Annotated in this window: 201 protein-coding genes and 1 pseudogene (2 of these 202 cut by a window edge); 80 read left to right on the forward strand and 122 right to left on the reverse strand. The window is 63.8% G+C overall.

What is annotated here, in order from left to right; genetic code table 11:
- Positions 1–827: the 3' portion of a BCCT family transporter gene (locus AC3ITW_RS10050; RefSeq protein WP_065723202.1), read on the forward strand. 724 nt of this gene lie to the left of the window's left edge; 827 of the gene's 1,551 nt are visible here — the last part of the coding sequence; its start codon lies off the left edge, out of view; it ends in the stop codon at positions 825–827.
- Between the two features lie 110 nt (positions 828–937).
- On the opposite strand, the gene acnA is transcribed toward AC3ITW_RS10050, so the two are convergent.
- Complete coding sequence (acnA, locus tag AC3ITW_RS10055) at positions 938–3,691, reverse strand: aconitate hydratase AcnA (protein ID WP_006364926.1); 2,754 nt, start codon at positions 3,689–3,691, stop codon at positions 938–940.
- Positions 3,692–3,992: 301 nt separating this feature from the next.
- Here acnA and AC3ITW_RS10060 point away from each other — a divergent pair, with 301 nt between their 5' ends.
- Genes AC3ITW_RS10060 through acnB form a run of 3 tightly spaced genes read left to right on the forward strand, consistent with a single transcriptional unit; the run spans position 3,993 to position 7,253 of the window.
- Complete coding sequence (locus tag AC3ITW_RS10060; RefSeq protein WP_006364928.1) at positions 3,993–4,217, forward strand: AbrB/MazE/SpoVT family DNA-binding domain-containing protein; 225 nt, start codon at positions 3,993–3,995, stop codon at positions 4,215–4,217.
- Between the two features lie 6 nt (positions 4,218–4,223).
- Complete coding sequence (locus AC3ITW_RS10065; protein ID WP_008267153.1) at positions 4,224–4,622, forward strand: type II toxin-antitoxin system VapC family toxin; 399 nt, start codon at positions 4,224–4,226, stop codon at positions 4,620–4,622.
- 39 nt (positions 4,623–4,661) lie between these two features.
- Positions 4,662–7,253: a bifunctional aconitate hydratase 2/2-methylisocitrate dehydratase gene (gene acnB, locus AC3ITW_RS10070; RefSeq protein ID WP_100434573.1), complete on the forward strand. Its 2,592-nt coding sequence runs from the start codon at positions 4,662–4,664 to the stop codon at positions 7,251–7,253.
- Positions 7,254–7,345: 92 nt separating this feature from the next.
- Here the strand turns inward: acnB and AC3ITW_RS10075 are convergent, their stop codons facing one another.
- From AC3ITW_RS10075 to AC3ITW_RS10110, 8 genes are all read right to left on the reverse strand, one after another.
- A complete protein-coding gene (locus tag AC3ITW_RS10075; protein ID WP_489390302.1) occupies positions 7,346–8,833 on the reverse strand; it encodes an XVIPCD domain-containing protein in 1,488 nt (495 codons plus the stop codon).
- Positions 8,830–9,468, reverse strand: coding sequence for a hypothetical protein (locus AC3ITW_RS10080; RefSeq protein ID WP_006365084.1), 639 nt, complete (start codon positions 9,466–9,468; stop codon positions 8,830–8,832). Before AC3ITW_RS10080 ends, AC3ITW_RS10075 begins: the two co-directional genes overlap by 4 nt.
- Complete coding sequence (locus AC3ITW_RS10085; protein ID WP_157806617.1) at positions 9,462–9,626, reverse strand: hypothetical protein; 165 nt, start codon at positions 9,624–9,626, stop codon at positions 9,462–9,464. Before AC3ITW_RS10085 ends, AC3ITW_RS10080 begins: the two co-directional genes overlap by 7 nt.
- A 144-nt stretch (positions 9,627–9,770) precedes the next feature.
- Positions 9,771–10,574: an alpha/beta fold hydrolase gene (locus AC3ITW_RS10090; protein ID WP_489390303.1), complete on the reverse strand. Its 804-nt coding sequence runs from the start codon at positions 10,572–10,574 to the stop codon at positions 9,771–9,773.
- A gap of 319 nt (positions 10,575–10,893) precedes the next feature.
- Positions 10,894–11,967 carry a protein-glutamate methylesterase/protein-glutamine glutaminase gene (locus AC3ITW_RS10095; RefSeq protein WP_012510951.1) on the reverse strand — a complete coding sequence of 358 codons (1,074 nt, stop codon included), beginning with the start codon at positions 11,965–11,967 and terminating at the stop codon, positions 10,894–10,896.
- A complete protein-coding gene (gene cheD, locus AC3ITW_RS10100; protein ID WP_008264676.1) occupies positions 11,964–12,560 on the reverse strand; it encodes a chemoreceptor glutamine deamidase CheD in 597 nt (198 codons plus the stop codon). Before cheD ends, AC3ITW_RS10095 begins: the two co-directional genes overlap by 4 nt.
- Positions 12,557–13,426: a CheR family methyltransferase gene (locus AC3ITW_RS10105; protein WP_100434577.1), complete on the reverse strand. Its 870-nt coding sequence runs from the start codon at positions 13,424–13,426 to the stop codon at positions 12,557–12,559. Before AC3ITW_RS10105 ends, cheD begins: the two co-directional genes overlap by 4 nt.
- A gap of 37 nt (positions 13,427–13,463) precedes the next feature.
- Positions 13,464–15,731: a methyl-accepting chemotaxis protein gene (locus AC3ITW_RS10110; protein WP_489390304.1), complete on the reverse strand. Its 2,268-nt coding sequence runs from the start codon at positions 15,729–15,731 to the stop codon at positions 13,464–13,466.
- 786 nt (positions 15,732–16,517) lie between these two features.
- On the opposite strand from AC3ITW_RS10110, the gene AC3ITW_RS10115 reads away from it, so the two are divergent.
- Positions 16,518–17,432, forward strand: coding sequence for an IS110 family RNA-guided transposase (locus AC3ITW_RS10115; protein WP_489389826.1), 915 nt, complete (start codon positions 16,518–16,520; stop codon positions 17,430–17,432).
- 279 nt (positions 17,433–17,711) lie between these two features.
- Here AC3ITW_RS10115 and AC3ITW_RS10120 read toward each other — a convergent pair whose 3' ends face one another.
- The 5 genes from AC3ITW_RS10120 to AC3ITW_RS10140 all read right to left on the reverse strand — a co-directional run bounded on the left by AC3ITW_RS10120 (position 17,712) and on the right by AC3ITW_RS10140 (position 24,556).
- Positions 17,712–20,093, reverse strand: a complete 2,382-nt coding sequence (locus AC3ITW_RS10120) for a methyl-accepting chemotaxis protein (RefSeq protein WP_485618624.1) — start codon at positions 20,091–20,093, stop codon at positions 17,712–17,714.
- A gap of 101 nt (positions 20,094–20,194) precedes the next feature.
- A complete protein-coding gene (locus AC3ITW_RS10125) occupies positions 20,195–20,578 on the reverse strand; it encodes a hypothetical protein (RefSeq protein WP_005409515.1) in 384 nt (127 codons plus the stop codon).
- Between the two features lie 136 nt (positions 20,579–20,714).
- Positions 20,715–21,206 (reverse strand): chemotaxis protein CheW, encoded by a 492-nt coding sequence (locus tag AC3ITW_RS10130; protein ID WP_006365152.1) that lies wholly within the window; start codon positions 21,204–21,206, stop codon positions 20,715–20,717.
- Between the two features lie 186 nt (positions 21,207–21,392).
- Positions 21,393–22,166, reverse strand: coding sequence for a flagellar brake protein (locus AC3ITW_RS10135; RefSeq protein ID WP_012510954.1), 774 nt, complete (start codon positions 22,164–22,166; stop codon positions 21,393–21,395).
- Between the two features lie 152 nt (positions 22,167–22,318).
- Positions 22,319–24,556: a methyl-accepting chemotaxis protein gene (locus AC3ITW_RS10140; protein ID WP_489390305.1), complete on the reverse strand. Its 2,238-nt coding sequence runs from the start codon at positions 24,554–24,556 to the stop codon at positions 22,319–22,321.
- 88 nt (positions 24,557–24,644) lie between these two features.
- Between AC3ITW_RS10140 and AC3ITW_RS10145 the strand changes: the two genes are divergently transcribed.
- A complete protein-coding gene (locus tag AC3ITW_RS10145; protein WP_489390306.1) occupies positions 24,645–24,878 on the forward strand; it encodes a hypothetical protein in 234 nt (77 codons plus the stop codon).
- A 68-nt stretch (positions 24,879–24,946) separates the two neighbouring features.
- Here AC3ITW_RS10145 and AC3ITW_RS10150 read toward each other — a convergent pair whose 3' ends face one another.
- From AC3ITW_RS10150 to AC3ITW_RS10415, 54 genes are all read right to left on the reverse strand, one after another.
- A complete protein-coding gene (locus AC3ITW_RS10150) occupies positions 24,947–26,941 on the reverse strand; it encodes a chemotaxis protein CheA (protein ID WP_489390307.1) in 1,995 nt (664 codons plus the stop codon).
- A 45-nt stretch (positions 26,942–26,986) separates the two neighbouring features.
- Positions 26,987–27,352, reverse strand: coding sequence for a response regulator (locus AC3ITW_RS10155; RefSeq protein WP_005409521.1), 366 nt, complete (start codon positions 27,350–27,352; stop codon positions 26,987–26,989).
- A complete protein-coding gene (locus AC3ITW_RS10160; RefSeq protein ID WP_006365253.1) occupies positions 27,349–27,657 on the reverse strand; it encodes an STAS domain-containing protein in 309 nt (102 codons plus the stop codon). The genes AC3ITW_RS10155 and AC3ITW_RS10160 overlap by 4 nt, the downstream gene beginning before the upstream one ends.
- Positions 27,658–27,942: 285 nt before the next feature.
- Positions 27,943–29,232: a chemotaxis protein CheW gene (locus AC3ITW_RS10165; RefSeq protein ID WP_489390308.1), complete on the reverse strand. Its 1,290-nt coding sequence runs from the start codon at positions 29,230–29,232 to the stop codon at positions 27,943–27,945.
- Positions 29,229–30,011 (reverse strand): ParA family protein, encoded by a 783-nt coding sequence (locus AC3ITW_RS10170; RefSeq protein ID WP_006365313.1) that lies wholly within the window; start codon positions 30,009–30,011, stop codon positions 29,229–29,231. Before AC3ITW_RS10170 ends, AC3ITW_RS10165 begins: the two co-directional genes overlap by 4 nt.
- 4 nt (positions 30,012–30,015) lie before the next feature.
- Entirely contained in the window at positions 30,016–31,032 is a 1,017-nt protein-coding gene (motD, locus tag AC3ITW_RS10175; protein ID WP_006365315.1) for a flagellar motor protein MotD, read from the reverse strand.
- A gap of 1 nt (position 31,033) precedes the next feature.
- Complete coding sequence (locus AC3ITW_RS10180) at positions 31,034–31,774, reverse strand: flagellar motor protein (protein ID WP_046984316.1); 741 nt, start codon at positions 31,772–31,774, stop codon at positions 31,034–31,036.
- Positions 31,775–31,921: 147 nt separating this feature from the next.
- Positions 31,922–33,754: a chemotaxis protein CheA gene (locus AC3ITW_RS10185; RefSeq protein ID WP_197585218.1), complete on the reverse strand. Its 1,833-nt coding sequence runs from the start codon at positions 33,752–33,754 to the stop codon at positions 31,922–31,924.
- 2 nt (positions 33,755–33,756) lie between these two features.
- The gene (locus AC3ITW_RS10190) at positions 33,757–34,362 is read right to left on the reverse strand and encodes a protein phosphatase CheZ (protein WP_046984318.1); all 606 of its coding nucleotides are present in this window, start codon (positions 34,360–34,362) and stop codon (positions 33,757–33,759) included.
- Positions 34,362–34,754, reverse strand: a complete 393-nt coding sequence (gene cheY, locus AC3ITW_RS10195) for a chemotaxis response regulator CheY (protein ID WP_006365466.1) — start codon at positions 34,752–34,754, stop codon at positions 34,362–34,364. Before cheY ends, AC3ITW_RS10190 begins: the two co-directional genes overlap by 1 nt.
- A gap of 57 nt (positions 34,755–34,811) precedes the next feature.
- Positions 34,812–35,555 (reverse strand): RNA polymerase sigma factor FliA, encoded by a 744-nt coding sequence (locus AC3ITW_RS10200; RefSeq protein WP_006365468.1) that lies wholly within the window; start codon positions 35,553–35,555, stop codon positions 34,812–34,814.
- Positions 35,552–36,439, reverse strand: a complete 888-nt coding sequence (locus tag AC3ITW_RS10205) for a MinD/ParA family ATP-binding protein (RefSeq protein WP_489390309.1) — start codon at positions 36,437–36,439, stop codon at positions 35,552–35,554. Before AC3ITW_RS10205 ends, AC3ITW_RS10200 begins: the two co-directional genes overlap by 4 nt.
- On the reverse strand, positions 36,426–38,054 hold the full coding sequence (flhF, locus tag AC3ITW_RS10210; RefSeq protein WP_489390310.1) for a flagellar biosynthesis GTPase FlhF: 1,629 nt from the start codon (positions 38,052–38,054) through the stop codon (positions 36,426–36,428). The genes AC3ITW_RS10205 and flhF overlap by 14 nt, the downstream gene beginning before the upstream one ends.
- Positions 38,055–38,199: 145 nt before the next feature.
- Positions 38,200–40,260: a flagellar biosynthesis protein FlhA gene (gene flhA, locus AC3ITW_RS10215; protein WP_174238327.1), complete on the reverse strand. Its 2,061-nt coding sequence runs from the start codon at positions 40,258–40,260 to the stop codon at positions 38,200–38,202.
- A 44-nt stretch (positions 40,261–40,304) separates the two neighbouring features.
- A complete protein-coding gene (flhB, locus tag AC3ITW_RS10220; protein WP_006365554.1) occupies positions 40,305–41,435 on the reverse strand; it encodes a flagellar biosynthesis protein FlhB in 1,131 nt (376 codons plus the stop codon).
- 118 nt (positions 41,436–41,553) lie between these two features.
- Entirely contained in the window at positions 41,554–43,686 is a 2,133-nt protein-coding gene (locus tag AC3ITW_RS10225; RefSeq protein WP_100434584.1) for a putative bifunctional diguanylate cyclase/phosphodiesterase, read from the reverse strand.
- 164 nt (positions 43,687–43,850) lie between these two features.
- The gene (fliR, locus tag AC3ITW_RS10230; RefSeq protein ID WP_006365558.1) at positions 43,851–44,642 is read right to left on the reverse strand and encodes a flagellar biosynthetic protein FliR; all 792 of its coding nucleotides are present in this window, start codon (positions 44,640–44,642) and stop codon (positions 43,851–43,853) included.
- Positions 44,643–44,655: 13 nt separating this feature from the next.
- Positions 44,656–44,925 (reverse strand): flagellar biosynthetic protein FliQ, encoded by a 270-nt coding sequence (locus AC3ITW_RS10235; protein ID WP_005413254.1) that lies wholly within the window; start codon positions 44,923–44,925, stop codon positions 44,656–44,658.
- 59 nt (positions 44,926–44,984) lie between these two features.
- Complete coding sequence (fliP, locus tag AC3ITW_RS10240) at positions 44,985–45,764, reverse strand: flagellar type III secretion system pore protein FliP (protein ID WP_043395553.1); 780 nt, start codon at positions 45,762–45,764, stop codon at positions 44,985–44,987.
- A gap of 1 nt (position 45,765) precedes the next feature.
- A complete protein-coding gene (gene fliO, locus AC3ITW_RS10245) occupies positions 45,766–46,185 on the reverse strand; it encodes a flagellar biosynthetic protein FliO (protein ID WP_006365633.1) in 420 nt (139 codons plus the stop codon).
- On the reverse strand, positions 46,182–46,517 hold the full coding sequence (gene fliN, locus AC3ITW_RS10250; RefSeq protein ID WP_005409543.1) for a flagellar motor switch protein FliN: 336 nt from the start codon (positions 46,515–46,517) through the stop codon (positions 46,182–46,184). The genes fliO and fliN overlap by 4 nt, the downstream gene beginning before the upstream one ends.
- Positions 46,514–47,518, reverse strand: a complete 1,005-nt coding sequence (fliM, locus tag AC3ITW_RS10255) for a flagellar motor switch protein FliM (protein WP_006365636.1) — start codon at positions 47,516–47,518, stop codon at positions 46,514–46,516. Before fliM ends, fliN begins: the two co-directional genes overlap by 4 nt.
- A gap of 10 nt (positions 47,519–47,528) precedes the next feature.
- Positions 47,529–48,044, reverse strand: a complete 516-nt coding sequence (locus AC3ITW_RS10260) for a flagellar basal body-associated FliL family protein (protein ID WP_100434585.1) — start codon at positions 48,042–48,044, stop codon at positions 47,529–47,531.
- Positions 48,045–48,216: 172 nt separating this feature from the next.
- On the reverse strand, positions 48,217–49,386 hold the full coding sequence (locus tag AC3ITW_RS10265; RefSeq protein WP_154354720.1) for a flagellar hook-length control protein FliK: 1,170 nt from the start codon (positions 49,384–49,386) through the stop codon (positions 48,217–48,219).
- Positions 49,386–49,853, reverse strand: coding sequence for a flagellar export protein FliJ (gene fliJ / locus AC3ITW_RS10270; protein ID WP_006365719.1), 468 nt, complete (start codon positions 49,851–49,853; stop codon positions 49,386–49,388). Before fliJ ends, AC3ITW_RS10265 begins: the two co-directional genes overlap by 1 nt.
- A 3-nt stretch (positions 49,854–49,856) precedes the next feature.
- A complete protein-coding gene (locus AC3ITW_RS10275) occupies positions 49,857–51,242 on the reverse strand; it encodes a FliI/YscN family ATPase (protein WP_006365721.1) in 1,386 nt (461 codons plus the stop codon).
- A complete protein-coding gene (locus AC3ITW_RS10280; RefSeq protein ID WP_489390311.1) occupies positions 51,239–51,880 on the reverse strand; it encodes a FliH/SctL family protein in 642 nt (213 codons plus the stop codon). The genes AC3ITW_RS10275 and AC3ITW_RS10280 overlap by 4 nt, the downstream gene beginning before the upstream one ends.
- Positions 51,877–52,863, reverse strand: a complete 987-nt coding sequence (gene fliG / locus AC3ITW_RS10285; protein ID WP_024958226.1) for a flagellar motor switch protein FliG — start codon at positions 52,861–52,863, stop codon at positions 51,877–51,879. Before fliG ends, AC3ITW_RS10280 begins: the two co-directional genes overlap by 4 nt.
- Before the next feature lie 7 nt (positions 52,864–52,870).
- On the reverse strand, positions 52,871–54,517 hold the full coding sequence (gene fliF / locus AC3ITW_RS10290; RefSeq protein ID WP_006365727.1) for a flagellar basal-body MS-ring/collar protein FliF: 1,647 nt from the start codon (positions 54,515–54,517) through the stop codon (positions 52,871–52,873).
- A gap of 12 nt (positions 54,518–54,529) precedes the next feature.
- A complete protein-coding gene (gene fliE / locus AC3ITW_RS10295) occupies positions 54,530–54,895 on the reverse strand; it encodes a flagellar hook-basal body complex protein FliE (protein WP_005409552.1) in 366 nt (121 codons plus the stop codon).
- Between the two features lie 438 nt (positions 54,896–55,333).
- Entirely contained in the window at positions 55,334–55,750 is a 417-nt protein-coding gene (locus tag AC3ITW_RS10300; RefSeq protein WP_489390312.1) for a hypothetical protein, read from the reverse strand.
- A gap of 186 nt (positions 55,751–55,936) precedes the next feature.
- Positions 55,937–57,442, reverse strand: coding sequence for a sigma-54 dependent transcriptional regulator (locus tag AC3ITW_RS10305; RefSeq protein ID WP_489390313.1), 1,506 nt, complete (start codon positions 57,440–57,442; stop codon positions 55,937–55,939).
- On the reverse strand, positions 57,439–57,816 hold the full coding sequence (locus tag AC3ITW_RS10310; protein ID WP_012510975.1) for a response regulator: 378 nt from the start codon (positions 57,814–57,816) through the stop codon (positions 57,439–57,441). Before AC3ITW_RS10310 ends, AC3ITW_RS10305 begins: the two co-directional genes overlap by 4 nt.
- Before the next feature lie 14 nt (positions 57,817–57,830).
- The gene (gene rpoN, locus AC3ITW_RS10315; protein WP_489390314.1) at positions 57,831–59,240 is read right to left on the reverse strand and encodes an RNA polymerase factor sigma-54; all 1,410 of its coding nucleotides are present in this window, start codon (positions 59,238–59,240) and stop codon (positions 57,831–57,833) included.
- Positions 59,241–59,690: 450 nt separating this feature from the next.
- Positions 59,691–60,323, reverse strand: coding sequence for a response regulator (locus AC3ITW_RS10320; RefSeq protein ID WP_032970105.1), 633 nt, complete (start codon positions 60,321–60,323; stop codon positions 59,691–59,693).
- A gap of 91 nt (positions 60,324–60,414) precedes the next feature.
- Positions 60,415–60,993, reverse strand: a complete 579-nt coding sequence (locus AC3ITW_RS10325) for a PilZ domain-containing protein (RefSeq protein WP_006365893.1) — start codon at positions 60,991–60,993, stop codon at positions 60,415–60,417.
- Complete coding sequence (locus AC3ITW_RS10330) at positions 60,990–61,283, reverse strand: flagellar protein FliT (RefSeq protein WP_006365895.1); 294 nt, start codon at positions 61,281–61,283, stop codon at positions 60,990–60,992. The genes AC3ITW_RS10325 and AC3ITW_RS10330 overlap by 4 nt, the downstream gene beginning before the upstream one ends.
- Positions 61,280–61,696 carry a flagellar export chaperone FliS gene (fliS, locus tag AC3ITW_RS10335; protein ID WP_005416447.1) on the reverse strand — a complete coding sequence of 139 codons (417 nt, stop codon included), beginning with the start codon at positions 61,694–61,696 and terminating at the stop codon, positions 61,280–61,282. Before fliS ends, AC3ITW_RS10330 begins: the two co-directional genes overlap by 4 nt.
- Positions 61,697–61,824: 128 nt before the next feature.
- Positions 61,825–63,243 carry a flagellar filament capping protein FliD gene (gene fliD / locus AC3ITW_RS10340; RefSeq protein ID WP_065723225.1) on the reverse strand — a complete coding sequence of 473 codons (1,419 nt, stop codon included), beginning with the start codon at positions 63,241–63,243 and terminating at the stop codon, positions 61,825–61,827.
- A 441-nt stretch (positions 63,244–63,684) separates the two neighbouring features.
- Positions 63,685–64,863: a flagellin gene (locus tag AC3ITW_RS10345; protein ID WP_100434592.1), complete on the reverse strand. Its 1,179-nt coding sequence runs from the start codon at positions 64,861–64,863 to the stop codon at positions 63,685–63,687.
- 86 nt (positions 64,864–64,949) lie between these two features.
- Positions 64,950–66,125: a flagellin gene (locus tag AC3ITW_RS10350; protein WP_100434593.1), complete on the reverse strand. Its 1,176-nt coding sequence runs from the start codon at positions 66,123–66,125 to the stop codon at positions 64,950–64,952.
- Positions 66,126–66,197: 72 nt separating this feature from the next.
- Entirely contained in the window at positions 66,198–67,415 is a 1,218-nt protein-coding gene (locus AC3ITW_RS10355) for a flagellin (protein ID WP_053449679.1), read from the reverse strand.
- Between the two features lie 417 nt (positions 67,416–67,832).
- Positions 67,833–69,035 (reverse strand): flagellar hook-associated protein FlgL, encoded by a 1,203-nt coding sequence (gene flgL / locus AC3ITW_RS10360; protein ID WP_489390315.1) that lies wholly within the window; start codon positions 69,033–69,035, stop codon positions 67,833–67,835.
- A complete protein-coding gene (flgK, locus tag AC3ITW_RS10365; RefSeq protein ID WP_489390316.1) occupies positions 69,032–70,912 on the reverse strand; it encodes a flagellar hook-associated protein FlgK in 1,881 nt (626 codons plus the stop codon). The genes flgL and flgK overlap by 4 nt, the downstream gene beginning before the upstream one ends.
- Positions 70,913–70,920: 8 nt before the next feature.
- On the reverse strand, positions 70,921–72,120 hold the full coding sequence (gene flgJ / locus AC3ITW_RS10370; protein WP_489390317.1) for a flagellar assembly peptidoglycan hydrolase FlgJ: 1,200 nt from the start codon (positions 72,118–72,120) through the stop codon (positions 70,921–70,923).
- Position 72,121: 1 nt separating this feature from the next.
- A complete protein-coding gene (locus AC3ITW_RS10375; RefSeq protein ID WP_489390318.1) occupies positions 72,122–73,264 on the reverse strand; it encodes a flagellar basal body P-ring protein FlgI in 1,143 nt (380 codons plus the stop codon).
- A gap of 2 nt (positions 73,265–73,266) precedes the next feature.
- A complete protein-coding gene (gene flgH / locus AC3ITW_RS10380; protein ID WP_065723231.1) occupies positions 73,267–73,959 on the reverse strand; it encodes a flagellar basal body L-ring protein FlgH in 693 nt (230 codons plus the stop codon).
- A 22-nt stretch (positions 73,960–73,981) separates the two neighbouring features.
- Positions 73,982–74,767, reverse strand: a complete 786-nt coding sequence (gene flgG / locus AC3ITW_RS10385) for a flagellar basal-body rod protein FlgG (protein ID WP_005409571.1) — start codon at positions 74,765–74,767, stop codon at positions 73,982–73,984.
- Positions 74,768–74,869: 102 nt separating this feature from the next.
- Positions 74,870–75,619, reverse strand: a complete 750-nt coding sequence (locus tag AC3ITW_RS10390; protein WP_012510988.1) for a flagellar basal body rod protein FlgF — start codon at positions 75,617–75,619, stop codon at positions 74,870–74,872.
- A gap of 32 nt (positions 75,620–75,651) precedes the next feature.
- Positions 75,652–76,875 carry a flagellar hook protein FlgE gene (flgE, locus tag AC3ITW_RS10395; protein ID WP_006366152.1) on the reverse strand — a complete coding sequence of 408 codons (1,224 nt, stop codon included), beginning with the start codon at positions 76,873–76,875 and terminating at the stop codon, positions 75,652–75,654.
- Positions 76,876–76,907: 32 nt separating this feature from the next.
- Positions 76,908–77,591: a flagellar hook assembly protein FlgD gene (locus AC3ITW_RS10400; protein WP_006366154.1), complete on the reverse strand. Its 684-nt coding sequence runs from the start codon at positions 77,589–77,591 to the stop codon at positions 76,908–76,910.
- A 23-nt stretch (positions 77,592–77,614) separates the two neighbouring features.
- Positions 77,615–78,022 carry a flagellar basal body rod protein FlgC gene (gene flgC / locus AC3ITW_RS10405; RefSeq protein WP_005416461.1) on the reverse strand — a complete coding sequence of 136 codons (408 nt, stop codon included), beginning with the start codon at positions 78,020–78,022 and terminating at the stop codon, positions 77,615–77,617.
- Between the two features lie 3 nt (positions 78,023–78,025).
- Positions 78,026–78,421, reverse strand: coding sequence for a flagellar basal body rod protein FlgB (gene flgB / locus AC3ITW_RS10410; RefSeq protein WP_006366156.1), 396 nt, complete (start codon positions 78,419–78,421; stop codon positions 78,026–78,028).
- 115 nt (positions 78,422–78,536) lie between these two features.
- Positions 78,537–79,481, reverse strand: coding sequence for a chemotaxis protein (locus tag AC3ITW_RS10415; RefSeq protein ID WP_006366257.1), 945 nt, complete (start codon positions 79,479–79,481; stop codon positions 78,537–78,539).
- A 211-nt stretch (positions 79,482–79,692) separates the two neighbouring features.
- On the opposite strand from AC3ITW_RS10415, the gene flgA reads away from it, so the two are divergent.
- The 4 genes from flgA to AC3ITW_RS10435 all read left to right on the forward strand — a co-directional run bounded on the left by flgA (position 79,693) and on the right by AC3ITW_RS10435 (position 82,377).
- Entirely contained in the window at positions 79,693–80,349 is a 657-nt protein-coding gene (flgA, locus tag AC3ITW_RS10420) for a flagellar basal body P-ring formation chaperone FlgA (protein WP_100434598.1), read from the forward strand.
- A gap of 75 nt (positions 80,350–80,424) precedes the next feature.
- Entirely contained in the window at positions 80,425–80,730 is a 306-nt protein-coding gene (gene flgM, locus AC3ITW_RS10425; RefSeq protein WP_006366323.1) for a flagellar biosynthesis anti-sigma factor FlgM, read from the forward strand.
- Positions 80,727–81,065, forward strand: coding sequence for a flagellar protein FlgN (locus AC3ITW_RS10430; protein WP_006366325.1), 339 nt, complete (start codon positions 80,727–80,729; stop codon positions 81,063–81,065). Before flgM ends, AC3ITW_RS10430 begins: the two co-directional genes overlap by 4 nt.
- A gap of 91 nt (positions 81,066–81,156) precedes the next feature.
- Positions 81,157–82,377, forward strand: coding sequence for an ATP-binding protein (locus tag AC3ITW_RS10435; RefSeq protein ID WP_489390319.1), 1,221 nt, complete (start codon positions 81,157–81,159; stop codon positions 82,375–82,377).
- A 93-nt stretch (positions 82,378–82,470) separates the two neighbouring features.
- Here AC3ITW_RS10435 and AC3ITW_RS10440 read toward each other — a convergent pair whose 3' ends face one another.
- Together AC3ITW_RS10440 and AC3ITW_RS10445 are read right to left on the reverse strand one after the other, a co-directional pair.
- On the reverse strand, positions 82,471–84,243 hold the full coding sequence (locus tag AC3ITW_RS10440; protein ID WP_197581025.1) for an EAL domain-containing protein: 1,773 nt from the start codon (positions 84,241–84,243) through the stop codon (positions 82,471–82,473).
- A 4-nt stretch (positions 84,244–84,247) separates the two neighbouring features.
- Positions 84,248–86,350 carry a sensor histidine kinase gene (locus AC3ITW_RS10445; RefSeq protein WP_489390320.1) on the reverse strand — a complete coding sequence of 701 codons (2,103 nt, stop codon included), beginning with the start codon at positions 86,348–86,350 and terminating at the stop codon, positions 84,248–84,250.
- Between the two features lie 132 nt (positions 86,351–86,482).
- On the opposite strand from AC3ITW_RS10445, the gene AC3ITW_RS10450 reads away from it, so the two are divergent.
- Entirely contained in the window at positions 86,483–89,242 is a 2,760-nt protein-coding gene (locus AC3ITW_RS10450; protein ID WP_489390321.1) for a bifunctional diguanylate cyclase/phosphodiesterase, read from the forward strand.
- 202 nt (positions 89,243–89,444) lie between these two features.
- On the opposite strand, the gene AC3ITW_RS10455 is transcribed toward AC3ITW_RS10450, so the two are convergent.
- From AC3ITW_RS10455 to AC3ITW_RS10490, 8 genes are all read right to left on the reverse strand, one after another.
- Entirely contained in the window at positions 89,445–89,972 is a 528-nt protein-coding gene (locus AC3ITW_RS10455; protein WP_489390322.1) for a hypothetical protein, read from the reverse strand.
- 112 nt (positions 89,973–90,084) lie between these two features.
- Positions 90,085–90,639 carry a hypothetical protein gene (locus AC3ITW_RS10460; protein ID WP_489390323.1) on the reverse strand — a complete coding sequence of 185 codons (555 nt, stop codon included), beginning with the start codon at positions 90,637–90,639 and terminating at the stop codon, positions 90,085–90,087.
- A 65-nt stretch (positions 90,640–90,704) separates the two neighbouring features.
- Positions 90,705–90,920, reverse strand: a complete 216-nt coding sequence (locus tag AC3ITW_RS10465; protein WP_489390324.1) for a hypothetical protein — start codon at positions 90,918–90,920, stop codon at positions 90,705–90,707.
- A 98-nt stretch (positions 90,921–91,018) separates the two neighbouring features.
- Entirely contained in the window at positions 91,019–92,209 is a 1,191-nt protein-coding gene (locus tag AC3ITW_RS10470; RefSeq protein WP_012510994.1) for a methyl-accepting chemotaxis protein, read from the reverse strand.
- A gap of 222 nt (positions 92,210–92,431) precedes the next feature.
- Positions 92,432–93,046: a high frequency lysogenization protein HflD gene (gene hflD / locus AC3ITW_RS10475; protein WP_046982906.1), complete on the reverse strand. Its 615-nt coding sequence runs from the start codon at positions 93,044–93,046 to the stop codon at positions 92,432–92,434.
- Positions 93,043–94,185 (reverse strand): tRNA 2-thiouridine(34) synthase MnmA, encoded by a 1,143-nt coding sequence (gene mnmA, locus AC3ITW_RS10480; RefSeq protein WP_489390325.1) that lies wholly within the window; start codon positions 94,183–94,185, stop codon positions 93,043–93,045. The genes hflD and mnmA overlap by 4 nt, the downstream gene beginning before the upstream one ends.
- On the reverse strand, positions 94,182–94,643 hold the full coding sequence (locus tag AC3ITW_RS10485) for an NUDIX hydrolase (RefSeq protein WP_046982908.1): 462 nt from the start codon (positions 94,641–94,643) through the stop codon (positions 94,182–94,184). Before AC3ITW_RS10485 ends, mnmA begins: the two co-directional genes overlap by 4 nt.
- Position 94,644: 1 nt before the next feature.
- A complete protein-coding gene (locus AC3ITW_RS10490; protein WP_489390326.1) occupies positions 94,645–95,118 on the reverse strand; it encodes a hypothetical protein in 474 nt (157 codons plus the stop codon).
- Positions 95,119–95,230: 112 nt separating this feature from the next.
- Between AC3ITW_RS10490 and clpS the strand changes: the two genes are divergently transcribed.
- Complete coding sequence (gene clpS, locus AC3ITW_RS10495) at positions 95,231–95,557, forward strand: ATP-dependent Clp protease adapter ClpS (protein ID WP_006366596.1); 327 nt, start codon at positions 95,231–95,233, stop codon at positions 95,555–95,557.
- Between the two features lie 137 nt (positions 95,558–95,694).
- Here the strand turns inward: clpS and AC3ITW_RS10500 are convergent, their stop codons facing one another.
- Positions 95,695–96,507, reverse strand: a complete 813-nt coding sequence (locus tag AC3ITW_RS10500) for an APH(6) family putative aminoglycoside O-phosphotransferase (RefSeq protein WP_489390327.1) — start codon at positions 96,505–96,507, stop codon at positions 95,695–95,697.
- A 138-nt stretch (positions 96,508–96,645) separates the two neighbouring features.
- Here AC3ITW_RS10500 and clpA point away from each other — a divergent pair, with 138 nt between their 5' ends.
- Positions 96,646–98,931: an ATP-dependent Clp protease ATP-binding subunit ClpA gene (clpA, locus tag AC3ITW_RS10505; protein WP_006366657.1), complete on the forward strand. Its 2,286-nt coding sequence runs from the start codon at positions 96,646–96,648 to the stop codon at positions 98,929–98,931.
- A 75-nt stretch (positions 98,932–99,006) separates the two neighbouring features.
- Here clpA and AC3ITW_RS10510 read toward each other — a convergent pair whose 3' ends face one another.
- The 4 genes from AC3ITW_RS10510 to aat form a co-directional block, all read right to left on the reverse strand.
- Complete coding sequence (locus tag AC3ITW_RS10510; RefSeq protein ID WP_065723245.1) at positions 99,007–99,390, reverse strand: hypothetical protein; 384 nt, start codon at positions 99,388–99,390, stop codon at positions 99,007–99,009.
- 128 nt (positions 99,391–99,518) lie between these two features.
- Positions 99,519–99,791, reverse strand: coding sequence for a hypothetical protein (locus tag AC3ITW_RS10515; protein ID WP_006366661.1), 273 nt, complete (start codon positions 99,789–99,791; stop codon positions 99,519–99,521).
- 171 nt (positions 99,792–99,962) lie between these two features.
- The gene (gene infA, locus AC3ITW_RS10520) at positions 99,963–100,181 is read right to left on the reverse strand and encodes a translation initiation factor IF-1 (RefSeq protein ID WP_005409596.1); all 219 of its coding nucleotides are present in this window, start codon (positions 100,179–100,181) and stop codon (positions 99,963–99,965) included.
- 86 nt (positions 100,182–100,267) lie between these two features.
- Positions 100,268–101,008, reverse strand: a complete 741-nt coding sequence (gene aat / locus AC3ITW_RS10525; protein WP_012510999.1) for a leucyl/phenylalanyl-tRNA--protein transferase — start codon at positions 101,006–101,008, stop codon at positions 100,268–100,270.
- A gap of 72 nt (positions 101,009–101,080) precedes the next feature.
- Here aat and AC3ITW_RS10530 point away from each other — a divergent pair, with 72 nt between their 5' ends.
- Positions 101,081–102,349 (forward strand): hypothetical protein, encoded by a 1,269-nt coding sequence (locus AC3ITW_RS10530; RefSeq protein ID WP_489390328.1) that lies wholly within the window; start codon positions 101,081–101,083, stop codon positions 102,347–102,349.
- A gap of 177 nt (positions 102,350–102,526) precedes the next feature.
- On the opposite strand, the gene AC3ITW_RS10535 is transcribed toward AC3ITW_RS10530, so the two are convergent.
- Together AC3ITW_RS10535 and trxB are read right to left on the reverse strand one after the other, a co-directional pair.
- Positions 102,527–103,651, reverse strand: coding sequence for a GNAT family N-acetyltransferase (locus AC3ITW_RS10535; protein ID WP_489390329.1), 1,125 nt, complete (start codon positions 103,649–103,651; stop codon positions 102,527–102,529).
- A gap of 102 nt (positions 103,652–103,753) precedes the next feature.
- The gene (trxB, locus tag AC3ITW_RS10540; RefSeq protein ID WP_065723249.1) at positions 103,754–104,725 is read right to left on the reverse strand and encodes a thioredoxin-disulfide reductase; all 972 of its coding nucleotides are present in this window, start codon (positions 104,723–104,725) and stop codon (positions 103,754–103,756) included.
- Between the two features lie 232 nt (positions 104,726–104,957).
- Between trxB and AC3ITW_RS10545 the strand changes: the two genes are divergently transcribed.
- The 5 genes from AC3ITW_RS10545 (at position 104,958) to AC3ITW_RS10565 (ending at position 112,207) form a co-directional block, all read left to right on the forward strand.
- Entirely contained in the window at positions 104,958–107,318 is a 2,361-nt protein-coding gene (locus tag AC3ITW_RS10545; RefSeq protein WP_046982916.1) for a DNA translocase FtsK, read from the forward strand.
- Between the two features lie 38 nt (positions 107,319–107,356).
- Entirely contained in the window at positions 107,357–109,300 is a 1,944-nt protein-coding gene (locus AC3ITW_RS10550) for a DUF3857 domain-containing protein (protein WP_489390330.1), read from the forward strand.
- A gap of 111 nt (positions 109,301–109,411) precedes the next feature.
- Positions 109,412–110,050, forward strand: a complete 639-nt coding sequence (gene lolA / locus AC3ITW_RS10555) for an outer membrane lipoprotein periplasmic chaperone LolA (RefSeq protein WP_153675579.1) — start codon at positions 109,412–109,414, stop codon at positions 110,048–110,050.
- 297 nt (positions 110,051–110,347) lie between these two features.
- Complete coding sequence (locus AC3ITW_RS10560) at positions 110,348–111,646, forward strand: replication-associated recombination protein A (protein ID WP_223276803.1); 1,299 nt, start codon at positions 110,348–110,350, stop codon at positions 111,644–111,646.
- Positions 111,647–111,835: 189 nt separating this feature from the next.
- The gene (locus AC3ITW_RS10565; RefSeq protein ID WP_041864515.1) at positions 111,836–112,207 is read left to right on the forward strand and encodes a DUF805 domain-containing protein; all 372 of its coding nucleotides are present in this window, start codon (positions 111,836–111,838) and stop codon (positions 112,205–112,207) included.
- 73 nt (positions 112,208–112,280) lie between these two features.
- Here the strand turns inward: AC3ITW_RS10565 and AC3ITW_RS10570 are convergent, their stop codons facing one another.
- Positions 112,281–112,655, reverse strand: a complete 375-nt coding sequence (locus AC3ITW_RS10570; RefSeq protein WP_012511008.1) for a hypothetical protein — start codon at positions 112,653–112,655, stop codon at positions 112,281–112,283.
- A 282-nt stretch (positions 112,656–112,937) separates the two neighbouring features.
- On the opposite strand from AC3ITW_RS10570, the gene AC3ITW_RS10575 reads away from it, so the two are divergent.
- From AC3ITW_RS10575 to AC3ITW_RS10615, 9 genes are all read left to right on the forward strand, one after another.
- Positions 112,938–113,966 (forward strand): alpha/beta hydrolase, encoded by a 1,029-nt coding sequence (locus AC3ITW_RS10575; RefSeq protein WP_012511009.1) that lies wholly within the window; start codon positions 112,938–112,940, stop codon positions 113,964–113,966.
- Between the two features lie 122 nt (positions 113,967–114,088).
- On the forward strand, positions 114,089–115,465 hold the full coding sequence (locus AC3ITW_RS10580; protein WP_012511010.1) for a YncE family protein: 1,377 nt from the start codon (positions 114,089–114,091) through the stop codon (positions 115,463–115,465).
- Between the two features lie 51 nt (positions 115,466–115,516).
- Positions 115,517–116,566: a heme/hemin ABC transporter substrate-binding protein gene (locus AC3ITW_RS10585; protein ID WP_012511011.1), complete on the forward strand. Its 1,050-nt coding sequence runs from the start codon at positions 115,517–115,519 to the stop codon at positions 116,564–116,566.
- The gene (locus AC3ITW_RS10590) at positions 116,563–117,606 is read left to right on the forward strand and encodes a FecCD family ABC transporter permease (RefSeq protein ID WP_012511012.1); all 1,044 of its coding nucleotides are present in this window, start codon (positions 116,563–116,565) and stop codon (positions 117,604–117,606) included. The genes AC3ITW_RS10585 and AC3ITW_RS10590 overlap by 4 nt, the downstream gene beginning before the upstream one ends.
- Positions 117,603–118,364, forward strand: a complete 762-nt coding sequence (locus AC3ITW_RS10595; protein WP_006366865.1) for a heme ABC transporter ATP-binding protein — start codon at positions 117,603–117,605, stop codon at positions 118,362–118,364. Before AC3ITW_RS10590 ends, AC3ITW_RS10595 begins: the two co-directional genes overlap by 4 nt.
- A 64-nt stretch (positions 118,365–118,428) precedes the next feature.
- Positions 118,429–119,178 (forward strand): hypothetical protein, encoded by a 750-nt coding sequence (locus AC3ITW_RS10600; RefSeq protein ID WP_012511013.1) that lies wholly within the window; start codon positions 118,429–118,431, stop codon positions 119,176–119,178.
- Positions 119,179–119,618: 440 nt separating this feature from the next.
- The gene (gene fusA, locus AC3ITW_RS10605; RefSeq protein WP_489390331.1) at positions 119,619–121,655 is read left to right on the forward strand and encodes an elongation factor G; all 2,037 of its coding nucleotides are present in this window, start codon (positions 119,619–119,621) and stop codon (positions 121,653–121,655) included.
- Positions 121,656–121,886: 231 nt separating this feature from the next.
- On the forward strand, positions 121,887–122,159 hold the full coding sequence (locus AC3ITW_RS10610; RefSeq protein WP_006366874.1) for a hypothetical protein: 273 nt from the start codon (positions 121,887–121,889) through the stop codon (positions 122,157–122,159).
- 110 nt (positions 122,160–122,269) lie between these two features.
- On the forward strand, positions 122,270–123,025 hold the full coding sequence (locus AC3ITW_RS10615) for a SapC family protein (protein WP_012511015.1): 756 nt from the start codon (positions 122,270–122,272) through the stop codon (positions 123,023–123,025).
- Here the strand turns inward: AC3ITW_RS10615 and AC3ITW_RS10620 are convergent, their stop codons facing one another.
- The 11 genes from AC3ITW_RS10620 to AC3ITW_RS10670 form a co-directional block, all read right to left on the reverse strand.
- Positions 123,026–125,209: an ATP-binding protein gene (locus AC3ITW_RS10620; protein ID WP_100434614.1), complete on the reverse strand. Its 2,184-nt coding sequence runs from the start codon at positions 125,207–125,209 to the stop codon at positions 123,026–123,028.
- 140 nt (positions 125,210–125,349) lie between these two features.
- Positions 125,350–125,976 carry a LuxR C-terminal-related transcriptional regulator gene (locus tag AC3ITW_RS10625; RefSeq protein ID WP_100434615.1) on the reverse strand — a complete coding sequence of 209 codons (627 nt, stop codon included), beginning with the start codon at positions 125,974–125,976 and terminating at the stop codon, positions 125,350–125,352.
- Positions 125,977–126,145: 169 nt separating this feature from the next.
- On the reverse strand, positions 126,146–126,679 hold the full coding sequence (locus tag AC3ITW_RS10630) for a lipocalin family protein (RefSeq protein ID WP_006366902.1): 534 nt from the start codon (positions 126,677–126,679) through the stop codon (positions 126,146–126,148).
- A gap of 8 nt (positions 126,680–126,687) precedes the next feature.
- Positions 126,688–127,761, reverse strand: coding sequence for an SAM-dependent methyltransferase (locus AC3ITW_RS10635; RefSeq protein WP_489390332.1), 1,074 nt, complete (start codon positions 127,759–127,761; stop codon positions 126,688–126,690).
- Positions 127,758–128,543 (reverse strand): DUF1295 domain-containing protein, encoded by a 786-nt coding sequence (locus tag AC3ITW_RS10640; protein ID WP_154354729.1) that lies wholly within the window; start codon positions 128,541–128,543, stop codon positions 127,758–127,760. Before AC3ITW_RS10640 ends, AC3ITW_RS10635 begins: the two co-directional genes overlap by 4 nt.
- Positions 128,540–129,088, reverse strand: coding sequence for a DUF2878 domain-containing protein (locus tag AC3ITW_RS10645; protein WP_032970222.1), 549 nt, complete (start codon positions 129,086–129,088; stop codon positions 128,540–128,542). The genes AC3ITW_RS10640 and AC3ITW_RS10645 overlap by 4 nt, the downstream gene beginning before the upstream one ends.
- A 1-nt stretch (position 129,089) precedes the next feature.
- Entirely contained in the window at positions 129,090–130,349 is a 1,260-nt protein-coding gene (locus AC3ITW_RS10650) for a class I SAM-dependent methyltransferase (protein WP_489390333.1), read from the reverse strand.
- The gene (locus AC3ITW_RS10655) at positions 130,346–131,113 is read right to left on the reverse strand and encodes a DUF1365 domain-containing protein (RefSeq protein ID WP_012511023.1); all 768 of its coding nucleotides are present in this window, start codon (positions 131,111–131,113) and stop codon (positions 130,346–130,348) included. The genes AC3ITW_RS10650 and AC3ITW_RS10655 overlap by 4 nt, the downstream gene beginning before the upstream one ends.
- Complete coding sequence (locus tag AC3ITW_RS10660) at positions 131,110–132,387, reverse strand: NAD(P)/FAD-dependent oxidoreductase (protein ID WP_489390334.1); 1,278 nt, start codon at positions 132,385–132,387, stop codon at positions 131,110–131,112. Before AC3ITW_RS10660 ends, AC3ITW_RS10655 begins: the two co-directional genes overlap by 4 nt.
- A 1-nt stretch (position 132,388) precedes the next feature.
- A complete protein-coding gene (locus tag AC3ITW_RS10665; RefSeq protein WP_489390335.1) occupies positions 132,389–133,339 on the reverse strand; it encodes an acyl-CoA desaturase in 951 nt (316 codons plus the stop codon).
- 81 nt (positions 133,340–133,420) lie between these two features.
- Positions 133,421–134,188: a hypothetical protein gene (locus AC3ITW_RS10670; RefSeq protein ID WP_489390336.1), complete on the reverse strand. Its 768-nt coding sequence runs from the start codon at positions 134,186–134,188 to the stop codon at positions 133,421–133,423.
- Between the two features lie 130 nt (positions 134,189–134,318).
- Between AC3ITW_RS10670 and AC3ITW_RS10675 the strand changes: the two genes are divergently transcribed.
- Genes AC3ITW_RS10675 through AC3ITW_RS10685 form a run of 3 tightly spaced genes read left to right on the forward strand, consistent with a single transcriptional unit; the run spans position 134,319 to position 136,324 of the window.
- Positions 134,319–134,942: a sigma-70 family RNA polymerase sigma factor gene (locus AC3ITW_RS10675; RefSeq protein ID WP_489390337.1), complete on the forward strand. Its 624-nt coding sequence runs from the start codon at positions 134,319–134,321 to the stop codon at positions 134,940–134,942.
- Positions 134,939–135,619, forward strand: a complete 681-nt coding sequence (locus tag AC3ITW_RS10680) for a ChrR family anti-sigma-E factor (RefSeq protein WP_041864517.1) — start codon at positions 134,939–134,941, stop codon at positions 135,617–135,619. The genes AC3ITW_RS10675 and AC3ITW_RS10680 overlap by 4 nt, the downstream gene beginning before the upstream one ends.
- 21 nt (positions 135,620–135,640) lie before the next feature.
- Positions 135,641–136,324, forward strand: coding sequence for a Rossmann-fold NAD(P)-binding domain-containing protein (locus AC3ITW_RS10685; protein WP_012511028.1), 684 nt, complete (start codon positions 135,641–135,643; stop codon positions 136,322–136,324).
- Positions 136,325–136,353: 29 nt separating this feature from the next.
- Here the strand turns inward: AC3ITW_RS10685 and AC3ITW_RS10690 are convergent, their stop codons facing one another.
- Positions 136,354–136,839 carry a TspO/MBR family protein gene (locus AC3ITW_RS10690; protein ID WP_006367003.1) on the reverse strand — a complete coding sequence of 162 codons (486 nt, stop codon included), beginning with the start codon at positions 136,837–136,839 and terminating at the stop codon, positions 136,354–136,356.
- A gap of 72 nt (positions 136,840–136,911) precedes the next feature.
- Positions 136,912–139,107, reverse strand: a complete 2,196-nt coding sequence (locus tag AC3ITW_RS10695) for an AsmA family protein (protein ID WP_489390338.1) — start codon at positions 139,105–139,107, stop codon at positions 136,912–136,914.
- Positions 139,108–139,239: 132 nt separating this feature from the next.
- Between AC3ITW_RS10695 and AC3ITW_RS10700 the strand changes: the two genes are divergently transcribed.
- Positions 139,240–139,719 carry a GNAT family N-acetyltransferase gene (locus tag AC3ITW_RS10700; protein ID WP_489390339.1) on the forward strand — a complete coding sequence of 160 codons (480 nt, stop codon included), beginning with the start codon at positions 139,240–139,242 and terminating at the stop codon, positions 139,717–139,719.
- A gap of 74 nt (positions 139,720–139,793) precedes the next feature.
- Here the strand turns inward: AC3ITW_RS10700 and AC3ITW_RS10705 are convergent, their stop codons facing one another.
- Positions 139,794–140,402: an FMN-dependent NADH-azoreductase gene (locus AC3ITW_RS10705; RefSeq protein ID WP_006367009.1), complete on the reverse strand. Its 609-nt coding sequence runs from the start codon at positions 140,400–140,402 to the stop codon at positions 139,794–139,796.
- Between the two features lie 306 nt (positions 140,403–140,708).
- On the opposite strand from AC3ITW_RS10705, the gene AC3ITW_RS10710 reads away from it, so the two are divergent.
- The 3 genes from AC3ITW_RS10710 (at position 140,709) to AC3ITW_RS10720 (ending at position 143,153) form a co-directional block, all read left to right on the forward strand.
- Positions 140,709–141,131, forward strand: a complete 423-nt coding sequence (locus AC3ITW_RS10710; RefSeq protein ID WP_006367019.1) for a DoxX family protein — start codon at positions 140,709–140,711, stop codon at positions 141,129–141,131.
- A gap of 89 nt (positions 141,132–141,220) precedes the next feature.
- Complete coding sequence (locus tag AC3ITW_RS10715; RefSeq protein WP_012511031.1) at positions 141,221–142,114, forward strand: LysR family transcriptional regulator; 894 nt, start codon at positions 141,221–141,223, stop codon at positions 142,112–142,114.
- Between the two features lie 166 nt (positions 142,115–142,280).
- The gene (locus AC3ITW_RS10720) at positions 142,281–143,153 is read left to right on the forward strand and encodes a pirin family protein (protein WP_006367022.1); all 873 of its coding nucleotides are present in this window, start codon (positions 142,281–142,283) and stop codon (positions 143,151–143,153) included.
- A gap of 40 nt (positions 143,154–143,193) precedes the next feature.
- On the opposite strand, the gene AC3ITW_RS10725 is transcribed toward AC3ITW_RS10720, so the two are convergent.
- Positions 143,194–144,042: a helix-turn-helix domain-containing protein gene (locus AC3ITW_RS10725; protein WP_100434627.1), complete on the reverse strand. Its 849-nt coding sequence runs from the start codon at positions 144,040–144,042 to the stop codon at positions 143,194–143,196.
- A gap of 90 nt (positions 144,043–144,132) precedes the next feature.
- Between AC3ITW_RS10725 and AC3ITW_RS10730 the strand changes: the two genes are divergently transcribed.
- On the forward strand, positions 144,133–144,576 hold the full coding sequence (locus tag AC3ITW_RS10730) for a DUF6265 family protein (protein WP_489390340.1): 444 nt from the start codon (positions 144,133–144,135) through the stop codon (positions 144,574–144,576).
- A 963-nt stretch (positions 144,577–145,539) separates the two neighbouring features.
- On the opposite strand, the gene AC3ITW_RS10735 is transcribed toward AC3ITW_RS10730, so the two are convergent.
- From AC3ITW_RS10735 to AC3ITW_RS10755, 5 genes are all read right to left on the reverse strand, one after another.
- Positions 145,540–146,496 carry an FRG domain-containing protein gene (locus AC3ITW_RS10735; protein WP_164171444.1) on the reverse strand — a complete coding sequence of 319 codons (957 nt, stop codon included), beginning with the start codon at positions 146,494–146,496 and terminating at the stop codon, positions 145,540–145,542.
- A gap of 2,189 nt (positions 146,497–148,685) precedes the next feature.
- Positions 148,686–149,690: an ATP-binding protein gene (locus AC3ITW_RS10740; protein WP_332840906.1), complete on the reverse strand. Its 1,005-nt coding sequence runs from the start codon at positions 149,688–149,690 to the stop codon at positions 148,686–148,688.
- Complete coding sequence (locus AC3ITW_RS10745) at positions 149,690–151,540, reverse strand: hypothetical protein (protein ID WP_164171443.1); 1,851 nt, start codon at positions 151,538–151,540, stop codon at positions 149,690–149,692. Before AC3ITW_RS10745 ends, AC3ITW_RS10740 begins: the two co-directional genes overlap by 1 nt.
- Entirely contained in the window at positions 151,537–152,280 is a 744-nt protein-coding gene (locus AC3ITW_RS10750; RefSeq protein WP_164171442.1) for a hypothetical protein, read from the reverse strand. Before AC3ITW_RS10750 ends, AC3ITW_RS10745 begins: the two co-directional genes overlap by 4 nt.
- A gap of 534 nt (positions 152,281–152,814) precedes the next feature.
- Positions 152,815–153,054 (reverse strand): hypothetical protein, encoded by a 240-nt coding sequence (locus AC3ITW_RS10755; protein ID WP_049399270.1) that lies wholly within the window; start codon positions 153,052–153,054, stop codon positions 152,815–152,817.
- Positions 153,055–153,173: 119 nt separating this feature from the next.
- Here AC3ITW_RS10755 and AC3ITW_RS10760 point away from each other — a divergent pair, with 119 nt between their 5' ends.
- Positions 153,174–154,361 (forward strand): hypothetical protein, encoded by a 1,188-nt coding sequence (locus tag AC3ITW_RS10760; protein ID WP_197598269.1) that lies wholly within the window; start codon positions 153,174–153,176, stop codon positions 154,359–154,361.
- 432 nt (positions 154,362–154,793) lie between these two features.
- Here the strand turns inward: AC3ITW_RS10760 and AC3ITW_RS10765 are convergent, their stop codons facing one another.
- Positions 154,794–155,039: a helix-turn-helix domain-containing protein gene (locus tag AC3ITW_RS10765; protein ID WP_017354505.1), complete on the reverse strand. Its 246-nt coding sequence runs from the start codon at positions 155,037–155,039 to the stop codon at positions 154,794–154,796.
- A gap of 95 nt (positions 155,040–155,134) precedes the next feature.
- Here AC3ITW_RS10765 and AC3ITW_RS10770 point away from each other — a divergent pair, with 95 nt between their 5' ends.
- The 3 genes from AC3ITW_RS10770 (at position 155,135) to AC3ITW_RS10780 (ending at position 157,121) form a co-directional block, all read left to right on the forward strand.
- Complete coding sequence (locus AC3ITW_RS10770; protein ID WP_197598268.1) at positions 155,135–155,935, forward strand: hypothetical protein; 801 nt, start codon at positions 155,135–155,137, stop codon at positions 155,933–155,935.
- 95 nt (positions 155,936–156,030) lie between these two features.
- Entirely contained in the window at positions 156,031–156,465 is a 435-nt protein-coding gene (locus AC3ITW_RS10775) for an NIF family HAD-type phosphatase (protein ID WP_164171439.1), read from the forward strand.
- Between the two features lie 206 nt (positions 156,466–156,671).
- Complete coding sequence (locus AC3ITW_RS10780) at positions 156,672–157,121, forward strand: phosphatase domain-containing protein (protein WP_164171458.1); 450 nt, start codon at positions 156,672–156,674, stop codon at positions 157,119–157,121.
- 2,143 nt (positions 157,122–159,264) lie between these two features.
- Here the strand turns inward: AC3ITW_RS10780 and cydB are convergent.
- The 3 genes from cydB to fdhD form a co-directional block, all read right to left on the reverse strand.
- On the reverse strand, positions 159,265–160,278 hold the full coding sequence (gene cydB, locus AC3ITW_RS10785) for a cytochrome d ubiquinol oxidase subunit II (RefSeq protein WP_164171438.1): 1,014 nt from the start codon (positions 160,276–160,278) through the stop codon (positions 159,265–159,267).
- Positions 160,279–160,289: 11 nt separating this feature from the next.
- A complete protein-coding gene (locus AC3ITW_RS10790) occupies positions 160,290–161,678 on the reverse strand; it encodes a cytochrome ubiquinol oxidase subunit I (protein ID WP_164171437.1) in 1,389 nt (462 codons plus the stop codon).
- Between the two features lie 109 nt (positions 161,679–161,787).
- Complete coding sequence (fdhD, locus tag AC3ITW_RS10795; RefSeq protein ID WP_404830372.1) at positions 161,788–162,648, reverse strand: formate dehydrogenase accessory sulfurtransferase FdhD; 861 nt, start codon at positions 162,646–162,648, stop codon at positions 161,788–161,790.
- A 477-nt stretch (positions 162,649–163,125) separates the two neighbouring features.
- On the opposite strand from fdhD, the gene AC3ITW_RS10800 reads away from it, so the two are divergent.
- The 21 genes and pseudogenes from AC3ITW_RS10800 to AC3ITW_RS10900 all read left to right on the forward strand — a co-directional run bounded on the left by AC3ITW_RS10800 (position 163,126) and on the right by AC3ITW_RS10900 (position 188,565).
- The gene (locus tag AC3ITW_RS10800; protein WP_164171436.1) at positions 163,126–165,399 is read left to right on the forward strand and encodes an FdhF/YdeP family oxidoreductase; all 2,274 of its coding nucleotides are present in this window, start codon (positions 163,126–163,128) and stop codon (positions 165,397–165,399) included.
- 31 nt (positions 165,400–165,430) lie between these two features.
- Complete coding sequence (moaA, locus tag AC3ITW_RS10805; protein WP_239518981.1) at positions 165,431–166,471, forward strand: GTP 3',8-cyclase MoaA; 1,041 nt, start codon at positions 165,431–165,433, stop codon at positions 166,469–166,471.
- Between the two features lie 8 nt (positions 166,472–166,479).
- On the forward strand, positions 166,480–167,475 hold the full coding sequence (moaCB, locus tag AC3ITW_RS10810) for a bifunctional molybdenum cofactor biosynthesis protein MoaC/MoaB (RefSeq protein WP_164171456.1): 996 nt from the start codon (positions 166,480–166,482) through the stop codon (positions 167,473–167,475).
- On the forward strand, positions 167,475–168,728 hold the full coding sequence (locus AC3ITW_RS10815) for a molybdopterin molybdotransferase MoeA (RefSeq protein ID WP_164171435.1): 1,254 nt from the start codon (positions 167,475–167,477) through the stop codon (positions 168,726–168,728). Before moaCB ends, AC3ITW_RS10815 begins: the two co-directional genes overlap by 1 nt.
- On the forward strand, positions 168,728–168,988 hold the full coding sequence (locus tag AC3ITW_RS10820; RefSeq protein WP_017354494.1) for a MoaD/ThiS family protein: 261 nt from the start codon (positions 168,728–168,730) through the stop codon (positions 168,986–168,988). Before AC3ITW_RS10815 ends, AC3ITW_RS10820 begins: the two co-directional genes overlap by 1 nt.
- 3 nt (positions 168,989–168,991) lie before the next feature.
- Positions 168,992–169,510, forward strand: coding sequence for a molybdenum cofactor biosynthesis protein MoaE (locus AC3ITW_RS10825; RefSeq protein ID WP_164171434.1), 519 nt, complete (start codon positions 168,992–168,994; stop codon positions 169,508–169,510).
- Positions 169,476–170,042 (forward strand): molybdenum cofactor guanylyltransferase, encoded by a 567-nt coding sequence (gene mobA / locus AC3ITW_RS10830; RefSeq protein ID WP_164171433.1) that lies wholly within the window; start codon positions 169,476–169,478, stop codon positions 170,040–170,042. Before AC3ITW_RS10825 ends, mobA begins: the two co-directional genes overlap by 35 nt.
- The gene (locus AC3ITW_RS10835; RefSeq protein ID WP_032966746.1) at positions 170,039–170,398 is read left to right on the forward strand and encodes a hypothetical protein; all 360 of its coding nucleotides are present in this window, start codon (positions 170,039–170,041) and stop codon (positions 170,396–170,398) included. The genes mobA and AC3ITW_RS10835 overlap by 4 nt, the downstream gene beginning before the upstream one ends.
- Before the next feature lie 87 nt (positions 170,399–170,485).
- Positions 170,486–171,229, forward strand: a complete 744-nt coding sequence (gene modA / locus AC3ITW_RS10840; protein ID WP_164171432.1) for a molybdate ABC transporter substrate-binding protein — start codon at positions 170,486–170,488, stop codon at positions 171,227–171,229.
- 3 nt (positions 171,230–171,232) lie between these two features.
- A complete protein-coding gene (modB, locus tag AC3ITW_RS10845) occupies positions 171,233–171,916 on the forward strand; it encodes a molybdate ABC transporter permease subunit (protein ID WP_164171431.1) in 684 nt (227 codons plus the stop codon).
- Positions 171,906–172,562: pseudogene (locus AC3ITW_RS10850) on the forward strand (ATP-binding cassette domain-containing protein); the annotation flags it as partial. The gene modB and the pseudogene AC3ITW_RS10850, both read left to right, overlap by 11 nt.
- A gap of 688 nt (positions 172,563–173,250) precedes the next feature.
- Positions 173,251–174,648 carry a sigma-54-dependent transcriptional regulator gene (locus AC3ITW_RS10855; protein WP_164171429.1) on the forward strand — a complete coding sequence of 466 codons (1,398 nt, stop codon included), beginning with the start codon at positions 173,251–173,253 and terminating at the stop codon, positions 174,646–174,648.
- 9 nt (positions 174,649–174,657) lie between these two features.
- On the forward strand, positions 174,658–176,679 hold the full coding sequence (locus tag AC3ITW_RS10860) for a cache domain-containing protein (protein WP_164171428.1): 2,022 nt from the start codon (positions 174,658–174,660) through the stop codon (positions 176,677–176,679).
- 120 nt (positions 176,680–176,799) lie between these two features.
- A complete protein-coding gene (locus AC3ITW_RS10865; protein WP_239518979.1) occupies positions 176,800–177,735 on the forward strand; it encodes a bestrophin family protein in 936 nt (311 codons plus the stop codon).
- Between the two features lie 234 nt (positions 177,736–177,969).
- Positions 177,970–179,949 (forward strand): excinuclease ABC subunit UvrB, encoded by a 1,980-nt coding sequence (gene uvrB, locus AC3ITW_RS10870; protein WP_197598266.1) that lies wholly within the window; start codon positions 177,970–177,972, stop codon positions 179,947–179,949.
- Positions 179,950–180,161: 212 nt separating this feature from the next.
- Positions 180,162–180,437, forward strand: coding sequence for a formaldehyde-responsive transcriptional repressor FrmR (frmR, locus tag AC3ITW_RS10875; RefSeq protein ID WP_017354484.1), 276 nt, complete (start codon positions 180,162–180,164; stop codon positions 180,435–180,437).
- Between the two features lie 504 nt (positions 180,438–180,941).
- Positions 180,942–182,270 carry a DUF3422 family protein gene (locus tag AC3ITW_RS10880; protein WP_164171426.1) on the forward strand — a complete coding sequence of 443 codons (1,329 nt, stop codon included), beginning with the start codon at positions 180,942–180,944 and terminating at the stop codon, positions 182,268–182,270.
- 68 nt (positions 182,271–182,338) lie between these two features.
- A complete protein-coding gene (gene fghA, locus AC3ITW_RS10885) occupies positions 182,339–183,169 on the forward strand; it encodes an S-formylglutathione hydrolase (protein WP_005413342.1) in 831 nt (276 codons plus the stop codon).
- A gap of 15 nt (positions 183,170–183,184) precedes the next feature.
- Complete coding sequence (locus AC3ITW_RS10890) at positions 183,185–184,489, forward strand: NAD(P)/FAD-dependent oxidoreductase (RefSeq protein WP_164171424.1); 1,305 nt, start codon at positions 183,185–183,187, stop codon at positions 184,487–184,489.
- A 54-nt stretch (positions 184,490–184,543) separates the two neighbouring features.
- Entirely contained in the window at positions 184,544–185,872 is a 1,329-nt protein-coding gene (locus AC3ITW_RS10895) for a replication-associated recombination protein A (protein ID WP_005413341.1), read from the forward strand.
- A gap of 41 nt (positions 185,873–185,913) precedes the next feature.
- Positions 185,914–188,565: an excinuclease ABC subunit UvrA gene (locus tag AC3ITW_RS10900; RefSeq protein ID WP_032967168.1), complete on the forward strand. Its 2,652-nt coding sequence runs from the start codon at positions 185,914–185,916 to the stop codon at positions 188,563–188,565.
- 85 nt (positions 188,566–188,650) lie between these two features.
- Here the strand turns inward: AC3ITW_RS10900 and AC3ITW_RS10905 are convergent, their stop codons facing one another.
- Entirely contained in the window at positions 188,651–189,610 is a 960-nt protein-coding gene (locus AC3ITW_RS10905) for a LysR family transcriptional regulator (protein WP_032966742.1), read from the reverse strand.
- A 131-nt stretch (positions 189,611–189,741) separates the two neighbouring features.
- Between AC3ITW_RS10905 and AC3ITW_RS10910 the strand changes: the two genes are divergently transcribed.
- The 9 genes from AC3ITW_RS10910 (at position 189,742) to AC3ITW_RS10950 (ending at position 198,142) form a co-directional block, all read left to right on the forward strand.
- Entirely contained in the window at positions 189,742–190,149 is a 408-nt protein-coding gene (locus AC3ITW_RS10910) for a ketosteroid isomerase-related protein (protein ID WP_005413338.1), read from the forward strand.
- 1 nt (position 190,150) lies between these two features.
- Complete coding sequence (locus AC3ITW_RS10915) at positions 190,151–190,756, forward strand: GNAT family N-acetyltransferase (protein WP_017354477.1); 606 nt, start codon at positions 190,151–190,153, stop codon at positions 190,754–190,756.
- A complete protein-coding gene (locus AC3ITW_RS10920; RefSeq protein ID WP_017354476.1) occupies positions 190,753–191,625 on the forward strand; it encodes a carbon-nitrogen hydrolase family protein in 873 nt (290 codons plus the stop codon). The genes AC3ITW_RS10915 and AC3ITW_RS10920 overlap by 4 nt, the downstream gene beginning before the upstream one ends.
- A 72-nt stretch (positions 191,626–191,697) precedes the next feature.
- Entirely contained in the window at positions 191,698–192,987 is a 1,290-nt protein-coding gene (locus tag AC3ITW_RS10925; RefSeq protein WP_164171422.1) for an NAD(P)/FAD-dependent oxidoreductase, read from the forward strand.
- A 265-nt stretch (positions 192,988–193,252) separates the two neighbouring features.
- On the forward strand, positions 193,253–194,362 hold the full coding sequence (locus AC3ITW_RS10930; protein WP_005413335.1) for an S-(hydroxymethyl)glutathione dehydrogenase/class III alcohol dehydrogenase: 1,110 nt from the start codon (positions 193,253–193,255) through the stop codon (positions 194,360–194,362).
- A 56-nt stretch (positions 194,363–194,418) separates the two neighbouring features.
- Positions 194,419–194,994: an S-(hydroxymethyl)glutathione synthase gene (gfa, locus tag AC3ITW_RS10935; protein ID WP_005413334.1), complete on the forward strand. Its 576-nt coding sequence runs from the start codon at positions 194,419–194,421 to the stop codon at positions 194,992–194,994.
- 97 nt (positions 194,995–195,091) lie between these two features.
- Positions 195,092–195,835, forward strand: a complete 744-nt coding sequence (locus tag AC3ITW_RS10940) for a cation diffusion facilitator family transporter (protein ID WP_099596065.1) — start codon at positions 195,092–195,094, stop codon at positions 195,833–195,835.
- Between the two features lie 543 nt (positions 195,836–196,378).
- Positions 196,379–197,419 carry a lipid A deacylase LpxR family protein gene (locus AC3ITW_RS10945; RefSeq protein WP_164171421.1) on the forward strand — a complete coding sequence of 347 codons (1,041 nt, stop codon included), beginning with the start codon at positions 196,379–196,381 and terminating at the stop codon, positions 197,417–197,419.
- 108 nt (positions 197,420–197,527) lie between these two features.
- Positions 197,528–198,142: a flavodoxin family protein gene (locus tag AC3ITW_RS10950; protein ID WP_442245956.1), complete on the forward strand. Its 615-nt coding sequence runs from the start codon at positions 197,528–197,530 to the stop codon at positions 198,140–198,142.
- 144 nt (positions 198,143–198,286) lie between these two features.
- Here the strand turns inward: AC3ITW_RS10950 and AC3ITW_RS10955 are convergent, their stop codons facing one another.
- The 4 genes from AC3ITW_RS10955 to AC3ITW_RS10970 form a co-directional block, all read right to left on the reverse strand.
- Positions 198,287–198,772, reverse strand: a complete 486-nt coding sequence (locus AC3ITW_RS10955; protein WP_017354472.1) for a hypothetical protein — start codon at positions 198,770–198,772, stop codon at positions 198,287–198,289.
- A gap of 273 nt (positions 198,773–199,045) precedes the next feature.
- A complete protein-coding gene (locus AC3ITW_RS10960; protein ID WP_164171420.1) occupies positions 199,046–201,802 on the reverse strand; it encodes a caspase family protein in 2,757 nt (918 codons plus the stop codon).
- Between the two features lie 57 nt (positions 201,803–201,859).
- Positions 201,860–203,425 carry a hypothetical protein gene (locus AC3ITW_RS10965; RefSeq protein ID WP_164171419.1) on the reverse strand — a complete coding sequence of 522 codons (1,566 nt, stop codon included), beginning with the start codon at positions 203,423–203,425 and terminating at the stop codon, positions 201,860–201,862.
- Positions 203,426–203,778: 353 nt separating this feature from the next.
- The gene (locus AC3ITW_RS10970; protein WP_146027645.1) at positions 203,779–204,636 is read right to left on the reverse strand and encodes a BrxR family helix-turn-helix transcriptional regulator; all 858 of its coding nucleotides are present in this window, start codon (positions 204,634–204,636) and stop codon (positions 203,779–203,781) included.
- A gap of 118 nt (positions 204,637–204,754) precedes the next feature.
- Between AC3ITW_RS10970 and AC3ITW_RS10975 the strand changes: the two genes are divergently transcribed.
- From AC3ITW_RS10975 to AC3ITW_RS10995, 5 genes are all read left to right on the forward strand, one after another.
- Positions 204,755–206,176 carry a Wadjet anti-phage system protein JetA family protein gene (locus AC3ITW_RS10975; RefSeq protein ID WP_164171575.1) on the forward strand — a complete coding sequence of 474 codons (1,422 nt, stop codon included), beginning with the start codon at positions 204,755–204,757 and terminating at the stop codon, positions 206,174–206,176.
- 1 nt (position 206,177) lies between these two features.
- Positions 206,178–206,834: a DUF4194 domain-containing protein gene (locus AC3ITW_RS10980; protein WP_102947213.1), complete on the forward strand. Its 657-nt coding sequence runs from the start codon at positions 206,178–206,180 to the stop codon at positions 206,832–206,834.
- Positions 206,821–210,240, forward strand: a complete 3,420-nt coding sequence (locus AC3ITW_RS10985) for an SbcC/MukB-like Walker B domain-containing protein (protein WP_164171574.1) — start codon at positions 206,821–206,823, stop codon at positions 210,238–210,240. The genes AC3ITW_RS10980 and AC3ITW_RS10985 overlap by 14 nt, the downstream gene beginning before the upstream one ends.
- Positions 210,237–211,448, forward strand: coding sequence for a Wadjet anti-phage system protein JetD domain-containing protein (locus AC3ITW_RS10990; protein WP_102947211.1), 1,212 nt, complete (start codon positions 210,237–210,239; stop codon positions 211,446–211,448). The genes AC3ITW_RS10985 and AC3ITW_RS10990 overlap by 4 nt, the downstream gene beginning before the upstream one ends.
- A gap of 91 nt (positions 211,449–211,539) precedes the next feature.
- Positions 211,540–215,364, forward strand: a complete 3,825-nt coding sequence (locus tag AC3ITW_RS10995; RefSeq protein WP_239518989.1) for a hypothetical protein — start codon at positions 211,540–211,542, stop codon at positions 215,362–215,364.
- Between the two features lie 344 nt (positions 215,365–215,708).
- Here AC3ITW_RS10995 and AC3ITW_RS11000 read toward each other — a convergent pair whose 3' ends face one another.
- The 3 genes from AC3ITW_RS11000 to AC3ITW_RS11010 all read right to left on the reverse strand — a co-directional run bounded on the left by AC3ITW_RS11000 (position 215,709) and on the right by AC3ITW_RS11010 (position 223,647).
- Positions 215,709–221,768: a DEAD/DEAH box helicase family protein gene (locus AC3ITW_RS11000; RefSeq protein WP_164171573.1), complete on the reverse strand. Its 6,060-nt coding sequence runs from the start codon at positions 221,766–221,768 to the stop codon at positions 215,709–215,711.
- A 313-nt stretch (positions 221,769–222,081) separates the two neighbouring features.
- Entirely contained in the window at positions 222,082–222,321 is a 240-nt protein-coding gene (locus AC3ITW_RS11005; RefSeq protein ID WP_164171572.1) for a hypothetical protein, read from the reverse strand.
- A gap of 189 nt (positions 222,322–222,510) precedes the next feature.
- Positions 222,511–223,647, reverse strand: a complete 1,137-nt coding sequence (locus AC3ITW_RS11010; protein ID WP_164171571.1) for a site-specific integrase — start codon at positions 223,645–223,647, stop codon at positions 222,511–222,513.
- 190 nt (positions 223,648–223,837) lie between these two features.
- On the opposite strand from AC3ITW_RS11010, the gene AC3ITW_RS11015 reads away from it, so the two are divergent.
- Positions 223,838–224,122, forward strand: a complete 285-nt coding sequence (locus tag AC3ITW_RS11015) for a hypothetical protein (RefSeq protein WP_164171570.1) — start codon at positions 223,838–223,840, stop codon at positions 224,120–224,122.
- 570 nt (positions 224,123–224,692) lie between these two features.
- Here AC3ITW_RS11015 and AC3ITW_RS11020 read toward each other — a convergent pair.
- On the reverse strand, positions 224,693–225,091 hold the full coding sequence (locus AC3ITW_RS11020; protein ID WP_087922537.1) for a hypothetical protein: 399 nt from the start codon (positions 225,089–225,091) through the stop codon (positions 224,693–224,695).
- A 343-nt stretch (positions 225,092–225,434) separates the two neighbouring features.
- On the opposite strand from AC3ITW_RS11020, the gene AC3ITW_RS11025 reads away from it, so the two are divergent.
- Complete coding sequence (locus AC3ITW_RS11025; RefSeq protein ID WP_087922538.1) at positions 225,435–225,899, forward strand: hypothetical protein; 465 nt, start codon at positions 225,435–225,437, stop codon at positions 225,897–225,899.
- Positions 225,900–225,902: 3 nt separating this feature from the next.
- On the opposite strand, the gene AC3ITW_RS11030 is transcribed toward AC3ITW_RS11025, so the two are convergent.
- The 3 genes from AC3ITW_RS11030 to arsH form a co-directional block, all read right to left on the reverse strand.
- Positions 225,903–226,043: a hypothetical protein gene (locus AC3ITW_RS11030; protein WP_157721525.1), complete on the reverse strand. Its 141-nt coding sequence runs from the start codon at positions 226,041–226,043 to the stop codon at positions 225,903–225,905.
- A gap of 115 nt (positions 226,044–226,158) precedes the next feature.
- A complete protein-coding gene (arsC, locus tag AC3ITW_RS11035) occupies positions 226,159–226,599 on the reverse strand; it encodes an arsenate reductase (glutaredoxin) (RefSeq protein WP_087922539.1) in 441 nt (146 codons plus the stop codon).
- Complete coding sequence (gene arsH / locus AC3ITW_RS11040) at positions 226,596–227,336, reverse strand: arsenical resistance protein ArsH (RefSeq protein ID WP_087922540.1); 741 nt, start codon at positions 227,334–227,336, stop codon at positions 226,596–226,598. The genes arsC and arsH overlap by 4 nt, the downstream gene beginning before the upstream one ends.
- Before the next feature lie 40 nt (positions 227,337–227,376).
- On the opposite strand from arsH, the gene AC3ITW_RS11045 reads away from it, so the two are divergent.
- The 3 genes in view from AC3ITW_RS11045 to arsB are tightly spaced (at most 26 nt apart) and all read left to right on the forward strand, a layout consistent with a single transcriptional unit that may run on beyond the window.
- Entirely contained in the window at positions 227,377–227,691 is a 315-nt protein-coding gene (locus AC3ITW_RS11045) for an ArsR/SmtB family transcription factor (RefSeq protein ID WP_087922541.1), read from the forward strand.
- A gap of 26 nt (positions 227,692–227,717) precedes the next feature.
- On the forward strand, positions 227,718–228,209 hold the full coding sequence (locus AC3ITW_RS11050; protein WP_087922542.1) for an arsenate reductase ArsC: 492 nt from the start codon (positions 227,718–227,720) through the stop codon (positions 228,207–228,209).
- Positions 228,210–228,229: 20 nt separating this feature from the next.
- A protein-coding gene (gene arsB / locus AC3ITW_RS11055) for an ACR3 family arsenite efflux transporter (protein WP_087922543.1) crosses the window boundary here: on the forward strand, positions 228,230–228,255 show its 5' end (the start). Its footprint extends 1,033 nt past the window's final position; 26 of the gene's 1,059 nt are visible here — the first part of the coding sequence; it begins with the start codon at positions 228,230–228,232; its stop codon lies beyond the right edge, outside the window.

Below are 228,255 nucleotides of genomic sequence, written 5' to 3' on the forward strand. Positions count from 1 at the left end.
TGATGGTGGTGGCCACCATCGGCGTGGTGGCGGGCGTGGAGAAGGGCATTGCCTGGTTGTCCAACCTCAACGTGCGCCTGCTGTGTGGCCTGCTGCTGTTCGTGCTGGTCACTGGCCCGACCCTGCACCTGTTCGACGGCCTGATCCAGAACACCGGCGATTACCTCGGCGCGTTCGTGCGCAAGAGCTTCGACATGTACCTCAACGACCCGAAGGGCCGTGAGTGGATGGGCTCGTGGACGCTGTTCTACTGGGCGTGGTGGATCGCCTGGGCGCCGTTCGTGGGTCTTTTCGTGGCGCGCATCTCGCGTGGCCGCACCATCCGTGAAGTGATCATGGGCGTGCTGCTGATCCCGCTCGGCTTCACCCTGGCGTGGCTGTCGATCTTCGGCAATACCGCCATCGACCTGGTGCTCAATCACGGCCAGGCGATCCTGGGTGATGTGGCCCAGCACGATGCGGCGATGACGCTGTTCAAGCTGCTGGAATACCTGCCCGGCGCGCCGTACGTGGCCGGTGCCGCGGTGGTGATCGGCTTCGTGCTGTTCCTGACCCCGGTCGATTCGGGCACGCTGATGATCGCCAACCTGTGCACCCGTCGCGTTGACGATGGCGTGGAAGACGGCCATGACGCGCCGATCTGGCTGCGCGTGTTCTGGGCGGCCGGCATCACCGTGGCCAGCGTCGGTCTGCTGCTGGCCGGCAACTTCAGTGCGATGCAGACGGCGGTGGTGCTGTGCGGCCTGCCGTTCTCGTTCACCCTGGCGTTCTACATGTGGGGCCTGCTGAAGGCGCTGCGCACCGACCCGGACGCACCGCGTCGGTAGATAGCGCCGGGCCCTGCCCGGCAAACGCGAAAGCAAAGGGCCGGATCTGTGAGGATCCGGCCCTTTGCGTTTGCTTCCGGGATCCGCCGGGCATGGCCCGGCGCTACCAGTTACTTGGCTGCCAGCTGGCGCAGCACGTACTGCAGCAGGCCACCATGACGGAAGTACTCCACTTCCTTCGGGGTCAGCAGCATCACCGAAACCTCGAAGGTCTTCCTGGTGCCATCGGCCTTGGTCGCGGTGACGGTGGCACGCTTGCTGGCACCGTCCTGCAGGCCGGTGATGTCGATCACTTCCGAACCGTCCAGTCCCAGGCTCTGTGCGTTCTCGCCGTTGCGGAACTGCAGCGGCAGCACGCCCATGCCGACCAGGTTGGAGCGGTGGATGCGCTCGAAGCTTTCGGCGATGACCGCCTTCACCCCCAGCAGCAGGGTGCCCTTGGCCGCCCAGTCACGCGACGAGCCGGTGCCGTATTCCTTGCCGGCCAGCACCACCAGCGGCACCTTGTCGGCCTTGTACTTCATGGCCGCATCGTAGATCGCCAGCTTCTCCGGCTGGCCGCCGCCGGCCGGGTAGTACAGGGTGTTGCCGCCTTCCTCGCCACCGAACATCAGGTTCTTGATGCGGATGTTGGCGAACGTGCCGCGGACCATCACGTCATCGTTGCCGCGGCGGCTGCCGTAGCTGTTGAAGTCGGCCGGCTGCACGCCGCGTTCCTGCAGGAAACGGCCGGCAGGTGAATCCTTCTTGATGTTGCCGGCCGGGGAGATGTGGTCGGTGGTGATCGAATCGCCGAACAGGCCCATCACGCGCGCGCCGTGCACGTCGTCGATGCTGCCGGTCTGCATGGTCATGCCATCGAAGTACGGCGGGTTCTTGATGTAGGTGGAGGCATCGCTCCACTCGTACAGGTTGCCGTCCGGAGAAGCGATGGTGTTCCAGCGGGTGTCACCCTTGAACACATCGGCGTAGTTCTGCTTGAACATCTCCGGGCCGATGGTGGCAGCGATGACGTCGCCGATTTCCTTGTTGCTCGGCCAGATGTCACGCAGGAACACCGGCTGGCCATCGCTGCCGGTACCGAGCGGCTGGGTGGTCAGGTCGATGTCGGTGGTGCCGGCGATGGCGTAGGCCACCACCAGCGGCGGGCTGGCCAGGTAGTTCATCTTCACTTCGGGGTGCACGCGGCCCTCGAAATTGCGGTTGCCGGACAGCACCGAGGTGACCACCAGGTCGCCGGTGGCGATGCCGGCGCTGACTTCGGTCGGCAGCGGGCCGGAGTTGCCGATGCAGGTGGTGCAGCCGTAGCCGACCACGTAGAAGCCGATCTTCTCCAGCTCCTTCAGCACGCCGGCCTTTTCCAGGTAATCGGTGACTACGCGCGAGCCTGGGCCGAGCGAGGTCTTCACCCACGGCTGGCGGTTCAGGCCCTTGGCGGCCGCGTTGCGGGCCAGCAGGCCAGCACCGATCATCACCGCCGGGTTGGAGGTGTTGGTGCACGAGGTGATGGCAGCGATGACCACTGCACCATCCTTCAGGCGGACCTTGCGGCCTTCGGTTTCGATGTCGGCGTACCCCTTGGCCAGCTGTTCGTTGCCGACCGCGGCGCCACCACCTTCGTTGACGAACGAGGAGACATCGTCGCTGCGCTTGTCGCGGTTGGTGGTCAGGCCGACCAGCGCCTCGCGGTAGTTCTTCTGCACGTCTTCCAGCAGCACGCGGTCCTGCGGACGCTTCGGGCCGGCCAGCGACGGCTTCACCGTGCCCATGTCCAGTTCCAGTGTGGTGCTGTACTGCGCATGCGGACTGTTGGCGTCGTGCCACAGGCCCTGGGCCTTGGCGTAGGCTTCGACCAGGTCGATCTGCTCTTCGCTGCGGCCGGACAGGCGCAGGTAGTTCAGTGATTCGTGATCGATCGGGAAGATGCCGCAGGTGGCGCCGTATTCGGGGGCCATGTTGCCGATGGTGGCGCGGTCGGCCAGCGGCAGGTGCTGCAGGCCCTCGCCGAAGAATTCCACGAACTTGCCGACCACGCCGAGCTTGCGCAGCATCTGGGTGACGGTCAGCACCAGGTCGGTGGCGGTGGCGCCCTCGGGCAGCTTGCCGGTCAGCTTGAAGCCGACCACCTGCGGGATCAGCATCGAGGACGGCTGGCCGAGCATGGCCGCCTCCGCTTCGATGCCGCCCACGCCCCAGCCGAGCACACCGATGCCGTTGATCATGGTGGTGTGGCTGTCGGTGCCGAACACGGTATCCGGGTAGGCAACCGCCTTGCCATCCTTGTCCGCGGTCATGACCACGCGGGCCAGGTTTTCCAGGTTCACCTGGTGGACGATGCCGGTGTTCGGCGGCACCACCTTGAAGTTGTCGAAGGCCTTCTGGCCCCAGCGCAGGAAGCCGTAGCGTTCCTGGTTGCGCTGGAATTCGATCTTGCCGTTGAGGTCCAGCGCATCGGGCTTGCCGAACACATCGACCTGCACCGAGTGGTCGATGACCAGTTCGGAGGGAATCTGCGGGTTGATCTGCTCCGGCGAGCCGCCGAGCTTGACCACCGCGTCACGCATCGCGGCCAGGTCGACCACGCAGGGCACGCCGGTGAAGTCCTGCAGGACCACGCGCGCCGGCATGAAGGCGATCTCGGTGTCCGGCTCGGCCGCCGGGTTCCAGCGGGCCACGGCTTCGATGTGGTCCTTGCCGACGGTGACGCCGCCATCCTCGTGCCGGAGCAGGTTCTCCAGCAGGATCTTCATCGAGTAGGGCAGGTGGGAGATATCGAAGCGCTGGCCCAGCGTGGGCAGGCTGAAGTAGTCGTAGGTCTTGCCGCCGACGTTCAGCTGGCTGCGGGTGGAGAACGAATCGCTCATGCGGGGTAACTCCTTCTTGCGGATGGCTTGCTCTGGCCCGTGCGTGGACGGGCCTGCTTGCGGTCGCCGCGGGCCTGGTGGCCCCGGTCCTCCCAGTATGAACCCCAAACTGAATGGATTCACCCGGGCCGGGTCCGGCCTGCGGCATCGGTTCCAGACTACAGGGGAAGGTGTATGGCGTATGTCACGTTTGTGGCCGATCCTTTGCGAGGCAAGGGCTGGCGGGGTGCCGGTCCTGTTCAGGGTGGAAGTATGCCCGGGGAAGTATGTATAATTTGTGCATACTCTGGAGGGCCTACTGATGGAAGCCACTGTTGCAGAACGCGGACAGATCACCCTGCCCAAGGCGGTGCGTGATGCCCTCGGCCTGACCAAGGGCACGCTGCTGAAGGTCGAACTGGATGGCAGCCGCATCATCCTGCGCAAGAGTGTTGACGATGCCATTTCACGGGCGCGCGGCAAGTTCGCGCTGGACGGCTTCGAATCGTCCGACGCCGCCGTGCGTTCGGTGCGCGACGAGGAATAAGCCGTGATGATCGCCGTTGATTCACCGGTGCTGGTCGAGCTGCTCAGCAATGGTCCGCAGGCCGATGCCGTGGAAGCCATCCTCAGGCAGAGCCTGGTCGGTGGCCGCGTGGTGGTCTGTGGCGCGACCCTGGCCGAGGTCTGCGCATCGCTGCGCGGCGGCGCCGAGGTGCTCGAAGCGCTGGAAGAAATGGGCGTTCACTTCAACCCGATGGAAGCCAAGTCGGCGCTGCGCGCCGGCGAGATGCACCGCCGTCACCGCCAGCGCAGCGGCAGCCGCCGGAGCCTGGATGAATTCATGGTCGGCGCCCACGCACTGCTGCAGTGCGATGGCCTGATCACCTGGAACGATACGTTTTACCGCGACTACTTCAAGGGCCTGAAGCTGATCGTGCCGCAAGCCTGAGCCCACTTTTTTCAACCTACGCATTACCCGGGAGTTGTCATGTTGGAAGCCTACCGCCACCACGTCGCCGAGCGCGCTGCGCTTGGCATCCCGCCGCTGCCGCTGAGCGCGCAGCAGACGGCCGATGTCATCGAACTGCTGAAGAATCCGCCGCAGGGCGAGGCCGAGTTCCTGCTCGACCTGCTGACCCACCGCGTGCCGGCCGGCGTCGATGACGCGGCCAAGGTCAAGGCCTCGTACCTGGCGGCAATCGCCCTGGGCAGCGAGCAGAACCCGCTGATCAGCCGTGAGCGCGCCACCGAACTGCTGGGCACCATGCTCGGCGGTTACAACGTTGCCCCGCTGGTACAGCTGCTGGACGACGCCAGCGTCGGCACCATCGCCGCCAACGGTCTGAAGAAGACCCTGCTGGTGTTCGATGCCTTCCATGACGTGCAGGAAAAGGCCAAGGCCGGCAATGCCAACGCCCAGTCCGTGCTGCAGAGCTGGGCCGACGCCGAGTGGTTCACCAGCAACCCGGAAGTGCCGCAGAGCCTGACTATCACCGTGTTCAAGGTGCCGGGTGAAACCAACACCGACGACCTGTCGCCGGCGCCGGACGCGACCACCCGCCCGGACATCCCGATGCACGCCCTGGCGATGCTGAAGAACAAGCGCGACGACGCGCCGTTCACCCCGGAAGAAGACGGCAAGCGCGGCCCGATCCAGCAGATCCTCGACCTGAAGGACAAGGGCCACCTGGTCGCCTACGTTGGCGACGTGGTCGGCACCGGTTCCTCGCGCAAGTCGGCCACCAACAGCGTGCTGTGGTGGACCGGCGATGACATTCCGTTCATTCCGAACAAGCGCGCCGGTGGCGTCTGCCTGGGTTCGAAGATCGCCCCGATCTTCTACAACACCATGGAAGATGCCGGTGCACTGCCGATCGAGCTGGACGTGTCGAAGATGGAGCACGGCGATGTCGTCGAGCTGCGTCCGTACGAAGGCAAGGCGCTGAAGAACGGTGAAGTGATCGCCGAGTTCCAGGTCAAGTCCGAAGTGCTGTTCGACGAAGTGCGCGCCGGTGGCCGCATTCCGCTGATCATCGGCCGTGGCCTGACCGGCAAGGCGCGTGAAGCGCTGGGCCTGGCCCCGACCGATCTGTTCCGCCTGCCGGTGCAGCCGGTCGATACCGGCAAGGGCTTCTCGCTGGCGCAGAAGATGGTCGGCCGCGCCTGTGGCCTGCCGGAAGGCCAGGGCATGCGCCCGGGCACCTACTGCGAACCGAAGATGACCTCGGTCGGCTCGCAGGACACCACCGGCCCGATGACCCGTGACGAGCTGAAGGACCTGGCCTGCCTGGGCTTCTCGGCCGACCTGGTGATGCAGTCGTTCTGCCATACCGCCGCTTACCCGAAGCCGGTGGACGTGAAGACCCACCACACCCTGCCGGAGTTCATCTCCACCCGTGGCGGCGTCTCGCTGCGTCCGGGCGACGGCGTGATCCACAGCTGGCTCAACCGCATGCTGCTGCCGGACACCGTTGGTACCGGTGGTGACTCGCACACCCGTTTCCCGGTGGGCATTTCGTTCCCGGCCGGTTCGGGCCTGGTCGCCTTCGCCGCTGCCACCGGCGTGATGCCGCTGGACATGCCGGAATCGGTGCTGGTGCGCTTCAAGGGCAAGATGCAGCCGGGCGTGACCCTGCGTGACCTGGTCAACGCGATCCCGCTGTACGCGATCAAGTCGGGCCTGCTGACCGTGGCCAAGGCTGGCAAGAAGAACATCTTCTCCGGCCGCATCCTGGAAATCGAAGGCCTGCCGGAACTGAAGGTCGAGCAGGCGTTCGAACTGTCCGACGCCTCGGCCGAGCGTTCGGCGGCCGGTTGCTCGGTGCGCCTGAACAAGGAACCGATCATCGAGTACCTGACCAGCAACATCACCCTGCTGAAGTGGATGATTGCCGAGGGTTACCAGGATCCGCGTTCGTTGCAGCGCCGTATCGAGAAGATGGAAGCGTGGCTGGCCAACCCGGAGCTGCTGGAGCCGGATGCCGACGCCGAGTACGCCGCGGTCATCGAGATCGACCTGGCCGACATCCACGAGCCGATCGTGGCCTGCCCGAACGACCCGGACGACGTGAAGACCCTGTCCGAAGTGGCCGGCGCCAAGATCGACGAAGTGTTCATCGGTTCGTGCATGACCAACATCGGTCATTTCCGTGCAGCTGCGAAACTGCTGGAAGGCAAGCGCGACCTGCCGACCCGCCTGTGGGTGGCCCCGCCGACCAAGATGGATGCTTCGGAGCTGACCAAGGAAGGCGTGTACGGCACCTTCGGCGCCACCGGTGCACGCATGGAAATGCCGGGCTGCTCGCTGTGCATGGGCAACCAGGCGCAGATCCGCGAAGGCTCCACCGCGATGTCGACCTCGACCCGCAACTTCCCGAACCGCCTGGGCCGCAACACCAACGTGTACCTGGGTTCGGCGGAACTGGCCGCGATCTGCTCGCGTCTGGGCCGCATCCCGACCAAGGAAGAGTACATGGCCGATGTGGGCGTGATCGCCGCCAGCGGCGCGGAGATCTACCGCTACATGAACTTCGACCAGATCGAGGAATACCAGGACGTGGCCAAGACGGTCGCTGCCTGATGCGGTAGTGCCGGCCGCTGGCCGGTAGCCCGTTGAAACGAAGAACCCCCGGTGAAAACCGGGGGTTCTTTGTGTGTGCCGGGCCAGGTGGCCTAGCCCATGCGCATCGCTGTCCGGGTCTGCTCCTGGGTCTGCTCCTGGGCGTGGTCCTGCTGGGCAACCTGCTGTACCTGCGACATCTGTTCGATCTTGGCGAGCGACTGCTCCACGGGCGTGCTGATTGCCTCGCTGATCGCGACCGACGCCCGCAGGTGTGCCGGATTGTCGAGCGCTCCCTGCACAACGAACATGCGAGGGCCCGAGCCGTCGCTGGGTGGATTGCCCAGGACCACATGATCGATGCGTTCCAGGCCGCTGCTCTTGGCCGCCGCCAGCAGGCTGGCCGTCATCCGCTCGCTGGTTTCATCGAAGCTGCGCCCGTGCCTGGCATCCACAGCGGATACACCGGCGCGAATCTGCCGGTAGAGAGGTTGGTCTGGGTGGCCTTCCTTCCTGGGATCCAGGCCCGCCTTGTCCAAGGTGGATTCGATGCTCTCCTGCAATGGGTTCCTGGGGGAGAAGCCGGGATTGCCGAGGGAGGGCGAGCCCTGGTCGATTGCATCCTGGATCAGTTGCTCCCCAGGCTTGAGCGCATTGCGGGCCTGCTGCGCGACTTCAGCTTCGTGGCGGGCATGCGCACCAGCTTCCTCGGTGCCGCGCAGGTAATTGACCCCGTCGCGCAGCAGACCCGGTCCACCGCCGACAAGCACGGTCGCCGCCGCGCGCAGCTGATGAACATCACTGCGGTAGTCGGCAATCCGGCGCAGGTCTTCAGGATCCGTGACCAGGGCCTGGGGGTTGTCCAGTACAGACTGCACCGGACCCTTGTCGGTCATGCGATCAAGGAAATGAACCAATCGATGGGAGTCACCCAATTGGACCGCCACGGCGGCGGACATGACATGGCCGCTCTTCATCCCAAGCGTTCCGAGCGAGGCGATGCGCTGGCCGTGCTCGGCGTTGCGCAGAACCTCCAGTTCCCTGGGCAGCGCATACATCTCGACCTTGCCGTAATGAGGGCCGCCCGCACTGACCAGGTCGCCTGCCATCACATGGTTGGTGAAGGGCGCCGCATTGGCCGGCTGGCCTTCAGGGAGGCGATACGCCAGCCCCGCGGCACCGTAAGGATTGAAGGCGTCGCCGGGGAGGTTGTAGTGATGGGCGGTGATCTGCGCGAGGGCACCTCCCAGGGAGTGGCCGGTGACGTGTACCGGACCATACCCATTTTCATCAGCCAGCTTGATGGCCTGCTTGGTCAGGGCGAGGGCATCACCAAGTTGTGCGTTGACCCTGGCGGTGACCATCGCCGCATCGATGCCGCCGTCAATCAGAGGCTGGCGATCAAACTCGGTACCGCGATGGGTGACGATTACTTCTTTGGATTCGAGATTATGGTAAACGACGCCTTGGTAGCCGGTGGCGGAGTTTAGGCTGGCCAATACACGATATTCCGTCCCGGCAATGGTAACAATGGCTTTGGGCTCAGGGAGCGGATCCTTGTAGACATGATCTGAGAGGGCTGCATTTGCTCCAGGATTCATTGGGCTGTTCCTTCAGTCCGCGTGGAGATTTCGATTGGGAAGTAATTCTTTCGCTTATCTGGAGACATCTTCTCGTACCAAGTCGAAGGCTCGGTAGCCGTCCACTCTGGCGATCCCCCTGAAGTCATGGGGCGTAAGGCGCGATGTACGTAGGTAGTAGAGAGTTTCTCGGTTTCAAGCTTTGTGAATGAAGTCCATGCGGTTGCTTGGATAGGGCGATCATCGATGATGAAGGCGAATGAAGCTTCCACGAGCACGGGTGTCCAAGTGCACGGGCCGCGACCGTAATAGTCGGCAACTTCCATGCCGTCGTTGAATACAAGACTGCTGAATTCAGTAGCATTGAGGCGTTGTGCCTGAAGCTCAACCTTGTGCTGATTTGGCTCGTACTGCACCCCCTCCCAATTGTTGACCGGAGGGAGACAGAGTGGGTCTATCTCGTACGTGACGAAGATCTTGGGAACTGGAATTTCCACGGGTGCATCGTGGACCCGAATCACAATCGGCAGCGCATCCTTGGGTGCAGGATTCTCGCGGTAGACCGGATATGAGCGTTCCTTGTTGCAGCCTGGAATGGCCAATGTGATCAATGCGATCAACGCAACATGAGCAAAGCTGGGGGCGGATTTCAGCATGAGCGGTCCAGGTCGCTGATCAAGGTTTTGCGGGGTGCGGCGACACCATGAAGGGCACCTCGGGGTAAATGCGAGAGATTGCGCATTTCATGCTGGCTGCGTCCCGATGCTCCTTCCTTGCGATCAGGTGGCACGAGGCTTTGCGACGTATCGTTCATCGGCGTTCCGTTGCGCTGAGATATCTGACTATACGACCCGCTGCAGCTGTGCTCCAAGGCCTCAGTCCGAGGAGCTTGTGCCGTTACCCGGTGGGACGTCCGGTGGGACGCCCGGTGGGACGCCGCCAAGCGTTCAGCCGCTTGCTAGCAGGCGACGTGCAGCGACTGCCGCAACCATGCATCCAGCTGCACGCTGGTGAAGGCGGGATTCTCCAGTGTCGAGATATGCCCCGCGCCCGGTATCGACTGCATGCGACAACCGATTACCCTGGCCATCTGCTGCGCTTCGCTCAGGGGGCGTGGCAGATCCTGTTCGCCGCTCAGGATCAGCGTTGTTTCCGGGTCCAGATCTTTCAATGCCGACAAACGATCCGGGCGGCCGAAGATCAGGCGGCCCAGCGGCACCACCGCATTCAGCAGGCGCTTGCGGGGCCAGGACAGCAGTCGTTGCCGGAACATCACCCGGATCGGATCGTCGGTGGCGATGCCCGGGCGGAAGAACAGCGGCACGATCTGTTCCGCCATGGCTTCGGGGATGCAGCCCAGCTGTTCGATCATGTCGAGCATGCCGAAGTAGCGTTGCCGCGACGCTTCCGGTTCCGCACCGAGATAGGTGTCCATCAGGATCAGCGAACCGACCTGATCGGGACGTTGCAGCGCCAGTTCCGCCGCCCACATGCCGCCCACCGAGAGCCCGGCCACCGCGTACTGCCCGATACCCAGCGCATCCAGCAGGCGGCCTACTTCATGGGCGAGGCACGCCGGGGTAGTGAAGGCGGCTGACAGTGGCAGATCGTTGTCGTGTCCGGGCAGCTCTGGAACGATCAGGCGGTAGCGCCGCGACAGCAGCTGGATCTGCGGCGCCCACATATCGCGGCCCCAGAGATAGCTGCCGCCGAGGACAAGCGGAAAGCCAGTGCCGATATCGTGATGGGTGAGAAGAGGCAATGAGAGGCTCCGTGGAAGGGAGCCTTACGCTGCAGGGGCAGGGGAAGCACGTCCAATGTGGCGGATCGACCAGGATCCGCCCGCGGGCGCAAACGAGGTGATTACGTCACACATGTGCGTAAGCAGCACTAGTGAAATGCCAGTGTCCGACGGTATCGCCAGATCGAACGGGTTGAATGCGACGTCTGGTCGGTGTGTGTGGCCTGATGCTGAGCCGAGCATGGGTTATGCCGGGCGTCCTTGCCCGGCCCCCTGCGGGCCGTCGCAAGCGACGTTGGCAACGGCTCCTGCCGTTGCCTTCGGCTCTACAGCCATTCCATCAGCCACGGGCAAGCGAGAGCAACCGCTCGGCAATCCGCTCCAGCGGCACCTGCTCTTCGGCAGCGCCGAGCTTGAAGGCCGCACCGGGCATGCCCCACACCACGCTGGTGGCCTCGTCCTGCACCAGCGTCGGGGCGCCGGCCTGGCGCATCTCCAGCAGGCCACGGGCGCCGTCATCGCCCATGCCGGTGAGGATGGCGCCGATGGCGTTGCCGCCGGCGTTCTGCGCGACCGAGCGGAACAGCACATCCACCGCAGGCTTGTGCCGGTTCACTGCCGGGCCGTCGTCGACCCGGCAACGCCAGCGCGCACCATCGCGGATGATGCGCAGGTGCTTGCCACCCGGCGGCAGGTAGGCGTGGCCTGGCAGCACGGCCTCGCCGTCGCTGGCCTCGCGCACGGCCATCGCCGAGTGCCGGTCCAGGCGTTCGGCGAAGGCGCTGCTGAAGCTGGCCGGCAGGTGCTGGGTCATCACCACGGCGGGCGCGTCGGCCGGCATGCCTTCCAGCACCACACGCAGCGCTTCGGTGCCACCGGCCGACGAGCCGATCGCGATCAGGCGGTCGGTGGTGCGGAACTGCGGCGTGGCGGCACGCATCGCCGGGGCGGCGTCCAGTGTCAGTTTGGGCAGGGCCGTGCGCACCAGCGGGCGCACACGCGAACGCGCGGCCATCTTCACTTTGGCGATGATCTCGTCGGCGTAGCCCTGCAGGCCACGCGCCACGTCCAGTTTCGGCTTGGAGACGAAGTCCACCGCGCCCAGCGCCAGCGCCTGCAGGGTGGTGTCGGCGCCACGTTCGGTCAACGAGGAGATCATCACCACCGGCAGCGGGTGCAGGCGCATCAGGTTTTCCAGGAACGCCAGGCCGTCCATGCGCGGCATTTCCACGTCCAGGGTGATCACGTCGGGGGCCAGGCGCTTGATCTTCTCGCGTGCCAGCAGCGGGTCGGCGGCGGTGCCGACCACGTCGATGGACGGATCGCTGGACAGGATCTCGGTGAGCATCTGGCGCACGACGGCGGAGTCGTCGACGATCAGGACCCGGCAGGGGGCGTTGCCGGTCAGGGTCATTCGAACAGCTCCACGCCGCCGGTGACCGGGGCCTTGGACAGGCGTGCACGCACGGCCGATTCGGTCGCGGCCACTTCGGCTTCGTGTGCGTGCGGCAGGCGCTGCACCACCACGCGGCCGGTATCGGCGAAGAACCAGATCTTGCGCGGATGGATGCCGCACAGGTCCTCGGCGATGATCGGAATGTGCTCGGCCTGCAGGTACTGGCGCACGAACTCGGCGTTGCGGGTGCCGACCGGATTGCTGGTGAACCCCTTGAGCACGTTGGCGCCGCCGAACACCTTGGCCTCGATGCGCTTGCGGTGCGCGCCGCGCTTGAGCATGTCGTTGATCAGCAGTTCCATCGCGTAGCTGCCGTAGCGCGCGGGTGCGCCATCGCCGGCGTTGCCTTCGGGCAGCAGGAAGTGGTTCATGCCGCCGATCTTCAGCACCGGGTCGCGCAGGCAGGCGGCCACGCAGGAGCCGAGTGTAGTGGTCAGCGCGGTGGTGTCGTCGACCACCAGGTACTGGGTCGGCAGCAGCTTGGCCGCAATGGTCTTGAAGCGCGCGTCCTGGTAACGCATCACATCATCGGTACGCAGCGATGCGTTCATGCGCCTGCCTTTGCCGCACGGCGGTACAGGGTGCGTCCGCAGGGCTGGATCAGGTCGGCGGCGTGCAGGTAGTTCTCCGAGTGGCCGGTGTAGAGCAGGCCATCGTCGGACAGGTGCTGCACCAGCCGGCCCAGGATCGCGCGCTGGGTCGGCTTGTCGAAGTAGATCATCACGTTGCGGCAGAACAGCGCATCGAACGGGCCACCGACGTCGTAGCGCGGCGCGAGCAGGTTCAGTGGACGGAACTCGATCAGATCGTGCAGCGCCGGCAGCACGCGGCACTGGCCCTCGTTGGGGCCGCTGCCGCGCTGGAAGTAGCGGCGGCGCAGGTCCGGGTCGAGGCTCGCAACGCGATCGATGTTGTAGACGCCACGGCCGGCGGTGGCCAGCACCTGGGTGTCGACGTCGGTGGCGATGATGCGTACGGGCGGCTTCATTGTGCCGAAGGCCTCGCAGGCGGTGATCGCCATCGAATAGGGTTCTTCGCCGGTGGAGGCGGCGCAGGACCACAGCAGCAGCGGCGCACGGCTGGCGCGCTGCTGCAGTTCTTCGCGCAGCTTGTCGAAGTGGTGCGGTTCGCGGAAGAACGAGGTCAGGTTGGTGGTCAGGGCGTTGGTGAACGCCTGCCACTCGTCACCGTCTTCCTGCTCCAGATGGTCCAGATACTGCTGGAAGCTGCGCATGCCCAGCGTGCGCAGGCGGCGCGACAGGCGGCCATAGACCATGTCGCGCTTGGCCGGGGCAAGGGCAATGCCCACGCGCTGGTAGATCAGGTCGCAGACGCGGCGGAAATCACGGTCGGCGAACTCGAATTCGCGCGGGCCGGTGACGATGGGAGTAGGACTTTGCACGGGGGACGTGTCCATCGGCAGAGGCGGCGGCCGAAGCCGCCGCGGGTGGGTCTCAGAATTCCTGCCAGTCGCTGTCGCTGGCGACGAAGGTGCTGGCGTTGCTGCTGCGACGCAGGGGTGCCGGCGTGGCCTGCGGACGCGGCGCAACCGCTGCGGTGGTGGCTGGCTCGACACGCGCGGCCACTGCCTTCATCGCGGCGGAGACCTGGTTGTCCAGGCGGAAGATCGCCACGGCGTCGGCCAGCTGGCCAGCTTGTTCTTCCATCGCACGTGCGGCGGCGGTGGCTTCTTCCACCAGCGCAGCATTCTGCTGGGTGGTTTCGTCCATCTGCACCACGGTCTGGTTGACCTGCTCGATGCCGGCCGACTGCTCCTGCGAGGCCGCGGAGATCTCGGCCATGATGTCGGTCACGCGCTGCACCGAGGCGACGATCTCGGCCATGGTGCTGCCGGCCTGGTGGACCAGGCTGGAGCCCTCGGCGACCTTGCCGACCGAGTCATCGATCAGGCCCTTGATCTCCTTGGCGGCGGCGGCCGAGCGCTGGGCGAGGGTGCGCACTTCGCTGGCGACCACGGCAAAGCCACGGCCCTGTTCGCCGGCACGTGCGGCTTCCACTGCGGCGTTCAGCGCCAGGATGTTGGTCTGGAAGGCGATGCCATCGATGACGCTGATGATCTCGGCGATCTTCTTCGACGAGGCTTCGATGGCCGACATGGTGTTGACCACCTGGCCGACCACGCTGCCACCCTGCGAGGCCACACCCTGCGCGCCGATGGCGAGCTGGTTGGCCTGGCGGGCATGCTCGGCGTTCTGGCGCACGGTGGAGGTCAGCTCCTCCATCGAGGCCGCGGTTTCTTCCAGATTGGCAGCCTGCTGCTCGGTACGGCGCGACAGGTCGCTGTTGCCCGACGCGATCTCACCAGCGGCGAGGGTGATGCTGGACGTGCTGGCCTGGATCTGGCCGACGATCTGGGTCAGCTGGGTGACGGTGGTGTTGGCATCGTCACGCATGCGCGCGAACACGCCCTGGTAATCGCCATGCATGCGTGCGGTCAGGTCGCCTTCGGCGATGGCCGACAGCAGCTGTGAGAGCTTGCCGAGGTTGTCATCGCTGACCGCCATCATCGCGTTGAGGTTTTCCAGCATCAGGCGGAAATCGTGGTCGAAGCGCTGCGCGTCGCCACGACGGCTGAAGTCGCCGGCGGCGGCGGAACTGGCCAACTGCTTGATCTCGGCGTTGATGCGGCCAAGGTTGGCCTTGACCGTATCGACGGTGGTGGTCATCACCGCCTTCTCGCCCGGGTAGCGTGCGATGTCACGGCTGAGGTCGCCGACCGCGTACTGCTGCACCACCTCCAGTACATCGTGCAGGGTCTGCACATGGCCGCCGACCAGGGCGTTGGTTTCCTGCACCATCAGCCCGTACTCGCCGGGGAAGGCGCTGGCATCGATGCGGTAGCTCAGCTCGCCACCGTCGTGGCGGCGGGCCATTTCGCGCTGGCCGCCGATCACCGCGTGCAGCTGCTGCTGCATGCCGGCCATCGCCTCCAGCAGGCGGCCGGTTTCATCATGCGGCTGCGGGCCGATATGGCTGTCGAGCTTGCCGGCGGCGATGCCTTCGGCGACGGCAGTGGCCTGTTTCAGCGGCACGGCGATGCGATTGCCGATGACCCAGCTCAGGGCCAGTACGATCAGCACAAGCACGCCGCCGGAGAGGGCCATGATGGCGGTGAACACCAGCGCCTGCTTCTGAACGTCATCCATGTAGACGCCGCTGCTGATCACCCAGTTCCAGGGTGCGAACAGGCTGGCGTAGGCCACCTTCTCGACGTCGCCCTTGCTGCCCGGCTTGGCCCAGCGGTAGTTGACGAAGCCGCCGCCTGCCTTGGCCGCCTCGACCTGGTCGTAGTAGATCCGTACGCCGTCGTCGGTGCGGAAGTCCTTCATGTCCTTGCCGACCAGGTCCTTGCGGAACGGGTGCATCAACAGGCGATAGCCGGTGTCGTAGACGTTGTAGTAATAGGTGTCGTTCTCGGCGCGCATCACTTCCAGCGCCTGCAGGGCAGCGGTCTTGGCAGCCTCCTCGCTGAGCTCGCCGGTGCCGGCCAGGCGATGGTAGTGCTGGAGGATGCCATCGCTCAGTTCGACCTGGGTCTTCAGCGCGGTCTTGCGGGTCTCGGTCAGGTCCAGGTACTGCATGCGGGCGGCGATCACCGACAGCGCGATCACGCCGAGCGCGATGAGCAGCGTCAGCAGGTTGAGCTTGCGCCGGACGGAGAGGTTGCTGAAGTAGTGTTGCCAGCGATGCAGAAGATTCATCGAGCAGGACCAGGTTGAAGCAGGCGGGCGGCGCCGAGCCGGTCGCGGCGTGATACGCCGTGACAACCCCGTTATCGGCCGCGGGGGCGGGGGGTTGAGGCGCAGTGTCCGAACGTATTCAGGTTTCCTTGCAGCGGCGGCTGCGGCGCTGCCTGCGGCAGGCTTTTGAAGCGACGGCAACAGCAACAGCAACGGCGGTTGGTCGGCTCTGAATTTTCAGTGGGTGGCTGGGTCGGGGTGGGCAGGCAGGACACGCCGTGAACCCATCCATGGGGGCTCGATGGCGCCATCCATGGCGCCAACGGTCCTGCCTGCCCACCCCGACCCGGCCCGCCAGGGCTTCACTTCGGCGGACGGCAAGAGCGTTGGGTTTCCAATTGGAAAGAGAGGTCAGATCCGTTTTCCTGCGGAAAACGGATCTGACCCCGGAAGCGACCAGGCTCTTTGCTCTTTGCTCTTCTTTCTTCAATCCGGGGTGGACGCGCACGGAAAGTGTCCGTGGCCGGGAGGGTGGGTTGCGCAGGGGCGTAAGCGCCATGGATGGCGCGCCCGAGCCTTATCTGATCGGAATCTGGCAGCGTAGGCGTCGAGAGCCGGCGTGGGCCGCCGTGCGAGCCTAGATCTCGACGATCCGTAACCAGGATCGCGACGATCGCCATGTAGCTTGGCGCCCACGCCGGAATCTCCCTTGATCCGCCCGAACAGTTGCTGGAGCGACCACTCGAAGCGATAAGACTGGGCAAGCGGGGGAGCTCTCGACCCTTCCAGACTATACGGAGTCAGGTGATGAACGGGATCGGGATTGATGTCAGCAAGCGTCAGCTGGATATCGGTACGACGGACGGAGAAACCCTGCAGGTCGGCAACAACCGCTCCGGGTTTTCTGAACTGGATGTTTGGCTGAAGAAGCGTCCGACCAGCCAGATCGTGCTTGAAGCCACAGGTGGCTATGAGCAGCCTGTGCTGGATTTCCTGCACAAGGCCGGTCATCCGGTGGTCCGTGCCAATGCCTTGCGCGCCCGGAAACTGGCTCAGGGTCTGGGTCAGATTGCCAAAACCGACCGTTTGGATGCCTACGCGTTGGCGCAGATGGCCGCCCTGGTGAAGCTGCCTCCCTATCAGCCGCTGCAGTCTTGGCAGCAGAAGATGCGGGAGTTCGTTCGGGCACGTCGGCAGGCGATGGACGCCCTGACCATCGCGCGGCAGCAGCAGGAAATGGTGCTTGATCGTGAACTGCGCCGACTACTGCAAGGCAACATCACCCGCCTACAAACGTTGGTTGAGCGTCTGGGCAAGCAGATCGTCGAGCAGGTTGGTCAGCAGCCTCAACTGAAGATGCTGAAGTCGATGAAGGGCGTAGGGCCTGTGCTGCAGGCAGTTCTAGCCAGCTATCTGCCAGAGCTTGGCAGGATCACTGGCAAGCGCATCGCCAGCCTGGTCGGGGTAGCCCCGATGTCCCACGACAGCGGCACGATGAGAGGAAAACGAAGCATCCACGGTGGAAGAGCCGAAATCCGGCAAGTGCTCTACATGGCGGCAATGTCGGCCATGCGGCATGAACCTCGGCTGCGCGATTTTTACCAGTCGCTACGAGCCCGCGGCAAGGAAGGCAAGGTGGCCATCGTGGCAGTGATGCGGAAGATGCTGGTCATCCTCAACGCCCGTGTGCGCGACGCTGAAAGCGGGCTAGTCCCCGCCTGAGGCGAGCCAGGGCGAAAGACCAAAGGCTGCCGGCCAGCGGCCGGCACTACCGTGCCCGTTTACCTGACGGGCCTGAGACTCTCCAGCAACACAGTTGCTACAAGGACGTATTCACGGCGTCCCCTGCGCAATCCACCCTCCCGGCCAAATCTCAGCAGCCCAGCTTTTCGACCGACCACCCCGAGGGGCTCCGCCGTTGGCTGATATCCAGATACCCCCGTAAACGAAAACGCCCCAGCGCAGGGCCAGGGCGTTCCCGTACATCACGTCAGGCAGGAATCAGAACTCCTGCCAGTCTCCGTCAGCCAGTTCGGTGGCCATCGGACGGCCGCCTGCAGTGCGTCGGGCCGGTGGGGCGACCGGAGCCGGTGCGACCGGTGCGGCGGCACGTGGTGCCGGCGCTGCGACTGCCTTGCGCGGAGCGGCCACGACCTCGGCTTCGTCGACCACGAAGATCGACACGGCCTCGCTGAGGTGCCCAGCCTGCTCTTCCATTGCACGTGCGGCGGCGGTGGCTTCTTCCACAAGCGCGGCGTTCTGCTGGGTGGTTTCGTCCATCTGCACCACGGTCTGGTTGACCTGTTCGATGCCGGCACTCTGTTCCTGCGAAGCCGCGGAGATCTCGGCCATGATGTCGGTCACGCGTTGCACCGAGGCGACGATCTCGCCCATGGTGGCGCCGGCCTTGTGCACCAGCGCCGAGCCGTCGTTGACCTTGCCGACCGAGTCGTCGATCAGGCCCTTGATTTCCTTGGCGGCGGCGGCCGAGCGCTGGGCGAGGGTACGCACCTCGCTGGCGACCACGGCAAAGCCACGACCCTGTTCGCCGGCACGTGCGGCTTCCACAGCGGCATTCAGCGCCAGGATGTTGGTCTGGAACGCGATGCCGTCGATGACCGAGATGATCTCGGCGATTTTCTTCGACGAGGCCTGGATGGCCGACATCGTGGTGACCACCTGGCCGACCACGTCGCCGCCCTGCGAGGCCACGCCATGTGCGCCGATGGCCAGCTGGTTGGCCTGGCGGGCATGCTCGGCGTTCTGGCGAACGGTCGAGGTCAGCTCCTCCATCGAGGCGGCGGTTTCTTCCAGGTTGGCGGCCTGCTGCTCGGTGCGGCGCGACAGGTCGCTGTTGCCCGAGGCGATTTCGCCGGCGGCCGAGCTGATCGCACGGCTGGACTGCTTGATACGGGTGACGATCTCGCTCAGCTGCGCGGCGGTGGCGTTGGCATCATCGCGCATGCGGGCGAACACGCCCTGGTAATCGCCGTGCATGCGCACGGTCAGATCACCCTGCGACAGCGCAGCGAGCAGGCCGGAGATCTGTTCGATGCTGCCGGCGTTGGCGTCGAGCAGGCCGTTGATCTGCTGGGCCAGCTGCAGGAAGAAGCCTTCCTTGTCGCTGGCGTCGATGCGGCCGGACAGGTCGCCGGCGGCAGCCTGGGCGATCACGCGCGCCACTTCGGCCTCGACCTGCGCTTCCTGGGTGCGGTCGCGCCATTCCACCACGTAGCCAACAGTGTCGCCGCCTTCGTTGCGGATGGTCGACACCACCTGGGCGAACTGGGCATCGCCGTACTGCATCGGACGACGGGCCACGCCGTGCGCCTTCAGGTTGCCGAGCAGGGTCTGGTCCATCTCGCCACGGTGCTCGAGCACGGTGACCGGCTTGCCGACCAGCGAGGCCTGCGCATCGAAGTCCGGCAGGTCGCGGCGAACCTCGTCCTGGTACTGGGTCAGGGTCTGCTGCAGGGCGCGATTGCTGTAGACGATGGTGTTGCTGGTGTCGGTCAGGTACACGCCGGTCGAGCTGTAGTCCAGCGCGGTGCGGATGCGCAGGTTCTCGCGGGCGATGGCCTGGTCGGTTTCGGTGCGCTCGCGCAGGTCGCGCTGCATGCGCTGCATGGCCTGCATCAGCTCACCGACTTCGTCCTTGCGGCTGACATCGATATGGCCATCAAGCTTGCCACCGGCCACATCGTTGGCAACCGAGACGGCGCCACGCACGCTGCCGACCAGGGCGCGTGCGAACAGCCAGACCAGCACCAGGCCGAGCGCGGCACCGCCCAGCAGGGCGATCACGGTCAGCACGGCCGAGGCGGCGTAGGTGGATTCGGCCTCTTCGCGCGAAGCGCGGGCGAGGCGATTGTCTTCGGCAATCAGGGCTTCCAGTGCGGCCCCGGCCTTGCGGTGCTTGGCGCGGGTCTCACCGACGAAGGTGTCGATCGCATCGTCGGGCAGGTCCAGCTCCAGCATCTCGGTGACGCTGTCGTAGGAGGCCAGTGCCTCCTTCCATTCCTTGGCGAAGGTATCGAACAGCTTCTTCTGCTGCGGATTGTCGACCAGCGCCGGATAGCCCTTGATCGACTTGTCCATGCTTTCGCGCAGTTCAGTGGACTGCTTGCGGGCGTCTGCCTTGACGTCGTCGCTTGCGCGGATCAACTGCTGGTAGGCGGCGTTGCGGTACTCACCGAGCATGCCGCGCATCTCGCCGGCCATGCGGATGCTCTCCATGCGTGAACCGGCCAACTCGGTGGTGACGTTGTTCAGCGAGTGCAGGCCACGGTAGGCGACGATGCCCTGCAGCAGCATCACCAGCAGGAGAACGCCGAAGGTCAGCATCAGCTTCGGCATCAGTTTCAGGTTGTTGATCCACGGCATGGGCGTTGCGATCTCCTAAGGCAGACGCGTCCGGGCGTCGGGCCCGGTTGCAGCAGCGACCACGCCGGTCCAAGGGCCGGCGTGGTCGGATGGACAGCGGATTACTTGATGTTGGCCAGCTTCAGGCCAGCCGGCGAGCTGACTTCGATTTCGGCGCGCGAGGCGTCGCGCTGGATCTTGCCGATGACGCACACGGTCTTGCCTTCCAGCGTTTCCAGCGGGAAGGAGAACTTGCCGCGGTTCTCGCCGGCGATGCGGGCCGAGAAGGTGTGGCGCGGGAAGGCGCCGCCCATGTACAGGAAGGTCGGCTGGCCTTCGGAACCTTCCGCGTAGCGAGCCTTCTCGACCTTGCCACAGACCATGCCGTCCTTGCCGACCGAGCGCGGTGCCAGTTCCGGCGGGATCATGTCGGCCGCCTGGGCGAAAGCGGAGGACGCAGTGGTGGCCAGGACAGCGGCCGAAACGAACGCAAGCAGGGACTTCATCGAGGTGTATCTCCGGGGATGGTGATGGTCGTTCCGGTCCTGCGCGCTCCTGCGCGGCCGGCTTCTGTCCCCCTATCGGCACTGCCGGGGGGAACTGAAGGGTTTTGTGACCAGAACGTGAAGCAGGTCCGCTGGCTCAGGCGGCGGCGTCTTCGACGAGGCTGGCCTGGCCCATGTCCGCACTGTCGAGCAGGGTCTCGATGTCCAGCAGGATCAGCATGCGGTCGTCCTGGGTGCCGATGCCGGAAATGAAGCGGGTATCGACGGCAGCGCCGAATTCCGGAGTCGGGCGGATCTGCTCGGCCGACAGCGGGATCACGTCGGAGACGCTGTCCACGACGATGCCGACCACGCGGTCGTCGACATTCAGCACGATCATCACGGTGAAGGCGTCGTAGCGGGCATTGTCCAGGCGCAGCTTCAGGCGCAGATCGATGACGGGCACGATGGTGCCGCGCAGGTTGATCACACCCTTGATGTAGTCCGGTGCATCCGGCACGCGGGTGACCGCGTCGTAGCCGCGGATTTCCTGCACCTTGAGGATGTCCACGCCGTAGTGCTCGGCGCCGAGGGTGAAGCTGAGGAATTCGCCACCGGCGCTGGCGGTGGTGCTGGTCTTGTCGTTCATCGAGGGGTCCTGGTTCTGCCGGAAGTCCCGGTGTCAGGCTCGATATCGGCCCCTCGTCGGGGGACTTTAGGTGTGGCGCCGGGGCATCCACGCATGGTGTGGATGGTTCGGTAGCGCCGGGCCATGCCCGGCGGTGCGTGGGCGACCCGCCGGGCATGGCCCGGCGCTACCGTACCTGGCTTCCCCCTACAGCTCGCCGTTGCGACGCGCCTTGCGCTGGCGGTCGATGCGGAAGATGTAGCGCTGGATGGCACTGTCGCCGCCACGCGGCAGGATGTCGAAGCGCATGCCCACGCGCTTGATCTCGATGCCATTGGGTTGGCGCTGTGGCAGCAGGTTGCAGACAACCAGCTCGATCTCCAGGTCCGGGCCGTCGGGCAGCGACAGCACGGCCGGGTAGCGCTTCTGCAGGCTGAACACCGCGCAGTCGGTGGGCACCACCACGGCCAGGCCGCCGCCACTGATATCAACCACCCGCATCGACAGTGCCTCGCTACGGTCTTCGGCGGCCGGCAGCTGCAGCTGCGGCGAGTCGGTGACCGGGGTCTCCAGCCGGTACAGTTCACGCCGCTGCAGGTGCACCAGCTCGTCTGGCAGCGGGGCGCGGAAGGCGACGTGACCATCGTTGTCCACGCGCTGCAGTTCCTGCAGCCGGAAGCGCACCAGCACGCGTTCAAGCTGGGCGAAGCACAGCAGATGGTCGGCCTGCTCGGCGGCGCGGTTGGACGCTTCCTGGGGGCTGCCATCGAGGAGGAGGTAGTCTTCGTCCTCGTCGAGCTCAAGCAGCGCAGTCGGGAACGAACGGTCGCGGCCGTCGATATGTGCGTTGATCAGCGAACGCTGGTCGATCAGCGAACGCAGCAGCTGCCGCAGCTGGCGCGGGTTGCGGACCAGGAAGCGTTCGTCAGCGGCGTCGGCCGCGTGGACATCGTGCACTGCAGTGTCGTTGCCGTCGGACATGGAATCTACGGTCAGGGGCGGGCGCCAGCACGCGTTGGCGCATGGCTCGATGGGGATATCGGCCACTGTGCTGGATTATGAAGTGAGAATTGCATCACTTTCCATAAGGGGTCGGATCCCTTCCCCTCGGGAAGGGATCCGACCCCGCTACCTCAGAACTCCTGCCAGTCGCCCTCTGCGGCCAGCGCCGGCTGTGCCACCGACGCACGCAATGCGCGCTTGGCAGCCGGCGCAGCGGTCGCCACCTGGCGCGGAACCGGTGCCGCGGCCAGGCGCGTCGGCGCGGCCGTCGTACCCTGTGAGGCCAGGCGGAAGCGAGCTACTGCTTCGCCCAGCTGCACGGCCTGGTCTTCCATCGCGCGTGCGGCGGCGGTGGCTTCCTCTACCAGTGCGGCGTTCTGCTGGGTGGTCTCGTCCATCTGCACCACAGTCTGGTTGACCTGCTCGATGCCAGCGCTCTGTTCCTGCGAGGCAGCGGAGATCTCGGCCATGATGTCGGTCACGCGCTGCACCGAGGCGACGATCTCGCCCATGGTGCTGCCGGCCTGGTGCACGAGGCTGGAGCCTTCGGCGACCTTGCCGACCGAGTCATCGATCAGGCCCTTGATCTCCTTGGCGGCGGCGGCCGAGCGCTGGGCGAGGGTGCGCACCTCGCTGGCGACCACGGCGAAGCCGCGGCCCTGTTCGCCGGCACGTGCGGCTTCCACCGCGGCGTTCAGCGCCAGGATGTTGGTCTGGAACGAAATGCCGTCGATGACCGAGATGATCTCGGCGATCTTCTTCGAGGAGGCTTCGATGGCCGACATGGTGGTCACCACCTGGCCGACCACGTCGCCGCCCTGCGAGGCCACGCCGTGCGCACCGATCGCCAGCTGGTTGGCCTGGCGGGCATGCTCGGCGTTCTGGCGCACGGTCGAGGTCAGCTCCTCCATCGAGGCGGCGGTTTCTTCCAGGTTGGCTGCCTGCTGTTCGGTGCGGCGCGACAGGTCGCTGTTGCCCGACGCGATCTCGCCGGCGGCCAGGGTGATGCTGGAGGCACTGGCCTGGATCTGGCCGACGATCTGGGTCAGCTGCGCGACAGTGGTGTTGGCGTCGTCACGCATGCGTGCGAACACGCCATTGAACTGTCCATCCATGCGGGCGGTCAGGTCGCCGGCAGCGATCGACTGCAGCAGCTGCGACAACTGGCCCAGATTGCCGTCGGCCACCTGCATCATGGTGTTCAGCTGCTCGATCATGACCTTGAAATCATGCTGGAAACGCTGTGCATCGCCGCGCTGGCTGAAGTCGCCGGCCGCCGCTGCGGCGGCCAGCTGCTGGATCTGGGTGTTGATCGCCAGCAGGCTGGCCTTGGCGGCATCCATCGACTCGTGCAGGATCGCGCGGCTGCCCGGCAGGCGGCGTGCGTCCGGCGCAAGGTTGCCGATGGCGTACTGGTTGAGCACGTCGATGGCATCGCGGATCGCATCAAGGTGTTCGAAGATCACCGTGTTGATGCCGCCGGCCAGCTGGCCATACACGCCCGGGAAGTCCTCCGGGATGCGGTGGCTGATATCCGGGCCAGCATGCATCTGCGCCATCAGCTGGGTCTGTTCGGAGAAGCGGCGCAGCATCGCGGTCATCTCGGCCGTGGCGGCCAGCATGCGGCCAGCCTCGTCCTTGCCGGTGCTCTGGGTGGTGACGCTGAGGTCGCCACGTGCGACGGCCTGGATGGCGTTCACCGCCTTGCCGAGCGGACCGACCACGGCGCGCGAGATGACCACCGCCAGGGTTGCGGCGACCACAACCAGCAATACGACGGCGGCAATGATCGCCAGCATGCTGTTGCGGTGGGTGGCATTGGCGTTGTCGATCTTGCCCTGCATCAGCGAGCTGCTGTACGCGCCCAGTGCCTTGAGGTCTTCAAAGGCCTTGCGGCGCAGCGGACGCGACTGGTCGTCGGAGATCTGCCGTGCGACGACGCCATCGCCGGCGGTAGCCGCTTCGCGCAGCTTGGCGTTGGCTGCGAAGTAGCCATCGATGTCGGTCTGCACGGCGCGGTAGAGCTCGCGCTCCTTGGCGCCGGCTGGCAGTTTCGCGTACGCGGCCAGCTGTTCGCGAACGACGGCGGCGGTGTCGTCCATGCGCTTGTTGTAGTCGGCCACTTTCTCGGGCTGGTCCAGCATGCTCAGCTGGGCGAGCTCATAGGTGCGGAACTCACCCAGCTGCGAGCGCACTTCGCCGAGGTACTGCACGGACGGAATATCGTTGGAGGCCATGGCGCTCAGCTGCGCGTTGGCCTCGGACAGGCGGACCAGGGCGAAGGCGCCCAGTACGACGGTCATCAAGGTGGTGAGGGTGAACCCCACGGCCAGCTTGCGGGCGATGGGCAGATCTTGGAACCACTTCATGCAGGGTGCTCCAGGTGGGCAGGATGCCGGCGTCGTTGCGTCGGCTGGGGGTGGTTGCAGAGCGAACGGTGGTGCCCGGTGGGGTTCGGTGACGGCCGTCAAGCGAGATAGCGGCGTGCTGCGGGCGGACTTTATGGACCCAGATCACATTCGGTTGCGTAGGGATGACGGCGCGAAAGCGCTGCAATGGCGGGGCTTGCGCTTCGGCGGCGTGGTTGCGAACGAAACCAGTGCGGCGACGGAGTTCACGGAATGGATTCGGGAGCGGATTGGGGTCAGATCCCTTTTCAAAGAGAAGGGATCTGACCCCAGCTACGCATGACCGGAGCGCACGCAAACAAAAACCGCCGCCCCGGAGGGCGGCGGTTCAGTGCACGCTTGCTGTGTGGATCAGGCGGCCTGCGGCATCCGCAGCGAGCGCACCAGGCCGCCGATGTCGACGATCAGGGCCACGCGGCCATCGCCGAGGATGGTGGCACCGGACACCCCGCCGATGCGGCGATAGTTGTTCTCGATGTTCTTCACCACCACCTGCTGCTGGCCGACCAGCTCGTCGACTTCCAGTGCGATCTTCTGGCCATCGCCTTCGACCACCACCACCAACGATTCGCTGCCGGGAGCGCGGTTGCCGTAGCCGTAGTACTCGCTCAGCGACAGGATCGGCAGGTATTCGCCACGCACGCGCAGCACACGGCCTTCGCCGGCCATGCTGCGGATGTCCTCGGGCTGCGGCTGCAGTGCCTCCAGCACGTACGCCAGCGGCAGGATCAGGGTTTCGCCGGCCACCGCCACGGTCATGCCATCAAGGATGGCCAGTGTCAGCGGCAGGCGGATCAGTGTGCGAGTACCGGTACCGAGGCCGCTTTCGATCTGCACTTCGCCACCCAGCGCCTGGATGTTGCGACGGACCACATCCATGCCGACGCCGCGGCCGGACAGGTCGGTGACCGCGTCTGCAGTTGAGAAGCCGGGCTGGAAGATCAGGTCCCAGACCTGCGAATCGGTCGGGTTGTCCGGTACGGCCAGGGCGCGCTCGCTGGCCTTGGCGAGGATCTTGGCACGGTCCAGGCCGCGGCCGTCGTCGCTGACTTCGATGACGATGTGGCCGCCTTGGTGCGATGCCGCCAAGGTGATCGTGCCGGTCTCGTCCTTGCCCGCATCACGTCGCACGTCCGGCATTTCCAGGCCGTGGTCGATCGAGTTGCGCACCAGGTGGACCAGCGGATCGGCGATCTTCTCGATCAGGCCCTTGTCCAGCTCGGTGCCTTCGCCGACGGTGCGCAGGCGGACCTGCTTGCCGAGGCGGCCGGAGAGGTCGCGGACCAGGCGCGGGAAGCGGCGGAACACTGCATCGACCGGCAGCATGCGCACGCCGATCACCGCTTCCTGCAGGTCGCGGGTGTTGCGTTCAAGCTGGTCCAGGCCGGCGAACAGGCTCTCGGCGTGGACCGGGTCCAGTGCGTGCGAGACCTGCTTGAGCATGGCCTGGGTGATGACCAGTTCGCCGACCAGGTTGATCAGCGCATCGACCTTGTCGACGCTGACGCGGATCGAGGTTTCCGCTTCCTGGCTGCCACCACCGCTGGCGGCAGGAGTGGTGGCTGCGGCCGGTGCAGCAACAGCTGTGGAAGGGGCAGCAGCGGATGCAGCCGGGGCCTGCGTGGCGAGGCTCGGCGGCGCGGCCGGACGGATGTCCAGCTCGCAGTCGTCCAGTACCCAGGCGAAGGTGTCTTCAATCTTGCTGCGCGGCACCTTGCCAACAAGTCCCAGGTCCCACGCCAGATGGGCCTCGAGCGGGTCGAGCTGGGCGAAGCCGGGCAGGCGTTCCATGCGCGCAGCCACCTGCAGCGAACCGAGGTGTTCCAGTTCGCGGATGATGCGCAGTGGATCGTTGCCGCTCATGAACAGCGACGGCGCCGGGGTGAAGCCGATCTGCCAGGCTTCCGGCGTGTCGTCCACCTTGGTAACCGGGGCGGCCGGTGCGCTTGATGCCGCCTGGCCGGATAGTACCGCTTCCAGGCGCGCCTTCACCGCGACGACGGCGGCTGGGTCGGCGGCCTGGCCGTGCTCGGCTTCGCGCAGCAGGGCGCGCAGCACATCCACCGAAGACAGCATGGCGTCGACAGCGTGGCCTTCCAGTGCCCGCTTGCCTGCACGCAGCTCATCGAGCAGCGTTTCCAGCACGTGGGTCAGGCCGGCGATCGCATCGAAGCCGAAGGTGCCGGCGCCGCCCTTGATCGAGTGGGCAGCGCGGAACACCGAATTGATGATCTCCGCGTCCTGCTGCCCCGATTCCAGGGCCAGCAGGCCAGCCTCCATCGCGTCGAGGCCTTCGCGGCTCTCCTCGAAGAAGGTGGCGTGGAAGCGTTGCAGGTCCATGCTCATGGAAGTTGCGATCCGGAAGCGAAGAGGGGGAGCAGTGTGGGGCGATCAGCCCAGCACTTTCTGCACGGTGGCGACGAGCTGTTCGGGGTTGAACGGCTTGACCAGCCAGCCGGTGGCACCGGCGGCCTTGCCTTCGGACTTCTTGTCGGCAGCCGATTCGGTGGTCAGCATCAGCAGCGGGGTGAACTTGTAGTCCGGCAGCTGGCGCAGTTCGCGGATCAGCGCGATGCCGTCCATGTTCGGCATGTTGACGTCGGTGACCACCGCATTGAAGCGCTGGCCCTTTGCGCGACCGAGCGCGACCGCGCCGTCTTCGGCTTCTTCGACGGCAAAACCGGCCGAGGTGAGGGCGAAGGAAACCATCTGGCGCATCGACGCCGAATCGTCCACCACCAAGATACGTGCGCTCATGCAGCGTTCTCCACAGATTTCAGGTTGTCATGGGTTACGTCCAGGCCCAGGGCCTGGGTGACGCCCAGCAGGCGTGCGGCGTCACGGAAGGTTGCGGTGCAACCGTGGAAGCCGGTGCCAAGGCCTGCCTCGCGGCGGGCCTGCACGAACGCACACAGCACCTGCACGGCGGCCGTGTGGATGCGGGTGACCTGGCTCGCATCCAGGGTCAGCTCGCCTGCCTCTGCCACCAGTGGCGAAAGGCGGTTCTTGAGCTCGGTGCTGCTCTCGATGCCGAGATCCTCACCCAGTTCGACAATGCTCATGCTTGCTCCGGACAAACGGTTCCGTGATCCATAACGGCACCCCAGCGGGGTTCTTTAGAGGAATCGGCGCGGGGCGTCGATGCGGTCGCTGTTGAAAAGGGGACGGAGGGGATTAAGTCGCAACTGGCTCGGCGCTTTGCGCCGATGCGGTGCCTGTCGGGGACGCAAGGAGTTGATCCGTTGGATCAACACCTTACGTCCCCACTGCGTGGTCGCCGTTGCCGAGGGTGGCTGCGGGAGAGCCTGGTCGATTGCGACTTAATCCCCTCCGTCCCCTTTTTCCGCTCAGCTCAACAGCTGTGTGGCATCGAGCAGGATCATCGGCCGCTGGCTGACCCGGGCCACGCCGCGGAACAGATCATTGGAAATCTGGCAGATGCGCGCCGTATCAGGCGGCTCGATCTGCGAATCGGTGAGGTTGGCGACGTCTTCCACGGCCGACACGCGCAGGCCGAGGGTCTCGCCGTTTTCCTCCAGCACCACGATGCGGGTCTGGGCGTCGTCCTCGGCAGCGGTGGCGCCCAGGTGCAGGCCCAGGTCCATCACCGGCACCACCTGGCCACGCAGGTTCATGATGCCGAGCATGGCCGGAGCGGTGCCGCGCAACGGCAGCAATGGTACCGGCAGGACCACCTCCTGCACCTTCAGCAGTTCCAGTGCATAGGCCTGGGCACCACAACGCAGGCGCAGCCAGCGCGAGGTGCGCTCGCCGGCGCGGCGGTTCTGCGGATGCGGGCTGCTGGCCGGGCGGTTCGCCTGCGCCTGCAGTTCCTGCCAGGTGCCAGGTCGGTTGCCGCTGGGTGCGTCCACGGCCACGCGCGGCGGCGGTGCTGCCGCAGCCGGTGCAGCGGTGGGGCGTGGTGCGGGCGCCAGTGCTGCAACCGCGGCGGGCGGCGGCGTGGGGACGTCTTCGCCACCGGCGGCGGCCTCGAATGCGGCCTGCAGGCCGGGGCTGTCGGTGTGGGCGAGACGATGGCTGTCGGCCGGATCGGTCTCGTAGATCACCTCATCCGGCAGATCGTCCCAGGTTGGCTCCGGGGCGGACGTTGCAGTGGCTGGGGTCGGCGCAGGAGCGGTCTCGTGGATCACCTCGTCCGGCAGGTCATCCCAGGTCGGTTCGCGTTCCGGTGCCGTTGTGCTCGCCGGGCGTGGCCCGGCGCTACCCGGTGCAGAGGCGGCCTCGAAGGTGGCTTCCAGCGCTGCATCGTCCACGGCGGGGGTAGCGGCGACGGTTTCGGTCTCGTAGATCACCTCGGCCGGCAGGTCGTCCCAGGTGGGCTCGCGTTCCGGTTCCGCTGCGCTCGCCGGGCGTGGCCCGGCGCTGCCCGGTGCAGATGCGGCCTCGAAGGCGGCTTCCAGCGCGGCGTCGTCCACGGCAGGCGCAGCGGCGACGGTTTCGGTTTCGTAGATCACTTCGGCCGGCAGGTCATCCCAGGTCGGCTCGCGTTCCGGTGCCGCTGTGCTCGCCGGGTGTGGCCCGGCGCTACCCAGCGGCGGCACGGCGGGTGATGCCACCGCGATCGCCTCGCCCAGCAGCTCGTCCAGATAGTCGTCCAGTACGCCGGTGCTGTTCATGCGGCCTGCTCCAGGGCGCGGGCATCCTCGCCGAGGATCCAGTTCAGGGCGCGACGGTACGCAGCCAGGCCGCGGCCCGGGTAGTCCTCGCCGACGCTCGGCAGGGTCAGGCCGGCGGCATTGCTGATGCGCGTATCGATCGGAATCGCGTCTTCCCATACACGCGCGCCATGACGGTCCTGCATGGTGCGCAGCGACTCGTTGCCGGCGCGGGTGCGGCGATCGAACAGGGTCGGCAGGATCGAGATCGGCAACGGGCGGCGGCGCGAACGTTCGACCATCTCGCCGGTGCGGACCATGCCGTCCAGTCCATGCAGCGCCAGCGGTTCGGCCTGGGTCGGAATGATCAGGCGGTCGGCCGCGGCCAGTGCGTTGATCATCAGCAGCCCGAGGGTCGGCGCGCAGTCCAGCAGGATGTAGTCGTGCTGTCCCTGATGGCGGGCAAGCGCGTTCTGCAGGGCCAGGCCGAGGCCGGGCTGGTTGGCGCTCCGGCGCTCCAGCGTGGCCAGCGCCGACTGCGCACAGACGTAGTCCAGGCCATGGATGCTGCTGGCGTGGCACAAGCTGGACAGGTCGGCCGGAGGCGCACCGAACAGTTCCAGCACGCCGGCCGGCGGTGGATCCACCGGTACGCCGAAGGCGCGGCTGAGCGAGGCATGCGGATCGAGGTCGATCAGCAGCACGCGGTGGCCCATTGCAGCCAGGCCACGGCCGAGGGCGAGGGTGGTAGTGGTCTTGCCGACTCCGCCCTTCTGGTTGGCGACTGCCCAGATGCGCATCGGTTTACTCCTTCATTGCCGGGGGAACGGCGGCGCCGACACGGCTGCCAGCCGGCACCGGCGGCAACTTCACCGGTGCGATGGGGGAGGTGGGGGCGGTAGCCGGAGTTGCGGCGGCTTGTTCGGTGCCGGTGCTGTTGGCAGCGCCGGTTGCGGCGTTCAGGCGCTGGCCCAGCGGATCGACCGCGTGGGTGGTATCGGCCAGGATGATGACCATCACCCGCCGGTTGCGGTTGCGGCCCTGCGCGCTGTCGTTCTCTTCGCGCGGGCGGAACTGGCCGTAGCCGACCATCGCCAGCCGTGACGGCTGCACGCCCTGGTCGGCGAACAGGTGCACCACGCTGGCTGCGCGTCCGGCCGACAGTTCCCAGTTGGACGGGAAGGTGGCGGTGGCGATTGGCACGTTGTCGGTGTGGCCTTCCACGCGCACGCTGTTGGGCACGTCGCGCAGCACCTCGGCCAGGCTGGCCAGGGTCTGCCGCGCGTGCACGTCCAGCGCGGCCGAGCCGGTCGGGAAGAGGATGTCGCTGTTGATCTCCACTTCGATCCACAGCTCGGTGCGGCGCACGCTGATCATGCCGCGGTCGATCAGCGGTGCCAGCGCGGCGGTCAGGCGGTCGGCGATGCTGCTGAGCTGGCGCTCGGCGCGCGCGATCTGTTCCTGGTTGTGCACCGATACCGGCATGCGCATCTGCGAAGCCATCGATGGCAGCAGCGTCGGATCGTGCGACGGCGCTGGTGCCGATGGGCCGACCTTGGTGCCGGACTTGATCACCGACGGGCTGTCCCAGCCGCCGCCCTGCACCTGCTTGTTGCCGACCTGCACCGGATTGATGGTGCGCGGTGCGCCACCGAAGGCATCGGTGAGCGCGTCGGCCATGATCCGGTACTTGCCCTCGTTGACCGAGGAGATCGCGTACATGACCACGAAGAAGGCGAGCAGCAGCGTCATCAGGTCGGCATAGGGGATCGCCCATGCTTCATGGTTGGCGTGCTCTTCGTGGTGCTTGCGGCGGGCCATGTCAGTGCAGGAAGCCGGAGAGGTTGGTTTCGATGTTGCGCGGGTTCTCGCCCTGGGCGATGGAGATCAGGCCTTCGATGACCATTTCGCGGTCACGGGTATTGTGCGAGATCACACTCTTGAGCTTGGCAGCGATCGGCAGGAACAGCAGGTTGGCCGAGGCGATGCCGTAGATGGTGGCGGTGAACGCGGCGGCGATGCCATGGCCGAGCTTGCTTGGGTCGGCGAGGTTCTTCATCACCGCGATCAGGCCGAGCACGGCACCGATGATGCCCAGCGTGGGCGCGTAGATGCCCATCGCCTCGAAGACCTTGGCGCCGGCCTGGTCCTGATGCTCCTGGCTGCCCAGTTCGATTTCCAGCATGTGCCGGATTGATTCGGGCTCGACGCCGTCCACCAGCAGCTGCAGGCCCTTGCGCAGGAATGGGTCCTGCTGTGCTTCCACCTGTGCTTCCAGGCCCAGCAGGCCCTGGCGGCGTGCGATGTTGCTCCATTCGACGATCTGCTGGATCAGTTCGCGGCGGTCGCTGTGCGGCGGGCGCACGACCCAGCGCACGATCTTGAAGGCGTGCTTGAACACCGCCGGCGAGGTGTGCAGCAGGATCGCGGCGACGGTACCGACGATGACGATCACGAACGCGGCAGGCGACCACAGCGACGCCAGGCCGGCGCCCTTGAGGATGCTGCCGCCGACCAGCGAGGCCAGGGCGAGAAAGAGTCCAATGAGGCTGAGTCTATCCATGGGTCCGGTATCGGCTTGTGTGAATGGGACTTGAGACACCGGGAAGTCGTGTACAGACGGTAGTCACAGTTTTTCGGGTCACCGGGCATGGCCCGGCGCTACCCTGGGCGGCCGCTTCCGGTAGCGCCGGGCCATGCCCGGCGGGGTTCAGCGCAGTCCGTCCACGTCCAGGATCAGGGCCATGCGACCATCGCCGATCAAGGTTGCACCGGCATAACCGGCCAGGCCACGCAGTGCCTTGGGCAATGGCTTGATGACCACTTCCTCGCGCCCTCGCACCTGGTCCACGACCAGGCCGAACCGGGCTTCACCGGCCTGCAGCACAACGATGGTCAGCAGCGGCGAGGCGGCCGGGGTCACATCCAGCCATTGGCGAAGATCGACCAGCGCCAGGGTGTGCGAGCGACGGTCGAGCACGGCACGTCCGTCGAACCAGCCCAGCGAGGTGCGCGGCGCGTGCAGCACTTCCATCACACGTGCCAGCGGCAAGGCGTAGACGTCTTCGCCGGCCTGCACCAGCAGGGTCGGCAGGATCGCCAAGGTCAGCGGTACGCGGATCAGGAAGCGGCTGCCGCGGCCGAGTTCCGACTGGATCTGGATCTGGCCGCTCAGTTCGCGGATGCGCGACTGCACCACGTCCATGCCGACACCACGGCCGGAGATATCCGTGACCTGCTGCTTGGTCGAGAAGCCGGGCAGGAACACCAGGTGCAGGCATTCCTCGCTGCTCAGGCGGGCCGCCGCTTCCGGGTCGATCAGGCCCTTCTCGCGTGCCTTCGCGCGCAGCTTTTCCGGATCGATGCCGGCGCCATCGTCCTGCACCTCGATGCTGACGTAGTCGCCTTCCTGCTGTGCCGACAGCCGCACGTGGCCCATCCGCGGCTTGCCCTGGGCTTCACGCAGCTCGGGCGTTTCCACGCCATGGTCAATGGCGTTGCGGACCAGATGCACCAGCGGGTCGGCCAGGGCTTCGACCAGGTTGCGGTCGAGCTCGGTCTCGGCGCCGATCAGCTCAAGGTCCACTTCCTTCTTCAGCGAGCGGGCAACGTCGCGGGCGACCTTGGGGAAGCGCGAGAACACCTTGCCCACCGGCTGCATGCGGGTACGCATCACCGCCGACTGCAGGCGTGCGGTGGCGATGTCCAGCGTGGACACGGCGCGGTCCAGCTCTTCGTCGCGCAGGCGCGCACGCAGGGTCTTCAACCGATTGCGTGACAGCACCAGTTCGCCGATCAGGTTGACGATCGCATCCAGGCGCTTGGTATCCACGCGCACGGTGTGCTCGGCTTCGGCCAGTGGCTTGGCGGGCGGCTTGGCCGCCGGCGCGGGTGCGGCCGGACGCGGCGCGGGCGTCGCTGCTGCCGCCGGCACTGCGGCGACCGGTTTGGTGCCGGGTGCGGCGCCACCGTGCAGCTGGTCGAGCAGGGCTTCGAATTCGTCCTCGCTGATCAGGCCGTCGTCGGCCTTCTTTGCGGCCGCGACTGCGGTCGGGGCGTTGCCGCCGTGCAGCTGGTCGAGCAGGGCCTCGAACTCATCGTCGGTGATCAGGTCACTGCCACCGGTGATGGGCGCAGCGGCGGCCGCCGGCGTGGCGGTGGCGCCACCGTGTACATCGAACTGCGCGATCAGCTCGGGGGGCGCGTAGCCCGGTTCGGTACCCGAGGACACCGCATCCAGCATCGACTGCAGGTAATCCAGCGATTGCTGGGCGGCATCGAAATGGTGGGCCTGCAGCACCGCCTGGCCGGCGCGCGCGGCGCCGAGGGCTTCTTCGGCGGCATGGCACAGTTCAACCATGGCCGTCACGCCGAGGAAGCCGGCGCCACCCTTCAGCGTGTGGTAGCCGCGGAACACCGCATTGAGCTGTTCGCCGTCCTGGGGTGCCTGCTCCAGCGACACCAGCTGTTCGCCCAGGCGATCCAGGATTTCCTGCGCCTCGATGATGAAATCGGCAGTGATGTCGTCGGATACCGCGCTCATGCTTACAGCCCCAGGTCCGACAACAGGTCGTCGGCGTCGTTCTGCGAGACCGCGTGGCGGTCCAGTCCCTTCAGTGCCGGCCCGGCCAGTTCCGGGTCGGAGCGATGCTGTTCCGGCGGCAGGCCGAGTGCGCCGAAGCCTTCGTGCACGCGGCGCACGATGCCGACCACGCGACGGATGATCTGCCCGGTCAGGTCCTGGTAGCTCTGGGTCAGGGCGATCTCGGTCAGGTTGTGGCGGATGCGCTCGAGCTGCGCGTCCTGGCCCGGCTGCAGGCCTTCGGCGCGCAGCTGCTCGGTCAGGCTGCGGCATTCCTCGGCCAGGTCCAGGGTGCGGTGGGTGGCCTGTTCGGTCATCGCCACCACGTGGTCCAGGCGCGCACAGGCGTCGTCCAGTTCGCCGGCTTCATCGGGCACGGTCGGCAGTTCACCCAGCGCCTGTCCCAGCTCGCGGGCCAGCCGCGAAAGACCGCTCATCATCGGCTGCGTGCGCAGCGCGACCAGCCCGTCGATGCGCTGCCGCCACGCGGCTTCGTCACCGGACTCGAGTGCGTCCAGGGCTTCCTGCAGGCGCAGGGCGAGGGCGTTCCTGTCGACCGTGGTATCCATCAGGCGCTGGCCGCCAGGCGTTCGAAGATCTTGCCGAGCTTCTCTTCCAGGGTCTGCGCGGTGAACGGCTTGATGATGTAGCCGTTCACGCCGCTCTGGGCGGCTTCGATGATCTGCTCGCGCTTGGCTTCGGCCGTCACCATCAGCACCGGCAGTGTCTTCAGCTTGGCATCGGCGCGGATCGCCTTGAGCAGTTCGATGCCGGTCATCACCGGCATGTTCCAGTCGGTGACCACGAAATCGAACGGCTGGCTCTGCAGCAGCGACAGCGCGGCATGCCCGTCCTCGGCTTCGGCGGTATTGGTGAAGCCCAGATCGCCCAGCAGGTTCTTGACGATCCGACGCATGGTCGAGAAGTCGTCGACGATCAGGATGCGCATGTTCTTGTTCAAAGCAGAGTTCCTTTGTTGTTCAGTCCGGGCGGCCGGGGGCAGCCGCCTCGGGCATGTTCATTCTTCCAGGCCGGCGTCCGCCGCCTCGAAAATCTTCAGTCGACCACGCAGGCGCAGCACTGCCTGGCCGTGGATCTGGCAGACCCGCGATTCACTCACGCCAAGCACCGCGCCGATCTCCTTCAGGTTCAGCTCCTGCTCGTAGTAGAGCGACAGCACCAGCTGCTCGCGCTCGGGCAGGTGGCCGATCGCCTTGCCCAGCTCGCGGCCGAACTCGCCGCGCTCCAGCACCTGCTGCGGGGTCGGGCCACCCTGGGTGACCGTGTCCAGCTCGCCCTGGTCTTCGATGCGCGACTCCAGGCTCAGCACCTGGCCACGTGCGGCGTCTTCCATCAGCCTCAGGTATTCGGGCAGCGGCATTTCCATCGCCGCGGCCACTTCGGTGGCACTGGCGGCGCGGCCGCTGCTCTGCTCCAGGCGGCGGATGGTGGCGGCGGCATCACGAGCGCGGCGGTGGACGGAGCGGGGCACCCAGTCGCCACGGCGGATCTCGTCGATCATCGAGCCGCGGATGCGGATCGACGCATAGGTCTCGAACGAGGCGCCCTGGTCGGCGTCGTAGCTGCGCGAGGCTTCGATCAGGCCCATCATGCCGGCCTGGATCAGGTCATCGACCTCGACGCTGGCCGGCAGGCGCGCGGCCAGGTGGTGGGCGATGCGCCGCACCAGGTCCGAATGCTGGGCGATGACTTCGTTCGCCGCCGAGCGCTGCACTTCCCTGTACTGGGCTGCGCCTTTCATGCCGTCACCCCACGCTGCTTGAGGATGCGTTCGAGGAAGAACTCGACGCCGCCACGCGGTTCGGTCGGCGCCTGCCAGCGCGCGGTACGGCGCGCGATCTCGGTGATGGCCAGCGCGGCCGGGCTGGACGGATAGGCCTTCACCACCGGCTGCTGGCGCTGCACCGACAGGCGCAGCCAATCGTCCTGCGGCACGCAGCCGAGGTAGTTCAGCGAGACATCGGCGAGGAACTTCTCGCAGACACGGGTCAGCTTTTCGTACAGCACGCGGCCCTCGTTGGGATCGCGCACCATGTTGGCCACCACCTGGATGCGGTCCACGCCACGCTCGCGCGACAGCACCTTGATCAGTGCGTAGGCGTCGGTGATCGAGGCCGGCTCGTCACAGACCACCACCACGGTGTCCTGTGCGGCCTGGCAGAAGGTCAATACGCCATCGTTGATGCCGGCGGCGGTGTCCACCACCATGATGTCCAACTCGCGTTCCAGCTCGGAGAACACGTTGACCAGGCCGACGTGCTCGGCCGGGGCCAGCTCGGCCATGTGGCGGCGGCCGGACGCGGCCGGGACCACCAGCACGCCGTTCGGGCCTTCGACGATGACGTCATCCAGCGAGCAGCGGCCGGCGACCAGGTCGGCCAGCGTGAAGGTGGGGTCCAGGCCCAGGATCACGTCGATGTTGGCCAGGCCGAGGTCGGCGTCCAGCAGCAGCGTGCGCTTGCCCATGCCGGCCAGTGCCACCGCCAGGTTGGCGGACACATTCGTCTTGCCCACGCCGCCCTTGCCGCCAGTGACCGCAATGGTGCGCACAGGGCCGAGCGGCTCGCTGCGGGTGGCCGACAGCGGGAAGGTCTTGGTCAGCTTGGCGTACTCACGCGACGGCATGGTTCAACTCCGGGTTGCAGGGCATATCGGCCGCGCGGCGCAAATCTTCAAGGCGAAGTACGAGATTGGCTGCACTGGCCCGGTGCAGGTCCTCCGGAACGTCCTGGCCGTCGGTCACCCAGGTGATCGGCAGGGCGTGGTCCACGGCCACCGACAGGGCGTTGCCGAAGCGGCCGGTCTCGTCCAGCTTGCTCAGCACCAGGCCCTGCAGGTTGGCCGCGCCGAAGCGGCGGACCACCTCGTCCATGTCGCCGAAGCTGGTGTTGGCCGGCAGCACCAACAGGGTGCGGACCTGGCGGGCGGCACGCAGCCACTGCAGCTGGGCGGCCAGTGCGCGGTCGCGCGGGCCCAGGCCGGCGGTGTCGATCAGCACCAGCTTGTAGTCCTTCAAGCGTTCCAGCAGCTGGTCCAGGTCGGTGCCGCTGTTGGCCTCGTGCACCGCGATGCCGAGCTGGCGGCCGTAACCGTACAGCTGCTCACGCGCACCGATGCGGGTGGTGTCGGTGGTGACCAGGGCGACATCGCGCGGTGCGTGCTTCTCGGCGAAGCGCGAGGCCAGCTTGGCGATGGTGGTGGTCTTGCCGGCGCCGGTCGGGCCGACCAGGGCGATCACGCCGCCTTCCTCCAGCGGGTCGACCGGGGCGATCGGCAGCTTGCGCGAGATCAGGCCCAGCATCAGGCCGCGGCCGCGGTGGGCATCGGTCTCCAGCGGGATCTGCATTGCCACGTCGCGGGCCAGGCCAGCGTCGAAGCCGTACTCGTCCATCAGGTCCAGTGCAGTGGCGCGCACCGGGCAGCCACGCAGGCGCTCGTCGGTGAAGCGGTTCATTTCGCGCTCGATCACCTGGCGCATGCCGGCCACTTCCTGGCGCAGCTGTCGGATCTCGGCATCGTCCTGGGCGACCACGGTCAGCACCGGGGGCGGTGCAAGGGTCGGTTCCGGGGCGGCGTCGACGGTTGCGTCCGCCAGCGACGGTTCGTCGGCGAAGGTCTGCGACTGCGCATCGGCCACAACGCTGGCCGGCAGCGGCGGCGGCTGCACGGCCGGGGCCGGGCCTTGCTGGTGCTCGGCATGCGGCGGATCGATCTGGAAGCGGGCACGGTTGGCCGTCGCGATCGCGGCGGGTGTGGCGGCAGCGTCGGCGACGGCATCCGCGAACGGGCCGAAGGCCTGTTCCGCACGCGCCGGTTCGTTGACGGCAGCGCGGGCCAGGGTTGCGGCGAAGCCGGTGCTGCCGCGGGTCGGCACGATCTCGTCGGCGCTGTCCAGGGTGCGGCCGGTGGCACCGACGGCAGCGCGGGCCAGCGCGGCAACGGCCGAGGTGGTCGCAGCCACCGGCTCTGGTGCCGGGGTGGCACTGCGGCGACGGGTCACAGCAGCGATCACCGCATCGGCGGCGGTGCGCGGCTTCGGTGCCGGCAGCGGGGCGATGTCACGACGCGAGGCTTCCAGTGCGCGCTGCACGGCACTCTCATCGTAGTTGGCGGCGGCGACGATCTCGATGCCTTCCTCGATCCGGCGGTTGGACAGGATCACGGCGTCAGGACCATGTTCCTTGCGCACCAGGTTCATGGCCGAGCGCATGTCGGCGGCGACGAATCGTTTGATTTTCATGCTGTGGTCACGGGACGAAGACGGCGGGGTGGCGGTCGGAGAACTCGGGTGGTCGGTGGTCTGCACGGTGCGGGTTCCCCTTGGTATCTGTCTGTTGCGTTGGTTCGAAAGTGGTGTCTGTTTTCTGGCGCATCGGAGGGCGGCGTCAGCTGATCGTTCCGACCAGCTTCAGGCGCTTGTCCTCCGGCACCTCGCTGTAGGCCAGGACCGACAGCGACGGAACGCTGTGGCGGACCAGGCGGGCCAGCGCGGCGCGCACCGGGCCAGGTACCAGCACGACCGCGGGCTCGTTGCGCGCTTCCTGCTTGCTGACACATTCGGCCAGGCTCTGGTGCAGTCGCTCAGCGAGTCCGGGTTCCAGCGCGGCGCCGTTGCCCTGCGTGGACTCCTGCAAGACACGTTCCAATTGTGGGTTGAGCGTGAACACCGGCAGCTCCGCCGACATTCCGGCGATCTCCTGCACGATGAAACGACCCAGTGCGGTGCGCACGGCCGCAGTCAGCACGGCCGGGTCCTGGCTGCTGGGCGCGTGTTCAACCAGCGCTTCGGCGATCTTGCGCAGCTGGCGGATTGGAATGCGCTCGACCAGCAGGTTCTGCAGCACGCGCACCACCGCCGACAGGGGCAGTGCCTTCGGCGTCAGATCTTCGACGAGCTTGGGCGCGCTCTTGGCCAGGTTGGCCAGCAGGTGCTGCACTTCTTCGTGGCCGAGCAGTTCCGGCGCGTGTTCGCGGATGAGGTGCGAGAGGTGGGTGGCGACCACGGTGGCCGGATCGACCACGGTGTAGCCCAGCGTCTCGGCCTGCGCACGCTGGTGCGGCTGGATCCAGGTCGCGTCCAGGCCGAAGGCGGGGTCCTTGCCGGCGATGCCTTCCAGCGCACCGAGCGCGCTGCCCGGGTCCAGCGCCAGCTCACGGTCCGGATGGATCTCGGCGGTGGCCACCGGCACGCCGTGCACCAGCACGCGGTAGCCATTGGCCGGCAGTTCCAGGTTGTCACGGATGTGCACCGACGGGATCAGGAAGCCGACGTCCTGGGTCAGCTTGCGGCGCACGCCCTTGATCCGCGCCATCAGTTCGCCGCCCTGGTTGCTGTCCACCAGCGGGATCAAGCGATAGCCAACCTCCAGGCCCAGCGGATCGACCGGGCGCAGCTCGTCCCAGCTCAGTTCGGCGGTGGCCGCGGGTGCGGCCGGACGGCCCAGTGCAGTGAGTGCGGCGGCGTCACTGCTGCCGGCGGTGGCATCGGCAGCCGGCAGCTTGCTCTTCCGGTACAGCTTCCAGGCGATGAAGCCCAGGATCGCGGCCAGCGTCAGGAAAGCGACGTTGGGCATGCCCGGCACCAGGCCGACCACGCCGAGGATGCCGGCGGTGATCGCCAGCGCACGGTACTGGCCGAACACCTGGCCGCTCATCGCCTGGGCCATGTCCTGCGAGCGCGAGGCGCGGGTGACCAGCATCGCCACCGCACTGGAGACCAGCAGCGCCGGCAGCTGCGCCACCAGGCCGTCACCGATGGACAGCAGCGTGTAGGTCGCAGCGGCATCGCCGAACGGCATGCCATGCTGCAGCACACCCACGGCCAGGCCGCCCAGCATGTTGATGAACAGGATCAGGATGCCGGCGATGGCATCACCACGGATGAACTTGCTGGCACCGTCCATCGCGCCGTAGAAGTCGGCTTCCTCGCGCACTTCCTCGCGGCGCAGCTTGGCTTCTTCACGCGTCAGCAAACCGGCGTTGAGGTCGGCGTCGATCGCCATCTGCTTGCCGGGCATGGCGTCCAGAATGAAGCGCGCGGTCACTTCCGAGACGCGGCCGGCACCCTTGGTGATGACCACGAAGTTGATGATGGTCAGGATCGCGAACACCACGATGCCGACCGCGTAGTTGCCACCGATCACGAACTCGCCGAAGGCGGCGATGACCTTGCCGGCCGCGTCATGGCCGTTCTGGCCGTTGAGCAGGATCACGCGGGTGGAGGCCACGTTCAGCGCCAGCCGCAGCATGGTGGTGACCAGCAGCACGATCGGGAAGATTGTGAAGTCCAGCGGGCGCTTCACGTAGACCACCGCCAGCAGCACCATCAGCGAGATGGCGATGTTGAAGGTGAACAGCGCATCGAGCACCGGCGCGGCCAGCGGCACCACGACCATGGCCAGCAGTGCCAGCACGATCAGCGGCGCGCCAAGGCCCTGGCGGATCATTTCCAGGGCGCGGCGGGTGTTGAAGCCGGGGGAGGGCTGGGCGCTCACGGGCGGCCTCCCTTGCCGAATTCATCCACCTGGATGTGCGGGCTGTCCGGCATCGGGCCAGTGCGCCAGGCGCGCAGCTGGTAGACGTAGGACAGGACCTGGGCCACGGCCGAATACAGTCTCACGGGGATTTCCTTTCCGAGTTGGCCTTCCCGATACAAGGCGCGTGCCAAAGGCGGCGCCGAGACGATGGCGACCTTGTTGCCATCGGCCACTTCACGGATGCGCAGGGCGGTCTCGTCCACGCCCAGGGCGACCACTTTGGGAGCGTTCATGGCACCGCCCTCGTACTTCAGGGCCACCGCATAGTGGGTCGGATTGACCACCACCACATCGGCAGTGGGGACCGCCTCCATCATCCGGCGGTTGGCCATCTGCTGCTGCAGCTGGCGGATGCGGCCCTTTACCTCCGGGCTGCCCTCGCTTTCCTTCATTTCCCGGCGCAGCTCTTCACGCGTCATCTTCAGCTTGCGCATCCAGTTCCAGCGCTGGTACGGGGCGTCGATGGCCGCCAGCACCAGCATCGCGCCGGCGGTGGCCAGCAGCAGGCGCAGGGTGAAGCTGAGGCCGTCGGTGATGGCGGTCTCCAGCGGGTGGTGGATCAGGCCGCGCAGGGTGTCGAAGCCGGTCCATACCACCAGCCCGGCGGCAACGCCGACAAAAGCCACGCGCAACAGCGACTTGGTGAACTCGGCGATGGCCTCCGGGCCGTACAGGCGCTTGAGCCCGCTCATCGGGTTCATGCGGTTGATGTCCGGCAGCATCGCCTTCTGCGACCAGCGCAGGCCACCCATCAGCAGTGGCGCGACGAAGCTGGCCAGCAGGCAGACCAGCACCAGCGGCGCGATCACCAGCATGAACTGCAGCAGCAGGTCGCCGAAGTGGCCGAACAGTTCCTTCGGGTTCTGCCGCAGGCTCTGTTCGGGGCTGAGCGCGTGCTTCATCCAGGCGCTGGCGCCGCGGCCGATCGAACCGCTCATGGCCATCACCGCCAGTACGCCAGCGCCGAACACGGCGGCCGTGCCGAGCTCGCGCGAGCGCGGCAGGTTGCCCTGTTCACGGGCATCGCGCAGGCGTTTTTCGGTAGGTTGTTCGGTCTTTTCGCCGGCGGATTCGTCTTCGGACATCACGGGCACTGCGGCAGGAGGTGCCGGGGCGCGTGCAAGAAGTGTTCCGTGATGGGTTCATGTGCCAACCAAGGTTGGCATCTACCAGAGCAAGTGCAGGTGGGAGCGCAGCCTGGATTTACCCCGGCGGGTGCTGCGTCGGCGGGCTCTGCGCCAGCTCCACCCGAGGCCGGGGCAGGTCGTGCAGCTGCATGAAGCGGGCGGCATCGACCGGGCGACCGAGCAGATAGCCCTGCAGGTAGTCGCAGCCCAGCCGCTCCAGGTAGGCGCGCTGGGCGGCGGTTTCCACGCCTTCGGCGACGATGTCCATGTCCAGCGCGTGGCCCAGCGCCACGATTGCCGAGACGATCACCACGTCCTCGGCGCTGTGCTCCAGGTCGCGCACGAAGGCGTGGTCGATCTTGATTTCGGTGGCCGGCAGCCGCTTCAGGTACAGCAGGCTGGAGTAGCCGGTGCCGAAGTCATCGATGGAGATGCCCACGCCCAGTGCCGAAAGCGCCTGCAGCAGGCGCAGGCTGGTATCGGTATCGCGCATCACCGTGCTTTCGGTGATCTCCAGCACAAGGTGGCGCGGGGCAATGTTGTAGCGTTCGATCACTTCACGCACATCCTGCAGCAGGTGCGGTGAGCTGAACTGCACCGGCGACAGGTTCACCGACATCGACCAGCCTTCATGCCCGGCATCGTGCCAGCGACGCAACTGCTGGCAGGCCTGGTCCAGCGCCCAGCGGCCGATGTCGTTGATCGCGCCGCTGCGCTCGGCCAGGCGGATGAACCGATCCGGCGGGATCAGGCCATGTTCTGGGTGCCGCCAACGGATCAGTGCCTCGGCGCCGGCCACCTTCTGCGTGGCCACGCGGATCTTGGGTTGGTAGTTGAGGAACAGCTGCTCGCTGCCGATGGCCCGGCGCAGGTCGGCCAGCAGCCGGAACTGTTGTTCGGCGCTATCATTCATCCAATCGGCGAACAGCACGAAGGCGTTGCGTCCGGATTCCTTGGCCTGGTACATCGCGGCATCGGCAAAGGCCATCAGCTGCCGCTCGCTGGCAGCGTGGTCCGGACAGATCGCCACGCCGATGCTGGCGGTCACCTGCAGTTCGTTGTCCGGCAGCAGGGGGCCGCTGCCGACCGCCTGCAGGATGCGCCGGGCCAGCGTCGGCAGGTCTTCATCGTGCTCGATGCGCACCACCAGCACGAACTCGTCGCCGCCCAGTCGCGCCAGCATGTCGTTGGGCCGCAACAGCAGTCGGGTGCGCTCGGCCACGGCCACCAGCAGCGCATCGCCGGCCTGATGGCCGTAAGCATCGTTGACCTGCTTGAAGCCATCCAGGTCCATGAACATCACCGCGAATCGGCTGCCGCCCTGTTCGGCCTCGGCCAGCGCCTGCACGATCCGACGCTGCAGCAGCAGACGGTTGGGCAGGCGGGTCAGCGGGTCGTGCAGTGCGGCCTGGGTCAACTCCTGCTGGGCGTCGGTCAACGAGGTGCTCAGCAGCGAATTGCGCAGGCGCAGCAGCTGCGCCTCCACGCGCTGGTCCAGCCATGACACCACCAGCACCACGGCCAGGATCGCCACGGTCAGCATCACCACCAGCATCGCCAGCCATTCGCTCTGCAGGCCATCGCCAACCGCCGCGCCGCAGATGCTGCCTTCCGGGAAACGCGCGGCCGCCATGCCGGTGTAGTGCATGCCGACGATGGCCAGGCCAAGCAGGCCGGCGGCGGCCAGGCGGTCGCCGACACGGGTACGCTGCGCACGCAGGCGGAACGCCACGTACAGCGCAGTCCAGGAGGCGGCCACGGCGACCATCAGCGAGAACAGCAGCCAGCCCGGGTCGTAGTCGATGCCCGGCTGCATGCGCATCGCGGCCATGCCGACGTAGTGCATGCCGGCGATGCCGGTGCCCATCAGCAGGGCGCCACCGGCCAGCCGTGGGTGCGGCAGCGTACGCAACGAGACCAGCCACAGCGCGAACACCGACGAGGCGATGGCCAGTGCAAGGGAAAGCAGGGTGATCGGCAGGTCGTAGCCGAGCGGAATCGGCAGGTCGAAGGCAAGCATGCCGATGAAGTGCATCGACCAGATGCCCAGGCCCATGGCGAAGCCGCCGCCGATGCGCCACCACCAGGCCGCGCCCTTGCCGGGTGCGGTGACCGTGCGCCCTGCCATCGCCAACGCGGTGTATGAGGCCATCACGGCGACCAGCAGCGAGATCGCCACCAGCCACGGGTTGTACGTGCCTACCAGCATTCGTCAGTCTCCCGGACCTGCCTGTCGACGGAAACTACGGTGGGGCATGCATGAGGCAGGCCGGCGCAGGGCGCCGGCCACGTGCGGCATCCCCCCGGTTGCCGCGCATTCACTCTAACGCGCAGACCCGGGGGAAGGGCAAGCAGTAAAACGTGATGATCCGGTCAGTGTGTGACCGCGTCCGCAGCCTGGAAGGCGGCGTCGAACAGGCGCTGTACCGGCGGGCCCATTTCACCGGCCAGCAGGGCCAGCAGGAACAGGCCCAGCAGCAGCGAGACCGGCAGGCCGAGCTGGATCGGGTTCAGCGCCGGCGCGGCGCGCGCCAGCACGCCGAACGCCAGGTTCACCGCCAGCATTGCCACGATCAGTGGAATGGCCAGGGTCAATGCGCCGCGCAGTACGGTCAGCAGGAAGGTTGGAGCAATACTGAAGAATGCGTGCGGGTCCGGCAGCGGAGCGCCAATCGGCAGCGCCCGATAGCTGTCCACCACCAGCGAGATCAGCGCCAGGTGCCCGTTGGCGGTGAAGAACAGCAGGCCGAACAGCAGGTAGAACCACTGGCCGATGACGCCGGAGGTACCGCCACGCAGCGGGTCGCTCATCTGTGCGAAGGCCAGGCCGGTGCCCTGGGCGATCAGTTCGCCGGCCATCGCGCCGGCCTCGAACACCAGCCGCAGCAGGAAGCCGATGGATACGCCGATGGCCAGCTCGCGGGCGATGGTCAGCACCGTGGCGGCATCGAAACCGGTCCAGTCCGGTACCGGCGGCAGCAGGGGTGCCAACGCGATGGCCAGGGTGCCGGCCAGCACCACGCGCACCCGTGCCGGGACGGCGCGGGTGCCGACCATCGGCATGGCCATGGCCACCGCGCCGATGCGCAGCATGGTCCACAGCACGGTGCCGATCATGCCGAAGGCGTTCAGCCCATCGGCAGCCATCTGGGTGGCGGCGTCCATCGAAGCGCGTGTCCTAGCCGATCAGGTGTGGGATGCGCTGGAACAGCAGCGTGGTGAATTCAACCAGGTGGCCGATCAGCAGGCTGCCCAGTGCGAACAGCACCGCAGTCAGTGCTGCCGCCTTGGCAACGAAGGCGATGGTCGGTTCGTTGAGCTGGGTCGCAGCCTGCACCACGCCCACCACCACGCCTACCACCAGCACGGTGAGCAGCAGTGGGCCGGCTACCCACAACACGGTGATCAGGCCGCCACGCAGTTCGGTCAAGGCAAGTTCGGGAGACATTCGGGTTCCATCTGCTTATGTAGAGTCGAGCCATGCCCGACTGCGCTTTACGGGGGATATCAGGCCGGATTGAAGCTCGCCGCCAACGTACCCACGGTCAGCACCCAGCCATCCACCAGCACGAACAGCAGGATCTTGAACGGTGCAGAGACCAGCATCGGCGACAGCATCATCATGCCCATCGACATCAGCACGCTGGCCACGACCAGATCGATGATCACGAACGGAATGAAGATCAGGAAGCCGATCTCGAAGGCGGTCTTCAGTTCGCTGGTCACGAACGATGCGACCAGCACCGGGAATGGGATCGCGTCGGGGCTGGCGTAGGTGCCGTGCCCGGCGATGCCGGCGAAGGTCATCAGGTCGGTCTCGCGGATCTGCGCCAGCATGAAGGCGCGCAGCGGCGACGTGGTCAGCGTCCAGGCGGTCTGGAAGTCGATCTCGCCATTGAGGTAGGGCGCCATGCCGGTGCTCCAGGCCTTGTCCCAGGTCGGCAGCATGATCATGGCGGTGAGGAACAGGGCCAGGCCCAGCAGCACCTGGTTGGACGGCGTCTGCCCGGTGCCCAGTGCCTGGCGCAGCAGGCCCAGCACGATGATGATGCGGGTGAACGAGGTCAGCACCAGCAGCATCGACGGGATCAGGGTGATCGCGGTCATCAGCAGCAGGGTCTGCAGCGGCAGGCTGACCGGTGCACCGCCGATCTTGCCGACGTTGATGTCCGGCAGCGGCGTGGTCGGCGCACCGGGCGCGGCGAAGGCCAGCGCCGGCAACAGGCACAGGGCGAGCATCAGCAGCCACGGCATCAGGGTGGCAAGACGGGTACGGGTGACACGCATGTCAGGGATCCTTGCGCAGCCGCTGCTGCAGCAGCTGGGCGAAATTCGGCAGGTTCTTGAAGTCCGGCACGCGCACCGGGGCCGGCGGCGGCAGCGGTTCGGGCAGGGTGTGCAGGGTATTGATGCCGCCAGCCGTCACGCCCAGCAGCAGTTGCTGGCCGTTGACCTCCACCACCACCACGCGCTCCTTGGCGCCGACACTCAGGCTGGCCACCAGCTTCATGCCTTCGGCCGGGCGGAAGCCGCTGCCGGGCAGGCGCTTGAGCACCCAGCCCAGGCCGATGACCAGCGCCAGCACGGCCAGCAACGCCAGCACCGCGCCGAACAGGCTCGGTGCGGCGGCCGCGTGCTGGCCGACCTGCGGGCCGATCGGGGCGGCGGTCTTGCCGACCGCCAGCAGGGTGGAGGACAGCAGGCTCAACGCAGTCTCCGGATCCGCTCGCTCGGGCTGACTACGTCGGTCAGGCGCACGCCGAAGCGGTCGTTGATCACCACCACCTCGCCATGGGCGATCAGGGTGCCATTGACGAACACGTCCAGTGACTCGCCGGCGCCGCGTTCCAGTTCCACCACCGAGCCCTGGTTGAGCTGCAGCAGGTTGCGGATCGGCAGGCGGGCACGACCGACTTCCAGCGACAGGGTCACCGGCACATCGAGGATCACGTCCAGGTTCAGGTCCGGACCGTTCGCTTCATCGGCCTGCAGGCTGCTGAACTGGGCCGGGGTCGGTTCGAGGGCGTCGATATCGTTCATTGCGGGTCTTCCTGGATGACGGGTACGCGCGGACGGGTGCCCGGCGGATGGGTAGCGGTGATCTTCACGGCGTTCATGCCGTTGGCGATGCCGAACTCGCCGGTGAACACCGGGATGTTCTCCACGCACAACGGCACCTGCGGGCTCAGCTCGATCGGCAGGATGTCGCCGACCTTCAGCTGGGTCAGGTCGCGCAGGGTCATGCGTTTGCTGGCCAGCACGCTGGACAGGGTCACCTCGGCGATGTTGAGCTGTTCGCGCAGGGTCTGGCCCCAGCTCTCGTCGCGGTCGTTGCGGTCGCTCTGGATGCCAGCGTCGAGCAGCTCGCGGATCGGCTCCAGCATCGAATACGGCAGGGTGACGTGGATGTCGCCACCACCGCCGTCGAGCTCGACATGCAGGCGGCACACCACCACGTACTCGCGCGGCGTCACGATGTTGGCGAAGTGTGGGTTGATCTCCGAGTTGATGTACTCGAAGTCGACATCCATCACCGGTGCCCAGGCCTCGCGCAGGTCGGCGAAGGTCTGCTTCAGCAGCAGGTGGATCACCCGCATTTCGGTGGCGGTGAACTCGCGGCCTTCGATACGGGTCGGGTAGCGCCCGTCGCCGCCGAAGAAGTTGTCGACGATGGCGAACACCAGGGTCGGCTCGAACACGATCAGGCCGGTGCCACGCAGCGGCTTGAAGCGGATCAGGTTCAGGTTGGTCGGCACATACAGCGAGTGCATGTAGTCGTTGAACTTGATCAGTTCGATGCCGCGCACCGACAGCTCGGCCGAGCGCCGGATCAGGTTGAACAGGCCGATCCGCCACAGGCGCGCGAAGCGCTCGTGGACCATTTCCAGGGTCGGCATGCGACCGCGGATGATCCGGTCCTGGCTTGCGAAGTCGTACGAACGTGCTTCGCCCGTAGGCGGTTCCGCATCGGTCTCGACTGCACCATTGTCCACGCCGTGGAGCAGGGCATCGATCTCGTCCTGGGACAGCAGATCATTCATCGGTGGGCCCTTACTGGGTCACGAAGCTGGTGAACAACAGATCGTCGGCACCGTTGCTGCCGGTCTCCGCCTTGAGCACTTTCTGCACTTCGGCCAGCGAGGTGGCCTGCAGCTTCTGCTTGCCGGCGATGTCGGCGATCTGGTCCGGGCTGACCTGCGAGAACAGCATCAGCAGGCGGGCGCGGATGGCGGGGGCATGGGTCTTGATCGCTTCCAGCGCGGCCGGGTCGCGGGTCATCAGCTGCACTTCCAGCTGCAGGTAGCGCGGGCCATCGACCGGTCCGTTGAGATTGACCACGAAGGCCGGATCCAATGCGAAGTACTGCGCCGGCGCCGGAGCAGCGGCCTTCTTCGGCGCCGGTGCGGCCTTGTCTTCTTGCTTGGACTGGGTGAAGAACCACACGCCGCCACCGGCGGCAGCGGCGGCCAGTACGGCCACCAGTGCGGTGATCAGGATCGGACTACGCGGCTTGGCGGCCTTGTCCTTCTCGGCGGTCTTCTTGGTTTTGTCAGCGGCTGCGGCCACGGGGTGAAGCTCCTGAGGGTTGCTTCACCGGGATATGCAAGGGGCGTGCCGGAGCCGGGGCAGAGGGGTGCGACGGAATTCCGTCGGAGGCCTGCATCGGTAGCGCCGGGCCATGCCCGGCGGAAGATATCCGCGCTTCGCGCTCGCCGGGCATGGCCCGGCGCCACCGCGGTCAGGCGTACGCGTCCAGCAGCCCGCGCTGGCGGATCAGCTGGGCGGACGACATGCTGGCGTCGCCCGGCGACGGTTCTCCGTCACCCGCCATGCTGCCGCTACCGGCCTGGCCCGACGCATTGCCGTCACCGCCGGGGGCCTGATGACCAACATCGGCGTGCGCCAGCTGGAAACCCTGCTCGCCCAGCAGTTCACGCAGGCGCGGCAGGCTGCTTTCCAGCGCCTGGCGCACATCCACGTGCGGGCTGCTGAAGCTGGCGTGCACCTTGTCGCCGTTCAACTGCAGGCGTACATCGACCGGGCCCATGTCATCCGGGCTCAGTCGGATGTGGGCGTGGCCGATCTTCTGGTCGGCCAGCCAGCCCAGGCGCGCGCCGATGGCCTGGTCGAAGCCATCGTCACCGAGCACCGGCTTCGGCGTCGGTTCGCCGTTGAAGATGGCATTGCCGGTGGCCAGCGCGGCCTTCAGATCCTGCACGGCAGCAGTTGCCGGTGCATGCAGCAGGGGGACAGGAGTACGGTCACCGATGGCGGCCAGATCGCTGCCTTCGCCGCGGTCACCGCGCTTGCCCGCCGGCAGGATAATCTCCGGCAGCGGCAGGGTGGTGGCGTCGTCGGCGCTGGCCGCCAGAGGCTTGCCGTCGGGCGCTGCCGTGGCGATGGCGCTGGATGCCGTTGCCGCAGCCGTCGGCAACGCCGCGCCGGCTGCGGCGGGCAGGGCGCCAGCGTCGTCGCCAAGCACAGGCGTGGCCGTTGTTGGCAGCGTTGCAGGCGGGTCGGCCAGCGTCGGCACCGCCAGCACCAGCCCGGCCAGGCCCAGCGGTGGCCACGGCGCATCCTCGGTCGTGGCCGCTTTGTCCTTGTCGGTGCCGGCAATGGCAGGCGCTGCGGGTGCCGTTGCCGTGGCGTCTTCGGTTGCAGCGTCGCTGCCCGCCTTGCGTTCGGCGGGCGTCCGCCCGTCGGCATCCGCGGTCGCAGACGGCGTGGGCGTTGGTGTTGTCGACGATGGCGATGAGGTACTGGCGGCCGCGGGCGTGTCCGGGCCCGGCGTGCCACCCTGCAGCAGCTGGCCGAAGTCCTTGCCGCTGTCAGTGCGCGGCGCGCGCGCGCTGCCATTGCCGGTGTTCTGTGCCTGCGCGTTGGCGCTGCTGGCGAGCGGCGCGGGCATCACGTGCGGCCTCCCTGCTCACCGTCTTCGTGGTCCTCGGCCTGCGCCAGGCGTGCACGGCGTGCGCCGATGTCGTCCATCTCGCGCTGGTCGCGGCGGTCGGTCACCACCTTCTCCTGCGCGCGGTAGCTGGCCGCCAGCTGTTCCAGCACGGCCTTGTCCCGGCTGGCCAGGATCAACCGGGCGCGCTCGGCTTCCACTTTTTCGCGGTTGCCATTGACCGTTGCCTGCTGCTGTTCGACCGCGCTGTCCAGGCGATCGAGGAAGGCGCGACGGTTCAGCAGCTGTGCCGGGCTGGTGGCCGCCATCTGCGCGTTCGCATACTCCTCGGCATAGCGGCGCAGTTCATCCAGGCGCGACAGATGGGTGTCGAGCACGGTCTGGCGTTCGGCCAGATCGCGAGCGACGGCATCCTCGTGTTCCTGGGCCCGCTTGAGCAGGGGATCGATGCGCTTGGACTGGTTCATGGCTTAACTCTCTTGTTCCACCAGGCGCTGCAGCGCCGCCTGGCTGTGCGGGAGATCTGCGGCCTTGGCAACGTCCTGGCCGAGGAATTCCATGATTTCCGGCCAGCGTTCCAGGGCTTCGTCGGTGGCCGCGTCGTTGCCGCGCTGATAGGCACCGATGGCGATCAGGTCACGGTTGGCCGAATAGGCCGAGACCAGTCGCTTCAACTTGCGGATGCGTAGGCGCCACGGCTCGTCGGCGATTTCCGTGACCACGCGGCTGACCGACGATTCGACGTCGATGGCCGGATACAGGCCGCTGTCGGCCACGCGGCGCGACAGCAGGATGTGGCCATCGAGGATCGCGCGCGCCGCATCGGCGATCGGATCCTGCGGATCATCGCCTTCGGTCAGCACGGTGTAGAACGCGGTGATCGAGCCACGGCCCTTGGCACCATTACCGGCGCGTTCGACCAGCGCCGGCAGCTTGGCGAACACCGAAGGCGGGTAGCCGCGGGTGGTCGGCGGTTCACCAACCGACAGTCCGATCTCGCGCTGCGCCTGCGCGAAGCGGGTCAGCGAATCCATCAGCAGCAGTACGTTCAGGCCCTGGTCGCGGAACCATTCGGCGATGGCGGTAGCGCGGTAGGCGCCGTGCAGTCGCGCCAATGGCGGCCGGTCGGCGGGACTGGCCACCACCACGGCGCGGCGCAGGCCTTCCTCGCCCAGCGTGGTCTCGACGAAATCGCGTACTTCGCGGCCACGCTCACCGATCAGGCCGACCACGATCACGTCGGCGGCGGTGTAACGGGTCATCATGCCGAGCAGCGTCGACTTGCCGACGCCGGAGCCGGCGAACAGGCCGACACGCTGGCCACGGCCGATCGGCAGCAGCGCGTTGATCGCGCGCACGCCCACGTCCAGCGGCTGGGTAATGGGTTCGCGCGCCAGCGGATTGATCGAGACACCCGCCATGCCGACATGGCCTTCGGCGCGGATCGGTCCCTTGCCATCCAGCGGCACGCCATCGCTGTCGATGACGCGGCCGAGCAGGCCTTCGCCCACTTCCACGCCGCCACGGCGCGCCGACGGCACCACCCGTGCATTGGGCAGCAGGCCATGCAGCTCGGCGCTGGGCATCAGGTAGGTGCGTTCACCGGCGAAGCCGACCACTTCGGCATCGACCCAGCCGCCGTCGACCACTTCCACCTTGCAGCTGGCACCCAGCGGCGCCTCGCAGCCGACCGCTTCCAGGGTCAGACCGACTGCCCGGCGCAGCACGCCCTCGCGGATCAGGCCGCGTCCATGCCCGGTGTCCACGCGCAGGCCGTCCAGGCGACGGGCCAGGCGCAGGTTGCGGGCTACGGCCCAGTCAGCCGGCGGCAGGTTCGGTTGCGCTTCGGGGGTCATGCGCCTGCTCCGGTCTGGCGGATCACAGCGTCCAGCGCGCCGCGCAGGCGGGCTTCGAGGGTGCCGTCGATGCGCACCGCTTCGGCATGCACGCGCAGGTCGCCACGGCTGAGGCTGGTATCGGGTACCAGGCGCTGCTGCGGCGACAGGTTCAGGAGGGGAGCGAGCGCGGCGATGTCGTCCGGGTGCAGGCGCACTTCCACTTCGCGGGTGCTGCCACCGACCGCGTCGATGGCTTCACCGACCAGCTGCGCCAACAGCTCCGGATCGGTCTCGTAGGCACGGCCGACCAGCGCACCGGCGATGCGTACCGCCAGCTCGCCCAGCGCACCGACCACTTCGTTTTCCAGTCGCGCCAGCGGGCGGCTGAAGTTGTCGAGAATGCCCTCGATCTGCGCGGCGAGGCGACGGACCTCGGCCTGACCCTGGCCGTAGCCATCCGCATGGCCGTGCTGGAAGCCTTCCTTCTCGGCACTGTCCTGGATCGCCTGGATCTCTTCCAGGGTGGGCAGGTGCAGCGGCGGTTCCGGTTCGTGCTCCGGGTCCGGCTCGGTGAGTTCGAACGCGCTCTCCTGGTCCAGCGCCGGTTCGGGCGGGGCCAGCAGGTCCGGGGCAAGCCAGCGCACGACGTTGCTCACAGCATCGCCTCCGCGCTTCCGCCGATGGTGACGGTGCCTTCATCGGCCATGCGCTTGACGATGGCCAGGATCTCGCGTTGTGCGCCTTCCACGTCGGACAGGCGCACCGGACCGCGTGCTTCCATGTCTTCCAGCAGGATCTCGGCCGCGCGCTGCGACATGTTGCGGGTGATCTTGTCGCGCACCTTGATGTCGGCGCCGCGCAGGGCCAGGCCCAGGCGCTCGCCACTGACCTCGCGCAGCACCAGCTGCATCTCGCGATCGTCCAGGTCGACCAGGTCGTCGAACACGAACATCAGGTCCTGGATGCGGTTGCTCAGCGGCGCGTCGATGCGCGCGATCTCGCCCAGGATGGCCTGGTCCTGGCCGCTGTCCATGAAGTTGAGGATGTTGGCCGCACACTGCACGCCGCCGATGTTGGACGACTTCAGGTTCTGGTTGCCGGCGAACTGGCGCTCCATGATCTCGTTGAGCTCATTGAGTGCGTTCGGCGGAATACCGTCGAGGGTGGCGATGCGCAGCAGAACGTCGACGCGGGTGCGGTCGGGCAGCAGTTTCAGCGCGTCGGCGGCCTGGTCGGTTTCCAGATGGGCCATGACGATGGCGATGATCTGCGGGTGCTCGTTGCGCACCAGATCGGCCACCGCGCGAGGGTCCATCCACTTCAGCGCATCCAGGCCGGTGGTGTTGCGGCCGAGCAGGATGCGATCGATCAGATTGCCGGCCTTTTCGCTGCCCAGTGCCTGCACCAGCATGTTGCGGATGTAGTCGTCCGAGCCCACGCCCAGCGAGGTCTTCGAACCCAGCTCCTGGCCGAACTGGTCCATCACCCGTTCCACCTGCTCACGGGTGATGTCGGTCATGGTGGCCATGGCGATGCCGATCTTCTGCACTTCCTTGGGCTCCATGTGGCGCAGCACTTCGGCCGCATCCAGCTCACCCAGCGAAAGCAGCAGTACGGCGGCGCGCTGCACGCCGGTCAGTTGTGCTTCAGTCATTGGCCACCCAACCCTTGACCACCTGGGCCACGCGCTTGGAGTCGGTCTTCACGGCTTCACGCGCCATCCGCAGTCGTTCCTCATATGAATCCACCGGCAGAGCCAATGCGTCCGGCCCGCCCAGGCTGGCCCGGTCGGCGCCCAGCGCCGGCAGCGGCATGCCATCGTCATCGACCAGCTGCACGTCCGCGGTATGCGGTTCCAGTGCCTGCTCGTCGTTCTTCTTGTTCTGGCCGGTGATCGCGCGCAGTGCAGGGCGCAGCACGCCGAACAGCAACGCCAGCACCACCACGGCACCCAGCAGCATGCGGCCGGCGTCGTGTACCCACGGCAGCTCCCACCATGCCGGGCCTTCGACCGGCGTGGTGTCACGCACAAACGGGGCATTCATCACCGACACGGTGTCGCCACGCTCGGCGTTGAAGCCGACCGCCTGCTTGACCAGCGCCTCGACGCGGGTCAGCTCGGCCGCCGACAGCGGCTGCGGTGCAACCTTGCCGTTGGCACCGGCGCGCGGCACGTTGTCCACCAGCACCGCCACCGACACGCGCTTGATGCGGCCGGCCGGCTGCCGGGTGTGCTGCAGGGTGCGGTCCAGCTCGTAGTTTCGGGTCGCGTTCTTGCTGCTTTCGGTCGGAGTCTGTGCGGTTGCCGGCGCAGCGGCCTGGCCCGGCGGACTGTTGCTGGTGGCCCCCGGCACGCCCTGCGGACCCGGCGTGGTGGTGCTGTTCTCGCTCATCTGCTCGCTGCGTAGCTTCTGCGGCTCGCCGTTGTACAGTTCGCGGGCTTCCTCGGTCACCGAGAAGTCCATGTCCACGCTGACTTCCGGGTTGACCCGGCCAGGGCCGGTCATCGGCTCCAGCAGTTCGCGGATGCGCTGGTTGAACGAGGTTTCCTGGCGGCGCACCTGCTCGAACTGGGCGGCGTTGACCGCGGCCTCACTGTTCGGGTCGCTGACGCTGAGCATGCGGCCGCTCTGGTCGACCACGGTCACGCGTTCCGGTGCCAGGTCCGGGATGCTGGCGGCGACCATGTGCACGATGGCGTCGACCTGGCTGCGTTCCAGCTGCTGGCCGCCACGCAGTTCCAGGGTGACCGAGGCGCTGGCCACGTCACGCTGCCGGGTGAACGCGCTGGGCTTGGGAATGGCCAGGTGCACGCGCGAATCGCGCACCGGGCGCAGCGTGTTGATGGTGCGCGACAGTTCGGTTTCCAGCGCATGCTGGTAGCGCGCGCTTTCCACGAACTGGCTGACGCCGAAGCCCGGGTCGCGTTCCATCAGCTCGAAACCGAGTTTGCCGCTGTCGGTCAGGCCGGACCCGGCCAGCTTCAGGCGGGCGTCGTGCAGGTTCTTTTCCGGCACGGTGATGCCACCGGTGGCCGGGTCCAGCTGGAACGGAATCTGGGCGGCGCGCAGCAGGTCGGTCGCTTCAGCGGTGGCCTTCTGGTCCAGGCCGGTATACAGCGGGACCATGCCGGGCTTCTGCGACCAGAAGAACACGGACAGCCCGGCCGCTACGGCCACGGCGATCATCGCCATCAGTCCGAGCCGACGGGTGATCTGCAGGCTTTGCAGCCGATCGAACCACTGGCCCGCCTTTTCGGCGTTCAGGGATTCCTTGGAGAGCGACAGGGCCATGCGGTTCTATCCTTACAGCGGCATGTTCATCACGTCCTGGTAGGCCTGGACGAGACGGTTGCGGACTTCCACGGTGGCGCGGAAGGCGATCTGGGACTGCTGCGAGGCGACCATGACCTTGGCGAGGTCGGCGCTGGGGTCGCCCATTTCGAAGGCTTTGGCCAGGGCGCCGGATTTCTGTTGCGCGTCGTTGACGCCGGCAATCGCACCACGCAGGGTTTCGGTGAAGCTGGCCGGCTGGGCCTGCGGTGCATCCAGCACCGTGCCAGGCAGGGCGTTGCTGCGCGGCGTTTCGCCCAGCGGGTTGAGCGCCGGCTGTCCCATCTGGGTCTGATAGGAGCGGATCTGCGAAAGGATCGACGTGACGGAGTGGGACATCTGCAACGGTTCCAGAAACAGGGGATGGGGTTGTCTGCTGGAGCAGGTGCAAGTGCCGTGCCGAAACCGGTTTTCGATTCAGTGAAGTGAGGGTTTTGGGTGTGCTGGCAGGGCTGCGCCCTGCACCCGCCGAATCAACGGCAACGGCAACGTCAACGGCGGGCTATCCGTGGGGTGGCGGGGTGGGTCCGGTTGCGGGGGACGGCGCAAGTACGTCCATGTAGCCTCGGTCGCGCCATCCATGGCGCTCACGCCCCCGCAACCGGACCCACCCCGCCTTCGACAGTTTCCCGCGATCTGTCGGACGGGCATGGACTGCCCTTGGTGGGTGTCGACCTTGGTCGACACGTTTTGTTCGGCACGGGGTCGGATCCCGTTGCGACGCAACGGGCTCTGACCCCATTGGAAGCGCCATTTAACCGGCGTCGGTTTTCTGGCCTATGGCTGCAGGGTCCAACGGCCGGAATTCTGGCGCTGGCGCGGTGCGATAGGGCCGTCGTGCTGGGTGTAGATGAAACGGCCCTGGTGATTGGTCTGGCAGGTCAACAGCAGGATGTAGCGGGCCGGTCCTTCGGGGTGGGCTTCAGTCATCTGGATTTCCGCGATGTGCGGGGCCAGGCGCTGGTAGTGGTAACTGCCGCCGATGCGGAGGTCGGCGCCGAGGATGTCCAGCACGTACTGGTTACCGGCAAAGCTGACCTGCACCATGCGTCCGGCATTGGGGTTGTCCGGTGCGTAAAGCGGGTCGCTGAGGTTGGTGAACTGGCGCTGGTCCAGCGTGGTGGGCAGGGTGCAGTTGGCGGCGGTGGCCAGGGCCGGGCAGAGCAGGGCGGCGAGCAGGGTAAGGCGATGCATGGTGGGACCTCCTTGGGAAGTCCTCGCAATGCACCGTAGTTTGGCTCGGCTGTCTTTAGGAAAACGTGCAAATGCAGAAGGGGTCGGATCCCTTTCCTGTGGAAAGGGATCCGACCCCGAGTACTGGAAACACCAACGCCCGGGCTAGCCCAGGCGTTCGTGCCCCCTTCATGCTGGTGACGCGCTTCAGCTGGCCAGTTCGGCCTGTTCACGCTCGATGCCGTACTTGCGCAGCTTTTCCACCAGGGTGGTGCGGCGCAGGCCGAGCAGCTGGGCGGCGTGGGCGACCACGCCCTGGGTGCGTTCCAGTGCTTCGTTGATCAGGCCCAGTTCGATGTTGGCCATGTGGTTGCGCAGGTCCATGCCCTCGTCGGGCAGTGCGACCGGTGCCGCCGGGCGATTGACGGCGATGCCGTGCTCCAGCGCAGGCTGGTTGCCGCTCCCCGGGGTGTGGAACGAGAAGCTGCGCAGGTCCAGGCGTTCTTCGCTGGCGATGGGCTGCGCCGGTGTCGGTGCGGCCGCTGCTGCCAGGACGGCATCGCCACGGTAGCGCGCCGGCAGATCCTGCACGCGTACCGAGCCACCCGGATGCAGCACGGCGAGGCGCTCGACCAGGTTGGTCAGCTCACGCACGTTGCCCGGCCACTCGTAGCCTGCCAGTGCCTGCAGCGCTTCGGCGGTAAAGCGCACTTCGCCGCGACCGGTGCGGGCCAGCTGCGTGGCGATGGTCTCCACCAGCGCCGGCAGGTCTTCGCGGCGTTCGCGCAGGGCTGGCACATCGATCGGGAACACGTTGAGGCGGTAGAACAGATCCTCGCGGAACTTGCCTTCGGCGATACGGGTTTCCAGGTCGCGGTGGGTCGCGGCAACGACGCGCACGTTGCAGCGGATGGTCTGGTTGCCACCCACGCGTTCGAAGCTGCGCTCCTGGAGCACGCGCAGCAGCTTCACCTGCATCGGCAGGCTCATGTCGCCGATTTCGTCGAGCAGCAGGGTGCCGCCCTCGGCCATTTCGAAACGGCCCTTGCGCGCGGTCAGTGCACCGGTGAAGGCCCCCTTTTCGTGACCGAACAGCTCGCTTTCCAGCAGGTCCGGCGGAATGGCGCCGCAGTTGATCGCCACGAACGGGCCATCACGGCGCGGCGAGCGCTGGTGGATCGAGCGAGATACAACTTCCTTGCCGGTACCCGATTCTCCCAGCACCAGCACGGTGGTGTCGAAGGCGGCTACCTGTTCGATCATGGTGCGCAGTTCGGTTACCGCCGGGCCATGGCCGGTCGGGCCCTGTTCCTGCACGGCACCGGCCTGGTGCTCGGCGTCCAGGCGCTTGAGGCTGGCGCGACGCAGCAGGGCTTCCATCTGCGTATGCCGCAGCGGGGTTTCCAGCGGCCAGATGTTGGCTTCATGCAGGCCGTGCTGCTGCGCGAACGCGGTGGCTTCGCCATCGGCCAGCAGCACCGGCGGTGGCAGGCTGCTGCCGCCCAGCCAGTTGTACAGCGCGGCGCTGGCGGCGCTGTCGTCCAGGCTGCCGACGATCACTGCCATCCAGTCGTTCTGGCGCTGGCGGCCCAGGTCGAAGTCGGCCGCGTCGGAGACCCAACGCGGGTTGAAGTCCATGAATTCGAGCAGGGCAACGGTGCGCTCTGCGCGCACGGCGTCGTTGTCCAGCACCAGGATGCGCGATTCGCTCACGACTGATCCTCCCTGAGGCCTTCCAGGATCGGCATGACTTCCTGGATGTAGGACAGCTTGCTGACGAAGTTGTCGGCGCCGGCGCGCAGCGCGTGTTCGCGGTGCTCGACGTCGTCGAAGTGGCTGGCGATCACGATGTACGGGGCATCGTCCTGCGACTTGATCAGGCGGGTGGCCTGCAGGCCGCCCATCTCCGGCATTGCCAGGTCCATCAACACCACCTGCGGGCGCAGCGTTTCCGAACGCTCGATCGCTTCCAGGCCGTTGCCGGCACTGCCGACGATCTGCAGCCAGTCGATCTTGCGGAAATGGCGCATCGCCGCGTTGATGAAGCCCTCGTGGTCATCGACCAGCAGGACCGTGAGCTTGTTCATGTCCAACATCCTTTTCAGCCCACCCGGGCCAGCTGCGGTTGCCTGGCGCTGAGCCGGCGCCGTTCACGGGCCGGGGCGATATCCAGTTGTTCTCGGTATTTTGCGACGGTTCGGCGGGCAATGTTCACCCCCTGGCGCGACAGCAGGCCGGCAATGGCCTCGTCGGCCAGCGGCCGGCCGGCCGGTTCGGCGTCGATCAGGCGGCGGACCATGGCCTTCACGGCCTGGCCGGAGACGCTGGCGCCTTCCAGGCGCACGGCGAAGAAGTGCTTCAGTTCGAAGGTGCCGCGCGGGGTCTGCAGGAACTTGCCGGTGGTGATGCGCGAGACGGTGGACTCGTGCATGCCGATCTCTTCGGCCACTTCCTTCAGGGTCAGCGGTGCCATGGCTTCCTCGCCACGCACCAGGAAGGCGGCCTGGCGTTCGACGATCACCCGCGCTGTGCGCAGCAGGGTGTCATAGCGCATCGATAGTCCGCGGCTGAACCAACGCGCCTCCTGCAGCATTTCGCGCAGCGCCGGGGCGGCCTCGCTGGTCTCGGCCAGGGCCTGTTCGTACTGGCTGTTGATCGAGACGCGGCGGCTGGTGGCGGGGTTCAATGCCACTTTCCACTGGTTATCGGCGTGCCAGGCGACCACGTCCGGTACCACCACGGCATTGCGTTCCGGCAGCAGGCTGTCGCCCGGGCGCGGCTGTAGTGACAGGATCAGGCGCACCGCTTCGCGAACGTCGTCGATCTCGGCGTCGTGCTGGCGGGCGAGGGCGGGGTAGTCGTGCGCGGCCAGTGCATCCAGCGCGCCGTCGAGGATGCGTGCTGCCAGGTGGCGTGCAGGTACCACGCCGTGCAGGCTGCGCAGCTGTGCCTGCAGGCCTTCGCGCAGGTCCTGTGCGGCCATGCCGGCCGGCTCGCCATGCAGCAGCTGCTGGCGGATGGCTTCCACGCCATCGGCGGCGATGTCGAACTGGGCGCTGGCCAGCAGTTGCAGCTGGGCCAGCGGCGCCTGCAGGTAACCGGCCTCGTCGCAATGGTCCAGCCAGAACGCAGCCACGGCGAGCTCACGGTCATCCATGTCCAGCGAAAGACGCTGCAATACGCGCAGCTGCGGGTCGCTGGATTCGCCGGCCGCGATGCGTGCCATGCGGTCATCGTCGCCGTCCTGCCAGCTGCTGCCGGCCACATCCCACATCGAGGATTCGGGCAGTTCGTCGAAGGCGGCCGTTTCCAGCGTGGTGGCGCCGGCATCGGTGGACTCGGCAGCCGGGGCTTCAGCTTCTTCGATCTCCAGCAGTGGGTTGGAATCCAGCAGCCGCTGGATTTCCTGTTCCAGGTGCAGGCCGTCGAGCTGCAGCAGCCGGATCGACTGCAGCAACTGCGGGGTGAGGTGAAGTTGTTGGCCCAGCTGGGTCGAGAGTGCAGCCTTCATCGTGGTTCCCCGGCACCGCTCCCCGGCGCCTTGTGGAACGCATCTTGCTTTTGATCCGGCGGGGGCGGAATCGGGGGGTTCCTGAGGGCCCTGGTGGATATCCCGACAGCTTGTGGGGATATTCCCTACATTGGCGCGGAATGTTGACGATGAGTGTCGCCAAGTTGTTGATTCGTCGTGGGTGACGAAGAGTGGCGGCGGACCTGCGTGTACGGATTCCTGTCGGGGCGTGTCGGGGTGACGGGAATTCGTCGTCAGTGAAGGGGCTGGGTGTGGGTTGGCTGCGTCGGCTGTTGATAGAGACGATTGCCGGTAGAGTCGACTGTTAGTCGACTGCTCTCCGATCAGACCAAGGAAAAGGCCCGCGCTCCGCGCGAAAGTCGACTAACAGTCGACTCTGCCAATTGCCCACTCTACCCAGCCATCGTTTCGCGCCGCCGAGGCTGGCGCTTATTCCAGCTCGTGCTGGTGGCGCGCGGCGAGCAGCAACAGGTCGTTGGCGCGGCGGCAGCCCAGCGACTCCATCATGCGTGCACGGTGGGTTTCCACCGTCTTGACGCTGATGCCGAGGTCGGCGGCGATTTCCTTGTTGCTCTCGCCCTTGCCGATGCGGCGCAGGATCTCGCGCTGGCGCGGCGACAATGCGGCGATGCCGGTGGGTTTCTCGCGCCCAAGCATCGGCGCCAGCATCTTGGCGGAGATCTGCGGGCTCAGGAATACCTGGCCGGCGTGCGCGGCGCGCAGCGCCAGTTCCAGTTCCTGCGGTGCGGCATCCTTGACCAGGAACCCGACCGCACCGCGATCGAGTGCATCGCGCACGTGCGCGGCGTCGTCGTGCATGGTCATCATCACCACCCGGGTGCCAGGGGCGCGCAGGCGGATGTCGCTGAGGGCTTCCAGGCCGGTGCGGCCGGGCAGTGACAGGTCCATCAGGATCACGTCCGGGGCGTGCTGCAGTGCCAGCTGCAGTGCCTGCTCGGCATTGCTGGCCTCGGCGACGAGCTGCACGTCGGCAAACCCCTGCAACAGCCGCGCCAGGCCGGCGCGGACAAGGGTGTGATCGTCGACGATGAGAACTCGCACAGGCACGTTGGAGGTCCGTGAGGGGAGTCCACCTTAACTTAGCTGAACGGGCACGCCAAGGGCCGTCCGTACTGCTTCATGCTGACAGCTTTCAGCGTGCGCGACGCGCTTCGGCCACCTGGCGACGATGCAGGCGGAACAGATGCCGCTCCATCGCCATTTCCAGGCCGTCACCGAGGCGCTGGAAGCGCAGCCAGAGATAGTGACCACCGCCGCCATCAGCGGCTTCGGCAATCACCTCCACCGGCAGGTCAATATGGTCGGGCAGCCAGTCGCTGGGCTGCAGGCGAACCACGCCGGCCTGGCCGGGACTGGCGCCGCTGCGCGGCCCCAGTTGCAGGCGGATGCCGCGGCGTGACCAGCGCACCGGGCGCAGGGTCAGCTCCTGGCCCTGCTGGCGAACCAGCCGGCCGAGCAGCACCATCGCCAGGTCCAGCTTGGCCTCCAGGCGCTGCAGCTGCAGGCTGGCTTCACTGCGTTCTTCATGTTCGTCGACCCGGCTGTCCTCGACCAGCGCCAGGCTGCGCAGCAGGCCTTCGGCGCTGCTGGTACGGCCAGCGGCGCTGCCCGCTTGAAATTCGGCCGGCAGTGCCAGTTCGCAGCTGAGCGTTTCGTCGAACAGTTCGCTCTCGGCCGGGTGGTGCAGCGACGTGGTCGGCAATTGGGTCATGCCAGCGATTCTGCCTGCAGGTAGGCATGCGCCGCGCGAAGGGAACGGCGGCCATCATGCAGCTGCACCGATACCGCATCGCGGCGCTGGCGCAGCAGGCCGAGCAGGCTCTGCTGACGTTCCAGCAGCGCCGACAGCGGCGCGTGGTCGGCATCGGTCAGTGGCTGGCTCAGCAGGGCGTGCAGGGCGCTGTCGTGGCCATCCAGCAGGCTGTCGGCCTGTTCGAAGGCTTCTTCGCCGAGCGCCTTCTCGAAGGCATCGAGCTTTGCGTTTAGCTCAAGCACGCTCATGGTGCCACCGCCGCCGGGCGTCGCTGCTCATGCGGAATCGCATTCCAGGCGCTGTCGATCTCGCCCAGCAGCTGCAGCGACTCATCCAGCGCGGCACGGTCGTTGTGCAGGTTGGCCTCGGTCAGGCGCTGCAGCACATAGTCATACAGCGCCGACAGATTTCCGGCGATCTCGCCGCCGGCTTCATGATCCAGCGAGCCGTTGAGGTGGCCGACGATCGCACAGACCTCGCCGATCGCCTTGCCCTTGCCGGCCTGGTCGCCACGCTCGAGGCTGGCCAGGGCACGCCGCACGCGCTCCAGCGCACCGGCCAGCAGCATCGCCACCAGCTTGTGCGGATCGGCATCGGCGACCGCACTGGTCACTCCCACCTGGCGGTACTGCTCGGCATATTGACGGCTGGAACCGTACATTCGTGATTCTCCTTGCGCGGGGTGCCGCCGGCAGGTCGTGGGGACCGTTGCCGGCGGTGCGGCGTTGATTGCTGTTGCGTCCGTTATCGGTGCGTTACACGCCAAACTTGAGCGTCGAACGCATTCCTTTAGCGGTTCAGCTGTGACAGCTGCTGCGACAGCGTGTTGCTGCTCTGCTGCAGCTTGCCCATCAGGCTGTCCAGTGCCACGAACTGCTTCTTATAGCGGGCTTCGACACCGACCATGCGTGCGTCCAGGTCCTTGCGACGCTTGTCGATGTTGTCCAGGGTGCTGTTCAGGCCCTTGGTGCGGGCGACGAATGCACCTTCCTTGCCGACCGTGGTGCTGACGTAGCCGTCGACCATCGTGTACAGCCGGCCGGCGCCGCCGGTATCGCCGGTGATCGCCTGGCGGATCTTTTCGGGTTGGGCGGCGAGGGCGGCAGCGAACTTGGTGGTATCCAGCACCAGGGTGCCATCGGCGTTGGGGTAGCCACGCGTCTGCAGGCCCAGCGCCTTGGCGTCGAGCTTGTCGCCTGCAAGGTCCAACAGCACGCCGGACATCGTTGAACGCAGCTGGGCGAGCGCGCCGCGCATCTGTGCATCGCCGGTCAGCGCGGAGGCTTCCTTGGTCTTCGCGTCGTACTTGGTTTCAGTGTTGATCGCCGCGATGGCCGCGTTGTAGGCGGTCACGAACTCCTGCATCACCTTGGTCGCGGCGGTGGTGTCGGTGCTGATGACGACGGTGCTCAGTCCCTTCACCTTCAGATTCAGGGTCAGCCCCGGCACTGCGTCGGTCACGGTGTTGCTGGCGCTCACCACTTCCACGCCGTCGATGGTCAGCAGTGCATCGGTGGCCGGGCTGTTTTCCTTAAGGCTGCCGACCAGCGCGCCCAGTTTCGGGTCGCTGCCACCGTACTCCAGCTTGATCGCGCTGGCCGCGCCGGTCTTTTCCTGCGCGATGGACAGGTACTGGTTGTCGCCGGAACTGATCAGCGTGGCCTGTACGCCTTCCTTTCGGCCGGCGGCATCGATCTTGTTGCGCACCGTGGTCAGCGTGTCGCCGGCCTCGACCTCGATGTTCATGGTCTTGGCCTTGTCGCCCACGCCGACGGTCAGCGTCAAGGTTCCGGCGCCGAAGGTATCGGTCTTGGGCACCGAGGTGTCGGCGATCAGCTTGTGCGCCGACGCCAGGTTTTTCACGTCGATCTTGTGGGTGCCGTTGGCGGCGGCTGCCTTGCTGGTGCCCAGGTCGTACAGCGCAACCGACGCGGTCAGCACATCGTCGGTGTTGCCTGGCTGTGCCTTGCCGGTGGCGGTCACAGTACGGGTGTCGAAGGCCGTGGTGGCTTTCAGTGCAGTCAGAGCGGTCTTCAGCTTGTCGAAAGCCGAGGTGACCGTGCCGACAGACGACAGCTGCATCTTGGTCTTGGACTGCTGCAGGTTCAGTGCGTTGTCGGCGGGCTTGCGGTCGGCTGCGACCAGCTTGTTGACGATGTCCGAGATGTTGAGTCCCGAGCCAATGCCACCGTATCCAAAGTCTGCCACGTCGTTTCTCCTGGTATACGGGCCTGGCCGTCGTGCGGTGGCCCGTCGTCAACGAAAATAGCGGCCTGCGCCGCTGGGTCTTGAGGACTTCGTTGATGCATGCGCCGTGCCAATGGTCTGGCGCGGGTTCTGGCACGCAGGTTGCAGGAGCGTTGGGGCAGGGTGCGGGGAAGTTCACCGCGGGCTGCCGGGAGTCTGCAAAAGACCCTCCCCCAATGCAGGGGAGGGATCAGGCTACTGACAATCGGGGGGAGACGAAGCCGCCCGCTACGTACAGTCAAAGGTACAGCGCTGAAAGAGAGGTCCGCAGGAGCGGGCGATGCCAAGCCGGTTCGGGAGAGTTCCCGGGCCGGGCATGGCCCGCGCCTTCGTGCACCGTGGCTTCCGGGTTGCCGCTGCCATCGGTTCAACCCGACGGCAGCGGCGCCTTCTCGCCGTGGATCAGCGCAGCAGGCTGAGCACGCCCTGCGGCACCTGGTTGGCCTGGGCCAGCATGGCCGTACCGGCCTGCTGCAGGATCTGGGTGCGGGTCAGTTCGGCGGTTTCCTTGGCAAAGTCGGTGTCCTTGATGCGGCTACGCGAAGCCGACAGGTTTTCCGACGAGGTCTGCAGATTCGCGACGACCGAGGTGAAGCGGTTCTGGATCGCACCGAGGTCGGCACGGGTGCTGTTGATCGCACCCAGGGCCTTGTCGACCACTTCCATCGCCTGCTGTGCACCAAGCACGGTGCTCACGTCCAGCTTCTGCACGTTGGCGGCGGTGGCAGTGCCAGCGTTGTACGCACCAGCCGCAGCCTTCGCGCTCCACACGCCGGTAGCGGCGGTCAGGTCGCTGCGCTCAAGAGCGATGTCGGCAGCGACGACGGCCTTGCCTTCTTTCACCGAGGTCAGTTTCATCGAGCCATCGGCATTCGCCTCGGCATAGAGGCCGGCTTCGCCGATCTTGGCGTTGATCGCGGTGGCGACCGCCTTGGAAGCATCGGCGGTGGTGGCACCGGCCTTGATCTCGACGGTGCCGATGTCCACGCCCATTACCTTGCCGGTAATACGCGACCCGTCGGTACTGGCGGCCAGTGCGTCAGTTGCACCGCTTGCGAATGTCGAGGTGCCGAGCGAACCCGCTTTCGCATCGATGGTCTTGTCGATGGCGATGGCCTGGCCGGCATTGGCGCCGACCTGGAACAGCTGGCTGGAGAACGTGCCATCGAGCAGCTTGGTGCCGTTGAAGTCCGACTGCTTGGCGACGCGGTCGATTTCCGAGACCAGCTGGGTGACTTCGGCCTGCAGCGCCTTGCGGTCGCTGGCCGAGTTGGTGGCGTTGGAGGCCTGCACCGACAGCTCGCGGACGCGCTGCAGGTTGTTGCCGATTTCGGTCAGCGAACCTTCGGCGACCTGGGCCAGCGAGATGCCGTCGTTGGCATTGCGGATGGCCACGTCGGTACCGCGGATCTGGGTGCCGAAGCGCTCGGAGATGGCCAGGCCGGCCGCATCGTCCTTGGCGCTGTTGATGCGCGAACCGGAGGACAGGCGCTGGATGGTGGTGGCCAGCGAGCTGCCGCTGGTGCTCAGGTTGCGCTGAGCGTTCAACGACATCGTATTGGTGTTGATGACTTGTGCCATGGTGCTTTTCCTTTGGCGAAGGTGAAACGTATTTCAGGATCCGGGCGCCGCTTCATGCGACGCCCGGAGGTCGATCGGTCAGCGGATCAGCGCAGCAGGCTGAGCACGCCCTGCGGCACCTGGTTGGCCTGGGCCAGCATGGCCGTACCGGCCTGCTGCAGGATCTGGGTGCGGGTCAGTTCGGCGGTTTCCTTGGCAAAGTCGGTGTCCTTGATGCGGCTACGCGAAGCCGACAGGTTTTCCGACGAGGTCTGCAGGTTGGCCACCACCGAGGTGAAGCGGTTCTGGATCGCACCGAGGTCAGCACGGGTGCTGTTGATCGCACCCAGGGCCTTGTCGACCACTTCCATCGCCTGCTGCGCGCCCTTCACGGTGGACACGTCGATCTTGTCGGCGAACTGCTTGCCCGGGACCGGGGTTGCCGCTGCGAATCCGGCCAGCGAGCTGCCGATGGCAGTGAAAGCGCCCGCGTTGTTCACACTGTCCTTGACCGAAGTCAGGGTCAGCGCGCCGGCGGCATCGGTTTCGGCCAGTACGCCAGTTTCGCCTATTTTCGCATTGATGGCGGCAACGACGGCCTTGCCGTTTGCAGCGGTGTTGGCGGCAGCATCACCGACACTCTTGACCGTCATGGCGCCGAAGTTGAAGACGGTGCCCTTGCTGTCGGTGATGGTGAACGCGGCCACCGCGGTGTCAGTGTCTGCGGTACCGGCGATTGCCGTTGCGGTACCGCTGGAGAACTGTGCGCCGCCCAGGGCGTTCGCCTTGGCGTCGATGGTCTTGTCGATGGCGATGGCCTGGCCGGCATTGGCGCCGACCTGGAACAGCTGGCTGGAGAACGTGCCATCGAGCAGCTTGGTGCCGTTGAAGTCCGACTGCTTGGCGACGCGGTCGATTTCCGAGACCAGCTGGGTGACTTCGGCCTGCAGCGCCTTGCGGTCGCTGGCCGAGTTGGTGGCGTTGGAGGCCTGCACCGACAGCTCGCGGACGCGCTGCAGGTTGTTGCCGATCTCGGTCAGCGAACCTTCGGCGACCTGGGCCAGCGAAATGCCGTCGTTGGCATTGCGGATGGCGACGTCGGTACCACGGATCTGGGTGCCGAAGCGCTCGGAGATCGCCAGGCCAGCGGCGTCGTCCTTGGCGCTGTTGATGCGCGAACCGGAGGACAGGCGCTGGATGGTGGTGGCCAGCGAGCTGCCGCTGGTGCTCAGGTTACGCTGAGCATTCAACGACATCGTATTGGTGTTGATGACTTGTGCCATGAGGAGAGGTCCTTGAGCGGTTGCACGTGAGTTGGGTTAGACGCCCCCGACGTGCCCCGGGGGCGGCTCATGTCAGCGCTGCAACAGGCTGAGCACGTTCTGCGGTACCTGGTTGGCCTGGGCCAGCATGGCCGTACCGGCCTGCTGCAGGATCTGGGTGCGGGTCAGTTCGGCGGTTTCCTTGGCGAAGTCGGTATCGCGGATGCGGCTGCGCGAGGCCGACAGGTTCTCCGAGGAGGTCTGCAGGTTGGCCACCACCGAGGTGAAGCGGTTCTGGATCGCACCGAGGTCGGCGCGGACGCTGTTGACCGATTCCAGGGCCTTGTCGACGATCGACAGCGCCTTCTGCGCGCCTTCGGCGGTGGTGACGTTCAGGTCCTTGACGAAGCTGGCCGAGGTGCCGGTGAGCGTGCCGCCATTGGTGCTGGTCTCGGTCAGGCCGAGGCCGGCGATGGTCGCGGCGGTGGCGCCGGTCGGCGGGGTCGCGGCGCTGACGCCGAGGGTGAAGGTCTGGCCGTCCTTGACCGAAGCCAGGCTGATCACGCCGGCATTGACCGAGGCCATGACGCCGGTTTCGCCCAGCTTGTTGTTGATCGCAGCGGAGGTGGCCGAGGTGATCGACTCGCCCGCCTTCACGGTGAAGTCGTTGACGGTGATCGTGGTGGCGGTGCCGCCCGGCGGGGTTACCGAGATCTGCAGGCCGGAGTAGGTGGTGTCGGCGGTGGCCTTGTCGGTCGCCAGCGCGGTGCCGGTGTAGCCGTTGGCGAAGGAGGCGGCGCCCAGCGAATCGGCCTTGGCGTTGACCACGCTGTTGATGGCGATGGCCTGGCCGGCGTTGGCACCCACCTGGAACAGCTGGCTGGTGAAGGAGCCGTCCAGCAGCTTGGTGCCGTTGAAGTCGGCCTGCTTGGCGACGCGGTCCACTTCCGAGACCAGCTGGGTCACTTCGGCCTGCAGGGCCTTGCGGTCGCTGGCCGAGTTGGTGGCGTTGGAGGACTGCACCGCCAGTTCACGGATGCGCTGCAGGTTGTTGCCGACTTCACTCAGCGAACCTTCGGCGACCTGAGCCAGCGAGATGCCGTCGTTGGCGTTGCGGATGGCCACGTCCAGACCACGGATCTGGGTAGTGAAGCGCTCGCTGATGGCCAGGCCGGCTGCATCGTCCTTCGCGCTGTTGATGCGCAGGCCGGACGAGAGGCGCTGGATGGTGGTAGCGAGCGAGCTGCCGCTGGTGCTCAGGTTGCGCTGAGCGTTGAGCGACATCGTATTGGTGTTGATTACCTGTGCCATGGGGTCGTCTCCTCTTATATGGAACCCGTTGGTGAATGAAACGAAGCGCCGCCTGTTTTTTTGTGTGGCTGTGTGCTTCGCTGTTGCCAAATGAATAACGGCGCTTTGTCAACAACCTTTAGCCGTGAATTCCGTTGAGGCCGGATTTCGTTGCCGGAGGCCGTTTTTCCGGGCTTTTCGAGCCCCGGAGGAGGCGGTTGGGCATGCCCAGCCAGCGCTGATGAAGGTATCGGCGGGGCAGCGCCGGGCTTGATGGGTAATCACGGAAAATCCGCCGGGCATGGCCGGGCGCTACCAGAGCCAGCCTTTCGGTAGCGCCGGGCCATGCCCGGCGAGCGCAGCGGGCCATGGGTGCAGAAACGAAAAAGGCCGCGATGCAGGGCATCGCGGCCTTTCAGGGGTGACGCAGGAGATGCGTCAGCGGATCTTGTTGAACAACGACATCGACTGCATCTGCGAGAAGATCGTCTGCGCAGCCTGCAGTGCCGTGCTCTGCAACTGGTACTGGCTCAGCGCATCGGCATAATCCAGGTCGCGCATCTGCGACAGCGTAGTCTTCAGGGTCACGCTGTTGGCTTCACGCATGTCGGCGGCATTGTCCAGCGCCTTCAGCTGCGCGCCGCCGGCTGCACGTGAGTCGATCATCCGTTCCGACGCGCGTGCCACGTCGCGCAGCGCATTCTGCAGCGCGTTCTGCTGTGCGCTCATCTTCGCCGTGGTACCGGTATCGGCATCCAGCGCGGCGATCAGTTTGTCCATGGTGTCAAAGATGTCGCGGCTGGTCGCAGGCTTCACATTGAAGCTGTCGCCCGCAGCGGGGGCACCGGTGATCTGCAGGCGCACCCCGTTTACTTCGAGATTGTCACCGGCCTTGTAGGTGCCGGTACCGGTCACGTTGCCGGCGCCATCGAGCACTTCGTACTGGTTGGCTGCGGTGAAGCGGACGCTGAAACTCTGGCCGTTCCAGCTGTCGCTGCCGTCGCGGGTGATGTTGGTCAGCACGCCATTGCCGGTATTGCCCGCCGCGGCACCGCCGTCGACGAAGCCGTCGCCGGTGGGGATGCGCATGAAGATCTCGCTGCCGGGCAGCGAATCACGCACATAGGTATCCGGGCCGACTTCGACCTGGCGCTGGGTCTGGTCACCACGGTAGACCACCTTGCCATTGATCTTGGCGAACGGCGGGTCACCGTCGTTGGTGCCGCCGAACACGTAGCGGCCGGTGCCGTCGTCGGCGTTGGCCAGCGACAGCAGGCCGTCGCGGATCTGGTTCAGTTCGGTGATCAGCGTCTTTTTGTCGGCCGCGCTCAAGGCGGGGTTGCTGGCCTGGATGGTCAGGTCGTTGACCCGACCCATCAGATCGTTGACCTGTGCCAGGGTGTTTTCCTGCACGCCCAGGCGGTTCTGCACGTTGCCGGCATTGAGCTTCATCCGGTCCAGTGCGGCCAGGCTGCGGTCCAGGCCAACGGCAGCACCGGCGCCGACCGGATCGTCCTTGGCGCTGACGATCTTGCTGCCGGTGGCGATCTGCTGCTCCAGGTGGCTGAGCTTGGCCTGCTTGGCCATCATCAGCGACACGGACTGGTTGAACATCATGCTGGTGGAGATGCGGCTGCTCATCGGCGGACGGCTCCCAGGATGGTCTGGAACATGCTGTCGGCGGTGGAGATCAGCTGCGAGGCGGCCTGGTAGGCCTGCTGCAGGCGCAACATGTCGGCTGCTTCTTCATCCAGATTGACGCCGGATACCTCGTCGCGGGCCTCCTGCGCCTTGTCATTGATCACCAGCTGGGCATCCAGCGAGTACTCGGCCGAACGGGCCGCGGCACCGACCTGGGTGGTCAGGCCACCCAGCGCGCCGTTCAGCGTCACCGTGCCGGCGTTGAACGCCTTGGCGCTCTCCACCTTGGCCAGCTTGGAGGCATTGCTGTTGTCGGAGGAGCCGGCCGGGGTCGGGGTGATGTTGAAGGTGTCGCCGACCTTGGGCGCACCGTCCAGCACGAAGCTCCAGCCGTTGGCGCTGATGGTCTGGCCAGGGGTGTAGGTCTGTGGCGGGCCGCCATCGATGGTGTAGGTGGTGGCCGAGGTGAACACGATCGCCGCCGGATTGCGCAGGTTGGCGTTGTTCGAATCGGTGACGGTGACGCCGCTCAGCTTGCCGGTGCCGGTGTTGGCGGTGGCTGCGGCGCCCTTGACTGCCGCAGCGGCAGCAATGCGCGACGGATCGGTGATCGCGATCTCCATGCTGCCGGCCACGCCGGCGGTCGGCTGCAGCAGGAAGCGGTCATTGGCAGCCGGAGTGCCGCCGACAACCATTTTGACGCCGTTGATCACCAGCGGATCGGCGGCCGTGCCGGTGCCGGTCAGCGGAACATTGGCGCCGGTGTCGGCACGGCTGGCCTTCCAGTTGCTGCCATCGAACTGCAGCACCACGTTCTGCGCGTCCAGCTTGCCCAGGTCGCCATAGGTGGCGGTGAGGCTGGCGGTGCCGGTGTTGGCATTGTTGGCGGTGACGCGCGGATTGCCGATGTTGAAGAAGTCGCCGCCCAGCTTGCCGTACAGGTCCACGCCCTGGTGGTGGGCCTGGTTGAAGCTCTCGGCCAGGCCCACGGCCAGCTTGCCCAGTTCGGCCTGGGCCGGGGTCAGCACGGTGTCGCGGAACTCCAGCAGGCCGCCGATCTGGCCACCGACCGCCTTCGGGTCGAGCCGGATCGTATTGCCCTGGGTTTCAAGCACCAGCTGCAGGCGTTCCGGTTGGTACGGGTCGGCCACGGTAGTGACCTTGGTCGCCGTGGTGCCCACCACCAGCGCGTTGCCGCCGGCGGTGTAGACATTCATGATGCCGCCGTCCTGGATCACCGCCGTGCCGCCGGTGTAGCCAATCAGCTGGGTGATCAGCTGGTCGCGGCGGTCGAGCAGGTCGGGGGCGGCGTTGGCGATGTTGGTGCCGATGGCACCATTGATCTGCGCGATCTCCTGCGCCAGGCGATTGACCTCGGTGGCACCGGCCAGCAGGCCGTTGTTGACCTCGCCGTTGAGATTGTTCAGGTGCGTGTTGAGCTGCACGAAACGGTTCGCCAGGGCCTTGCCGCCATCAAGCATGTTCTGGCGGTCGGCGGTGCCGGCGGCATTGGAGGACAGGCCGCTGACCGAGTCGAAGAAGTTCGACCACACACCGGAGACGTTGGTGGCCGGATCGGAGAACAGCGCATTGACCCGGTCGGCCATGCCCGAGAGCTGCTTCAGGCGCGCCAGTTCGCCGCTGCTGTCGAGCAGGCGCGAGATCGCCAGCTGGTCGGCCGTGCGGCGGATGTCGGTGATGCGGGTACCGTTGCCGACCGTGCCGTAACCGTAGTTCTGCGGATCGGCGGTGGCGAAGTTGACCTTCTGCCGGCTGTAGCCAGGCGTGTTGAGGTTGGCCACGTTGTGGCTGGTGGTCGCCAACGCACGCTGGAAGGCGAGCAGGGCACCGGTACCGGTGGAAAGTACGCTGGACATGGGGTTCCTCAACGACGAGTGATACCCAGCGCCGCGGTTGCGGTGCTGGCGAAGGTCTGGCCAAGGCGGCTGCCTGCATCGGCCACGGCGCTTACGGCGCGCTCGATGGTCGGGCCGCCGGCAATCGCGGCGATCTTGGCCGCGTAACGCGGATCGGTGGCATAGCCGGCGCGCTGCAGGCCGCGGGCGAAGCCCTGCACGTCGGTGCCGGCCTGCAGGGCCTGCTGGTAACGCGGGCTGGTCTTCAGCAGGCGCACGTAGTCGGCGAAGCTTTCGGCCGGCGAACCGTAGGCACGGAAGCTGGCGGTCTCGTTGCGGCGCACGCCATCGACATATTCATGGGTGCCGGCTACGGCGCGCTGGCCGTTCCAGCCATTGGCCTTGATGCCGAACAGGTTGTGCGAAGTGCTGCCGTCGGCATGCTTGATGTGGCGCTTGCCCCAGCCGGTTTCCAGCGCCGCCTGGGCCACCAGGGCGCGGGCATCCACGCCCAGTTCCTTGGCTGCACTCTGCGCGTGCTGCCAGATGCTGGCAACGAAGCCTTCCGGGGTGTGCTCGCCCAGCTGGGCGACGGCGGTACGGGTGGCCATCGCATCGGCCGGGCTGATCGCGGTGCCGCGATTGCTGGCGGTGGCCGACCACTGGTCGCTGTTGGCGGCCCAGTCCTCGCCCTGCAGGCTGCCGATGTACGGATCGTCGGTGCCCAGCGAGCGATGCATGCTGCTGCTTTCGCGCCCGGCGATCAGGTCCAGCGCCTGTTCCATCGGTGCGACTGCCGCCTGCGCACCGTGCTGTGCACCGGCGGCCATCTGCTGCAGCAGGCGCACGGCCTGGCTGCCGTCTTCCAGCGGCAGCGACGGTGCCGGCTTGGCCGGTGCATTGAGCTGGTAGGCACGACTGGCCTTGGCCGGGTCCACGCGGGTATCCAGTGCCGGGCCGTCGGCGGCCTGGCCGGACAGCTGCCGGCTGATCATGCCCGACAGTCCCAGGCCCTTGCCGCGGGTCATCGCCTCGGCAATCTTCTGGTCGTACATCTCGCGGAACATCTTGTTTTCGCCGGGGAACAGCGAGTCGCCGAAGCTGGCGTCACGCATGCTCTTGACCAGCATCTGCGCGAACTGGCCTTCCAGCTGGCGCGCGACCTTGTCGATCTTGGCCGGATCGTTCTGTTGCGCCGGGTGCAGATCGAATGCGGGAGTGATACGCATATCAGATCACCTCGAGCTCGGCACTCAGTGCGCCGGCCTGCTTCAGGGCTTCCAGGATCGCGATGAGATCGCCCGGTGCCGCGCCCACGGCGTTCACCGCGTGCACGATCTCGTCCAGGGTGGTGCCGCCGCTGAACTTGAACATGCGGCTGCCGTCGTTGGTGGCGGTGATGGTCGACTGCGGGCTGGCCACGGTGCGGCCGCCGGACAGCGCATTGGGCTGGCTGACGTTGGTGTTTTCCTGGATGGTCACGGTCAGCGAACCATGCGAGATCGCCGCCGGTCCCACGCGCACCTGCTGGCCGATGACCACGGTGCCGGTACGCGAATTGACCACCACCTTGGCCGGGGCGCTGCCCGGGGTCAGTTCGAGGTTCTCGATGCGTGCCAGCAGGCCGATGCGCGCGCCTGGGTCGGTCGGCGCGGTGACCGCCACGGTCACGCCATCGACCGCACGCGCCGCACCTTCGCCGAAGGCGTTGTTGAGCGCGGCAACCATGCGCGAGACCGTGGTGAAGTCGTTGTTGTGCAGGTTCAGCGTGATGTCGCCGCCGTTGGCCAGCGGGTCGGGCAGGGCGCGTTCAACGGTGGCACCGTTGGGAATGCGGCCGACGCTGGGCACGTTCACCGAGACGCGGGAGCCGTCCTTGCCTTGCGCGCCGAAGCCGCCGACGATCAGGTTGCCCTGGGCGATGGCGTAGATCTGGCCATCGGCGCCGCGCAACGGCGCCATCAGCAGTGAACCGCCGCGCAGCGACACCGCGTTGCCGATCGAGGACACGGTGATGTCGATCGGCTGGCCCGGCTTGGCGAACGGTGGCAGCTCGGCGTGGATCGCCACGGCGGCCACGTTCTTCAGCTGCGGGTTGACGTTCGGCGGTACGTTGACGCCCAGCTCACCGAGCAGGTTCTTCAGGCTCTGCACGGTGAAGGGTGCCTGGCTGGTGCGGTCGCCGCTGCCATCCAGGCCGACCACCAGGCCATAACCCACCAGCGCATTGCCGCGCACGCCGCCGACCTGGGCCAGGTCCTTGATGCGCTCGGCGCTGGCAGGGGCCACCACCGCGAAGACCATGAACATGCCACAGTAGAGCGACGCCATGCGTCGCTTCCAGGAAGAAGAGGAGAAGAGTTTCATGGCCATACTCAGAACGGCGTCAGGCCGGAGTTGAAGAAGCGGCTCAGCCAACCCATCGCGTTGGACTGCGCGACCGGGCCGCGACCGCCGTAGACGATGCGGGCCTCGGCCACGCGGCTGGACGGAATGGTGTTGTCCGGGCTGATGTCGCCGGGACGGACGATGCCCTGCACCTGCACCAGTTCATCGCCCTGGTTCAGGCGCAGGTTCTTCTGCCCCTGCACCACCAGGTTGCCGTTGGGCAGGCGCTGGATCACGGTGACCGTGACGTTGCCCTGCAGGCGGTTGCTCTGTGCGCTGTTGCCCTTGCCGGTGAAGTCACGTGCACCCTTGGCCGTGGCGCTCAGGATGTCCTTGCCGCCCAGGGTGACCGGTGCGCCGAAGATGGACGGTGTGCCCAGGCTCAGGTTCGATTCCTTGTTGGTGGCGGTGTTGGCACTGGTCTGCGCGGTGGTGTTTTCCAGCAGGCTGATCGTCAGCAGGTCGCCTACGTCGCGTGCGCGACGGTCCGAGTACAGCTGCAGGGTCGGGCCAGCGGCATAGATCGCGCCAGCGGTCGGCTGGGCCTGCGGCGGCATGATCGGCTGGATCGGTGCCATCGTCGGGTAGGGGCGCACGTCGCCCGCGATCACGCAGCCACCGAGCAGGGCGGCCACGGCGCAGGCGAGGGCGGTACGGGCGAAGTTGGAAAGGGGCGACATGGCGGTTTCCCGGTTGGGCCGGTCAGAGCTTGTTGTTGAGGTAGCCGAGCATCGAATCGGTGGTGGAGATCGCCTTGGCGTTCATTTCGTAGGCGCGCTGGGTTTCGATCATCGACACCAGCTCTTCCACCACATTGACGTTGCTGCCTTCCAGCGCGCCCTGCACCACGGTGCCCAGGCCATTGAGGCCGGGATTGCCGTTCTGTGCCGGGCCGGACGCGGTGGTCTCCAGGAACAGGTTTTCGCCACGGGCCTGCAGGCCGGCCGGATTGACGAAGTCGGTCAGGGTCAGCGCGCCCACTTCCACCGAAGCGGCACCGTCGGCCATCTTCACGCTGATGGTGCCGTCGGTACCGATGGTGACCGATTGCGCGCCTTCGGGAATCTGGATGCCCGGCTGCACCGGATAGCCGCTGTTGGTGACCAGCTCGCTGTCCTGGTTGATCTTGAACGAGCCATCACGGGTGTAGGCCGAGCTGCCATCGGGCATCTGCACTTCGAAGAAGCCGCGGCCGTTGACCATCACGTCCAGGGCGCGGCCGGTCTGCTGCTGGCCACCCTGTTCGAAGTTCTTGGCGGTGGCGACCACGCGCACGCCGGTGCCGAGCTGCAGGCCGGTCGGCAGCTGGGTCTGCGCCGAGGAGGAACCACCGGGCTGGCGCACCTGCTGGTACAGCAGATCTTCGAAGCTGGCACGGTCCTGCTTGAAGCCGGTGGTGTTGGTGTTGGCGAGGTTGTTGGAAACCACCGACATGCGCATCTGCTGCGCATCCAGTCCGGTTTTTGCGATCCACAATGCCTGGTTCATCTTCGCTGTCCTGTCTGGTGAAGCCGGCCGCGTGGTGCGGCCCTTGGTATCGGGTGTGCAAGCGGTGTGCCAGCGCCGGCATCAACCGGCGCCGGAATCCCGTCAGCTGCCCAGGCGCAGCATGCTGTTGGCGCTGCGCGCGTTTTCGTCGCCGTGCTTGATCACCTGCACCTGCATTTCGTACTGGCGCTGCAGCTGGATCATCTGCACCAGCGCGCCAGCGGCATCCACGTTGCTGCCTTCCAGCTGGCCGCTGTGCACGGCCGTGCCCTGTGCCGGTGCGAACGGCTGCAGCGGGTCGGTGTTGCGGAACAGGCCATCCAGGCCGCGTTCGAGGCGCTCATCCGGTGCCTGCACGACCTTGATCCTGCCGATCTGCGCCATGGTCTGCGGGCCTTCGCCCTGCGGAATGATCGAGATCGTGCCGTCGGCACCGATCTCCATCGCCTGGTAGGGCGGAATGGCGATCGGGTTGTTGTTGTCGTCCAGCACCGGGCGGCCGCTGGAGGTCACCAGCTGGCCGTTGGGTGTCACCGACAGCGCCGCGCCGCGCGTGTACGCTTCGCTGCCATCACTGGACTGCACGGCCAGCCAGGTGCCGGTCTGCAGAGACAGGTCCAGCGGCTTGCCGGTGATGTGCTGCGAGCCGGGCGTGCGGTTGAACCCGGCGTCGACATGCAGCGCATCCACCCGCGAGGCAAAGCCCGGGCCACGGATCGGGAAGGCTTCGGTATTGGCCAGCGCTTCCTTGAAGCCAGGGGTATCCGAGTTGGCGAGGTTGTGGCTGAGCGTACCCTGCGCCTGCAGGGAGGCGCGGGCACCGGTCATCGCCACGTAAAGGGCTTTATCCATGCGGGGAGTTCCGTGACAGGGTCAGCGCGTCATCAACGGATGTTGATGACAGTCTGGGTGATCTGGTCCTGGGTGGTGATCATCTGCGCGTTGGCCTGGAAGTTGCGCTGCGCGGTGATCATGTTGACCAGCTGCTCGGTGAGGTCGACGGTGGACGCTTCCAGCGAGCCGGCCTGGATCTTGCCGAGGTTGGAGGTGTCCGGCATGCCGGTGCGCGGCGTGCCCGAGCTGAAGGTATCCACCCACAGGTTGTTGCCCTTCGATTCCAGGCCCTGCGGATTGTTGAAGGTGGTCAGCGCAACCTGGCCCAGCGGCTTGTCGGCACCGTTGGAGTAGCGGGCGTAGACCACGCCGGTTTCCGATACGGTGATCTCGTTGAGCTTGCCGGCGGCGTAGCCGTCCTGCTGTGTGTTGCGCAGCGCGAACTTCTCGCCGTACTGGGTCGAGCCGCTGACATCGAGCGTCATGTTCAGCACGCCGGCGCCGGTGGTCGGGGTGAAGGTGCCGAGGCTGACCTTGCCGTTGGCAGGTGCAGTCAGCTTGCCGCTGTTGTCGAAGGTGACCGGCGTCGGCGCGCCAGCCGGTTGGCCATCGACGTAGTTGCGCACCGTCCATTCGTTCGGGTTGGCGCCCTTCACGAAGTAGGACACCTGGATGTGGCTCACGCCCAGCGAGTCGTACACGGTGATGCCACCGCTGGAGTGGTTGTAGCTGTTGGAATCGGTCGGGTCGAAGGTCGTGACCGTCGGCTGCTTGGCGTTGGCAGGCAGGGTGAAGCCGACCTTGACTTCGCTGGTCTGCTTCGGCGCGCTGTCGGTGGTCAGCAGCTGCAGGTCGACCATGCGGCCGGCGTCGAAGTTGGTGCCATCGGCGTTCGGCGCGAACACCTGCAGGCGTGCGCCCTGCGGGTTGATCACGTAGCCGGACGGATCGGTCTGGAAGTTGCCGGCGCGCGAGTACACGCGGGTGCCGTTCATGTTCATGGTGAAGAAGCCTTCACCGGAAATGGCCATGTCCAGGCTGCGCCCGGTCTGTTCGTTGTGGCCCTGCTTGAACTGCTGGGCGACGTTGGAGACGCGCACACCCGAACCGACCGCGTTCTTCGACAGGCCGTAGCCGGTAGCCGAGAACAGGTCGGCGAATTCCGCGCGCGATTCCTTGAAGCCGGTGGTGTTGACGTTGGCGACGTTGTTGGCGGTGACGCTCAGGTCGGAATTGGCGGCATTGATGCCGGACAGCGAGACATTGAAGCCCATGGGATGCTCCTGGTAAGTGCGGGGTGTGCGGCTCAGCTGACGCGGAGCACGTAGTCGATCGGGGCCGTGCCCAGGCCCTTGAGGTTCAGGTACAGGCCGTCGGAACCGACGGTCACGCTCTCCACCGGTGCCTGCACGAAGGTGGACAGCTTGGTGCTCTTGCCGGCGGTGTCGACATGGTTGGCGACGATGGAATACTTTCCGGGCTCCATGCGCTTGCCGTTGGCATCTTTGCCATCCCACTTGAAGGCGGTTTCGCCCGCGGCCTTGGCTTCCACGCTCAGCGAGGTGACCTTGGCGCCGTTGGCGTCGGTGATGTCCACGGTGACGATGCCGGCCGCCGGTGCGGCAACGGTGCCTTCCACCGTGCCTTCCTTTTCCAGCACCAGTTTTTCCGAAGGCACCAGCACCTGGTGGCCGACCAGCGCGGCGCCACGCAGCACCTGGTCGCTGGCCATCGATTCCTGGAAGCCCTTGACCGTCTTGTTCAGATCGGTGATGCCCTGCACGGTCGACATCTGCGCCATCTGCGCGACCATCTGTGTGTTGTCCATCGGCTTCAGCGGATCCTGGTGCTGCAGCTGCTCGGTCATCAGGCGCAGGAAATCGGCCTGGTCCAGCGTGTTCTTCTTTTTCGTGGCGTTGCTGTTGGGGGCATTCAGGCCGAGCGCGGAGTAGACGTCCTGGTTGGTCTGGTTGTTGACGGCGGTGGTCATGGCGGTATCCGGTGCTGCGGGCCTCAGCGGCCCATGGTCAGGGTGGCCAGGGCCAGTTCCTTGGCGGTGGTCAACATCTCCACGCCGGCCTGGTAATTGCGCGAGGTCGAGATCAGGTTGACCATCTGTGCCACCGGATCGACGTCGGGCTGGTAGATGTAGCCGTCGGCGTCGGCCAGCGGATGGCCCGGCTCGTAGCGCTTGATCGGCGCCGCCTCGCTCTGGGTGATCTCCTTCACCTTCACCGAGGTGATGTTCGGATCGTTCTTGCTGGTGACAGCCTGGAAGATCGGCTCCAGCGGCTTGTACACAGCGTCGGCGGAACCGGCTACGGTGTCGGCGTTGGAGAGGTTGGAGGCGATGGTGCTCATGCGCACCGACTGCGCCTGCAGCGCGGAGCCGGCGATGTCGAAGATCGGCAGGTTGCTCATGGCTTATTGCCCCGTGATCGCAGTCAGCATGGAACGCACCTTGCTCTCGACGAAGCTGAGCGAGGCGCGGTACTCGAGCGCGGCACGGCCATAGGCGGCGCGCTCGGCATCGGGATCGACGGTGTTGCCGTCGAGGCTGGGCTGCACGCCTTCGCGCGCGATCTGGAACGGGTTCAGGCCACTACTGATCTCGTAGTGCTGCTCGTTGGTGGTGGTCATCAGGCCGTTGGCATCCTGCCCCTGGGCATGGCGCAGGGCGGCATCGAAGTCCAGGTCCTGGGCCTTGTAGCCGGGAGTGTCGGCATTGCCGAGGTTGCTGGCGATCAGCTTCATCCGCTGTTCGCGCAACGGCATGGCCTGGGCGTGGACGCCCAGGTAGTCGGTAATCAGGTTGCGCACGATGCACTCCCACGGGAACGTTGCCCGGGAAGCTGCAAGGCGTGTGCCAAAGGCGCGGGGTCAGATCCCCGCAGGGGCTCTGACCCCGTTCCGGGATCCGACCCCGCGGCCGGCCTTACGCAGCCATCGCCACCTTGCGCAGGCGGTCCAGCACGAAGTCGGCCAGCTCGTGCGGCGAATACTTGGCGACGAAGGCATTGGCGCCGACGCGCTCGACCATCGCATTGTTGAATACGCCCGACAGCGAGGTGTGCAGCAGCACATACAGGCCGGCCAGGCCAGGATGGCGCCGGATTTCCGTCGTCAGCGTGTAGCCGTCCATGGCCGGCATCTCGATGTCCGAGATGACCATGGCGTAGCGCTCGGCAGGGTTCTCGCCCGAGGCGTGGATCTGCAGCAGGTGGTCCAGCGCCGCCTTGCCGTCCGAGAGCAGGGTGGCGCCCACCCCCAGCTGGTCCAGCACGCTGCGGATCTGCTGGCGGGCCACACGCGAGTCGTCCACCACCAGCACCTGCAGCTGCGGGCCATCGGACGGCATCGCCATCGCTGGGTCGAGCACGGCTTCACCGCGCACCTGGGCGATGTCGGCCAGTACGCTTTCAACGTCGATCACCTGGATCAGCTCGCCCTGGAAGCGGGTCACCGCGGTCAGGTAGCTGGATTCGGCGCCCAGTTCCGGCGGCGGATGGATGTCTTCCACCGCAATGTTGACGATGCGCTCCACGCCGCTGACCAGGAAGCCCTGGATGGAACGGTTGAATTCGGTGACGACCAGGTAGCCGGGCGCGGTATCGGCATCCGGCTCGCGCTCGGGGTGGCCGATCGCCAGGCCCAGGTCCAGCACCGGTACCGAGCGGCCACGCACGTCGGCCACGCCGGCGAACTGGCTGGGCAGGCCGGGCACCTGGAACAGTTCCGGGCGGCGCAGGACTTCCTGCACCTTGAAGACATTGACGCCAAAAAGCTGACGTCCGCCGAGGCGGAACAGCAGCAGCGCCAGGCGGTTGTGGCCGGCCAGTCGGGTCCGCTGGTCGATCCGGTTGAGCAGGTCATGGGACATGGCTGCTGTATCGGCGTGGTGGCGGCCGAACTTGAGCGCTTTTGTAGAGTCGAGCCGTGCTCGACTGCTCTGCTCCGAACGGCCAGTCGAGCAGGGCTCGACTCTACAGAAGAGCAAGTCGAGCACGGCTCGACTCTACAAAAGTCAGCCCTGTCGCTCTGGCACACCCCTTGCACGCACCTGGGCCAGGTCTTACCGATAAGGAGGCGCCATGCGCCGGGTCACATCTCTATTCGCCATCGCGCTGGCCGTGGCCTCGCCGTGGGCGGTCGCTGCCGACTGGCAGCCGGTGGCCAGCATCCGCGCGGCAGCGTTGTCGACGCTGGCGGCCGGCAGCGAGGGTGAGGCCCAGGTGGCCGATGCGCTGCGCTTGCCCAGGTGTGGTGGCGCATTACAGGTGCAGCCGACCGCCAACACCACGGTGGAGGTCAGCTGTCCCGATGCCGGTGGCTGGCGCCTGTTCGTACCGGTGAAGGTCCGGCGCAACCAGACCGTACTGGTGCTCAACCGTGGAATCGGCACTGGAGAAACCCTCACTGCCGCCGATATCACCACTGCCCAGCGTGATGCCGCCCGGATTGCCGGTGCGGTGCTGGCCGATCCCAATGCGGCGATCGGCCGCATCGCCCGTCGTCCGCTGCAGGCCGGGGCCCTGCTGTCGAACAACGATCTGGTGGTGCAGCGTCTCATCAAGCGCGGAGACAATGTGGCCCTGGTTTCGCGTCGCGGCTCGGTCGAGGTCCGCATTGCCGGCCGCGCGATGGGTGATGCCGGTGAGAACGAACGGGTTTCGGTAGAGAACCTGTCCTCGCGGCGGATCGTGCAGGGTACGGTCGATGCCGCAGGTGACGTAATCGTGGCGCGTTGAATTACCGCAGAATATCCCTAAAGATCACGGCCCTGCGGCCGTTATCCCTTGTGTACGGCAACTCCAGGACACCCCATGAGCCAGAAAATCGACGGCAACCTGCAGGTCCCCCAGGCACTGCGCAGCGTGACGACCCCGGCCAACAAGCCCGGCGTAAGCAGCGATGCGCCGACCCGCCCGGTCGAGGCGGCCGACAGCCTGCGCCTGACCGGCGAGGCCACCAATCTGCAGGCCATCGAGCGTGAGCTGACCACCGCACCGGCGATCGACGCCCAGCGCGTGGCCGCCGTGCGCGAATCGCTGCAGAACGGCACCTACAAGATCAATCCGGACGCGATTGCTTCGCGCATGCTCGAGCTGGACCAGCAGCTGCACGGATGACCGCGGCGATGAGCGAGCCGCTGCAGCGCCTTGCCCAGGCCCTGGACGTTGAACGCCAGGCCCTGGTCGAGCACGACGTGCACGCCCTGATCCGGGCGACCGGTGCCAAGCTGGAAGCGCTGCGTGCGCTGGAAGGCGCGCCGCCGGTCGGCGAGGGCGAACAGCTGCAGGAACTGGCCGAGCGCAACCGCGCCAACGGCGTACTGCTGTCGCGGCGACGCCGCGAGGTCAACTGGGCACTGCGCCAGCTGGGCCGCACCGAGGACGCCTCGGCCTACGATGCCAAGGGCCAGTCGCATACGGTCACTGCGCGCCGCCCACTCGCCGTCGCCTGACGCGACGGCGGTCGCACAACCCATTCCGGCGGGCTGAAGCCCGCTGCATGACCGCGTATATTGGGCGCCTGTTCGAACGCCCCGAGTCGCCGTGTCCGCTGCCAACGCCCTGGTTACCGCCCCCCTTCCGCCGCAGCCGGTGCTGCAGGCATTGCTTGAGCGCCTGCGCGAAGGCCTGCTGCTGTTCACCGAAGACGGGCAGGTGGCCCTGGCCAACCCGGCCGCCCAGAACCTGCTCGCCAGTGGTGAGGATGGCGCCTTGCCGCCGCCGCAGCGCCTGCGCGAACTGCTGCCGCCCGATGCGCTGGAGCAGGCGCGCCAGCACGGCCACTGGAATGGCAGCCTGCCGCTGGGCGAGGGCGTGGTCATTGCCCACCTCTACTATCACGGCCCAGTCGGCCAGGGGCATTTCCTGGCCCTGTTCCGCCACATTGAAGGGCAGGAAGACTACGAGCGCGAGCTGCAGCAGCGGCATGCCGAGCTGCGCCAGGCCTATCTGCGCCTGAACGGCACCCAGGAAAAACTGCTGCAGTCGGAGAAGATGGCCTCGATCGGCCAGCTCGCCGCCGGCGTTGCACACGAGATCAACAACCCGATCGGTTACGTGCACTCCAACCTGGGCAGCCTGCAGGAGTACCTGCGCAGCCTGTTCACCGTCATCGAAGCCTATGAGCGCGCGTTGCGTGCGCCGGACCCTAAGGCGCTGATCCCGGAAATCGACGATATCCGTGACCGCCTGGACATCGATTTCATCAGCCGCGACCTGCCGCAGCTGATGGCCGAATCACGCGAGGGCATCGAGAGGGTGACCCGCATCGTGCGCGACCTGAAGGACTTCTCGTACTCCGGCCGCGATGAATCGTGGAAGCTGGTCGACCTGCATTCCGGTCTGGAATCGACCATCAACATCATCTGGAACGAACTCAAGTACAAGGTGCACCTGGTGCGCGAGTTCGGCCAGCTGCCGCTGGTGGAGTGCCTGCCGTCGGAGTTGAACCAGGTCTACATGAACCTGCTGCTCAACGCTGGCCACGCCATTGCCGAGCGCGGCACCATCACCGTGCGCACCGGCGTCGATGGCGACCACGTGTGGGTCGAGTTCGAGGACACCGGTGGCGGCATCTCGCCGGAACTGCGCCAGCGCATCTTCGATCCGTTCTTCACCACCAAACCCGTGGGCAGCGGTACCGGCCTGGGCCTGTCGATTTCCTACAGCATCATCAACAAGCACCACGGACGCATCGACCTGGACAGTACCCCGGGCGTGGGTTCGCGTTTCCGCGTGGTGCTGCCGGTGAAGCAGCCGCGCTGACCGCTTATGGTAGTGCCGGCCGCTGGCCGGCAACCTCATTGAACCCGACATCCAGAGCAGCCGGCCAGCGGCCGGCTCTACCAGAGGGGATCGTTACCGCAACGGACGATCCTCGCCGCCATCGACTGGTTCAGCCGGCGCCGGCCCGGCATTGCTGCGGCGCTGTTCCTCGTAGGTGCGGAACGCCTGGTGGATGTGCTTGCGCAGCTCGTCGTCGTTCCACGGCTTGGTCAGGAACCGGTAGATCGCACCACGGTTGATCGCATCGGTCACCGTGTTCAGATCGGTGTAGCCGGACAGCACCAGGCGGATCGTGTCCGGGTACAGCATCTTCACCCGGCCGAGGAACTCGGTACCGCTCATGTCGCTCATGCGCTGGTCGGACAGGATCACCTGCACGTCGTTGATCGCCAGCAGGTCGAACGCATCGCGCACGTTGCCGGCGGCCAGGATGCGGTAGCCGTCGCGACGGAACAGGCGCACCAGCGAGCGCAGCACGTTTTCTTCGTCGTCCAGCAGCAGCAGGGTGCGGTCCGGCCGCGTTTCGGCGAACGCTTCCGGGCGCAGGTAGCGACGGCGCAGGGTCATGCCGGCGGCATCGGCCGACATCGGCTCGCCGAACAGATAGCCCTGGAACACATCGCAGTCGTTGCGGCGCAGGAAGCCAAGCTGTGCCTGCGATTCCACGCCATTGGCAATCACCGTCATGCCCAGCTGGTGGCCCATCGCGATGATGGCGCGGGCGATGGCGGCCTCGCGGTTGCCGGCCGGCGCGCTCTTGATGAAGCTGCGATCGATCTTCAGCTTGTCCACCGGGTAGCGCACCAGCGCGCTCAGGCTGGAGTCGCCGGTGCCGAAGTTGTCCAGGCTCAGGCTGATGCCTTCGTTGCGCAGGTTGGCCAGCGTCTCGTGAACGAAGTTGACGTTGTTGGTCAGTGCGCTTTCGTTGATTTCCAGCGTCAGCATCTGCGCCGGCACGCCCGAGGCCTGGATCACCCCCATCACTTCGGCAAAGAAGTTCGGCCGCAGCAGCTGCAGGGTCGATACGTTCACCGCAATGGTGAAGTCGTCGAAGCCCTGGTCGCGCCACAGACGCGCCTGCTTCAGCGCACCCTCCAGCACCCAGGTGCCGATCTGCACGATGATGCCCAGCCGCTCGGCGGTGCGCATGAAGCGCTCCGGCACCAGCATGCCCAGCGTCGGTGACTGCCAGCGCAGCAGCGCCTCCATGCCCACCACGTGGCCGTCGCGGGCGCTGACCAGCGGCTGGTAGCGCAGTTTCAGTTCGCCATTGGGGATGGCATCGACGATCTGTCGCGCGATGATGCTTTCACTGTGAGCGCTCGGCGGGGTGTCCACGGCGTGGATGCGCACCGCGTTGCCGCCTTCGCGGGCGGCCTGGTACAGCGCATCCTCGGCGTGGTCGAGCAGGCGCGAAGTGCTGCTGGCATGTTCCGGGCACAGGCTTACGCCCAGCTTGCCGGTCATGAACAGCGTGTACGGCAGCACCGACAGCGGAAGCTCCATCTGCTGGCGGATTTCCTCGGCGAAGTCCTCCGGCAGCGGCACATCCGCAGTGCGCGGAACGGCGATCAGGAACTCGTCGCTGCCGTGGCGCCACAGCTTGCCGCGTCCGCGCAGGTAGGACTGCAGCCGTTGCGCCACCAGCACCAGTGCCTGGTCACCCACCTCGGCGCTCATGTTCTCGTTGACCGATGCAAAGTGGTCGATGTCCACATGCATCAACATCAGCGGGGTGCCGCCGGAGGCCGCTTCGGTGACCATCACCTGCAGTTCGGGGTTGCCGGCGCCGAGGCGGTCGGGGGCATCATCGATGCTGACCGGCGGCTGGTTGGGATTCCACATAGGCTCAGTATTCCGGTGACTCGACGGCGGCCATGCTGGCCGCCTGGTAGGGGAGGTGGACGTCGATCAGGGTGCCTTCACCGTGCGCGGACTCGATCCGCACATGCCCGCCGACGCTCTGTGCGCGTTCGCGCATCACGATCAGGCCGAGCCCGCGCGGACCGTCCGGGTCGAAACCCTCGCCATCATCGCGGATCTGCAGGTGCAGGCTACGCTGGCCGACGTCGCGCAATTGCAGCAGCACCTGGCTGGCGCGGGCATGGCGCAGCGCATTGGTCAGGCTTTCCTGGGCGATGCGGAAGCAGGCCTGCTCGATGCTGTTGTCGGGACGCTGTGGCAGGGGCTCGATCTCGGCCAGCAGTTCCACCGGCGAGGAGCGGAACAGTACCCGTGCCTGCCAGCTCAGTGCGGCCTCCAGGCCCAGTGCGTCCAGCTGTGGCGGCCGCAGCAGGGTGGAAATGTCGCGCAGCTTGGACACGGTGGTGTCGGCGAGGCTGACGATCTGCGCCAGGTCCTCGGCGCGGCGCTGCGGATCATGCTCGTCCTGCGCAGCATGGGCGGACAGCTTGATCGCAGTGATGGCCTGGCCGATGTCATCGTGCAGGTCGCGCGAGATCGCACGGCGCTCATCCTCCTGCAGGGAGAACAGGCGCCCGGCCATCGCCTGCAGCTCGCGGTTGCTGGTTTCCAGCGCGGCGCGGGTGCGCTCCGAATCGCTCAGGTCGCGCACGATCAGCAGCTTGCAGTCGCGGCCGCCATAGCGCACTTCGCCCACCGCCAATCCGGCATGGAAGCGGCGGCCGTCCGCGCGCTGCATTGCCACCACGCTGCTGTGGCCAGGGCCCAGGTGAGGCTGGCCGGCACGCAGCTGGGCGCGCACGCGCACCAGATCGGTGGCGGCAACCAGCGCCGACAGCGGCTCGCCGAGCAGGGTGTGGCTGCCATAACCGAACAGGCCTGCTGCCCAGGCATTGGCATACAGCACATGCTCGTCGGAAAGGATCACCACGCCATCGGGCAGTACCCGCACCAGCTCGCGGAACTGCTCTTCGCGCTCACGCAGCAGGCGGCGTGACTGTTCGCGCTCGGTTACGTCCTGCAGGGTGCCGAGCACACGGTTGCGGCCGGCTTCATCAGTGCCACTGGCGGCGCGCAGGTGCACCATCAGTGCATGACCGTCCATCGCCAGCAGTGGCAGCAGCACGTCCACCTGTACCGGCTCGCCTGAGCACAGCTCGGCCAGCAGCTGCTCGGTCTGTGACGCGGTGGCCGGGTCGGCCGGCACCAGCAGTTCATCGAAACGGTGCCAGCGACGGGCTTCGGGCGGGCGTCGGCCGAGCAGGCGATAGACCTGGTTGGAATAGCGGCCCTGTCCGCTGGACGGGTCCAGCTCCCAGGCACCGATGCGGGCCAGCTCATGCGCTTCCTCGACCCGTGCCAGCGCCTGGTCGCGGCGCAGCTGCGCCAGGTCCTCGGCGGTGCGATCGATGGCGATCAACAGGCGGGCATTGTGTCCATCGTAGCTGATCGAATTCGAGCGCAGTTCCATCTGCCGCAGGCTGCCGTCGCGCAGCTGCAGCTGCGTACGCAGGATGCACAGCTCCTCGGGCGCCTCGCGGATCGCCTCCAGCTTGGTCTGCAGCGCCTGGTCCTGGCCCGGTGGCCACAGCGCATCGATGGTCTGCTCCAGCAGTTCATCACGTTCCCAGCCGAAGGTGCTGCAGGCGGCCGGGTTGGCATCGAGGATTGCCAGCGTATCCAGGTCGTAGACCAGGATCGGGCCGGGATTGCCTTCGAACATCTGCCGCAGGCGCAGTTCGGAAGCCTGTTGGCGGGCATGAGTATGCAGCACGTGCTCGGCCAGCGGGCGCAGCAGCAGGTACAGCAGGCCGGCGCTGGCCAGGGCGAAGAACGAACCCTTCAGCCCTTGCCACAATGCTGCCTGGTGCGGGTCGGGCACCAGTGCCTGTACCGCGCTGTCGGTGGCGATCATCCATGCCAGCGCCATCGCAAGGTAGCTCAGAACCACGCGCCGGCGGTCGCGGCTCAACGCCTGCGCCATCCGCGGGTCGGGAACAGGGGCGTTGCCGGTCGGTTCTGCGGGCATGGACGGGGTGGGTGAAAAGGGGCGCCGGTCATCTTACCGCGCAGGTGTGCCCTGGCCACTCAATTATCCGGCGCAGGCGCCGTTAACCACTGCGTGCCCCGCTGACGGGCGTGTCATCCGGAGCAAGATCGCGTGGACCAAGGGATCATCGCCAGCCTGCTGCAGCACCCGCTTGCGTCGGCGCTGGTCATTGTCGACCGCACGGGCCGCCCGCTGGCGGCCAATCCGGCTGCGCGCGAGCATGGCCTGCCGGCGACCGTGGCTGCGTACGCACCGATGCTGGAAGATCTGCGCCTGTTGGCGGCCGATGGCGGCATCGTGGCCTGCACGCTTCCTGGCGGCCCGCGTGGTCACTACGATGGCCACCTGCGCGCCGTGCACGATGGCGCAGGCAACCTGCTGGCCTTCACGTTGAGCATTCCGGAGCCGGTGCCGGTTGATGGTGGCGGGCGCTGGGAACTGGCCTTGGACAGTGCCGGCCACAGCTTGTGGGACTGGGACATTCCCAGCGACCGCGTAGTCCGCACGCCGGCGCTGAGTGATGAAACCGCCACCGAGATACTGGCCCGCGTACACAGCGAAGACATCGGCCATGTACGTGTCGCGCTGGACCAGCACCTGCGCGGCCTGAGCGAGCAGTACAGCGCCCAGTTCCGGTTCCGCCAGGCCGATGGCCAATGGCGCTGGGTACTTGATCGCGGTCGTGTGGTCGCGCGCACCGCCGACGGCCAGCCACTGCGGATGGTCGGCACCCATACCGATATCGAGCAGCAGAAGCAGCTGGAAGGCCTGCTGCAGGAGCAGCAGCTGCACCTGAGCGAGGCCCAGCGCATCGCCAGCATGGGCAGCTGGTCGTTCGACCCCAGCAGCGGCGCGTTCTGGTGGTCGCCGGAGCTGCGTTCACTGCTGGCACTGGAGCAGGGCAGCGTGCCCGGCCAGCGGCGCTGGTTGAAACAGCTGCATCCACGCTCGCGCGGTGCGCTGCGTGCCGCCTGGCGGCGTGTATGGCGCGATGGCCGCGCAGCCAACATCGAGCTGGAACTGACCCGGGGCAACGAGCCCTCGCAGCACCTGCGGCTGTGGATGCAGCCGCTGCTGGACACCGATGGCCAGCCCAAGCGCCTGCTGGGCCAGGTGCAGAACATCACCGAGCAGCACCAGACCGACGCGCTGATCCGCTGGCGTACCGAACTGCTCAACCGTGTCTCCGCACTGGGCCGTATCGGTGGTTGCGAGATAGAGGTGCAGACCCGGCACATGCAGTGGACCGAGGAGTGCTACCGCATCCACGGCCTGCGCAAGGAGCCGATCAGCCTGGACCAGGCACTGGCGCTGTACACCGAAGATTCGCGCAGCGCCTTCGAGGCCGCACTGGTGCGGATTGCCGGCGGTGGCCTCCCCGAGCAGCTGGACCTGTGCTTCTACCGCCAGTCCGGCCTGCGCGTGTGGGTGCAGGTGCTGATCGAGCTGGATCGCCGCGATGGCCTGCCGCCGCGCTTCGTGGTCCTGTTCCGTGACATCACCCGCGAGCGCGAGGCCAACGAGCGCATCGAGCTGCTGGCGCACTACGATCTGCTGACCGGCTTGCCCAATCGCGTGCTGCTCGGCGAGCAGACGGCAGAAGCCATCGAGGAAGCGCGCGACCGCGGCACCTCGCTGGCGATGCTGTTCATCGATCTGGACGGCTTCAAGACCATCAACGACAGCTTTGGCCACGCCACCGGCGATGCGCTGTTGAAGGCGGCGGCCACGCGCCTGCACCAGAACCTGCGCAACAACGATCTGTTCGGCCGTTTCAGTGGCGACGAGTTCATCGTGGTGTTGCGCGACCTGGCCGAGCCGGAAGACGCCGGCCACGTGGCGCGCAAGCTGATCGCTTCGCTGGCCGAGCCGCTGCGCCGTGGTGACACCACGCTGAAGGTCGGCGCCAGCGTTGGCATTGCGATGCTGGGTGACGCGCAGACTGATTTCGACTCGCTGCTGCGCGCCGCTGATGCCGCGATGTACGCGGCCAAGGAAGCAGGGCGGAATACCTACCAGTACTACAGCCAGGACGCGCTGGCGCGTATCCAGCGTCGGCTCGAGCTCGAGCACGCGCTGCATGGCGCGATCGAACGCGAAGAGTTCAGCCTGGCCTACCAGCCGCTGCTGCATGCCCATCATGGCGAACCGCCGGCGATCGAGGCACTGTTGCGCTGGCATCGGCCCGGCATCGGCTACTGCAGCCCGGCCGAATTCATTCCGATTGCAGAGAAGTGCGGCGAGATCGTGCGCATCGGCGACTGGGTGCTGAACGAAGCCTGCCGCCAGGCCATCGCCTGGGATCGGGCCGGACTGCACTTCGACCGCATCGCAGTCAATGTATCGGCGGTGCAGTTACGTGACCGTGGCTTTGCCGAGCGGGTGATCGAGATCTGCCATGCCCACGGCTGGCCGCCGCAGCGGCTGGAGCTCGAGCTGACCGAGTCGGCGTTGATCCGTGACACCGACATTCTGCGCCACTGCTTCGACGTGCTGGAACGGCACGGCGTGCCACTGGCGGTGGATGACTTTGGAACCGGCTTCTCCAATCTGAACTACCTCAACCGTTTCCCGGTGGGGCGCCTGAAGATCGACCGCAGTTTCGTGCAGGGCATGCTGCATGATTCGGGTACGGCCGAAGTGACCCAGGCCATCGTGCACCTGGGCCACGCGTTGGGCATGAAGGTAGTGGCCGAAGGCGTGGAAACACACCAGGAAGAAGACATGCTGCGCCGCCAGGGCTGCGACGAGATCCAGGGCTACCTGTACTCGCGCCCGCTCAGCCCGCGCGATCTGGCGCAGTGGTTGCGCCAGCAGCACCTCGCGCCAGGCCGCACCGATGCCGCCAGCGAGGTCGTGCTGGCACGCTGAGGGTAGCGCCGGGCCATGCCCGGCGGGATCGCCGCACGCCGACGCACCGCTCTGGTAGGTGTCGACCTTGGTCGACACGAATGCCGGTGCTCGCGATCATCCACGCACAGCGTGGATCTACTGACGGCGCCGGCTCTGGTGGGTGCCGACCGTTGGTCGGCACTGATGCCTGTGCTCGCGATCATCCACGCACAGCGTGGATCTACTGCAGCTTGGTAACCATTCGCTGCGGAAATTCGGAGCGAATTCGTGCGCGTACTGCTTCGACCACGCCTGCATAACGTCGGCGCTGGATGAAATAGCCCATGTAGAACAACAGCAGGGCCACCAACATCGGCGACGCAGCCGGGCGGACCAGGATGATCGGCACCAGCATCACTGTCAGGCCCAGCGCGAACCAGCTGCATCGCCCGACCACCCGCACCTCCCTGCGTCGTGCGTCGATCATCACCCGCCCGCGCATCAGCGGAAAGTAGCGGCCGCCAAAGCTCGGCGCGAAGCTCTCGCGAAAGGCGATACTGCCGTCCGGCAGCGCGCGGAACACCAAGCGAAGCCAGGTATCGGCCGGCAGATCATGCTCCAACCCGGCCAGCGAAAGCTGCGCCAGCTCTGCCGGCGTAGCGGCGATGCGCTGGTTGAACAGCGCGATGCCGGTGCGGAAGAAGAACGGTGCCCATAGGACCAGCAGCAGGACTTCGATCAGCAGCAATGCGATCAGGGCGATGGCCATCGGTCTTCCATGAGCGGGACCAGGGGATCATGCCATGGGGAGTGACCTGCCGCAGCAATGAGGGTGCGAGCGCTCGCAGCAGCCCGTATGCCTTGCGGGATCGACTTTTGGATCAATCCTCTTCAACTAGGTCGCTTAGGTCCAGAATCTGCGGACTGACACTGTGCGCCACGATGCTTCGGATCATTCCAACCTTTGGCCGTAGAGAATAGCAATGCATCGTGTGGATGGGATTGAATTCCAGCCACGGGCAGGATGAGTGTCCCACGATAACCGGCATGTTGAAGTTTATGTCCTTGGGGTCATCCAGTGGCAGGGTCCATTTGCCGCCGTGATGCTCCCACACTACATCGCCCAGATATCGTGCAAACACAACCCTCAGAGCATTCTGTTCGTCCTCCGATAGTGTTGCAGCCATCGTCGTGTACAGGATCTCCAGGCGATCAAGGCTCTCCAGGCTGCCGTCAAGGTCGATGCCGTGGACGTGCGCCTGGTCGACAAGCCATTCAATCTGGTCGTCCATGATCATCAAAAATTGTTCGAAGGCTTCGCGGGCCTTGTCAAGGTCTAGCGTCATGCTGATGCCTGGGTTGCAAATAGGCAGTGTGTCCTGCCGGCCCGGCTCAAGCCATGCAACAATTCTCAAATCACTGTTGGCAGCGGTCACCAATCGACAGGGAAGACCTGAGATGGCTGGTGCTCGGGTGAAAGCCATCCGCGCATGGCGTGGATCTACCTCAAGGCTTCCCCATCCAAGCCCAGGTCCCACGCCAGGCCCAGCACGTCATCGCCGGCTGCCGGTGGGGCAGGCCGCGCATCGGCCAGCTGCTGCAGCTCGCGGATCTCCTCACGTGCCACCTCTTCCAGCTGTTGCAGCTGTTCACGCACGCTCGCGTTGCGCGGGCGGTCGTTGTCGGCCAGGGAGGGCAGGGCGCGGATTGCGGTCATGGTGCGCGTACAGGATGCATCCAACGGCGGGTTACAGGCAAAGGCCCCGGACGAACCGGGGCCTTGCGGGCTGCCGGCAGTGGCAGCGGACATCAGGATCAGAACAGCTCGACGGTGCCAGCGCCCATGCTCTGCTGGGCGACCGGCTTGTGCGGCGGGCGTTCCCATTCGCTGCGCAGTTCACGCAGGCGGCTGCCGGTGCGCTGCAGGGCGGTGGCGATCTCTTCGTCGAACACGCCGCCATTGCGGTGCAGCAGTTCCTGCAGGGCCACCGCTTCGCGGTTGATCGCGGTCAGGCGGTCCAGGTGGGTGTGCACGCCGCCCAGCGCCTGGGTGGCGATGTCTTCGAACTGCAGGGCGCGCACGGCTTCGGCCACGCTGCCATCGATCGAACGGGCGCAATCGGATACTTCGCGCATGCCATCGCCCAGCGACGCGTTGATCTGCGCCACGTTATCGAGCATCGCCGCCGCTTCCTGACGCGCTTCACGGGAGCGGTCCATGTCACGCGAGGCCATGTGCGAAACCGTCTCGCGGACCTTGGCGATGGCGTCCTTGGAGCTGTGCGCCAGCTTGCGGATCTGCTCGTTGAACGTGGTCGAGCGCTCGGACAGGTTGCGCACTTCGTCGGCGACCACCGCGAAGCCACGACCGGCTTCACCGGCACGCGCGGCTTCGATGGCGGCATTCAGGGCCAGCAGGTTGGTCTGGTCGGCGATCGACTTGACGTCTTCCAGCAGCGCGAAGATGCCATCTAGGTGCTGCGCCATCTGGTCGATGTGCTGCACGGTGGTGCTGCTCTGGCCGCTCACCTGTTCCAGCGCTTCCACCAGCTGTTCCATGCGGTTGCTGGCGTGCTGGGCAAAACGGGCAACGTCGAGGCCGGCGCTGCCTTCGTCACCGGCGCGGTCGACGATGCGCGACAGGGCCTGGCTCTGCTGGCGCGACTTGCGGTTCATCGCATCGAAGCTGCCACCCAGGCTGGAGACGGCTTGGCGGATCAGGTCGCGGGCGCGTTCCACTTCGCCACGTGAACCGTCGATCTCGTTGCCGACGAAGTTGCGCAGCTCGGTCAACAGCTGGTCCTGCTCGCGCAGGACACGGGCGTGTTCCGGGGAGCGGTGCGCCTGGGCGCGGGTGGTCCACCACGCAAAGCCGAGCCAGCTCAGCGTCATCGTGGTCAGGATCGCCCAGCGCAGGGCGGCCGGCCATTCGAAACCGATGGCGAAGGGGAGCAGCAGGGTCAGAGCCAGGGGGGCGGCCAGACGGATGAAAATGCGTGAGTACATGGACGTTCTCGGGAGGTGCACGGAGGATGTATCGGCCGTACCCCCTTTCTCTTTAACGTCGATATGCCTCGAAGTGCATTCTGAATGCGCCGGTTTTCCGACGCTGCCGGGACGTTCGGGGTCAGAGCCCTTTCCGTGCCGGAAAGGGATCCGACCCCTTGGGTTGGCGGCAGGCGGGGTCGGATCCCTTTTCCTCGGGAAAAGGGCTCTGACCCCACACCCTCACGCCAGCTGGCGGTCCACAGCCTCGATCATCGCCTTGCGGCTGAACAGGAAGTCCCAGTAGCTGCCACCCAGCTGGCGCCAGAGCACCGCAGAGCGCACGGCGGCCAGCAGCAGGGCGCGGATCTCGGCGACCACGCCGGCCTGGCCCAGATAGTGCGGATTGCCTTGGACCATCACCCGCGGCTTGAGGTGGCTGATGGTGTCGGCGTACAAGCCGCCCAGGTTGGCCAGCACGTCCGGGTGAGCGCTGTCGCCCAGTTCGGCCGCCTGGCGCTGGGCGCGCTCGATCCCCGAAGCGACCTTGTTCACGGTCTCGCCTTCCTGCACGAAGCGGCGCTCCAGCTGCAGCACCGACAAGGCCAGCTTGGGCAGGATCGGGTCCTGGCCCTGGCTGCGGAAGTAGTTGTGCAGCAGGCGCAGGCCGGCCTTCAGTGCATGACGGTCACCGAACACCTCCTGCGGCGAGGACGCATCGACGCGGAACACGCTCTCCACGGCGGTGCGAACGGCGGCGGCGTCGGAATGGCCGGTATCGGCGATACGGCGTACCTGCTGCAGGGCCTGGGCAATGCCGGCCAAAGCCAGAACGCGGTCGTCGACAGTGAAACTCATGCAGCGATTACCTCAAAAGGAGAAGGGGTGGTGCGCAGGCGCTGCTCAAGCGGCGCATCGGTGGCGGCGATCACTGCGCCACCCAGGCACACGTCGCCGTCATACAGCACCAGCGACTGGCCAGGGGTGACGGCGCGCTGCGGGCGGGCGAAGGTGACCAGCACGCTGCCATCGTCCAGCACCTCGACCGTACACGGCTCGTCGGGCTGGCGGTAGCGGGTCTGCGCGGTGCACTCGAAGCGCCGTGCCGGCGGTGCGCCGGCAATCCAGTGCGCGGCCTCCGAGTGCAGGCGGTTGGACAGCATCCACTTGCTGTCGCGGTCCTGGTCGACGTACAGCACGTTGCTGGCAACATCCTTGCCAACCACGTACCACGGCGCCGCAGGGCGGCCACGCACGCCGCCGATGTTCAGGCCCTCGCGCTGGCCCAGGGTGAAATAGAAGACGCCTGGGTGCTCGGCGATCACACTGCCGTCGGCCGGGTCCAGGATCTGCCCGGGCTTGGCCGGCAGGTAGCGCCCGAGGAACTCGCGGAAGTCGCGCTCGCCGATGAAGCAGATGCCGGTGGAGTCCTTCTTGGCGTGGGTCGGCAGGCTGACGTCACGTGCGATCCGACGCAGGTCGGTCTTTTCCAGGTCGCCAATCGGGAACAGGGTGGCCGCCAGCTGCTGCTGGCCCAGCTGGTGCAGGAAGTAGCTCTGGTCCTTGGAGCGGTCGGCGCCACGCAGCAGCAGCCACTGGTGGCCGTGCTGGGTCACCCGCGCGTAGTGGCCAGTGGCGATGCGCTCGGCGCCCAGCTCGCGGGCGGCATCCAGGAAGTGCTTGAATTTCACCTCGCGGTTGCACAGCACGTCCGGGTTCGGGGTGCGACCGGCGGCATACTCGGCCAGGAAGTGCTCGAACACGCCCTGCCAGTACTCGTTGGAGAAATCGCGGAAGTGAAATGGGATGCCGAGCAGGCCGCAGACGGCCACCGCATCACGGCGGTCGTCCTCGGCGCGGCAATCGCCGCTGCCGTCGTCGGCCCAGTTCTGCATGAACAGGCCGGCCACCGCCTCACCCTGCTGCACCAGCCGCCAGGCAGCCACCGAGGAATCGACGCCACCGGAGACGCCGACCATTACGCGCGGAGTGCTCATGCGACCTCCCTGACCAGTGAAAGCGGATGGCGCTGGCCGCCCAGGTAGTCGGCCACCACCTGCCAGACCAGCGGGCTGCGCAGGCGCTCGCCGGCGGCCTGCAGCTCGCCCGGGCTCAGCCACAGCGCGCGGTCGATGCCGGTGTCCAGTGGCTGCGCCGGATCGTGCGAGACCGGGCGCGCCGCATAGCAGAAGCGCAGGAAGGTGGTGCCGTCGCCTGCGGTCCACTGGTAGCAGCCGATGAAGTGGGTCAGCTGTACGGTCCAGCCGGTTTCCTCGCGGGTCTCGCGCAGTGCCGCCTCGGCCAGGCTTTCGCCCGGCTCGAGGTGGCCGGCCGGCTGGTTCAGCACCGCGCGGCCGTCGATGGTTTCTTCAACCAGCAGCACGCGGCCGCCGTCAACCACCACGGTGGCGACGGTGGCGTGCGGTGCCCAGCGCGGGTCCGGCGTAGCGTTCAACTCAGAACTCGTCCTTCTTGGTCAGTTCCAGCTCCATCGCATCGGCGGTGCGGATGGCCGCATCGATGGCGTCGCTGAGCTGGTCGGCAGTGGCATCGGCGTCGATCTTGACCACGAACATGGCGGTGGTGTCCTGCTTCACCCAGCCACCCATCTTGGCGTCCTGCGAGTCTTCCAGCAGGCGGTTGGCCACGGCCACCGGGAACTGCTTGGTCTTGGCGCTGTAGGCCGGCGACCAGATCTCGCGGATGTTGTGGGTGCCGAAGTCCTCCACCGACGAACGCACGTAGACCATCTGGGTACGATCGCCTTCGACGTCGAACACCATGCGGTAGTCGCCGTCTTCGTCGACCTCATAGGTGTAATCCAGCTTGTCCAGGTTGCGGGCCACGGCCTTGTCGCCCTCCGGCGCGGCGGCGGCAGAGCCGGCGGCAGCCAGGGCGATCAGCAGGGCGGGGAGAAGGGTCCTTTTCATGAAGATCCTGTGAAGCAGTATTGAGAGAGGATGCAATTGTGACGGCGGCCGTGCGTGCCGTCCAATCTGCGGCGGGCCGACGCAGGCCCGCTCGAGCCTCTATAATGAGCAGATGCCCCGCGAGTCTTCCCCCGATTCCCATCACGAGCACGGCGTTGCCGTGGAACCCGCGCGCCCGGAAGTGGCGCCGCCGCCGTTCTACCAGGTGATGCTGCTCAATGACGACTACACCCCGATGGATTTCGTGGTGGACGTGCTGCAGCAGTTCTTCACCATGGACCTGGACAAGGCCACGCAGGTGATGCTGCACGTCCATACCCGCGGCCGCGGCGTGTGCGGGGTGTTCACCCGCGAAGTGGCCGAGACCAAGGTCGCCCAGGTCAACGAGTACTCGCGCATGAACCAGCACCCGCTCCTGTGCACGATGGAAAAGGCCTGACCGGCTGCCGGTTTTCGTCCGGGCACATCGATTCCGGACCGGATGTGCCCACCAAGGTGGGCACCTACCAAAGCAGAGGCTCGTATCGATGCCGTACGGGGGCGCCCATCAAGGTGGGCATCTACCTGCGCGCTGGATCAGCCCTCCGCCAACGCCTCCAGCGCCATCCGCGCCACCGCGTCGTCGATATCGGCGGTGTCCCCGTCATCCCGGAACCACACCGCTGACAGCCCCGCGCTGGCTGCGATCCAGCGCAGCAGCCTGTGCCGCTCGATCCCCGCCAGCGCGCCGACCTGCTCCACCCGGGCGGCAAACCGCTCGGGCTGTGTCGCAACGTGGATGTCCGGTCCGCACAGGTCCGGGTTGCTGAACAGCGTCGTGTAATCGAACGCGCGGTCGCCGATCAGTCGCTTCGGGTCGATCGCCAACCAGCCGCGCGCGCCGAAATCGAGCACGTTGTCGTGGTGCAGGTCGCCGTGCAGCGGTCGGATTTCCTGTTCCTCCTGCAACAATGCCGCCGCCAGTGATCCGCACTGTTCCAGCAGTGATGGCAGCGCCGCCCTTGGCTGCAGCAGGTCCGCGAACCATGTACGCAGGCAGACCAGTTCCGCTGGCGGTGCGCTCCGTGGCCGGTGCAGCCGTTGCAGGACCTGGCACAGGATCGTGGTGCAGGTGTCATCGTCGCCCTCGATCGAGCGCTGCCGCAGCGAGTCGCCGCCGGCACGTTCGATCAGGATCGCCGGCCCCTCGTGGGCCAGCAGGCGGACGGCGCCGTCGCCGTTCCACCAGCGCAGCAGGCGGTGGCTGTTCTGCTCCTCGGTTTCGCTGCTGATCTTCAGCATCGCTGGCTGGCCGGCGATGGTCAGTACCGGCCAGAGCTGGGCATGGGGCGTCTCGATGGCCGCGCCATCACGCCGCAATCGCCAGCGGCTCAGGTAGGGTTCGCTCATGCTGGGTGGGCTGTCCTGGAGTGAATGAAGATCAAGCGATCCATACTGCTAACGCCATCTGAACGCAGCAATCCGCTAGGGTGATGGAAATCGCGTAGTCAGGCCGCATATTGTCCCCATCTGCCGCCGGAGTAATCCATGTTCAGCAAAGACCTCGAACACACCATCGGCCAGTGCTACAAGCGCGCCCGTGAGGCCCGGCATGAATTCATGACGGTCGAACACCTGCTGTTGGCACTGCTCGACAACCCGTCCGCCCAGGCCGTACTGAAGGCATGTGGCGCCGACGCCGAACGCCTGCGCCAGGAGCTGGAGCAGGCCATCGAGGCCTCCGTGTCCCGTCTGGCCGAAGATGACGGCCGCGATACCCAGCCGACCCTGGGCTTCCAGCGCGTGCTGCAGCGGGCCGTCTACCACGTTCAGTCCTCTGGCAAGAAGGAGGTCACCGGCGCCAACGTGCTGGTCGCCATCTTCGGCGAAAAGGACTCCCACGCCGTCTATTACCTCAACCAGCAGGACGTCACCCGGCTGGATGTGGTCAATTACCTGTCCCACGGCATTGCCAAGCTGGGCGAGGAGGGCGAGCAGCCGTCCTCTTCCTCCGAGGGCGAGAGCCGCATCGAAGGCGGGGAGGGCGAGCCGAAGGGCGATGCCCTGACCGAATTCGCCAGCAACCTCAACGAACAGGCCCGCGCCGGTCGCATCGACCCGCTGGTCGGCCGTGCCGACGAGATCGAGCGCACCATCCAGGTGCTGTGCCGCCGCCGCAAGAACAACCCGCTGTACGTGGGCGAGGCCGGGGTCGGCAAGACCGCCATCGCCGAGGGCCTGGCCCGCCGCATCGTTGAAGGTTCGGTGCCGGAGGTGCTGTCGGACGCGGTGATCTACTCGCTCGACCTCGGTGCGCTGGTGGCCGGCACCAAGTACCGCGGTGATTTCGAGAAGCGACTGAAGGGCGTGCTGACCGCGCTGAAGAAGGTGCCCAACGCGGTACTGTTCATCGACGAGATCCACACCATCATCGGTGCCGGCTCGGCCTCGGGCGGCACCATGGATGCGTCCAACCTGATCAAGCCGGCACTGGCTTCAGGTGAGCTGCGCTGCATCGGCTCGACCACCTTCCAGGAGTACCGCGGCATCTTCGAGAAGGACCGGGCGCTGGCGCGCCGCTTCCAGAAGATCGACATCGTCGAGCCGACCGTCGGCGAGACCTACGAGATCCTGCAGGGCCTCAAGTCCAAGTATGAGCTGCACCACGGCGTGACGTATTCCGACGAGGCGCTGCAGGCGGCGGTGGATCTGTCGGTCAAGCACATCGGCGACCGTCTGCTGCCGGACAAGGCCATCGACGTGATCGACGAGGCGGGTGCCCGCCAGCGCCTGCTGCCGGAAGGCCAGCGCAAGGAGCTGATCGACGTCGAGGAAGTGGAAGCGATCGTCGCCAAGATGGCGCGTATTCCGGCCAAGCAGGTCAGCGCCACCGACAAGGATGTGCTGCAGCACCTGGAGCGCAACCTGAAGATGGTGATCTTCGGCCAGGATCCGGCCATCGATACGCTGGCGTCGGCGATCAAGCTGGCCCGTTCCGGGCTGGGCAATCCGGAAAAGCCGATCGGCAACTTCCTGTTCGCCGGCCCCACCGGCGTGGGCAAGACCGAGGTGACCAAGCAGCTGGCGCTGCAGCTGGGCATCGAGCTGGTCCGTTTCGACATGTCCGAGTACATGGAGCCGCACTCGATCAGCCGCTTGATCGGTGCGCCTCCGGGCTATGTCGGCTTCGACCAGGGCGGCCTGTTGACCGAGAAGATCGTCAAGACCCCGCACTGCGTGCTGTTGCTGGACGAGATCGAGAAGGCGCATCCGGACATCTTCAACATCCTGTTGCAGGTGATGGACCGCGGCGTGCTGACCGATACCAACGGTCGCGAGGCCAACTTCAAGAACGTGGTGCTGGTGATGACCACCAATGCCGGCGCGGCGCAGGCCTCGCGGCGCTCGATCGGCTTCACCAAGCAGGACCATGCCACCGACGCGATGGAGACCATCCGCCGCAGCTTCACCCCGGAGTTCCGCAATCGCCTTGACGCGGTGGTGCAGTTCCAGGCGTTGGGCTTCGAGCACATCCTGCGCGTGGTCGACAAGTTCCTGATCGAGCTGGAGATGCTGTTGCAGGACAAGCACGTCAGCCTGTCGGCCACCCCGACCGCGCGCGACTGGCTGGCCCACCATGGTTTCGATCCGTTGATGGGTGCCCGCCCGATGGCACGCGTGATCCAGGACAAGATCAAGCGCCCACTGGCCGACGAGCTGTTGTTCGGCAAGCTGGTCAACGGCGGCAGGGTCAGCATCGATGTCCGCGACGACGAGCTGGTGGTCGAGACCCAGGCTGAGCCGGAGCGGTTGTTGCCGGTGACGGTGGAGTAAGGCGGCGCCGGATCGATTCCGGGTGTGGTTGGAAAACAAGGGCGGCTCCGGCCGCCCTTGTTGCGTATCAGCCCTTCAACGTCCCTGCTGGGCCAGGCGCTTGAAGGTTGCCGCATCGACCCGCTCGATCCGGGTCACAGCGCAGTGGTTGCTGTCGGTCTGTAGTGTGCTGCGGGCGTCACCGCAGATCTGTTCGGGCGTGTTCGGCGTGAAGAAGACGTAACTGGCCGAGGCGGCGGCGCCAAGGCAGCGCTTCTGTAGGTGGACTCGATAGTGGTTGTTGCCGTCGCGCAGCAGCACTTCGCGTTCCGTACTGGAGGGGCGGATGTCGCGATTGGTGCTAAGGGCGATGCACTCGGCCGTGGTGGAGGGTTTGGCGGGTTCGGCGGCGGGCGCCGACAGGGGGAGGCTGACCAGCAGAACTGCCGACAGCAGGACGTGCGGGAGCAGGGCGTTCATGATCGGGCGAGAGTGGCGATCCGGACTGGATCGGATCCCACGATGCCGCGGTCGCTGCACATGCGAATCTGCCTCAAGCGGGGCTGACCGACGCCACGGTGTGGTCGGTCACAATGACCTATGGCGACTCACGCGGCGATCGAGCGGAACCCTTGCTGGCGCCCCTGGTCGCCGCCGTCCTCGATGACGAAGGCAACTGCCTCGTGCGGGATGTGCAGGCGCTGCTTCAGGGTGCCGCCCATGTGCGGGATCTCGCGCTGTACGGCCAGGTAAAGCGGATGCGAGGCATCCATGCTGGTGCAGACCAGGCAGGGCTGGCCGAACCAGGTGCCGTCCGGGCCCTTGCTGGCATAGCAGCGGCTGGTGACGGACTGTGGATCCAGGACGATCAGGTAGGTCATGCACGCAACGCCATCTGTGAAGAACGCATTGAGCCTAGATCGCCTGTGCAGCGCCGGATCTCAGACAAGGTCGAAAAGCGAGTGATATCGAGAATCGCCACTTTGTTGCGCGCACGACAAAGGGCCAGCAGCAAGGCCGGCCCTGTCGGAGTGGCGCCAAGCGCCGACCGCTTACTTCATGCGGTAGGTGATACGACCCTTGGTCAGGTCGTACGGGGTCATTTCAACCTTGACCCGGTCACCGGTGAGGATGCGGATGTAGTTCTTGCGCATGCGACCGGAGATATGGGCGATGATTTCGTGCCCATTTTCCAGACGAACGCGGAAAGTGGTGTTCGGCAGCGTCTCGCTGACGGTGCCCTCGAACTCGATGGAATCGTCTTTCGACATGTAGTCCTGTGCGGTTCAGAAAACGGCCACGCTGGGCCTAAGGCGCGGTATTTTACGCGTGATGGGCCCAGCTTGCAAAGTTTGTGTTAACCCCCGGCCAAATGCCGTGCCGGCAAACGCCCCACAGCCTGGGTCCAGGGGCCTTCACGGCCATCCTGATGGACGGCCTGGCGCACGTGATCGAGGAATTCCGCGCGTGGCAGGTGTTCGGCACCCATCCGCAGCAGGTGCGGATTTTCGACCTGGGCATCAATCAGTTGCCAGCCCCAGTCGCGCAGGGTGGTCGCCAATGCGGCCAGGGCGATCTTGGAGCCGCCACTGGCGCCGCTGAACATGCTCTCGCCGAAAAACATGGCGCCGATCGCGACGCCATAGATGCCGCCGACCAGGGTCTGCCGGTCCCAGACTTCGAAGGAGTGGGCAAAGCCAAGGTCATGCAGCTGGCTGTAAGCCTCGACCATCGCCGGGCTGATCCAGGTGCCGTCCTGGCCGGGGCGTGGCGCTGCGGCGCAGGCGCGCATCACCCGGCCGAAGGCGGTGTCGACGGAAATCTCCCACGTGCTGCTGCGCAACTGGCGGCGGAAGCGGCTGGACAGATGCACGCCATCGGTACGGAACACCATGCGCGGGTCCGGCGACCACCACAGGATCGGCTCGCCCTCGCTGAACCACGGAAAGATGCCGCCGGCATAGGCGTTGAGCAGGCGCACCGGGTGCAGGTCGCCGCCCACCGCCAGCAGGCCATCGGGCTGGCGCAGTGCGGTCTCGGCCGGAGGGAAGGGGGCGTCCGGCGTATCGGCCAGGCGCCAGGGCAGCTGGCGGGTCATGCCGTCATTGTATTCGTCGTGGCGATCGGTGATGTCTGGCACCATCAGCGTCCTACGGCAAGGAGCCCACGCATGAGCGACGCGATCACCGCCATCCTCGATGTGCACGACACCCCGCGCACGCGCAATGACAGCCAGAGCATGCTGCTGATGCTGGCCACTGAGCAGCCGCGCCAGCTCGGTGTGTTGATGCTGCAGGCACTGGCGCGACGCTCGCCGGGCTCAGCCTTCCTCGACATGGCGCTGGACCTGCTGCCGGACGATGCAGTGCCCGCAGTCGTGGCCGAAGCATGGCGTCGTTATCGTGATGGCGAGCGCGGCGAGCTGCTGGCCAGCGTGATGGAGTTCGCCAGCTATCAGGCGCCACAGCTGCTGCAGGACGACTGGGAGGCATTGCTGGCGATCACCAGTGAGGATGAGCTGCAGCTGGCTTCGCAGGTATGGCGGGGCCTGCCTTCTACCACTGCCGCACAGTGGGCGCAGATCCTGGCTGAAGCCGATGACGATCGCGAAATGGCGCGGGCCCGGGCGCTGCTGCTCGCCGCCCAGCCCGAGACCTACGCCATTGCTCGCGGCTACGTGGTCGACTGGGGGCGGTTGGATGCCGAGGTCTGGGCGCACTGGGCCGGCGTTGCCGACGGGCCGCAGCCGCGGCGCCTGCATGGGGAGCGGCCGCTGCACCTCCGCTTCGGTCGCGAGCAGCATCGCGCGCAGCAGGCGGACGAACCGAGCTGGCGCAAGCGCATCTGGCGCCTGCACCCGACCTGGAATGGTGGCCAGGTGCATCACGCCGGCCGCATGGGTGGGCCGTTGGAAGCGCTGTGCGGTGGTTGTCACGCGCCGCTGCAGCGGCTGCTGCAGACCGATGCTGCTGCGCTGCAGCCGGGCGCGTCCGGTGAGGTCACGCTCGGCCTGTGCCTGGATTGTTGTGGATGGGAGGAGCCGCCCGTGCGCTTCTATCGCCACGATGCCGCAGGCCAGCCCGGCTGCCACCCCAGCCAGTACCGCGAGGTACCGAACACCCCCACCGACAGCGGCGACCTGATGCCGGCGGAGGTGGGCCTTGCGGCCCTGGGCAGCGAGCGTTGGCGGCAGCAGGACTGGGGCCAGTCCAACCATCGGCAGAACCTGTCGCGCGTGGGCGGCGCGCCAAGCTGGGTGCAGAGTGCGTGGTACCCGGCGTGCATCGATTGCGGCGAAGAGATGCCGTTCGTCATGCAGCTGGATTCGACACTGCCGACCACGGGTGAGGGCACGCTGCTGTGGGGCAGCGGCGGCATGCTCTATACGTTCTGGTGTGCAAAGTGCCGGGTGAGCGGGCACTTCTGGCAGTGCACCTGAGTACAGTGTCCTCGCCACCGCTCTGGCAGGCGCCAGATGGACGCGCGCGGCTCTCGCTATCGCTCCGGTAGGTGCCCACTTTGGTTGGCACGCTTTTTGGCGCAGCCTATTGCCCCGGTAGGTGCCCACCTTGGTTGGCACGCTTTTTGGCGGCGCCCAGGTCGAGCAAGCTCGACGCTACGTTCCTGCGCGGAACGGCCCATGCCCCTGAAGTTCCTGCTGGTAGCGCCGCACGTCACGCCGCTCTTGGCGACACCACTCCTGCAGCGCCTCGGCGAAATCCGCATCGGCCATCCAGTGTCGGCTGCGCACCAGCGTCGGCAGGAAACCGCGTGCCAGCTTGTGCTCGCCCTGTGCGCCCGGCTCGAAGCGGGTCAGCCCTTCGCGCAGGCAGTATTCGATGCCCTGGTAGTAGCAGGCTTCGAAGTGCAGGCCGGGCAGGGTGGCGCCGCCCCAGTAGCGGCCGTACAGCGTGTCTCCACCGCGCAGGCATAGCGCGCCGGCAATCGGCTCGCCGTCCTGTTCGGCCAGGAACAGTACCAGCCCGCGCCCCAGCGAAATCGCCAGATGGCGCAGGAAGGCCTCAGTCAGTGCCGGGGCATTGCCGTACTCGAGGAACGTCTGCAGGTAGAAGCGGTACATCGCCTGCAGATCGGCGCGGCTCGCTTCATCGCCGTGCACCACGCGGAAGGTGATGCCTTGGCGCATGACCTTGGCCCGTTCCTGGCGGATGTTCTTGCGATGCTTGTGGTTCATCGCACCGAGGAGCTGGTCGAACGTGGCCCAGTCGCCCGGGTTCTGCCACTGGAACTGCACATCCTCGCGCAGCAGCCAGTCATCGCCGAACAACGCCTCGTCACCTGCGGTGTGGAAGTTGATATGGGCCGAGGAGACGTCCAGCGTCGGCAGCGTCTCGCGCAATGCCGACAGCAACGCGGCGCGCTCCAGATCGTGACGGGCCAGTAGGCGCGGGCCGGTGACCGGAGAGTACGGCACCGCGCCCAGCCACTTCGGATAGTAGTCGCGGCCATGACGGGCGTACGCGTTGGCCCAGGCATGGTCGAACACGAATTCGCCGTGGGAGTTGGTCTTCAGGTAACCCGGAATGGCGCCGACCAGATGCTCGCCTTCCCATAGGGTGAAGTGCCGAGGCTGCCAGCCCCAGTCCTCGCGCAGGCAACCATGTTGTTCCAGGCCCGAGAGGAAGGCGTGGCTGACGAAAGGGTTGCGGCCGTCGTGCAGGGCATCCCAGTCGGTGGCGGAAACGGACTGCAGGGAGTCGAGGAAACGGGGGGAGGGCATGGGGGAAGGATAGGGCAGATGAAACAGAAAGGCCGACGCACTGGCGTCGGCCTTTTATCCGGAGTCGAGCATGGCTCGACCCTACAGGAGCGGGTCAGCCTCTCAGCTGGCCTTGCCCTGCGCGTCCAGGTAGCGCTCGGCGTCCAGTGCGGCCATGCAGCCGAAGCCGGCCGAGGTGATCGCCTGGCGGTAGTGCTGGTCGGCCACGTCGCCGGCGGCGAACACGCCTTCCACCGAGGTCTGGGTGGCGTTGCCGCCCAGGCCCGAACGGATTTCCAGGTAGCCGTTGTTCATCGCCAGCTGGCCGTCGAACAGCTGGGTGTTCGGATGGTGGCCGATCGCAACGAAGAAGCCGTGGGCGTCGATGTCGCGGGTGCTGCCGTCCAGAGTGGACTTCACGCGCACGCCGGTCACGCCGGCCTCGTTGCCCAGCACTTCCTCCACCTGGTGGTGCCAGACGGTCTCGATCTTGCCGGCGGCCACCTTGGCGAACAGCTTGTCCTGCATGATCTTCTCCGCCTTCAGGGTGTCGCGGCGGTGGACCAGGTAGACCTTGCGGGCGATGTTGGACAGGTACAGCGCCTCTTCCACGGCGGTGTTGCCGCCACCGACCACGACCACGTCCTGGTCGCGGTAGAAGAAGCCGTCACAGGTGGCACAGGCGGACACGCCGCGGCCCTTGAACTCGTCTTCGGTCGGGATGCCCAGGTACTTGGCGGTGGCGCCGGTGGAAATGATCAGGGCGTCGCAGGTGTACTCGTGGCTGTCGCCGATCAGCTTGAACGGGCGCTGCGACACATCGGCGGTGTGGATGTGGTCGAAGATGACCTCGGTCTCGAAGCGCTCGGCATGGGCCTGCATGCGCGCCATCAGGTCCGGGCCCATCAGGCCGTGGGCGTCACCCGGCCAGTTGTCCACCTCGGTGGTGGTCATCAGCTGGCCACCCTGCTGCAGGCCGGTGATGACGACCGGCTTCAGGTTGGCGCGGGCGGCGTAGACGGCGGCGGTCCAACCGGCCGGGCCGGAACCGAGGATGACGAGGCGCTGGTGACGGGAGGGCAGGCTGGTGCTCATGTAAACTCGCGAAAAGGTAGATGGGACAAGGCGCTGGCGATATTTGCGCAGCATCCGTGGCTGGTCATAGAGTGGCGGCTGGGGCAGGGCGATTCAAGCCGATGAACAGAACGCCGTCATCCAGCGGTGGTTCTGGCGGTCAAATGCCCTGTCCAATGTCGCATAACTGAAAACTGACGCCGTCTCATTTATTATCAATCACTAACAGCGCATTCCAAAGGTATGGTCTAAGGTGGCGAAGCAGGTCCCCGAACGCTCCAAGTCCGACGACAGCAAGGCGTCACGTCGCACGGCCGCGGCGGCGACGACCGACAATCCACGCCGCCAGCGTCTCTGGCGCGACCTTGGCCTGATCGCCATCGCGCCGGCGCTGCTGTACCTGGCGGCCAGTCTTTTCACGTATTCAGCCACTGATCCGGGCTGGTCGCATACCGGCAGCGTGGTCGCGCCGGTACACAACCTCGGCGGCCGCGCCGGTGCATGGATCGCCGACGTGCTGCTGCAGCTGTTCGGCTACATCGCGTTCCTGCTGCCGGTGGTGCTGGGCGCGCTGGCGTGGATCGCCATGTTCGGGCTCAAGCGCGAGAGCAAGGGCGAGAACGACCTGGATCCGGCACTGCGCCTGGTCGGGCTGGTCGGCTTCCTGATTGCCGGCACCGGCTTCCTGCACGTGCGCCTGTTCAGTGGCGACGTGGCCCATGCCGGCGGCATCCTCGGCAAGCTGGTCGGCAACTCGCTCACGGTGGGCTTCGGCGCGCTGGGTGCGAACCTGTTCGTGCTGGTGCTGTTGCTGGCCTCGATCACTCTGGCCACCGGGCTGTCCTGGTTCGTGGTGATGGAGAAGATCGGCCGCGGCGTGATGTCGTTGGCGCCGTTGCTGGAGCGCAAGAAGGAAGAAGTCACCGAATGGCAGCAGACCCGGGTGATGCGCGAGGAGCGCCAGGAAGTGCGCAAGGCCGATGCCGAGGTGCGCGCCAAGCGCGAGCCGGTGAAGATCGAACCGCGCCCCGAGCCGGTCATCGAAAAGAGCGATCGCGCCAAGCGTGACACGCAGATCCCGATGTTCCGTGGCGTCAACGGGGATGGCTCGGACCTGCCGCCGCTCGCGCTGCTGGATGACCCCAAGCCGCAGCCGGTGGGTTACGACAAGGAAACCCTGGACGCGCTGTCGCGGCAGATCGAGTTCAAGCTGAAGGACTTCCGCATCGATGCCCAGGTGGTCGGTGCCAACCCCGGCCCGGTCATCACCCGCTTCGAGATCGAACCGGCACCGGGCATCAAGGTCAGCCAGATCAGTTCGCTGGACAAGGACATCGCGCGGGGCCTGTCGGTGAAATCGGTGCGCGTGGTTGACGTGATTCCGGGCAAGTCGGTGATCGGCCTGGAAATTCCGAACGTCACCCGCGAGATGATCTACCTCTCCGAGTTGCTGCGTTCGAAGGAGTACGACAAGTCGGCCAGCGTGCTGACCCTGGCGCTGGGCAAGGACATCGCCGGCCGCTCGACCGTGGCCGACCTGGCGCGCATGCCGCACCTGCTGGTGGCCGGTACCACCGGTTCGGGCAAGTCGGTGGCAGTCAATGCGATGGTGCTGAGCCTGCTGTTCAAGGCCTCGCCGAAAGACCTGCGGATGCTGATGATCGACCCGAAGATGCTCGAACTGAGCGTCTACCAGGGCATCCCGCACCTGCTGGCGCCGGTGGTGACCGACATGAAGGAGGCCGCCAACGGCCTGCGCTGGTGCGTGGCCGAGATGGAGCGCCGCTACAAGCTGATGAGCGCGGTGGGCGTGCGCAACCTGGCCGGCTTCAACAAGAAGGTGAAGGAAGCCCAGGACGCCGGCCAGCCGCTGATGGACCCGCTGTTCAAGCCGAACCCGGAGCTGGGTGAGGCACCGCGACCGTTGGAGACGCTGCCGTTCGTCGTCATCTTCATCGACGAATTCGCCGACATGATGATGATCGTCGGCAAGAAGGTGGAAGAGCTGATCGCGCGCCTGGCACAGAAGGCGCGTGCGGCCGGCATCCACCTGATCCTGGCCACCCAGCGCCCGTCGGTGGACGTGATCACCGGCCTGATCAAGGCCAACATCCCGACCCGTATCGCGTTCCAGGTCAGTTCCAAGATCGACTCGCGCACCATCCTCGACCAGTCCGGCGCGGAAACCCTGCTCGGCCACGGCGACATGCTGTACCTGCCGCCGGGTACCGCCATGCCCGAGCGCGTGCATGGCGCCTTCGTCTCCGACGAGGAAGTGCATCGCGTGGTCGAACACCTCAAGGCGATGGGCCCGGCCGACTATGTCGATGGCGTGCTGGACGAAGTGCAGACGATGGGTGACGGCGTGGTCGTCGGCGCTACCGGCCTGCCCGAGAACAGTTCTTCCGGTGACGAGTCCGACCCGTTGTATGACGAGGCGCTGCGCGTGGTCACCGAGACCCGTCGAGCATCGATTTCCGGTGTGCAGCGCCGTTTGAAGATCGGCTACAACCGCGCAGCGCGGCTGATCGAGGCCATGGAAGCGGCCGGTGTGGTCAGTTCGCCCGAGCACAATGGCGACCGCACGGTGCTGGCACCGCCGCCGCCGAAGTAAGACCCGACGTACCCCCACGACGTCCAAGGAACCGACGCATGCTTCAACCCGTACCAAGCGCGCTGGCACTGGCGCTGGCAGCCCTGATGGCTGCCGGCCCGGCACTGGCAGACACCGCCACCTCCGCGCCCGCCACGGCGCCGCCTTCCACCAGCGGCGATACCGAAGCCAGCAATAATTTCAGCATTGTCCGCTACCGCGCCGACTACCAGGTGCGGCCGGATGCGGGCAATGTGCAGACCGAAACCTACGAAGTCCTGCTCAAGACCAAGGCTTCCGTCGAGCAGTTCAGCCAGGTGCGGCTGAGCTACAGCGAGAAGATGGAGACGCTGGAAGTACTTGGCGCCTACACCATCACCGCCGATGGCCAGCGCCGCGACGTACCGGCCGACCGCATCTACACCCAGGAGAGCTATTCCAGTGCCTCGGCCGCGATGTATGCCGACCGCAAGGTGCGGGTGATCGTATTCCCGAACCTGGCCCCGGGCACGCGCCTGTTCTACCAGGTGCGCCGTACCCAGGCCACGCCTTACTTCCCGGGCTACTTCGGCCTGTGGGAGACCTTCAACGTCTTCACCGAGTACGAGGACGCCGAGGTCACCCTGAGTGCGCCGGCCAACCTGCCGATGTTCGTCGACAGCCGTGGTGTGCAGGGCAGTGATCGCCCGACGGTGAAGAATGGCCAGGCGCAGTGGCGCTGGCGCTACCAGCGGCGCGAGGCCATGCCAGCGCAGAACTGGTCAGCGGCAGGCTGGGAGTTCGGCCCGAACATCATGGCCAGCACCTATCGTGACTGGTCGCAGATGGGGCGCGCCTACCAACTCAAGGCTGGCCCGGCCGCGCAGGTCACCCCGGAACTGCAGGCGCTGGCCGACCAGGTCACCACCGGCATCAGCGACCGCCGCGAGCAGGCCGACGCGCTCTACCGCTGGGTCGCGCAGAACATCCGCTATGTGGCGGTGTACCTGGGCAATGGCGGCCTGGAGCCGAACAGTGCGCAGAGCATCCTCGACAACCACTATGGCGACTGCAAGGACCACGTGACGATCCTGGAGGCGCTGCTGGCGGCCAAGGGGATCGCCAGTTCGCCGGTGCTGATCGGTGCTGGCGGTGGGCCGACCCTGCCGAAGATCCCGGTGCTGGGCCGCTTCAACCACGCCATCACCTACATCCCCGAATTCGATCTGTACCTGGACTCGACCACCGTCTGGGCGCGCTTCGGTCAGTTGCCGGAAGGCGACCTGGGGGCGCCGGTGATGCGTACCCGCGATGCGAGCCTGGCGCGTACCCCGGCCAATACGCCGCAGCGTAATGCCACTTCGATGGAAGTGCGTTTCACCTTCGACGCCAACGGCAACCTGCGCGGCGAGACGATTCCCAAGCTCGGCGAGAACGCCGAGATCGGAATGCGCGCCCAGTTCTCCCAGCTCAACGCGCAGAACCGTGCGCGCGCTGAAGAGCAGATCATGGCCGCGTCCGGTTTCGACGGGCGAGGGCAGTTGCAGATCCAGGGCGTGCCGGTCGACCTGACCCGGCCGTTCGGCTACCGCATGGCCTTCCAGGCTGAGGACTACGCCGACTTCAGCGTGGCCGGCGGCATGGCCGTGCCGGATCCGCCGGGTGGTGAATCGGTGCGCGGGCTGTACGCCACCGCCTCGGCGCCAGCCAACGAGACGCCGTTCTACTGCAATGCAAGCCTGCGCGAGGAAACCTATCGCCTGCAGTTCCCGGCCAATGCGCCGATCATCGCCATTCCGGCCAGCCAGCGTTTTGCGAATGCCGCCGGCGAGTATCGAGTCGACTGGAGCCGCGAGGGCCAGGACGTGATCGTGCATCACCGCCTGCAGCAGAACGCGGTGCGTGGCCCGGAGGCGTTGTGCCAGCCGCAGGACTATCCGGCGTTCCGCGCGCTGTACCGCGAAGTGCGGCGCGGCTTCCGTGGGCAGGTGCTGTACGGCAAGCTGCCGACGACTGGCGGCTGAATCGCCGAGGGGCGTTCAGGGCGGCATAATGTCGCCCTGATCGCCCATTCATCTTTGTCCGGGCACACTGGCAACCACCTTTCCTGGCGCCCGCGCCCACAGGATTCCCGCATGAACTTCCGCTTCCGCCGTTTCCTTGCCACCACCACCCTGGCCGTGGCCTGCGCCGCCGCCGGCAGTGCCTGGGCTGGCGCCCGCGATGACCTGAAGACTTTCACCAGTGGCCTGAAGGGCCTGGATGGCCAGTTCAGCCAGCAGGTGTTTGACAGCCGCGGCAAGGTGAAGGAATCGACCAGCGGCCGCGTGGCTCTGTCGGCGCCGCGCCTGTTCCGTTGGGAATACGTGCGCCCGCACGAACAGCTGATCGTGGCCGATGGCAAGAAGGTCTGGATGTACGAGCCAGACCTGGAGCAGGCCACCGTACGCGAGCAGGGCAAGGAAGAGCAGAACAGCCCGCTGACCGCGCTGATCAACCCGGCGCTGCTGGAACAGCAGTACGACCTCAGCGAGGAAGCCGCACAGCGTGACGGCCTGCAGTGGCTGTCGCTGTCGCCGAAGCGCGATACAGAAGCCAGCTTCCAGTACGCCGCGCTGGGCTTCAACGCGCAGGGCCTGGCCAGGATGGAAATCACTGATGCCGTCGGCCAGCGCACCGTCATCACCTTCAGTGGCTGGAAGCGCAACCCGGGCTTCGCTGCCGGCACCTTCAGCTTCACCCCGCCGAAGGGCACTGACGTCATCGGTAATTGATGGGGCACGCCGGGCATGGCCCGGCGCTACCTGCTCTGGCGGGTGTCAATCGACACCGCCTCGGAAGGTGTCAACCGGCACCGCCTTGGTGGGTGTCAACCTTGGTTGACACGTATTTGATCTGCCGGCCAGCGGCCGGCACTACCGATCCTGCGGCCTGATCCGTTACCGATCACGGCCTGGCGCTGGTGGGTGCCAACCTTGGTTGGCACGCTCTCGCGGTACAATGGCCGTGTGGCAAGACATCGTTCAACTTCCTTCCCCGGCCCCGATCTGCTGAGCGTTGATCGGGAACATATGCGCCCGCTCGCCGAGCGCATGCGCCCGCGCACCCTCGACGAGATGGTCGGGCAGAAGCGCCTGCTGGCGCCGGACAGCGCGCTGCGTCGCGCGGTCGAATCCGGTCGCGTGCATTCGATGATCCTGTGGGGGCCGCCGGGCTGCGGCAAGACCACGCTGGCGCTGTTGCTGGCCGAGTATTCCGACGCCGAGTTCCGCGCCATCTCCGCCGTGCTGTCCGGCCTGCCGGAAGTGCGCCAGGTGCTGGCCGAGGCCGCGCAGCGTTTCGCTGAAGGGCGGCGTACCGTGCTGTTCGTGGACGAAGTGCACCGCTTCAACAAGGCGCAGCAGGATGCGTTCCTGCCGCACATCGAGCGCGGCACCATCCTGTTCGTCGGTGCCACCACCGAGAATCCGTCGTTCGAGCTGAACTCGGCGCTGCTGTCGCGTTGCCGCGTGCACGTGCTGGAAGGCGTTTCGCCCACCGACATCGTCGAGGCGCTGGAACGTGCGCTGGGTGACCGCGAGCGCGGCTTGGGCGAGGAGGGCATCGAGGTCGCTCCCGAACTACTGCTGGAAATCGCCACCGCCGCCGATGGTGACGTGCGTCGTGCGCTGACCCTGCTGGAGATCGCCGCCGAGCTGGCGGGCGGGGAGGGCGGTCGCATCACCCCGCAGACCCTGACCCAAGTGCTGGCCGATCGCACCCGTCGCTTCGACAAGGGCGGCGAGCAGTTCTACGACCAGATCTCGGCACTGCACAAGTCGGTGCGTAGCTCCAATCCAGATGCCGCACTGTACTGGCTGACCCGCATGCTCGATGGCGGCTGCGATCCGTCCTACCTGGCGCGCCGGTTGACCCGCATGGCCATCGAGGATATCGGCCTGGCCGATCCACGCGCGCAGAGCATGGCACTGGAGGCCTGGGACATTTACGAGCGGCTGGGCAGCCCGGAAGGCGAACTGGCCTTTGCCCAACTGGTGCTCTATCTGGCCAGTACCGCCAAATCGAACGCAGGCTATGCCGCCTTCAACCAGGCGAAGGCCGATGTGCGCGAGAGCGGTACCGAAGAAGTGCCGCTGCACCTGCGCAACGCGCCGACCAAGCTGATGAAGGAGCTGGGCTATGGCGCCGAGTACCAGTATGACCACGATGCCGAAGGCGGCATCGCACTGGACCAGACCGGCTTCCCGGATGCGATGGGCGAACGGGTGTACTACAACCCGGTTCCTCGTGGCCTGGAAATCAAGCTGAAGGAAAAGCTGGACCGGCTGCGTGCCGAGCGCGAGGCGGCGCGGGCCGCGAAGGGCCGCTGAGGCGGCTTATGTAGAGTCGAGCCATGCTCGACTTCGCTCTTGCGCGGGTTACGCTGGCCTTCTGGAACAGCAGTCGAGCACGGCTCGACTCTACAGGGGGCAATGGCAGTCGAGCATGGCTCGACGCCACATTGTCCTGCGCGCCTGCATTTGGCACACTGCGCGGCTACTTTTTCAAGGATTGATGCCGTGCAGGAAATGATTCTGCCGTTGAAGCGTTACGCCCAGTTCGATGGTCGGGCCAACCGTCGCGAGTACTGGATGTTCCAGCTGTTCCTGTTGATCGTCTCAGCCGTCCTGATGGTGCCGCTCATCGCCGGGTTGGTGATGCAGTCCGATGGCTTGGGCATCGCGTCGATCATCCTGTTCGTCGTGTTCTGGCTGGCTACCTTCCTGCCGGTCATCGCTGTCACCGTGCGCCGCCTGCATGACTGCAACCAGTCGGGCTGGATGTACCTGCTGGCCTTCATTCCGTTCGGTGGCCTGGTGATCTTCGTGTTCGCACTGCTGCCGGGTACGCCGCAGGAGAACGCATATGGTCCGGTGCCCACGGGGCCCTGACCTTGCGTGAGTCGAGCATGGCTCGACTCTACAGAGGCAAAGAAAAGAAGCCGGCGTTTCGCCGGCTTCGTCGTTACTTCAGGGTGCAATCGCCGAACGACAGATAGTCCGAGCCGGAGCTGAACTGCAGCGTGCAGCTGGCGGTGAAGGTGGTGCCTTCTTCCAGCGCGCTGAGCTTGGCGGCCTGCTGCGCATCGTCGGTGGTCAGCCGGGCCAGGACATTGCCCTGGTCATCGCCGGCCTCGATTAGCGGCTCGCCCTGCAGGTTGCTGGAAACACCCAGCGCGACGGCGGTGAAGGTCACCGTCTGGTTGAGTTGTTCCATGCTCAGCGTCGAATAGCCGGCCTCTTCATAGGCCTGGTAGAGCGTCGGCAGATCCTGCGCGGCATGGGCGGCCAGCGGTGCGAGCAGGCCGAGGGAAAGTGCGATCAGGGTGGTGTGCTTCAAGAGAGTCTCACGATCATGGGATCCAATCCCATGGCGGTCATGGCGCGGATGAACGCGACCGGATCGGCGGCAGACTGCCCGCCCTCCATGGCTGCGCTGTAAGCGGGGCGATCCAATGCCCCGGTGGCCGGCAAAATAGGGGAAATGCCGTGCCCAGCGCAACCGGGTCGTCGCGCGCGTGATACACAGCGTGACGTTCGATCGATGTGATAATCATTCGCGTTTAAGGTAGACTGCGGTCCCTTGTGAACCGGCGGCCCTGGGCCGCTTCTGCCGCCGCTGATGAAGCATTTCGTCCTGCCTTCGCGCCGTGGTCCGCTGGCCCGCGGCCTGGCCGCCTTGATGATGGGTCTGCTCCTGGCCACCCCGTACGCCCACGCCCAGCAGCGCAATCCGCTGCAGAAGATCGGCCACACCGTGCTCGACGAGCCGGCGGCCAGCTATCGCTTCGAGCATTTCGTGGTGGACAGCCCCGACCAGCAACGCCGCTGGCGGGTGAATGTGGCGATCCCGGCCAAGGCCGGCAAGGCGCCGCTGCCGGTGTTGTACGCGCTGGATGGCAATGCGGTGGCGATGGTGCTGGACCAGCCGCTGCTGGCCGAGCTGGCGGCACGCAAGGCGCCGCCGGTACTGGTGCTGATCGGTTACGACAACGACCTGCGCATCGATTCCAAGGCGCGCACCCGCGACTACACCGCATGGATCGACCGTGCAGACGATGAGAGCGGCAGCACGCAGGCAGTCGGCGGTGGTGCCGCCGCTTTCCTCGACGTGATCGAACGCCGCATCAAGCCCGAAGTCGAGCGTCGTGCACGCATCGACGCGCAGCAGCAAGCGTTGTGGGGGCACTCGCTGGGCGGGTTGTTCGTGCTCAATGCGCTGTACACGCGTCCGGCGGCGTTCCAGTCCTATCTGGCGGCCAGTCCGTCGCTGTGGTGGAGCCAGGGTGCGGCGCTGGGTGATCCGGAACAGCAGTTCGTGCAGAACGCGCATGGGCAGCCGGCGAAGCTGTGGCTGATGCTGGGTGGCGCCGAGCGCGTCGGTGATCGCGGCAAGCGCGACATGAACAACCCACGCGTGGTCGCGCACCTGCGTCGTATCGGTGGGGCCACCCCGGATGCTGCCATGCAGCTGTCCGAGCGCTTGGGCAAGCTGCCGGGCATGCGCGTGCAGTACCGCGAGTTCCCCGGCCTCGGCCATGGCCCGATGCTGCCCGCGTCGTTCCACGCTGCGCTGCATGAGCTGTACGGCGTGACCGACCGCAGCGCCGGTGACGGCGCGCCCAATGGTGGTGACAACGCCGCCGAATGAATCCCTTCGCATGCCAAGGCATGCGACCCCACTACCCAGGCGAGGCTGCCGATGTGCAGCGGCCCAGGCAACCGATGAATCCCGCGTCACGTGGCGCGGCCTACGTGTGCAAGGAGCCTTCCATGTCGTTCCGTCCGTCTTTCCGTCTCACTTCTCTCGCCGCTGGCCTGTTGCTGGCCGTAACCGCCACCGCACAGCCGGTGTTCGATCAGCCGGCCAACGCCACCTTCAAGGGCGAGGTCGTCTCGCGCGGTGAGAACGTGGTTCCCGGCAGCACTGCCGACGTGGTCGGTCGCGGTTTCGTGCCGGGCCAGAAAGTCAGCCTGCTGCGTGGCGACAGCGTGCTCAACACGCAGCCGCTGGTGGTCGATGCCGATGGCAACTTCAAGACCCAGCTGAGCATTCCGGCCGATGCCGTGCCGGGTACCCACCCGGTGGTGGTGCGCGCCAGCCAGCCGGCTGCAGCCACCGTGCTGAAGCTGCGCGTCTCGCCGCAGCTGCCGCTGTCCGGCCAGGCGCAGTTCGTCACCCAGTCCAACAAGCTGGTGCCGGGCCTGTACCAGTCCGCCTACAGCGCCGCCAGCAACGCGGTATTCGTGACCTCGGCCGTGGGCCGCCCGCCGGTGACCCAGTCGCAGCTGCTGAAGCTGGACCCGAAGTCGCTGAAGGTGACCAAGGCGATCACCCCGGCGCAGGTGCCGGGCAGCACCAATGGTGCGGTGTACGCGGTCTACGGTGTCGGCGTGGATGACACCAACGGCAATGTGTGGGTCACCAACACCCGCCAGAACTCCATCGCGGTCTACCGCCAGAAGGACCTGTCGCTGGTCCATCAGTTCCCGGTCGATGCCGTGCCGCATGCGCGCGACGTGGTGGTTGATGGCACCCACGGCAAGGTGTTTGCCTCGGCCACGGGTGAGGACCACCTGTCGGTGTTCGACGCCAAGACCCTCAAGGAGCTGCCGGCGGTGACGCTGGAGTCCGGCGTGGACGACGGCAAGTTCACCCCGATGAGCCTTGTGCTGGACGAGAAGGGCGGCAAGCTGTTCACCGTCAGCATCGGCACCCCGGAAGCGGCGATGATCGACGTGGCCAGCGGCAAGGTCGAGAAGGTCATTGACCTGGGCAATTCGATCAGCGCCTCGGGCGTGGCCTTCGACGCAGCGCGCAACCGCCTGTACGTGGCCTCGCAGGGCACCGATAACCTGCTGATCGTCGATGTGGCCGCCGGCAAGGTGCTGCATGACGTGCCGGTCGGCGCCGGTGCGCTGAACGTCGCCTTCGATGATGCCTCCGGCCTGGCCTACGTCAGCAACCGTGGCGCTGGCACGGTCACCGTGGTGAACGGTGACGGCAAGGTGGTCGCCAACCTCGACGGCGGCACGCTGCCGAACCACGTCCGTGCCGATGGCAAGGGCAACGTGTTCGCGGTGAACAAGTCGCGCGGCGCCGAAGACCCGAAGGGTGACCGCATCACCCGCATCACCCCGAAGCAGTAAGTCACACGGCGGGGCGGCGTGCACGTCGCCCCGCCAGCAAGGAGAACAAGCATGAACATCGCGTCCCGTCTGCGCCTGTGTGCGCTTCCGTTGGCTGTCTCGCTGGCACTGGCCGCCTGTGGCGGTTCATCGACGCCCTCGGACAGCGGCAAGCCGGTTGAGCCCGCCGCCGCCGCAACCGCGGCTGGCGAAGTTGCGTTGCCTGCAGGCTGGCAGCGCGTGGCCGGCACCGATATGCCGGCCGTGCGCGACCAGAAGGCAGTGCTGCCGGCCAAGGTGCATTCCGATGACGGCGCCGACGTCGAGGTGGCCGATACCAGCCGCATCATCGCCGGTGGTGACGACGTGATCGCGGTGATCGAGGCGCTGGGACTGGACAAGCAGGTGTTCGCCGCGCCGACCAATACCACCACCCAGGCTGGCCTGGCTGCCCCGCACCAGTTCCTGTTCAACCGCACCACTGGCGTGGAGGGCGTGCTGAGCCTGCAGGGCTCGCTGTTCCTCGGCAACAGCCTGCGCCGCCACACCGAGCTGGCGAAGAAGCTGCGTGAGGTGGGCGAACCGGCGGTGGTCATCGATGACCTGCAGCCGGCGCCGGACAAGGTGCGCAAGGTCGCCGCCGCACTAGGGCTGGCCGAGGCAGGGCAGACACTTGCCACGCAGGTGCAGCGTCAGCTCGATGAGGCTGCAGCGATTGGCAAGGGCCTGGGCCATGCGCCACGACTGATCCACGTGTCGGCCACCGGCGCCGGTGGCTCACCGACTGTTGCGGGTGCCGACAGCGCATCGGCGCAGCTGATCGCACTGGCTGGTGGTGTCAACATCGGCACCGAGGCGGGGGTGAAGAACTACTCGCAGCTCAGCAATGAGGGCGTAGTCGCTGCCGCACCGGAGGTGATCCTGGTGACCGAGCATGACCTGCAGCTGTTCGGTGGTGCCGAGGGCCTGTGGAAGGCGTACCCGACGCTGAAGCAGACCCCGGCCGGGCAGGCCAATCGGGTCTGGGTGATGCCGGATGTGCAGCTGAAGTACACCAGTGTCGGATCAGGTGCTGGTGCGCTGGCGCTGGCCAAGGCTCTGGCGGCGTTGCCGAAGGCATGAGTCCGGCGGATCGGCGCCGCCGTCGCGGGCGGACGATGTTGCTGGTGGCGTTGCTGGCACTGCTGGGGGCAGTGCTGGCCTCGTTCGCCGTGGGCCCGCTGCGGCTGCCGCCGATGGAGGTGATGCAGGCGTTGGCGGTGAAGCTGGGCCTGCTCGATCCGCAGGCGGTCAGCAGCCGCGACCTCGCCGTGGTCTGGCAGCTGCGTATTCCGCGCGCGCTGTTGGGCGCGATGGTCGGTGCGTCGCTGGCGATGGCCGGTGCCAGCCTGCAGGGCCTGTTCGGCAATCCGCTGGCCGATCCCGGCATTGTCGGTGTCAGCCAGGGCGCCGCGCTGGGTGCGGTCGCCGCCATCGTGCTCGGCGCTGCCGGTGCGGCTGGCTGGCTGGTGCCGGTGGCCGCGTTCGCTGGCGGCGCACTGGCAATCGGCCTGACCTACGCATTGGCCCGGCCCGGCAAGGGCACGGGCAACGCCACGCTGCTGCTGGTCGGTATCGCGATGGCCGCGTTCTGCTCGGCGCTGATCGGTTTCCTCACATATATCGCCAGCGAAAGCGAGCTGCAGTCGCTGGTGTTCTGGCAGATGGGCTCGCTGGCCCGCGCCAACTGGGCCGATGTGGCAGCGGTGGTGCCGTTGTTCGCCATCGGTGTGTTCGCGCTGCAGCGATTGGCCACGCCGCTGGACATGCTGGCGCTGGGTGAGCGCCAGGCACAGCACCTCGGGCTGGATGTCACCCGCACGCGTCGCCGCCTGGTGGCGTTCAGTGCGCTGCTGGTGGGTGCGGCGGTGGCGTTTGCCGGCTCGATCAGTTTCGTCGGCCTGGTGGTGCCGCACGTGGCGCGCCTGCTGGTCGGCCCTGGCCATCGCTGGTTGCTGCCGTTGTCAGGCCTGCTGGGCGCACTGCTGATCGTGGTGGCCGACACCGCCGCGCGCACATTGGATCCGCCGGCGGAGATTCCGCTGGGCCTGTTTTCGGCCGCACTGGGCGCACCGTTCTTCCTGTGGCTGGTGCTGCAGCAGCGCCGCAAGGCCGCACCATGAGCGTGTTGTTGAAGCTGCACGAGGTGGTGGTCCGTCGCCAGCAGCGCGAGATCCTGCACGGCATTTCGCTCGCGTTCGAACCGGGAACGGTGACCGCGCTGGTCGGCCCGAATGGCGCGGGCAAGTCCACGTTGCTGGCTGTGGCGGCAGGTGACCTGCGTGCCGACGCTGGCGAAGTAAGCCTGCTCGGCAAGCCGTTGGCTGGTTACAAGGCCGGGCCACTGGCGCGCGAGCGTGCAGTGATGCCCCAGGAGCACGGCGTGCGCTTCGCCTTCAGCGTGGAAGAAGTGGTTGCGATGGGGCGGCTGCCGCATCCGCCGGATCCAGCCGTGGACGACGCCCAGGTGGAAGCGGCCATCGATGCCGCTGAACTGCAGGCGCTGCGCCTGCGCGAGGTGCAGCAGCTGTCGGGCGGTGAATCGGCACGGACCACGTTCGCGCGCGTGCTGGCGCAGGACACGCCGCTGCTGCTGCTGGATGAGCCAACCGCAGCGCTGGATCTGCGTCACCAGGAACGCACGCTGCGCAGTGTGCGCGCCTGTGCCGAAGCCGGTGCGTGCGTGATCGTGGTGCTGCACGACCTCAATCTGGCCGCGGGCTATGCCGACCGCATCGTGCTGCTGGAGCAGGGCAGGGTGGCGGCCGATGGCACGCCGTTGCAGGTGCTCACCGAAGACAACCTGCAGCGTGTCTACCAGCAGGATGTGGTGGTGCTGGAGCACCCAAGGCGTGGGGTGCCACTGGTGGTGGTGACCTGAGCATCAACGTGCTCTGCCTGGCGACGTATGATGTGCGGTTCGTTCTCTTCAATGGACTGATGCAATGATCCGTACTGTTTCACATGGCGTGCTGCTCTCGGCAATGGTCGCCTCCGTATGCGCCGCCAGCACCGCGTCCGCATCCTCGGTCTCCCTGATCAAGGCCGCCGAGCAGGCCTCGCTGATCGAGAGCCGGTATTCCGCCGGCGGGAGTGCTCCGGTGGTTCCGGTGACGACCCGCTATTTCGCCAGTGATGAAGTGCTCGTCAGCTGGGATGACCAGCAGGTGCTGATGCTATGCAGGGAGGCGGTGTACCTGCAGATTCCTGCCGGCAAGGCAGGTGACGTTGCGCTGGCCGCTGAACAGCGGCAGATGATTGCCTATCAGGCAATGATGTCCGGCCTGGGTTCGCTTGCGGCCGTGGCCGAAGCGGCGGGGGATGCGGTGGTGGTGGCGGACGACGGCAGCGAGACCCGTCGCGCGGGTGAGAGCAGCTGGGCCTACGGGGTGGAACGCCATGACATCACCACCCAGCGCATGGCCGATGGCGCGCTGCGGATCCGGGCACGCAAGACCGAGACCGTGAACAAGGCCAAGCCTGCGGAGCCGGACGACATGTTCAGTACCGAAGACGACCAGGCGGCGCGACTGTCGGAGCTGGCGCCGGTCGGCAGCTGGACCGAGGTGGTGGTCCATGGCGGCCCGCGCCAGGCGCAGGTGGATCCGGCGATGTCGTTGAAGGGATGGATCTCGATGGGGGACGACCAGGCTGCAACCGTGGCTGAGGCGCGCAAGCTGCATGAGTGCAAGTGAGCTGAGCTGGGGTCAGAGCCCTTTGCCCGTGGCAAAGGGATCCGACCCCGAGACCCGTCGGCCTCATTGTTCTATTAATGTGCGCAATATTCACTTGCGCGCCAGATTGACAGGTCTAGAATGCGCCCCATGAACCGGATGCCGCTCCTGAAGTTTTTCACCCTGACCCGCGCAAGCGCGGAACGGGCGTGTCTGCCTGGAGCCCCGCGAGGCCGTTGAGACGGCCATCGCAGGACCTTCGACAGAGCGCCCTCCGGGGCGCTCTTTTCGTTTCTGATTTCCCGCAAGTCGACTAACAGTCGACTCTACCCAGTCGACCCTACCCAGTACCCAAGGAGAACGTGCCATGCACCAGATCGCCGAGACCGAACGCTAGCCGCGCGCCCTGTCGCCAACCGGGGTGCGCGGCCCCCGAAGTTGGCTTTGCAGGAACCTTTCTCATGAACACCCAAGTCCTTTCCCGCCGTCGCAACCTCGGCATCATTGCCCACATCGACGCCGGCAAGACCACGCTGACCGAACGCCTGCTGTGGAAAAGCGGCGAGATCCATCGCGTCGGCGAAGTGCACGACGGCAATGCGACCACCGATTTCTCGGCGATCGAGCGCGAACGTGGCATCACCATCGGCGCCGCCGCCGTGCAGGCGCAGTGGGCGCCGCGCGACCTGCCGCCGCATCGGCTGACCCTGATCGACACTCCCGGCCACATCGACTTCGCCATTGAAGTTGAGCGTTCGCTGCGCGTGCTCGACGGAGCCGTGGCTGTGTTTTCGGCCGTGGATGGAGTGCAGCCGCAGTCGGAAACCGTGTGGCGCCAAGCGCGTCGCCATCGCGTGCCGCTGATCGCGTTCGTCAACAAGATGGACCGCGTCGGCGCTTCGTTCGAGCGCGTGCTGGAGCAGCTGCAGGACAAGCTGAGGGCGCGGCCGTGGGCGCTCGGCGTGCCGCTGGGCAGCGAAAGCGACTTCAACGGCTGGGTCGACCTGGTCGATGAGCGCGTGCTGCACTGGCAGGATGGTGCCGTAACCACGGTGACCCCGTGGGACGACGCGGCGCGCACCTTGTGGCAGCCGCAGCGCGACGCACTGGTCGAGGCCGTGGCCGACCACGACGAACTGCTGGCTGATGCCTGGCTGGAGGGTCGCGCGATCGATGCGGAACTGCTGCGGGCGGCGATCCGACGGGCGACGCTGGCCGGTGCAGGCGTGCCGGTGCTGGCCGGTGCCGCGTTCAAGGACAAGGGCATCGAGACGCTGCTGGATGCGGTGGTCGATTACCTGCCGTCGCCGCTGGATCGCCCTGCTGTGACTGCCGAAAGCGAAGGCGGTGACGTGGTGTTGCCGCCGGATCCGGACGGTCCGCTGGCCGGCCTGCTGTTCAAGATCACCCACCAGCAGCACGGCGCGCTGAGCTTCGTGCGGCTGTACTCGGGCACCTTGAAGGTCGGCGATGCGGTGGCCAGTTCGCAGCATCCGCAGGGGCGGCGTGTCAGCCGCCTGGTGCGGGTGCAGGCCGACCAGACCCATGACATCGAGCAGGCCGTGGCCGGTGACATCGTCGCGGTGCTGGGCTGGAAGGATGCGGTCAGCGGTGAAACGCTGAGCGACCGCGCGCAGCCGCTGCGCCTGGAGAGCATCCAGGCACAGGCACCGGTGCTGGCGTGGCGGCTGGAACCGGCGCGCGCGGCCGACCTGATCCGGATGGCGCAGGGCCTGGCCAGCCTGGCCCAGGAAGATCCGTCGTTCCGCGTCGAGACCGATCGCGACACGGCGGAGACCCTGGTCTGGGGCATGGGCGAGTTGCACCTGGAGGTGATGGTCGAGCGTCTGCGCAGCGAATGGAAGGTCGACGTAGGCGTAGGTGCGCCGCGTGTGGCCTACCAGGAAACGCCGATGCGTGCGATGGCCGGGGTTGTGGGCCGGCTGGTCAAGCAGACCGGTGGCCAGGGCCAGTTCGCGCACGTGGTGCTGGATGTGTCGCCGCGCGAGGACGGCCAGGTGGTGTTCAACGACCGCATCGTCGGTGGCGTGGTACCGCGCAGCTTCATCAACGCCGTGGAGAAGGGCGTGCGTGCGGCGCTGTCGGAAGGCCCGCAGGGCCATCCGGTGGTCGGTATCGAGGTCAGTCTTGTCGATGGCCAGACCCACGCCAAGGACTCTTCGGAAATGGCGTTCCATCGCGCCGGTGCCGAGGCGATCAAGGCGGCGCTGGCCGAGGGTGGCACGCAGCTGCTGGAGCCGGTAATGGCGGTGACGGTGCATTCGCCATCGGCGTCGGTGGGTGATGTGGTGGGCGACCTCAACCGTCGCCATGGCCGTATTGCCCGCATCGAAGACCAGGAAGGTCGCGCCGAAGTCAGCGGCTTTGCGCCGCTGGCGCAGCTGGTGGGCTACACCACTGCACTGCGTTCGCTCAGCCAGGGTCGGGCGAGCAGCGAGGCGCACCTGCACGGCTACGAGCCGGTACGCGCTGCGTGAGGAAAGGCGAGGGGAGCCCGTGAGCGGGCTCCCCTTTTTTGTAGGCGTTGGTGGGGTTCCGTATCCACGCATTGCGCTTCGCTACTGCGAAGCGGCGCGAATGATGAATCCGCATCGACACGCGAATATTTGCACTGCATTGCAACAAAACTGCAGAAAAAGCTGGATTAAAGTGATGCCTCACGATAAATTGCGCACCCCCCGTTGCTCGCCGCCGCCCGCACCCCTCTCATGCGTGATGACAAAGACCCCGGAACCCTTGAGCTGACCCTGCCGCGCAAACGCGGCCGTCCGCCCAAGTTCGGGTACGCAATGAGCGACGCACAGCGGGCCGCGCGCTACCGGGCGCGCCGGGCCGGGCAGGCCAACCACGCCGATGTGCGCGCCTGCAGCGACATGGTGTTGCTGGACAAGATCCGCGCTGCGGTCAGCGCCCGCGATACCGAGCTGGCCGGCTTTCTGGTCCACGTTCTCTGGCAACGCTACCCCCTGCAGCTGAAATAGGTCGTCGGTGGGGTGGCCGTTGTCATCGAGCTTGTTGATAATGCGGGATTCAGGTTGTTCCCGCTGGCGCGCCCGGGATGGCAGGCGCGCATGATCGAACGGTTCCCAAGATGACCACCACCAGCGACACCACCACCGAAGCGGCGCCGACCGGCACCCCCCTGTTCTACACCCGTCCGGTGCCGCTGCAGGCCGATGTGCACGCCGACCTGCGCATCCTGCCGGGCAGGCTCGAGTTTGCCGCTGGCAACAACGCCATTCCGCTGGTGCTCGGCGAGTTCTCGCTGGCGCTGCACCACTTCCCGATCCTGTTCGCCGGTCCGACCGCGGTGCCGATGGCGGCCGTCGGCGTGTCGGAAGAGAACCTGTTCATCAAGGACGGACTGTGGGAAGACGAGGCCTATATCCCGGCCTACCTGCGTCGCCATCCCTTCATCTTCATCGACACCGGCGCGGACAACGATTTCCTGCTGGGCATCGATGAAGAGAACCCGCGCGTGGTCAAGGGTGGTGACGAAGGCCAGCCGCTGTTCGTCGATGGCAAGGCCACCGAGATGGTGCAGCAGGCGCTGGAGTTCTGCGGCCAGTTCACCCGCGAGCACGAACAGACCCAGGCCTTCTCCAAGGCGCTGATCGACAACGGCCTGCTGGTTGAACGCAACGCCACCGTGCGTACTCCGGATGGCCGCGAGTTCAACCTCAACGGCTTCCAGGTCGTGGATGTCGAGAAGTTCGTCGCACTGCCGGAAGCCACTGTGGTCGAGTGGCACCGCAGCGGCTGGCTGGCGCTGATCCACCAGCACCTGATGTCGCTGGGTCGCTTCAACGACCTGACCCGTCGCCAGGTCGAGCGCCTGGCGGCCTGATCATGCCGATGGTGCGGCTTCCGCTTTGCGGGAGCCGTGCCACTGCTGCAATCCCTGCAGCAGTCGCCGCGCCTCGACCCAGTCAGGCGCGGCCATACGCCCCAGCTCCCACAGTTCGGCCGCGATATCGGCTTGTGTCGTTGCGCCACAGATCTGCAGCGTACCTTGCAGGCGATGCGCGTGGTGGCGCAGTGCATCCGGAGCGGCGCCGGTAACGGCGCGCTCGATGGCAGCCAGTTCCGTGCTGATGTCGGCCGCATAGGCGGAGTCAATGCATGCCGTGCTGGAGGGTGCAGCGTGGCCCCGTAGCGCTGGCAACGCCAGCACCTGCAGCAGCTTGGCGATCTGCAGTGGCTTGGCCAGCACCGCGTCGAATCCCGCCTCGCGACAGCGCGCCGCATGGCGGCGGCCCGCGCGTGCCGACAATGCGATCAACCGCAAGGGCGTGTGCGCACGCGCACGCAGCCGGCGGGCCAGCGCATAGCCATCCATGTCGTGAAGCCCGATGTCGAGCAGCACCGTGCTGCGCGGTCGACGCGCCTGCTCTTCCAGTGCGTCGCTGGCATCGGCAAGCGCATGCACATCCGCCCCCAAACGCTGCAGCTGGGCGGCCATGAGGCGGCGGTTGAGATCATGGTCTTCGACCAGCAACAGATCCAGGCCAGCAAGCGGCTGCTCATGAGCGGCCACCGTCGCAGTCGGCGGGTGGGACCGGGCGATCCGCACCGGCAGGCGCAGGGTGAATCGGCTGCCGCGTCCGTGGACGCTGTGAACAGTCAGATCGCCGCCCATCGAGCGGGCCAGTTCGCGCGCGATCACCAGCCCCAGTCCGCTGCCGCCGCGCCGCAGCCCGTCCTCACCCTGCCGGAAGGGTTGGAACAGGGATGTCGCCTGCGCAGCAGGGATGCCAATGCCGCTGTCGATCACATCCAGCACCAGCTCATGCGGGCGCGTTGGTGGCCGCAGCTGCACGCGCAGATCGATGCCGCCGACGTCGGTGAACTTCAGCGCATTGCCGAGCAGGTTGTCGACGATCTGGCGCAGCGCATCGGGATCCAGCAGGACCAGCGGCGCCGGCGCTGCATCGCAGTCCAGCCTGAGCTCCAGGCCCTTCCTGCGTGCGAGCACGCGGATCGCATCCAGCGAATGGTTGCAGAGCAGTGCGACATCGCAGGCTTGTACCTGCGGCATGAAGCCACCACTGGCGAGGCGCGAAAAATCCAGCGAGCGGTCCAGCAGTCCGCGCAGGGAGCGTCCTGCGGCAGCCATCGCCGCGAGTAGTTCGCGGCGGCCCTCTGGCGAATGGGCCTGGTGCAGCGGGGTGATCGAGCCCAACAGCGTCTGCGCGGCATTGCGCACCTCATGGCTGATCATGCCGATCGCGCGTGCACGGGCGCGCTCGCTGCGGCTGAAGCGAAGGCGCAGCGGATGCCAGAGAAGTGGAAGCCCGGCCAGCGCGGCGATCAATGCCAGCAACCAGGCCGGTGGTGGTGACCGCATCCAGCCCAGTGCCCGCTCCACCGATGCGGGCAGCATCTGCTGCGCCCAGAGATGCAGCAGGCCAGCGTGCTCTTCCAGCGTGATGTCGCGCAGGCCCCGGTCGATGCGTTCAAGCAGGTGCCTGTCCTCCCGACGGGCGAGCAGATGCAGGTCGGTGGAGAAATCGCTGCTGATCGGTTGCAGCAGCAGGTCACCACTGAAATAGCGGCGGGTCATTGGTCGCAGCGTCGTCTCCAAGCCGATCGCGGCATCGGCGGTACCGGCAACGACCGCCGCGAGTGCCGCGTGACGATCCGGAAGCTGCAGTAGATGGATCCGTGGATGATGTGTACCCAACCACCCAGCGTAGGGCCCACCCTCAACCACCGCCAGGATCTTTCCCTCCAGATCAGGCAAGCCGCGTGGCAGCCAACGGCCGGGTTGCCCGGCGAGGACCGTCCGGCCACCGCGAAATGGGGCGGAGGCAACCAGCTCTGGACAGGGGAGTTGCGGGTGTCCGGAGCCGCCCATCACCAGTACCAGGTCGGCGTCGCGGCCACAGACGGCGGCCACCGATGCGGCGGTGGTGGGATAGGGCAGGTCCAGGAAACGCAGTTGTGCATGCCGCGCTACCAGGCCTGCATAGCCGTGGGCGAGCGTGGGAAATGGCGCTGTCTCTGCAAGTGCAGCGGGTATCGGACGCATGGATGGGGCCGTGGCAACCCGTACCTCGCTGCCTGGCCCCCAGCGTTGGGATCGGACATCTTCCGCAGATGCCGCCGGCAGCAGCAGAAGAACCAGCAGCAGGGCGAGGGAGGTGCGCAGGCGCGAGCGGTCCCGCCTGCTCACGGCGGGCTCGCGTGTGGGCGCATGGCGTAGATCTCGGCGTCGTTGCGCAGGCCAAGCTTGCGCAGCGCGGCAATCTTCTGGGTGCTGACGGTCTTGACGCTCCGGTGGCGACGCAGCGCGATCTCGGACACGGTGAGCCCGGTGAGCAGCAGTTCCAGTACCTCGCGTTCATTGCGGCTGAGTTCACTGCAGTCCGCAGGCAGGACACAGTCAGGTGGCAGGCGGCTGAGCCCCTGAGACACGCACACAATGGCCTCTGACAGCATCGGCAGCGGCTCGGCCTTGCCGACGACGCCGCCGATGCCGGCATTGATCAGGTGGCTGAGGTTGGTTGCGGGTGAAAGCGTGGCGAAAGCGAGCAGTGGGATGTGGGGAAAGGTCTCGCGCAGCAGGGGGATCAACTCGGCGCTACCGCGGTCGTCGGGGGCCAGGCTCAGGTCGATGATCGCCACATCGACGGGCAGCCGATGCAGGGTGGTGATGAGGTCTTCGCTGAGGGAGTGGCTGGCGACGATGCTGAAGCGGCGGTCGCGGTTGAGGTGCAGGGCGATGCCGCGACGGACGACTTCATGGTCGTCCAGAAGCGCCAGGCGCAGCCGGCGCGGTGCAGGATGTCCATTCATGCGCAGGGAGGTGATCAGCGCCCATGGGCGTGGTCATCATTTTGGCGTCACTGTCACGCCGGGCATCGAATTTCCGGGATTTTTGCGATTATTCCTAAGAATCGATGTGTTGCGCGCATCGGTTCCGCGAACGTCATTGATGTAGTGGATGGAACTCATCGATACCGGGTCAGCGGACCGACTGCGGCACCCGCCTCAACCTGGCAGTGTCGTAACCCATCGCTGCAATGCGCTGCACCGCCTGCTGGTAGTCGCTTTCCGAGACCTGGGGCGTACGCGCCATGTACCAGACATAGTCGCGCTTGCTGCGGGCCACAATGGTCTGGCGGTAGCCTTCGTCCAGCCAGGCAATGATGTATTCGGCCTGGATCGGCCAGATGAACTGCATGCCCCAGATCGCACCGTTTCCTTCTTTCTCCACCCGGCCGATCGGATGCATCGACTTCTGTGGGGCATCGAAGCTGCCCTTGCGATAGGTGAAGGTGGTCTGGATGCGTCCATCTGGCCGTAGCGCGTAACTTTCCACCGCATCGAAGGCCTCGCGTTCCGGGCGCGATGGAATGTGTGCGATCACATACCAGTCGCCCATGAATCGCGGCACATCCACTGATGGTGGCCGAGGCAGGGGCCGGGTGTCGCTGGAACTGCAGCCTGCGCCGAACAGGCCGACTGCGAGCAGAGGAAGCAGCGGAAAAATGCGCATGTCACACCTCAGCGTGGGCGGAACAGGTAATGGGCCACCAGCCACTGCCGGCCATCGTCGTAGCCGAACAGCTCGGCACAGGCCATCCAGAACATCCGCCAGCGCTGCCACCAGATCTTTGCCGCGGCCTGACCGTAAGTGGCGACCAGTACAGGCATGACCTCTTCGCGGGCGGCGTCCTGGTTGGCCAGCCAATGATCAGCGGTGCGCTGGTAGTGACTGCCATCCAGCAGCCAGCGCTGTTCCAGCCGCAGGTCGCGCTGGAAGTGCAGCAGGGTGTCGGCGGCGGGCATCAGCCCGCCCGTGAAGAAGTGGCGGCCCATCCAGTTGTCGCCGCCGCTGGTCTCGAACGGATACATCAGCGTGCGGTGGGCGAAGATGTGCACGAACAGCGCGCCATCCGGTTTCAGCCACCCTGCGATGCCCGACAGCAACCGTTCGTAGTTGCGTACGTGTTCGAACATCTCCACCGACACGCAGCGGTCGAACTGTGCCGTCGGCAGCTCAAGCTCGTTGACGTCGCGGGTCAGTACCTCGACGTTGCCCAGGCCGCGTGCCTGGCACTGCGCCATGATGTGCTGGCGCTGGCTGTGCGAGTTGGAGACGGCGGTGATATGCGCCTGCGGGAAGCGTTCGGCCATCCACAGCGTCAGTGAGCCCCAGCCGCAGCCGAGTTCAAGGATCTGCTGGCCGTTGGCCAGGCCGGCGCGTTGGCCGTACAACGCCAGCATGGCGTCCTCGGCCTGGTCCAGCGTCTCGCGGCCAGTGGGGTAGTAGCAGCTGCTGTACTTCAGGCGCTTGCCCAGGCAGGCCTGGAAGAAGGCCGCGGGAACTTCGTAGTGCTGGCGGTTGGCCGCTTCGGTATGCAGCGCAAGTGGGCTGTCGGCCAGCTCGGCGATGCGCCGGCTGAAGCGTGCCGATTGGCCTTCGATGCCGCCCTCGCTTTCCTCATGCAGGCGTTGCGCGCACAAGCGGCGGATGCCCGCACGCAGCGCCGCATCGGGCACCAGTCCGCGTTCGGCCCAGGCGATCAGCCCGGTCTCCGCATCTTCGGCCGGATTCAGTGACGGGATCGCGCTCATGCGGAATGCTCCTTGGACGTGCGGGGGAACCAGGGAAAGAACATCGACGTGCTGCGCTGGTACTCGCGGTAGTCTTCGCCGCGGCTACGCAGAGCCTGCTTCTCGGTGAACGGAATGCCGCTCAGATAGCGCAGGAATACATACATCAGCAGCGGGCCGGACCACGCCAGCCACCACAGTGGTGAGCCCACCGCCAGCAGCACGTAGCTGAACCAGTGCAGCCATTCGAAGAAGTAGTTGGGGTGGCGCGAGTAACGCCAGAGTCCTTGGCGGCAGGTCAGGCCCTTGTTCGCCGGGTCGGCCCGGAACCGGGCCAGCTGCCGGTCGGCCAGCGCCTCGCCGCCGACGCTGAGCAGCCAGACGCCTGCGGCGGCAACCACCCACAGCGACAGCCCCGGCCTCGGATTGGCCGCCACGGCGACGAAGGGCAGGGCAAACAGAACGATCAGCAGCGCCTGCGCCATGAAAAAGCCGAAGATCTTTCCCTGGTGGCCGTGCCAGTGTTCCCGCAGATAACGGTAGCGACCGTCCTCTTGTTCGTGACGGACCCGGTGCCAGAGATGCAAGGCCAGGCGGCTTCCCCACAGTCCACCCAGCAGCCCCAGCGCGAGCCGTGGCATCAGCGCGCCATCGCCCAGCAGTGCCAGCAGCAGCGCCGATGCACCCACGCCTTTGGCCCAGAGCACATCAACCACGCCGATGTTGGTGTGGCGACGCTGCCAGGCCCAGCCCCAGCTCATTACCATTACTGCGTACAGCAGCACCCATCCTGGATTGATCATGACGATGCTCCGGCAAGTGGCGAGTGGTCTGAAGGTTGCGACCAACGACGGGCCGCGGCACACAGGAGCGACAGAGCAATGCTCCAGCCCAGGCCAAGCACCAGCAGCCCCTGCCAGGCGGGCGCCCGGAACTGCACCGCATCGAAACCCCGGGAGGCCGAGAGATAGGCCAGTGGCGCGAGCAGCAGGCCGAACAGGATCGGCAATGCGGGGTGCCGCAGCAGGAAACGCATCGAAGTAGTCAGCGTCATCGCGAACGCGGCCCACAGCGCCATGATCCACGGCGGTGGTGCCCAGCCGAGCGATGCCGCCGCATAGCGCACCATGCCACTGGCCGCTGCGCTGGCATCCACCAGCCAGGCGCAGGCCAGCGCAACCAGCAACAGGCGAAGGTCCACGCCCGGCTTGGGGGATGTCAGCAACTGGCTGGCCACGTAGAGGCTTGCCGCGAACAGCGCTGGCCACTGCCAGCCACGGCCGGCACCGGCCACCGCGCACAGCCAGACCAGCTGGTTGCCGATGAGGTTGGCCCAGAATCGGCGCATTTCAGTGGCCATCGCTCGCCACCGCCATCGGTCGATGGCCCGGACGCGCCAGCAACAGATGCGACACGCCGATCGAACGCTCCAGGAAGCCCCCCTCGCAGTACGCCAGATAGAACTCCCACAGACGGCAGAAGCGCGCGTCGAAGCCCTGCGCCTGCACCGCAGGCAGCTGGGTGAGGAAGCGATGACGCCATGCGCGCAGGGTCAGCGCGTAGGAATGGCCGAAATCCTGCTGCGCGATCAGCTGCAGGTCGCTGGCCCGGGTCTTGGCCGCCATGATCGCGTTGATCGAGGGAATGAAGCTGCCCGGGAATACGTAGCGCTTGATGTAGTCAACGCTGCGCCGCGCCTGTTCGTAGCGCTGGTCCTCGATGGTGATGGCCTGCAGCAGCGCCACGCCGTCCGGCTTCAGCAGGCGCTGCAGCGTGGCCATGTAGGTGTCCAGGTACTCGGCACCAATGGCTTCGATCATCTCGATCGACACCAGTTTGTCGTAGCGCCCCTGCAGGTCCCGGTAGTCCTGCATCAGCAGGGTGACCCGACCCTGCAGGCCGGCAGCCTTTACACGTTCCGTGGCCAGCGCGTGCTGCTCGGCGGAAATGGTGGTGGTGGTGACGTGACAGCCATAGTGCTGGGCCGCATGCACGGCGAAACCGCCCCAGCCGGTGCCGATCTCGACCACGTGGTCGCCGGGCTTGAGCTGCAGCTGCTGGCAGATGCGGTCCAGCTTGCGTCGCGATGCCGTCTCCAGCGATTCACTGTCATCGGCGAAGAGTGCCGAGGAGTACATCAGGTCCGGCGACAGGAACAACGCGAAGAAATCGTTGCCGAGGTCGTAGTGCGCCGCGATGTTGCGACGACTGCCTTCGCGGCTGTTGCGGCGCAGGCGGTTCCAGCCGCGCAGCAGCCAGCCGCCCACGCGGGCGGGGCCGTGCTCCATGCTGTCAAGCAGATCGCGGTTGCGTACCAGCAGGCGCACCAGGGCCACCAGATCATCGCAGTGCCAGTCGCCGTGGATGTAGCTCTCGCCAGCGCCGACGCTGCCCTGTGCAGCCACTTTTCGGTAGAACGCCGGGTCGTCGATGGTGACCGTGACCTGCAGATCACCGCGGGCTTCGCCCAGCCAGACCTCGCCGAGCGCATCGCGCACGCACAGACGGCCGTCGCGCAGGGGCGCCAGCTGCGCCAGCAGGCGGCGGCGCAGGAAAACGTCGAGCGTGCCCGGCTGTGGCAGGGCTACCGAGGGATTCATCTCGTTCATCGTGGTTTCTCGGCAAGGGAAGGGTGGTCGTGCACCGGGTTGCGCTTCAGCCACAGGCGCAGCGCATGCCAATGGATGGCGGCCACCACCTGGGTGGTCATCAACGGATAGCAGGCGAGGACGCGCGCAAGGCCACGTCCGTCCAGCGGGTGCCGCTGCATGGACTGGGTGGCATCGAATTGGCGCACGCCGTCGCGCCACACCTGCATGTGCACGCGCAGGTCCTCGTCGGGTGCGTTGAACCGCCAGTCATAGCGGCAATCCATTGCCATGAATGGCGAGACGTGGAAGCACTTGTCGAACTGCCAGCGCAGTGACGCGCCCTCATGGAGCGCGGTCGATACCGGCAGCACGTATGCGTGGCGTTCCTTCCATGGGGTATTGGTGATGTCGGCGACGATGCAGTCCAGCGTGCTGCCGTCAGCCTGGTAGCAGTAGTAGAAGCTGACCGGGTTGAACACGTGGCCGGCAAAGCGCAGGTGGGTGAGCAGGCGCACGGGCCCGCAGGGGCGGTGGCCGAGGGTGTTCGCGGCGTGGTCGCGCACGGCATCGGCGAGCGGTTGCGCGGGATCGCCGAAGTAGTCGCTGCGGCGGAACTCGGCCAGGTTGCGCCGGTTGACCGACCACAGCCAGCGTCGTGCGAACACGGTCTCCAGCTCATCCAGATCCAGCAGCAGCTGTGCGACCGGATAGCGGAAGGCGTGCGGATGCGGGTGATGGCGCCGATGCATCACCTGCCCGATATAGAGTGCGCTGGCGCTCACGCGGCGACCTCGCCGAACGCCGGCGCCAATCGATGCGGTTCGCAGGCACGCAGTGCGTCCACCACACGTCGGGCACTGCGGATGCCGTCTTCATGGAAGCCCCAGCCCCAATAGGCACCGGCGAACCAGGTATGGCGCCGGCCCTGCAGCTCGCCCCAGCGCTGCTGCGCCCGGACTGCGGCATGGTCATGTACCGGGTGCGCGTAGTGCAGCGTACGCAGCACCTTGGCCGGGTCGATCGCCTCGCTGCGGTTGAGGGTCACTACCAGCGGAGTGTCACCGGGCAGGCCCTGCAGCAGGTTCATGCAGTAACTGACCGTGCACGGCGCGGCGGGGTCGCGCGGCACGTGCGCGTTCCAGGCGGCCCAGGCCTTGCGCTCGCGCGGCAGCAGTGATGCATCGGTGTGCAGCACGGCTTCGTTGGGCTGGTAGCGGATGGCACCGAGCACCTCGCGCTCGATGGCATCGGCGTCACCCAGCAGCGCCAGTGCCTGGTCGCTATGGCAGGCCAGGATCACCTCGTCGAAGCCTTCCACGCCGGCCGTACTGTGCACCCGCGCGCCCCAGGGCGTGCGCTCGACCGAATGCACCGGGCACTCCAGTCGTTCGCGCACCTGCCAGCGGGCGCGCAGGGCTTCGATATAGCGCGCAGAGCCGCCTTTGACTACACGCCACGGCGAACGCCCGGTCATCTGCAGCATCTGGTGGTTGGCCATGAACTGGGCCAGATAGCGGGCCGGGAAGTCCATCACGGTGGCGGTTGGTGAAGACCACAGCGCCGACGCCATCGGTAGCAGGTGCTCCTCGATGAAGGCGTCACCATAGTGCTGGTCGCGCAGGTACTGGCCCAGCGTAGGGCCCTGGTCTTCCGCCAGCAGCAGCGGCGCATCGCGGTAGAAGCGGCGCAGGTCGGCCAGCATGCCCCAGAAGCGCGGCGACAGCAGGTTGCGGCGCTGGCAGAACAGGCCGTCCAGCGAGGTGGCGTTGTATTCCACGCCGCTGCGCTCGCTGTGCATTGAAAAGCTCATCGTGGTCGGCTGCGAGGCCACGTCCAGCTCATCGAACAAGGCGGTCAGCAGCGGATAGTGCCGCGGGTTGAAGACGATGAAGCCGGTATCCACGGCCATGCGCCGGCCGCCCACCTGCACGTCATGGGTGTGGGTATGCCCGCCGAGGTAGTCATTGGCTTCAAACAGCGTGACTTCATGTTCGCCGTGCAGCCACCAGGCGCTGGCCAGGCCTGCAATGCCGGAGCCGATGGTCGCGATGCGCATGTCAGTACCTCGCCTTGGCCAATACCCATTCGGGAATCGGCTTGAGTCCTTTGACCAGGCCGACCGCGGACATTGCACGCAGTCCGTACCAGGTCAGGTCGATCTCCCACCAGCGGAAGCCCTGGCGGACCGTGCCCGGGAAGAAGTGGTGATTGTTGTGCCAGCCTTCGCCGAAGGTGAGCAGTGCCAGCCAGAGATTGTTGCGGCTGTCGTCGCGGGTTTCAAAGCGGCGGCGCCCGAACTGGTGCGCCAGTGAATTGATGGTGACCGTGGCATGGAACAGCACCACGGTGGAGATGAAGAAGCCCCATACCAGCAGCTGCGGTCCGGAGGTGTGCAGCGCGGGTACCCAGCGTTCAAGCGCGGCACCCAGTGCATAGAGGCCGGCGGCCAGCAGCACCGGCACCGCGGTATCGAAACGGTCCAGCCAGCGAAGTTCCGGGAAGCGGGCGAGATCTGGCACCCGCGAAAGATCGGTGGCGAAGGCTTCACAGGTCAGGAACCAGCCCATGTGGCTGCGCCAGAAACCCCCTTCGCGCGGTGAGTGCGGGTCCAGGGGTTGGTCGGCATGGCGATGGTGGTGGCGGTGATGGGCGGCCCACCACAGCGGCCCGCGCTGCACGCTGGCGGCACCGATCACCGCGAACACGAACTGCACTGGTCGCGACGCCTGGAAGGTGCGGTGCGAGAAGTAGCGGTGGTAGAACGCGGTGATCGCGAACATCCGCACTGCGTAGAGTGCAACGGCCACGATCACCGCGGTCCACGAGATGCCGACCCAGATCACCGCCAGGCAGGCTGCGTGCATCAATGCGAATGGCACCGCGCGCAACCAATCAATGCGGCCCGGCTGGCCCGCGCTGGCATCTGCACCGCTGCCGGTGTCGATCCATCGCTTCAATGTACGCAGGAGACGGTGGCGTCGGCGGGGAAGGGGCGCTACAGAAGCCATGACGGATCTCGGCTGGAGTCGTGTCTTCATCTACGCACCAGAACACAGAATGGATGCACTGCCGTGCAGATCGTTGCCGATTCACCTGGGCGTCACGGCGCAGTCGGCAACGAGCGGTTGCGTCCAGGCCCGTTGCCACTCAGCCGCAGCGCTTTCACGCGGCGCAGATGCAAACCGCACCACCACCTGTGGGTAGCCGCCCCGCGCATCGCGAAGATTGCTGGTACCACGAAATTCCAGCAGTCGCCGGTCTGCGCTCGCATAGACAAGCGACAGGCGTGGCGCGATGCCGCCATACCAGGTGTCGAGGCTGACCTCGATGGACTGGGCATCGATGCCTTGCCAGCGCAGCGGCCCGCTGTGCACCACCTGGACCGGGTAGAAACGTTGCCGCGCCGGCACCAGAAAAGGCAGCGAGACGCGCTCACCACGCATCAAGGCCTGCCAGTGCAGGCGCACTGCCGCATCGAATCCGGCGTCGATCACAGCGTCTGCCGGCAGGGTGAGGCGACGCTGGCGCCGAGCGGAGGCGACCGCTTCCTTCCAGCCGACCACGACCGTTCCGCCGTCGGCCACTACCTCCGCCGCCTGGCCGCTGCGCCTGTCCTCCAGGGTGTAGCCGCGCGCCTGTGCCTGCGAGGTGGCGGGCAGGTGCTTGCGTGCGAAGGGTCGCCCATCCGGGCATTGGTACAGCACCCAGCGCTCGGAGCCGTCCTGGGCGGAGCGCTGCCAGTGCACCTCCCGATAGGCGGCAGCCCCTTGCGGCGTGGTGGCAACACCTTCGATGCGCAGCCAAGGGCTGGCCAGTGCGGTGCAGGGCAGGCAGAGCAACAGCCAGATGGTGCGCATGAGGGGCATCCGGAAGGGGGCTCAGGGCTTACGGTGCAGAGGGCTGGCTGGATGCGCGGCGCTGGCTGCATCCAAATGGTGCCCCCAGCCGTAGAGAGAACAGACCTTCACCTGCCCGCCGCGAACGCAGATGTACCCTGACGCCGCCAGCCCCGCCTTCAACTTCGATAGCGTACGCATCGTGTCCAGTTCCCAGCAGCCGAACAGCGAGCCGACGAACTGGGCCAGTGACATGGACGGTGTGGCGCGGCTGCGCGACCGCGATTGCTTCATGCGCATCTACGATCATTTCATGCCGCGCCTGTGTGTCTATCTGCGCGGTCTGGGTGCGCCCGAGGCAGTGGCCGAGGAGCTCGCGCAGGAGTGCCTGCTGCGGCTGTGGCTGCGCGCAGCCGACTACGACCCGGCGCAGGCAGCGCTGAGTACCTGGCTGTACCGCATCGCGCGCAACCTGCATATCGACCGGGTACGGCGTGAGCGCAGCTGGATACAGGTGCAGGCCGCGGTGGAGTACGCAGCGACGGCAGACGTGGTCGAGCGCAGCAGCGCCGAGCAGTTCGCTGACCAGGCCCGGCTGCGCCAGCGCATCAATGAGCTGCCTGCGGTGCAGGCGCGCCTGGTCCGCATGTCCTATTTCGAGGCCAAGAGCCACGGCGAGATCGCCGAAGCGCTGGGAATGCCGCTGGGCACGGTCAAATCGCATCTGCGGCGCGCGTTCCTGCAGTTGCAATCCAAGGTGGGGGGCGCGCTGTGAATCCGCACCACCACCTTCACGAATCCACCCTGATGAGCTATGCCGCGGGCGCGCTGCCGGCGCCGCTGAGCATTGTTGCCGGCACGCACCTGGAGCAGTGCCCGCAATGCCGCCAGCGGCTGCGGGATGCCGAGGTGATCGGCTCGGTGCTGCTGGAGCAGACGCAGCCGCCGCAAAGCGGCGGTGACGCGCACCGGACTGCACTTCGCGATGCGATGTTGCGGCGCCTGACTACGGAGTCGCCCGTCAGCGTTGCAGCGCCGGTACGTCCAGTGCCGCCAGAGCGGCCTGAAGCGGATCCCGATCATCTGCCGGCGTCGCTGCATCCTTACTTCGGCACTTCGCTCAGTGGCCTGCGCTGGCGCTGGATGGCGCCGGGGGTGCATTGCATCCGCGCCGAACAGATGCCTTCACTGATCATGCTGAAGATCGCGCCCGGCAAATGCCTGCCCATGCACAGCCATGGCCGCAGCGAGCTGACCCAGATCCTGCGCGGCTCCTACAACGATGCTCTGGGCTTGTTTGCGCCGGGTGACATGGCGGATCTGGATGGAGACGTGGAGCACCAGCCGGTGACGGCGCCGGGCGTGCCCTGCATCTGCGTATCCGCACTGGACGCACCGCTGGTGTTCAGCGGCTGGCTGGCGCGGAAGATCCAGCGTTTCGTGAAGCTCTAACGGGGTGCTGCGGTGAGCACGATGAAGGAAATGCGCGTGCTGTTGACCGGTGTCGCGGGGCTGGTGGGGCAGGGCGTGGCCATGGCTTGCCAGGCTTCGCCAAGGGTTGCCAGCCTGACCGCTCTGGTCCGGCATCGAGGCAGCCTTGCCGGCCCCGGTGACGAACTGGTAGTGCCGGACTTCCTGCGCATCAATGAGCAGCGCGATGATCTGGCTGGCTACGACGCCTGCCTGTACTGCGCAGGCGCGCCACCTGTGGGCACTGCCGAGGCTGAGTACCGGCGGGTGACCCTGGATACCACGCTCGCCGTCGCGTGCGCCTGGGCCGCTGCGAATCCCCGCGGTTGTTTCCTGTATGTGTCTGGCGCAGGCGCGGACCCGCAAAGTCGGATCATGCCGCTGCGGATCAAGGGCGAAACCGAGCAGGCATTGCGTGCGTTATCGATCCGGGCAGTCATGCTACGCCCTGGTGGCGTCCGCCCGGTGCCTGGCACCGGTACCCGGCATGCCGCGCTGAAGCCGTTGTACTGGGGCGGTGCACCGCTGATGAAACTGGCAGGGGTGATTACCCCTGGGCTGGTGACCAGCAATCTTGCACTGGGCCAGGCGATGATCGCGCTGGCCGGCATGAGCAACCCGCCCGCGACGGTGGAGTGCGCTCAGATCAACCGGATCGCCGCTGGCGAAGGCGACCCGGTGGCCTGATTACCGCAGGCTTGAGGAAATCAGAGCGCTCACAGTGCCGCCGGATTGGCCTGCCACACCGAAAAGTTCAGCGCAGCGGCGAACGATATCCAGGCCAGATAAGGCAGCAGCATCGCCGCGGCACCGCGATGGATGCGCGCGAATACAACGATTGTCGTGCACACCAGCGTGATCAGTACCAGGATGTCGGCGAAGGCGAGCGCGCCAAACTTCCAGCCGAAGAACAGCCAGCTCCATAGTGCATTGATGGCCAGCTGCAACAGATAGAGCGACAGTGCTGGGCGGGCGCCGCGCCAGCCGCGTTCACGCCAGACCAGCCACGCCGCAATCGCCATCATCGCGTAGAGCAGGGTCCACACCGGACCGAACACACGGGCCGGCGGCGCCCAGGAGGGCAGCACGAGGCTGGCATAGAAGCTGGCGGCTGACGTCGAGGCCCAAGCGCCCAGCGCAGCGGCGGCAAACGTGATCGCGATCCAGCCCAGCAGGCCAACTCCTTGCGTGCTCCTCTTCATTGCGTGCATCTCCTGAATACGTGTGCCGACACATACGTACGAGCGCGGCAGATGGATGCGGTACGGGCGCCTTCAGTCCGAAGAGCTGGCGGCGCCAGTTCCCTGGCTCGTCGGCAAGAGTGAAGGTTGCTGATCGAACCACTCGCGTGCCTTGGCCAGATGCCACTGGCGATGGTCGCCATCCAGCTCGATGCCGGCGCCCAGCAGCCCCCAGCGGAGGTAGAGATCACCACGCTTGCGCTGTTCCAGCAGATCCAGCCGCGCACGCACCGAAAGACGATCGTTTTCGGCCTGCAGGCCATCGATCACCAGATGACCCGGGCGCCATCGCAGCGTTGCCTGCGCATCGACCTGCCCGGAATCCAGCAGCGACAGGGTCCAGCGTGGGTAATCGGTGCGTTCGGCGAACAGTGCCAGCAGTGGCCGTGCATCGCTCAGGGTCAGGTCGGTCGTCGCATCCACCTGGAACGGCGATTGTGCATCGATGCGGCCGCGCTTGAAGGCGATGCGTCCCTTCCACGTGTTCGCGCGCTCGCTGCCGGCCACCTGCACGTTGCGCAGCTCCACCGTGCTGCCGGACAGATCGAAATGGCGCTGGTTGAAGTCGCCGCGCCGAAGCGTGGCGTTCACGTCGACGTCGCCGCCCATGTCCAGGCCTGCTACCTTCGCGCTGGCGTTTCGACCCTGCAGGCGGGCAGTGCCGTGACCAACGCGACCATCGGTGTCGAGCATGGCGTCGCCGCTCAGGATTCCGGTGCCGCGCAGCAGGCGCACCTGTTGAGAGCCAAGGTAGCGGTTGTAGGCGGCCAGGTCCGGGATGGTCGCTTCGCTGAAGCGCAGCCGTGCGCGAACGCCCTTTCGCAGTTCCTGCAGACGGCCGTCGCCCGTGAGGTCCACGGCTAGGTCGCGACCGTCAAACAAGCGAACGTCCTTGGCGTCAGTGGGGCGCGCCGTGAAGCGCGGCAGCCGGATCGCCAGCTGTGCCTGAGTGGGTGTCCCGGCCTTCAGCTCGCCATGCGCGCTGGCCGTGCCGGCCAGACGCACGCCGGCCACTTCGGCCACCGCTTCGGCCGACGGAATGTCCACGGTGCTGCCTTCGATCAGCTCACCATTGCGCAGGCGTAGATCCGCCTTCAGCGTGCCGCCGCCATCCAGCTGCAGCCACGGTTTGCGTACGAACAGGGCAGGGATCCAGTTGAGCGAGGTGAAGGTCCATTCGCCGCGCACAGTGCCGGAGCTGCGTTCCAGCAGCTGGGCAGGGTGCTGGAATGGAATCTCGCGCCCGGTGATGTGCAGGTCGGCATCGATGCCAGCGGCCGAATCCGGGCGTGGCGGCAGGCGGGCCTGCAGGCGCAGGTCGTTGGCCACGTTGAGCTGCAGGGCCAGCACGCCGCGATCGGGTGCGCCGTCGCCGAGGTAGAGCGGAACCTGCCAGAGCGCGTGGTCACCAGGTTGCAACTGGCCGTCCAACAGGTGGACCGCCAGTTGCAGGCGACCGGGAACCGGAGAACTGGAGATGCGGGGCGTCTGCGCGTCCGTATCCATGCGCAAGCCCTGGCTGCGCGCGTCCACATCAAGCTGCGCACGCAGCAACTTCAACTTGGCCAGGCCGGGCGCCTGGTCGCGATAGTGCCGCGGATAGCTGAAGCGCGCGGTCAGATCCATGTCGCCCAGCAGCTGCACACCGTCATAGCTGGTGTCTGCCTTGCTGAACGAGACCTCGGAGTCGAACAGTTCGGACGGGCCGCCGCGCAGCTGCTTGAGGAACCCGACGGTTCCCTGGCCCTTGCCGATGATCAACAGCTTGCCGAGCCGGGCGCTGCGGATGCTGTCGCTGTGGATGGCGTCGAAGCGCAGGGTCCAGCCCTGATCGCTGCGCGGCGGTGACGGAATGGCGTCCTCGACGCGGCTGATTTCGGCCGATACGCCTGTGGCCTGCAATCGGGGAACCCGCACTTCGCGGCGGAACAGGGGCAGTACGGCCAACCGGGCGCTGGCGCGCTCGGCGTGCAGCACGTAGACGGTGTGATTTACGTGACCGCGCATGTGCACGTTCCAGGCAATGACGTGGCCGGGCAGCAGCGTGATAGCCGGGCCGGTAGTCATCACGAACTTCTGCGGCTTGCGGTTGGTGACCTGGTCGAACAACGGGGTATTGAGGAAGATGTTGCCGGCCAGAAGATAGAGAGCGTAAACACCCAGCAGGATGCGGCCCGCGACGCGCCATCGGCGGAACCGGTGTGGAATGCGCGCGGGAGTAGGGGGCATGTACTGCTCTAGAGGCCGGAATTTGCTCAACTATTGCGGAACTGATGGCGGTGGCGCGTGAAGCAGGCACGGGCCGCAGCGCGGTTCTGCTAGTGTCCGCCTTGATTCTCACCCCAGATCTGCAGGAGTCGCATGGAGATCCGAGCCGCCACCGCAGACGACTTCGACACCATGTGGGCGATTTTCAAGGCCGCTATTGCGACCGGGTACGCGCTGCCTTTTGGCCGCACATTCGAGGCCGAAACCTTTCGAAGCCATTGGTTCGGGCTGCAGACAGCCGATGTGGCCGTTCTGGAAGACAGGGTGGTCGGAATGTACAAGATGGGCGCCAACTTCCCGGACCTGGGTGCGCATGTGGCCAGCGCCACCTATGTGGTCGATCCTCGGGTGCAAGGTCGCGGCATTGGCCGGGCGCTGGTGGAGCACAGTCTTGATCGAGCCAGATCGGAGGGTTTTCTGGCCATGCAGTTCAATTACGTGGTCAGTACCAACACGCTGGCGGTAGCGCTGTACCGCACGCTGGGGTTTGCGGTGGTCGGGACGCTACCGGAGGCGTTCCGGCATCGGGAGCTGGGCCTGGTTGACGTGTATGTGATGCACCGGTTCCTGTAGCCAGGAATATCGCTGTCCATTGGGCCTCGATACCTGGCGTGCCGTGGCGTCATGTACCGCCACTGGCACAGATATCAGGCGAAGACGCGCTCGATGTCCTGTTGGGCGTGCTGCAGTGCCTGCGCCCGCGCGTCGTCTCCCATTGCCAGTCCCTCGGCCCGGATGAAGTGCAGGTCGGTGACGCCGAGGAAGCCAAACAGGCTGGTCAGGTAGGTTTCGTGATGGTCCATGGCCGCCCCCGGCGCATCGCCGGCATACATGCCGCCCCGGGTGGAGGCGATCAGCACGCGCTTGCCGCCTGCCAGGCCTTCAGGCCCCTGTGCGGTGTAACGGAAGGTCCTGTCGACAATCGCAATGCGGTCGATCCAGGCTTTGAGCTGGCTGGGAATGCTGAAGTTGTACATCGGCGCTCCGATGACGACGACATCCGCCTGCAGGAACGCCTCCAGATCGTTGGCGCCGAGTGCCACATCCTGCTGCAGGGTGCCGGCTTCGATGGGAGCGCCCTGAGCGGCTGCGAGGTGGGGCGGGGCGAGGTGGTCAACCGGCGCCAGGGCGAGGTCGCGGTAGGTCACGTTCACGTCGCCATGCTGCTGGCGGGCAGCTTCGATGAGCTGGGCGGTGAGCTGGCGGCTAACCGACTGCTGGCCAAGGATGCTGGAATCAATGTGCAGGAGTTTCATGCTGGTTCTCGCAGTAAAGAGAGGGACGGGCCCGGCGAAGGTCGTGCCATGGGCCACGGCCGCACTCTATTTCTGCGTGTTTCGCCCCACTAGCCGGTCGCAACGGATTTCATTCGTCCACCGATGAGGGCAATTCCGCATGGCCGTGATTCGTCCACCCATGGACGGGTGAATTCCCTTTACGTCGGCTAGTGGAGGGGCGGGTGGCCCGTCTAGAGTGCGTTCCGCTGGCAGCGAAGACGTCGTCGCCGTTCCCGCCGCTACGGTCTTCCCTCTCTTTCGAACACACTTCCAGGAAACACAGACATGTCCACTTACTCCACAACGCTTGCTGCCTCATCCTCCATCCGCGTGCTGGGTGCGATCGAGCTGCTCGGCCGCCTCCTGCTGGTCTCGTTGTTCCTGATGTCAGGTTTCGGCAAGCTCAGTGCCTATGAGGCAACAGCGGGGTACATGGCCTCGGTTGGCGTCCCCGCGCTGATGCTGCCGCTGGTGATCCTGGCGGAGATCGGTGGCGCGCTGGCGATCATTGCCGGCTGGCAGACCCGGATCGTCGCTGTGCTGCTGGCGGGCTTCACGCTGGCTACCGCCTTCCTGTTCCACAACAACGTCGCTGACCAGACGCAGATGATCATGTTCCTCAAGAATGTCTCCATTGCCGGTGCATTCCTGATGCTGGCCGCCAACGGCGCAGGCCGGTTCAGCCTGGATGCGCGCAAGACCCGATGAGGGCAGGGCGCTGCGCCGAGCGCGGCGACACCATTTGCAACACAATGCAGGGGCCTCCGTACCGGAGGTCGTCTGCATGGAGTCCGCGGGTGATCGATCTCAATGATGTGGCCCTGTTCGTACAGGTGGCCAAGGCCGGCAGCTTCGCCGAGGCCGCGCGCCGGATCGGCATGCCCTCCAATACTGCCAGCCGGCGCATCCAGCAGCTGGAAGAGCAGCTGGGTGTCCGGCTGCTGCATCGTTCCACCCGCAAGTTGACCCTGACCGATGCCGGTGAGGGCCTGTACGCGCGCAGCGTGGAGCAGATCGAAGCGCTGGCGGACGCCACCCTGGAGCTTTCCGAGGGCAGCGAGGTGCCGGTGGGAAAGGTGCGCGTCGCCGCGCCGGTGGATTTCTTCAACTGGTTCCAGCTGGAGTGGGTGCAGTCATTCCTGCAGGCCCATCCACGGGTCCGCCTGGAGTTCGTGCTCAACGATGCACGCGCCGACCTGGTTGCTGACGGCATCGATGTTGCGATCCGTGGAGGTGCAGTCACTGGACCAACACTGATCGCGCGCAAGGTGGGCAACAACCGTGCAGTGCTGGTGGCCAGCCCGGCCTACCTGGAGAGCCGCGGAGCGCCCAGTGCCTTGGAGGATCTGTCCACGCACGACTGTATCGCCGTGCCCTCGGGCTCAGGGCGCACGCAGTGGCGTTTGATGGGGCCGGATGGCCCCGCTGAGGTCGAAGTGCGCGGGCGATTCAGCGCCAACTCGGCCTTGGCCTTGACCAAGGCCTGCGTGGCCGGCATGGGCATCGCGCTGCTGACCGAGGCAATGGTGGCGCAGCCGCTGCGGGAAGGGAAGCTGGTCCAGGTGCTGCCCGACTACCGTATTGATGGGCTGGAGTTGTTCGTGGTCTACCAGAGCCGGCGACAGTTGCCACGCGCCGCCAGCGCGTTTGTCGACTTCGCCATGACCCATCTGCTGCAGGGCAACTGGTAAAACACCTGAGCTGCAGGCGCTGCCGCCTCCACGCGTGGCAGCCATTGCTCCAGCGATGGAGGAATGAAATCCGCACTGGCCGGCTATTGCCGTGCGTGCTCAGTGCCTACCTTGGACGTACGACGTCGCCGCGACGTTCGAAACCTGCTTCCAAGGAGACCACATCATGCTTGCCGTCCACACTTCCGAAACCACCACAATCTCTCCGGTCGCCTCCGTGCGCCGCATCGTGCATCGCACCCGCGGCCGAAGCCACGGGCCCATCACCCGGCTGGTGAGCCCTTCCGATCTGGGCGAGCGCCTCAAGCCGTTCGTCTTCCTCGACCTTATCGATGCCCGCGATCTTTCGCGCGCGGACTCCCCTGCGCTTGGCCTGCATCCGCACTCGGGCATCGCCACGCTCACCTGGCTACTGGAAGGGGCGGTCGACTATGAAGACGACCAGGGGCGCGAGGGCAGCATCGAGGCCGGCTGGATGGAGTGGATGCAGGCCGGCAATGGTGCCTGGCACGGCGGCGGATTCGGCGATTCCGATCGGCTGCGCGGCTTCCAGTTGTGGCTCGCGTTGCCACCTGCACTGGAGCTGGCTGCACCTTTCAGCCGCTACTTCGGCCCCGAGCAGATCCGCAGCGAAGGCCCGGTGACCGTACTGCTGGGAGCGTACGGCGCGGCTCGCAGCCCCATCGATGCACCGGCACCGATCAACTATTTCTCGGTGAAACTGCGGGCGGGAGAATCGTGGCGGTTCGAACCGCCGCCCGGGCATGACGTGGCCTGGGCCGCCGTGAGCGTGGGCTCGTTGCGTGTGCCCGAAGCGATCGGTGCAGGTGAACTGGTGGTCTTCGAGGAAGGCGGTCAGGAGGTCGCGTTCTTCGCCCGCGAGGACACCGAGTTCGTGTTCGGTACCGCAGCACGGCATCCGTATCCGCTGGCAACAGGCTATTACTCGGTCCATACCAGCCCGCAGGCGCTGGAGGCGGGTGAGGCGCGGATCCGCGAGCTGGGGAAACAGATCCGGGCGGCGGGAAGCGCTGGCTGATGGATTCTGTACTGGAGCAGGGCAGGAGGGTGGGGCCCGCCTATCGTGAGTGACCGCTACTGCTTCCGCGCACGAAGGCGGCAGCCAACCGCAGTGCATCGTCGCTGCCACGATCGCCACGCAGGGCATTCGCCAGCCGGCCGGGCGTGACCCCGGTCCAGCGGACAAGGTCATGCGTGGCATGGGCCTGGTCGCTGTAGCCATGGCGTGCGGCTGCAGTGGCAATGCTGGTGGCTTCTCCATCCAGGGTTTGCAGAATCGCCTGCAGACGGCACACACGGGCGTACTCCTTCGGGGGCATGCCCACCGCGGCCAGAAAGCGGGATTGCAGGCCGCGCAGGGACATGCCAAGCCGTCGCGCCAGTTCGGCGATGCGCAGATCGCCCTCCATTGCATCCAGCTGCGCAACGGCCTGTTCGACGCGTTCGTCCAGGACGAAGCTGGCACAACGATCCCGCAGGACCTGCCAGAGGGGCTCGGGCGTGCTGGCAGCCGCGCTGGCGCGTGCGGCTGCACTGAACGTCTCGGCAAAGGAAGCATCCAGCGTGTACAGGTCCGGAGCCTGGTCACGAAGGCCGGGCAAGCGGGCACCGGCGATCAAGGCGCTCGCGGCCGGCTGCAGCCGCACGCCGATGCAGAACACCGCACCAGCGGCCTGCAAACGGATTGGCCCTGACTGCTGTGCCGCGAAACAGAACGGTAGATCGGAACGGATACGGCCATCTGCGCCATGCAGCTGCAAGGGTATGCCAAGCTCTGCCAGCAGCTCGCAGCGGCCATCGGGATAGATGACCTGCACGTCATTCCCGGGTGCGTCGTCCTGCAGCCACCAGATGCACTGGACGTGACGGCGGAGGTCGTCGGGGGCAGGGTGCTCGCGGTAGTCCATGCGGCATCGGACGCCATCCTGCGTGTTTTTACAAGCGCCCTCGGTGGCCGTGCCGCTAGCCTGCAGCCAACCCATCCAGGAGGTCAGGACATGTTGAAGTCGAAGGTGGCGGTGCTGGGCGCGGGCCTGGCGTTGGGAAGTGGCGCGGCTATGGCCGCACCGGCCGAGTTCGACTGGCTGGCCGGGCATTGGTGTGGCGGTACCGAAGAGCGCAGGCTTGATGAGGTCTGGCTGCCCGAGGCCGGCGGCGCCTTGCTTGGCATGTCGCGCACGCTGAGTCATGGTGATATGGAGTCATTCGAGTACATGCGCCTGGTGCCGGCAGGCAAAGCGGCTGGCCTGCATGTGCAGCCCAATGGCGTGGCGCCGACGACATTCGTCATTGCCGACCATGGCGCAAACTGGGTGGTGTTCGAGAACCCGCAGAACGACTTCCCGAAGCGCATCGAGTACCGGCGTGATGGTGTTGCACGCTTGGAGTTTATCAATCCTATCTTGTTGATTCGTAAGGGCGGGGTCCTCGAGATGCACTAAGATGGCGCATGGATCACTGCTAGCAAGTTGGACATTGAGCAATGCTCTGCAATGAATTTGGTGCATTGCCAATGCAGTGCGCCAAATTTGAAGCAATGCCAATGTAACGCGACGCTATTCCTGGGCCGGAGCGGGCTCCTGCCCTCTGACGTAGTACACGGATGTCCAGCCAGTTCTGAGCTCTGCCTGCGGTTCAGGTTGGACATTGGTGCGAGCGCGTCGCTATGGTGTGGATGCGTGGCTTCGCACATTCTCAATTGAGATCGAGAGCCTTAAAGAGAGATGCTCGATCCACGTCGTTAGCTACTCGAGAGCGTCGCTACCTCGAATCGCCTCTCGGGGGAACGCCCCTCTGGCCTCGATCGCTTCCCTTGTGACTTCAACATCTGAAGCGAAGACAACCACCGCTAGGTCTTTCGTTGCGCGCTAGCAGCAGAAGTGGAGCAGTCTGCGGGTTCGATCAAGGACTGGTTCGCTCCCAGCAGCGATGTTCTCATCGTCAGTTCGCGACAACTGCGTGTATCCGAGATACTTCTCGTAAGAGTGCTGCAGACAGTTGGCTTCCTCGTCGTCAATCACAACCAGCACGCGCTCGAACTGAGCGCCTTTATCGCCATGATGAGTAAGAAAGGGAGACTCTTCCGCCAGGTATCGTCGGTAGTTCCACAGATTCTGTACTCGGCAGAATATGAGCGCCCGGACGTTCCGGTATCCGCCGCTTTCATCGCCCCCGCCTCATCGCCGAGATGGACATCGAGGCGATCCTCAAGTTAAATCAACTCACTGTCTCGTATGTGCCTTAGCGCCGGGAGAATCGTTGCCTGCGAACCTTCGGCAAGCAATTTCACGAGCGTTTGAACTGCAAGTTGCAATTCTCCAAGGACTTCGAAAGCGTTCTGCCCGCTCAAAGCGCGACCGTGGTCGCGCCGACATCGCCCCTTGCTGAGGTCGCAGAAGCCGCACTTAGCTCGCGCGCTCCGACAAGCTCGCCAGATAGACTCTGCGCTCCTGACCGAAGGCCCGGAGCTCGTTCTCCTTCACCTCGCGTGCGACACCGTCCAGGTCCGGGAAGACGAAGGACGGGGTGATCCCGAGGATGTGTAGTTCTTGGCGAATTCTGATCGCCGCATCATTAGGGATTAGGATCTTGGTGATTAGAGGCCGCGTGACTGTGTAGTAATCGAGTGGCTCCAAATTTGAACCGTGTAGTGAAAATAGGCCGGCCTGCGCGCGAATTCGTGGCGAGATTTGCGGCGCTAGAATGCAGAGTGGGGCGTACGTGCTCATCTCGCTTGCGCTACTCATAGGCCTCGTGTACGGATGCCAAGTTTCGTAATCCTGCGCCACATCCACAGGCGTGGTCACGTCCACATGCAGTTCTGCATTGATCCTTTCCGGGTTCATCAGAAACACGGCCGCAGAGTTTCTGTCAAATTCTTGGACGGAGTCATCTGGATCGCTCGAGACGGATTGACTTGGCGCTGCGCTCCGAACTCCATCGACTGCAAAATAGAGCGCAACCAGAGCGTTCGTGGTCCAGTCGAGTAGGCGGGTAGGGACCCCATGGTGCTGCATAAGGAACAGCCATTCGAAGTCATTGCGCGGTACGCTTGTTATAAATGGGAGCGCTCTCCGCTTAAAATCTTCAAGCATCCGCTCAGGATTTGGCCCGGTGTCTATGACGCCACTGGCTTGGAAGGTCTCGTTGCCTACCAGTGCCTGTCCTCGCGGTCCAATCAGGGGAATAGTTTCCCGCAAGACAGACGGCAATAGCCTGTGGGCTGCCTGAGACTGTCCTCGCATCCAGACGGGACCATCTTCGTTCTGAACTATAGCCCGCACCTGCTCGACGTAGGCAGATACGCTCTCAACCTTGATCAGAGTCGGGCCTTTTGCGACGCCTGAATTCCCTTCTTTCATACTATCTCCATTGTAAAAATAATTTGCCCCCATTGGCTTGAGGGCCTTTAGCCCACGGCCGCCGTACTCAACAGCCCTTGGACATTCAGCTTGATTCTATGCCCCTCCCGCAGCCCCATCAATCAGAACTTCCAAGTGCGAGCTCACTACTTCGGCGACGAATTTCGTCCTTTAGGTCAGCCCCGCTTCGCGGTGCGGGTGGGACGCGGAATAGGGGGGGGGAGGGCTGAGATCGAGCATGCATCGCGCTGGCTCGCTGACACCGAGTGTTGCACAAGTCGGGCGCGTGACGCCCCAAGTTGAAGCATCTGTAAATTGTGCCAAGAAAGTGACCTCACTGAGTCCGCCTCGACCTAGTCACGAGACGGGTGAAATCCAGAGGCGTCTTCCGAAAGCAGGCTTCCTGCGCGACTGCGCGACTGCAGGCCTGACGCCCTGGGCCATCGCGCAAGCGCGCGGCGGGTCGTCCTCGGTAATCCTGAGCAAATTGGCGGCGATGGTTCGATGAGTCCACGCAAGAGTATTCTCAGCGGCCAGTCGCCGCCTCAGTTTCAAGTCTTGCTCGACCGAATACCGGCGCTCAGCATGGATTTCTGGTCAACGAGATTCCATCTTCCGGCCCTAGGCGAGGGGGAGGGGTGGATAGATGGGGCCGATTCGATCGGGGAGGTCATCGACGTCAAGCCGGCGCGTGCCCAGAAGGTCGCTACTGGGTGCTGTAAGGTCGAGAGCCCGGCAGAGTGGCCCCCAACCCATCGGGGAGACTTGGGCAGGCCGAGGGCTGGCACCCAAAGCCTTCACGACGCGGGCCAAGTCGGTCGACGGCAAGGCTAGGGCGCTGGCCCATCCAGGGGGGGGGGGCAAGTTCCCATCTGTCCATTTCCAGGCGCAAACAGGCGGCTTCACCATCTCGGCAGCGGAGCCGCGCGTCAGAAATCTAGGGAAGGGTGATCGATGCCTTTGCTCAGGGTTGTGCTATCCGAACGCCACGCGCAATTCAGGTGGATGGCTCGTGTGCAAAATTGCAATAGGAGCGGGCGATCTATAGCGCTCCGGAAGCGCGCTCAAGTTGCCCTCATGCTCCGAGAGGAGAATGCCCTCCGCGTAGCCCTGGGCGAGCACCGCCAATCTCACTCGTAGATCGAATTCCGCGTTGCCCACCAGTCGTGGGCTGGAATGGCTGAACTTGTCCAAGAGCTCATCTACGAAGCTCAAGTGGTTGGGGTGAATACCTCGATAGCGCCCACCTGACCTCGTCGCGGCGTAGCTGCTCCATCCATCCGGAGCCGGCTGATCCTGAGCTCCGGCGATTCGCTCACCTTGATGGCTAAAGGACTGATCTGATCGACCTCGTCGGGAACCTTTGGCCGCATTCTGGTCAATGTGACGGAGGATTGGGTCTGAGTCGTCCTCAAGGTCCGTATGGCTTGCGCGTCGTGCTGTGTCTGCGCCTGCTGGTGGTGATTGTTGGTCTAGGTGTGTCGTGAGTCTGTACCTTTTAGCGTTGCAGACCCTCCTGGCCTGGCGTAGCGCCAGGCCAGGAGGGAGGTCCACAAGGCTGGAAATCCTGCTGGGATCAATGTGCGTTCCTGGAGTTACGATCAGCCGACTTGTACGCCTTTGCTCCGCGCACCAGTTGAGGTAGGCCTGTAAGTACGCCGCAGCAGTGGGGTGGGGCTGCCTCTGCAAGGCGGAAGCTGACTCATTCATAAGGTCAAAGCCGCACGCACAGGTGAGCAACTTCGTGGGCGTGCCGGCGACTGTCACCGGAAATCCATTGCATCGTGGGCAATTCTGGCGCAGGCGAACGCCATGCCAAGGACACGTGGAAATCCAGGGCAGCTGATGCAGTGTGGTGTGATACCCGAGTCTGATGCATGGAAGGCAGTACCTCAACCTGAGATGGGAGGGCAGTCTCGGGTCGTCAGTCATGAACGGATACCACGCCGCTAAGTCCCACTCGGGCGGAGTCTCGATCCCAAGGGTTGTAGAGAGCGCCTCTTGTTGTACTTGCGAGGTCGTCAGGCTCAAGAGCAGGTTGATGTGTCTGTTTGGCTTGATTCCGAGGAGCTGTGAGTACTCCGTGACCCGCCTGGCCTGGTTCAGTCGCGATAGCCTCGCGACGCAGCCAAATGCCGATTGGTATGGAACAAGTCGGAGATTGCCTCCGACCAGCTGAGCGCCGCTCCTCATTTGCCTACGGCCCTATTTCTTGAGCTTTCGAAGCCGGCGTATGCGCTGCGCAGGAGAGCTTCATCAATGTGCTGGGTAGTAAGCCCTTCGAAATCGTTGCGCCCAGCAGCGATCTTGGTGAGTAGGTGGTAGACAAACTGGTTGAAGGAGGCCATGAGCCAATCCTTGGGAACGGGATAGTTGCCTTGATTGGCAAGGTTCTCAATTCGTTCGCGTATCGCTTCGGTCTCCTTCTCAAGGCGCCAGCCAACGCTGTAAGCATAGGGTGCGAATGCTTCGGTGTAGGTCTTTCCTCCCTCGTCCGGCCACCTCATAACTTGGTCAAGCTGGCGAAATGCCAAGGCGACGTCACATGCGTCCTGCACGTCAGCGTCCTCCGTCGGGATGTCCCAGAGAAGCCCGGTAAAAGGATGGCTGTCGACAAAGAATCGGCCATACAGATGTGGCGGCGCCAGTTGACTAAGATCGTCTGCGCCTCCAATCACGCTGTTGCTCTGGTGGATGAAGAGAAAAAACGGTTGCACTGATGATCCGAGGAAGTGGTTCTGAAGCTTTGCAAGGTGGGCATAGTCCTTGAGCGTGAGCTGCTCAGCCGTATCGATCGCAATCACGACCACGTCGGCCGATGCTCTAGCGGCTTCCTGCTCAATTGCCCGGATGATCCTGAGGAGGAGATCCTGTGGGCTGGCTACGGTTGTTGCCCTCATACCCAGTCCAAGGATGACCTCGCGGAAGAAGTTGCCTTCGCTAGGGGTAGTCGGTTTTCCGACGACCATCCGGAGGAATCCAATAGGAAATGGTCGCCAAGAAGTGGTGGTTTCAAGTATTCGCGTGGCAGTTGACTTCCCGCACCGGCCATCGCCAATGATCCTCAGGCTCGGCCGCCCGTACTCCAGGCACGTGGCGAAGCCAGATGCCATTCGCAGTAAGGGGAGAGTCTGGATATTGGGGCGATGTCGCGCGTGCATTGGGTGGTTCTCAAGGCTCGCCGGGGCCTTCATCAGCGGAGCCTCGTGTTGAACGTGGCCCTGCGGATTCCCATCAGTGGAGAGCCTTGCCCCTGACTGTTGGTCGTGGAAGGTGGCTTGGGCACATCGCCAGCTGCCATGAGCGAGGCGCTGTCCCTGACGCCAGCGGCCGCCGATCGGACGGCTGCGTGATAGGCCTCAATGTTGTCGGCTACACAGTAGTTACCGGGCTCCCGTGACGCGTCGCTCTTCGCCCAGCGTGCCGCGCGCTTCCTGATCGACAGCGTGTGGGCCACGCTCGCATATGGGGCGAGAGCGTGAAGTGTGAGTACACGCTTACCGCCTCTCCAGAGGGTCAGCTTGCGAATGTCTCGCCAGTCTTCGTAGGTAGCGTCAAATGACTGCCCAATCAGGTGCCACTGTCCAGACAGTGTTGGTGACCTGTACCTTGCGTGGTCGAGATAGACGAGGGGAGGTACACCACTCCTTCTGGAGCCTCTGATGGTCACCTTCATCCGCCTAACGGTCATGTTTCTCACGTCATCTTCGGTGCCAGGTGCATGCCACACCCACTCCCCGGATGCCAGATGCTCATCAATGATTCGCTTGGGCGACCTGGGTTCGCGAGTGGACCGGCTCGTCACATTGTGCGAGGTAACATAGGTGTCAATGAGGTCTTTCAAGACCTCCACGAGGATGGGGTGGTCTTTCCCGTCAAGCTTTGTAGTGACTTGACGCTCATTCACTTGCGTTGCGGGAGCAAAGCCGCCGGCGATGTGGCGCAGCAGGCCATTCTCAATCTTCTTGAATAGAGCCTCGATGTAGGGGCGACCTTCGCCCATCCCGGATCGTCCAAAGTGCAGGATTCCCTTGTGATGATCAATGAGATTTCGGACTGTCATCTTGGCGTGATGGGATGAGTCGTTGTCCATTGCGATCATTGCGCTTCTCATCACTACCTCATCCACTAGGTAGATCGACGGCATCCATGCACTAGTCGAGTAGCTCAAGTTCGACGTGCTCAGATCCCTTGGTTGCCAGGGGCTCATGATCTTCGCGAACAGGCTGACTACATCGTGTTGCTCGTACTTCCGGCCAAGCACCATTTCCCATCCAAGGATGGCGCCACTCCCGACATCAACAACTGCCAGTAGCCAGATCCGACTAATCTTCTCTAGCCGGAATGAGCCGTCCGCCATCGGCATGGCCAGCCATGCGTCGATGTCGACGGAATGCTCGTCGTACTCAACTCGATCAAATGGCCGAATGCTGAGTAGGTTCTCGATTCGGGTGGAAGTAGGCTCATCCGCAGCCAAGAGCATCTCATTTTCGCTCTTTGTGCCTCGTATGCGCTTTATGAGGGAGGTCAGTGCTCGTCTTCCCTTGTCACGGATGTTGAGCGGATACATGGCCTGAAAGCCCTTCCCAGTCAGCACCTTCACGAACTGGGAATGCAGCCTGTCGAACGCGGGGCTCCTTTTGGACTGTGTTGGCAAGGCACCCTTGAATCTTGCGACTGCATCGCCGAGTTCGGGGATCGCTTGCAGGACAGCATCTATGGCGAACGGATGTGAACTATCGGGGACGACCGAGTTGTTGCGATCTGACACGCTGAATCGCGCATAGGGAATGCAGGCTCGGTATCCGACTCGATGACCGCTCTCGTCGAAGAGCAGTGCGGTCCGGATCATTCGAGAGAGGGTATTTCGCGGCACGCCCCATCGAAGGGCTGCGTCGACCAAGGTTGCCCCATCAAGGACGCTGGTGAGTGCGGACAGGCGGGCTTGAAATTCCGACTGTTGATCAGCTGGAAGTACGATCCCATTTGGCCTTGGAGTTGCCCGGATCGACTCGAGGTCGACGGCATTGAACTTGGAACTCATGGGTCGGCCCTCCAGATCCTTGATCGCCCCGTCATTCGAGGAAATGCATCGGTCGCCAGAAATCCGACGTGAAGCAACTCAGCCACGACCCCCTGAATGTGAGTTCGAGGGTGGTGCCTGAGCTCATGGATGAGTTCATCTGCACTGATGCTGCCGCTTCGCTCGATGGTCGCGGCGATTTCCTGTCGCAACGCCAGGCTGCTCCCCAGATCCTTGGCTGACTGGCAGAACCCGAGCAGTTGGTAGCAGAGCTCATTCCTGCCGCCGGGCGCCTTGAGTTCGTCCTCCGTGATTAGCCACAAAGAGATGCCTGCATCCTTGGCTGCTGAACGAAGCCGGTCCAGCTCGCGAGGACGACGCTTGCCATCCACGCCGGGTACTGTCTGCGAATTCGGAATGACGTTTGCATAGATCTCCTGGCCTCCGCGCCTCTGAAACCAGAAATGGAGTTCCATGCTGTCAAGTCCTACCGGGATGGACCGAGGCCTCTCGGTCACGGCCGCCACTGATGGATCAAACTCCAATTGCAGTCGAAGCGCGAGTTGCAGGGGGCCGTGTACGGTAACCGTCCGGTTCTCTTTCGGGCTAAAGAAGGTGAAGATGTCCCCCCTCTTGATCTGGCCAGCGGTGAGTTCACGGGGGGCCAGCGGTCGATCCGTCCCATTGTGGAGCGGGTCGGAGGCGCGTGCAGACGCTACGCCTTGGAACGGGCTCACGGGATTGGTCGCGTGGTTGCTCATGCTGCCTCCTTGTGGATAACTGCAGTTCGCATGGTCGAGGAGTGGCGCTGCGCAATCGCGATTGAGGGATGACTCAATGCATGGGCAGCTGAGTGTTGGATCTTCATCGATCGACTTCCCGGTTGGCCTCGGAGAATGAGGCTCGGTACTGGCGGCAATGGCCAGCAGGGTCATTGGGGATTTCGGGCATGGGGCGCCGTGCCGATTGCCATACGATGGCAGTCGGAGCGCGCAGATGCCCGCTCAAGCAGCTTTGCCGCTTGACACGAAGTCGGAATTGCGGGAGCCTACATTCGTTATCGTAGAGCTTCACCCCCTCTCGCTCCGGCGAGAGGCTATCGCCCCCGTTGCTGCGGGGGCGATTTCATTTCCGGGGTCGGAGATTTGATGGGCTGGGGGGCTAAATGCCTCCTTCGAAGCTGGAGTTTTGGCGTCAAGCCGTGTTCAGGGGCGCACTGTGCGCCCAGGTGAGTTTCAGCAGATCAGAAGTGGTGCGGGCCTTTTGGCTTCGGCCTCAGCTCGCGTGCTCAGGAATTACAGCGAGTTCAGCCACTCAGCGACATCTCGCGTTTTGGCGAACAACCCCCGCCGACCTGGCAGCGGAAAGGTGCGAACCGGCAAAAGTTCACGCTGGACGGCTCGGCCGAAGGTGCGGCCGTTTGGAAAGCCAAGGTTCCGCTGGAGGTCGCTGCCGCCCATGAGCTCCCCATGCCGCTCTAGCAGCTCGCGACTGAGTTCGGTGGAGACTGCTGCTTCTGGATTCTGGATAGGCATGACGCAACTCCTAGCTACCGTTGGGCCCCATCATGCACAATTGCAGCCAGTTCTAGGGGATTCTTTAGTCCCGCTTCAGAAGATCCATAAGTATGCCTCGTGGCAAGATTCCAACAGACGTGGCGCTGGTCGTCCGCAATAGCGTGTGGGCCTGCGTTGTGCGAAGGCTGCATGGCGATCGACTGACCTGGGATGATCTTGATCAGTTGCTCTTGCCTAGAGTTGGGCTCGATATACACGCGCAAGCGGCCAACGGTCGTCCCCGATCCTTCTACCGGTTCTTCAGCAAGGGGCATCATCCAGGGAAGCTACGCGGTCCTGGTGGATACTTGATTGACTCGGTGCATGGGGATCCAGCGTTCGCGGCTGCAAAGGAGGCCTTCGAGCATCCGATCTGGATGATCTGCAGCACAGAGGCTCCCACTGCGGAGCAATTGCGGGGCGTACGTCGATCACTAATGGAGCGTCTTGGGCTACTGATGCCGTCCATCACCGAACGCCTGGTGGCTTCTCATCACAATCTCCCTGGCCTCAGCAGCTATGCGCCAAGTCGGGTAGATGCCTTGGAGTCCATGTTCAACGTGGCCGAAGGTGGCTCCTTGGACGCGATAGGCCTGTGTGCGTGTAACTATCTGTTAGCTATAGACAGCGGTAGGCTCGAGACCGCAGTAGATGTCCGGGATGCACTACGCTGGGCAATTATTCGTTTTTGTGCTGTTTGGGGATTGCGCCCCGACGCATGCACGGCAATCCAGCTGTTGATGGAGCAGCGAGTGGTCAGGCTTCGTAGGGGATCGCTCTTGCCAAAGGATGTTGGGTTTCCACTTGGCAATACGGATTCCAGCGCGTTTAGTAGCAATTCGGCGAAGGGGGTATTCTTCGCAGATGACTATCCGTGCATGCTTCCGGTGACTCCTCGCACAGGTGGGGTGGATACATTCTTCGCCCAGTTTCACTCGCACTATCTTGCTTTCGTGAATGATCTGACAAGGCAAGGAGCATTCGCGCAGCTGGCTGGGACTGAGCTCGGCGGATCTTTGCCGACTCAAGACGCAATTGACGACCTGTTTCTTGGGCTGCTGGACGTGCCGGAGGATGTTTGTCACGGCGAGGTTGCAACTCTCAAGCAGTTTGCGCCAATCAGTCCGGTAGCGGCATGCGTGGCGGAAGTCCTGCCCACTTCTAGCATCGGAAGCTCGCCCTACACCCGCATCAAGCCTCTGGGCGCAGTGCTTCTGAAGTTCATGCGTTCTGTCGACATGCTGGTTGACGTTGAGCATCCGCGTCCCATGGTTGATGAGCCGTGAGATGCGCCTCCAGGATCTTTCGTTATCTTGAAGTGGCGTCAACAAGGGAGAGGTATCAACGCTAGCCGCGGGGTGGAGGTCAGTGTTCTTGCGGGGAGATGCGCATGCTGGTTCTGCAATGCATGCCGAGCCTTTTAAGCTATGGCCAGTACAAAGAGATCGCCCCAGAAGGATTTCCTTGAAGCGCTGAATCTCTTATTACGAAGGAATCGTCAGTCAAGCGCGCCGACAGGGCTTATGAATGCTCTCCCCGCTAGCTCGGATAGTGCGCTGGAGGCCACCACTTGACCAGCCAGTCCTGTATAGCCAGAACTGGTAAGAAGCCATTTGCTCAAAGTGGTCGCATGCTCGTTGGGCGGGAGAGTGGGGTGGGCACTAGGTGTGAGCCTAGCGGTACGCATCTGAAGAAGACTGAGCCTTAGCTCAGTAAAGTCAGTCTTTGAGTCGCTTCTCAAAGTCGGCAATGAGCTTGCCCAGGGATAGGCCTGTCAGGCGCGCTATGTCCCTAAGCTCCACGACGTCAACCCTGCGCTTCCCTGTCTCAACATCGCTAATGAACGACTGGCTGCGCCCCAGCTTGCTGGACACTTGTACTTGGGTAAGGCCAGCAGCCAAGCGCGCGTCTCTGACGGTCTCAATCAGGGCGGCGTATTCCTTGCGATGGATTGTCTTGGCCACGGCCGCACCCTGGTTGAGCGGCTTCAGAAGCTATATCCAGTTCTCCGATATCTAAAAACCAGATATCCTGTGCTTCTCATTGACAGGGGAAGGGCATGATCAAAGAACAATGTCGACGCGACGCAGCTGGCTGGGGCAGGCAGGGCTTGCTGCTTGCTCTGACGGTCCTAGTTGCCGCCTGCGGCGGTCCAGTAGACAGGAAGATGGTCACTGACGGCACGCAGGAGCAATACCGAGCGTCGATTGACGCAATCGACGCCGAGCTGAGTGCCCATGAGCGGGATGCCTTCAACTGGGCCGTTGCCGGCCTTGATCTGGCTGAGCTGAACAAGGCCTACCCGAATGCATCTATAAGACAGGTGGTTAGGGGGCACATCAAGCAGATTAGGGATGCCCATCCAAAAGAAATTCTTGCTCTGCAGGAGCAGGCCAACGCGCAGCGGCCGACGATCACCGAACTAGAAAGAGTGCGTGCGAGTGGCGCAACGTTACGGATCGAGGACAGCTTCTTTGGCCCGAAGCCGGTCATTGAGGCGCGAATTGCGAATAGCTCAACTTTGGCGCTCAGCCAGGCCAGCTGGGCGGCGACGCTCTACATCAATGGCGAAGCTCAGCCCACGGCAAAGTCGCGGGTGCACAGCGACTTCCGATCGATTGATGGCCTCAAGCCGAACCACGACGTCACGGCGCGCTTCAACGTTGGCTTCGTAAAAGGTGATGATGCGTGGTCGACACTGGCAATTCGACAAACGTCTTCAACGCGAGTCGAGCTCGAACTAATTCCTCAGACGGCTTTGGACTTCAATGACAAGCCCTACATAGCTGCCAACTATAGGGAAAAGATCCAGTCTCTGGAGAATCAGCTTAAGCAAGCCGAGAAGTTCTCAGATATCTGACTCATTGGCGTTCCGCAACTGCGTCCGATGATCAAGCGCAGCGCGGAACGCTCCAGATCCAAGTGTCCAACTGCTGATGAGGATCCTAGCGCTCAATGCGACCGACCATCCTTGCTCTCGATCTCGAGGGGACGCTGATCTCAAATGCGGTCAGCCAGATTCCACGCCCAGGGCTCTATCAGTTCCTTGAGGCCGTTCATGAACTCTTTGAGCATCTGGTCATCTACACCACGGTCCCTGAGGCAGCTTTTCGCAGGATTTCGCGGCTGCTGGTCGAGGAAGGGGGCGTGCCAAGTTGGTTCGCTGAGTTGCCATATACATTCTGGGGAGGGGCAACGAAGGACCTCCGGTATGTGTCTCCGATCCTGGGGGCAGCGCTGTTGCTGGACGATCACTCGGACTACATCCATCCGGGGCAGGAGCGCTATTGGATTGAGGTCTCTTTGTTCGGCGCTCCATATGACGCGGATGACGTCGGCTTGGAAGTGGCCCTCGAGATGCTGAAGGAACGATTTGTTGTTCCGTTGTAGTTGGTGTGCTTAGTGAGTGGCTTGGCGGGTGCAGCACCTCCAGCCAGCAGGGCCGGTTGCTACATAGGAATGGGCCGTCGTTCAGGAGATCCGACATGATTCGAACAAGTTTGACCCACCCTTTAGCTATTGCGGAACTCCCGGTTGGCGAAAGGGGAGGGGCAATTGGTGTGACCTTCGCGCCAGGTAAGTACCAAGAAGTTGCGATGACGGGGGCATGGGCGAGAGACATCGATGTGGATGTCTCTGTGATTCAGTGTTGGGGAGCCAGCCACCTGATTACGCTACTCGAGCCGTGGGAGTTCAGTGAGTTGCGGATCGAGTGCTTGCCTCAAGTGGTTGAAGGGCAGGGCATCTCATGGCATGGCCTTCCAATCACGGATGGCGCAGCGCCTGACCAGAGGTTGCTCGAACGATGGCCAGTACTGGGGTCAATGCTCGTTCGGAGTTTGCATTCGGGCCTGCGCATTGTGGTCCACTGCAAGGGTGGGCTGGGGCGAGCCGGCACTGTCGCAGCGATGCTTCTACTGCAGTCAGGGGCTGAGCGAACAGCGCAGGCTGCCATTTGCTCGGTGCGACGTGTCAGGCCGGGTGCCATCGAGACCGCTGTCCAGGAGGAGTTCCTGCAGCAATGGGCACAGGGACTGCGCTCGTAGTTGCCCTTCCAGATCAAACGCGTGGCGAGCTCATCAGTCGTTCAAGGCCAGGCCCTGGCTATTGGCGCCACCGATACCTACGCGATCTAGTTGACCGCTGACACCGGATTCGCTGGGTCGCGCGCCCACTAGTGGACGCGGCGCGGAGAGTATCCGCTAAAGCCTCCAGTCGCTACTTGGCTGCAGCCAGTACTGTCTGCCCAGAGGGATAAAGGTCTCCATTGCCACGTCCAAGATCAACGGCTGACGCCAGCCATGGCCTGGCACGAAGCAAAAGTCAGTCGGGTCAAGTGCTCCCGATTGAATTCGGCTAACGAGCCAAGTGCATCTCCTGCTGATCTCTCGATCAAGTACCCGACGGGCGGCCTCCTCGTCCAGATCAGCTTTCAGGAACTCCGACGCAACGTTGCGCATGCCGGCCCACAGTACATACCTCTTGCGTCCCAAGCTCAGTGCATTCCACTCCGGGAGCTGGGTCGATCTCAGGCCATTGCCCAGCGTGGGAGATAGCCGATACTTGCGTAGCAGGTTGGCCAGGTATGCACGGGCTTCGCTCTCTGCGAGCGAGGTTCCCAAGGTCCGTTTGGCAGTGGACGGGCATTCGGCAGCCCATCGGGTAAGCGTACTGGTCAACCTGGCCTCCAGACTCACGTCCTGACGTGACCAAGCGGCCTGATAGGTCCATGCCAGAGGCTCATACAAGGACCTCGCCCCGGAATTGGGGGCTGCGATGGGAATGCGCTGCAGTACGCGAAGTGAGGCAAGCGTATCGAGTGCGGCTGAGGCCAAGCCCTCGGCGGCAACAGGCCCGCTTACGGTCCTTGAGCGCTCCAGTGCGCACCAGGCGCAGGCTAAGAACGGGCCGATTGAACGAACGAAATCGTCCAACTCTGGCCAATGCGAAATGAGGGTCGGTTGGGTGACAACATAGGCCACTTGTCTCTCAGATCGCTCGCCTAGCTCACCAGCATAGCAGCGAGGCGAGTTCGCGTCTATCTGATCTTCAGATATCGCCACACTGCTGTCCGTGGCTGCGCTGGAGTTGTGAGTGAAAGTCCCGTCGCTTCCTCCAGCGGTGTTCTAGGTTCTTTGGGGAGCCGTGCTATGCCGAGGAGCGCGAGTAGGCCATTGAGCATGGACGAATCAGTGGTTCAAGTTCCATGTCGCGCGGCCGATACAGCCCTATCCAGACTCCTGGCGGGTCGTCCCGGCCACGAATCCAGTCGATGGCATCCCGTTTGCCCAGGAGCTCCGGAGCGACGTTCTAAGTACCCTGCCATGTACTCAATTCAGAAGATCATCGACCTGCTGCTGCTATTGGGCGTTCCTTCGCTGCTCTTCATTGGCGCTTACGTTCTGCGCCGCCCCAAAAGAGAGCTCAGTTGGGAGCCGGTGCTGGATCAGCGAGTTCATTGCTGGAAATGGTGCGCCTATGGCTTCATTTTTCTCTTGTATGTTCCCGGGACGACGTTGTATCGAACGTTGATTCCTACGGGTTGTGATGGACTTGTTTGCGTCCAGTTCTTCACCGCGAGTGGATACCGTATCGCCCCGAGCGAACTTCATGTTGTTCTCGTCGCAACTGCCGTTTTCGCGGGGTACTTCTTTGCGCGTGTTCGAGCTTCGTACTCACCGATTCCTACCAGGGCCCGGGGCTACGTCCTGAAGGTTGCCTATCATGGCAAGGGGGAGTACTCGCCACACTTGGAGATAGCCCGCCAAGTTCGCCGGCGTCAGCTCAGAGCGGAGCTTGCTGAAAGGCGTAGGCTTGAGCGGGAGGGCTTCCACCTATGGTTAAGATCCGTACGGCCGTGGGTTTGCACGTTGGCCAGAGGCTCTACTGTTGAGCTACTTAGCCCCATGCTGTCGGGAAGGGACCCACTCACTCTTGTCAGGTGGCTATCTCGTAGCGGCCCCATACATGATGTAGTCCTTCTTTCTAGGCGGCTTCGTTGGTGTGAGGCGTTCTTCTACCACCTCACCGTGAATCATCGACTTTCCTTCAAGTCAGTTCGATCCGAAGGCATACGATTCAGGGTCGGCTGAAGGCCTCATTCATCACATCCTGTGTGTCTTAGGGCGATACACGATTCTGGGAGGCCGGGCGTATTGGCTAATCAGGCGAATGGGTGGTATATCACGCTCAATGATAGCTCGTGCTCGCACTCACCTTGCCGCGGAAAACGCGGTATGACCAGGCGGTGTAGCCCAGGATGACCGGAAGCATGACCGCCAAGCCGACCAGGCTGAAGCCAAGCGACGACACTGGCGCTGCTGCATCCCAGATCGTCAATCCGGGCGGGAGCAGGTACGGCCACATGCCGAGTACGAGACCTAGGTAGCCCAGGACAAACAACGACAGGCTCAGTAGGAAAGGGGCAAGATCATGAGTGGGGCGTTTCTCCGCGCGCCACAGCGCCACTGCCACGGCGAGCGTAAGAAGGGGGACGGGGGACAGCCACCAGAAATTCCCGTCACTGAACCAGCGAGTCATTAGTCGCAGATCAAGGAACGGCAGCCAGCTGCTTACGAGCCCCATGGCCACGATCACGGCGACCACCAGGGGGCGGGTCAGGCGCCTGGCAAGTGCGTGGGTTCGCCCCTCGGTCTTCAAGATTAGCCAGGTGCCTCCAAGCAAGGCGTAGCCGGCAACCAAGGCTGCTCCGGTAAGCATGGCAAAGGGGCTGAACCATAGGAATGGCCCGCCAGCGTAGGTGTCACCAGTCATTGGCACGCCTTGCACCACCGTGCCAAGAATCACTCCTTGAGAGAACGCGGCCAGAAGCGAGCCAAGGCCAAAAGCCACGCTCCAAAGCCTCTTGGAGCGATGGGCTTTGAACCTGAACTCAAAGGCGACCCCCCGGAAAACCAATGATACAAGCAGCAGAAGTACTGGAAGGTACAGGGCCGAAAGAAGCGCTGCATAGGCTGTTGGAAACGCTGCTAGCAATCCGGCTCCGCCGAGCACCAGCCAGGTTTCGTTGCCATCCCATATTGGGGCAGCGGTGTTCATCATCACATCGAGCTGCTCTTCATCCTCGGCAAAGGGCGCGAGAATGCCAATACCGAGTACGAAGCCGTCGAGGACGACGTACATCAGGACGCCGAAGCTGATGACGGCGAACCAGGCGATGGGCAACCAGGTCATCGAGTCCATGTCAGCGTTCCTCAGAGAGATTGATCAGCGGCCGAGATAGGCCGTGCAGGTGTGCGATCACCACCCTCTAGCGACGGACTTCCGTCTTGGGCATGTGGGCCATGTCGGAGGATCTTGACCAGATACCAGATGCCCCAACCAAATACGAACGCATATCCAGCGACATAGACCGCGAGTGAGATCGCTGTCATCCAGGCCGTTTGCGGTCCCACGGCATCAGCCGTTCGCAAAACGCCATAGACAATCCAAGGCTGGCGCCCCATCTCGGTGACAAACCAGCCGGCCACCAAAGCAACGAACCCACTTGGAAGCATCCAGTTCCAAGCGCGCAGCAGGGCCCCGGAATCGAACAGCTTACGGCGGGCCAGGGTGAAAGCAGAAAGCCAGGCGAGCAGTAGCATGAGGGTGCCTATCCCAACCATGATCCGGAATGCGAAGAACACAGGCGTGACCGGAGGTCGTTCGCTCGCCGGTACGGATGTCAGCGGTGCGAAGGTTCCATCCATGGAGTGAGTCAGGATGAGGCTGCCAACACGCGGAATCGCGATCTCAAGATCGTTCCGCTCTTCCTTCTCATTTGGTACAGCGAAGACGACCAGCGGAACTCCTTCACCTTCTTGGCCCTGATGCCAGTGAGCCTCTACCGCTGCGATCTTCATCGGCTGGTGCTTGAGGGTGTTCAGACCATGCATGTCACCCACGAAAATCTGAACAGGAACGGTAATGGCCGCAAATATCACAGCCGCCCCAAGCATCTTGCGGCCGGCTTCGACGTGCTCCTTACGCCGCAGGTAACAGGCGCCAACACCACCCACCACGAAGCAGGTTGTTATGAATGAACCTATTGCCATATGGGCCAGTCGATAGGGGAACGATGGATTGAACACAACCTCGAACCAGTCAACCGGATGGACCACTCCGATGATCATTTCGTAGCCCGCAGGCGTATGCAACCAGCTGTTGGAGGCAAGAATCCAGAACGTTGAAAAGAGCGTTCCAAGTGCGACCATGCATGTGGAAAAGAAGTGCAGGCGTGGTGATACTCGCCCCCATCCGAACATCATCACTCCGAGGAAACTTGCCTCCAGGAAGAAGGCTGTCAGGACCTCGTAAGTCAGTAGGGGGCCGATTACGGTTCCGGCGATCTGGCTCAAACGAGGCCAGTTTGTGCCGAACTGGAACGCCATGACGATACCGCTTACCACGCCCATGCCGAAGGACACGGCAAAGATCTTCTGCCAGAAGAAGAACAGATCCCGCCACACCGGGTTGCGGGTTCGAAGCCAGCGCCATTCCACGAAACCAAGCCAACTGGCCAAGCCAATGGTGAAGGCAGGGAAGAGCACATGGAAGCTGATGAGAAAGCCGAACTGAATTCGGGAAAGGAGGAGGGCGTCCATAACGATCCCAATAGGGGGTGGGTGGTGGCTAGCGGCTCAAGTTCCGATCGTGCTTGGCAATTTCATCGGCGGAGATCCTTGCTTATTGCACGGCAGGCGTCATCTGGCGTCATACGGCTGCTAGGTGTGCAGCTTCCAAATCGAGTAGGCGCTGGGGGTGTGAATAGATATTGAAGCCATCCGAGCGCGCGAAGCCGACAAGACAGATTCCTGCTGCCTTTGCGAGATCTATGGCTAAGGCTGTGGGTGCCGATACCGCTGCAACGATCGCCATGCCTGCATAGGCGGCCTTACTCACCATTTCGTAGCTAGCACGGCTAGATAGAAGCACGAGACCTTCGTTGGTTGAAGTCGATGAGCGCCTCATTGCACCAATGAGCTTATCTAGTGCGTTGTGCCTGCCTACGTCTTCGCGTACCACTTCGATAGCTCCGTCCGGGAGAGCCCACGCTGCTGCGTGGGTTGAGCCGGCAGCCTCGTTCATTGGCTGTAGCCCTTTTAGCGAGGACAGCGCTACGCGTAGCGCCAAGGCGGAGTAGGTGGTGGGTCGGTCGATTGGCAAAGGCATTCTGAGCACTTGCTCCAGTCGACTAGCTCCACATAGCCCGCAACCGCTACGCCCGGGTAGGTTGCGGGTGGCGTCCTTGGGCATTGACACGATGGGCGCACTATCTGTGACTTCCATCGCCAGCTCAATGCCTTCCAGCGATGGCCTCACTTCAATCCGGAGAAGTTGGGAGGGATCAGAAATTGTTCCCTCCGTCATGGAAAAGCCCAGCGCAAAGTCTTCCAGATCCGTTGGGCTGGCCATCATCACCGAGAAAGGATTGTCATTGTAGAGCATCGCGACAGGCACTTCTTCGGCAACGCTGTCCATGATTGAGCCGCGCTCGCCACCACGCCACCGAAGGGTTCTTCGATATGCGATGCCGCAGGGCTCGTTGGCAGGTACTGGGCTGGGCGCTTGCATGGAGATGAGGCCTGGCGGTGAGGGAAGCCGGTAACGATGATCTGGGCGTGCAGGGTCCCTCGGGTCGGGGACTTCTTAGTGGTTTGACAGTGCGGAGAGTATCCCAAGGCGTACACCCCGCTGCGGTCAAAATTTACAAATGTTCGCAGATGGACAGTTTGGCTGAGTTGATCCGACATTCTGTTCGAGGGGCTGTGGTCCGCCTGTCCGCTACAGGTGTCTGTAGCTAGAAAACGCCCGATAAATTAGATAGTTACAATCGATGGTGAGTGGCGTGAAGACCTGTTCGTGGTGAGGGCCAGGATGAGCGCTTCGGGTCCGTTGAGGCGCTCGTATCGGACACCAGTGCCTCGATTCGAGGCCCGGCGTGTACGCCGGACGTCTTGTCTGGGCAGGGTGGACATACTGTCCGTGGAAGGGGCGGGCGTCGCGTGCTTAACTTTTCCCACTCCCAATTGCATGCTGCGAGTGCCTGTCATGTCAGAGCAGAAGATCCCCCGTTACAAAGCCTACGACCATCCTGCCGGTGGCTGGGGTGCCGCCGGTGCAACCGCCAAGGTCTTGATGCAGCAGAGCGTCATTGCCAAGGGATCTAAAGCGCTCTTGTCGATGAATCAGCCTGGGGGATTCAAGTGCCCCAGTTGCGCTTTCCCGGATGCAGATCACACCAAGAAGCTGGAGTTCTGCGAAAACGGTGCGAAGGCCTTGGCATGGGAGGCAACCAAGCATCGCGCCACGCGTGAGTTCTTCGCGGAGCACACTGTCCAGGAGCTGATGGCGCAGTCCGACTATTGGCTGGAGATGCAGGGTCGATTGACCGAGCCGATGCGATATGACCCGGTAACCGACCATTACGTTCCTTGTAGCTGGGATGAAGCCTTCGCGCTGATCGGGCGACACCTGCAGGCCCTGTCCAGCCCGCATGAGGCTGAGTTCTACACCTCGGGGAGGACGCCGAACGAAGCCGCGTTCCTGTACTCGATCTTCGTGCGCGAGTTCGGAACCAACAACTTCCCGGACTGCTCGAACATGTGCCACGAGCCGACCAGCCGGGGGTTGCCGCCGGCAATTGGCGTCGGCAAGGGCACTATCGTGCTCGATGACTTTGAGCATGCTGAGGCCATCTTCGTCATCGGCCAGAACACAGGCACCAACTCACCACGAATGATGTCCAACTTGGTGGAGGCGCGGAAGCGTAATGCTCCAATTGTCGCGGTCAATCCTATGCCGGAACGTGCGCTGATTCGCTTTGCCGAGCCCCAAGACGTCGTGCAAATGGCCACGTTTGGCTCCACCGCGATTTCCAGTGAATTTGTACACATTCGCATCGGCGGTGACCTGGCCCTGATCAAGGGCATCATGAAGGCTATGTTCGAGCGGGAAGCGGCCGGCGAGTCTGTTCTCGATCACGAATTCCTGACCGAGCACACCGTCGGGCTGGAGGCATTGCGTGAAGACGTGATGTCCCTGGAGTGGAGCCAGATCGTCCAAGTGTCCGGGATCAAGAAGGAGCAGATTCTGCGTTGTGCAGAGATCTACATCCGTTCCCGTGCGACCATTATCTGCTATGGCATGGGCCTGACCCAGCACCAGCAAGGATCTCGCCTTTTGCAGCAGGTTGCCAATCTGCTGATGCTACGCGGCAACTTCGGAAAGCCCGGGGCGGGCATTGCTCCTATTCGCGGCCATTCCAACGTGCAAGGCGACCGTACCGTCGGCATTGATGAGAAGCCGACGCAACGCTACCTGGACCAAGTTCGCGACGTGTTCGGGTTCGAACCGCCGCGCGAACATGGGCACCATGTGGTTGAGTCTATTGAGGCGATGCTGGCTGGAACCGCCAAGGTCTTCATCGGCATGGGCGGGAACTTCATCCATGCTGTTCCTGATACCGAAATTGCCTACAGGGCAATGCGTGGTCTTGAGCTTACGGTTGGCATCGCCACCAAACTCAACCGTGGCCACCTAGTGCATGGCAAGGAGGCGCTGATCCTACCGGTGGTGGCGCGCTCGGAGTGGATCCATACCCCGCTGGGTGAGCAGTTTGTCACCATCGAGGATGCCATGTCGAATGTCACCGCATCCCGTGGAGTGCTGGAGCCTGTGAGTGAACATGTTCTTCCGGAAGTTGAGATCGTGTGCCGCATGGCAATGGCGACACTGCCGGACAGCAAGGTCGACTGGGCAGCTTGCATGCACGATTACAACCATGTTCGTGAGCTGATCGCGGCGGTCTATCCCGGCATCTACGCAGACTTCAATGAACGGATCCAGGCGCCGCGTGGCTTCCACTTGGACATTCCGCCGCGCCGCCGTGAGTGGCCGACACCTAACGGAAAGGCCAATATTCTGGTGTTGCCGGGTCTTGAAGTGAACGACCTGGTCGAGGATCCCACTATGCTTCGGCTGGCCACGGTTCGCTCCCATGACCAGTACAACACGACAATCTACAGCTACAACGATCGCTATCGCGGTGTGTACAACGATCGAATGATCCTCTTCATGAACCTGGAAGATCGAGTAGCACGAGGGATTGGGAAGGAGGAACAGGTGAGCCTCGAGACGATCTCCAGTGATGGCGTCTGCCGGCGGGTCGATGGGTTGACTGTGCTTGACTATCCGATGCCGCGTGGCGCGATTGCGGGCTACTACCCTGAACTCAATCCACTGCTACCTCTGGATTACTTCGATCGCATCAGTGGTACCCCCGCGGCGAAGTCGATCCCGGTCAGGGTGGTCATTTCACAGTGATTGCGCCGGCATGTCGTAGGGAGGACTAAGAATGTCAGCCGAGCTCATTCGGGCGCCAGAGCCGGTAGGTGAGGGCGCACTGGCAGGTCATCCACGCCAACTCACCGACGGTTTCGGACGCAGCTTCCCGTACCTGCGCCTGTCGTTGACCGAAGCCTGCAACTTCCGTTGCAGCTACTGCCTGCCCGACGGTTACCAGTCCGATGGCCGCCCGCGCTTCCTGCAGGTGGATGAAATCGCGCGCCTGGTGCGTGCGTTCGCCGCGCTGGGCATGAGCAAGATCCGCCTGACGGGTGGTGAGCCCAGCTTGCGCAAGGACCTGGATGAGATCATCGCCACCGTGGCGGCGGTGCCGGGCATCCGCAAGGTGGCCATCACCACCAATGGCACGTTGCTACCGCGGCGCCTGCCGGGCTGGCACCGGGCAGGCCTGACTGCGCTGAACGTGAGCATGGACAGCCTGCAGCGCGAACGCTTCAAGACCATCACCGGGCATGACCGTCTGCCGGAGATCGAACAGGGCCTGGCCCTGGCACAGGCACTGGGCCTGCCGGCGATCAAGCTCAACGCGGTGCTGCTGCGCGGCCTGAACGACGACGAGCTGCCGCAGTGGATGGACTACCTGCGTGACCGCCCCTTCAGCGTGCGCTTCATCGAACTGATGCGCACCGGCGACAACGAAGCCTATTTCCAGCGCCACCACCTGCGCGCCGACGTGGTGATCGAGCAGCTGCTGGCTGCCGGGTGGCGCGAACGCCCGCGCGCGGCCGATGCCGGCCCAGCGCGCGAGTTCGGTCATCCGGACCATCGCGGCAGCATCGGCATCATCGCCCCGTATTCGCGTGACTTCTGCAAGGGCTGCAACCGTTTGCGGGTGACCGCCAAGGGTGACCTGCGGCTGTGCCTGTTCGGCGAGTCCGGGGTACCGCTGCGCCCGCTGCTGCAGCGCGACGATGACCACGACGCGCTGCTGGTACGCATCACTACCCAGCTTGGCCTGAAAGCGGCCGGGCACGGACTGCACCAGGGCCAGACCGGGCTGACCCCGCACCTGGCCTCGATCGGAGGATGAGCAACACGATGAGTGGGGAATTGAATGCGGCCTTCCACATGGCTGATGTCCGCAACAAGCGCATCAGCCGCCGCCGTGCGGTGGCGGTGGGCGAGCTGCATGCCGGTCCAGTGGCCTATCCGCTGATCGTCGAGCGCCGCCTGCCCAAGGGCGATGCGCTGGTGATGGCCGAGATTGCCGGCCTGCAGGGCGCCAAGATGGCCTCGATGCTGATGCCGCTGTGCCATCCGCTGCCGCTGGAACTGGTGCAGGTGTTCTGCGCGCCGGTACCGGAACGGCAGGCGATCCGCGTGTGGTGCGAGTGCGCCAGCGAGGCGCGCACCGGCGTGGAGATGGAGGCGCTGGCCGGGGTCAACGCGGCGCTGCTGACCCTGTACGACCTGAGCAAGCCGGTGGAACCGGCCCTGCGCATCGAAGGTATCCGCCTGCTGTTCAAGGAAGGCGGCAAGCGCGGTGTCTGGCTGCACCCCGACGGCATGAACGATGCCGAGCGCACGCGTTTCAAGCCGCGTGCGCCGAAGGGCCTGGAGGGCGCGGCCTGCACGGTGATCACGCTGAGCGATCGCGCCAGCGACGGCACCTATGAGGATATCTCTGGCCCGACCCTGGTGACCGGCCTGAAAAAGCTGGGCGGCGAGGTGGTGGCCGCTGAGGTGTTGCCCGATGGCATCGAGCCATTGGCGGGCCGCCTGCAGGCCTTGGCCGCCGAGGGCGTGCGCCTGTGCCTGTGTACCGGTGGTACCGGGCTGGGCCCGCGTGACCTGACCCCGGAGGCGCTGCGTTCCCTGAACGCGCGGCCGGTACATGGCCTGGCGCAGATGGTGCGGGCACTGAGTGCACAGCACACGCCGATGGCCTGGCTGAGCCGCGCCGAGGTGGTGCAGCTGGGCAACATGCTGGTGTTCGCGCTGCCCGGCAGCCCGAAGGCGGCGGCGCAGTGCCTGGACATCCTGGCGCCGGTACTGGGCCATGCCCTGGCGATGGTCGAAGGTGGTGGCCACTGATGATTGCCTACAGCGAAGCCCTGCAGCACCTGCTGGACGCAGCCACGCCGCTGCCGGCCGAGCGCCTGCCGCTGCATGAGGCCGGCGGCCGTACCCTGGCCAGTGACATCCACAGCGGGCAGTCGTTGCCGCCGTTCGACAACTCGGCGATGGACGGCTTCGCGCTGCGCGCCAACGGCGCGGCGTTCGAGGCCGGTACCGAATTCGCGGTGCAGGGCTGGCAGGCGGCCGGCGATGCCGGCGCCGAAGGCGGCGAGGGTGCATGGGAAATCATGACCGGTGCACGTATGCCGTCCGGGCTGGATACGGTGGTGCCGGTCGAGAACGTGGAGATCCTCGCCAGCGAGGAGGGACGCCCGACCGGCATCGCCTTGAAGGCATCGGTGAAGCCGGGCCAGCATGTGCGCCTGCGCGGCCAGGACGTGAGCGAAGGCGAGCGCGTGCTGCAGGCCGGGCAGGTGCTGGATATCAATGCGCGCACCCTGCTGCATGCCATCGGCGTGGGCCAGGTGGCGGTGGTGGCGCGGCCGAAGGCGGCAGTGATCGCTACCGGCAAGGAGTTGGTGACCGAGGCGGCGCAGGCGCTGGAATCCGGCCAGATCCGTGACAGCAACCGGCCGTATCTGGTCGGCCGCCTGCAGGCCGCCGGTGCCGAGGTGGTCTGGCAGGGCACGGTGGGCGACGACGTGGCCGCGTTCAATGCGGTGCTGGATGAAGCGCTGGCCGCTGGCGCGCAGGTGCTGATCAGCACCGGCGCGGTGTCGGCCGGGCGCTACGATTTCGTTCCCGATGCGCTGCGCGGCCGTGGTGCGCGCATCGTGTTCCACAAGGTAGCGATCCGCCCGGGCAAGCCGCTGCTGTTCGCGGTGCTGCCCAATGGCGCGCTGTACTTCGGCCTGCCGGGCAACCCGGTGTCGGCGGCCGTGGGCCAGCGTTTCTTCGTCGAGCCGGTGCTGCGCCGCCTGTTGGGGCTGGCGCCGGAGCTCATGTTGCAGCTGCCGCTGCAGGCCGACGTGCGCAAGCCGCCGGGCCTGCGCTTCCACGCGCGTGCGCGGGTGGAAATGGATGGGCAGGGGCGCCTGAGCGCGCGCGTGCTGTCCGGGCAGGAGTCGTTCCGTTTGATGTCCATGCTGCAGGCCAACGCCTGGGTGGTGCTGGAGGCCGAGGGAGACCTGGCCAGCGCTGGCACCTTCGTGCGCGTGCAGGGCTGGGGTCACCACGAACCGGTGCAGCTGGTGAGCCAGGAGTCATGATGAAACAGGTGAATCTGCAGTTGTTCGGTGCGTTTTCCGATCTGGATGCCAGCCGCGAGATTGCCGTGGATGTGGCCGGTGGCACCGTGGCCGATCTGCGCCAGGCGCTGCGCGAGCTGCTTCCGGTGCGTTGGCCGGGATTCCGTGCCGGCCTGCTGGATTATTCGGCGTTCGCCGACCAGCAACGCGTGCTGCGCGACCACGAGGCGCTGCCCGACGATGGCCGGGTGGCGATCCTGCCGCCGGTGAGCGGGGGCTGAGCCATGAGCGGGAAGATCATTGCGAAGGTGGTGGACCGCGCGCAGGCGTCGATCGATCCGGGCGAGGGCATCGCCGCGGTCTCAGATCCGGGCTTCGGCGGCATTGACGTGTTCATCGGCAAGGTGCGCGACGTCAACATCGGCCGCGCAGTGACGGGCATCACCTACGACCTGTTCGAGCCGTTGGTGCTGAACGAATTCAAGCGTCTGGCGGCAGAGGTCGAGGCGACGTTCGGTCCGAAGTTGAAACTGTATGTGGCCCACGCGAAGGGGCGACTCGGCATTGGCGATGTGGCGGTGGTGGTGGCCGCGGGCAGCCCGCACCGCGACGAGGCGTTCCGGGCCTGCCGGCAGCTGATCGAGGTGGTGAAGCACCAGTGCCCGATCTGGAAGCAGGAGCACTACGAGGACGGCGACAGCGAGTGGACCGAAGGCTGCAGTCTCTGCCATGCGGACAGCGAACCCACGCAAGCTCATGACAATGCCCATGAATGTGCACACGATCACGAACATTCCCACTGACGGCATCGTGCTGGCCGGTGGTCTTTCCAGCCGGATGGGCCGTGACAAGGCGCTGCTACCGTGGCACGGGCGAGCCCTGCTAGAGCACATGCGTGGCCTGCTGCGACAGGCAGGTGCGGAAAGGGTATGGGTGAGTGGCAACTACCCGGCCTTCGGTGGCATTCCTGATCGCGTGGCACGCTGCGGCCCGTTGGGCGGGCTCTACAGTGTGGCCATGTGCATGCCGGACGCTGCCGCTCTGGTGCTTCCGGTGGATACGCCCAATGTGACCCCAGCGTTACTACAACGGTTACGTGATGCGCCTTCGGCTGCCTGTGTGCTGTTTGCGGAAGAACGCCTGCCGATGCGGTTGCAGATTGATGACCATTGCCGGCATGTGTTGCGGGAATTGATCGAGAATCCGGCGGCGCACCGCTCGCTACGCGCCCTGCGAGAACGCTTGGGCGCAATCGAGCTGCCACTGGCGGATAGCGAATACGACCAGCTACTCAACTGCAACACCTCAACCGAGCTCGAGTTCATTGCATCATGAAAGTCCAGCTACAGCGGCAGGCAGTTCGTCTGCGCGTTGATGAAGAGGAGCTAGCGCAGTTGCTGGCCGGCGAATCGGTGGAGAACCTGACGCGGTTCGGCGGCGATCGCGGCTGGGGCATGGTGCTATCACTGCATGCAGGGCAACAGGCGGTGCTTCTGGAGGGGAGCGAGTACTGCCGGTTGATGCTTCCTCGCGAAGCGGTTCAGTCCTTGGCATCACGTTTGCCCTGTCGTGATGGTCTTGGTTTTGGCATCGCGCTGGGTGATGACATCTCGCTGCAGCTTCAATTCGATGTGGATGTACGAGACAGCCTGCGCCAACGAGGTCCGCACCGTCGTGCACCCTCTGCCTAGCTCTGGGCGGGCCACCTATGTAGCGCCTGCGATGCCAAGGATAGGCGGTGAAACCGATCTAAACCCAACCAAACGGGGAAACCAATGATGAAACGAGCTGGACTGTTGTTGCTGGGACTGCTGGCCGCGGTGCCAGCCTGGGCAGCCGACCTGACGGTGTCGGCGGCGTCGAGCCTGACCGAGAGCTTCCGCGAGCTGGGCGCGGCCTACGAGAAGGCGCACCCGGGAACCAAGGTCGATTTCAACTTCGCCGCCTCCGGCGTGCTGCTGCAGCAGATCAGCCGTGGCGCGCCGGTGGACGTATTCGCATCGGCCGACGAAACCACGATGGACCAGGCCCAGCAGCAGGATCTGCTGGCGGCGGGCACCCGCGAGGTGTTCGCGGTGAACGCGTTGTGGGTGGTGGTGCCGCCGCAGGCGAAGGCCGCGCCGCGTACCTTGAAGGACCTGGCCGGTGCCGGTGTGCAGCGCATCGCACTGGGCAACCCGGACAGCGTGCCGGTCGGGCGCTATGCCAAGGGCGCGCTGGAAGCGGCGGGCCTGTGGCCGTCGGTACAGGGCAAGGCCATCACCACGCAGAATGTGCGCCAGTCGCTGGACTACGTGGCGCGCGGCGAAGTGGATGCCGGCTTCGTCTATGCCACCGATGCACAGGCGATGCCCGACCGGGTACGCCGTGCCTTCGCGGTGCCGGTGGCGGGGCGCATTGCCTATCCGCTGGCCGTGACCAAGGCCAGCGCGCAGCCGGCCGAAGCCCAGCGCTTCACCGCGTTCGTGCGTTCGGCACAGGGCCAGGCGATCCTGGCCAGGCACGGGTTCGGCAAGCCCTGAGGCATGGATCTGGACTGGAGTGCCCTGTGGCTGTCGCTGAAGGTGGCCGGTTGGGCCACGGCGATCAACCTGGTGCTGGGCGTGGCACTGGGTGCGTTGTTGGCGCGGCGGCGCTTCCCGGGGCGTGAGCTTCTGGATTCGCTGCTGACCCTGCCGATGGTGCTGCCACCGACGGTGCTGGGCTACTACCTGCTGGTACTGATCGGTCGCAACGGCCTGATCGGCGCGTGGCTGCAATCGTGGTTCGGCATCAACCTGGTGTTCACCTGGCAGGCGGCGGTGATTGCTGCGGCGGTGGCTTCGCTGCCGCTGGTGTTCAAGCCTGCGCGCGCGGCGTTCGAGGAGGTCGACGGGCAGCTGGAGCAGGCCGCACGCACGCTCGGTGTGTCCGAGGCGGCGGTGTTCTTCCGCATCACACTGCCGCTGGCCTGGCGCGGCATCCTCGCCGGGCTGCTGCTGGCGTTTGCACGCGCGATGGGTGAGTTTGGCGCGACATTGATGGTGGCCGGCAGCATTCCCGGCCGCACGCAGACGCTGTCGATCGCCATCTACGAGGCGGTGCAGGCCGGCCAGGATGGCAAGGCCAATGCGTTGGTGATCCTGACCTCGGTGGTCTGCATCGTGATCCTGTTGCTGGCCGCGCGGCTGGTGGGCGGACGCCGCCGGGAGCTGCGTGATGTGGCTTGACCTGCAGGTGCAGCGCCGCCTGCAGGCGGCCGGCCAGGATTTCGTGTTGGACGTATCGCTGCAGTGCACGCAGCGCCAGGTGGTGCTGTTCGGACCCTCGGGCGCCGGCAAGAGCCTGACCCTGAAGGCGGTGGCCGGACTGCTGCGGCCGGGGCAGGGCCATGTACGGCTGCAGGGGCAGGCCCTGTTCGATGCGGCCACCGGCGTGGATCTGCCGCCGCAGCGCCGCCGGTTGGGCTATGTCTTCCAAGATTACGCGTTGTTCCCGCATCTGAGCGTGCGCCAGAACGTGGCGTTCGGTCTGGAGAAGGGCTGGTTGAATCCGCGGGTCGGCCAGCGCTTCGATGCGGTGGAGCAGTGGTTGCACGCATTCCGCATCGACACGGTGGGCGATCTGCTGCCCTCGCAGGTCTCCGGTGGCCAACGCCAGCGTACTGCCCTGGCACGCGCCCTGGTGACGCAGCCGCAGGCGCTGCTGCTGGATGAACCGTTCTCCGCGCTGGACCATGATCTTCGCCAGCACCTGCGCCAGGAGCTGGAGGCCGTGCTGGACGGGGCCGGTATTCCACTGCTGCTGATCAGCCATGATCCCAACGACATTGAGATATTTGGGGACCAGATCGCCTGCATCGAAAATGGGCGACTGACCTCTCCTCCCGGCTCGCGTCAGAGGCCGACCCGTCAGCCCCGCCTTCTACCATCCTTAGTCAGCTCCCCAACAAGCCCAGGTCTTGAGGGGAAGAGCAACCATCAGTCGGTCGGAGACTCAGAGAGCCCAAAGCCACGATACATCTGCCCGCGAGCCGCGCAAATGGGAGACGACCCTGGTGCATAGGCATCTCTATGCCGGTAGGCGAGCGGTAGGGCCTGGACCTTCTTGCAAGGCGGATCGACTCGCCCGTGCTTGGCCGCGCTGCGTGGCTCCGGCCGAGGCGGGGACAACGCGCACCCAGCGCTTCCCATATGGCCGAATTGGCGTAATGATCCGCTCGAAGGGAGCGAGACTTCTCCAGCCTCCCGTGGCGGCCGACCGCCGAGGGGCTTGGAGGGGCACGGAGGCCATTGGCGCTCTGGGCAATATGGCGAGGAGCCTCCGGTCCGTTTGGCCACCAAGAGGTCGATACGAGGCTTATAGGGCAAGAATTCCGGATTGGCATATGACTGAGGTCGACAGCATTGAACGTCTCAGACTGGCCTTTGGTGCACAACGTCCTACGTCGTGAGAGGGGGTGTTTTGTTCGATATGTCACCCGTCGTCTAGCGGTCGAAAGATCGAAATGAACTCGACCACGAATCGACGGAACTAGCCAAGCTTCAATTGTACTGAGGGAAACATGACGCCAAAGAGCGCCAACCAATCTTCCGAAGAGCGCGCAAACGGCGATCTTGCATGGCCGGACCTTGCGCGCTCATCGATACTGATCGTTGACGACGAACCTGGCATGCGTAGCTTCTTGGTTCGTGCCTTGCGACCGCGATGCAAAGCTGTGGAAGCTGCAGCTGACACCATTGAAGCGGAGCAGCATCTGACGGAGCGCCACTTTGACATCGTGATTGTGGACAACGTGTTGCCAGGGAAGAGTGGCATCGCGTGGCTGGAGGACCAGCGCAGGGGAGGGGTCTTGGCCGACTTCATTCTGATTACTGCGTACGCAGACTTGGATTCCGCTATCGGCGCTATCCGCGCGGGAGCGGCTGATTTTCTTCTCAAGCCTTTCAGAACCAATCAGTTGCTGGCCGCTATATCGCGCTGCCTGGAACGCGGTCGCCTACGGCGGGAGAATGCCATTCTCCGTCACGAGCTACATGGCTCCGGTGCACCAGCTGCGCTTCGAGACAGGCTCACAGGTAGCTCGCGTGCGATTCAGGCCACCAAGGATCTGATCGCGAAGGTCGCACCACTGCCCAGTAGCGTGCTGTTCACTGGAGAATCCGGCTCTGGAAAGGAGGTTGCCGCAAGATCGCTGCACGCGTTGTCCGCACGGGCATCTCATCCTTTCATTCCAATAAATTGTGCAGCTGTTCCCAGCGAGTTGATTGACGTTGAACTGTTCGGGAGTCTCAAAGGAACGTTCAGTGGAGCGAACTCGTCTCGCCAAGGGCTGGTCGCCTATGCAGAAGGCGGAACATTGCTGTTTGACGAAGTCGCTGATCTTCCCTTGGCTCTCCAAGGAAAGCTGCTAAGGATGCTTGAAGATAGACGGATACGACCAGTTGGCGCAGATCGGGAGATTCCGATCGATGTCAGATTCATCTTCTCAACCAACAGGAATTTGGTTGCGGAAGTGAAGAATGGAACATTCCGGTCGGATCTCTACTATCGCATCAACGTTCTCGAGGTGTCGCTTCCTCGCCTTCATGACCGCGGCGCTGATGTGTTGGAGCTGGCGGCGGGCTTCATGCGTGAGCTGGGGCTGCAGCTTGGCCTTCAACCGATTCCGATCGACGAAAGGACCCGGGCATATCTTCAGAGCTACTCGTGGCCCGGGAACGTCCGCGAGCTTCACAACTACGTTGAGCGTAGCCTGATACTCGGACACTTTCCGACTCAGCTTGAGCGGTTGGAGTCACTCTCTGACCCACGAAGCCGGCTGCTCTCGGAGGTCGAGCGCAGGCACATCCTTGCAGTGCTTCGTGAGACTGGCGGAGATCGCGAAAGAGCGGCCACGATCTTGGGCATATCGCGAAAGACGATTGATCGTAAGTGCTCCAGTTGGAATGTATCAGCCTAGGAATCTGCAATGAACCGAGCGCGCTCAGTTCGCTTCCGCCTGCTTCTAATCGCGATCCTTCCAATGTTTGTGATCCTGCCGGCTATCGTCGGCGGACTCATCTACCAATGGGATTTGCGCTTCGACCGACTGCTCGCCTCGAAGGTCGGCGGGGACCTGAAAGTTGCGGGACAGTACATGAACCAGCTGCTCGTCAACGACCGCGCGACGCTGGCTGCGATTGCTGATTCGCAGAGCTTCCATGGCGTCATTAGCCAGGGGGTCAACAAGAATGCAGAGCTTGGCAGCCTACTAGCGTCGAAAGCCCAAGGTGGTTCACTAGACTTCATCGCACTGTTGGATTCAAACGGTCGCTTGTTGGCTAGTAGCGAGCCGGCCTCGCCAGCTGAGCTTGACTTGGACTGGTCAGTCATCGAAAAGGCCCTGAAGGGGGCGTCCAGCGTGGAGGTGGGGGTGGTAAGTCGGGACGATCTGATGGAGATCTCCCCAAAGCTCGCCGCACGGGCCGAGGTCATTCGTCCGCATAACGCAAGGAATCCTGTCGATTCGGCCCAGAGTGAGAAGCGGGGCCTAATGATTCAAGCTGCAACGCCGGTTGCACTGCCAAACAATCAGGTCGGCGTCTTGATTGCGGGTACTCTGCTGAACCACAACACCGAATTCATCAAGCAGATCACTGATCTTGTCTACCGCGATAAGGCCCTGCGTACTGGCGCAACAGGGATAGCCTCCATCTTCCTTGGTGATACCCGCATCAGCACCAACGCGTTGTTGGCGGGAGGGAACCCAGCGTCGGGGACACGGGTGTCTTCTGAAGTGGCCGAGGCCGTGCTGGGCCAGGGAAAGACCTGGCAGGCGAGAGCCTACGTAGTCAATGATTGGTACATTGCCGGCTATATGCCCATTCTCAATGGCCGGGGCGTACCCATTGGTATGCTCTTCGTGGGCTTTCTGGAGGAGCCATTCACCACCGCCCGTCGAAATTCCATCGGAGCGATCGTGTTCGGTTGCCTGCTTGTTGCAGCCATCACCGTACCCCTTTTTCTGTACATCGCTCGCGGCGTGTTCAAGCCACTTGAGCGGATGGATCAGGCAATTGGACGGGTCAAGGCGGGTGACCGCAGTGCTCGCTCCGGAGCAGGGGCATCCAATGATGAAATCGGACGTGTCGCTTCGCACTTGGACCAGCTGCTCTGTCAGCTGGAAGAGAAGGAACGACAGCTGGTCGCCTGGAACGAGGAGCTCAATTCCAGGGTAGAGGAGCGAACTGCTGGTCTCGCACTAGCCAATAGACGGTTAGAAGAGACGACCCAGCACCTGATTGTCACTGAGAAGCTGGCAACAATTGGCGAGATCGCAGCAGGAATAGCGCACGAGATCAACAATCCGCTTGCCGTCATGCAGGGGAACCTCGAGCTTCTGCGTGACTCGATCAGGGAGCCCGAGGGCCAGCGGTTTGGAGAAGAGATTGACCTCATTGAGGATCAGATTGGGCGTATCAGCACCATTGTTTCCAAGTTGCTGCAGTTCTCCAAGCCCAGTGAGTACTCCGGTCATAGTGAGCTGCTAGAGCCCGCCACGCTGATGTTGGAGACGCTGCCCCTGATTCAACACCTCATCAAGCGCCATCCCGTGAAGATAGAGGAGAACTTCCTGTCCACACGGCTCGTAACGGGCAATCGGGGCGAGCTGCAGCAAATTCTTGTGAACCTCATGATCAATGCAATCTATGTGATGCAGAAGGGCGGAACGCTGGGATTGGCGACGTTGGACGTTGACGACGTTCATGGTCACCCTGGCGTCGCTTTGCGAGTCTCAGATACTGGAAGCGGCATTCCTCAGGATATTCTGGTCCGAATTTTTGAGCCATTCTTTACGACCAAACATCGTCAAGGTACCGGGCTGGGTCTTTCCATCAGTCAGATGCTTGCCAACCGCTACGGTGGCAGCCTGTCTGTGGAGAGAACCGGCCTGACAGGGACGGTCATTGAACTATGGATGCCCGAGGCTGCCGACGATGAACTGCATTAGACCTGCTGTAGCAGTGTCATGCGAACGGCGTGATGTCATTCGCATTTCGAACTCAAGTGGAAGGAATTTGTTGCCTGGGCGTATCGACGCCAGCAGTCGATCAATGAATCAGAGGTTGGCATGACACACCGTCTCCCAGATGTTGAAACGAGAATGCGAAGGCAGCCGACGTTGTGGGACGTTGCGTTTGCCGTCAGGGGTACCATCCTGCCCAGGATCGCATTGCATCTACTACTGATTAGCATTGTGACCGCAGGAGCGGTGCTCGCATCAACGGAGCATCCAGGAATCTTTGCTCGCTTCAGTGCCGTTCCGTTCACGCTCATTGGTATCGCACTTTCCGTATTCATGAGCTTTCGAAACAACGCTTGCTACTCCAGATGGTGGGAGGCGAGGCACCTTTGGGGTGACCTGGTCATAGCGTGTCGCTCGATAGCCAGGCAGACGTCCCTGCTGGATCCAAACAGCCGAGCACAGATCCTGCGAGGCCTGTGTGGCTTCAGTGCGGGCCTCTATTCTCGACTGCGCCGAGCCGACGAAGCCCATGCGATCGCACCTTGGTGGGATATTGGCAAGGCATCACAAGGCCCGAATCCGACGGACGCTGTGCTCCAGGGCATTGGCTTGAAGCTTGCCCATCTGGCTCATGAGGGAAGGATCGACTCGATTCAGTACTCGGTGCTGGACAAGCAGCTTGCCAACTTGGCTCGTATCCAAGGTGGGTGCGAGAGGATACTCAATACTCCGATTCCATTCTCGTATTCGCTGCTGCTTCACCGGACTGCGATCGTATTCTGCACAACGCTTCCTTTTGCGCTGGCAGGAACATTGGGGTGGTGGACCTTTCTACCGGTGCTCATTGTGGCGTACACGTTTTTTGGTCTCGATGCGCTGGGCCGTCAGCTGGAGGAGCCATTCAGTTCCGCGCCGAACGCGCTCCCGATCTACTCAATGCAGAGGACGATCGAGACAGAGCTAATGTCTACGCTGGCCCTGACTGTGGTCGATCAGGAGTCGGTACAGCAGCCAGTGCAGCAGCCACGTAGGGAGGAGTGAGGTGTGAGCGGAGGAAGGTCGGTGCACTTGTGAGGCCGCTCCGGCATTTTCCAGCAGGCAAGCTCATGCCCTAGCGTCAGTCAGCCATGGATTACGAGGCTCACCTGGAAAGAACTTGCCCAAAGGTAGCATTCGTGTCGCTCATCCGATTCTGTCCGCACGTATGCGGCGGAATATTCTAGACGGCTTTAACTTCCATAACGATCAAAAATTGAGCCAGCAGGAGCAAGAGTGATGTCAACAGATATGTTCGTGATGCATTCGGATCATACGCCGGCGGGGGATCAGCCCGAGGCGATTGCCAGGCTGATTGCTGGCATCGAGGAGGGAGCAACACATCAGACCTTGAAGGGAATTACAGGGTCAGGGAAGACCTTCACGATGGCCAATGTGATCCATCGGCTGAAGCGACCCACGCTCATTCTTGCGCCAAACAAGACGTTGACTGCTCAGCTCTACGGGGAGATGAAGGCGCTGTTCCCCGAGAACGCCGTGGAGTATTTCGTTTCCTACTACGACTTCTTCCAGCCAGAGGTCTATATCCCAGGTAGCGATCGTTACATCCAGAAAGACTCAGCCATCAATGATCACCTTGAGAGGCTTCGACTATCGACTACGAAGTCTCTGATTGAGCGTAGAGACGTGATTGTTGTCGCTTCGGTGTCCTCAATCTATGGACTGGGAGACCCACAGAGCTACCGGGATCTGCAGGTTGAGCTTGCGCTTGGAATCGAGCTGGATCAGAGGGACTTCCTGCGTCGGCTTGCATCGCTTCAGTACGACAGGACTGAGCGGACCCTGAAGCGTGGCACGTTCCGTGTGTCTGGCGATGTGGTCGATATTTTTCCCGCCGACTCTGAGTACAAGGCAATTAGAGTAGAGCTCACGGACGAGGGGAGAGTGCAGTCGCTCATCTGGATTGATGCGGTTACAGGGAAGAAGCTTGGCGATGAGACGCGCTACCTCGTTTCTCCAAAGACACTCTTCGCAAGCCCCAAAACAGAAATCAATGAGGCTACGAAGGCCATCCTCAAGGATTTGGAGGCCAGGGTGGCGGAGCTCAACGCATCTGGTCGAATCGTTGAGGCAAATAGGCTTTACGAGAAGATCACGAACGACGTGGAGATGATGAGGGAGCTGGGATATTGCTCTGGCATGGAGAACTACTCCAGTTACCTGAACTCAAAGCCGTCAGGAGCTAGGCCGACGACGCTCATGGACTACCTCCCGAAGGATGGCCTGCTATTTGTTGACGAGTCGCACGTCATGGTTCCCCAGATCGCGGCAATGTTCAGGAGCGATCAGAGCAGGAAGGAGACTCTAATCGAGTACGGGTTCCGTCTACCTTCGGCAATGAACAACAGACCGCTTAGCTTCTCTGAGTTTGAAGCCATCAAGCCCCAGACGATCTTCGTTTCGGCTACGCCTGGCGCCTATGAGATTGGGAGATCCAAGGGAAGATTGATTGACCAGCTCATCAGGCCCACTGGCTTGCTCGATCCGCTGGTAGAGGTGAGGCCTAGGGAGGGCTACAGGTGCGATCTTCTGTCAGAGATCGCCCGTTGTGTACGAGAGGGCGACAGGGTCTTGGTGACCACGCTGACAAAGGTGTCTGCTGAGGAGCTGTGCGAGTTCCTCGAGGATCAAGGGGTGCGTGCGAAGTACATGCACTCGGATATCAAGGCAGAGGATCGAGTTGAGATCATCAATGGGCTGAGGGCCGGCGAGTTCGATGTGCTAGTGGGTATCAGCCTGCTGAGAGAGGGGCTCGATATTCCCGAGGCCTCTCTGGTCGCTATCGTTGATGCGGACCAGGCGGGCTTCCTTCGGTCGAGCCAGGCCCTCATTCAGATGATTGGACGAGCTGCAAGAAACTCGCGCGGTAAGGCGATCATGTATGCCGATACGATCACCAGTGCGATGCGGCAGGCCATTTCTGAGACTGATGACAGGCGACAGCATCAGATCGCGTTCAATGAGGAGTTCGGCATCACCCCGTCAACGTCTCGCGGAATGTTGGGATCAACAGAGGCTCGCCCTGACCGGTCGCATGCCCATTCAGCGGAGTTCTGCGCCAGCCTAAAAGATCTCTGTGATCGAATTACATCAAAGGAGCGACAGCTTCTGGATCTCTCTGATGCCGGGGACGAGGAGGAGATCGAGTTCGTCAGGCTGGAGCTAGACAAGCTATACCGCCAATTCATCTACATGTAACCACTCTCCCGAGTGGTGGGGCGTGGCTCCTGCAGGAGCCCGCCTTTTCTGGTGTGCGGGTGGGGCGAGAGGGGCCTTTCACTGGCCTCTGGCGGCTGCTCGAAATCAGGCGCAGACTCAGTTGACGGAGTTAAAGACCCTCCCAGATTGCTAGCTTGCATACTATCGGGGAGTATAGTATCGTTCCCTCATGTGATACGGACAGGTGCGCAATGCCTCACAGCCCTCGGGAGAAAAAGCAGGCCCTTACCCGCGTACGTCGGATCAGCGGACAGGTGGCTGCATTGGAGCAGGCTCTGGAGAGCGGGGCGGAATGTGCTGCAGTACTTCAGCAGCTTGCTGCTGTGCGCGGGGCGGTCAATGGTTTGATGGCGACGGTTCTGGAGAGCTATCTGCGTGAAGAGTTCCCGCATAGCGACACCCACACCGACTCTCAAAGGAAGTCGATTGACGAGACCATCTCTATTGTCCGCTCCTATCTCCGTTAGTCAGTTCGCGACATTGCTTGATGGCGCTAGTACTAAGTAGAGGAGGCAATCTATGGGTGTCCGAACTACTTCATTTCCAAGTAGAACCCGCCATTCCTAACCCCTTCGTGGGTTAGGGCGTCACGACTAGGACGTTGAGGCCTTTCCAGGAGGCTCCAAGGCATGCTGGATGATGTCAGTCGAGTTGTGCCTGTCTGTATTTCTTGGGGCGGGCAATCTCTGTCGGCATCGTTGCCTTCCGCATCTGACTGAGTCATGGCAGGCCCTTTGAAGTGAGCTTCCAGCCTCGTTGCGACTCCCATGTGGTCCGCGCCTGGCTTGGAAGGTGGGAGAGCAAGGGCCTGCGATCTATGCGGTGCCGTCCTCCCAGCTTGTTGTGGTTCCCACTACCGCCCTACACCAGAGCCGGTTCCACCACGCGACCTTTCGCTGAGCTATCGCACAAGCAAGTGATAGACCTCCCGTGAGCGGTGTTTAGAAGATCATCCATTCTTGAGGCTATGTATGAATGACCCATCCGGCCTGAGCCAAGCTGCAGGCACGCCAGCAGAAGGCTACGTATATGGGATGCCGGCGCACGCGGACCGCCGCGCCGCCGTTGAGGAAGTCCATGCGCGACCGCACCTGCTCACCCAGTCTCCGCGAAGCCTTCTCCAGCTCTCCTTCATGACAGAAGGGGACATGAGTCGAGATCGTGCCGCGATCGACGATCTTTCAGGTCGTATGGGGGCTGCAGTCGAGGATCACACCACACCTCATCACGCGCTTACGTGGAATGAGGGCGATCTGCACTGCGAGAAGCACACTGAGTTCTCTTCCTACCTCTGGAGCGCACCACTGAGCTCAGAAACAGGTGAGCCTTGTGGGGACAACCCGTTTAGACAGGGATTCAAGCCGCCAGGACCCGTGATCTCGGCTGTTAGCGTCAGGCTTTTGCCTTGGACCGCGGTGGCGGAGAAGGAAATAGATTGCTTTGATCCCGTCAGCCGCTGCTATTCGCTGGTTGAGAACGGTGCCGCGGCCATTGTGACCGACTTCCGGCAAGACGAGGAAGGGCTAACCCACATGCTCATCCTTGATCGCGGCCTGACTCCGGCGCGGGCAGGGGCGCTGGCACAACGACTGCTCGAGGTCGAGACATACCGAACGCTTGCCCTGCTAGCGCTACCGCTGACTCGCTCCATGACGTCGAATCTTCGTCGCATGGAGGCGCGTCTGGCTGCAATTACTGAAGAGATGCGCAGGGCCTCCGGTGGACGTCGTGACAGTGACGTACTCCTCTCGGATTTGACCAGCTTGGCTGCAGAGTTGGAGGCGGACGCCGCGGCAAATCTCTATAGGTTTGGTGCAAGTCGGGCTTACTACGAAATTGTTGAAGAGCGACTGGATGCGTTGGCGGAGGATCAAGTTGCCGGCTATAGCACCTGGGCGGACTTCTTGTATCGAAGGATTGCACCGGCCATGCGAACTTGCCAGTCAGTGAAGGAGCGACAGGGGAAGCTCTCAGACAAGTTGACGCGCTCAATCTCGCTCCTTCGGTCGTGGATTGATGTTGAGCTCGAGCGGCAGAACCGCGACCTACTGGCGTCCATGAATGAACGGGCGAAGGTTCAGCTGCGCCTGCAGCAGACGGTGGAAGGTTTGTCGGTGGCCGCCATCTCGTACTACGTCGTGAGTCTTCTCGCATACCTGCTCAAGGGTTTGCCTGGGACGCATGACATCGCAGCAACCGTCACTGCGATCTTGGTTCCCGCTGTATTGCTGCTGATTTGGTGGATTGTCCGAAGGATTAGGCATGCACACGGTGACTCGGCAGTCGAGGACAAGGCCTAAAGCCTCGCTTAAGGCCACATTCGATTCGCGATAGATGGCCTATCAAATTCAATTCAGAGGAAAGAACAATGGAACGCATTGAGCGTCACGCAAGCTTCGGTGGATGGCAGGACGTCTACCAGCATGAATCATCCAGCCTTGGTTGCACCATGAAGTTTGGAGTCTATCTCCCTCCGCAGGCGTCCAGCGGCCCGGTACCTGTTCTCTACTGGCTCTCTGGCCTGACGTGCACAGAGCAGAACTTCATCACCAAGTCTGCAGTGCAGCAGCTCGCTGCTGAGCATGGCATTGCCATCGTTGCTCCGGATACAAGTCCGCGCGGAGAGTCCGTCGCGGATGATCCAGCTTACGATCTCGGCCAAGGCGCGGGGTTCTACGTCAATGCCACCGAGGCACCGTGGTCTGACCACTACCGCATGTATGACTACGTTGTAAGTGAGCTGCCTGCTCTCGTTGAGAAGAACTTCCCTGTTAGCCAGGCTCGCTCAATTAGCGGCCATTCAATGGGCGGCCACGGTGCCTTGGTCATCGCTTTGCGAAACCCAGGTCGCTATCGCAGCGTATCCGCCTTCTCTCCGATAGTGGCGCCCACCCAGGTTCCTTGGGGCCAGAAGGCGTTTTCGGCCTACCTGGGGGGAGATCAGGAGCAGTGGCGGCAGTATGACGCCGTGGAGCTGATTGCAGATGCAAAGGAGCGCCTGCCCCTACTGGTGGATCAAGGGCTCAGTGATGACTTCTTGCAGAATCAGCTTCGCCCTGAACTGCTTCGAGATGCATGCGCCAAGGCGAATCATCCGCTTTCGCTGAACCTTCGCGATGGTTACGACCATAGCTACTACTTCATCTCCAGCTTCATTGCCGATCACCTCAAGCACCACGCATCGGCACTGAGCACCTAATTAGGGAGTGCTGCCGTGATCAAGACCTCCAGAAATCGTCATCAAGTTGTGATCGTTGGGGCGGGCTTCGGCGGACTGGAGGCCGCCACGCACCTTGAAGGAGTGGATGTCGATGTAACAATCATTGACCGGCGGAACTATCACTTGTTCCAGCCGCTGCTCTACCAGGTAGCTGGTGCGTCACTGTCACCGTCGGAGATTGCATGGCCGATCCGCTATCTGTTCCGTGACCGCCCGGAGGTGAGGACCCTCATGGCGGAGGTCGAGGGTGTGGATAAAGCTGCCCGCCAAGTGATCCTTCAGGACGGCACTCGATACCCTTACGACACCCTTGTGCTCGCTACGGGAGCGACACATGCCTACTTTGGGCATGACGAATGGTCGAAGTACGCTCCAGGCCTGAAGAGCCTGGAGGACGCAACAACCATTCGAGGCAGGATCCTGAGCGCGTTCGAGCAAGCGGAGCTCTGCAATGATCCCGAGGTTCGAGAAGCCCTTCAAACCTTTGTGATCATTGGTGGTGGGCCTACAGGTGTCGAGCTTGCCGGAACCATCGCGGAGCTGGCGCGAGGCACGCTGCAGGATGACTTTCGGTCAGTTGATCCCAGCAAAACCCGGGTATTTCTCATTGAAGCGGGTCCGCGGCTGCTTCCTGTCTTTCCTGAAAAGCTCTCCGAGTACACGAGGCGCGCCCTCGAGAAGCTTGGGGTATCCGTTTTGTTGGGGGCACCTGTCACAGAGTGCGCCTCTGATGGGGTGATGCTCAATGGCAGGAAGCTGGCGGCATCCACAATCGTCTGGGCAGCCGGAGTTCAGGCGTCTCCAGCCGCACGTTGGCTCGACACCGAATCAGATCGGGCGGGGCGCGCAATCGTCGGCCCTGATCTAACGGTGCCTGGTTCCCCCAACATCTTCGTGATTGGGGACACTGCTTCATCAGCCACTGCGAACGGAAAGACCGTTCCTGGAATCGCGCCGGCGGCCAAGCAACAAGGCAAGTACGTCGCGGGCCAGATTGAAGGGCTGATAACAGGGGCGCGGAGGACCGCTGCATTCAAGTACCGGCACCAGGGCAACCTCGCCACGATTGGACGCAGCCTTGCAGTAATCGATATGGGGAAGCTAAAGCTGAGCGGAGGAATCGCATGGTGGATCTGGAAGCTCGCTCACATCTACTTCCTTATCGGAGTGCGAAATCGCCTGAGCGTCGCAATGAGCTGGGTATGGAATCACAGCGTTGGATACAGAGGAGCTCGCATCATCCTCCGTGATAAAGCAAGCAATGCCACAAGCGGCTCATTGGATGGGAAGCTGAAATAGGGGCCAAGAAGCTCCGAATGCATACTCGCAACTGACTTCCCGAAGGAGAACACCTTGGCAGATCTATTCACAGCGAAACCAAGGGCACCCCTGGCCGAACTGCTACGACCGAAGTCTCTCGACGAGTTTGTTGGGCAGCAGCACCTGCTGGGGCCGGGGAAGCCTTTGCGTCTTGCCTTTGAAGCAAGAAGTCTGCACTCCTTCATCATGTGGGGGCCCCCGGGCGTCGGTAAGACCACCCTGGGGCGCCTCGCAGCGATGGTGACTGACAGTCACTTCATTGCGATCTCCGCCGTACTCGCCGGGGTAAAGGACATCAGGCAGGCCATTGATGATGCGCGGGCCGAACTCGACGTACGCGGTCGCTCCACGGTGCTTTTCGTCGACGAAATTCACCGGTTCAACAAGGCCCAGCAGGATGCGCTGCTACCTCACGTTGAATCAGGGCTACTCACGCTGGTGGGCGGCACCACAGAGCATCCAGGACTGGCCGTTAACTCGGCGCTGCTTTCGCGCGCGCAGGTGTACACACTTGAGCCTCTGTCTGACGCAGATCTTGAGAAGCTCTACGAACGCGCCAGACCTCACTTGCGAGGCGTTGACCTCTCCGATCCCGCATTGCAGCTGCTGAAGGGCTTCGCTGATGGTGATGGCCGCAGATTCCTGAATCTTCTCGAGCAGGTCTCAACTGCGGCCTCTGAGAAGCGGGTGGAAGAGGTGGATCTTGAGTTTGCCAAGCGCTCCACCAGCCCGTCACTGCGTCGATTCGATAAGGGTGGGGACGAGTTCTATTGGCAGCTCTCCGCGTTTCACAAATCACTGCGTGGCTCTGATCCCGACGCCTCCCTCTACTGGCTAGCGCGCATTCTGGATGGGGGCGGGGACGTGAGCCAGGTCACACGTCGAATGATTGTTATGGCAAGCGAAGATATCGGAAATGCTGATCCGGGCGCTCTGCACTTGGCCATCCACGCTGCGCAGGCGTATGAGCGACTTGGCTCTCCTGAAGGTGAAATTGTCTTGGCCCAGGCTGCGACCTATCTGGCGCTCTCCCCCAAGTCGAATGCGTCCTATGCGGCTTGGGATCTAGCAAGGGCCTTCGTCAAGGAGCACGGATCATTACCAGTTCCCATGCATCTTCGGAATGCTCCAGCGAAGCTTATGAGGCAGATGGGGTATCGACAAGCATATCGCTACGCGCATCATGAGCCAGACGGCTACGCAGCTGGACAGACGTACCTGCCGGAGGGTGTGGAGAGGCCGAACTGGTATCGGCCCACTGATCGGGGAGCTGAGCGCGCCTTGGCTGAGAGACAGGCATGGCAGCGAGCCTTGGATGAAGAGGCATCGCAAACCGAAGCCGATCCCTCTTCGGGCCAGTGATCCAGCTGAACTTAACGTCTACAACCTACAGAGACATGCACATGCCAAACGCCACATTCGGTGAAGCTTCCTGCAGTGTCGCAGCAAGCGGCCTTGTAGAGGTGCGCGGTGCGCGTGAGAACAACCTTAGAGACGTTGATGTCTCAATTCCTCGCAACGCACTGGTCGTCTTTTCCGGTGTATCCGGTTCCGGGAAGTCATCTCTTGCATTCGGGACAATCTATGCGGAAGCTCAAAGGAGGTACTTTGAGTCCGTTGCTCCCTATGCTCGACGCCTAATCGATCAAGCAGGCGTCCCTGATGTTGACTCCATCGATGGACTCCCGCCAGCGGTAGCACTGCAGCAGCAGCGTGGTGCCAGCAATGCGCGATCTTCGGTGGGTAGCGTCACCACGCTATCCAGCCTCATTCGTATGATGTATTCCCGCGCGGGAGCATATCCGGCTGATCAGCCTATGCTCTATGCCGAGGACTTCTCACCCAATACTCCCCAGGGCGCATGCGCGACCTGCCATGGCCTTGGCCATGTGTACGAGGTGACAGAGGCCCTCATGGTGCCGGATCCAAAGCTGAGCATCCGTGAGCGTGCCATTGCTTCGTGGCCACCTGCATGGCACGGGCAGAACCTTCGCGACATTCTGGTGACGCTGGGCTACGACATTGATAGACCTTGGAAGGACCTTCCCAAGAAGGACCGCGATTGGATTCTGTTTACCGAGGAGTCGCCCACTGTGCCGGTCTATGCTGGGTTCACGCCAGCGGAGACGCGTGCGGCCCTGAAGCGTAAGACTGAGCCAAGCTACATGGGAACCTTCACTGGCGCCCGTAGGTATGTCCTGCACACGTTTGCTAACACGCAAAGTGCCCTGATGAGGCGCCGCGTATCGCGATACATGGAGGGAAAGCTTTGTCCCACCTGCCATGGCAAGCGCCTTAAGGCAGAGTCGCTGTCAGTGACATTTGCGGGTGTGGACATTGGTCAATTCATGCAGATGCCTCTTGACCAACTGGCGTCCCTGCTCGAGCCCATTTCTCGAGGAGACTTCAGTGCTCATGCTGGCGGGGGGAAGGCGAACAAGGAGGCCACCCGTCGTGATCGCGCCGATAGGGCGGCCAGTGGGCGGGCGGTCCACGCGGTGTCTCCTGACGTCCGCCGCACCTCAGCGCTGTCGGAGGAGAAGCGCCTGGCCGCGCAGCGCCTCGCTAGTGGAGTGATGAGCCGAATCAGTCAGTTGCGTGGCCTTGGGCTTGGTTATCTAACTTTGGATCGCGCTACGCCGACATTGTCCGCTGGCGAGTTGCAGCGATTGAGACTCGCCACGCAGTTGAGCTCGCTGCTCTTTGGCGTGGTGTACGTGTTGGACGAGCCGTCGGCAGGCCTTCATCCCTCCGACAGCCAGGCTCTCTATGACGCCTTGGACCGCCTCCGCGACGGTGGTAATTCCGTATTTGTTGTGGAGCACGATCTGGAGCTGATGCGCCGTGCCCAGTGGTTGGTGGATGTTGGGCCTGAGGCGGGAGAGCGGGGCGGCAAAGTGCTCTACAGTGGAGAGCCGGATGGTCTTCGTGACATCGACGAGTCACGTACCGCGTTGTACCTCTTTGACAAGGTCCCGCCCCCTAGTGGCCAAGAGCGTCAAGCGAGTGGTTGGCTGGAACTTCAGGGCATCCAGCGTCACAACCTGAAGCGCATTGATGCAAAGATACCTTTGGGCATCCTCACCGCGGTGACCGGGATTTCGGGATCGGGCAAGTCCAGCCTCGTCGCCCAGGCGTTGCCGGAGCTGATGATGCTTCAACTTGGGCACGAGCCTGAGGACGACGCGGTGGAAACGGGGGCAGCAGACGGGCCAACCGTCATCGAGACGACAGGGGGACACCTCGGCGGAGATGTCGATGCTATTCAGCGTCTCGTCCAGGTTGATCAGAAGCCAATCGGACGGACGCCGCGATCGAATCTCGCGACTTACACCGGCCTTTTCGATCATGTTCGAAAGCTTTTTGCCGCAACACCAGATGCGCGGCGTCGACGTTACGACGCAGGTCGATTCTCCTTCAACGTGGCCAAGGGACGTTGTGAGACGTGCGAAGGGGAGGGATTCGTGAGCGTCGAGCTGCTGTTTATGCCTAGCGTCTATGCACCGTGCCCAACGTGCCACGGTGCGCGATACAACGAGGCTACGCTGAAGGTGCTTTGGAACGGTAAGAACATTGCAGACGTTCTGCGGATGACTGTGGAGGATGCACGTGAATTCTTTGGCGATGAGGACGCGATCGCTCGCCCACTTCAGTTGCTGAAGGAGATCGGCCTTGGATACCTTCGACTGGGCCAGCCGGCTACCGAGCTATCGGGTGGTGAAGCGCAGCGAATCAAGCTGGCCACAGAGCTTCAACGGAGCCAGCGCGGGCGGACACTGTATGTCCTGGATGAACCTACTACGGGCCTCCATGCCTCGGACGCGGATAGGCTGCTTGTGCAGCTCCAGCGGCTCGTTGATTCCGGCAATACGGTGGTCATGATCGAGCACGACATGCGTGCCGTTGCTCAGGCGGATTGGGTAATCGACGTGGGTCCAGGTGCCGGTGACGCGGGCGGGCAGATCGTGGCGGCAGGAACTCCAAAACAGGTCGCTCGCGTGAAGAGAAGCCGTACCGCCCCCTTCTTGGCTGAGGAACTCGCCCGCGCGGGTTGACCCGACGCTCTTCTGGCCACCATGAGCGTCCCTGGCGCTCATGGTGGCCAGATCCCGTATCAGAGAGCGGCCAAGCGACTCGGCGTTAGCGCTTCCCTGCTTTGGATGGCGTTAGGGCCGAGGTGGGGGAGGGCGTCATCTGCATAAGGCTCGGTAGTGCTCCGACGGCGGAATGGAGTGCATCGAAAACTACTCTGACGCGAGGTGAGACTGGGCCGCGTTGTGGCCGATAGACGTACAAGCCCCACGGGGCAGGATCGAATTCTTCCATCACACGCTGCAGAACACCTGACTGAATGAGTGGGGCAGCCATGTAATCAGCAAGTTGGGCAAACCCCAAGCCCGCAATGACCCCTGCCATCTCCATGTCGGCATTGTCTGCAATGAAGGCCGGTGCTGTCGGCGCCACCTGTACGCCTCCAGCCAGGTACCAGGGCCAGGGCCTGCCTGTATTGATGTCCACCGACGCAACCAGTGGAAACCGCGAGAGCTCGCTAGTCTCCGCTGGTGCTCCGATTCTCTCTACAAGTGCGGGGGAGCCAACGATGTGCAGTCGCATCTCTCCTGCCTTCTTCGCAATGAATCTGCTATCACGCATGAAGCCGACGCGGATTCCGACATCGATCCCTTCATCGACAGCGTCTGCAACCCGATCGCTTAAGCGAACGTCCAAGACAATTCCCGGGTGACTTTGGGTCACTGTATCCAAGGCGGCAAGAACTGCCCTGGAGCCCATGCTGTGAGGGGCACTAATTCGGACTGTGCCCACAATCTGTGAGGCCGTCGCCTTGGTTCGCGGGCGCCACAGCTTGTCTAAGCCCTCAAGCGCCGGCCGCAGCTGATGTAAGAGATCCTCCCCAAAGGCCGTGATGCGAACCTGGCGTGTGCTTCGGTGGAACAACAGCTCCCCGTAATGACTTTCAAGGGCCTGTATCGCTCGGGTGATGGCCTGAGGAGAGCTTCCCAGTCGAACAGCGGCCTCACGAAAGCTCGGCGCCTCAGCCGCGGCCCTAAACGTCTTTAGAAGATCCAGCTCGCTGTTCATCTCAAGGCCCCCGTGGTCGTTGGGCTCATATTATTCCATTTTAGGGAATTATGAAATCCTATCAATTCCATATACAACAATTCTCCAGGTCTCCAGAATTCCTCCACACCCTCACCTGACCGGAGAACCTGATGAGCAAGTTCAACTACATCGAAGAGTACTACCAGGCATTCAACCGCGGTGATCGCGACGCGATGCTCTCGATGCTCACTGATGACGTTGTGCACGATCTAAATCAGGGGAATCGCGAAGTAGGGATCGACGCATTCCGCGCGTTCCTGAGCCGCATGGATTCCTGCTACAGCGAGCAGCTTCACGACATCGTGGTGATGTACAGCAGCGATGGTGCGCGTGCCGGCGCGGAGTACGTGGTGCACGGACTCTACCACCACACGGACGAAGGTCTCCCTGCAGCGGCAGGGCAGATCTATGTTCTTCCCGGTGGCGCGTTCTTTGACATCCGTGATGGAAAGATTGCGCGCGTTACCAACTACTACAACCTGGAGGACTGGATTTCCCAGGTCCACAAGGCGCCCTGAAATGGCTACCAACGTGCGAGTAGAGGTACTGGTCGGCACCGAAATCGAGGACTGGCTCGATCGCGTCGCTCAGCTGCGGATCGAGATATTCAGTAGCTATCCCTACCTGTACGAAGGAGACATGGACTATGAGCGTCACTACCTCCGCAACTATGCGACGTCTGACGGGGGCATCGTTGTCCTGGCCAGGGATGGAAGGGACGTTGTAGGTGCATCGACTGGCCTTCCTTTGTTGAGCGCCGATGCCGCTTTCATTCGTCCCTTCCAGGAGCACGGTCCCCGGCCAGAAGAAGTCTTCTACTGCGGGGAGTCCGTACTGAGGCCGGAGTACAGAGGAGCTGGCTTGGGCCACGTCTTCTTTGATCGAAGAGAGGAGCAAGCCCGACGAAAGGGCTTCAAGTGGTCTTCTTTCGCGTCGGTGGTTCGGTCGGAGACTGATCCGCTTAGGCCACCTGGATATCGAAGCAATGAAGGCTTCTGGACTCGCCGTGGGTATGCACAACAGAGCGCGATGAAGGTCGCTCTTCCCTGGCGGCAGCATGGGGCCACGCACGAAACCGAGCAGACACTTTCACTTTGGCTCCGTTCCTTGGAGGACGTTACATGAAGATTGCAGCAGCTAAGTACGTGATCGGTCGTCCGAAGACCTTTGCCGAGTTCGCTGCGCGCCAGCGCCGAATTCTGAATGACGCAAGGGAACAAGGAGTTGAGCTTGCAGTACTTCCGGAATACCTGTCGCTGGAACTGGGTTCGACTCTTCCAGAAGCTCTTCAGCTTAGCCTGAGGTCCACCCTGGAGTCGCTCCAGATCTATCAGAGCGCATGGTGTGAGCTCTATAGCACCTTGGCTGTCGAACTGGGAATGACCATCCAGGCAGGAACGTTCCTCACCGCAACATCCCATGGGATGTATCGCAACCGTGCCTGGTGGTTCACAGCTGATGGTCGCAGCGGATGGCAGGACAAGCTTCAGCTTACTGGCTTCGAGAAGCAGGCAGTTGTCATCGAGCCTGGCGATCGCATCGCGGCGTTTGAGCAGGACGGAAAGCGTGTCGGGATTGCGGTTTGCTATGACAGCGAATTTCCGCTTCCTGTTCGCCTCCAGCAGGAGGCAGGGGTGCGCTTGCTGTTGGTGCCAAGTTGCACCGACACCGACGCCGGTGCCACCCGTGTCGATGTTGGGTGCCGAGCGCGAGCGCTTGAGAATCGGATGTTCGTGGCAAAGGCGGTCACCGCCGGCGTCGCCGACTGGAGTGAAGCGCTTGATGTCAACACCGGTGAAGCAATGATCCTCTCACCGATGGACCATGGCTTCCCCAGTGACGGCGTGCTCGCAGCGACCTCCGACGATCAGGAGTGGGCGATTGCTGACATTGACTTCGCAGCGCTCGAAGCAAGCCGTGCACGAGCGCAGGTAGCCGTCGACAAGGATTGGGATGGTCAGCTCCGCTTCCATTCCGTTGAGGTCCTGAACTAACCAACGTCTAGATGCCTGAGCCATGAAGTGCTCGTGGGCGTCGCTGGCAACTCAAATACCTGGGGAATCAAAATGCATCGTATTGTCATTGTTGGTGGTGGGGCCGGAGGGCTGGAGCTGGCTACGCAGCTGGGCCGGAAGCTCGGGCGCTCAGGGCGAGCAAAAGTCACTCTTGTCGATGCTCGGATGACGCATCTGTGGAAGCCACTTCTTCACGAGGTTGCCTCAGGCGCGTTGGATGCCGCAGAAAGTGAGCTCAACTATCTCGCCCAGGCTAGCTGGAATCACTTCCAGTTTCAGTTGGGGCGGATGACGGGTTTGGATCAGAAGTCCAGAAAGATCGAGCTTGCCCCACTGTACGATGAGGAGGGCAACGTTATTGCGCCCCGTCGCTCGATCTCCTACGACACCCTGGTGATCAGCGTGGGTAGCGGAACGAACGACTTTGGAACTCCCGGTGCAGCGGATCATTGCCTGTTCCTGGACGATCCCGATGCCGCCATTGCTTTCCAGAAGCGGCTGCTGAGCGAGTACATGGGCGCGCAAGCGCGTGGCAAGTCAGAAACACTGGAGGTTGCGATCGTCGGCGCCGGTGCCACCGGTGTCGAGCTGGCTGCCGAGTTGCGTGATGCTGCGAGGCAATTTAGCGCTTATGGGCTGGACAAGATCTCTCCCGAGAATCTAAAGATCACGCTTATCGAGGCTGGTCCGCGAGTGCTGCCAGCTCTGCCAGAGCGCGTGAGCCTGCCGGTAGCCGAGCGACTTGTACATGAAGGCGTTCGTGTCATGTGTGGCTCGGCTGTCACCCTGGTGGATGAAGAGGGCCTGCAACTCGCCAATGGCATCAAGGTTGCTGCGAGGCTGAAGGTATGGGCGGCGGGCATCCGTGCTCCCGTCTTCCTTGCATCCCTCGGGAACCTCAAGACCAATCGCATCAACCAGCTCGAGGTATCTGAAACGCTGCAGACAACGCAGGATCCGAAAATCTTCGCATTCGGGGATTGTGCAGCCTGCCCGAATGGACACAGCGGTACAAACGTGCCTCCAAGGGCACAGGCCGCTCATCAGCAGGCTCACTTCCTTGCGCTGGCAATTGCCCGCCGTATCGAGGGGCGCCCGCTGCCCAGCTTCACCTATCGGGACTATGGATCGCTGGTGTCCCTGTCGAGGGAGGGCGCCGTTGGCACGCTGATGGGCAACCTCATGGGGTCATTCAAGGTCGAGGGCTGGCTGGCCAGGATGTTCTACATCTCACTGTATCGCATGCATCAGAGGAGCCTGTTCGGTACACGGCGGGTGGTTGCTCGCATGCTGGCAGACGCATTGGGACGGAGTACGGAGCCCCGCCTCAAGTTGCATTGATGCGGGCGAGCTGGGGGGCGGAGCTGTGAGTTAATAATTCCAAGGATAGGAATTATGAAATCCAATCTATTCCATATACAGCAATCCATCGAAGTCCAATACTTGGTCCCAACAGCTCGCCAAGAAGAATGCTGTAGGCGCATTCGACCTGATTGAAACGCGTTCTAGAGCCGGCGCCAGGGGCGGCGCGCCCGATGTTCCACTGATCAAGCTCGCCCCAAAGACCGTTGTCGCACTTATCTCGTTACACCCAAGGAGAACTCACATGAAATCCCGTGCAGCCGTTGCATTCGGTCCCGGTCAACCGCTCGAGATCGTCGAAATCGATGTTGCTCCGCCGAAGAAGGGCGAAGTACTGGTGAAGATCACCAGCACCGGTGTCTGCCATACCGACGCATTCACCCTGTCGGGCAATGACCCTGAAGGCCTGTTCCCGGTGGTGCTGGGCCATGAAGGCGCCGGCATCGTTGTCGAAGTGGGCGAGGGCGTGACCAGTGTGAAGCCCGGCGATCACGTCATCCCGCTGTACACCGCAGAATGCGGTGAGTGTCTGTTCTGCAAGAGCGGCAAGACCAACCTGTGCGTTGCCGTACGCGCCACGCAGGGTAAGGGCGTGATGCCTGATGGCACCAGCCGCTTCAGCTACAACGGCCAGCCGCTGTATCACTACATGGGCTGCTCGACCTTCAGCGAGTACACCGTCGTGGCCGAAGTCTCTCTGGCCAAGATCAATCCGGAAGCGAATCCGGAGCACGTCTGCCTGCTCGGTTGCGGTGTCACCACTGGCATTGGTGCGGTGCACAACACGGCCAAGGTGCAGGAAGGTGACAGCGTGGCCGTGTTCGGCCTCGGTGGCATCGGCCTGGCGGTGATCCAGGGTGCTCGTCAGGCGAAGGCTGGTCGCATCATCGCAGTGGACACCAACCCGTCCAAGTTCGAGTTGGCCAAGCAGTTCGGCGCAACCGAATTCGTGAACCCGAAGGATTACGACCGTCCGGTTCAAGAAGTCATCGTTGAGATGACCGGCTGGGGCGTCGATCACAGCTTCGAGTGCATCGGCAACGTCAATGTGATGCGTTCTGCGCTGGAGTGTGCACACCGCGGCTGGGGCCAGAGCGTTGTCATCGGTGTGGCCGGTGCTGGTCAGGAGATCTCCACCCGTCCGTTCCAGCTCGTGACCGGTCGTCGCTGGATTGGCAGTGCCTTCGGTGGTGTGAAGGGCCGTAGCCAGCTGCCTGGCATGGTCGAAGACGCCATGCGGGGTGAGATCGATCTGGCTCCGTTCGTGACCCATACGATGGGCCTGGAAGCAATCAACGAAGCCTTCGAACTCATGCACGAAGGCAAGTCCATTCGTACTGTCATCAACTACTGATGCACCGCAGCACCGGGCAACCGGTGCTGCACTTCCAACAATAGGAGTTTAAGTCCATGCAACACCAAACTATCCATCCCTCGGTCGATTCCGGCGTCGTTGCCGGAACCGCCGGCTTCAAGGGCGGCACGCTGAAGTGCCTGTGCTCTGACAAGCCGGTTGAGATCTCCGTCGCAAGCAATGTGGCCCACAACCACGCCTGTGGTTGCACCAAGTGCTGGAAGCCGGAAGGCGCCATCTTCTCCGTGGTCGGTGTCGTTCCCCGCGATACCGTTTCGATCACGGCGAACGCCGACAAGCTGGCGATTGTCGATCCGGCTGCGACCATCCAGCGCCACGCGTGCAAGGACTGCGGTGTCCACATGTTTGGCCGCATCGAGAACAAGTCCCATGCCTTCTACGGCCTGGATTTCATTCACGTTGAACTGTCCGAACAGAAGGGCTGGGAAGAACCGCGCTTCGCCGCATTCGTGTCTTCGATCATCGAAGGCGGCGGCGCAAGGCCGGAACAGATGGACGGCGTCCGTAGCCGCCTGAAGGCTCTGTCCCTGGAGCCGTACGACGTGTTGAACCCGCCGCTCATGGATGCGCTGTCCGCGCATGCTGCACGACTCAGCGGCGTTCTCTCCTAAGTAGTGTAAATGCCGCCCCTTGCATGCAAGGGGCGGTACTTCCTGACAGTACGCCACCGGCGTATACATTTTCGCTCAGAGCCTGGAGTCTTCGACCATGTCCTTGCTTCCCCCCAACGCAATGCACGAGCGGACTCTGCAGGGCGTACAGAGCACCGGCAACGCACGGGCAATTACGAAGGCCGCGACTCTCACTGCGGTCATGATGTCCGTCGAAATTGCTGGAGGATGGGCCTTCAACTCGATGGCTCTTCTCGCAGATGGCTGGCACATGAGCTCTCACGTGCTGGTACTCCTGTTCGCACTTTCTATCGCTTGGTACGCTGAGCGGAATCAGAGCCGCCCAGAGCGCGCGGCTCGGGTGCTAGCGGTTGAGCTCATCGCGGCGAGCGTAAGCGCGATGATCATGCTTTGGATTGCCGCTTCGATGGCCTATGAATCGACGGAGCGTCTCCATGCGCCAGAGGCTGTTCAGTACTCAGAAGCGCTTGCCATCGCCGTTGCGGGTTTGATTACAAATATATTCTCAGCGCGGTGGCTACATTCTGCCTACCATCGCGAAGGTGCTGCGGTTGATCATTGCCACGTTCCGCATGAGCGCCATGCTGACGAGAAGGGGCCCGGTGCGCGCAGGAGTCCCAATCTTCGTGCGGCCTATCTTCACGTCGCTACGGACACCGCTGTAACGGCACTCGCAATTACTGCACTTGTCGTGGGGATGATCTGGGACGTGACATGGCTGGACTCAGTCACAGGCCTCATCGGCGCGTCGGTTGTCGCAGTCTGGGCCATTAGATTGCTTCGTAGCTCCATTTCGGCGTGGACAGGTCGGCGTAAGTAGCTAGTGCGGTGGTGCCTCCGTGCTCAGCACGGAGACTAGCCCTGCGATTGGGAGCCTTCCACAAAACTCGCTGTGACCGGAGTCATTCCTGGACGCATCTGGCGAGCCCGCCGAGCGCCTATGCCCCACCTCACATGATGCGGAGTTGCTGGCGGGGTGGCCATTCTCTCAGTCAGAGATCAACAAACTGACTGTGATTCTGAAACGTCCATCTTGAGCGGCTGACGTTGCTTCGCAGCGAGGTGACGTGCCCTTCAGTCTAGGTCAGCACCTGGGGCGCCGGCTGTTGCTGCACTTAGAGAGGGCCTGGACGATCTCTTGCTCAGGCGAACGTCTTGGCGAGCCCAAGAGCGCTAGATACTGCTGCAGGGATGCGCCGCCTTTGAAAGCAATTGGCGTGCGGCCGGCTGATGGCCTGGTGTATGGCTCAAACCCCTTCCTCCGGGTCTACTGCGACAGCGCATTAGATCTTCAATTGAACCTCACATTGAGTCCAATGGCAGCAAGCCCATGAAAAGACTGGCGCTTAGTCGGTTGTCTGTGATGGCGGCACTTGTGTTCCTAGCCGCTGCCCGAGCCCCGGTGGCCCAGGCGGCCGAACAATGTGGCCCGGACGCGATGCGCGACCACCCGCCGCATATCAGCTTCCGCGCCGACAACGACCTGTTTGGTGGCCGCCACCAGGACCAGGGCTATACCAACGGCGCGCAGCTGACCCTGGTCTCGCCCAACCTGGTCGACTACACCGACGACCCCTGCCTGCCGCGCATGGCGCGCTGGGTGAACCAGTACCTGGAAGGCCTGCACCCGGGCAGGTTCGAACAGCAGAACATGATCTTCAGCATCGGCCAGGGCATCTTCACCCCCACCGACCCGACCCGCCGCGACCTGATCGAGGACGACCGGCCCTACGCCGGCGTGCTGCTGGCCAGCTTCGGCTTCAACGCGCGCAGCGGCGACCGCCTGCAGACCACCCAGCTGGCCGTGGGTGTGGTCGGCCCCTGGGCACAGGGCAAGCAGGTGCAGGACGCGGTGCACAACATCCTGGGCGACAAGAAGTTCGAGGGCTGGGACAACCAGCTGCACAACGAACCGGTGTTCATGCTGACCCATGAGCGCATGCGGCGCTGGCCGGCCGATGCCAGCGTCAATGCCGGCGGCTGGGGCTGGGATGCGATCAGCCACTACGGCGGTGCGATCGGCAACCTGGAAACCAAGTCCAATGCCGGTGGTGAAGTGCGCTTCGGCTGGAAGCTGCCCGACGACTTCGGCAGCACGCCGCTGCGTCCGGCCGGTGAAAACACCGCGCCGACCCGTGGTGGCCGCCCCAGCGGCTGGTCCTGGCACCTGTTTGCGACCACCGACGCGGCATGGGTAATCCGCGACATCACTCTGGACGGCAATACCTTCCGCAACAGCCACAGCGTGGACAAGCGCCACGTGGTCGCCCAAGGCGGCTACGGCATCGCGGTGATGCGCGGGCGCTGGAAATTCGCAATGGCGCGTTACCACAGCACCCGGGAGTTCTATGGCCAGCGCCAGTCGCCGGTGTTCGGAAGCTTCACTATTAGCCGCTCGCTATAGTAGATGGCGACGATCGCGGGTGTTCGACCATGCAATGTCCTTGAGTGCAGTACCTCGCAGAGCGACTACAGAAGTAACGCGGGAGTGCATGATGGAGAGTACTGAATGATGCTAATCACCAAGCTCGTCGTAGTCATCGTCGCGCTTGCCGCTGGGATCAAGGTGATTGATTGCTGTGTCGTGTGGGCAGCGCGACGAAGGCTGGAGAAACTTCAGAAGCAAAAGGCTCCGGCCCCATCGAGATCTCCTTTACCCGATGCCCTGGTGGTCTACTACTCTCGCTCTGGGCACACCGCCTTAGCCTCTAGTTATCTGGCGAACCAGTTACACGCCGATCTGCGTGCTGTCGAAGCATTTGACTACTCATTGGGCTTGGCCGGGTGGGTGAATGCTATGGCTGATGGGGGTCTTGATGACGCGTGGATAAATCCCGCGTGGATGGATCTAGCTCCCTATGACGCTATCTATTTGGGAACACCCATCTGGCGTGGTTGCCCAGCGCCGCCGGCTTGGGAGTTTGTTAGGAGCAACATGTTCCCTGGGAAAAAGGTCGTACTAGTCACTACATCCAGAGGATCATGGAAGCAGTCAGCTATTGAGCTCCTTGGGCGAGAGATAGTTCGACGAGGTGCGCGATCATTCGAGCATCGGCCTTTGGCGCGCAAGCGTGCCTGGTTCAGAAGATCGGACCCAGATGATCTCAGAATTACGGATCTGATGTGACCGACCTACCATGAATGCCCCCGGCCAATGCTGCGTTTAGTCGGCACCCCTCGCCTTAGCTAGCGCTATGCCAATCGCCGCGTCGCCCCTTGCTGCACGCTCGTCAACGGCCTAGGGCCGTCCCGAGAGTTTCGTGAGGTGGTTTCATTCGCGATTGTCGAGCCGTCCGTTAGACAACGCATGCTGGAGAGCAATCGCAACCTGCGTCGCGGCGTAGACCCAATCGTTGTCTTCTTCGTACGGATCCACTTCCGAATCTTCTTTGCCACCATGGAAGAGGTTGTTGCGGACTTGCCGCATGGCTTCCACCAGCGCGACCGCATCCGATTCGGCATCCAATGGGCAGGGGCAAAAGCGGGCCACCAAGTTCCCGTTCTCTTCAATAATCATCTGCTTCATGGGGCGCTCATCGCGTTGACAGAGAAGGCGCGCACGCGCCGACTCAGGAACCTCTGACGCGAAATCGTCGCCCAACTTTCGGACGCGCTCTTGCACCTTGCGCCAAGCCACGTCGGACGTCGGTTGCCCCGTCCGGTCTTTCCGGAAGAAGTCCCCGTGCCGTCGGAGCTGGAATTCCAGTTTGCTCACGGTCTTGAGAAGGTCGTAGGCGAGATTGGCGCTTACCGGCATTTCAGCATTCTATGTGAGTAGTGTGAGGTCCGAATCGCAAACTGCCACAGCGAAGGCACAAGGACCACCAAGAAATGGCGCTACTTGAGAGCCGCCTATCACGCGGGAGGATGTCATCCTGTAGGCCGGGCGTCGCACCTCATCTAGATTCTTGACCTATAACCGCTTCGGGCTGGCAACGCAGGTCGGCAGTGACTTGGGGCAACTTTGCCTAGACACCGCTAAGAATACTTGGACGGGGTTCGCGTGAAGGCCGCGCTTACGATTCGCCTCTCAGTAGTCGTCCATTGATTGCAGGTGAGTGCTGCGCTTCGACTTGGTGGCTGTCGAGTCTAGGTCGGGTTCATCTCCGTTCACCGTTACCCACTCGATGAGAGGGCCCAGGTCGGATTGGCGGCGGGCTTCCGCATACAGCTTGCTATAGGCGGCCATGGCGTATATCGGCGACAGCATGAGCTCCGCTGCCAAGGCGAAGACATCGGACTCGGGTGGCAGCGACACAGTGGTGAAGGCGTCGCTGTCGGCATCGGTGTGGCGCTCAGCCAGCGCATCCAGAAGACGCCGACGGAGTGCTTGCTGGAAGGGGCTATGGGTGGGATTAGGACACCTCAGGCCGTCTTCGACCGGAACCCAGGTGTCCAGTGACCAGGCGGGGGCGAGCACTTGCGGGGTTGCCGCGTCGTCAATCCCCTGTGCATTACCCTTCAGAGTGCCCATAGCCTGGACAGAAAGCCGATTTCGCAACAACCAGCGGTCATCAACCGAACGCTGCCAGAGAGTCCATAGACTCCCACCGGACCGCCATTGGCCGATCTCCTCGAACAGTTCGGAGGCCAGTCCGCCTCGCGCCTCCAGCTTTGAGGCAAGGCTCCATGAGGCCGCCAGCGCGGGTGGGTTACGGAGCGGATGGGCCACGTTCGACAGGCCTAGCCATTGCGCGAGCACCGCAAAATCGGATAGACCCTCCCTGATTTCCTTAGGAACGGCTGCAACGCATTGTCCAACGCTATCGATGTGCTGCCCGCCCCGCTGGAAGGCAGCGAGGGCCGCGTACAAGGCCCACATCGGGCTGGCCATTGCTTGCTCGGTTGATGGCACCGCCACCTCACGGCCGACTGTAAGCTGCGCTCGCGCCGCCTCCGTCGCAAGCCCGATCGGATCGAACAGCAGTGACGCACTTCCCATCCGGATCAGATGGATGGAGGCAGTCGCCAAGTCGAGCATTCGTGCGCCCTGAGTGTCCACCATCGGAGGGGTTGGCGGAGCTGAGGTACAGTCAAGGTAGATCTCGGTACGCCACCCCTTAATCACCGGGACGACCAGTCCGTCTTCATTCGACTCGCCCCAAGGGCTGGCCGTTCGCAGTGCGAGGCTGCCAGCTGTTGCTGCTAATTTGAGGTAGGCGTAGCCGAGCCTGTCGTCCGTACCACTGTGGATGAGGCGCTCCTCCAAGGTTGCCCCTACAATGGAACTGAGGTGCCACTGCCGCCACGGTGGCGCGGGGTTTAGAGCCCCGTCGGGACTGAAACTGGAGTCGCGCGCGAAGACAAAGACCTCACCGATTTCGCTGAGATCGCGGCTTGGCTCCGTCGGAATCATCGAGTATTCAGCGGCATGAAGGGACTGATATTCGTGCGTGGTTGACGTGCCGATGACGGGCGCAGCCGCGGAAAATTCGGGCCCGGGCAACCGCTGGTCGAGGGGCGCATCCGCCACAACGAACAGCGATTGCGTCGATTCGGCCCCGACGTGCACCAGGGCTTTGTAGAGTCCCGGAGCTAAGGACAGCGAGACCACTCCCGTACCGATGCTGACACGAGCGTAGCTAGCATCGAGCACCGTGATCTGCGCGTTGGGATTGTCCGTCCTCAACACCACCGGCTGCGCTGCAACCTGGTCGGTTCGCAAAGCGGGCATGTCGATAGGTGCAGCAACGGGAGGGGTGTTGCCTGCAGCTGGCAGCACCGGGTAGGGAACCTCGAAGGCGAGGTCGGGTAGATTCCCTGGTGTAACGACGAGATGCAGACCCGGGGTCAGCTCCACGATGGGATGCTCGAGCTGGCGAAGCTGGCTACTGCGTAGCTGCCCATTTGGCGCCATGTCGGTGGGCGGCGCGGGTGGGTAAGGAGAGATGTCAGGATCCGGTTGCCGGTCGATGGCCGCGGATTTAGCAATGATGCGGCTCAGGTCGACGGCAACCCGGCGTGGGAGCGCGGAAGCTGGCGCCGACGCCGGGCGCTGATATATTCGAATCCGCTTCGTTGCGGGAGTCAGTGGTGGCGTGTATCCGGTTTCCTGTTCGTAGCGATCGGCCCATAGCACTTGGAAGTAGTCCGCGACGGCGCGATCCGTCACCCATCCGTCGGCGTCAGGCGGTGCGCTGCGCAGCGCGTCCAGTAGGACGCTAGTGAACAGGCCGCGAGACTGCCCGGCCGGGCCAATGTTGCGCTCAAAGGACTGACGTCCCCGCGGCGCTCCATACGCCTGGAACAATCGGACGTGTGCCGTTCGTTGCCGGTCCGGCGGGGTCCAAGTCGGTTCGAGCACCTGGCTCGCCTTGAGTACGTCCTGGCAGCAGTCCGTTACCAGGATGATTTCATCAAAGAAACCCGCGTTGGCGATTTTCGACGCATAACGTAGGACGGCGATATGCGCCGTATCGCCGTTTTGCGCGACGGCCGAGAATAGTGCCGGGTCGTGGATCGTCGAACCTGCTGTGAACCCGTGTCCGGCGAAGAACAGATACAAGCGCTGTCCAATGCGGTCATGCCATCCGTTCGGGGTGCGCAGCCATAGATTAAGCGCCTTCTTGAGCTCCTTCTCGGTCGGGTTTGCGTCGTCCGGGGTCGCTGCCACGCCATAATCCTGCGACCGTATGACTTGGATACGTCGGGTGTCCAGGTCGCCGTACTCCGGATCGAGGAGCCATTGCCGGAACTCTTCGCCATCGTTCTCAGGTCCATGGAGGTCACTCAGGCCGGGATAGCGGTTAATTGTCAGCACGATCGCGTAGTGATCATCTCGCGGCATGTCCACATCTCTCCCTGTTGCGTACACAAGGGCACCTTTGGCGTGCTCTCGAAGATGTCACCATCCGCCGAGGAGGCTCTCAACGCTGAGCAGCGTATCTTCGTCGTCGTCGAAAGCTCCGTGATCAATGCTTGTGCTGTTCAAGCCTGCTGTCTGTCCTTGGGACTTGGACCAGATCGTACGGTTCGGTGCAGCTCCGAGCCACGCGCGGACTGCACCTATTTCGGGAAACTTGCTATCTGAGTAGATGTGGTGCCAAGCGAAGAAGCGTTCCATGCCCAGCAGCGGCATGTCCGGTTCGTCGACGAGCGTTCCGTCGGAATTTTGGCGCGATTCGAGGACACCCGACACCAGATAGAGGAGGGAGCTGGGATAGATGAAGCGCTTCCAGTCCTGCCCATTGGGAAATTTAGAGTCGTCTCCGACGACCTGATCGTCCCGTTCGAATTCATCGCGCATGCCAAACAAGCGGAAGTGACGGATGCGATCGCCATGTTGGGTGATCGTGGCGGCAAAGCGCTCGTAGGTGATGGCGGGCGCCAGGAACACGACGTCGAATGCAATCTCGGCCGGCAGAAGCTCTGATGCCTTGTCAAGCCAATTGGCGATGTAGACGGCGCCAGTGCTGTGGCCGACTAGAGTGATCCTCGATAGCAGCCCTTCAGAGGCATGGGCGGCACGCAGCCGCTCCAGCAGCGCAGTTCCGGCATACAGGTCGGAGCCGTCGCCGAACGCATCGAGTGAGTCCTGCTTCATGCGGTTCCACTGGAGTGCCTTGCCCCATTCATTGAGTCCACTGCCACCAAAATGAACACCACGCAACACTTCCTCTACGACCGTTGCATACAGGCCGTGATCGCGTTGATCCGCGTACCGACGCAGAACACCCTGCAGGATGCGCTTCACCAGAAGGGCAACTTTGAACCAGACGATCAACCCGCGGCCTCCCTCGATCCCGGCGACCTGCGTTGATACCGCCTGCGAGAACGGGGTATCTCGAACGCTCGCTCCTCCCCCGATGAATGCATCGCGTGCTTCGTCTAACGCGGTTGGCAGGGTTTGCATGGCGACCACAAACTCGCTGTCGGTTTGCAAGTCGGCTTCGATCTCGGCGTCGTCGATCAGCGCACTCGCCGCACGCGCACCTGAGGGCCCAACTACAGGTTTGAAATCACGGTAGGGCACGTGATTGCGACTGGGATCGCTCCAATATGTATCAACTGCCTGGCGGACCTTCTCTGCATCGACGTTGCCCGGCGTGATGGTCCGGGCGCCGTTGCTACCTCCCAAGCGGCGGAGCGCGTGCTCTAGCGCCTTGCGCACCAGATTCTTGAATACCGGCTCATCCGGCAGCTCGCGCAGGTTGTTGCGGATCGTTTCAACGAAACCCGACTCCCACACGGAAAAAACCGGATAGGCCGATTGAGAAAAGCGCCCCTCAAGTCGCTGGGCAATACCGATACCCGCGGCCTTGTCGACCAGGCCCCCGTGAAAGTAAAGCAGCAAATGACCACGCCCGTCCTTACGAAGCGCCGTGACGATAGCGTCGATATCCTCTGGCTTCGTATCGGTTCCGGCACCGATACAGCCGTTGCGACTGTGGATTTGATGCAGACTGCCCATACCTAGCCCCCTGTGACCAGAATGATGCCAACCCAGAGTGCCATGAGTTTATGAAGTGGGCAATCAGTAATCGCCTAGGTAGGGATTGGTCACCTCAATGCCGAGTAAGCGAAGGGCTAGAGTTGAATGCCCCGGACCATGCCGCAGCTGGGGCGGTAGTTTGCATTTGGCGCTCGATCGATAGGGACACGAGGGCACGGCTCATCGACCGGATCATTGAGGTACAGACGGAGAATTGGCTTTGAATGCCAATGGCGTCCATCTGATACGGTTGCTATGTAGGGTAGCTACCCAGGCAGGGGTAGCGCGGTATCCGTGCCGGGCCTCAAGTTTGGCTACGATCATGCCATCCGCTAATTCAGCTCGCCAAATAGCCACGGTTGGATCGCGGTTGGATCGTCGACGCAGAGGTGAAATTCGTTCGGCGGCTCCTTCTCTGCATCGGTGGCGCAGCGCAGCTCATGTAGTCGGTATTGGAGTAGTGCTGCACGGGTTCTTAACCTGTAGGCTGCCTTACCTCCGAAATACTCGATACGCACCATATCCTTCTGATCTGGTGTCAGATGCGGATGGGGGACGATCGACAGCTCTACCTGTGTCTGCCAGGCGGCGTCCTGGCTAGGCTCGGCCCGCTCTGGCCGAGGATCAGCCAGCTGTTTCAAGCCGCTCAGCCGATTTATAGACAGGTCCAGGAAGCGTCCGGCTTCCGCCTCGTCCTCGGCGATGACAAATGCGCGAACATGCCAGCGCCTGCCTGCCTGCACCAGCGCATGAGGGAACAGTCGTTTGGTGCGAGGTGCTGGGTTGCGCATGGAACGGTGCTCGCCAACGAGCCCCTTGCCCTCTCTGCAGGCACGATTAAGCAGTGCGAAGTGGCGTCGTTCAACGCCGCCGAGGATAAGCTGGGAGCTCTCGATAAAGCCTGTAGCTTCCTGGGGGCGCTCAAACGCAAGGTACTCTTCGATCAGCCCTTCGGTTAGGAGGGGTCTGAAGCCAGACATCGCCACGTATCCGCGCACATGGCTTCGGTACTCAAGGCCGCCTCCATTGAGTTCAGCATATTGGGTTAACAATCGACTTACCGTGGTGATATGCAGATCAAACACTTGGCGTACTCGCTCATTGGTGACTTGCCCCTCCCAGAGGAGCAGCGTTTCGATGGCTCGAAGTGTTTCCGGACTTTTGTTTGGATTGGGGCGGGGGCGGGGCATGGGGCTGGGCCGGGGTCAGATGACACGCAGCTTAGCATTGATGCTAAGTTAGCGTTTATGATATGTTAGCGTTTATGCTAATGTGAAGTAGACAGCCCAACTTCTGTGGAGTTGCACAGTGTCCAGCTCTCTGTTTGAGGTACTGCCATCGCAACTCTTTCGCCCATTGGCCTCGGCAAATCGGGAGAACTACTGGCGGCTGCTCTTGGGTCTGTACGAAGAATTCTTCGGGCCAGAGGCTGAGGTTCCCCCGGCGACCGGCTGGGAACGGCGGCAGTTGACGCAGTTCATCGAGAACTACCTCGAACACGATGACGCTTGGCAGGCAGAAGAGGGGGTAGGCCAGCTCACTCCGCTCAACATTCGCGCCAACATGTACTTGAGCCATCTCACGGAGAATGGCTGGTTCGAAGAAGAGCAGGTGGGACTCACGCGCACTCTGTCCATGACTGCTGTGGTAAGCCGTTTCCTTGCCACCTTGCAGGTCTTCACAGAAGACACGCCGGCGATGGTCGGCGCGAAGATGCGTTCCATTGAAGACACATTACGTCGGGTGCTTGATCCTGCAAGCAATGTCTACGGCGACGACTTCGTAAACGCCGGCGACAGCGCCCATGCGCTTCTGTCCGGGATTGCCGCCATGAGTCTGAACGTGCGTACCCTACAGCGCGAGATATTCAAGTCCGCGACCCCCGGGGCGGCTATCCGTCGGTTGTTTGAAGACTACATTTCCAAGCACGTCATGGCTGACTATGCGGACTTGGCTGGCGCCGATCACCCCCTCGCACGAAAGGCGCAGGTGCTGAGCCTAACTCAGGAAATCCATTACGGGGATCATCGGGAACGGATCATCGTGTGGTTGGCCGAGCGACGCTACAAAGGTGATAAAGGCACGGCTGAGGCTGTCTATGAGAAGGCGGTCAGGCGATTGAGCAATGTCTATCGTCTGCAAGACTACTTCGATCGCTTGGGCCAGGATCAGCGCCATATCGAGCGTCGCATGCTGGCCATGATCGAGTACCAGCTTCGCGCGCCGGGCCAGCTCGAGAGACGGATCAAAAAGGCTATCGCCGGAGTCAATGCTGCGGAGAACTTCGACGCCTCCATGCCCGTTGGGCCCGGAGCATTGCTTTCCGGTGAACTCCTGTTTCAACCACGCATCGCCCGTCCGCCCATTCCCAGGACCGCCGATTCTCCCCGGCAGATGACAGCCGAGCAGGAGGCGCGGATGAACCTGCACAGGCGTGCGCGTGATGCGCGTACCGCCATGCCAACAGAGGTGAGGGTGTACTTGCAGGGTGTCATGGGAGGAGGCAGGCAGATCCGGGCGTCTCAGCTTCCCATCACCGGTATCAAGCAATTTCGAATGGTGCAGACGCTGTCCACCTACGCACAGGAAGCAATGACAGGCCTCGGAAAGAAGCACCATGAAGGAATTTCAAAGCGACTACCTGGATATCGCTTCCAAAGCGCCGGTGATGAACGAATTGCCGGGCCGTATTTGGACATGCCGGACTTCTACATCACCAAGGTGAAATGACATGGCACGCCACTGGGAAAAGGCGCTTAGCCGCGACACTATGTACGAGGAGCAGGACTACGAGCAGGCGGCCTATCGGCTAGTAACCCACCAGGTCTTGTCCGCCTCGGACCGGGCGACCCGGAAGGATTACGGCATTGTCAGCCGAAATATCAATGACTTTGAGCAGGTAGTTCGTCCCCTCGGCATCGAGCTGTTGCACGACACCAACTACCAGTACATCGTGGCGCGGCCCGTGCACGTACTGACCCAACAGCGAGCCAGCAAGGACGAAACCCTGCTGCTGTTGGTGCTCGCCGGCGTTCATCATCGCGTCCGTTTCGAGGGGCGCGAAGAGCCAAATGGCGAAACTTTCGTCGATTTGCCTGACTTGCAAGAGCACTACGAGAAGGAAACGGGCAGGGACTTTCCCTCGCCTGGGGACTTCCGCTCTTTGATGGCCAAGTTCAAGCGCTGGGGGATTGCTGCCTTTGAGGACAGGGACGATGTACGGAATCAGCTCGCGAAGGTTCGCATCCATCCCGCGATCGGAGATCTGCTGCGGAAGGAATACTTGAGCCATCTGGAATCCTTCCGCAAGGAAGTGGCAGGTGAGGGGGATGCAGCTACTTTCGACGCAATGAATGAAGTCACGGAGGATGGCAATGTATCTGCTTGAGAAATTTCACCTGGTACAGTTTTTCCTATTCCGTGCCGAAACCCTGAGCTTTAGTCCTGCAACGGGCATTGTGGCGCCTAACGGATCGGGAAAATCTGCGATTCTGGATGCGATGCAGATCGTCTTGTACGGAGGGGATCAGAATCAAATCGATCTCAATGCGCAGTCAGGGGGCGTATCAGGCACTCGGGGGCGTTCAGTGCGCGAATACTGCCTCGGTTACTATCGCGGTGACGAGCATATTCGTGAGAATGCGACGTCCTATTTGACCATGGTGTTTCGCGACACTGAGGGCGAATTGCCGCCGGTTTCGGTTGGCCTGGCCCTGGGCGCATCAGTGGGCGACCCAAAGCTGCACGTCTACGGGCGCTATGTGGTCCAAGGGGTTGCGCTCGCGTTAGATGATCATCTTGAAGCGAACGCCGAGGCGGAACTTTTGCCGTTGGCCTGGGGAACGTTCAATAAGCTGATGGAGGACGCAGTCAGTCGCGTGAATGGTAGGCTCGCAGTGCCTCCGTCGGCGGAGAAGCAGGTTGAAGCAATGTTGTTCGCCTTGCGCCCCAAAGGAGGGGGCAGCATCGACCCGAGAGCTTTTCGGCGAGCGATGAAGAATGCGCTTAATCTGCAGAAAGTTCCTGACACCAGCAGCTTTGTTCGAAATTACATTGTCGATGCCCATCCTATCGAGCTCAAGAACTTCCGCTCCCAGCTCGACAATCTGCGCTCGCTTCAAGCCAAGGTTCTGGAAACACTGGACAGGCTTGAGTACGTCAAAAGCTTGATCGCAGCCGGTCATAAGGCTACTCAGACTCGGATGCACGCAGCGACCTATAGGGCGCTGTTGGATGACTATGAGCGTGAACAACACATGGATGCTGTTGATGCGGCACAAACTACGCTGCATGAAGCGCGGGACAGGCATCAGGCAGCGCAGAACGCAGTCGACAGCGCCAAGGCAGAGCATGATCGACTCAACGGCGTGCACATCGAACTAGAGCTTCAATCAGCAGCAGATCCGGCGATCAGTGCCGCCCGTGACCTGGCCAGCGAACGAGAGAGATCACTTAGACCTATCAAAACCAATGTGGCCCAGGCCCTTCGCGAGGTGGTGGCGGGCTTCGAGAAGGCCAACCGCGTGAAACCCGATCTCGGAGGCTGGCAGCATCTGGCGATGCCTTGGGTTGAGCTTCTTGACGCGGTTTCCAGCACATCCGTATCCGATGCGCTTGTGCTTGACGTTTCGCAGGCCTCGGCAGCATTGCGCGAGTCCAGCATGCGGGTTGCTCCGATCATCCAGTCGGCAAGGCGTCAGCTAGACCATGACGAGCAGAGGCTGTCCAAGCTCGGAAATGAGCTTAGGATCGCTAACGAGCAGATCAAACGCATCCAAGAAGGCAAAGCGGAACTCCCGCCGGCCGTCCAAGCAGTTGTGAACATACTTGGAGATAAAGGACTTCTGTGCACGCCCGTCTGCGATTTGGTCACGGTCACAGATGCTGACTGGGCACCCGTAATCGAGGGATTCCTTGGTCGTTCGCGCACTGCCCTGGTTGTCCGTAGCGGCAAATTTGAGGATGCCTTGTCCGTTTTCAACAAGATTCCGTGGGATACAAAGCCGGATTCAGTACTGTTGGTGAACCCGGTGAAGTCGAAGGCGGATATGGGTGTAGTTCCGCCAATGGGTCTCGCGCATCTGATCGCGGGTGACAATCAAGTGGCGGTGGACTATATCCGTCTTCGACTCGGCCGGCTGGAGCGATTGGAGCGCGTCACTACGGATAGCCCTGAGGGCTTCACCCGTACTGGCGAGCAGGCTGGACGTGCTGATTTCGGCCGTCGACGCCCCTTGTCTGCAACGGAACTGGTGCTGGGACGCCAAGATGCCAGCCATCGCCTGGCGGTGCTTCGGCAGCAGCGCAGCACGTTGGGGCAGAACGCAGCCGAGTGCGAGCAGGAGGCGAACCGGTCGCGCCAGTTGGTTGAAGCCCTTGAGAAGTTGGTGGGACTTGAAGGACGTATCCAGGACATTGAAAGATGGCTGAACTCGCACATTCAGGAGCAATCCGCGCTTGATGCAAAGGCGGCGATGCAAGAGATCGCAAGCGCACCTGATCTCCTTGCTCGTCAGCTGCTCATCACAGAGGCAAGGCGAGCTGCCTTGGCAGCACAGTCGAAGCTGGAAGAAAGCAGCAGAGACGTCGGAACTCATGGTGAGGCTTTCCGGCAAGCACAGAGACGGCTAGACGAGCTTGCGGATAGAACCAACGGAATCTGCTCAAAGGCGGCTCTCAGTCGCCGCAATGAATACGTGGGTGATGAGTGGTTCGAAACAAAACGCGATGAGTTTGATGGTTCCGGCCTATCGCTGCATACGATTGTGGCGAAGATCAGTGACGCTACGGTTAGAAGTGGCAATCAGCTGTCTTCCCAAGTGCAGGCGTTGGCAAGTGACATGTCCACGTACGCAAACCAATTCGATCCTCAGATGGATATCGCGGTGGGCGACCTGGGCGCCATGTGCGAGACAATGGCTCAGGAGAAGCAACGGCTAGAGGAATCCGAGCTCCATCACTACCAAGTGCTTTCCGCGGAAGCTGCAGAAGCGGCAGAGCAAACGTTCAAGGTGCAGATCGCCGCCCGCCTGAGCGACCACTTCGCCAGCATGCGCAGCACGCTCAATGAGCTGAACAGTACGATGGAGCGCTTGCCGCCATTCTCGAACAACGAGAAGTATCACTTCGTCACCAATCTCAATAAGGATCATGAGTCGCTGTACAAATTCATACTGAAGGTGGCTGGTGCGGGACTGGAGGGGGATATCTTCTCTGGCCAGGTGGATGCTCCTCCTGAGTTCAGGGCGATGCTTGAGGGAAAGGATGCAGAGGCCAACAGGCTTCTGGAGGACTATCGCAATTTCTTCAACTTCGAGATTGACGTTCGCAGCAATGGTGTGACGGTGACCGACTTCTCAAAGCGCATGGACAAGGGTTCCGGGGGCGAGCACCGCGCGCCTCTTTTCATCGTTGCTGCAGCGTCGATGGCGCGCGCATTGGGAAAGTTGCGCGGTGATCAAGGCGGCATGTCGCTGATAATTTTCGATGAGTTGGGTGACAAGATTGACTCAGTGAATACCCGTGCCGTCTTTGAGTACCTGAAGGCATTGGGCCTTCAGCCCATCGTCGCGGCACCGGACGATGCCTTGGGTAAGATCAACGAATCGGTGGATACCTACATCGAGATGTACCGTGACGACGATCTTATCTCCATCAAACACGTCCGCATTGATGACGATGGTCATGTAATTCTGGATTCCGACAACTGGCGCAAGCATCCCGAGCTTCTCGAGGAAGAGCTCAAGCGTGTTGAAGCAAGTCGAATGCCCCATGGGGAAGGGGTCGTTGCATGACTATAGCCCGGGCCTTCCTGACGTCAATTTTCAATCGCTCCCAGAAAGCAGTGAGTCGTGGCAAGGATGAGCGAATAGCTCTCAGGCTGACAGAGTCATCATGCCCAGAGTTCTTCAGCCTGCGCAGCATCGAGGATGCAAGAGCGTTTCGTTCCGAACTTGAACTGGCTGAGCGCTCTGGAGCCATCGAAATCAAGGCCAAGGTGATGGTGCAGCCGCCTCTAGATGTTGCGGGCGTTGCCGTACTGAACCTCGCAAAGCTGGCGAACTTCTTGGGCGCACGACTTCGTCGTGATTCCGTATCAGAGGCCCGTTCCATGCTGGACACTCACACCGGCCTTTTCCCCGTACTGACCGAGGTCATTGAGCGCTGGTCGCTGGGCCATAAGGTTCGCGGGCAAGAGGCTACCGATGCTTCTGTAGCGCAAATACTGGATGCAATCAGACTCATTTCAGCAAGGCGAGGTGTCGTCAGGGACGAACTGTTGCGCCGGGTTTCGGCCATGATGTTTGGTGACAGCAAGCGAGTGGAGGGCATCGTGAAATGGATCGATTTGCTTTGGTTCAACTCTATTGCACCATCTGGACTTGATAGTAGCGAGGTCTTCTCGGCCATAGGCCTGCACAAGGAACCATTGCCCGTACTGATCTCAGGTCCGCTTACGGTTGTTACGTCGACTACGGTGGTGGGAGTGGTTCATCCATATCTCGGCTTCGCTCCTGCCCACATCGCTGGATTCGTGCCGAATCCAGCCGTGCCGAGCTGGCGTGTTCTTACCATTGAGAATCGACAGACATTCCATGAGTTTGCTGAGGCTGCATCTGATCAGGTCGGCCTCGTACTGCTCTATACCGGTGGTATGCCGTCCCCATCCTGGAGACAGGTCTACATGCTGATCTTGAAATCACTTCCTCGCCAGACAACTCAGGCGTTCCATTTCGGCGACTTGGATGAGGGCGGGATGAGGATTGGCGCCGTCATCGCAGGATCTGCCGCCGAGGCGGGGTTCACCCTGAAGCCGTGGTTGATGGATCCCAGGGAGCTCATTGGTCTCGGTTACGCTCTCAAGCCAACGGCTGAATCGGTGTCTAGCGCAATGTCTCGAACTTGTCGATCCATCGGGTGGAATGACTTGGCCATTCATGTGGAAACGCATCCGGGGACGCTGGAGCAGGAGGTTCTCCTTCCACAGTTTCCAGGCTCCTAGAATTCTGGGCAGTCTGACCTAGGCGACAAATTGCTTTGCGCCGTCTTTAATGCCTTGATGCGCGTGCCCCGATCATTGCGGGAAGGGAATCATGAGATTTTTTGAACTTGATGCTGTAGATATCACGGCGCTCAGTGCTGGCGATCTGCGTGAATTGGTTGCCCGTCTTTGCGAAGCGGAGGTAATCCAGCAGGGGCGTCGGCCGAAGAGCGTTATGTGGGGAGGTGCGCAGGAGGCACCTGATGGCGGTTTGGATGTCCGTATTGAGGCTATGGACTTGCCGTCCAACGACGGCTTTGTTCCTCGTGGGATCTGCGGTTTCCAGGTCAAGAAGCGTGCTATGGGTGCGGCGGCATGCAGGGACGAGATGTTGGAGGGTGGCACCCCAAAGCTCGTACTTGCAGATCTTGCCGATCGGAATGGTGCCTACATTATCGTTAGTGGCAAGGACGATTGTTCAGACAGCATGTTGGCGAGTCGAGTGCGGGCGATGGAGGCGGTCGCGGGGATCCTTCCTGGAAAAGCGTCTCTGCGCGTTGACTTTTATGGTCGAGATCGATTGGCGACTTGGCTACGGCGGCATCCAAGCGTTGCGCTGTGGGTTCGTGCGCGCCTCGGCCGCCCCTTGTCCGGCTGGAGGCCTTTCGGGAGGTGGGCAGCTACTCCCCCAGCCCAGAACGACGCATTCCTTGTTGATGACCACCCCTGCGTGATTGACGCGAACTCGAGCGCAAAGACTCCCATGCCTGTTTCTGAGGGCATACATCTAGCTCGAGAACGGTTGCGCCGCCGCGGTAGTGCGGTTCGCATCACCGGCCTCTCCGGAGTGGGGAAGACGCGATTCGCGCAGGCCCTGTTTGAGGCGAACGTTGGTGAGGAGGCCTTGTCACCAGCTAGCGCAATCTACGCCGACCTGGGTGAGAACTTGACACCGACGGCATCCGAGCTAGTTTCATACATCGTGGCTAACGATCATGCGGTTCAATTGGTGCTGGACAACTGCCCGCCAGACGTGCATCGGCAGTTGCAGAAGCAGGTCTCCGCAAGTAGCGCGATGCTCAGCCTTCTGACAATCGAGTACGACATCTCGGACGATCGTCCTGAGGAAACCGAAGTGATCCACCTCGAGCCGTGCAGCGAGGAGACGGTCTCGATGCTGATCCAGCGGCGGCACCCAGACATCGGGAAGTTGAACGCTGGCAAAATCGCCGAATTTTCCGGGGGCAATTCGCGCATCGCGATCGCGCTGGCCAGCCGGGTAGATGCAGATGAGACGTTGACAAACTTCTCCGACGAGGACCTTTTCCATAGGTTGTTCAGTCAACGAAAAGGAGCGTCCAATGAACTTCTGGAATGCGCTGAAGCGCTATCGCTCGTCTATTCCTTCAATGTTTCCTCGTCCGAGTTCAATGATGAGCTTGGCGTCCTAAGTGCCGTCGTTGGCCTCGATCGTCGTGGTCTGCATCGGGCTCAGGCTGAGTTGATGCGTCGTCAGCTCGCGCAGAGTCGTGGTGAGTGGAGAGCAGTTCTTCCTCATGCACTTGCCAATCGTTTGGCGAAGCGTGCGCTGGAGAACATCCCTGTCGACGCAATCAATGCCGAGCTGCTAAAGCCAGAGAACCTCCGACTTTTCGTCTCATGTGCGCATCGACTGGGATACCTGCACGATTTCGGGCCTGCGGTTCGGATGGCAAATAGTTGGGTGAGCCCCGGCGGACCGCTGCATGATATTGGATCGTGTAACGAAGGCACGCTGTCTGCATTGCTATACATAGCGCCGGTATTCCCGGAGACCGTGCTGCAGCTGATCGAGAACGCCGCAACCAAGCCAGGCTTTGCCTCGCGCGAGAACCGAAACTTCAGGTTGTTCGTGCGCCTGCTGCACCAGCTAGCTTACGACGAGGATAAGTTTGATCGTGCTGCGACGGTCATGCTGAAGTTCTCCGAGGCCGAGAAGTCAGGTGAGAACAGGGACAGCATAGTTGGACAGATGCGGCATCTGTTCTCGTTGCACCTGTCAGGTACGCTGGCGCGACCAGAACGGCGGTGCGCGTTTGTCAGCAAGCTACTCGAGTCGGGCACCGAGAGGCATCGCGAGATCGCAGCCGAGCTGTTCCATGCTGCGTTCGAAGCGACGCACTGGACGTCTTTCTCGGCGTTCGACTTCGGTGCACGTAGACGTGATGCTGGCTGGCAGCCGCGAACGCGTGCCGAAGAGCTCGAGTGGTATGTCGGCTTCTTGAACTTGCTGCGACCGGCGCTTACATGCGATGACTTGACTCTTCGCGAATGGGCGCGCTCACTCCTGGCAGGTCATTTTCGGGAACTATGGACGTTTGCGGGCTGTTTTGATGATCTCGAGGAGATAGTCAGAAATCATGCTTCGAAGGGGGAGTGGCCGCAGATGTGGGTCTCGGTAAAGAAGACGCTTGGCTTCGATGGCGACTCAGCTCATCCCGACCTACTGGCTCGGCTGGAGTCACTTTCGCGCGTTGCGGCACCATCCGACCTCTATTCGGAGATCGAGGCCTATGTGCTGTCCAATACTTGGGATCACATCGAGAGTAGGGGGGAGCAAGTAACCTTCAGTGACGAGATGATCCAAGAGAAGATCATCTCTCTTGGTGAGATGGCCGCAGCAGAGCTAAGTTGCTTAGAGCGATTGGGTCCAGGGATTTGGTCGGGCGAGTTCGATGCACTGCATCCTTTCGGCATTGGGCTGGCGCAAGGCAGCGTCGACCTACTTGCTACTTATGAGCGTCTCTTGAGCCTGGTGCAACTGCAAGTGCCTGCGGAGCTCAATCCACAGATGCTTCGAGGCTATATCAGCGCTGCGCACGATATCGACCCCGGCTTGGCCATGGTGATGCTGGAGCGCGTGCTGGATCATCCATTGTTGCGGGCGTTTTTCATCTACCTGCTCAGCGCCATCAAGATTGGCCCATGGGGGTTCAATATGCTCATTGAGTTGGCACGAGGGGAAGAGTTCGAAGCGTGGCGGTTTGGTCAGCTTGCCTATGGCCGCATGCACGAGTCCCTTACCGACAGCGAGCTCACGGAACTATTCACCATATTGAACCAGCGGCACGATGGCTTCTACACCACGCTTAGTGTGCTGGAAATGCGATTCTTCGCGGGGAGAGGCGGAAACTATGCGCCGAATGAAGATCTCCTTTCGGCAGGGCGCGTCGCCATTCGCGGTCTACTCGCGGGGAAGTGCGGACAGACTGAACTGAAGCGCATCCGAGGGACCAAGCGCATCGCCCAGCAGTGCCTATCTGAGTCGGCTCCAGAACAGGAAGTCAAAGAGATCGTGAGGTTGCTTTGCGAAGGGTTGGATGATCTCAGAATTCGTAGCTCTGACTTCGAAGTCCTCATCACAACGCTATTCCGCAACTTCCCGGAGATTGTCCTTGGAGAGATCTTCACGGGCGACGATAGGGAGCGTCGTTTGATTGATCACCTTTTCAAGTATAGGTTCGGAGGTACGTCGCCGTCACTCAGTAGTATACCGGTGGATCGACTGGTTGCCTGGTGTCGTGGCGATCAAGATCGGATCGTGCGCGTTGCTGCAGCGACTTGCGCCTACTCAACTGTAGAGGCAAGCGATATACCACTAGAGCATCCCAAACGCGTTGTCCTCAGTGCGTCCATCAAAGGCTTGCTGGAAGCCGCAGTGGACAAGCAATGCATCGTCGATGTGATGTTTGCCGGAATCCAGCCCATGAGTTGGTCTAGCTCGTTGGCTGACATCATAGAAATTCGGGCCAAAGCTTTTGCTGAGCTGCTGGAGCATCCATTGGCTGAAGTGAGAAATCTTGCGGCGGAAAGGCTTGAACGGGTCGAGCTCACAGTGAGAAGAGAGCGACAGCGGGAGGCGCAAGATCAAAGTCGACGGGAACAGCGCTTTGAATGATGCGTATGGGTGAGATGGAGCCGGCTAGTCATCTTGGTGTTGCGCCCCGCATAGATACTCGGTCCTGTTGGCTCATTGTGAATTCGATGTCCAGCCGATATGGGGCCAGCTGGCATCGCCAGGTGAGCCGCTCCAGGTTGTGACGCCCAACATGGCCCAGTCGGATCTGCTGGGCCGTGGGCGTATGCAGGCCGACTACCTCAACGGGTAGCGGGGCGGCGTGGCAGCGTGGGTGCAGGCTGCGCTCGCATAGCGGTCCTTCCAGTTCTTACGCCAGAAGGGCTGTCGTCAGCGATAACAGCCTGTAGTTAAGCGTCTAGGATCGAAGCGGAGTATGGATGGCCTTAGACCGAGTATCCGCCCTTCGCCGTTCTTAGGAGAGTTTGCCCGCAATTACTCGGCTGCTCTATATGCCTGCTTGCGAACACGTTAACGGCTAAGGACTCTTTCCCACAAGCGGCGGTGAGTTGCTCCAGGCCAGCCGGCGTCACAACGAGGTAGCAACCCTCGCCCCACAGAGAATCCGCATCGATTCCAACCGGGCCGGCGTCACGCCACCAGTGAAGCTCTGCGACCACCGTTCCGCTCGCATCGAAGAATACGCTCGGTGTCTCGTCATGAGCGCGCCAGCGAAGCCCCTCAACCCAGTTTGGGCATAATGCAAACGGATTGGCCGCTGTGTCAAAGCCCATGTCCACGGAGCAGACAACTCGCCTTACCAGCGTTGGTGCCAGATCATTGTCGAGTGGGACGTACTGGCCTAGCCAAACAGCGATGGGCAGCTTGGCGTAACAATCGTCGAAGTCTTCACTATCAGTCTCTGCCCAAGGTGCTCTAAAGCGGTAGAAGCGGTGCTCTGACAGTCGTGCCTTGTGGATATGGAAGCGAGACACCTCGGCCACGACTTGGCCGTCGCAGTGCGCCAGGAAAGGGGCAACATCGCCGTCAACCTCGTCAATCCACTTCTGCTCTCGCTCGGACCAACCGGCACTTCGGTCAATCAGCGGCCTTCGAATCCACTCGGGACGAACTCGCGGGAGCATCAATGGCCGAGGCGGAAGGGGGTAGCCCAATTTCTCCAACAGCATCGGACTGTCCCGGCTCTCCAACTTGCCGGCCAGGCGCAGTTCCCCTGCGACGTGGCGAAGGGCAGCAATGGCAATGTAGGCGTGTGGCTTCATGTAAGTGATCTGCATATCAAGGACACGAAGCTGAGCCTCAAGCTCTTTGACACCAGAGGGCCCGAAGGCCTCAAGTCCACCCCAATCCTGGATGAACATCGCCGCGCGCCGGCGGACTGTCATCTCCTCGATGTCTGCCGCCTTTGCAATGTGACGTGCCGTCGAGCGCAACATACGAGTCCAGCCAAGCGGCGATTCGACGCGCATTGCACCAGTTCTCTCGTCCGTGAATGCCTGGTCGCTCTCTGGCAGGTCACTGAATTCGAGGAGATAGAAGAGTGGCAGTGGCGTCGCGTCCAAAGAGACAGCCAGCCCCCACCGATGCGACAAGAGCGTGGCTGACTCGGCTACCGCAATGTCACGGTGACTGACCATTGCAGCTACGGCGCGGCCCAATACGGGCTCGAGGTTCGCGCTGTCGGCAGCGAGCAGCGTTCCGAGTGCCTGCAAGGGGGCGTCCAACTCACCGTCCATAAGTCGCCGGATAAGAGATGTGAACAAAGATTGACCCTGTCCGGCTTGCCTTGCCAAGCTCAGCGCGCAATTGCGCGCGTGCCGCTGAACCTCTGCAATGGGAAGCCGATAGGCAAAGTGCAGCAAATCCTCCAAAAGGTCCGTGTCGCTGAGTGGTAGCTCGCTCGACTGGAAGGGCCGCCCCAACTGGAACTCGCGAGTGCAGGTCATCTGCTCCTCAAGCAGCGACCAGATAGCCGGCCAGTCTGGCGTCAAGCTGATGACCGGCAGTATCGAATCCAGCTCTGTGAGCAGTGCCTGGGTATTCTCCTGGCCCGTCGTCACTGAATCGACTATGTTCTCGAAGGCCGCAAGGCATGTGGATGATCCGTGCAGAAGCTTCTTCGCCTTAAAGTAGAAGAACCTGCCGCCACCCATCCACTGGCTCCAGGAGCTCCAGGGGTCGTTGCTTGTCTCGTAGCCTTGCATAAGCTTCTTGGCGTAATCGACCTCATCGGCCGCAGCAAACCGCTCCACCATCAGGAAGCGGCAGCGTGCGTTGTCCTGCAATACCTGCCAGCGCTCAAAGACCCTTCGCGCCAGATGAAGCGGAGCTGTGTCTGCCAGATCTTCGAAACGGTCCGGGGCGTTGTGGTTCAGCTCGTCGCTATCTGCTTCAAACGCGAGTTCAAGATCCTCGAGAGTAGCTTCCGAGGCGTACTTGTTAGGTGTATATGAGTGTCGAGGCTCCGGCGCTTCTGGCGTCCACCGGGCGATGGCGGCTTCGAGCTCAGGCGACGAGAGTCCATGCTTTCCGGAAGCCTTGTGAATGCGCTGGAGCAGCGCGATTCTCTCGTGCGCTCTGCTGGCTACCTCGACCGCCCCAACCAGCATCAGAGCGAGCGGTTCAATCTGGTCAGGGCCGGCTGCGTCCGCGGAGGCGTCGATGAAGTCACCAACATGGGACGGATCCCGGTAGTGCGGTTCCATATAGAATGGCAGGCACAGACCGCACCAGACGGTCGCGCATGCCAAGACGAGTTCAGGGTTTCGCCTGACCATCCCCGTCATGAGCAGGTCGACACGATTCGGCCAGCCGATTAGATGCCAATCCGCCAGTGTTTTTGACACCTCGAAGCCGAAGCGAGGTCCAACCTGCATCGCTTCCTTAATCAGTGCCATCGTAAGGCGATGCGCGGCCGACGACCCTTCCGTTTTGGTCATGCCACCGACCTGACGCATCAGGTCTGAGACCCGCTTGACACGGCTTTCCGGGTCAGCTGCGTTCGCGAGAGCTAGAATGTTTCGCCAGATCGCATACTGCGGGTCTTTCTTGGGGGCCAAGGCATAGCCAAGGCATTGCTCAGGAACTGTCGCCAGCAACTGATTCGCCCGCTCTAACTCCCCGACCGCAGCCAACGCGATGGCTAGATTCGCTAGCCCGTCGATCTGCTCGCTTGGTGTACTTTCTTTAAGCTCCGCCACGAGGGCATTAAGCCGATCCGCCGCCGCCGCACGATCACCGTCAATGCGATATGCATCGACAGCCAATCTGCGTCGCAGGTAAGCAGTTCCCTTCGACGCCGATGAGGCGATGGCTGAGTCAACCTCCCGAAGTACCGCGCGATATTCAGTCTCACCGCGCTCGGCGCCGAGCCTCAGCAGCGCTTGCACGAGCGTGGGGATCGCTTTCAAAGACTGCTGGATACGGTATGACTCGCTGCCGCCTTCTGATGCGAGACGTAGGACATACCCAAGGGACGTGCGGGCTATGCCTTGGATGCCGCCTGCCGATAAGGACCCGTTGACGTCGGCAGCGCGAGCTAGAAGCACACCTATCGTTGAAGCGTGCTGTTGGAGTGGATGAAGGAAGGTGTGCTTCGACGGTGTCACGCTTGGCAGTGGCCTCTTGAGCAGCGTGCAAAGCCTCGCGTGATGCATCACTGCGCCGACCAGATTGCCCAGCCCAGCCAGGTCCGTCTTGTCGTCGCACATGGAGATCATCGGTGCGACCAGCTTGTCGAACAGGGCCTCGGCTAGGTCACGACGGCCAGCTTCGAATGCGATCAGCGCCATCCGACGACGGTAGCCGTTTGGTACCTCCCCGAACCCGGGAAGAGCGACGGCACTATCAAACAGCGCAAGCGCTTGCCCAACGTCGCCACGTCGACTGGCCGCAAGCCCTGCGTGAACCATCACCGACGGCTTATCTTCGTTGGCTACTCCGAGCTTGCTACATAGTTCTTGAGGATCGGAGCCAATCTTCTGAACGAGCATCGCCTTTGCGGCTTCCCTCCTAAGATGCAGCCGCAGCGCGACGGCAGATTGCGGATCCACCTTTTCCGGCTCCCGTAGACCCTCTGCGGCGAGATGATCAACCGCTATCTGGATCTGCTCGGTGTCTCGGAAGTGGACGGCGCGCATTGCCCATCTTTCGAATTCCTTGATGTTGTGCTGGTGCCCGTAGTTTCTGAACTTGGGCGTATGGAGCTGCGATAGCGGTTCGAGGCTTTCAAACAGCTCCTTCGCGCGGTCGAAGTCGCCTCGCGCTAGTAGGGCGTCGACGACCTCGTAGCCCTGGCTGGGGAAGTCCTGCACGAGGGAGACGGCTGCTTCAATGTTCCCCACCGCCAGCATAGCCAGCGGGAGTTGGTTGGCGTACTCAAGGGCTGATTTGCGCCGATCCACTTCGTCACGACACAGCAGCAGCCGTGTAAAGGCGGTCGCGTCGTGCGTTTCACGCACTGCCAGCAGGGCGAGGCGGATGTCGGCGTGAATCTCGGCGATAGAACGCCCGTCAGCCAGCTGCTGCCTGAAGCGAGCGGGCATCGCCAATGCCAGTACATCGGCACCGTCGCCAGCACGGGCGCGGTAGCGCAGCTCAAGCCAGTACTGTGCCGATTCAGGTGGCGCGCTCTTCGCCAACTGGGCAAGGTTGCGGTATACGCGCTGCGAGTATTCAGCGTCGACGCTCCCGAGGCGGGTTCGCGGTTGAGCGATGACGAATAGCCTAAAGCTGTTGTGGAAGACGCTCCATCCCCGGGATGAACTGCGGAGCAGGTGCTGCGCAATGACCAGGGCGCGTTCAATCGAGGACTCCTTGACCATCGTGGCCAGCAGTCGCAGGTCCATGGGTGCCTCAGCCCGAGCGATGAAGCCCAGCACATCCATGGCATCGACATCGTTTGCGATCTCGCGCCAAGCAGCTGAATATACAGTCTCAATATCGCCGTCGAACGGCATCCCGCCGCTAAGAAGGTGCTTGCGACTAGCTTCGTCAGCGTGCAGCAGTGCCTGAATCAAGTAGCGCGTTGCCAGCGGGTGGCCATGCGTGAGATTGCTGAGATCCAATCTTGGAATCTCGGCAGGCAAGCCTAGCGCATCCGCCATCCAGGTGAGTTCCTCGCGACCGAGAGGCCCCATGAGAACCTGTCGCTCGCTCTTCTCCGCTTGCGCTCTTACGGCGGGCTTCAGATTAGCGAGATCCAACCGTTGCGTGCCGAGCACGAACACGACCCCGTTCGGGATTGCCGCGGGAAGAGGAAGCTCTCCCAGAAACGAATTGGTCGGCCGTTCTTCGCGTGGCACATGGTCTAGCCCGTCGACAACGATGATTGTACGGATCCCTTCGCGAGTGAAGCGCTCACCAGCCTGCCATAGCAGGACGCCGAACTGTTCGCGGCGCTCAGATAGCGAGTCATCGCGAAGACGAAGTCCAACTAAACCGCTGTTTCGCAGCTGCGTACCTACGTCGGTCAGAAAGTTGTCGGCCTCCCCACGACCCACGCCTTGAGCCGCGCCCGGCACGTACGCCAAGTAACGGACGAGCCGGACACTTGCTTCAGTGGCCAGCGCAACCTGCAGGAGAGTGGATTTTCCGGAGCCAGGTGGTCCTATGAGTGAGACGTAGCCGTGATTGGAGGCATGAAGCGCTGCTAGTAGCTTGACCTCAGTGTCCCGATTGCGCTGGACATAGGCGCCGACCGGGAACCGATGGATGAGCAAAGTCTTGGCGGGATCGCGCCATCCAAGCTCACGAAGCAGCTCGTCACGCGTCCACCTGTCCTTGTCGCGTTCATCGGCGACTAGCTTGGGCAGCACGCTGGCAATCTCGCATGCCTGTCTCGCCTGCTCCGCATTCAGCTTGTGCGACTGGATGAAGTTCGCTGCAGCTCCGCACACCACGCGCAGGGCGTGCATGAACTGTTCGAAGTCGTCATCATTTAAGCCGGCTTCGCGGCGCAGGTGGTCGATCAGTCGGCTCCATCCTCGCGCGGACCAATCCGACAGCGACCGATTTGGATGCTGTTGGAACTCCTCGAGAAATGCAGCGCTGTGCCGTAGCCTGCCGTCGCCTGGCTTGTCGGTAACCGATGGAAAGTCGTTGACGACCAAGTGAATCTCGACGCGACTTCCTGGGTTGTCCTTGGACAGGCACTGCCAAGCTTGAACTAGGGGCTTCAAGAGACCATTGGCACCAGTAAACAGCGTCTCAACAGTGAAAGTGCCTGGGAACTTGGACGTCTTGAACTGGTGACCGACCACCAATCCATCGAATCCTAGTACCAGGTCGTCCGCAATGCCCGCGTTGCGGTCAGCGACGCCAATCCAAAGCAGCTCGTCGCGCTCAAGCGCGGCATAGATGGCAGCGCCCGCGCGCTCGTACTGGCCGACGTATCCACGAAGCGCTCGGCGTTCGCCCTCCGCCGGTGCCGTTGCGGGAGCTGTAGCAGCGGATGGCTGCGAATTTTTGGGCGCTTTCGAGGCCATAAATATGGATTGGGTAGTGGGTGCGAACCTGAGAAAAGGGAGCCGCTCCAGCATAACCCGGGGGCGTCGAGCACCAGCGGGTATGCCGTCGCCGCATCGAGCGGCATTGTGAATCGAAGTATATCCGTCGTCGATCACATCGGTCACTCGCACGGACGCGAGAACGGCTGTTCAGCCCATGGCTGACATTTGTCCGTAGGAGCTGATCGGACGCATGTGGCCGCAGGCGGACATCAACGGAACAAAAGGGGGGGGCAGGGGGAATTATCGGGGGTGAAGCATGGCAGCTGTCGGCCCGAAACGGAGGCTCGACTTACACCTTCCAGACTTTGCTAATCACGGGCACATCAGCTTTATCGAGTCTAGGGAGATAGGCAATCAGTTTGTAGCCGCCAGGTCGAAAGTGGTCGAGACGAAGCTCCGCTTCTGCTTGCAATCTGGTGCCGTCCGGACCTTCGACCATGACCGCATAAACGGGATTCTTCTTGCCATGCGAGAGCGGCAAATCGGACGTCAGGGTCGAGTGGCCATTGCCTTTCGCACCGCCAAGCATCGCAGGATCTTTGGTGTAGCCGCGCGCGATTTACTGGAGACGGCCGACTCAAGCATCGGGCACAGATCACCCGATCTCCGTGACGTGAGGGCCGACTGCGACGGGAGATCATCAGAGACCGACAGTGATAGATCGCAGCGAAGCCGCGACGATCAAAGGATACTTCTACTAGTTTGACCGCACGATTGCCTAGGACTCAGTGCTCGTCGTGTCTCCATACCGCCCTATGGGGCGCTCGGCACTTGACCTTGCGGCAGCTTCCAGCATTCGAGCCGCCGGATTCGTTTCGGCCGCACCGGCCTGATAGTAGCCGATGACACTGACCACCGATCGGTGATCGGTCATTGCCATAATGGCTGGCAGGGCAATTCCTTGCCTAGCACCTTCCGTTACGAAACCCGATCGTAGGCTGTGACCGCCAAAGCTCCCCACCAATCCGGCAGCGCGGGCGCGATTCTGGATGATGGTGGCCACCGACTTGGGTGACAAGCCGGCCCCAACTTTCCCGCGTGTCAATTGGCGGAAGAGGGCACCCTCCTGCAGTCCAGCCGCTTCGATCCAGGTGCGAAGCGCTTCGGCCGGTGGACCTAACAAGGGCTTGTCCGGCGAGCCGCCTGCTTTGACGCCCTCCTGAAGCGTTTTGCCGACGTCCAGGTGGTAGAGGTAGCCGCCGTCGATCGGCGCAAGCTTGCTCAAGACGGCATGGGCCGTCTCGCTCCGACGGCGCCCACCACTGGCGAAGGCGAAGTAGAGCAGGGCACGATCACGTTTCCCAACAAGATCGTCCTCACAGGTCGCAATCATCGCCATCAATTCGGTCGCAGTGATCGCCGTCTTCTTGCTCGGCCGCTCGCCGCGCTTATGTGCGGCGCGACGGCCCTTGGCCAGCAGCTGCCGAACCTCGCTGCTTTCGCAGGGATTGGCCAGCTTGAGCAATTGATGGGCGCTGGAGAGCACCGCAACGCGGTGGACGATGGTCGACAGCTTGAGCGGTCCTTGGCGCTGCTTGAATTTGCCTTCCACCAAAAGCGCATCCAGTGTCGGCGGCAGCTCCCAGGTCAGGGCATCGCCTGAGCGCCGGGCCAGATGATCGATGATGAACTGGATCACGCAAGACGCGTCGACCGGCATGGCGATGACCGCTCCGTAGCGGCCTTGGTACCAGGCCGCCCAGTAGCGCAAGGCGGTGGCGTAACTGCGCGTGGTGTTGGCCGAGGCCGCTTCGGCGAAGACTTCGCGCACCGCGTCCGCCGAGGACTGCGAGAGCTGCGCCACAGTCGGATTGGCAGGAGCCGCGGTGGTCAGAGCTGGAAGAAGGTCGCCCATAAGTGGTTGAAAGTAGGGCTTAAAAATAGCCTGAGTTCCGATAAATATATCTTATCGGAAGTCGAATTTCATAGGGCAGGGTGATGATTTTCTAGTGTTCCGGCGCCAGTAATCGCCGCCCATTCCGGGACGTGCGTCGCACTTGCTAAGATCACGTGGACACAGTGGGTGTCAGACGCGAAGGATCGAAATGGCTGTCTATGTAGTGACCTGGAACTTGAACAAGGAAGTGGACTACAACGCCAAGAGAGCTGCGTTCATTAAACACTTGGAGCGCTATCAGAATGTAGCGGATGCGGCCTTGGAGTCGGTTCGTTGGGTTTCCGCGAACATCACAGCCCATCAGCTCTGCGCAGATCTTCAGCAAAAGCTCGACAAGAATGATCGAATCTTCGTCTCTCGTGTGCCGCCTGGTGAATACTACGGATACATCAGCAAGGCGGCTGGAGACTGGATCCTCAAGCATAGCGGCTGAGGGTTGAGTTCGATGGCGCCCTCAGCTTCGTAAAGCAAGCTCTAGATGTCTTCGTTGCTTGGGGAAATGGTACCAATGCGCTGCCTTGGTACCATCTCTAGCTCTAGATGAAGCGCCCTGATGTGCCATTGGCGTTGCTTCAAATTCGCGACCTACCATTGGTGATGCACCAAAGTCACAGCGAGTCATTGGCAGTGCACGCAGCTCAGCGCATCAGTTGCTACAAGTTGCCGCACAAGCTGCACCAAGTTCACAGCGCTCAACAGATGGAGCGTCATTGCAGGCAAGCATTTCCGGGCCGGGAGATGATGGGAAGATCCTGCGGATTCCGTTTGACTATCGGCGCTGCGGGGACTGAGTGGGCAAGGTGGCCTTGGGGGCGGTCTGGGATCTGGCCGCTTAGGTGGCTATCTTGATTTGAACATAATATACATTATGCGAAATGTTGTATCGGTCGGCCGTTGGCTTTGTCGGCTCCGCATGGCAATTGACGGGACAACTAAATCTGTACTTCTGCGCCAAGTAAATTTGTACTCTTCGGTACGACTGCGTTTTCGCTGGGAGGCGCAACTAAGTTTGTACTTTTTTGCCCTGACTCCGCAGCTCGATCTCGCGCCTGGACAGGATATCCTCTCGGCGCAGCAGGTCTGATTCCCAAGCACTGAGCAGATCTATGAGTCTTCGCCACGGACTATCCACCGGGATTGTGACTGCCGCCAATACCGGCGTACCCAAATCATCCGGCCGGAGCGATCGATGCTCATCCGCGCCCTCAGGTTCAGCGTTCGGCGGCGTCACCATCAGATGGCCAAACTGAGCGTAGAACGCATCGATGTACTGCTTTAGCGTGGGGCCCGAGCCGCGCCCGCCGAGTTCTTGTCGAAGATTGCGCTGATTAGTCACCCTCCCCCTCTCAAGTAGGGAGGTAAGCGCCAAGAAAGCTTCCTCTTGCGTGATTGAGGTCGGCATTGTGGTCCTCCGGAAGCTGGCGTCCGAGCCTCATTGTGCGCCGATTGCGGCTCCCTTCAAGTGCCCTTGCCTATTCATTCGCAAGCTCCAACATCCTTGCGGCATCGGTGTACATGACCGCATCTAGCTCGGCGAATTGAGACATTTCCCCCACACGTTTGCAGCGTGTAGACAGCGGCACTCTTACACCAGTAGCTCATGCAGCAGGCAAACAGTGCGCACTGATTCTCCGGCTGAGACCCCGGCGGCTCAAGCGACGGCGGAGACTGTGGCAGATTCGCCGCCGAAACTTTGGCTTGCTAGACTCACATCCTGTGTAGTCATCATTGATCGAGGGGCCTGAATGCACTTCGACACCCTTACGCCGGCTCAACGGATCCTCCGCGATGCGGCTACGGCGCGCCAAACAGTTGCTGCGCAATGGCCGAGTGCCGCGCAGGTCGGTCACATGCTTGACTCTGATGCTCCCAACGGTAGTGAGCTTGTCAGCCAGTTGCGCCGCGCGGGCAAGCTATTAGGGGTGTACGTCACCCAGTCCTCGCCCGGCTACCGCTATCCGACTTGGCAGTTCCACGCCAATGGCCAGCCTGTTGCTCACTTGGCTGAGATTCTGGAGGTTCTGCGCGAATTCGGCCCGTTCGAGCACGAGTCGGGCGGGCTGCGCCGCACCACAGGCTGGGGTGAGGTCGAGTGGTTCCTCACTCCGCACGCGATGCTCGATGGTGCAACTCCAGCCGAAATGTTGGCCACTGATCCGTGCCGCGTTTTGCGGGCTGCGTGCGTCGAGTTTCACGGCGAAACTGAGTAGGGTTTAGCGTTGGCGTCGGGCAATTGCCCGGTCGGTCTGGGTGGACATGATCCGCCACATCCCAACGATCGGCGAGAAAAATCCAGCGGGCGTTTCTCTTGCGCCCTGGACGAACGCGCGGAGCATTTCCTGCATCAGGTTCATGGTCGTCGCCTCTCCTAGATGTGCTTGTAGCTCAACTATAGCGGCGGAGGTCGTCACGCCCAAAACTTCTCAGCAGTCATTAACCAATGAACTAACGCCCCCTCCAGCGCAACGATCAGTCGGGGCAGCTTCTGCGGCTGACTGGGCGCGTTCCGTCCTGGCCGATCACCACTTCGCCATCTTCCTTCGTAAACGGCTCGTGCACTGCTGGCAGGATGTCGAGGACCATCTCGGAGGGCCTGCACAGGTGCGTGCCCATGGCGGTCTGGACGAAGGGCCGATTGATGAGAATAGGATTGGCCAGCATGGCATCCAGCAGTGCGTCTTCGCTCAACGCGGGGTCGTCCAACCCCAGTTCCAGATATGGCGTGCCCTTCTGGCGGATGGCACCGCGAACATCCAATCCAGCAGCGGCAATCAGCTCAACAAGCCGCGCTCGGCTGGGCGGGTCGACCAGATACTCGATCACTTCCGGCTCAATGCCGGCGTGGCGTATCAACGCCAATGTGTTTCGCGAGGTTCCGCACTCGGGGTTGTGATAGATGACAGCGTTCATGCGTTCTCCTTTTCATTCAATGCGGTCTCGATGACGCCGGCCGCGGCGGTCAGGCCGGCCGCTTCGACAGCCCCCTTCCGTTCGCTGTAGCGATCAACCAGGTAGTCACTGCGACCACGCACCAGCAGGGTGAACTTGACCAGTTCTTCCATCACATCTACGACGCGATCGTAGTAGGCCGACGGTTTCATGCGCCCCTCGTCATCGAACTCCTGCCAGGCCTTGGCCACCGAGGACTGGTTCGGAATCGTGACCATCCGCATCCAGCGGCCGAGTACGCGCAGCGCATTGACCACGTTGAAGGACTGGGAGCCGCCACAGACCTGCATCACGGCCAGGGTGCGACCTTGGGTCGGGCGTACGCTCCCCTCTTCCAATGGCAGCCAGTCAATCTGGTTCTTGAACACAGCAGTCAGCGTCCCATGCCGTTCCGGGCTGACCCATACGTGCCCTTCGGACCACAAGGAGGCCTGACGCAGCTCCTGCACCTTGGGGTGGGAGGCGGGCACCGAATCGAGCATCGGCAGCTCATGCGGATCAAAGAGTCGGGTCTCCGCGCCCAGATGTTCCAGCAACCGCTGCGCCTCCAACGCCAGCTTGCGGCTGAAGGACTGCGGGCGCAGGGAACCGTACAAGATCAGGATGCGGGGACGGTGCGGCGCGACATTCGGCTCGCTCAGCTTTTCGGCCACCGGAGGGTTCAAGGCACCGGGGACGACATTGGGAAGGTGTTGCATGGGGGTTGTCCTGGCTATTTGATTCGACTATTCTAGAATCATGGAACATAAAAACGCAACCGAAGCCCTGGCCGCCCTGGGTCACGCCACCCGGCTGTCCATCTTCCGCCTGCTGGTCCAGGCCGGAAGTGGCGGCAAGCTGGCCGGCGACATCGCCCAGTCCCTCTCCCTTCCCGGTGCCACCCTCTCCTTCCATCTGAAGGAGTTGCTGGCCGCTGGCCTGATCACCGCCGAGCAGCGCGGTCGCACCATCTGCTACCGGGCCGAATTCGAGGCGATGAGCGCGCTGGTGGCCTACCTGACCGAAAACTGCTGCGCCGATGAACAAGCCTGCGAACGTCCTGCTGGCTGCTGACCTCCCCCTTCTTAGAGATCGCTCAAATGACCCGTCGTGTTCTGTTCCTGTGTACTGGCAACTCCGCCCGCAGCGTACTTGCCGAATCGACCCTTAAAAAGTGGGGCGAAGGCCGCTATCTCTCCTTCAGTGCGGGCAGCCAGCCGGCCGGTCGCGTCAATCCCTTTGCCATTGCCCAGCTGGAGCGCGAAGGCTTCCCGGTCGAGGGCATGCGCAGCAAGTCTTGGGACGAATTTGCCGAAGCCGATGCCGCTGCCATGGACCTGATCGTCACCGTGTGTGACAGCGCGGCGGCCGAGGCATGCCCAGTGGTGTTTGGTGACTTCGTCCGCGTGCATTGGGGCCTGTTCGACCCGGCCGGCGTGGAAGGTTCGGATGCGCAGAAGGCAGAAGCCTTTGACCGTGCCCATCAGACCATCAAGCGACGCCTGCAGGCGTTCCTGGAGATTCCTGACAGCGCCTGGGACGACCGCGTGGCGCTGAAGGCCCGCCTCGACCCGATCGCTCAGATCGACTAACCGCTTTTCCGAGACCTGCCATGACTGCTGATTCCCCCCGCCTGTC

The sequence above is a fragment of the Stenotrophomonas sp. KH_052 genome (assembly GCF_057838755.1).

Excerpts from the sequence above, each read along its gene's own strand:
- AC3ITW_RS10835 (WP_032966746.1), top strand. The coding sequence starts at position 170,039 with ATGAAAGTCCAGCTACAGCGGCAGGCAGTTCGTCTGCGCGTTGATGAA.
- AC3ITW_RS10375 (WP_489390318.1), bottom strand. The coding sequence starts at position 73,264 with ATGGCCATGAAACTCTTCTCCTCTTCTTCCTGGAAGCGACGCATGGCG.
- flgC (WP_005416461.1), bottom strand. The coding sequence starts at position 78,022 with ATGAGCAACCTGCCGATCTTCGACATCGCCGGCTCCGCGCTGCAGGCG.
- AC3ITW_RS11045 (WP_087922541.1), top strand. The coding sequence starts at position 227,377 with ATGGAACATAAAAACGCAACCGAAGCCCTGGCCGCCCTGGGTCACGCC.
- AC3ITW_RS10705 (WP_006367009.1), bottom strand. The coding sequence starts at position 140,402 with ATGAAACTCCTGCACATTGATTCCAGCATCCTTGGCCAGCAGTCGGTT.
- AC3ITW_RS10560 (WP_223276803.1), top strand. The coding sequence starts at position 110,348 with ATGCGCCCGCTCGCCGAGCGCATGCGCCCGCGCACCCTCGACGAGATG.
- AC3ITW_RS10780 (WP_164171458.1), top strand. The coding sequence starts at position 156,672 with ATGACGGGGGCATGGGCGAGAGACATCGATGTGGATGTCTCTGTGATT.
- AC3ITW_RS10690 (WP_006367003.1), bottom strand. The coding sequence starts at position 136,839 with ATGAAGAGGAGCACGCAAGGAGTTGGCCTGCTGGGCTGGATCGCGATC.
- AC3ITW_RS10510 (WP_065723245.1), bottom strand. The coding sequence starts at position 99,390 with ATGAACGCCCTGCTCCCGCACGTCCTGCTGTCGGCAGTTCTGCTGGTC.
- acnB (WP_100434573.1), top strand. The coding sequence starts at position 4,662 with ATGTTGGAAGCCTACCGCCACCACGTCGCCGAGCGCGCTGCGCTTGGC.
- AC3ITW_RS10490 (WP_489390326.1), bottom strand. The coding sequence starts at position 95,118 with ATGAAAAGGACCCTTCTCCCCGCCCTGCTGATCGCCCTGGCTGCCGCC.
- AC3ITW_RS10965 (WP_164171419.1), bottom strand. The coding sequence starts at position 203,425 with ATGGGCAGTCTGCATCAAATCCACAGTCGCAACGGCTGTATCGGTGCC.
- uvrB (WP_197598266.1), top strand. The coding sequence starts at position 177,970 with ATGTCAACAGATATGTTCGTGATGCATTCGGATCATACGCCGGCGGGG.
- AC3ITW_RS10180 (WP_046984316.1), bottom strand. The coding sequence starts at position 31,774 with ATGGATAGACTCAGCCTCATTGGACTCTTTCTCGCCCTGGCCTCGCTG.
- AC3ITW_RS10920 (WP_017354476.1), top strand. The coding sequence starts at position 190,753 with ATGAAGATTGCAGCAGCTAAGTACGTGATCGGTCGTCCGAAGACCTTT.
- AC3ITW_RS10775 (WP_164171439.1), top strand. The coding sequence starts at position 156,031 with ATGCGACCGACCATCCTTGCTCTCGATCTCGAGGGGACGCTGATCTCA.
- AC3ITW_RS10445 (WP_489390320.1), bottom strand. The coding sequence starts at position 86,350 with ATGCCCGCAGAACCGACCGGCAACGCCCCTGTTCCCGACCCGCGGATG.
- AC3ITW_RS10115 (WP_489389826.1), top strand. The coding sequence starts at position 16,518 with ATGAACGGGATCGGGATTGATGTCAGCAAGCGTCAGCTGGATATCGGT.
- clpS (WP_006366596.1), top strand. The coding sequence starts at position 95,231 with ATGCCCCGCGAGTCTTCCCCCGATTCCCATCACGAGCACGGCGTTGCC.
- flgM (WP_006366323.1), top strand. The coding sequence starts at position 80,425 with ATGAGCCAGAAAATCGACGGCAACCTGCAGGTCCCCCAGGCACTGCGC.
- flhF (WP_489390310.1), bottom strand. The coding sequence starts at position 38,054 with ATGAAAATCAAACGATTCGTCGCCGCCGACATGCGCTCGGCCATGAAC.
- AC3ITW_RS10590 (WP_012511012.1), top strand. The coding sequence starts at position 116,563 with ATGAGTCCGGCGGATCGGCGCCGCCGTCGCGGGCGGACGATGTTGCTG.
- AC3ITW_RS10095 (WP_012510951.1), bottom strand. The coding sequence starts at position 11,967 with ATGACCCTGACCGGCAACGCCCCCTGCCGGGTCCTGATCGTCGACGAC.
- AC3ITW_RS10635 (WP_489390332.1), bottom strand. The coding sequence starts at position 127,761 with ATGAGCGCGATCCCGTCACTGAATCCGGCCGAAGATGCGGAGACCGGG.
- AC3ITW_RS10855 (WP_164171429.1), top strand. The coding sequence starts at position 173,251 with ATGACGCCAAAGAGCGCCAACCAATCTTCCGAAGAGCGCGCAAACGGC.
- AC3ITW_RS10400 (WP_006366154.1), bottom strand. The coding sequence starts at position 77,591 with ATGACCACCGCCGTCAACAACCAGACCAACCAGGACGTCTACTCCGCG.
- AC3ITW_RS10800 (WP_164171436.1), top strand. The coding sequence starts at position 163,126 with ATGTCAGAGCAGAAGATCCCCCGTTACAAAGCCTACGACCATCCTGCC.
- arsC (WP_087922539.1), bottom strand. The coding sequence starts at position 226,599 with ATGAACGCTGTCATCTATCACAACCCCGAGTGCGGAACCTCGCGAAAC.
- modA (WP_164171432.1), top strand. The coding sequence starts at position 170,486 with ATGAAACGAGCTGGACTGTTGTTGCTGGGACTGCTGGCCGCGGTGCCA.
- AC3ITW_RS10265 (WP_154354720.1), bottom strand. The coding sequence starts at position 49,386 with ATGCCCGCGCCGCTCGCCAGCAGCGCCAACGCGCAGGCACAGAACACC.
- AC3ITW_RS10225 (WP_100434584.1), bottom strand. The coding sequence starts at position 43,686 with ATGCTGGTAGGCACGTACAACCCGTGGCTGGTGGCGATCTCGCTGCTG.
- AC3ITW_RS10535 (WP_489390329.1), bottom strand. The coding sequence starts at position 103,651 with ATGCCCTCCCCCCGTTTCCTCGACTCCCTGCAGTCCGTTTCCGCCACC.
- AC3ITW_RS10330 (WP_006365895.1), bottom strand. The coding sequence starts at position 61,283 with ATGAGCGTGCTTGAGCTAAACGCAAAGCTCGATGCCTTCGAGAAGGCG.
- AC3ITW_RS10600 (WP_012511013.1), top strand. The coding sequence starts at position 118,429 with ATGATCCGTACTGTTTCACATGGCGTGCTGCTCTCGGCAATGGTCGCC.
- AC3ITW_RS10745 (WP_164171443.1), bottom strand. The coding sequence starts at position 151,540 with ATGAGTTCCAAGTTCAATGCCGTCGACCTCGAGTCGATCCGGGCAACT.
- AC3ITW_RS10815 (WP_164171435.1), top strand. The coding sequence starts at position 167,475 with ATGATTGCCTACAGCGAAGCCCTGCAGCACCTGCTGGACGCAGCCACG.
- fliM (WP_006365636.1), bottom strand. The coding sequence starts at position 47,518 with ATGAATGATCTGCTGTCCCAGGACGAGATCGATGCCCTGCTCCACGGC.
- fliJ (WP_006365719.1), bottom strand. The coding sequence starts at position 49,853 with ATGAACCAGTCCAAGCGCATCGATCCCCTGCTCAAGCGGGCCCAGGAA.
- AC3ITW_RS10060 (WP_006364928.1), top strand. The coding sequence starts at position 3,993 with ATGGAAGCCACTGTTGCAGAACGCGGACAGATCACCCTGCCCAAGGCG.
- mobA (WP_164171433.1), top strand. The coding sequence starts at position 169,476 with ATGAATGTGCACACGATCACGAACATTCCCACTGACGGCATCGTGCTG.
- infA (WP_005409596.1), bottom strand. The coding sequence starts at position 100,181 with ATGTCGAAAGACGATTCCATCGAGTTCGAGGGCACCGTCAGCGAGACG.
- AC3ITW_RS10960 (WP_164171420.1), bottom strand. The coding sequence starts at position 201,802 with ATGCCGCGAGATGATCACTACGCGATCGTGCTGACAATTAACCGCTAT.
- AC3ITW_RS10650 (WP_489390333.1), bottom strand. The coding sequence starts at position 130,349 with ATGAACGAGATGAATCCCTCGGTAGCCCTGCCACAGCCGGGCACGCTC.
- AC3ITW_RS10085 (WP_157806617.1), bottom strand. The coding sequence starts at position 9,626 with ATGAACGATACGTCGCAAAGCCTCGTGCCACCTGATCGCAAGGAAGGA.
- AC3ITW_RS10710 (WP_006367019.1), top strand. The coding sequence starts at position 140,709 with ATGTCCACTTACTCCACAACGCTTGCTGCCTCATCCTCCATCCGCGTG.
- AC3ITW_RS11010 (WP_164171571.1), bottom strand. The coding sequence starts at position 223,647 with ATGGGCGACCTTCTTCCAGCTCTGACCACCGCGGCTCCTGCCAATCCG.
- AC3ITW_RS10665 (WP_489390335.1), bottom strand. The coding sequence starts at position 133,339 with ATGGCTTCTGTAGCGCCCCTTCCCCGCCGACGCCACCGTCTCCTGCGT.
- AC3ITW_RS11030 (WP_157721525.1), bottom strand. The coding sequence starts at position 226,043 with ATGAACCTGATGCAGGAAATGCTCCGCGCGTTCGTCCAGGGCGCAAGA.
- modB (WP_164171431.1), top strand. The coding sequence starts at position 171,233 with ATGGATCTGGACTGGAGTGCCCTGTGGCTGTCGCTGAAGGTGGCCGGT.
- fliS (WP_005416447.1), bottom strand. The coding sequence starts at position 61,696 with ATGTACGGTTCCAGCCGTCAATATGCCGAGCAGTACCGCCAGGTGGGA.
- AC3ITW_RS11000 (WP_164171573.1), bottom strand. The coding sequence starts at position 221,768 with ATGGCCTCGAAAGCGCCCAAAAATTCGCAGCCATCCGCTGCTACAGCT.
- fusA (WP_489390331.1), top strand. The coding sequence starts at position 119,619 with ATGAACACCCAAGTCCTTTCCCGCCGTCGCAACCTCGGCATCATTGCC.
- AC3ITW_RS10930 (WP_005413335.1), top strand. The coding sequence starts at position 193,253 with ATGAAATCCCGTGCAGCCGTTGCATTCGGTCCCGGTCAACCGCTCGAG.
- frmR (WP_017354484.1), top strand. The coding sequence starts at position 180,162 with ATGCCTCACAGCCCTCGGGAGAAAAAGCAGGCCCTTACCCGCGTACGT.
- clpA (WP_006366657.1), top strand. The coding sequence starts at position 96,646 with ATGTTCAGCAAAGACCTCGAACACACCATCGGCCAGTGCTACAAGCGC.
- AC3ITW_RS11020 (WP_087922537.1), bottom strand. The coding sequence starts at position 225,091 with ATGCCGACCTCAATCACGCAAGAGGAAGCTTTCTTGGCGCTTACCTCC.
- AC3ITW_RS10080 (WP_006365084.1), bottom strand. The coding sequence starts at position 9,468 with ATGCTGAAATCCGCCCCCAGCTTTGCTCATGTTGCGTTGATCGCATTG.
- flgG (WP_005409571.1), bottom strand. The coding sequence starts at position 74,767 with ATGAACCAGGCATTGTGGATCGCAAAAACCGGACTGGATGCGCAGCAG.
- flgK (WP_489390316.1), bottom strand. The coding sequence starts at position 70,912 with ATGTCCAGCGTACTTTCCACCGGTACCGGTGCCCTGCTCGCCTTCCAG.
- AC3ITW_RS10995 (WP_239518989.1), top strand. The coding sequence starts at position 211,540 with ATGAGATTTTTTGAACTTGATGCTGTAGATATCACGGCGCTCAGTGCT.
- mnmA (WP_489390325.1), bottom strand. The coding sequence starts at position 94,185 with ATGAGCACTCCGCGCGTAATGGTCGGCGTCTCCGGTGGCGTCGATTCC.
- AC3ITW_RS10235 (WP_005413254.1), bottom strand. The coding sequence starts at position 44,925 with ATGTCTCCCGAACTTGCCTTGACCGAACTGCGTGGCGGCCTGATCACC.
- fliF (WP_006365727.1), bottom strand. The coding sequence starts at position 54,517 with ATGGCCCTGTCGCTCTCCAAGGAATCCCTGAACGCCGAAAAGGCGGGC.
- AC3ITW_RS10915 (WP_017354477.1), top strand. The coding sequence starts at position 190,151 with ATGGCTACCAACGTGCGAGTAGAGGTACTGGTCGGCACCGAAATCGAG.
- fliE (WP_005409552.1), bottom strand. The coding sequence starts at position 54,895 with ATGTCCCACTCCGTCACGTCGATCCTTTCGCAGATCCGCTCCTATCAG.
- AC3ITW_RS11015 (WP_164171570.1), top strand. The coding sequence starts at position 223,838 with ATGGCTGTCTATGTAGTGACCTGGAACTTGAACAAGGAAGTGGACTAC.
- AC3ITW_RS10640 (WP_154354729.1), bottom strand. The coding sequence starts at position 128,543 with ATGATCAATCCAGGATGGGTGCTGCTGTACGCAGTAATGGTAATGAGC.
- aat (WP_012510999.1), bottom strand. The coding sequence starts at position 101,008 with ATGACCCGCCAGCTGCCCTGGCGCCTGGCCGATACGCCGGACGCCCCC.
- AC3ITW_RS10190 (WP_046984318.1), bottom strand. The coding sequence starts at position 34,362 with ATGGATACCACGGTCGACAGGAACGCCCTCGCCCTGCGCCTGCAGGAA.
- flgJ (WP_489390317.1), bottom strand. The coding sequence starts at position 72,120 with ATGCGTATCACTCCCGCATTCGATCTGCACCCGGCGCAACAGAACGAT.
- AC3ITW_RS11050 (WP_087922542.1), top strand. The coding sequence starts at position 227,718 with ATGACCCGTCGTGTTCTGTTCCTGTGTACTGGCAACTCCGCCCGCAGC.
- AC3ITW_RS10660 (WP_489390334.1), bottom strand. The coding sequence starts at position 132,387 with ATGCGCATCGCGACCATCGGCTCCGGCATTGCAGGCCTGGCCAGCGCC.
- AC3ITW_RS10300 (WP_489390312.1), bottom strand. The coding sequence starts at position 55,750 with ATGCATCGCCTTACCCTGCTCGCCGCCCTGCTCTGCCCGGCCCTGGCC.
- AC3ITW_RS10580 (WP_012511010.1), top strand. The coding sequence starts at position 114,089 with ATGTCGTTCCGTCCGTCTTTCCGTCTCACTTCTCTCGCCGCTGGCCTG.
- AC3ITW_RS10205 (WP_489390309.1), bottom strand. The coding sequence starts at position 36,439 with ATGCCGTCGCGTGAGTACGCCAAGCTGACCAAGACCTTCCCGCTGTCG.
- AC3ITW_RS10530 (WP_489390328.1), top strand. The coding sequence starts at position 101,081 with ATGAGCGACGCGATCACCGCCATCCTCGATGTGCACGACACCCCGCGC.
- AC3ITW_RS10985 (WP_164171574.1), top strand. The coding sequence starts at position 206,821 with ATGTATCTGCTTGAGAAATTTCACCTGGTACAGTTTTTCCTATTCCGT.
- AC3ITW_RS10595 (WP_006366865.1), top strand. The coding sequence starts at position 117,603 with ATGAGCGTGTTGTTGAAGCTGCACGAGGTGGTGGTCCGTCGCCAGCAG.
- AC3ITW_RS10275 (WP_006365721.1), bottom strand. The coding sequence starts at position 51,242 with ATGACCCCCGAAGCGCAACCGAACCTGCCGCCGGCTGACTGGGCCGTA.
- AC3ITW_RS10165 (WP_489390308.1), bottom strand. The coding sequence starts at position 29,232 with ATGAACAGCACCGGCGTACTGGACGACTATCTGGACGAGCTGCTGGGC.
- AC3ITW_RS11005 (WP_164171572.1), bottom strand. The coding sequence starts at position 222,321 with ATGCTTGGCGGTGCGAAAGGCAATGGCCACTCGACCCTGACGTCCGAT.
- AC3ITW_RS10900 (WP_032967168.1), top strand. The coding sequence starts at position 185,914 with ATGCCAAACGCCACATTCGGTGAAGCTTCCTGCAGTGTCGCAGCAAGC.
- AC3ITW_RS10415 (WP_006366257.1), bottom strand. The coding sequence starts at position 79,481 with ATGTCCCATGACCTGCTCAACCGGATCGACCAGCGGACCCGACTGGCC.
- AC3ITW_RS10150 (WP_489390307.1), bottom strand. The coding sequence starts at position 26,941 with ATGAGCATGGACCTGCAACGCTTCCACGCCACCTTCTTCGAGGAGAGC.
- AC3ITW_RS10345 (WP_100434592.1), bottom strand. The coding sequence starts at position 64,863 with ATGGCACAAGTCATCAACACCAATACGATGTCGTTGAACGCTCAGCGC.
- flhB (WP_006365554.1), bottom strand. The coding sequence starts at position 41,435 with ATGTCCGAAGACGAATCCGCCGGCGAAAAGACCGAACAACCTACCGAA.
- AC3ITW_RS10500 (WP_489390327.1), bottom strand. The coding sequence starts at position 96,507 with ATGAGCGAACCCTACCTGAGCCGCTGGCGATTGCGGCGTGATGGCGCG.
- AC3ITW_RS10355 (WP_053449679.1), bottom strand. The coding sequence starts at position 67,415 with ATGGCACAGGTAATCAACACCAATACGATGTCGCTCAACGCTCAGCGC.
- AC3ITW_RS10645 (WP_032970222.1), bottom strand. The coding sequence starts at position 129,088 with ATGCGCCGATTCTGGGCCAACCTCATCGGCAACCAGCTGGTCTGGCTG.
- AC3ITW_RS10170 (WP_006365313.1), bottom strand. The coding sequence starts at position 30,011 with ATGCGCATCTGGGCAGTCGCCAACCAGAAGGGCGGAGTCGGCAAGACC.
- moaA (WP_239518981.1), top strand. The coding sequence starts at position 165,431 with ATGTCAGCCGAGCTCATTCGGGCGCCAGAGCCGGTAGGTGAGGGCGCA.
- cheD (WP_008264676.1), bottom strand. The coding sequence starts at position 12,560 with ATGAACGCATCGCTGCGTACCGATGATGTGATGCGTTACCAGGACGCG.
- flgA (WP_100434598.1), top strand. The coding sequence starts at position 79,693 with ATGCGCCGGGTCACATCTCTATTCGCCATCGCGCTGGCCGTGGCCTCG.
- AC3ITW_RS10120 (WP_485618624.1), bottom strand. The coding sequence starts at position 20,093 with ATGCCGTGGATCAACAACCTGAAACTGATGCCGAAGCTGATGCTGACC.
- fliR (WP_006365558.1), bottom strand. The coding sequence starts at position 44,642 with ATGGACGCCGCCACCCAGATGGCTGCCGATGGGCTGAACGCCTTCGGC.
- AC3ITW_RS10720 (WP_006367022.1), top strand. The coding sequence starts at position 142,281 with ATGCTTGCCGTCCACACTTCCGAAACCACCACAATCTCTCCGGTCGCC.
- AC3ITW_RS10700 (WP_489390339.1), top strand. The coding sequence starts at position 139,240 with ATGGAGATCCGAGCCGCCACCGCAGACGACTTCGACACCATGTGGGCG.
- AC3ITW_RS10950 (WP_442245956.1), top strand. The coding sequence starts at position 197,528 with ATGCTAATCACCAAGCTCGTCGTAGTCATCGTCGCGCTTGCCGCTGGG.
- AC3ITW_RS10135 (WP_012510954.1), bottom strand. The coding sequence starts at position 22,166 with ATGTCCGACGGCAACGACACTGCAGTGCACGATGTCCACGCGGCCGAC.
- fliP (WP_043395553.1), bottom strand. The coding sequence starts at position 45,764 with ATGCGTGTCACCCGTACCCGTCTTGCCACCCTGATGCCGTGGCTGCTG.
- AC3ITW_RS10770 (WP_197598268.1), top strand. The coding sequence starts at position 155,135 with ATGATCAAAGAACAATGTCGACGCGACGCAGCTGGCTGGGGCAGGCAG.
- AC3ITW_RS10940 (WP_099596065.1), top strand. The coding sequence starts at position 195,092 with ATGTCCTTGCTTCCCCCCAACGCAATGCACGAGCGGACTCTGCAGGGC.
- AC3ITW_RS10980 (WP_102947213.1), top strand. The coding sequence starts at position 206,178 with ATGGCACGCCACTGGGAAAAGGCGCTTAGCCGCGACACTATGTACGAG.
- rpoN (WP_489390314.1), bottom strand. The coding sequence starts at position 59,240 with ATGAAGGCTGCACTCTCGACCCAGCTGGGCCAACAACTTCACCTCACC.
- AC3ITW_RS10585 (WP_012511011.1), top strand. The coding sequence starts at position 115,517 with ATGAACATCGCGTCCCGTCTGCGCCTGTGTGCGCTTCCGTTGGCTGTC.
- AC3ITW_RS10625 (WP_100434615.1), bottom strand. The coding sequence starts at position 125,976 with ATGAATGGACATCCTGCACCGCGCCGGCTGCGCCTGGCGCTTCTGGAC.
- AC3ITW_RS10465 (WP_489390324.1), bottom strand. The coding sequence starts at position 90,920 with ATGACCGCAATCCGCGCCCTGCCCTCCCTGGCCGACAACGACCGCCCG.
- AC3ITW_RS10865 (WP_239518979.1), top strand. The coding sequence starts at position 176,800 with ATGACACACCGTCTCCCAGATGTTGAAACGAGAATGCGAAGGCAGCCG.
- AC3ITW_RS10575 (WP_012511009.1), top strand. The coding sequence starts at position 112,938 with ATGAAGCATTTCGTCCTGCCTTCGCGCCGTGGTCCGCTGGCCCGCGGC.
- AC3ITW_RS10725 (WP_100434627.1), bottom strand. The coding sequence starts at position 144,042 with ATGGACTACCGCGAGCACCCTGCCCCCGACGACCTCCGCCGTCACGTC.
- acnA (WP_006364926.1), bottom strand. The coding sequence starts at position 3,691 with ATGAGCGATTCGTTCTCCACCCGCAGCCAGCTGAACGTCGGCGGCAAG.
- moaCB (WP_164171456.1), top strand. The coding sequence starts at position 166,480 with ATGAGTGGGGAATTGAATGCGGCCTTCCACATGGCTGATGTCCGCAAC.
- AC3ITW_RS10880 (WP_164171426.1), top strand. The coding sequence starts at position 180,942 with ATGAATGACCCATCCGGCCTGAGCCAAGCTGCAGGCACGCCAGCAGAA.
- fliN (WP_005409543.1), bottom strand. The coding sequence starts at position 46,517 with ATGAACGATATCGACGCCCTCGAACCGACCCCGGCCCAGTTCAGCAGC.
- AC3ITW_RS10200 (WP_006365468.1), bottom strand. The coding sequence starts at position 35,555 with ATGAAAGGCGCAGCCCAGTACAGGGAAGTGCAGCGCTCGGCGGCGAAC.
- cydB (WP_164171438.1), bottom strand. The coding sequence starts at position 160,278 with ATGGACTCGATGACCTGGTTGCCCATCGCCTGGTTCGCCGTCATCAGC.
- fdhD (WP_404830372.1), bottom strand. The coding sequence starts at position 162,648 with ATGCAAGCGCCCAGCCCAGTACCTGCCAACGAGCCCTGCGGCATCGCA.
- AC3ITW_RS10955 (WP_017354472.1), bottom strand. The coding sequence starts at position 198,772 with ATGCCGGTAAGCGCCAATCTCGCCTACGACCTTCTCAAGACCGTGAGC.
- hflD (WP_046982906.1), bottom strand. The coding sequence starts at position 93,046 with ATGAGTTTCACTGTCGACGACCGCGTTCTGGCTTTGGCCGGCATTGCC.
- AC3ITW_RS10455 (WP_489390322.1), bottom strand. The coding sequence starts at position 89,972 with ATGGCCATCGCCCTGATCGCATTGCTGCTGATCGAAGTCCTGCTGCTG.
- AC3ITW_RS10325 (WP_006365893.1), bottom strand. The coding sequence starts at position 60,993 with ATGACCCAATTGCCGACCACGTCGCTGCACCACCCGGCCGAGAGCGAA.
- AC3ITW_RS10630 (WP_006366902.1), bottom strand. The coding sequence starts at position 126,679 with ATGCGCATTTTTCCGCTGCTTCCTCTGCTCGCAGTCGGCCTGTTCGGC.
- AC3ITW_RS10685 (WP_012511028.1), top strand. The coding sequence starts at position 135,641 with ATGAAGGAAATGCGCGTGCTGTTGACCGGTGTCGCGGGGCTGGTGGGG.
- gfa (WP_005413334.1), top strand. The coding sequence starts at position 194,419 with ATGCAACACCAAACTATCCATCCCTCGGTCGATTCCGGCGTCGTTGCC.
- AC3ITW_RS10945 (WP_164171421.1), top strand. The coding sequence starts at position 196,379 with ATGGCGGCACTTGTGTTCCTAGCCGCTGCCCGAGCCCCGGTGGCCCAG.
- AC3ITW_RS10730 (WP_489390340.1), top strand. The coding sequence starts at position 144,133 with ATGTTGAAGTCGAAGGTGGCGGTGCTGGGCGCGGGCCTGGCGTTGGGA.
- arsH (WP_087922540.1), bottom strand. The coding sequence starts at position 227,336 with ATGCAACACCTTCCCAATGTCGTCCCCGGTGCCTTGAACCCTCCGGTG.
- AC3ITW_RS10910 (WP_005413338.1), top strand. The coding sequence starts at position 189,742 with ATGAGCAAGTTCAACTACATCGAAGAGTACTACCAGGCATTCAACCGC.
- flhA (WP_174238327.1), bottom strand. The coding sequence starts at position 40,260 with ATGATCCGCCAGGGCCTTGGCGCGCCGCTGATCGTGCTGGCACTGCTG.
- AC3ITW_RS10140 (WP_489390305.1), bottom strand. The coding sequence starts at position 24,556 with ATGAAGTGGTTCCAAGATCTGCCCATCGCCCGCAAGCTGGCCGTGGGG.
- AC3ITW_RS10790 (WP_164171437.1), bottom strand. The coding sequence starts at position 161,678 with ATGGACGCCCTCCTCCTTTCCCGAATTCAGTTCGGCTTTCTCATCAGC.
- AC3ITW_RS10675 (WP_489390337.1), top strand. The coding sequence starts at position 134,319 with ATGTACCCTGACGCCGCCAGCCCCGCCTTCAACTTCGATAGCGTACGC.
- AC3ITW_RS10610 (WP_006366874.1), top strand. The coding sequence starts at position 121,887 with ATGCGTGATGACAAAGACCCCGGAACCCTTGAGCTGACCCTGCCGCGC.
- AC3ITW_RS10905 (WP_032966742.1), bottom strand. The coding sequence starts at position 189,610 with ATGAACAGCGAGCTGGATCTTCTAAAGACGTTTAGGGCCGCGGCTGAG.
- AC3ITW_RS10550 (WP_489390330.1), top strand. The coding sequence starts at position 107,357 with ATGCTTCAACCCGTACCAAGCGCGCTGGCACTGGCGCTGGCAGCCCTG.
- trxB (WP_065723249.1), bottom strand. The coding sequence starts at position 104,725 with ATGAGCACCAGCCTGCCCTCCCGTCACCAGCGCCTCGTCATCCTCGGT.
- AC3ITW_RS10125 (WP_005409515.1), bottom strand. The coding sequence starts at position 20,578 with ATGAAGTCCCTGCTTGCGTTCGTTTCGGCCGCTGTCCTGGCCACCACT.
- AC3ITW_RS10185 (WP_197585218.1), bottom strand. The coding sequence starts at position 33,754 with ATGAGCGCGGTATCCGACGACATCACTGCCGATTTCATCATCGAGGCG.
- AC3ITW_RS10350 (WP_100434593.1), bottom strand. The coding sequence starts at position 66,125 with ATGGCACAAGTCATCAACACCAATACGATGTCGTTGAATGCTCAGCGT.
- AC3ITW_RS10740 (WP_332840906.1), bottom strand. The coding sequence starts at position 149,690 with ATGAAGGCCCCGGCGAGCCTTGAGAACCACCCAATGCACGCGCGACAT.
- AC3ITW_RS10470 (WP_012510994.1), bottom strand. The coding sequence starts at position 92,209 with ATGTACTCACGCATTTTCATCCGTCTGGCCGCCCCCCTGGCTCTGACC.
- AC3ITW_RS10615 (WP_012511015.1), top strand. The coding sequence starts at position 122,270 with ATGACCACCACCAGCGACACCACCACCGAAGCGGCGCCGACCGGCACC.
- AC3ITW_RS10310 (WP_012510975.1), bottom strand. The coding sequence starts at position 57,816 with ATGAACAAGCTCACGGTCCTGCTGGTCGATGACCACGAGGGCTTCATC.
- AC3ITW_RS10990 (WP_102947211.1), top strand. The coding sequence starts at position 210,237 with ATGACTATAGCCCGGGCCTTCCTGACGTCAATTTTCAATCGCTCCCAG.
- lolA (WP_153675579.1), top strand. The coding sequence starts at position 109,412 with ATGAACTTCCGCTTCCGCCGTTTCCTTGCCACCACCACCCTGGCCGTG.
- AC3ITW_RS10110 (WP_489390304.1), bottom strand. The coding sequence starts at position 15,731 with ATGAATCTTCTGCATCGCTGGCAACACTACTTCAGCAACCTCTCCGTC.
- AC3ITW_RS10160 (WP_006365253.1), bottom strand. The coding sequence starts at position 27,657 with ATGAGCATTGTCGAACTGGGTGAGGATCTCGGCATCGAGAGCAGCACC.
- AC3ITW_RS10670 (WP_489390336.1), bottom strand. The coding sequence starts at position 134,188 with ATGCGCACCATCTGGCTGTTGCTCTGCCTGCCCTGCACCGCACTGGCC.
- AC3ITW_RS10065 (WP_008267153.1), top strand. The coding sequence starts at position 4,224 with ATGATCGCCGTTGATTCACCGGTGCTGGTCGAGCTGCTCAGCAATGGT.
- AC3ITW_RS10430 (WP_006366325.1), top strand. The coding sequence starts at position 80,727 with ATGACCGCGGCGATGAGCGAGCCGCTGCAGCGCCTTGCCCAGGCCCTG.
- AC3ITW_RS10820 (WP_017354494.1), top strand. The coding sequence starts at position 168,728 with ATGAAACAGGTGAATCTGCAGTTGTTCGGTGCGTTTTCCGATCTGGAT.
- flgE (WP_006366152.1), bottom strand. The coding sequence starts at position 76,875 with ATGGGCTTCAATGTCTCGCTGTCCGGCATCAATGCCGCCAATTCCGAC.
- AC3ITW_RS10390 (WP_012510988.1), bottom strand. The coding sequence starts at position 75,619 with ATGGATAAAGCCCTTTACGTGGCGATGACCGGTGCCCGCGCCTCCCTG.
- AC3ITW_RS10860 (WP_164171428.1), top strand. The coding sequence starts at position 174,658 with ATGAACCGAGCGCGCTCAGTTCGCTTCCGCCTGCTTCTAATCGCGATC.
- AC3ITW_RS10515 (WP_006366661.1), bottom strand. The coding sequence starts at position 99,791 with ATGACCTACCTGATCGTCCTGGATCCACAGTCCGTCACCAGCCGCTGC.
- AC3ITW_RS10130 (WP_006365152.1), bottom strand. The coding sequence starts at position 21,206 with ATGAACGACAAGACCAGCACCACCGCCAGCGCCGGTGGCGAATTCCTC.
- AC3ITW_RS10735 (WP_164171444.1), bottom strand. The coding sequence starts at position 146,496 with ATGAAAGAAGGGAATTCAGGCGTCGCAAAAGGCCCGACTCTGATCAAG.
- AC3ITW_RS10620 (WP_100434614.1), bottom strand. The coding sequence starts at position 125,209 with ATGCGTCCGATACCCGCTGCACTTGCAGAGACAGCGCCATTTCCCACG.
- flgH (WP_065723231.1), bottom strand. The coding sequence starts at position 73,959 with ATGTCGCCCCTTTCCAACTTCGCCCGTACCGCCCTCGCCTGCGCCGTG.
- AC3ITW_RS10750 (WP_164171442.1), bottom strand. The coding sequence starts at position 152,280 with ATGAGCAACCACGCGACCAATCCCGTGAGCCCGTTCCAAGGCGTAGCG.
- AC3ITW_RS10075 (WP_489390302.1), bottom strand. The coding sequence starts at position 8,833 with ATGAATCCTGGAGCAAATGCAGCCCTCTCAGATCATGTCTACAAGGAT.
- AC3ITW_RS10155 (WP_005409521.1), bottom strand. The coding sequence starts at position 27,352 with ATGAGCGCACGTATCTTGGTGGTGGACGATTCGGCGTCGATGCGCCAG.
- AC3ITW_RS10970 (WP_146027645.1), bottom strand. The coding sequence starts at position 204,636 with ATGCCCCGCCCCCGCCCCAATCCAAACAAAAGTCCGGAAACACTTCGA.
- AC3ITW_RS10755 (WP_049399270.1), bottom strand. The coding sequence starts at position 153,054 with ATGCCTATCCAGAATCCAGAAGCAGCAGTCTCCACCGAACTCAGTCGC.
- motD (WP_006365315.1), bottom strand. The coding sequence starts at position 31,032 with ATGGCCCGCCGCAAGCACCACGAAGAGCACGCCAACCATGAAGCATGG.
- AC3ITW_RS10825 (WP_164171434.1), top strand. The coding sequence starts at position 168,992 with ATGAGCGGGAAGATCATTGCGAAGGTGGTGGACCGCGCGCAGGCGTCG.
- AC3ITW_RS11025 (WP_087922538.1), top strand. The coding sequence starts at position 225,435 with ATGCACTTCGACACCCTTACGCCGGCTCAACGGATCCTCCGCGATGCG.
- AC3ITW_RS10925 (WP_164171422.1), top strand. The coding sequence starts at position 191,698 with ATGCATCGTATTGTCATTGTTGGTGGTGGGGCCGGAGGGCTGGAGCTG.
- AC3ITW_RS10440 (WP_197581025.1), bottom strand. The coding sequence starts at position 84,243 with ATGTGGAATCCCAACCAGCCGCCGGTCAGCATCGATGATGCCCCCGAC.
- AC3ITW_RS10695 (WP_489390338.1), bottom strand. The coding sequence starts at position 139,107 with ATGCCCCCTACTCCCGCGCGCATTCCACACCGGTTCCGCCGATGGCGC.
- flgL (WP_489390315.1), bottom strand. The coding sequence starts at position 69,035 with ATGAGCAGCCGCATCTCCACCAGCATGATGTTCAACCAGTCCGTGTCG.
- AC3ITW_RS10105 (WP_100434577.1), bottom strand. The coding sequence starts at position 13,426 with ATGGACACGTCCCCCGTGCAAAGTCCTACTCCCATCGTCACCGGCCCG.
- fghA (WP_005413342.1), top strand. The coding sequence starts at position 182,339 with ATGGAACGCATTGAGCGTCACGCAAGCTTCGGTGGATGGCAGGACGTC.